Source organism: Helicobacter pylori SA37A, from assembly GCF_000476015.1.
Lineage (GTDB): Bacteria > Campylobacterota > Campylobacteria > Campylobacterales > Helicobacteraceae > Helicobacter > Helicobacter pylori_DB.
In genome coordinates this window covers 1-198,412 of record NZ_CBOO010000003.1, presented here as the reverse complement: position 1 = coordinate 198,412, position 198,412 = coordinate 1, and the positions used below count along the sequence as shown (strand labels likewise).

Genomic DNA, 198,412 nt, shown 5'->3' with positions numbered 1-198,412 from the left:
GATACAAATTGATTGATATAAGATTAGATGGAGATATTGAAATTTTTGCCCAAATAGACAACGAGAATCAAAAAATTAATAGGGTCAATTACAACCATTATAATAGTGGATTTGTGCCAATCACTCAAAATGAAGCCCTATACATTTTAGAAAAGCTATTAGACAAAGACAATCAAGAAATCATTTTAAAATCGCAAGATTCTCGCAGTATTTCTTCAAGGTTACCCATCAAAATTCCTTTGTATAAAAACAGATAATATGAACAAATCAACACTTTTTACAAATAGAGCCTTAAAATAACTTATTATTTGCTATATATTTACTATAATAGTTTAACTTTTGAAAAGAGAAATTCAACTTAAGGATTAACCATTAGACAAGCGTTTAACAAAACAAGATTCATGCATTCAAGAACTCTTTTACTAGACATTGATTGCGTTATCCCTAATATTGTTAGGCGTTTGCTCTCTAATAAAACGCTCCCTAAAAGATTCGTTGCTTATAGCTTGCAAGAAGTGGGCGTTATTTTTCTCACCACTCAAATTTTATCTATCATGCGCAAGACCCGTTGCTCTAAAACGCTTTTTTTTATCACTAGGGGCAGAGAGAGTTTCCGCTACCAGCTGTGCGATCATTACAAACAAAAACGCCACCAATTTGATGAAGATTTTAAAGCCCTTCTAAGAACCCTAAAAATCGCCATCGTGGAAAAATACCCCCTAAAAAAAGGGGCTAAAATCCAGGGCGAACATTGTTTTGAATATGAAGCCGATGATATTATCTCTTTTTATAAAAAGAAAGACCCCAACAATTATGTGATAGCCAGCATGGATAAGGATATTTTATATTCCAATAGAGGTTCTCATTTCAACTTGAAAACCAACGCTTTTTTTAATGTGAGTCAAAAAGAGGCTCATTTTTTTGCTTATTACCAGTGCGTTGTGGGGGATAAGGGGGATAATATTAAGGGGGTCAAAGGGATTGGCGGCTTCAACTATAAAGATTTTTTAAACGAAGACGCTAAAGAGCATGAATTGTGGGAGCAAATCATTCAAGCATTCAAAATTAAAGAAGATTTGAGCGATAGCGAAGCCAAAGAAAAGGCTCTATTAAACATGCGTTTAGTCAATATGCACCAGATGACCCACCATGGCGTGATCAAACTATGGGAACCTGAGTTTAAAAAAACTTTTTTCCCTAAAAAACCCCAAAGACCTGATTTTAAAAGAATTTCTTAAAACAAAAACTTCTTTTAATATTGATTTTTAAAAAGAAGAAATTATCGCTTACTTTATCGCTTACTTTTGGCAAGCCCTTTGCTATTGATTGCAAAAATGGCATTTTTTTAAAACAAAAACTTCCCAAAAAAGACAAAAGAACTATCTCCAAGGCTTTTTCTCGTGGCTTTAGAATTATAAGCATACACATACCCCCCACCCATATCAAAAGACAAACTCCTATAAGTCCAAACCCTAAAGCTGCTCATTAAAGAATATTCTTGATAATCCCCAAAAGCCACCATCGCGTCTAAACGCACCCTTTTAGTCTTAAGCCCTAAAAAAACATAGCCTGAAATGCTAGAGTTAGCAAAATAAATCGCTGGCACGCCGGGTGCATTGATCCCACGGCCATAGAATTTAGTCCTGTCATTAAAAGTCCATAGATAGCCCTTATTGTTCCTTGCCGGAACGATATAAAAACCCGTTCCAAAATTAAAAATTTGGTATTTAAAAGTTTGATCGATCAAAAACAAACCGGCATTTTTAGCGTTGGTGGCACTATCAGTGTTGCCGTATTGATACATGCCATGCACTAGAGTGCGCGAAGTGAAACCCTTAGCTAAAGAAGCGTCATACTCCAACTTACCCCCCACTTGCACTAAAACGTTTTGAGTGGGCAAAGGCAAGCGGGTGTCCGTTAAAATAAAAGGAACCACTTTAAGATTTTCATGCCTGTATTCTGCGCCCAAAACAAACACTTCCCCCCCTACATACAAGCGTTTAGACACAGGATCATAAGACGCTAGAGCGTTTAGGGAAGTAGCGATTCGATTCCCTTGCTCTTTATTGATCTGATGCCCATTATAAAGCATGCTATCCATAAAAATCCCAAAATAACGCATGGAATTTTGCTTGAAAGCCACAGAGACCCCTTGAATATTGCCCCCTATCCAATCAAAATCCACAAAATCGGTATTGAAACGCCCTAAAGCGATTTTAAAACGCTGGTTAGCGTATTGAAGATACGCATCAGAAACATCGCCAGCGCTCAAATAAGGTTTAACATTTTTAGAACTACCAAAAAAATTCCCTAGACTGATGTAAAGGTTAGCCAAACGCTGTTTGTTATAAATATTCCAAGCCCCAATCGCTCCAATACCAAAGGACCACCCATTGCTATAAGAAAAATCCACCCCAAGACGCGCTAAAGCCCCCACATAGCTGTGAGGGTTTTTTTGCGCCCCTTGATTATACAATAGCCCCAGATAGCCAAAAGGTTTGACTGCAATTTCTAAAGCTTTCAAAGACAGACCATTTAAAAAAAGGATCCCTAACGCTAAATAATAATATCTTTTCTTATTTTTCTTATATTGCATTAAAAACTCATCGTGGATTTAAACCTAGTATTTTAATGAAAATTCCTTTTAATTGCACTGAAACGGGTTTAAAATCTCAATGACCACTAAACATTATCAATAAACTTGATTGACTAACACTAAAGATTTATGATAGTATTCTAATAAAACTATTTTAAAGGTGATTCATGAGTAAGAGTTTATACCAAACTTTAAATGTGAGCGAAAACGCCAGCCAAGATGAAATCAAAAAATCCTACCGCCGTTTAGCTAGGCAATACCATCCGGATTTGAATAAAACCAAAGAAGCCGAAGAGAAATTCAAAGAAATCAACGCCGCTTATGAAATTTTGAGCGATGAAGAAAAACGCCGCCAATACGATCAGTTTGGCGATAACATGTTTGGGGGGCAGAATTTCAGCGATTTTGCCCGAAGCCGTGGTCCTAGTGAAGATTTAGACGATATTTTAAGCTCTATTTTTGGGAGAGGAGGCTTTTCACAAAGATTTTCTCAAAACTCGCAAGGCTTTTCTGGCTTTAATTTTTCCAATTTCGCCCCTGAAAATTTAGATTTGACCGCCACTTTAAATGTCTCTGTTTTAGACACCCTTTTAGGCAATAAAAAACAAGTGAGCATCAATAATGAGACTTTTAGCCTTAAAATCCCTATCGGCGTGGAAGAGGGCGAAAAAATCAGGGTTCGCAACAAGGGGAAAACGGGGCGAACGGGTAGGGGCGATTTGCTCTTAGAGATCCATATTGAAGAAGATGAAATTTATAGGCGCGAGAAAGACGATATTACCCAAATCTTTGATTTACCCTTAAAAACGGCTCTTTTTGGAGGGAAAATTGAAATCGCTACTTGGCATAAAACCTTAACCCTAACCATTCCCCCTAACACCAAAGCGATGCAAAAATTCCGCATCAAAGACAAAGGGATTAAAAACAGAAAAACTTCGCATGTGGGGGATTTGTATTTGCAAGCTCGTTTGATCTTGCCTAAAACGGAAACGCTTTCTAATGAGTTAAAAGCGTTATTAGAAAAAGAATTGTAAGGAGGAATCGTGTGCGATTATGATGAACCGCTTTATTTGATCAGCGTCGTGGCTAAAATCTTAGGCGTGCACCCTCAAACCTTGCGCCAATATGAAAAAGAGGGTTTGATAGAGCCTAGCAGGACTGATGGGAAAATGCGCTTGTATTCCCAACGAGACATGGACAAAATCAAAACGATTTTACGCCTTACAAGGGATATGGGGGTTAATCTAGCGGGCGTGGATATTATCTTGCGCTTAAAAGAAAAGCTTGATGAATTAGACAATCTCAATAAAGAATTGCAAGACGCTCTGCAAAAACACTCTAAAAACACCAAAACCCCAACGAAAAATTTAAACACCCCTACGAATTTTTACGAATTGATTTTATTTAAAAAATGAGCCTGACTTCGCTTTTAAACCCCACAAGCCTAGAAGATTTTTTAGGCCAAGAGCATTTAATAGGGAAAGACGCCCCCTTATTTAAAGCCCTACAATCCAAACACTTCCCCCATGCCTTTTTCTATGGCCCTCCTGGCGTGGGTAAAACAAGCCTGGCTCAAATCATCGCTCGCTCCCTAGAACGCCCCATCCTTTTGTTTAATGCGACGGATTTCAAATTGGAGGATTTACGCCTTAAGCTTAAAAATTACCAAAACACCCTTTTAAAACCCGTTGTTTTTATTGATGAAACCCACAGATTGAATAAAACCCAACAAGAATTTTTACTCCCCATTATGGAAAAAGATCACGCTTTAATCTTAGGGGCTAGCACGCAAGATCCTAATTACAGCCTAAGCCATGCGATCCGATCAAGAAGTTTTACTTTTGAATTAACCCCCTTAAATAAGAGCGATTTAGACAGGCTTTGCGATAAGGCTTTAACATTGTTAAAAAAACAAATAGAGCCTGGCGCTAAAACTTATCTTTTGAATAACAGCGCTGGCGATGCCAGAGCGTTATTAAACCTCTTAGATTTGAGCGCTAAAATAGAAAATCCTATCACTTTAAAAACGCTCAAATCCTTACGGCCCCATAGCCTAAATGACGGATCTTATAGCGATGATACGCATTATAACCTCACTAGCGCGTTAATCAAGTCTTTAAGAGGGAGCGATGAAAACGCCTCCATTTATTATCTGGCGCGCTTGATTGCTGGCGGGGAAAACCCGGAATTTATCGCCAGAAGGCTGGTGATTTTTGCGAGCGAAGATATTGGTAACGCTAACCCAAACGCCCTTAATTTAGCCGCTTCTTGCTTGTTTTCAGTCAAACAAATCGGCTACCCTGAAGCGCGCATTATTTTAAGCCAGTGCGTGATTTATCTGGCTTGTTCGCCCAAGTCTAACACGGCTTATAGAGCGATCAATCAGGCCTTAGATTGCGTTCAAAAAGGCTTACTCTACCCTATTCCTAAACACCTGCTACCTAACGCTAAAGACTACCTTTACCCGCATGATTATAACGGCTATGTCAAACAAGATTATTTGGAAAAACCCCTAAATCTGGTTTCTTCTCAAGGCATAGGGTTTGAAAAAACCCTTTTAGAATGGCTTGATAAAATAAGAAATTGATCTTATAAGTTACATTAAAATGCGACAATAGTAATAAAAAATCAATATTTTTTGATTAAATTAAAATAATAATGAGTTTTATCTATGTTTCATCGCATTATTATTGTATAATAATATTCTAGTTATAAAAATCATTTTACGGATAAGGGAAATATCAGCATGAAAAGATTAGAAACTTTGGAATCCATTTTAGAGCGCTTGAGAATGTCTATCAAAAAAAACGGACTCAAAAATTCAAAACAGAGAGAAGAAGTGGTGAGCGTTTTGTATCGCAGCGGCACACACCTAAGCCCTGAAGAAATCACGCATTCTATCCGCCAAAAGGACAAAAACACCAGCATTTCTTCAGTCTATCGCATTTTGAATTTCTTAGAAAAAGAAAATTTTATCTGTGTTTTAGAGACTTCAAAAAGCGGCCGGCGTTATGAAATTGCGGCTAAAGAACACCACGATCACATCATTTGTTTGCATTGCGGTAAGATCATTGAATTTGCAGACCCTGAAATTGAAAACCGCCAGAATGAAGTCGTTAAAAAATATCAAGCCAAGCTGATCAGCCATGACATGAAAATGTTTGTGTGGTGTAAAGAATGCCAAGAGAGTGAATGTTAAAAAATTTTAAAGGAGAATCTTAGATAGGGCTATCTTTAATAGTCTTAAGGACTTCATTCAAGTCAAAACGCTTGAGTTTTAGATTTTTGATTTCTTCATCGCTCAAGCGTTTCCAAGTGAAAGTTTTGCCGACATACCCCCATTTATCATAGCTTGAAGTGAATTCTAAATCCCCGTTTGAACTTTGAGTGACTCTCACATAGTAAGTCTTGCCGTCATAAAAATTATACGCTTTACCGCCTTTATAAGATCGTTTTCCAACCTTAATCAAATCGCTTAAAAACACCACGCCTTTATCGCTGCGATTCCTTAGCTTTGGGTTAGGATTGAGTTTGTCTTTTTTGGCTTTAGAGCCATCCACATCAGAAATACCATAAGCATAGAACTTCCCATTATGCTCAAAAAACTCCACAAAAGAGCTTTTCATGTATAAAAATTCCTGAGTTTGATAAATTCCAGGCAACTCTACAGCCCCTAAAAAACAACAAAAAACTATAACAAGACTCACCAATTTCATAATTTTAATTTGATCAATCCTTTAGGCGCTTTAACGACCGCTTTAAAAATCGGCTCTTCCCTATATTTTTCAAAAGACTCTCCATAAAACCTCAACGCATGTGCATCGTTTTCAAAAAAAATAGCCAGCATGCCCGCATCCAAACGCAAAAAAGAAGCTTCACTAACCGGCTCATAAACGATCAAATCTCTTTTTTCATCATAAGGGGTTTTAATGGTGGCTTGATTGATACCCACCACTTTAGCCCCCTCAACGCCTTTGACAATCAGCTGGAAATCCACATATTGTTTGTGGCTTTCAAAAAAACCTCTCTCGCTTTCTTTAACATGTTCTAAACAATAACTCTGCTCTATGCTAAAAATGCCATGCCCTAAAGGCACTTGAAATTCTGTATTAGTAGCGAGATTTAAAACCCTTTGATTCGCTTTACTACCCTTTTGCATGACCTCTTTTAAATACTCATGCAAAATTTCTAATTCTTGCGTTTTTTTAAACAAATGCCCAAGAGAGCTTAATTCCCCAAAAATAGCCATAATCCTTCCTTTTTTACTCTAAAATGGTTTAATTTTTCAGTTGCTCTAAGCGTTCTTTTTTAGTGCCAATATCCGTGATTTGAATGCCAAAATTCCCATCCACGATCACCACTTCGCCCTTAGCGATCACCTTATCATCTACAAGAATTTCCAAAGGGTCATTCACCAATTGATCCAACTCCACCACGCTCCCTATATCCATAGAAACCACATCTTTTAAAATCATCTTTTTTTGACCGATACGCACCTTAACGTTCAATTTCACATCCAAAAGCATGCTGATATTGCGGATTTCTATGTTTTCTAAAGACGCATCGTGGGTTTTAGTCTCTTCAGTAGCACTCTGTGTCGTTTCTTCTTTTTCTTCTTGATGCGTTTTTTCAAATTGGTCCTCAAACGCTGAAGTGATCAATAAAACGATTTGGCTTTCTTTAATGGCTTCCATTTTAAAAGAAAACACCATCGCCTTAGCGTAATCTTCTTTTTTAGGAAGCTCCTTAGCGATTTCAGCGTTCGTGGTGGTGAAATTGAGTTTAGGGAGCAATTCTTGAGATTTCAAGCTCGTAGCGATCGCGCCAAAAATATTAGAAGCCATTTCTTTAAAAGCGTCTAAATCGTCATTATCCATTTCTTCCTTACTCGCCCCCTCACCTCCTAGCATCAAATCGCTTAAAGCGGTAACTAAATCTACCGGAGCCAGTAATTCAATAGGACTTTCATTTTTTTCAATCGCGCTAATCTTAACCCTTGCATAAGGCAGGCTGATTAAACTCGCTTCTTCATTGTTAGAAATTTCTTTTTCTAATCCCACGCTCGGAGCCTTACCCACTAACCCTTCTAAAGTAGAGACAACCTCTTGAATAAAAATCTTAATAAAATCTTGCATTTCTCACTCTTCTTCTATTTTCATAATATCGCCCACTTTGCCTCTGCGCTGTTCTTCTAGCATTTCTAAAATTTCTTTAGTGCGCTCTTTTTCGCTATAGATCACTTCTTTAATTTGAATGGTTTTCCTATACCCTTGAAACCCCACGCTCGCTAAATAACGCTTTTTTTTATGCACATACACGCTCACTTCATCATTAGCGACTTTATTCAACCGGATAGTATCCCCCACATCTAAATCCAGCATTTCTTTCAAGCTCAATTCCACCGCGCCCAAAAACACGATCATATCCACGCTCACCCCACTCAATAACGCTTGCAATTCCTTATTACGGCTCTTTTTAGAGTTCGTCTCTGAAAGCATCAAATCCCTACTCCCCATTTTAGAAAGAATGCTCTCAATGGAAATCACCGGGTAACAAATATTCATCATCCCACGGCTATGCCCGATAATAATCTCTAAAACCACCATGATAGAAATTTCATTTTGAGCGACGATTTGGACCACATTCGCACTGGATTCTTTAGCGTCAATGGTAGGATACATCTCCACCACGGGCGACCACACTTCTTTTAAAATTTGCATCACCTGGCGTAAAATCGTATCCAATAAATTCAATTCAATATCGCTAAACTCCCTGTTTTGATCATACGCGCTCCCCTTACCCCCTAATAGTCTGTCAATCATAGGGAAAGCGATGCTAGGATTAATCTCTAAAACCCCCGTTCCTCCCATAGGCTTCATGGAAAAGACATTAAAACTCGTAGGGCTAGGCAAACTCATCAAAAATTCGCCATAAGTCATTTGATCCACGCTGTGGAGCTGAATCTCTACAATAGAACGCATGATAGAAGAAATTTGACTGGAAAGATTCCTAGCCATTTTATCATGGATACTCCTAAAAGAACGCAATTGCTCCTTACTCACACGATTAGGGCGCTTGAAATCATAGAGGGTTACGCTGCGTTGCGGGATAATATCCTTTTTTTGGACATTTTGAATATCCACATTCTCATCAACAACTTCTAAAAGTGCATCAATTTCTTCTTGGCTTAAAATATCAGCCATGATCCACTCCTAAGGATTTACGCACCTTTTTAATCACTTCTTTAATGATTTGAGAAATGCGCGATTCAGTAATGCCTAAAATCTCTTTGATCTCGCTCAAATTCAACTCTTCAAAGTAATAAAGCTGGATAAGGATTTGCTCTCGTTCGCTCATTTGATTTAGCGCTTTTTGGACATGCTCTAACAGCTCTTCTGCTTCAATCTTTTGAGTGATTTCATCTTGCTCAATCGCATTGAATTGCTCATCTATTGGCACTAACGCATAAATATCTGAGGCCGTTTTGGCTTCTCTAATCTTTTCAATATTCTCGCCTAAAACTTCCGCTAGATACGCATCGCTAGGCTCTTTCCCATGCTCATTAAGGTGTTTGGTGATTTCAATATCAATGCTTTTAATGAGTTTCCTATTAGAGCGAGAAATCACATCTAAAGAACGCAAATAATCTAACATCGCCCCATTGACACGAGTTTTAGCATACCCCCAAAAAGAATCGTTTAACGCGCTCTCATAACGCCTGGCTAATTTAATCAATTCTTCAGTGCCAATAGAAACCAGATCGTTAAAATCAATAGAGCTGGGCAAGCGCTCTTTTAAACGAAACGCCATAGCGCGCACGGCTGGTAAATACTGGATAGCGAGTGCGTCTTGATGGTGGTGTTGTTGCTTGTCATAGGCGTTCAAAACCTTTTCTATATTTTTTTCGCTCGCTTCAGTTTTTTGAATTTCTTTGGGCATTCTATTTTCCATCATCAAAATCATAATTTCTAATGTAATTTAAAATACTAGCCACTTCTTTTTCTCTGTTTTTAAACTCATGGTTGAAACGGAGCAAACTCTCTTCAGTGCCTTTTTTATCAAAAAGACAAATATCTAAATCCGTGCAAGCGATAAAAATAGACGCAAACAACAACGCGATCAAGTATCCCCCAAGCGTGGATAACACCGTCCATAATAAAATGCTCTCTGGCTCATTGAATTTCAACACCGAAAACACTAACCCTAAAAAAAACCCTACCACAACAGAAAAATGGATAAAATTTTGAACTCTCATCAGTCTACCCCAAATACTTCAAAAGCCTTTTGAAAAAGCTTTTCAAACCTTCTTTTGGTATTTCTAAAGCGCCGGTTTCTAATTTAGAAACCAAAAGACCCGCTATCTGATCAATGGATTGCGAAAACAAATCGTTAGGGGCTATTTTTCTTAAAATCTTTCGTTCCCTCACATAGCGTTTCAATAAGGAGCTGTTTTCAATCGCCCCTAAGTAATGCAATTCTAATGAAGCGATATTGTTTTTAGCCACTTTAAACAGCCTTTCATAAGTCGCCCTGCCCTCTTTAGGTTGGGCTACCATGTTAGCGATAAGAAACAATTCATCTTTATTTTTGGAGTTGATTTTAATGCATGCATACGCATCCGTAATCGCTGAAGGATCGGGTGTGGTAACAATCACCACGCAATCGCTCGCATTCAAAAACGCTTGTGTAGTAGCTCCAATCCCAGCGCCTGTATCAATCACAATATAATCCAAAGAGCTTAAAACCCCCTCTTCATCCACGAATTGATCTAAAGCTTCCGCGCCGCTAATGTATTTTAAAATTTCTTCACCGCTATCCCCGGGAATTAAGCAAAGCCCGGGTTCAATCTCGCAAATGATTTCTTGCAATTTAGCTTCACCTTTTAAGGCGTGCAAGATATTTTTATGGGTTTTCACCCCAAAAATCACATCTAAATTCGCTAAACCAATATCCGCATCAAACACCCCTACCTTATAACCTTTCTTGTATAAAGAGTAAGCTAAATTAGCGCTAATATTGGATTTCCCCACGCCTCCCTTACCGCTTGTGATAGCGATGAATTTGGTATTCCCCTTATTATCAAAAAAACTTTTAGGGTTTTTAATATTCATCAAATTATCTAAGCGGCTCGCTTGATTGTTCATGCTTGTTCCTTATTAGGGTTACTAAAGCCATCTAGCATGCAATCCACTAAATACTCATTAGTAGCCACTTTCAAATCCATAGGCACTTCTTGGCCGACAGAAAGATAGCTGATAGGTTTTTGGCTTTCATGCACTAAAGAAAACAAATTCCCTAACCCCCTACTCTCATCCAATTTCGTAAAGATTAAAGTGTCAATCCCTAACACCCCAAAAGAATCATAAATATCTTTCATGTCTTCATACTTAGTGGTAACCGAAAGCACTAAGGACACATCAATATTATAACCCCCATCTATAAATTCCTTCAAACCGGCAATTTTTTCTTTATCGTATTGCGAATGCCCTGTCGTATCCACTAAAATAAAATCGCAGTATTCCAAAGCTTCAATTTCTTTAGCAAAATCCTTAGCGTCAATCACCGCTTCTATACTCATTTTCATTTTATTAGCATACCAGCTTAATTGCTCCAAAGCCCCAATGCGATAATTGTCTAAAGTGATAATGCCCACTTTGTATTTTTTCGCTAGCATTCTAGAATAGCGTGCGGCTAATTTGGCTAGAGTCGTCGTTTTCCCCACGCCTGTTGGTCCTACAAGCATTAAGATGCGTTTTTGCCTCAAATTCAAATCTTCAGGGCGGCACAAAATCATTTTGCGCAACACTTCTCTAAAATAACGCTTGATCGTTACGGAATTTTCCCGCATGCGTAAAGGCATCAATTCCAGGCTCAATTGCATGATTTCATCTAAATGGCTGGATTTCATCCCGCTTTGTTTGGCCAGTTTGTAAATTTCTGCAAATTCTTGGGGGATATTGACAGAATTGGGGTTTTTCTCATCCCAAAACATGTTTTGAATGAGTTTCAGGCTGTCTCTGATTTTACTTAATTGCAAATTGATGTCTTTAATCTCTTCTTCTTGTTTGACTTCTCTTTTTTCTCTTTCTTTTTTATGGTTGGCTTCATCTTTTAAGGCTTGCAATAAAGCGTCCTGCTTATTAGCCTCTAAAGGCGCATCCTCTAACGGGGCGTCTTTTTCTAAAAGGGTCTTATTTTTTGAAAAACTATAGTTGCGCTGATTAGATGAAACCCCGGCGAGTTTGCGCATTTCTTCTACAGTGCTTGAAAGCTGCATGACCACATCTTCTTCATTCAATTCTTCATCATACAAACTTTCTGGAATAAGGGGGGCTTTAGGGGGCTTGTTTTCGCTCTCTTCTTCAACCGCCACAACGATTTCATAAAGCCCAGAAGAAGTGAGCGTTTTTTTACGGATTTCTTGGGTTTTAAACACCAGCGTATCCACCCCATGGTGGCTTTGAGCGATCTTTAAAGCTTCAGCGGCCGTCTCCCCACTATAGGTATAGAATTTCACCACTCCCCTTTTTTAAAAAGCATTTGTTGCAAAGTTAAAGGCACTAACACCGAATCCCTTTCACTCCATTTAGGATGAGGTAAAGTCAAATCGTTCTGCCTTAAAATGACTTGGTTGAAAGCGATAATATCAATATCCAAAGTTCTTGGAGCGTCTTTAAAATCGCGCTTCCTTTGGCGCCCAAAACGCCTTTCTATATAAAAAACCAGAGCAAAAAAATGGCGCAAACTTAAAGATGTTTTAAGAATGATCGTAGCGTTATAAAAGTTGGGTTGATTAGTGTAACCAAAGGGCGGATTGATATAAATGGGCGAAGAAAAAATTTTCCCGATTTTACTATGATTTTTAAAATATAAAAAACAATTTTTTAATATTTTTAAAGGGCTTTTAAGATTAGATCCCAACCCTAAAACCACCCTGTTAGAAAAATCAAGCCTTTTTTTAAAAAGGCTAGGGAAAAAGCGGCTAGTAAGGATCTCTCGCATCACAAAAGCTCAGCCCTAGAATTTTTGATCACCACTAAATCTTCAATGCGTACCCCAAAAAATCCAGGGATATAAATCCCAGGCTCTACAGAAAACACCATGCCCTCTTCTAAAATGGTTCCACTGCGCGATGAAATATAGGGAAGCTCATGAATGTCTAAGCCAATGCCATGCCCGGTGCTGTGAGTGAAATACTGCCCATAACCATAATCGCTAATCACCCCCCTAGCCAAGCTGTCCGCTTCTTTACCGGTCATGCCCGCTCTAATGCCTGAAATAGCCTTTTCTTGCGCTTCTTTCACAATGTCATAAATCTTTTGACGCTCTTTATCCTTGAAACTCTGCTCTCTTTTGAAGACAAAATCTTTAGGGTCAAAAAAAGCCGTGCGAGTCCTATCTGAGCAATAGCGTTCGTATTTGATCCCCATATCCAAAAGAATGCTATGCTCCGCTTTTAAAAAATCCTTCGCGCTAGGCAAAGCATGGGGTTTGCTCGCGTTCGCATTCAAGGCTAAAATAGGCTCAAAACTCAGATCATAAACCCCCTCTTTAGTCAAAAAGTCCTTAACCTTATGCTGCAAATACCGCTCGCTCAAGGATTCTTTTTCATCAAAAATCTTTTTCACATACTCAGCAAAATTTTCAAAAGCTTCAACATTCAACGCTTGAGATTTTTTGAGGAGTTGGATCTCATGATCGTTTTTAATGATGCGTTTTTGGCGGTGGTAACTAGGCACGCCCTCTAAAATAACCTTATTCCCAACCGCTGAATCCAAACGCTTATAGGTTTGTAAATTCACTTGATTGGGGTCAAAAAAGAGCTTTTTAACCGAACTCTTTGCGATCAAATCAATCGTGCTTTGCACTAAATCGCTGGATTCTACCACTTCCGCTAAAACGCCATTTTTAGGCTGAATGCTTTCTCTAGCTTCTTGAGTGTAGCGAGAATCAGTGATAAAAAACGAGCGATCGTCTAATTGCAAAAACAAAGCGTTATCGCAACTATAAGTGCATTCAAAAAACATCGCGTTCTCATTGAGCGTGAAATGGGAGTCTCTTTCTAATCCTTTCATGGGTAGCCCCCTTTTATTTTTGATTGTTAATGGGGTTATTAGGGTTGTTTTTTTGGGCTTCTTGGAACGCTTTCATTTCGGCTAAAATATTGACCATCGCCATTAAAGCCATGTTGTAGCCAAGCGGGCCAAATCCCATGATCACGCCTCCACAAGCCGCTCCAGTGTAAGAATTTTTCCTGAATTCTTCTCTGGCTTGAATGTTAGTGAGATGCACTTCAATAACGGGTTTGCCCGCTAGCATGATCGCATCCGCAATCGCAATAGAAGTGTGCGAAAACGCTCCTGGGTTAATGATAATCCCTTCATAATCGCTGCCCACGCTCTCTTGGATTTTGTCAATGATTTCGCCCTCAAAATTGGTTTGAAAAAACTCTAATTCCACATCTAAATTGCCTTGTTTCACGAAAGTTTGCATGATTTCATGGATTTGGTCTAAGGTTACCATGCCATAAAGTCTTGGGTCTCTGTGTCCTAACATGTTTAAATTAGGCCCTTGAATCACTAAAATTTTCATTAATTTATTTCTCCTTGTTGAATATGGAATGAAACCACATTATAGCATAAGTTTTTATCTTACCCCTTAAATCCCCCTAAGAACGCACCACAAGAAACTACCGCTTGACTAACATCAAACCCTTTGATGCTAAAAAGCGCTTTTATCCTTTTTTACAAAAACAGCCATCATGACCATTCCTACAAAAAAACTTCCCGTAATGAAGAAATCAAAGGGGTCAAACCCGATGCCAAAAATGAGGTAAAAAGTGAGTGTCGTTAATATAAAAAACGATATTAAAGAGTTTTGCTTGATCCCGCTCCAAAAAATCTTTACAATAACTAATAAAAAAAATAGCCAGATCAAAAAGCCTATGATCCCCCTAGTGGCTAGAACATGAATGATTTGATTGTCGTATCTTTCATAACAAAGAATCAAATCTTTGGCTCTATAAGACTGCGATAGAAACAAAATCTCTTCTAATCTCTGGCATTTCTCGCTAGCGGCCATACCAAAAAAGGGCCTTAAACGCAAAACCGTTAAGGCTTCTTTCCAGCGCTCCAAACGCCACCCAATGCTGCTATCAGCGTCCTTTTTAGCGTAGCGTTTTAAATCTTCTTCAAAGGTTTGGTTTTGAACCCTAGATTGCTCTATTGCCCCCCTTTTTTCTAAAGCGTTACTCCCCACATACAAAGCGCTCAAAATAAGACTCACAACCACCATATAACCCAATGGTTTGAGCGATTTTTTGGCGTATAAAATAAAGCAAGAAAGGATTAAAAAAGTAGCTACAAAAGCGATTGTCGCGCTCCTTGTGGCGCTTAAAATAACGACTAAAAACCCCACAAAAACAGAAAGCGTGAAAAAAAGTTTCTCTTTTTGACTTTGCGAATAAAGCGCATAAATGTAACAGCCTAAAATGGACACGCTCACTAAAACCACATACTCCTTAACCGTGCTAAACCCTTGCGCTCTGGGCATGTTAAAATAAATTTTTTGCACCAATGAAAGCAAGCCGTTGATGAAATTTGCAACAGCCATGCTATAAAAAAGGATTTTTTGATTCAATTTGATTCTTAAACAGCTAGAAAAAAGCAAGCATAACGCCCCGCAAGCATAAGTTAAAGACATGTTTAGAGCGAATAAATTGTAGCGGAAGGTTTGGCTATCATACATGTTAAACATGTTAGGGAAGATGCTTAAAAACACGCCTAAAAAAGCCAGAGTGAGCCATTTAAAAGGCATGGTTTTTAAATGATTGATTCTAAAGGTTTCTTTCAAAGACGCTTGGAAATAACACCTAAAAAACAAAAAAACCATTAAAACAATCAACAGGACTTGAGTTAAAGGTTTTTTAAACGAAGTGAGAAAAAAAAGAGCAAAAATTAAAGTGAAAACAGAGTCCGCACTGAAAAAGGCTTTCAAACGCTCTTTCAACACAAAATCGCCATGATTTAAAATCCCCTAAAAGCGATAGAAACTATCTGTCTTTAATGCCTAGCTTTTCAATCAAAACCACATAACGCGCATGATCGGTGCGTTTGATGTATTTTAACAAATTGCGTCTTTGAGCGACTAATTTCAAAAGCCCTAAACGACTGGAATGATCTTTAGGGTTAGCTTTTAAATGCTCGGTTAAAAGCTTGATCCTTTCATTCAGTAACGCTACTTGCACTTCACAAGAACCGGTATCGTTTTCTTTAGTGGCAAACGCTTTAATGATTTCTTGTTTTTTCTCCAGATTCAAAGCCATAACGACCTCCTAATTGGTATGTTAAATTTAAAAGAGTTGATTATAGCGTAAAATGAGTTTTTTGTGCAAATCCTTTTAAACTTTATACTATAATAAGTCTAAAAGACAAACACACTTACCAAATAAGGCATTGATTTTAGATTATGGCAAACGAACGCTCCAAATTAGCTTTCAAAAAGACTTTCCCTGTCTTTAAACGCTTCTTGCAATCCAAAGACTTAGCCCTTGTGGTCTTTGTGATAGCTATTTTAGCGATCATTATCGTGCCGTTACCGCCTTTTGTGTTGGACTTTTTACTCACGATTTCTATCGCGCTATCGGTGCTAATCATTTTAATTGGGCTTTACATTGACAAGCCTACTGATTTTAGTGCTTTTCCTACTTTGCTCCTCATTGTAACCTTGTACCGCTTGGCTTTAAATGTCGCCACCACTAGAATGATTTTAACCCAAGGCTATAAAGGGCCTAGTGCGGTGAGCGATATTATCACGGCGTTTGGGGAATTTAGCGTGAGCGGGAATTATGTGATTGGCGCTATCATTTTTAGTATTTTAGTGCTAGTGAATTTATTGGTAGTAACTAATGGTTCTACTAGGGTTACTGAAGTGAGGGCGAGATTTGCCCTAGACGCTATGCCAGGAAAGCAAATGGCGATTGATGCAGACTTGAATTCAGGGCTGATTGATGATAAGGAAGCTAAAAAACGACGCGCCGCATTAAGCCAAGAAGCGGATTTTTATGGCGCGATGGATGGCGCGTCTAAATTCGTCAAAGGCGATGCGATCGCTTCTATCATTATCACGCTTATCAATATCATTGGAGGGTTTTTAGTGGGCGTGTTTCAAAGGGATATGAGCTTGAGCTTTAGCGCTAGCACTTTCACTATCCTAACCATTGGCGATGGGCTTGTGGGGCAAATCCCTGCTTTAATCATTGCGACAGCGACCGGTATTGTCGCCACTCGCACCACGCAAAACGAAGAAGAAGACTTCGCTTCTAAACTCATCACACAGCTCACGAATAAAAGCAAAACTTTAGTGATTGTGGGGGCGATTTTATTGCTTTTTGCCACCATTCCTGGACTCCCTACCTTTTCTTTAGCGTTTGTAGGGGCTCTCTTTTTATTCATCGCATGGCTGATTAGCAGGGAGGGAAAGGACGGACTGCTCACTAAATTAGAAAATTATTTGAGTCAAAAATTTGGCTTGGATTTGAGCGAAAAACCCCACAGCTCCAAAATCAAACCCCACACCCCCACCACAAGGGCTAAAACCCAAGAAGAGCTTAAAAGAGAAGAAGAACAAGCGATTGATGAAGTGTTAAAAATTGAATTTTTAGAATTGGCTTTAGGCTATCAGCTCATCAGTCTTGCGGACATGAAACAAGGGGGCGATTTGTTAGAAAGGATTAGGGGTATTAGAAAAAAGATAGCGAGCGATTATGGTTTTTTGATGCCTCAAATCCGGATTAGGGATAATTTACAACTCCCCCCAACGCATTATGAAATCAAGCTTAAAGGCATTGTGATTGGTGAGGGCATGGTGATGCCGGATAAGTTTTTAGCCATGAATACCGGTTTTGTGAATAAAGAAATTGAAGGCATTCCTACTAAAGAGCCGGCTTTTGGAATGGACGCTTTATGGATTGAAACTAAAAATAAAGAAGAAGCCATTATTCAAGGCTATACTATTATTGATCCAAGCACCGTTATTGCGACACACACCAGCGAATTAGTGAAAAAATACGCTGAAGATTTTATCACTAAAGATGAAGTGAAATCCCTTTTAGAGCGCTTGGCTAAAGACTATCCTACGATTGTAGAAGAGAGTAAAAAAATCCCCACCGGTGCGATCCGCTCAGTCTTGCAAGCCTTGTTGCATGAAAAAATCCCCATTAAAGACATGCTCACTATTTTAGAAACGATTACCGATATTGCCCCATTGGTTCAAAACGATGTGAATATCTTAACCGAACAAGTGAGGGCGAGACTTTCTAGGGTGATCACTAACGCTTTTAAATCTGAAGACGGGCGTTTGAAATTTTTAACCTTTTCTACCGATAGCGAACAATTTTTGCTTAATAAATTGCGAGAAAATGGCACTTCTAAGAGCTTGCTACTCAATGTGAGCGAATTGCAAAAACTCATTGAAGGGGTCTCTGAAGAGGCCATGAAAGTCTTGCAAAAAGGGATCGCTCCGGTGATTTTGATTGTAGAGCCTAATTTAAGAAAAGCCCTTTCTAATCAAATGGAGCAGGCCAGGATTGATGTGGTCGTGCTAAGCCATGCGGAATTAGATCCTAACTCTAATTTTGAAGCTTTAGGCACGATCCACATTAACTTTTAATTTAATTTATTAAAATAAAAAAGAAGAATGATGCAAGTTTATCACCTTTCACACATTGATTTAGACGGCTATGCATGCCAGCTTGTTTCAAAACAATTTTTTAAAAATATCCAATGCTATAACGCCAACTATGGGCGTGAAGTCTCAGCGAGAATTTATGAAATTCTAAACGCAATCGCTCAATCTAAAGAGAGTGAATTCCTTATTTTGATTAGCGATTTGAATTTGAATTTAAATGAAGCAGAGTATTTGCAAGATAAGATCCAAGAACACCGCTTGCAAAATAAAGACATTCAAATCCAGCTTTTGGATCACCATATTAGTGGTAAAGAAGTGGCTGAGAGTTTCCATTGGTATTTTTTAGACACGAACCGTTGCGCGACTAAAATCGTGTATGAATTTTTGAAAAAGCATTACGCTCTTTTAGAGCCAAAAAACACAACATGGCTAGAGCCTTTGGTGGAAATGGTCAATTCTGTGGATATTTGGGACACGCAAGGTTATGGCTTTGAATTAGGCAAGGTGTGCATGCGCATGATTAACCAAAGCTCTGAATTGAATCGTTTCATGTTTGATGATGAAAACCGCGATTATAAATTAAAGCTTTTAGAAGAAGTTAAAAACTATTTGTTTTTAGAAAATGCCCCTGTAGCCTATGATAACGATTTGTTCAAACTCAAAAAAATCGCTTTAGGGGGCGACCCTGATACAGAAACGATGGACAATATCTCTTCAAACGCACAAACGCATTTGCTCTCTTTAAAAAAGCATGATTGCAGCGTTTATTACCAGGATAAAAAAGGGTTTTTAAGTTATTCTATGGGGGGTATTAGCGTGTTGGCTAACCTTTTTTTAACGCAAAATCCGGATTTTGATTTTTATATAGATGTGAACGCTAAAGGGAATGTGAGCTTAAGAGCGAATGGGAATTGCGATGTGTGTGAACTCAGTCAAATGTGTTTTAATGGGGGCGGGCATAGGAATGCGAGCGGAGGCAAGATTGATGGCTTTAGGGAGAGTTTCAATTATAGGGACATTAAAGAACAAATTGAAGAAATCTTCAACAACGCTTAAAAATAAGCTGTTTGTAACAAGCTAACAAAAGCTAAAAAGAGTTTAAAAGCTCTTTTTGATAAGGTTTAAAAATTTTCATTCCGTCGTTTTATGGCAAAAACTCATTTTTTAAGGGATAAGGAGTGTTTTAAAATAATTCTCCCCCTACAAATCTCTAACTAACCCCCCTAACCCCAAAAGAGCACTTAAAAATCCATCGCTTGATTAAAATCAAGTTCTTTTAATCATTTGATTGTAAAAAACGCTTTTTTAGTATTTTTAGGTTTTTTAAATTATCATCACACCAACGCAAATAATCATTTTAAGTTATCTCTCTATTTTATTGTTTTTTTGTTGCGGGTATTTGGAGCATGTTAGGGTTTGGGGTAATAGTGGGCGGCTATCTTAAAAAGGAGATGACTAACTATGAAATTATTATTAGCAATCATAGTTTTAATGGTTCTCACAACGCCACTATACTAAAATTTTAGTGCAAGCTAGGGTTTAGCTAGCGTTTTCTTTGTGTATTTTTCTTGTATCCCATAAAAATCCCACAAAAATAAGACTTTTTCAATATCCAATGAAAACAGAGCCAAAGTTTGTATTTTGATAGATATTTAACTCCATGAATTGATACGAATTTATTTGAGTGTTTTTTTAACCAAAACACCTTATCAATCGCAGATGAAATGATCATGCTCCTAGCTAAACACCAACATGACATGAGTGTCTCTATTATCGCTATTAAAATATTTGACTTTACCCGCTTCACACCCTCATTTTAATCTATTTTTAGCAAAAAGAATTTATTCTTCACACGCCGGTTTGGGGTAGCAAAAACGATAGCCTCTGCGCCTTACGGTTTCAACTGTGGAAATCCCCAAGGGTTTATCCATTTTTTGGCGGATTTGATTGATAGCCACTTCAATGACATTAGGGGTAACCATTTCAGGCTCTTCCCAAATAGCGTCTAAAAGCTGTTCTTTGGAGACGATTTGATCCCTATGTCTGGCAAGATGGGTAAGCACTTCAAAAGGCTTCCCTTTGACTTCAACTTCACGCCCCTTGTAAATAATCTTTTCTTCATCAGGGCTAATGGTCAAATCCCCAATTTCAATCACATTAGAACCCCAAAACCTCAAACGAGCCTCAATCCTTGCGACTAAAGCCTTAATGCTGCGGTAAGGCTTAGCGATATAATCGTCCGCACCCTGCTCAAACGCATGGACTTCTTCTTCGCTTGTAGGGTTATCAGAAGAAACTAAAACAACAATAGAAGAATGCTTTTCCTTGATTCTAGAAACAAAACTTAAAGCGTTTTTATCGCTAACCATAACTAAGTCATAGTTCCTAATATCCATAAGATATTCCCCATCCTCTAAACTCTCTGTTACATCAGCCATAAAGCCTTTAACATTTAAGCCCTTTTCAATTTCTCCACCCAAAACAGAATTTTTTTCAATCAGTAGAACGCGCATGGTGTATGACTCCTGCTTAAGAGTAATTCAAGCACTGATTATATCATAATTTTAAATTAGTTTAAGAAAATATTAATAAAAGTTATCGCTTGATTAAAATCAAGCCCTTAGTTATTGGTTGTAAAAATACCTTTGAGCGTTTTTATGGATAATTTTTAAAACCATTTGCTAAAAATCACCATTTTATTGTATAATTACAAATCCAACCATTCCTTATGGTTTGGTTGGCACCGCTAAGATTAAAGGGTCACCTCCCCCTCCTTTCCCTTTGTCTTGGCGGTTGTTTTTTAACTCCTTGTTTTAATCCTTATTTTTAACCGCTTGATTACGATTTTAAGATTTTGTTTGACTAAGCTTGATTTTTAGGTAAAAGCCTAAGGTATGCGATCTCGCTAGGGGCTAAAAACCTTAAAGGAATCCCCCAATACCCTGCCCCACTGCTCACATAAATTTGAGTGGTGGGGCTGTGCTTGTATAAACCATGTAAATAGGTTTGCGCCAACTTGACTAAAAGGCTAAAGGGAAAGATTTGCCCTGCATGGGTATGCCCTGAAAGCACTAAATCTACAGAGTAGCTTTCTTTGAGGCTTCTAATTTGTTTAGGTTGGTGGGCTAAAAGGATCGTGGGCTTACTCTCATTGCACTTTTTTAAAGCTTTGTCAATATCAGGGGCAAAATTTTGACGCTTTCGTGCGAAATAATCATACACACCGCACAAATTGATCCCCCCTAAATGCACGCACTCATTCCCTAAAATCGTCAAATTAAGCGTGTCAAGAAACGATAAAATCGGCTCTATGCCATGATAATACTCATGATTTCCTGGCACATAAAAAGTGCCATGCGTGCTTTTAAGGTTGTTTAAGGGCAGTAAAAAAGATTTGACTTTTTCAATGCTTTCATCCACTAAATCCCCCCCAATCAGCACCATATCCACTTCTTTTTGATTGACTTCTTCTACAATGTAATCAACAAAATCTTTTTGCAACAAACTCCCCACATGCATGTCTGTGAGTAAAATAATCTTTAATTCTTTATCCAGCTTATCCAAATAAATAGGGGTTTCTTTGATTTTAGGGCGGGCCAACCCTTCATAAAACCCACGCCAAAAATACCCTAATAACGCCAGATAAAACCCCAATTTTAAAAAGTTTTTTAAACTTTTACGCCTTGAATGCAAAAAATCTATTTTTTCTATGGAGTAGGAAAACCCGTAAAAACTTAAAGAAAGGATAAAAACAATAAAAGATACAAACGAACACGCCGAAGTCAAAACAAACAAATGGCTAGGCATAGCATTTCTATAAAAAACAAAAGCCGCCTCGCCCATGCTCAAAAGGATAAAAAACCCTAAATAAGCGTATTGAGAGATTTTCTTTAAGGTTAAAAACGATTTCAACATCCTAAAAGAACTATAATTCAAAAGACATAAAACCAATAAAAACGCTATGGAGATCAGCATACCACCCTTTTTGTAGTCATAATGTTCTACTATATTAGCATATTAACGCTAATATCCCCTTTAGGTTTCATCTTGCTATTGTTTCCTTTTTTATCAGTCTCAACCCCCACAGAAAGAGAAAAGTATCCCTCCCTTTAAAAGAGTGTGAGTTTGGATACAATAATAAAAATGCGCTTAAAGCCATAGAAAGGAGATATAATGCAATTAGACGAAGATTTAGAATTCGTTACAAAAGTCTTTAACCCTAACAGAGCGTTTGCCAAGCAAGCCAGGATTAAAAACATGTGCGAATATAAAGATTTAGTGCATGAAGCCAATGAAGATTATGAACATTTTTGGGGCGAGTTAGCCAAGCAAAAACTCACATGGTTTAAACCTTTTGATAAGGTTTTAAACAACGATAACGCCCCTTTTTTCAAATGGTTTGAAAACGGCAAAATCAATGTTTCTTACAATTGCATAGACAGGCATTTAAAAGACAAAAAAAATAAAGTGGCGATCATTTTTGAAGGGGAAATGGGGGATTATAATGTCATCACTTACAGAAAACTCCATTCTGAAGTCAATAAAACAGCCAACCTTTTAAAAAACGAATTCAATGTCAAAAAAGGCGACAGAGTCATTATCTATATGCCCATGATTGTAGAAAGCGTTTATATGATGCTCGCATGTGCTAGGATTGGAGCGATCCATAGCATCGTTTTTGCTGGGTTTAGCCCTGAAGCCTTAAGGGATAGGATCAACGACGCTCAAGCTAAATTAGTTATCACAGCGGATGGGACTTTTAGAAAAGGCAAACCCTACATGCTCAAGCCAGCCCTTGACAAGGCTCTAGAAAATAACGCCTGCCCTAGCGTGGAAAAAGCGCTCATTGTGATACGAAACGCCAGAGAGATTGATTATGTGAGAGGGCGCGATTTTGTCTATAATGAAATGGTCAATTACCAATCCGATAAATGCGAACCTGAAATGATGGACTCTGAAGATCCTTTATTCTTGCTCTATACAAGCGGATCAACCGGAAAGCCTAAAGGCGTTCAACACAGCAGTGCGGGGTATTTGTTATGGGCGCAAATGACGATGGAATGGGTTTTTGATATTAGAGATAACGATAATTTTTGGTGCACCGCCGATATTGGCTGGATCACAGGGCACACTTATGTGGTTTATGGGCCTTTAGCTTGCGGGGCGACGACTTTGATACTAGAAGGCACGATGTCTTATCCGGATTATGGGAGATGGTGGAGGATGATAGAAGAATACCGCGTGGATAAATTCTACACTTCCCCCACCGCTATAAGAATGCTGCATGCTAAAGGCGAAAACGAACCCTTAAAGTATAATTTAGACTCACTCAAAGTTTTAGGAACGGTGGGAGAGCCCATTAACCCTACGGCATGGAAATGGTTTTATGAAAAAATCGGCAATTCAAAATGCAGTATCGTGGATACTTGGTGGCAAACAGAAACAGGCGGGCATATCATCAGCCCTTTACCGGGAGCTACGCCTATAAGGGCCAGCTGTGCAACTTTACCTTTGCCTGGAATCCATGCAGAAGTTTTAAACGAAGACGGCACCAAAACAAAGCCCGGAGAGCAAGGGTTTTTATGCATCACTAAGCCATGGCCTTCTATGGTAAGAAACATTTGGGGCGATGAAAAACGATACATTGATAGCTATTTTTCTCAGATCAAGTTGAATGGGGAATATGTCTACCTCTCTGGAGATGGCGCTATCGTGGATGAAAACGGATACATCACTATTATTGGGCGCACAGATGATATTGTGAATGTGAGTGGGCATAGGATTGGCACGGCTGAAGTGGAGAGCGCTATTTCTAAACATGAAATGGTGGTTGAATGCGCGGTAGTGGGTATCCCTGATACGATTAAAGGAGAGGGCTTGTTTGCGTTTGTGGTGCTGTGCGATGGGGCTAAATGCAATCTTGGCGAGAGTTTAGAATTGTTAAAAGAAATGAACCATATCTTATCCATTGAGATTGGAAAGATCGCTAAATTAGACAATGTCATGTATGTGCCAGGTTTGCCTAAAACCAGAAGCGGGAAAATCATGAGAAGGCTTTTAAAATCTATCGCCAAAAAAGAGCCTATCACTCAAGATTTAAGCACGCTAGAAGATGTGAATGTGGTCAAAGAAATAATGAGTATCGTTCAAATGGAAGAGTGAAATCTCAAAAATGCTTTTTAGCGTTTTTTAGCCAAATAACAAGAGCCCAATTTCAATCAAGCGATAATTTCTCATAAAGTGTAAGAATGTCTACCGCTTTGCGTTATTTTACCACTCAAAAAGCGTTTTAACTTTCTTTAAATCTTTATACTCCACGCTTTTGATAGCGTGATCCTCTAATTCAAAATCCACGCTCAAATCGTTAGCGTCTTTAAGGACAGCTTGAAAGCTTTCTTTATTGATGAGTTTGACTTCCACTTTTTCGCCTAAAGAAAGCTTGAAGTGTTTGGGGGTTTTAAGCGTTCTTTCTAACCCCATAGAGCTCACTTCCAAAATATAAGCGTCTTGGATAAAATCGCACACATCTAATAAGGGCGAAATCACCTCGCTCACTTGCTGGCAAATATCCAAGCTAACCGCCCCATTAGGGTTTTTAAGGCTCACCCTTAAAACATGCTGCTCGTTTTCTTTAACCAAGCTCACATCATAAAGCAAGTATCCCAAGCTTTCAATCACGCCCTCTATTTTCTCTTCTATTTTTTTAGTCATTATCTTTCCCTTTAGCGATTTCATTGAATATGGCGTCTAGGCGGAGCTGCTTTTCTAAACTATCATCTAAAACAAAACTGAGTTTTGGGCATTTAAACCACCCGCTCGCTTGCAAAACAAATTGCCTGATCAAACCCTCAGCTTTTTTTAATTTGGAAAGGATTTTATGATCTGATGAAAGCACAAACACCAAAGCGTGGTGCTTCCCTTTAGAGCATTCCACTTTAGTAACGCTTAAAGAATTCAACTCGCCATCGTTCAAGCTCGCTAAAGCCTCTTGCAATAATTCTAAAAGATTGGATTCTAAGCGTTCTTTATGAGCGTTCATTAGAGGGTTCTTTTTTTATGGATTTCTTTATAGGTTTCAAACACATCGCCCACTTTAATCTCATTATAATTTTCTAGCATGATCCCACACTCATAGCCCTTAGAAACTTCTTTCACATCGTCTTTAAAGCGTTTCAAAGAAAGGATTTCGCCGGTGTGAATCACCACGCCATCCCTAATCAAACGCGCCTTAATGCCACGAGCGATCACCCCATCGCTCACCACACACCCGGCTATCGTGCCTACTTTAGGGATATTAAAGGTTTCTCTCACTTCCGCTTGTCCGGTATGCTCTTCTTCAATGATAGGACTCATCAAGCCTAATAGTAGCGATCGCATTTCTTCAATCAAAGCATAAATCACCGTGTAAGTTTTAATGCTCACGTTGTATTCTTTAGCCTTATTTTTCACATTACCGGTAGGGCGGATGTTAAAACCTAAAATCACGGCATGCTCACTGCTAGAAACCAGGCTTAAATCATTCTCAGTAATGCCCCCCACCCCTGAATGGATCACTTGGATCGCTACTTCTTCGTTATTAAGCTCCAACAAGCTGTTTTTAATGGCTTCTAAGCTTCCTTGCGTATCCGCTTTAATGACTACAGGAATATTTTTTAATTCCTTATTAGCGACCATTTCTGAAAGCTCATCAAAAGACACTTTAGTGCTTTTGCTCAACGCTTTTTGGCGTAAATAAGTCGCCCTCTTTTGAGCTTGCAAGCGCGCGATAGAATCGTTTTCTACCCCTATTAAAACAGATCCCGCAGGCGGCACTTCGCTCAAGCCTGTGATGAGAGCCACCATAGAGGGTTTTAAATTTTGAATGCTCTTGCCTTGATCGTCAGTCATCGTTCTTACTTTACCAAACGCCGTTTCGGCAAAAAAACTATCCCCCACGCTCAAAGTCCCGCTTTGGACAATCACAGTGGCCACTGCCCCACGCCCTTTTTCCACGCTCCCTTCTAAAACAACCGCTCTAGCGCTGCCCTCTTCTATGGCTTTTAATTCCATAATATCCGCTTGGATAAGAATGGTTTCTAATAAATTGTCAATACCATCGCCCGTTTTAGCCGAAACGGGGATAAATTCATATTCTCCGCCCCAATCCACAGGGTTATAACCAAGCTCAGCGCATTCGGCTTTGAGTTTGTCCGGATTGACATTAGTCTTATCCATTTTATTCATCGCAAAAATCACAGGCACATTAGCCGCTTTTGCATGCTCTAACGCTTCAATCGTTTGTTGCTTCACGCCATCATCAGCCGCTATCACAATCACTACAATATCTGTTACTTGAGCCCCACGATTACGCATCTGGCTAAAGGCTTCATGACCTGGAGTGTCAATGAAAGACACCCATTTGCCATTCTTTTCCACCATGTAAGCGCCAATGTGCTGAGTGATCCCCCCAGCTTCAGTGTGAGCGACTCTTTTATCACGGATTTTATCTAGTAGCGAAGTTTTACCATGATCAACATGCCCCATGATAGTTACCACAGGCGGGCGCTCTTTTTTCACGCCCTCTAACACTTCTTCTACTTCAAATTCTTCTAAGGTGTTTTGAACAGAAATTTCTAAATGAAACTCTTCGGCTAAAATCTCTATGCTATCCTTATCCAAAAAGTCGTTTTTAGTTACCATAAGCCCTAGATTAAAAAGGGTTTTAATCACATCAGCCAGATTCAAATTCGCTTTTTGCGCGAATTCATAGACGCGCACTTCTTCAGGGATTGCAATCGCGCTTTGGATCACTTTTTGGCTGTTATCGTTACGGAATGCACGCTTTTTCTTGGATTGTCGTTTGATCCCGCTTTCATTCATCCAAGGGTTTTTTCTTTGGATGTGCACCCTGTCGTTGATATTTTGGCGGATTTCTTTTTCTTCTTCTTCCTTATTGAAATTATCTTGTTCATGCAAATCAAACAATAAGATTTCATCGGTTTCATCATCATAAATATCATTGCCCTTAAAATCCCTCGCATCGCTAAAATCAATTTTATGGGATTTGTTGTTTTTGGCTGTGGGGGTGGGTTTGGGCTTACTGGGTTTTTTGGCTTTTTTAGCCTCTTGTTTGTCTTTTTCTTGCCATTCTTTTTTAATGTCTTCAAAAATAGCCGCCGCGCTTTGAGTGGGTTTTTTGCTTTCTGTTACGCCGTTTTCACTTTCATTTTCTGTTTCATCGTTGCGTTTAATCACCCTAAAACCGGTGCGTCTTTTAATGTTTTCATGGCGTTTGATCTCTTGCTCTTGCTTTTTAACTTCGCTGATTTCTTTTTTAGCGTTATTAGCGTTATTGGTGCTGTTAGCGTTGCTTTGGGTGAGCTTGTTTAGGGCTTCTCGGCTTTTTTGGATTTCTTGAAGCTTTTGCTTGGCTTTTTCTATTTGAGAATGGCTAACCATTTTAGGGGTGTTTTCTGTAAGGGGCGTTTGGTTTTCAAAAGTATTGACAATCTCTATTTCTTTCTTTTTGATAATGGGTGCAGGAGCCTCTTTTTTCTTTTCTTTAGTTTTCTTGGGCTTTGGCTGGCTTTTTTCTTCTTTTTTGGGCGTTTTGGAAACCTTTTTGTTAAGGGGTTTGGGCGTTTGGGCCATATTCAAATCATCTTTATTGTCTTGTTCAAGATTTTTAGCGGGTTGATTAGCTTGTATTTGTTCTTTAATGCCATCCACAATGTATTTGTATAGCTTGCCGGCTTGCTCTGGGGTTATTTTAGAATTTGTCTTAAGCTCTAAACCAATATCTTTGGCTTGCTCGATCACATTTTTAAGCTCTTTTTGGGTCTTACCAAGCTCGGCTAAAAATTCTTTTAAATCAACCATACCACTCATGCTATGCTTCTCTCCTTAATCCAAGTAATGATATTTTTGGTATCTTTTGGGGCATTCTTTATTTTTGAAACCGCTTTCAACAACTTTTTTTCTCCATTTTTCAAACAATTTTCACACACATAGAAACTACGGCCTTTGCCATCAAACTCCACAATTTGATTTTCAAAACTTTTCAAACGCAACAAATCCTTTTGAGGTTGGCGCATTCTGCACCCCACGCACATGCGGATTTTAATTTCAGTCTTTCTCAATAAGGACTCCATCATTGTCAAAATCTAAAACCGCTACCCTAAATTTAGGGAATTTCTTGCTCAAAACCTGCTTTAATTTGGGAGCGTCTTCTTCATAACACATGTTAAAAAACGACGAACCGCTCCCTGAAAGCGTGCTCATTAGGGCGTTATTTTCTAAAGCGAGCTTTTGGATCGCAAACAACACGGGATAAGTTTGCATGCGCTTGTATTGATGCATCCTGTCTTTAGAACAACAACGCAATAAATCCCACTTCCCCTGCACAATCGCCATCGTCATCAAGCTCGCATGCGAAAGGTTAAACACGCTTTCTTGCACGCTGTAACGCTTGGGCAAGAGATGGCGCGATTGCTTGGTGGAAATGGCCCTATTAGGGATCACCATCACCGCTTTTAAAAAAGAGGGGATTTTGGTCTTTAAACTTATCACTTTCTTTTTTTCCACAAACGCTGCATTATACCCCCCAAAGACCGCTGGGGTGATATTATCCGGGTGGTTTTCATAAATTAAAGCGGTATTGACAATGTTTTCTCTATCAAAATCAAACCCTAAAAACGCAAACGCTGAAGCGACCGCCCCCACAATCATCGCCGAGCTAGACCCCATGCCCCTTGTAATAGGGACTCTATTATGCAATAAAAATTTAAATGAGCCGTCATTCCCATGCTTTTTTAAAATCTCATAAAACACTTTAGTGAAGATATTGTTGGTTAAGAATTTAGGGATCCCCTCACCCTCCCCAACCAATTTCACCGCATGGAAACTGCTAGGCTCAATAAAAAAACGATTGCGTAAATTCAAGCTCAAACCCAAGCAATCAAAACCGGGGCCTAAATTCGCACTTGTTGCAGGAACACTCACTACCAAATTTTAAACCCCTATTGTTGATACCCTTTCATTTTTAAAACTAGCATTATACACTAAATAGGAGGCAAAATGTAAAACGGCGTGTTCAATTGGGTGAATTTGTCTTTCTCTAAAAAAGAGGGCAACATGAAATCTTTTGGTGCAATTTTCAAATCCTTAAAATCGGTTAAGCTTTCCCTTTCTTTTGAAACAAAGTATTTATTGGCATACGCCAAAATGGGCGTGTTGTCGTTAAAATCAAAGCCTGTAGTTGAATAGAGTTCAAAGTCATGGATTAAAGCCAAAGTGTGTAAGAAAACATGCGTGAGTTTTAAGCTAGTGAAACTCCCTGGCCCTTTAGCGTAATAAACCCCTTTAATCGCCGGTAAAGTAGAGTTTTTAAAATCTTTGAATAATTGTGAAAAAACTTCCACTAAAGCTTCACTTGTTTTTGATTTGGAAGTGTAAGAAGTGCACAAAAAATTGTTTTGATACACCCCAAGCAAAACCCCCTCGCCTAAAGAGATAAGCACTAAATCCAATTCCAAAAAATAAACCCTAATTCAGGATTAAGCGAAAGCCTTTTGCAACACAAATTCTTTAGCCGGATCTATAGCGATCAAAACTTCGTAATTTTTAGCGTCCGCTAAAATGGCTTTAACTAACATGGAATTGAGCTTATGGCTCCCTGAAAAAGAAGTGTATTTGCCCATCACAGGCATGCCTAAGACCATTAGATCCCCCATAGCGTCTAAAATCTTGTGGCACACAAACTCCTTTTCGCACCTCAAGCCCTCTTTATTCAAGATGCTGTTTTCATCTAACACGATACAATTATTCAAGCTCCCCCCTTTCGCCAAGCCAATGGATCGCAAGTAATTCACTTCTTGCAAAAACCCAAAGGTACGGGCTTTAGCGACTTGCTCTTTGTAAGCGGTTTTACTAAAGACAAAATGATGGGCTTGTTTGGCAATAACCGGATGGTTAAAATCAATCGTGAAATTCAAAGAAAGTTGGCTGTCTGGCTCAATTTTAACGAATTTATCGCCCTCTCTAACCTCAACGACTTGCTTGATTTCCATCACCTTTTTAGGAGCGTCTAATTCTTTAATCCCTGCTTCATCTAAAAGCATGCAATAAGTCAAAGCACTCCCATCCATGATAGGGATCTCTTCGTTATCCACAGAGATTTTAAGATTGTCAATACCATACGCATGGATAGCTGAAAGCAAATGCTCAATCGTAGAAATTCTAGCGTTATCCTTACCCAACACGGTTGCCATTTTGGTATCCACGATGTTTTCAGGTTTTAAGGGGAGCTTCACGCCCAAATCAGAGCGGCAAAAAACAATGCCTTGATTTTCTCCTAAAGGCTCTAAAACAAGCTTCACAGGAACGCCCTTATGCAAGCCTATCCCTACTAATTCCACAGAGTGGTTAATGGTTGTTTGTTTCATAATACTTCCTTTATGTCTAGTATATCGTCATTTTTAGTGATTATTTTAATATTTTTATTTACCAAAAGCCGTTCAATCTCTTTTAAAGATAAAATTTTATTTTGAAAAACGATTTGAGCGCTCTTGACTTCTTTCAAAATCAAGCACTCTCCAAAGCACACAATCGCCCCTTCGCAAACCCCATAAACCGACACACAACCCTCTGAAATAATCTTCGCTCCATTGTGGATATTACCCAAAAAAATAAGGTGGTTAGCGCTATAAATCTCTTCCCCACTCCTGATATGGCGCTCATAAATCGTTGTTTTAGGTTCTGTTTTAGAATGATTGGGTTTTGAATGATTGGTTTCTTCTTTTAAAGGCATGGTTTTGATATGGCGTCCGTTTAAAACGCGATTCGTTTCTAAAAACAAAAGCTGGTGTTTGTGCAAAATGGCTTTGACTTCTGGTTCAATATCATATTTAAAAATAATAAGAAAATACTGCAAAAGGGCGTGGTTTTTTTCTAAAAATTCCATGACCGCTTCAGGCTCTTGCTTTTCAATTTCAAACGCATGCACATTTTTTTGATTGGTTTTTAACATGACTATCCTTTCATTAAAAGCCGTTTGGCTTGCTCTATGGGGGTGATGATATTGGTTTTTATCCATTGCTCATTAAGCCATTCATTGGGCCGGACAAAAACCCCTTGCAAAAGCATCCCTAAATGCAACCCACTCCCTAATTTCAAACCACTACTCCCCACGCTTCTATCATCTTTTAAATGAGCTAAAAAAACGCACAAACCTAACCCATAGCAATGGATTAAACTATCACCATAAAAATCTAACTCCCCCTTAAAAACCCTATTCACAGACAAATCAAACGCTAAAGATAAATCCTTACTAGGTATCAAATCCACCCCTAAATGCAAGAATTTAAACAACACCTGATTGTCCTTTAAGATACGCCGATTTTCTAAAAAATTGCTTACCATTTTAAAAGGCCCATTCAAGGGTTTTAGCGCTTGAAAATAGGAAAAATCCTTATAAAAATCCCCTTGATCTAAAGCGATCTTTTGGATTTTTTCTAAATCTTTTAAGCGCGCGTTGGAAAATCTTTCTAATAAAGTTTGCTCAGTGTGATTTTGAAATTTTTCTTGCTGTGCAATCTTATCTTTTAAGGCGCTTAAGTCTATATCTTTTTCCCTCACATGACGGGTTTTTCGCTTGAGTAATAAAGGGGTGGTATTAGAGTTATAGGCTTTATCTTTAGCGACAATGAACGCCTTAAAATCCTTATTTTTATAAGACCAAGGCACTAGAGCGATAAAAACATTACGCTGTTTGAATTCTACAAGCCTGAAAGCTTCAAAATCCTTTTTTTTGACGCGCACAAACGCTTGAGACAAATTCTTATCCAAAGCTTCAAAGACAACTACCGCGCTCCCTCCATAAGCGATACTTGGGGAGCGGGATAAAACTTTAATGGAAGGTTTTATCGTATCAACACACACTTCTTGTTTGAAAGACGCCTTATTGCCATTGAAAAAATTAGCATAGCTCCAATCATTAGCTTGAATTTCATACAAAAGGCACTTGTCTTCTAACCCCATGATTTCAGGCCTAATTAAAGGCACTTCTAAAGACTTGGGTTTATCCAATACCAGATTTTCTTTTTCATATAGAATCAAATTATCTTGCGTGGTTACTTTTAAATCATAGCGTTTGATGCCCTTTGGGGCTGCTATTTTAATCTTAATGGGTTTTTTCAAATCCCAAAAAAGCGCTTCATCATTGTTATTGAGCGCATCCTCTTTGTTGCTTAAACTAAAACTTAAAGCTCTGGGTTTTGTGATTAAAGCGTTAAAAATCAAATAACCCCCTAAAATCAAAACGACTAACGCTAAAATTTTAAACCTTAACTCCAAAATCAAGCCTTAAAAAATGAACGCATAATTCACTAATAAAAAACTGGATCGCTTGAACTGGTTGTTAGCCGAAATCAACAATCGTTCATCATCTTCTTTATTTTGATAAACCGCTCCCTCTTCCACTCCCATTCTCAAATAGCTAATCGGTAATTTGGTGCCAATCTCTAAGCGGTGTTTCCTATAAAGGGTTAAACTCACGCCCACATTAAAAGTATAATCCACTTCAATCAAAGATTTCCATAAAAAATTAGGGCTTGAATAGCCCCCCATTACCAAATTCCTCCCGTTTTGATTAGGCCTGTCTTGATAGAGCATAAGCCCTATCCCAAAACCCGCATAAACGCCTAAAAAATGCTTTTTAGTTTTAAAATCTAAAGGCATATCAAACAACAAATCGGTATTGACAGCCCCTAAAACATAAATAAACGAGCCTACAGATTGCTTGCTTGCATCCTCTTTTAACACCCCTCCCCCAAGCAATAAATCCCCATAAAATCGTGTCCCAAAATAAGGCACAAAGTATTTTTGATACCCGAATTTAACGCTAATCATAGAAACAGGAGCATCAATCTTGATATTGTTTTTAAACGCGCTAGGGGCATTCGCGCCGTATCTGTCTAACATCTCCCCTTGATAAGAAAGATTAAATCCCCCATAAGCATACCCACCCCCTAAAAAAACCCCGCTCTTATCATCGGCTATGGAAAAAGATTTGAGTAATTTTTTTCTTTTCTTTGAAGAAATCTTTGGGTAAGTTCGCTCTAAATATTCTTCTTCAAACTTATCCTTATCCATCTCTTTGGGCGAAACCCCTTTTTCGGTGAGCTGTTGCTTTAAATGGTTTATTTTTTCGTCTAATTGTTGGTTTTCTTCTTCTAAATTGTCATAATCTGTCGCTTGAAGTCCTATAATGAGCACGATATAAATCAAACCATATTTAAATTTCAACATTTTAGCCTTTACAATAAATAGTTGTAACTAATATAATAAATATTAGTGCTTTTAAAATAATATAAAAAGGTTTGCGAAGTTTCTTTTAAGGGAGGCATTTTTAAGGCTAATTCAAAGCGGTGTTTGAGGTTAAGCGTCATGCTCACCCCTAAATTTAGCACTAATCCAAAAGCGTTAGGCTGTGAATACCCTTTAACCTCTTTTAAATTTTGATACATCCCATTCCACCCCACTCCAACGCCTCCAAATATCCCTAACGCAAACCTTTTTTCTTTGTCAATAGGCTTATCCATCAACAAATCAATATTCAAGCTTGCGGTTTGATAAGAGGCTAAAGAATCGCTTTTAAACCCTTTCATCGCCCCCCCTACATACTCCCCATAAAAGCGTAAGGCGCTAATCCCGTTAGCAAAATACTTTTGATACCCGCTCCTTAAGCCATACAACAAAGGAGAAGCTTGAATATTGCTTAAAGGTTCAAACTTCTCATAAGAATGAGCGCTAACCCCTATATCGCCAAGGATTACGCCTATAAAAAAACCGCTCTTATTTTTAGCCATTTGCTGGAATAAGAGAGATTCATTCTTTTCATGCAATTCCCCTTTGAGCATGTAAAGTTGGCGTTTTTTCTTATGGATTTCTTCAAGCAGGCTTTTTTCATCAATATTCTTTTTAACTTCCTTGTTTTCTTCAAACTCTAGCGTTTGGGCGCGTTTTTCTTCCAAAAGAATGGGAGCGTCTTTAGGGGTATTTTCTTTAATCATATTTTCTTCAGTCGTATTCTCTTGAGCCGTATTTTCTTCAGCGTGCAAGCCTAACATAAAACCAAAGCATAAAATGAAATTTCTTATTTTTTTAGAACACATATTGATACCCAATGCTTGCTATAGCTCCCCACCAAGTCTCTTTTGAAGAATTGGATTGTAAAAAAGGGAAATTATTTAAAATTTTAAATTCAAATTCAATGCGGTTTTTTTCTAATACCGTTAGAGCCAATCCTGCGTTAAAAGACATCCCCCATTCCGCCGTGTAATTCACCCCATGCGCCACAACCCCTAAACCTAAACCCATATAACCCCCCATATAAAGGTATTTCCCCACAAAAGGCAAAGGAAAATCCAATAAAAAATCCCCATTCAGCATGACCGATTGAAACCCCACGCTCCCAAAACCCGCTTTTTTAGGAGCTCCTCCATAATATTGGATATAGATGCGCCTGCCAATGATATTGGGCTTGACCAAGCGCGCAAAAAACGACGGCCTGAAAGTTTGATAGCCAAAACGCAAGCCATAAGCGAACAAATAATTTAAAATATTGCCCGTGATGCTGGAACTATTGGTTCTAACCATGATTTCATGATTGTAAAAAAACCCGGTATTGATCCCTAAAATAAGCCCGCTTTTAGCGTTCGCCCTTTTCAAGTCTCTGATCAATTCTTCAACTTCTTTATCTTCATAAGCTTTATAATACTTGATGTATTTGTAGTATTTTGGGTCTAGGGTGTCATAATCAAGCGCGCTCAATCCCGCATAAAACCCCATTAAAGACCATAAAATAACATGTTTTTTAAGACCCAAAATCGCCAAATCCCTTGAATTGTTTGTTAAAAGTTTCTTTCAATTATACTAAAATAATTAAAATGACCGGTTAAAATGGAGTAAAATTTTTACCCACCCCAATAAAGTCATGCTACAATGCCACTATATTTAACACTTAGGATTTTTAATGAGCATGCAAACCGCCCCAATTAAAAAAACCACTCTCAACCACCTCCAAGCTAAAAAAAATCAAGAAAAGATCATCGCTATTACCGCTTATGATGCGCTATTCGCTCAAATATTTGATCCGCTAGTGGATGTGATTTTAGTGGGCGATAGTTTGAATATGAGTTTTTTCAATCAAAACGACACTTTAAGCGCGAGTGTGGGAATGATGCTCTATCACACCAAAGCCGTGTGTGCGGGCGCTAAGACTCCTTTTATCATCACAGACATGCCCTTTGGAAGCTATAAAGATGAAAAAACAGCCCTAAAAAACGCCATTAGGGTTTATAAAGAAACCCAAGCGAGCGCGATCAAACTAGAGGGGGGGAAAGAAAAAGCGAAACTGGTTAAAACGCTCACTGATGAGGGCGTTATCGTGGTAGGACACATCGGCTTGATGCCCCAATTTGTGCGTCTTGATGGGGGTTATAAGATTAAGGGCAAAAATGAAGAACAACAAAAAAAGCTTTTAGAAGACGCCTTGAGTTTAGAAGAAGCCGGGGCGGGTTTGTTGGTTTTAGAGGGCATAACCACCCCTATTGCTCAAACAATCACGCAAAAAATCAAAATCCCCACAATCGGCATAGGGAGCGGCAAGGATTGCGACGGGCAGATTTTAGTGTGGAGCGACATGTTAGGCTTTTTTGATAGTTTTAAGCCTAAATTCGTGCGAGAATACCTCAAAGGGAAAGAATTGGTTCAAAACGCTATCAAGCAATACGCTGATGATGTGAAAAAGGGAAACTTCCCTAACGAGTTAGAAAGTTATCATTAAATGAAAGAACGGATAGTCAATTTAGAAACTTTGGATTTTGAAACTTCTCAAGAAGTGAGTTTGCGCCCTAGTCTTTGGGAAGATTTTATCGGTCAAGAAAAGATTAAAAGCAACTTGCAAATTTCTATTTGCGCGGCTAAAAAACGCCAAGAAAGTTTGGATCACATGCTCTTTTTTGGCCCGCCCGGTTTGGGTAAAACTTCAATCAGCCATATCATCGCTAAAGAAATGGAAACCAATATCAAAATCACCGCCGCTCCCATGATAGAAAAAAGCGGTGATTTAGCCGCCATTTTGACTAATTTGCAAGCTAAAGACATTCTTTTTATTGATGAAATCCACCGGCTCAGCCCAGCGATTGAAGAGGTTTTATACCCGGCTATGGAAGATTTCAGGCTGGATATTATCATAGGCTCAGGTCCGGCCGCTCAAACCATTAAAATTGATTTACCCCCTTTCACCCTTATTGGCGCTACCACTAGAGCTGGAATGCTCTCTAACCCCTTAAGAGACAGATTTGGCATGAGTTTTAGAATGCAATTTTATAGCCCTAGCGAACTGGCCCTTATCATTAAAAAAGCCGCCGCTAAACTCAACCAAGACATCAAAGAAGAAAGCGCTGATGAAATCGCTAAAAGGAGTAGAGGCACGCCAAGGATCGCTTTAAGGCTTTTAAAAAGGGTGCGCGATTTTGCGCTAGTCAAAAATTCAAGCTTGATGGATTTAAACATTACTTTGCATGCTTTGAATGAATTAGGCGTGAATGAATTAGGCTTTGATGAAGCGGATTTGGCGTATTTATCTTTGTTGGCTAACGCTCAAGGAAAGCCGGTGGGTTTGAATACGATTGCAGCGTCTATGAGAGAAGATGAAGGCACGATTGAAGATGTGATTGAGCCTTTTTTACTCGCTAATGGTTATTTAGAGCGCACCGCTAAAGGCAGAATCGCCACGCCTAAAACCCATGCGCTTTTAAAAATCCCCACTTTAAACCCCCAAACTTTATTTTAATCTTGTTTAGAAAGAAAATTACACTACAATAACGATAAAATTTTAAAGGGTGTAAAAGTAGATTATTATGTTTGGCATGGGCTTTTTTGAAATCCTTGTGGTGTTAATTGTAGCGATTATTTTTTTAGGGCCAGAAAAATTCCCCCAGGCTGTCGTGGATGTGGTGAAGTTTTTTCGCGCGGTTAAAAAAACTCTCAATGACGCTAAGGACACTTTAGATAAAGAAATCAATGTTGAAGAAATCAAAAAAGAAACCCTAGAGTATCAAAAGCTCTTTGAAAATAAAGTGGAGAGTCTTAAAGGCGTTAAGATTGAAGAATTAGAAGACGCTAAAGTAACCGCAGAAAATGAGATTAAAAGCATTCAGGATTTGATGCAAGATTACAAACAAAGCCTAGAAAACAACGCACCCCCTAACCATTCCAATAAAGAAGTTTCCAATGAAGAAGCCTTGAATGAAGAAGTTTCAAGCGATGAACCTCCTAAAGAAGTCCAATTAACAACCGATAACAACACCAAAGAACACGACAAAGAAAAAGAGCATGTTTGAAGATTTAAAACCGCATTTACAGGAATTAAGAAAGCGTTTGATGGTTTCTGTAGGAACGCTTTTAGTGGCGTTTTTGGGGTGTTTTCATTTTTGGAAAAATATTTTTGAATTTGTTAAAAATTCTTATAAAGGCACGCTCATTCAGCTCTCCCCTATTGAAGGGGTCATGGTGGCGGTTAAAATCAGTTTTTCAGCCGCTATCGTCATTTCCATGCCTATTATCTTTTGGCAATTATGGCTTTTTATCGCTCCAGGGCTTTATAAGAATGAAAAAAAAGTGATTTTGCCTTTTGTGTTTTTTGGGAGCGGCATGTTTTTAATGGGGGCGGCGTTTTCTTACTATGTGGTGTTTCCTTTCATCATTGAATACTTGGCCACTTTTGGGAGCGATGTGTTTGCGGCCAATATTTCTGCGTCCAGTTACGTGAGCTTTTTCACGCGCTTGATTTTAGGCTTTGGCGTGGCGTTTGAATTGCCTGTTTTGGCGTATTTTTTGGCTAAAGTGGGCTTGATTACTGATGCGAGTTTGAAAGCGTATTTCAAATACGCTATTGTAGTGATTTTTATTGTAGCAGCGATTATCACTCCCCCTGATGTGGTGAGTCAAATCTTTATGGCGTTACCCTTAGTGGGGCTTTATGGGCTTTCTATTTTAATCGCCAAAATGGTCAATCCGGCTCCCAAAGACAACGAAAATAATAACGAAAATAACACCAAAGAGAATACAAAGAGCGAGTCGTAGTTGAAAGAATTTGATTTAGAAAGCTATGATTATTATTTGCCTAAGGAATTGATCGCAAGCTACCCCGTTTTGCCCAAAGAAAAGGCTAAATTACTCGTCTATGAAAGGCGTTCGCAAAAAATCACGCACACCACTTTTGAACATGTTTTAAATTTTTTCCCTAAAAACGCCCTTGTGGTGTTGAACGACACTAAAGTGATGAAGGCCAGGCTTTTTGGATCTAAGCATGCCTTTTTGCCATCAAAAACGACCGAAGTGTTTTTCCACCGCTTTTTTAAAGACAATACCGCCCTGACTCAAATCAAGGGTAAGATCAAAGTGGGGGATAAAATCTTTTTTGATGAAAATTATTACGCTGAAGTCTTGGAATTACTCCATAACGGCCAGCGTTTGATCGCTTTTTATGACAATCAAACCCCCTTAAATCAAGAAAATATCTTAAAGCTTTTAGAGCAATACGGGCATATGCCCTTACCCCCTTATATTAAAAGAGCGGATGAAGGTTTGGATGCACATGAATACCAGAGCGTGTTCGCTAAACACACCGGCGCGGTGGCTGCCCCTACGGCGTCATTGCATTTTTCTCAAAATACCTTAGAAAAATTATTGAAAGATTTCAAGCACGCTTTTTTGACCTTGCATGTGGGGGCTGGGACTTTTCTTGGCGTAGAAACTAAGGATATTAGAGAGCATCAAATCCATACAGAAGTTTTGCATATTCCTAAAAAGAGCCAAGAAATTTTGCAAGAATCCCAAGAGATTTTATGCATCGGCACGACCGCTTTAAGGAGCGTGGAATATTTCAAACGCTTAAAAAACCCTAATCAAGAATCGTTTGAATGCGATATATTCTTGCATCTTGCTAATCCTATTTTGCATGTTAATTATTTGCTCACTAATTTCCATTTGCCCAAATCAAGCCTTTTAATGCTTGTGAGCGCGATGATAGGTTTAGAAAAAACCAAAGAAATCTACAAAATAGCCATAGAAAAGAAGTATCGTTTTTATTCTTATGGCGATGGGATGCTGATTTTATGAACCCCTTATTACAAGATTATGCGTGCATCCTTTTAGAATGGAATCAAACGCACAACTTGAGCGGCGCGAAACGTTTAAGCGAGTTAGAACCCCAGATCACAGACGCTCTAAAACCCTTAGAATTTGTCAAAGATTTTAAAAGCTGCTTGGATATTGGGAGCGGGGCGGGACTTCCTGCTATCCCTTTAGCCCTTGAAAAACCGGAAACACAATTCATTCTTTTAGAGCCAAGAATAAAAAGAGCGGCTTTTTTAAACTACCTTAAAAGTGTTTTGCCTTTAAAAAACATTGAAATCATTAAAAAGCGTTTAGAAGATTATCAAAATCTTTTACAAGTGGATTTAATCACTTCTAGAGCGGTCGCTAGCTCTTCTTTTTTGATAGAAAAAAGCCAACGCTTCCTAAAAGATAAGGGGTATTTTTTATTTTATAAAGGCGAGCAGTTAAAAGATGAAATCGCTTATAAAGACACTGAATGCTTTATGCATCAAAAGCGTGTTTATTTTTACAAATCAAAGGAAAGTTTATGTTAAGAATTTTAATCCCCCTACTCATTATTGTGTGGGTTTTATGGCGTTTGTTTTTGAGGCAAAAACCCCACAAAGATGACCCCAAAGACAACCACTCTTACACGCAACAAACCCCCAAAGAATTAGAAGATCACATGATTGTATGCTCTAAATGCCAAACCTATGTCTCTAGCAAAGACGCTATTTACAGCGGAGCGGTAGCCTATTGCAGTGAAACTTGTTTGAGGGATAAGAGGTAAAAATGCTTATTTTAGGACACCCTTTAATCCCTAGCGCTCGTTTTGTTTTCATTAAAGACACCGATGCTATTCATTCCAGCGCCAATAACGATATAGTGTGTTTTGAAGCGCACCCAAAAAATTTGGAATTAGCTAAGTATTGCTGTGAAAATAGCGTCCATTTTAGCGTGATCTTTTTATCGCACAAGATAGAAACGGACGCCTTTTTTTTATTCAACGCTTTCAAACCGCTCTATTGTATTTTTAAGGATATTAAACAAGCGATACTCGCCCAACAACACGCCACAAATTACTTATTAGATACCAAAATTTTGTTTTCTATGGATTTAAACGATACAGAGTCGTGGGAAATTTGCGCTAAAAATCAAATAGATGGCGTGATTTCTAAAGATTCACTCCTTTTAAAATAAGCCCTTTTTAAACAAATCTTAGTTATAATAAGCCCCTTTTAAGGGGAGATGTCCGAGTGGTTGAAGGAGCACGCCTGGAACGCGTGTAAGGTGCAAGCCTTCGAGGGTTCGAATCCCTCTCTCTCCGCCATTTTAAAAATGCCACTTAAAAATGCCACGAGTGCGAAACAAAAAACAAAAAGCTCCTTTCAAACAAGCTGCGCCTTTCAGGCGTTAAAAAGATTTTCATGCCAATTTCCACATCCACCTTATGATACAAAACGATCGTGCGAAACTGCACCCCAAATTTCCCGATAGCCCTGAAATAAGTGTTATGAAAATTGAAATCTTTCAATGAATCCCAAGTATTCACCACCAAATCTTTGACTTTATTGTTGAGTATCCATGTATTAGCGGCCAGTTGCAAGCCAAAGAAAAAAGCCCAGCGGTTGATAGGGTTTTTAGCGTAGGCGACCATGAAATCCCCTCCCACCCCATAAGTGAACATGTTCGCTTGTAAAGTGGAATCATTATTGAAAAGCACGTTACCATAATCTATAAAGAAATAATACCTAGAATAAGCCCAGTCGTTTTTAGGATTCACTTCATAGCCTTGAAGGATTGAAGCCCCTTGTAAAAGCTTGTTAGTGTTTAAAGGGCGCATAAACACCGTGCCTATTTGATAAGAAGAAGACATGTAACTCAAATTTTCAGCATTTAAAATATTTAAAAAACTTATACCCAATATTAAAATTCTTAAATAATACACTTACTTGTGAAATCCTTGTCTTTCTTTTTTCAAACCATCCAATGACCCTTTATCGCGCTCAAAAGTTATTTTATTACTTTTAAACTATTATGATAGCAAACAAACTGAATTTTTTTACAAATGAGAACGCTCATTAAACGCTCCATTTAGCCAATGATTATTGTTGGTCAAGGTAATTTTAATCAAAACATGCTATTATTTGGAATGATTTATTATTATAAGGCGTTAGAGACGCTTTGGCTGTTTAAAAAGAGCCTAATTTAAATGCAATCTTAAAAGGAGAAGCGCTTTGAAACTACTAGTAGTAGATGATAGCTCAACTATGAGAAGAATTATTAAAAATACACTTTCACGCTTAGGCTATGAAGATGTTTTAGAAGCTGAGCATGGGGTGGAAGCTTGGGAGAAACTAGACGCTAATGCGGACACTAAGGTGCTTATCACAGATTGGAACATGCCTGAAATGAACGGCTTAGATCTCGTTAAAAAGGTGCGCTCTGATAGCCGTTTTAAAGAAATCCCTATTATCATGATCACCACAGAGGGCGGTAAGGCCGAAGTCATTACGGCTTTGAAAGCGGGCGTGAATAACTACATTGTGAAACCTTTTACCCCCCAAGTTTTGAAAGAAAAATTAGAGGTTGTTTTAGGGACAAACGATTGAGTGTTAAAGCCAATGTATTATGAGTTTTTCTTTATCTTCCCTAAGGAGCGAGAGCTTTTTGAGAGCTTTCTTTTAGACACCACGCACCTAGCCTTAGAAGAATCTAGCTTAGAGAATTTAAAAGCGTTTGACGATAAAGAAACCATTGAATTTATAAGCCAATCCAGTTGGCATCATTTCGCCACTCATGATCTTTTAAAAGAACATTTAAAAGAAAAACCCCCGCATCTCAAAAATTTCGTTATTTTACGCTCTCAAAAGGATTTGAACGACTCGATCATTCCAGCATTAGAAGCGTTTTGTTTGAGCTTGCAACAAAACCTGCAAAGCGAGTTTGATTTTTTCTATCTTTCACGCAATCTGGCTTCAAAAGATTGGCTAGAAGCCTACAAACAAGCTATTTTACCGGTGCAATGCGCCAAATTTTACATACACCCTAGCTGGCATCAAAAGCCAAGCCATGTTGTTGCAAATGATTGCATAATGATTGATCCGGCTTTGGCCTTTGGATCAGGCCATCATGAAAGCACTTCCATGTGTTTGGAATTGCTCTCTGACCTTGATTTAAAACGCAAAAACGCTTTAGATGTGGGCTGTGGGAGCGGGATTTTAAGCATCGCTTTAAAAAAACAAGGCGTTAGTGCTTTAGTAGCTTGCGATACGGATAGTTTAGCCGTTGAAGAAACCCTAAAAAATTTTAGCTTGAATCAAATACCCCTATTAGCGCAAGATAAAGTCATTTGTGGCTCTACGCAAAAAATTGAAGGGCGTTTTGATATTATTGTGGCGAACCTTGTCGCTGATGTGATTAAGAGTTTGTATAGTGAATTTGTGCGGCTTTGTAACCACACTCTTATTTTATCAGGGATTTTAGAAACCCATTTAAACTCTGTTTTACAGATCTATTATAATGGATTTGAGGTTTTAGAACAGCGACAGCGTAACGAATGGGTCGCTCTAAAATTGCTTAGAAAACAACCAATAAATTAAGGATTATAATGAAACCAACGAACGAACCTAAAAAACCTTTTTTTCAAAGTCCCATTATCCTTGCGGTTCTTGGAGGGATTTTACTTATTTTTTTTCTGCGCTCTTTCAATTCTGATGGCAGTTTTTCGGACAATTTCTTAGCTTCTAGCACTAAAAATGTGAGCTACCATGAGATCAAACAGCTCATCAGCAATAATGAAGTGGAAAATGTGAGTATCGGTCAAACTTTGATCAAAGCCAGCCATAAAGAGGGCAACAATCGTGTGATTTATATCGCTAAACGAGTGCCTGATTTGACCTTAGTGCCTTTGTTAGACGAGAAAAAAATCAATTATTCTGGTTTTAGCGAGTCTAACTTTTTTACCGACATGCTAGGGTGGCTCATGCCTATTTTAGTGATTTTAGGGCTATGGATGTTTATGGCAAACCGCATGCAAAAAAATATGGGTGGGGGTATTTTTGGCATGGGGAGCGCGAAAAAACTCATTAACGCTGAAAAACCCAATGTGCGTTTTAATGACATGGCGGGCAATGAAGAAGCCAAAGAAGAGGTGGTAGAAATCGTAGATTTCTTAAAATACCCCGAACGATACGCTAATTTAGGGGCTAAAATCCCTAAAGGCGTGTTATTAGTAGGGCCTCCAGGAACCGGTAAAACCCTTTTAGCCAAAGCGGTGGCTGGCGAAGCGCATGTGCCGTTTTTCTCTATGGGAGGGAGCAGTTTCATTGAAATGTTTGTGGGCTTAGGGGCAAGCAGGGTTAGGGATTTGTTTGAAACCGCTAAAAAACAAGCCCCCAGCATCATTTTTATTGATGAAATTGATGCCATAGGTAAGAGCCGAGCGGCTGGAGGCGTGGTGAGCGGGAACGATGAAAGAGAGCAAACCTTAAACCAGCTCTTAGCCGAAATGGATGGTTTTGGGAGCGAAAACGCGCCTGTGATTGTCTTAGCCGCAACGAACCGCCCTGAAATCTTAGACCCGGCTTTAATGCGTCCAGGGCGCTTTGACAGGCAGGTTTTAGTGGATAAGCCTGATTTTAATGGCAGGGTAGAAATCTTAAAAGTGCATATTAAAGGCGTGAAACTCGCTAACGATGTGAATTTGCAAGAAGTCGCCAAACTCACCGCAGGGCTTGCGGGAGCGGATTTAGCGAATATCATCAATGAAGCTGCACTTTTAGCAGGACGAAACAACCACAAAGAAGTCAGGCAGCAGCATTTAAAAGAAGCGGTTGAAAGGGGGATTGCAGGGTTAGAAAAGAAAAGTAGGCGCATCAGCCCCAAAGAAAAGAAAATCGTTGCCTACCATGAAAGCGGGCATGCCGTGATTTCTGAAATGACTAAAGGGAGTGCTAGGGTGAATAAAGTCTCTATCATTCCAAGGGGTATGGCGGCTTTAGGCTACACCCTTAACACGCCTGAAGAAAACAAATACTTGATGCAAAAACACGAACTCATCGCTGAAATTGATGTGCTTTTAGGCGGAAGAGCGGCTGAAGATGTCTTTTTGGAAGAAATTTCTACCGGTGCGAGCAACGATTTAGAAAGAGCGACTGATATTATTAAAGGCATGGTGAGTTACTACGGCATGAGTAGTGTCAGTGGGCTTATGGTGTTAGAAAAACAGCGGAACGCCTTTTTAGGAGGCGGTTATGGAAGCAGTAGGGAATTTAGCGAAAAAACCGCAGAAGAAATGGATCTTTTCATTAAAAATTTGCTAGAAGAGCGCTATGAGCATGTCAAACAAACCTTGAGCGACTATAGAGAAGCGATTGAAATCATGGTCAAAGAATTGTTTGACAAAGAAGTCATTACAGGCGAAAGGGTGCGTGAAATCATCAGCGAATACGAAGCCGCCAACAATTTAGAAAGCCGTTTGATCCCTTTAGAAGAGCAAGCGAGTTAAGAGTGCGGGCTTACAAACAGATTTTTGATAAGGGTTTAAAGCCTTATGATAAACATTCTGTTTGTTTAAAGCTTTTTTTTAAATTCTGTTTTCTAAAAACCCGCACTTATCAACAGCGTTATAAAGCGTTTGCCCTAACGCTCTTTTTTTGTGAGTTTTTTAGTGCTTGTAAGATTTTTATTCCCATAATTGATTTTAAAATCGTTTTTATTCCTATTCTAAAAGCCAAGTTAAAAAGAATCCCTAATGCCTATTAACCCTCTCTATCTTTTCCCCAATCTTTTCACCGCTAGCAGTATTTTTTTAGGCATGATGAGTATTTTTTACGCTTCTAGTTATCAGTTTGTCATGGCATGCTGGTTAGTGGTAGCGAGTCTTATTTTAGACGGGCTTGATGGGCGTGTCGCAAGGCTTACCAACACCACCAGCAAGTTTGGTATTGAATTTGACTCTTTAGCTGATGTAGTCGCTTTTGGGGTAGCCCCAAGTCTTATTACTTACTTTTATGTGGGGTATAACTTTGGGCGCATAGGCATGGCGGTGAGCGCGTTGTTTGTGATTTTTGGAGCGATACGATTAGCGCGATTCAATATCAGCACCAACACAAGCGACCCCTATTCTTTCATCGGTATCCCCATTCCTGCGGCGGCGGTATTGGTGGTGCTTTGTGTGTTATTGGATAACAAATACCATTTTTTAGAAGGAAATACCGAAAAGTTATTTTTAAGCTTTATTGTCTTATTGGGGGTGCTTATGGTGAGCAATATCCGCTACCCTAATTTTAAAAAAGTCAAATGGAATCTCAAGCTTTTCATCTTAGTGTTGATTTTTTTATCGTTAGTGTTTGTGCGCCCTTTAGAAGCTTTAAGCGTGTTTATGGGGTTGTATTTGATTTATGGCATCATTCGGTGGCTCTTTTTAATGGTAAAAATTATTTTTAATAAAAATAAAAGTGCATGAAAGAATCTTTTTACATAGAGGGAATGACTTGCACGGCGTGTTCTAGCGGGATTGAACGCTCTTTAGGGCGTAAGAGTTTTGTGAAAAAAATAGAAGTGAGCCTTTTAAATAAGAGCGCTAACATTGAATTTAACGAAAACGAAACCAATTTAGACGAGATTTTTAAACTCATTGAAAAACTGGGTTATAGCCCTAAAAAAACTCTAGCGGAAGAAAAAAAAGAATTTTTTAGCCCTAATGTTAAATTAGCGTTGGCGGTTATTTTCACGCTTTTTGTGGTGTATCTTTCTATGGGGGCGATGCTTAGCCCTAGCCTTTTACCTGAAAGCTTGCTTGCAATTAATAATCATAGTAATTTTTTAAACGCTTGCTTACAGCTTATAGGCACGCTCATTGTCATGCATTGGGGGAGGGATTTTTACATTCAAGGGTTTAAAGCCTTATGGCACAAACAACCCAACATGAGTAGCCTTATCGCCATAGGCACAAGCGCTGCCTTAATTTCAAGCTTGTGGCAATTGTATTTCGTTTATACAAGCCAGTGGTCTTATGGGCATTATTACTTTGAAAGCGTGTGCGTGATTTTAATGTTTGTGATGGTGGGCAAACGCATTGAAAATGTTTCTAAAGACAAAGCTTTAGACGCTATGCAAGCCTTGATGAAAAACGCCCCAAAAACCGCCCTTAAAATGCACAATAACCAACAGATTGAAGTTTTAGTGGATAGCATTGTGGTGGGGGATATTCTAAAAGTCCTCCCTGGAAGCGCGATTGCGGTGGATGGCGAAATCATAGAGGGCGAAGGGGAATTAGATGAGAGCATGCTAAGCGGCGAAGCGTTGCCTATTTATAAAAAAGTCGGCGATAAAGTCTTTTCAGGGACATTCAATAGCCACACAAGTTTTTTAATGAAAGCCACGCAAGATAACAAAAACAGCACCTTGTCTCAAATTATAGAAATGATCCATAACGCCCAAAGCTCAAAGGCAGAGATTTCTCGCTTGGCGGATAAGGTTTCAAGCGTGTTTGTGCCAAGCGTGATCGCTATCGCTATTTTAGCGTTTGTGGTGTGGCTCATCATCGCGCCTAAGCCTGATTTTTGGTGGAATTTTGGAATCGCTTTAGAAGTGTTTGTATCGGTTTTAGTGATTTCTTGCCCTTGCGCTTTAGGATTGGCTACGCCTATGAGCATTTTAGTAGCGAACCAAAAAGCGAGTTCTTTAGGATTATTTTTTAAAGACGCTAAAAGTTTAGAAAAAGCAAGGCTAGTCAATACGATCGTTTTTGATAAAACCGGCACGCTCACTAACGGCAAGCCTGTCGTTAAAAGCGTCCATTCTAACATAGAATTATTAGAGCTATTGAGTTTAGCGGGCAGTATTGAAAAGAGCAGCGAGCATGTCATTGCTAAAGGGATTGTAGAATACGCCAAAGAGCATAACGCTCCCTTAAAAGAAATGAGTGAAGTTAAAGTGAAAACAGGTTTTGGCATTAGTGCTAAAACAGATTATCAGGGCGCTAAAGAGACCATTAAAGTAGGCAGTAGCGAATTTTTTAACCCTATTAACACGCTAGAAATTCAAGAAAACGGGATTTTAGTGTTTGTGGGTAGAGCGATCAGTGAAAAAGAAGACGAGCTTTTAGGGGCGTTTGTTTTAGAAGATTTGCCCAAAAAAGGCGTGAAAGAGCATATCGCTCAAATCAAAAAATTAGGCATTAACACTTTTCTTTTAAGTGGGGACAATAGAGAGAATGTCAAAAAATGCGCGCTTGAATTAGGGATTGATGGTTATATCAGCAACGCTAAACCACAAGACAAGCTCAACAAGATCAAAGAGCTTAAGGAAAAAGGGCAGATCGTGATGATGGTGGGCGATGGCTTGAATGACGCTCCCAGTCTTGCTATGAGCGATGTGGCGGTGGTGATGGCTAAAGGGAGCGATGTGAGCGTGCAAGCAGCGGACATTGTGAGCTTTAACAACGACATTAAATCGGTTTATAGCGCGATTAAATTAAGCCAGGCGACCATTAAAAATATTAAAGAAAATTTGTTTTGGGCTTTTTGTTATAATAGCGTGTTTATCCCTTTAGCTTGTGGGGTTCTTTATAAGGCTAATATCATGTTAAGCCCGGCGATTGCGGGTTTAGCGATGAGCTTAAGCTCTGTGAGTGTGGTTTTAAACTCCCAAAGGCTAAGGAATTTTAAAATTAAGGATCATTGAATGAAAGTTACTTTTCAAGTGCCAAGCATTACTTGCAACCATTGCGTGGATAAAATTGAAAAATTTGTGGGCGAAATTGAAGGTGTGAGCTTTATTGATGCGAGCGTGGAAAAAAAGAGCGTGGTTGTAGAGTTTGACGCTCCAGCGACACAGGATTTGATCAAAGAAGCTTTATTAGATGCGGGGCAAGAAGTAATATAATAAAGGTAGTGTGATATAGAAGTAGTGGGTTAAATACCGCAACATTCAAAAGGGTTGTTGTCTTTTAATACTTTGTTTGGGTGTTTTTACGCCCTTCAATGGTGATCTATCATAACAATAAGAGAAAAAAATTATCGTATTTCCCCCTTTTCTTACTCCAATTTTTTATACATATAAATCTGCCTATTCAAGCCGCTGATTGCACCACCAATAAACGAAAGAGAGCTTCGAGACAGATTGCTTCTGCATTGCGAACGAATAAGTTCACAGATTTTAACAAACAACATGCATAGCTCGTCAGGTTTCATGTTGCCAATAAGGCATAAGCCCTGTATGTATTCAATAGGGACAAGAATACGAGAGCAATCATCCTTTAAGTCATTGTCTAGTCGCTGTATTAAGCCATCCATACCCTTTTGGATTATCTCATGCATTATTTCTAAAACACGATATTCCCTTGCTGAAAAAGAACAAGATGAATGCATGGTGTAGAGTCTATTGCTTATTTTGCATAGCCTCTCTGTTAAGTCATGTAATGATAAATAAAGATTTCTAATGTCTGGCATCACTATCCTTTATTGGCGGTTGTCATGTTATATCATGCGTTGCCTTAAAACGCTATGAGATCTTTTGGCAAGATTCACCCATTCCTACACAAATTTCACTAGGATCATCCCGCTAAACGCGTTGTTTTTATAAAATTCTATGCGATAGATCCTTTCTTGTTTGTCCAGTGAAAAGCGTTTTTGAAAATCTTTAAATCTAATCGTATAGCCGGCTTCATTAGGCTTATTTTCATTAGAAACGCTAAAGCCAATCACATTCGCGCGGATATTATCCATAGCATGGATATAAAAACTCTCTTTCACTTCAACCACGCTCCCTATTTTAACCATTTGATCCTTATTGTCAATTTGCATTTTCACTTCTTCTAAAGAAGGATCAAACTCTATGTAAAAGGGCGATAATCGTGTCATGAGCTTGTTGCCGTATTTTAAAAACACTTCTTGTTTATTTTTGACTAACCCTACAATGTAAGCGTTGCTCTCTATAGGGATTTGTGGGATTTTAGTGTTATTAGGTAAAGGGAAATGATTGAGTTTAGAGCGCAAGTTAAAAAGGGGCATTTTAGGCAGAGAGCTGATTTTTGCCCATAAATTTTTATCGTTGATTAGGGCATGCACGCTGTTAGGGTTAAGCTCAAAATCGCGCTTAAAAGGGATATTGAGCTGATTGAGTAAGCCCTCAATGGCTTGCAAGTGGTAAAACACCCTTGATGCTAAAGGGAGTTCTTTGCTGGCTTCATTGGCAAAAGCACTCTTTTTTTGATTGATCGCATAAAAAGTTAGGGCTTTTTGCATTTCTGTATCGCCTTGCGCAGTGCGCGTGTTTTTTAAATGATACTCCTCAATGGGGTGCAATAAATGGGCGTTGATGCTCTCAATCGTATTGTTTGCAAAAGCAAGCAAATTAGGGAATTTCGCCCCCTTAACTTCATCTTGATCAATAATAAAGCAATTCCCCCAACGCTTAGGATTGAGCGTCGCATCAATATAAATAGGGCGATAATACCCACCGCCATCATGCAAATGCAAGACGGCATCCACGCTGGGTTTTGCAATCAAGGATTTGATTTCTTGGATAGTGGGGTATTCGGGGTCTTTTTTATCTAAAGCAGCAAATTTGCGGTTCATATCCCCATACAAGCCCCTATGATTTCTTAACATAGAAGACTTATTCAATACGGGAACCACTTCAACCAAGCCTTTTAAAACGCTATAGTGCATTAAAAACAAATTAGTTGCATTAAACCCCCCAGGCTCATCGCCTTGAATCCCTGCTAAAAGCAACAAATGGGGGGCTTTGTCCCTATCCTCTACATTTATAGGGGCTTTTTCTATCGTTTCTATCGCATGCAAAAACACCCAAGAATACAAGCCCCACACCAAAAGCCATATTTTTTTCATCCAATCTCTCTACTATTTGAAACTAAAAGATCGCTAATTATACCTAAAAACCTTTTTAAGGGTGTTTTTTAAAGTTTCCATAAAAAAGGAACGAAAAATGCTTGTGAATGATTAATTCTATTTAAAAGGTTTTTTATGGATATTTTAAAAACTCTTCAAAAGCATTTGGGCGATGTTGAAACAAGCGATTTTACAACCAATGCGATAGAAAAATCCCAACAAATCGCCAAATTTAGTAGGGACATGAAAAATATAAACGAGAGCGTTGGAGCGTTACAAGTCTTGCAAATCGCTTGCAAAAAGCTTTTCAATAAGAGCATGGGTTTAGAAGATAAAGACGCTTTGCAAGCTTCTATCATCAAACAAGAATTGCGAGAAATTGTAGAAAATTGCCAGTTTTTAGCCTCCCCTTTGTTTGACACTCAGCTCAACATTGCCATTAATGATGAAGTTCTTTCCATGATTGTGGATAATCCTTTGAATTTATTGGAAAATGTGGGCGGGTTTCAAGCTTATTTGGAAGAAAAATTAAACGAAATTAAGGAATTATTAGGTTATTTGAGCGAAAGCCTTTCAAACCCTAAAGTCTTTATTCCAAGTTTTTCAAATAAAAGCCTTAAAGATTTGTTGAGCGATGATTTGAGAGCTTAAAATCTAGCTCTCTAATTTAGAAAATTTGATTTTCCATAAAAAGAATGAGCCTAAAAACGCTATCACGAATAAGCCCACCAAGTAATAGCCTAAGTCTGTAAATTCCAGGCTTTGTAGGGCGCTTAAAAGGCGGTTTTCAAATTTTAAATGGAGTTTCTCGCTAACGACTTGAAAAAGCTCAATCAACCCGATAAAAAGCGCGATAAACACGCTTAAAGCGGTGATGGAGATGTTGTAGTAGATTTTCCTTAAAGGGGTTTTGAACGCCCAATCATACGCCTTGAGCATGAACGCCCCATCTAATGTGTCAAACAAACTCATGCCAGCAGCAAAAAGAATGGGTAAAGAGAGCATGCCCACCACACTCACTTTAATCGCGCTGCTAGAGAGGGCCAAAAGCGCGATTTCACTAGCGGTATCAAAACCCAGCCCAAAAAGAAAACCGATAGGATAAATATGCCACGACTTGGAGACGAAATTAAACAAAGGCTTAAAAAAGCGATTGAGTAAGCCCCTACTCGTCAAAAGCCGTTCAATCTCTTCGTTTTGTTGCCGGCTCAAGCTTTCATTAGAATGCGATTTTTTGAAGATTTTTAATAAATCCAAGAGAATAATCGCATTCAATAGCCCTATAATGAGCAAGAAAAGCCCAGAAACTAAAGTCCCCACTACCCCCCCTATTTCTTCTAGCATCGGCGTATGCTCTTTGGCCCAAGCGATCGCAAACGCGCTGACAATGGTCATTAAAATCACCACGCTTGAATGCCCCATAGAAAAGTAAAACCCCACACCATAGGCGTTTTTACCTTGTTGGGTGAGCTTTCTAATCGTGTTGTCTATGCAAGCGATATGATCCGCATCAAACGCATGCTTTGCCCCTAGCATGTAAGCCATAGACGCCGCCGCATAAAACGAAGCGTTATTAGCCATAAAGAGCAACGCTAAACCCAATGCATGCAAGAACACAATCGCTAAAAAATAAGGAAACCACAATTTCACAACGCGCCTTTTTGTAAAAATAATATTTTTTAGATAATTGTAATATATTTTGTTAAATTAGAAAAGATTTGTTTTTTGATTATTTTGCGAATTGCCCTAGAAAATTTTAACTAGATTAGTTTTTCCCACCCAAAAATTTGATCCATTCGTCTCTATCAATCAAAAGCACTCCGTTAGCTTGAGCCAGTTTTTGAGCGGCCTGCGTGAAGTAGCTGTTGGTGATCACGCAAGCTTTTTCGCAAGCGTAGTAAGCTTTAGAAGAGACCACCTCTTGAATGGCTTTGGGCGAAACTTTATGCGAGTAGCGTTTGGCTTGAACCGCCCATTTGACGCCATCTTTTTCTACAATCAAATCCGCTCCATAATCGCCACTTTTTTGAGTGATTGTAACTTCAAAACCCTTTGAAGTGAAAAAGATTTTGGAATATTCTTCAAATTCAAAGCCGTTCATGGCGTCTATTTTTTGTAAGGTGCGTTTGAGTTGGCGCTTCTTATACGAAGAAATAACGCCTTGAAAAAGCACTAACATGGAAAAAACGCCAAGAATTGACAACAATTTTAAAAGCAAATCGTTAGCCGAGACAGCTAATTTCAATTCTAAAGCTTTTTCCAACAAAACATGCCACATTAAATAAATCCCTACCGAAAACAAAATGACAAAAATAAAAAATACAATCTTTTTCATGCCTTAAAGCCACTCTGCATTTTCTATAGCGTTCAAACGCTTTTCTAAACCCTCCATAAGAGAATAGTAAGCCTTATTAAGGGCTTTGATTAAAGCGTTATGATAGGTTTTATCTTCTTGGGGAAAAAGAGAGGGGTTATCGCCCAAACGATTAGCGTAATAAACAGGCACGCTGAAAGCGGTGGGGATTAAAAGGGTGTCAAACGGGCAAGTGGTTTGCGGGACGCATTCTAAAATCAAGCTCGCTTGAAGGTTTAAAAACCGCATGACGGATTTTGGGTCAGCGTTAGGCTCAATAGTCTTTTTAAGCCTTTCTTTAATGGCTTTTAAATCTTTAGGACTCTCTTCAAAAGAAAAAAAACATTGCCTGAAATATTGAGGGTAAAAGCGCTTTTATCTTTTAAAAAATAAGCGATTTGTTGGGTGAGTGCTTTTTTAAATTCCTTTTGGTAAAAGGGCGGCACAAAACGGGCGTTAAAAAAGATTTTAGGGGGGGTTAAAGTGAAAGCGGTTTTTAAAGCACTATTTTTGGGGTAATCTTTATATTTTAAATGGAGCGTCGTTTTGTTGAAAAACTGACACCCTAGTAAAATAAAAGCAACACCAACGCTTAAAACCCTTAGCATTCTGTCAAACGCCCATGCTCTAATTTCACATGCTTAGTGGCTAATTTTAGCGTGCTTGGGTTGTGCGAGATGAGAATGATCAAGCGGTTTTGTTTCAATTCTAAAATGCTTTGTTTGATGCTCTCTTCTGTGTGATTGTCTAAAGCGGAAGTGGCTTCATCAAAGATTAAAACTTGAGCGTCTTTATACAAAGCTCTTGCAATGGCGATTCTTTGGCGTTGACCGCCACTAAGATTAGCGCCAAATTCATCTAACACACTCTCTATCCCATGAGGCATTTTTTCCACAAAATCTAAGGCTTGAGCTTTTTTTAGGCATTCTTTGATTTTCACCTCATCAATTTCTAAACCATACGCCACATTTTCAGCCACGCTCCCGTTAAAGATAAACACCCTTTGAGTGACAACGCTAATCTTTTCTCTTAAGGATTTTTGAGTGATGCTCTCTATTTTTTGATCATTGATGAAAATTTCGCCCTGGCTTGGCTCATAAAGGCGTAAAATCAGATTCACTAATGAGCTTTTACCGCTCCCGCTTTCGCCTTTTAAAGCGATGATTTCATTTTGTTGGAATTTCAAACTAATATCGCTTAAAACATAACGCTCTTGATTGTCTAGAGCATAAGCGAGCCATACCTTTTTAAATTCAATGGTGTGTATGGCGTTATCTAGCGTCAATTCCCCATCAACAATAGCCGGCTCTCTTTCTAAAATCTCATGAATCCTGTCGCTAGCGACTAAGGCTTCTTGAAAATTAGAAACGATCCTAGTTAGGCGTTTGATCGGCGTATAGAGCATAAAAAGGGCCGTGATGAAAGAAAAAAACGCCCCCACGCTAATATGACCCCTAATCACTTCATTCCCCCCTAAATAAATCACTAGCGCTATAGCGATAGAGCCTAAAAACTCCATTAAAGGCGAAGAAATTTCAGCCACGGCGATGTTTTTGATACCGATTTTAAAAAACGCTTCATTTTCTTTCACAAAAGCCTTATGCTCTAATTTTTCGCCATTAGAGATTTTAATCGCTTCCACATTGTTAAAGATTTCGCTCAAACGAGCGGTGATTTTGGCGTTACTCTCTTGATGGGATTTAGCGAGTTTTTTAACCTTACGAATGATTTTACTGATAGGAATAGCGGCTAGCGGCATGATGACTAGCCCCACTAACGCTAATTTAGGGCTTTGATAGATCACCACCCCCACTAACCCCACAATCGTTAGCCCCTCTCTTAGGCTCTCTGAAAGGTAATTGGACAAACTCGCTCTAATCAAACCTATATCATTGGTGATCCTTGCGATCAATTCGCCCTTTTTAGTCCTGTTAAAAAAATCCATTTCCATTTTGAGAAGGCTTTCTAACATAGTATTGCGTATTTTTTTGACAATATCAAGCCCAATAAAGTTGGTGAAATAAGTGCCTAAATACATGCCCCCACTCTTACCCAAATACGCTAAAATCACTAAAAAAGGCAGGATTTTGAGCATGTGAGTGTCTTTATTGATAAAAATTTCATCTAAAGTGGGCTTGACTAAATAAGTCCCCCAAGCCGTGCTTAAAGCCACCACTAAAGAAGAAAATAAAACCACTATAAAACTTTTATAATGCTCTTTAAGGTATTTAGAATAACGCTTGAAAAAGAGTTTCAAATGCTTAACCTTTGGATTTGATTAAACTTGTATTATAGTGTTTTTATTAGGGGATTTTTAACGCTTTAATAAACAGCTTAAAGCGATTGGTTAGAATTTAGCGCTAAGGGTTGTCATCAAATGGCTTCTGTCTGAATAAAGCGCTTTAGAGCCGGGCGTGGGTCTGTAACTCCCTACCGTAAAGCCTGAATGCGTCATCACGCCCAAATATTCTAATTTCACGCTCGCTGTCAAACTCTTACTGATCTTATAGCCCACATTAACAGCCGCGCTCGCTTCATTGGCTAAAGTGCCGCTAGTCCAACGCCATAAAGTCCCCCACAGCCACTTTTTATGCACGCCCCCACCAAAAACCCAACCAGAGACGGCATCAGCGGTTACCACATGGCTTAAGGCTTGCCCTATATCATAAACGCTATTGGTCCAAAAATCAATGCCTAAAGGGTTTCCTGTCGTACCGATGTAAGCGTTTGCGTTTTTCCACACTTTATAAAACGCTCCCCCAAAATTAAATTCATTGTAATCAAATCGTTGCCTAATGAGCAAGCTTTGCCCGGCAGTGCCAGCTTTCACAGCGTAACGATAAGTATCTCTTCTTAAGGGGGCATGGACAGGGAGCAAAATATAAGCTTTTGTTTCGGATCTAAAGCCCACGCCATCAAAATTAGGGTTACTATCATAGCCTACAACCACCCCAGGGCTATAATAAGTCCCGGGCGAAAATTGGAAAAAAGGGCTAACGCTAATTCCTTTCCTTTCATAAGTGTAATTCACTAAATGGATACCATAATTCAAAGTGCGCCCGTTTTTAATCACGGTTCTTGGAGAGTAAAAATCATAAATCCACTCCCCATAAGCGAACGCCCTACCCCATGAGCTAAACCACCATAATTTGTGGCTTGCTTCATTTTTATCCTTAACTTTAGCGCTGATTTCAAAACCTTGCGTATAGCCGCTCATATAAGGAGCATTAGATTGATAACGCCCTCCTTTAGCCGTAAAAATATCCTTATAGCGGTATTCTAAAAAAGCGTTATTCATCAAGTAATTACGGCGGATTTTATTAGCCCTAGCGTTCCCGCACGCTATAGAATCAATCACCTTGCCATCAGAACCAAGCGCGCACTCATGGATACTCGTGCCATCAAGCAAGGCTCTTTTACCCCCTAAATAGCCATCCCAATAACCGATGTAGTTATAAATAACCGATCCGCCTTGATTGAATTTCGTGCTATCATAAGCGACCCCACCGATTGTTCCGCCGACTTTTCCCTCTAAAACATGCCCTTGATCTTTAAAGTCTTTGGATAAAAAATCCGCATAAATATTGCCCTGACCTACAGCGGTTACAAAAGTCTCTGTAGGATAAATCCCCCTAGCTATATCAATCTTTTTTTTATTAAAGCCAACTTTAGAAAAGGACTCCGCCAAAACTTCAATTTTATAATCAAACGCTTGCAAAGAAGCGCTTAAACTTAAAACATATAACCCACAAAAAACTTGATTCTTTAAAGGCGTGCTATTTTTCATTTTTTTCCTTTTAATAGCCAATACATCTTAAAGACTACAATTCTTAACTGATCTAAAAACAAAGAAGCATAATCAAGCTATTTATTTACTTTTAATTAACCCAACTATTTTAGATTATAACGAAATTTTTTTAATTTCATCATAAAATGAGATAAAGTAAATCAAAATTTAATCAAAGTGGGATTTTTGCACTGTTTTACAACCAAACCCATTTTTTTAGTTATGAAAGTTCTCATATTGATTGTAAAAAATGCCAAAAAGCATTTTTTAAGTTTGATAATCAATCTAATAGCAAAAATTCCAACACCGCCATGCGCATTGCCACGCCATTTTTGACTTGCTCTAAAACTTTGGATCGCTCATCTTCTAACACCGCGCTTTCTATATCAATATCCCTATGCACCGGGCCTGGGTGTAAAATAATGATCTCTTTATTTTTAGCGTGAGCCTCTAGGCGTTGTTGGGTGATGCAATAAGCGTTGCCATAATCTTTCAAGCTCGCAAAAATGGGCGCGTTGTGGCGTTCGGTTTGGGTCCTCAAACTCATTAAGATGTCAGCAAATTCTATCGCTTCTTCAATGTTATGAGTCGTTTTTAAAGGAGTGCTAGGGAGCATGGAGCTTGGAGCGCACAGCATGATCTCAAGCCCTAGCCTTTGGAGCAATTTAATGTTACTATTAGCCACTCTGGAATTTTTCACATCGCCTATGAAAGCGATTTTCTTCCCTTTTAGATTTTCTAAACCGCCAAAATGCTGATAAAGGGTGAGCAAGTCTAATAACGCTTGGGTAGGATGAGCGCTTGTGCCGCTTCCTGCGTTAATCAAGGGGCATTGTGAAAATTCAGCCAATTTAAAAGGCGCGCTTGAAAAAGCATGCCGTGTGATGATAGCGTCAGGCTGCATGGCATGGATATTTTTAAAAGTGTCTGTTAGAGTTTCACCCTTTGAAGCGGAGCTTGTTTGCATGTTTAATTTCACTATTTTTGCCCCCAACCTTAGGCTTGCGATTTCAAAACTAGACACCGTTCTGGTGGAATTTTCAAAAAACAAAGCCACGATGATTTTATTGCGCATTTTTTCTTTCGTTTCTAAAGATACGGCGTTAAAATCGTTCGCATAAACGCTCGCTTTGTTCAATAAAAGCTTGATTTCATCTAGGCTTAAATCGCTGGTTTGGAGCAAGTGTCGGCATTTTTTTGGCATAAAACCCCCTTTTAGTTATAATATAGGTTTTATTTTAGCTAAAAATGGCATGGGTTTTAGCAAGGAATGGGCTTGAAAAATCTCTCAACACTTCTGGTGTTTTTATTCTTTTGTTTGGGGTGTGTGAGCAACTTCAATGAAGACACCTACACGCTAGACTTAGTGTTAGAAAAAAAAATCCAAGCCAGCAGGAAAGGCGAAATCACCCAAAATAATGTGCCTATCATCACGGCTATCGCTACGCATTTAAACGATGTGGATAGCGGCACTTACTATGATCATGAGTATTTTTTAGTGGAGATTTTCACGCAAAATAACGACTGGATAGATGATGGCTATATTTCTTATGAACTTTTTGGCACAAAACCTACAGGCTCAGAGCCTTTATGGGTGCGAGAAATCACAAAAGATGAATTTGATGGCATTTTAGAAACCACGAACAGGTGGAGCCGAGCTTTTTTGCTCGCTTTTAACAAATTGGATTATTTAGCGGTGCAAGAAGCCAAACTAGAGCTTGATGTCTATAGTTTAGGCAAGATTGTTTTTAATTTCGCTTATCAAGTCCCCTTACCTCAATTTTAATGCGCCTAGATTACGCTTTATTTAACCAGCATTTAGCAAATAGCAGAGAAAAAGCTAAAGCGTTGGTTTTAAAAAATCAGGTTTTAGTCAATAAGGTAGTCATCTCTAAACCCTCTTTTATCGTTAAAGAGAGTGATCAAATTGAACTCATCGCTGTAAATCCATTCGTTAGCAGGGCTGGGGAAAAATTAGGGGCTTTTTTAGAAACCCATTTCGTGGATTTTAAGGGAAAGGTGGTTTTAGATGTGGGAGCGAGCAAAGGGGGCTTTAGTCAAGTGGCTCTTTTAAAAGGGGCTAAAAAGGTGCTTTGCGTGGATGTGGGGAAAATGCAATTAGATGAGGGCTTGAAACAAGACAAACGCATAGAATGTTACGAAGAATGCGATATTAGAGGGTTTAAAACGCCAGAAACAATTGATTTAGCGCTTTGTGATGTGAGCTTTATTTCCTTATATTGTATTTTGGAAGCGATTTTGCCTTTAAGCGATGAATTTTTGGCGCTTTTCAAACCGCAATTTGAAGTGGGTAGAAAAATAAAACGCAATAAAAAGGGGGTGGTAATGGATAAAGAAGCCATTTTAAACGCTTTAGAAAACTTTAAAAACCATTTAAAAACAAAGGATTTTCAAATCTTAAAGATCCAAGAAAGCTTAGTGAAAGGGAAAAACGGGAATGTTGAATTTTTTATCCATTTCAAGCGAGCATGAGATTAAAAGCTTAGCTATCGGTAAATTTGATGGCTTGCATCTAGGGCATCAAGCCCTTTTTAAGGAATTAAAAGACCCCAAAGCCCTTTTAATCATAGAAAAAAAACATTACACTAAAGGCTATTTAACCCCCCTAAAATACCGCGCTAAACTCGTGGGCATGCCTTTATTTTTTGTGTATTTAGAAGAGATTTCACAATTAAACGCCCTAGAATTTTTAGAGCTTTTAAAAAAGAAATTCCCCCATTTAGAACGCCTAGTGGTGGGCTATGATTTCAGGTTTGGGCATGGAAGACAAAATGACGCTTTATTTTTAAAAGAGCGTTTTGAAAAAACCATTATTGTGCCTGAAGTGAAAATCCAAAACATCAGCGTGCATTCTAAGATGATCAAACTAGCCCTAAGTCATGGCGACTTACTTTTAGCTAACAAGCTCTTAGGCAGGCCTTATGAAGTGTGCGGGGAAGTCATTAGCGATCAAGGCTTAGGGCATAAAGAATTAGTTCCTACTTTAAATATCAAAACTAAAGATTTTATCCTCCCTAGTTTTGGGGTGTATGCGAGTTTAGTGAAAGTAAAAGATCCAATTTATCAAAAAAGCGTGAGTTTTATAGGCAATCGCTTAAGCACGGATCAACATTTCGCCATAGAATGCCATGTTCTTGATACGATCATAGAAAACCCGCCCAAAGAAATCGCTTTGCGTTGGGTTCAAAAAATACGAGACAACATGCGTTTTTCTTCGTTAAAAGAGCTTAAAAATCAGATCCAACAAGACATCTTAATGGCCAAAGAGATTTTGAGATAATTTGTGTTAAAATGGCTTTCAAAAACCTTAAAAATGGAAAAATTTGATGCGATTGAGTAACGCTGACTTAGAACGACTAAAAAGCATGGCGAATGCGCTTCGCTTTTTGTGCGCAGACATGATAGATAAGGCTAATAGTGGGCATCCGGGCGTGTGCTTAGGGCTAGCTGATGTGATGGTGGTTTTAAGCTTGCACCTTAATCTAAACCCCACCAACCCTAAATGGCTCAATAGGGACAGGTTGGTTTTTAGCGGAGGGCATGCGAGCGCGTTAGCGTATAGTTTGTTGCATTTGTGGGGCTTTGATTTGAGTTTAGAAGATTTAAAGCGTTTCAGGCAATTACATTCTAAAACCCCAGGACATCCCGAATTGCACTACACCGAAGGCATTGAGATCACCACAGGCCCTTTAGGGCAAGGTTTTGCTAACGCTGTGGGCTTTAGCATGGCGAGCCAATACGCTCAAAACCTTTTAGATAAACAAGCCATTTCTCATAAAGTCTATTGCTTGTGTGGGGATGGGGATTTGCAAGAAGGCATTAGTTATGAGAGCGCTTCTTTAGCCGGGCACCTTCGCCTTGATAACCTCATTGTGATTTATGACAGCAACCAAATCAGCATTGAAGGCGCTATTAATATTAGTTTTAGCGAACAGGTTAAAATGCGCTTTTTAGCGCAAAATTGGGAAGTGCTAGAATGCGATGGGCATGACTATCAAGCGATTAATGATGCTTTAGAAGAAGCCAAAAAATCCCATAAACCTACGCTTTTAATCGCTCATACGATTATTGGTAAGGGGGCTATTGGCTTAGAGGGGAGTGAAAAAACGCATGGCTCGCCTTTAAATAAAGAAGTGTTAAAACAATCCAAAGAAAACGCTCAAATCAATCCTAATGAAAGCTTTATCATTGGCCCAAAAAACAAAATGCATTTTGAAGAAGTGAAAGTTAGGGGCGTTAGCTTAGAAGCCTTATGGGAAAAATCCTTAAGCCCTAAAATAAAAGAAAAAATCCATGCGTTAAAGAATTTTGATTTTAACACCATCCATTACCCCACCTTTAAAAAAGGCGAATCTCTAGCCACGAGAGTGAGTAACGGCATGATTTTAAACGCTATCGCTAAAGAATGCGAGGGCTTTTTGGGGGGGAGTGCGGATCTAGCCCCATCTAATAACACGCATTTGAAACACTCTGGTGATTTCCCTTTAGGGCAGAACTTGCATTTTGGGATCAGAGAGCATGCCATGGGGGCTATCACTAACGCTTTAGCGGCGTATGGCTTGTTGGTGCCTTTTTGCGCGACCTTTTTTGTGTTTAGCGATTATTTAATGCCCAGCATGCGTTTGAGCGCTTTAATGAAATTAAAAGCCCTTTTTATCTTTACGCATGACAGCATTGGCGTGGGCGAAGACGGAGCGACGCACCAGCCCATAGAGCAATTGAGCCATTTACGCGCTTTGCCTAATTTTTATGCTTTCAGACCTAGCGATGCTTTTGAAAATACGGCTTGCATGCAAGTAGCGTTAAGTTTGAACGCTCCTAGCGCTCTTATTTTATCGCGCCAGAATTTACCCGTGCTAGATGAGGTTTCTAAAGAGCAGGTTTTAAAAGGTGCGTATGTTAAATATGATGCTAAAGATCCCATTATCACGCTCGTTGCGAGCGGGAGCGAAGTGTCTTTGGCTTTAGAGAGCGCTAAAATTTTAGAGCGAGAGAATATCCCCACTCAAGTGGTGAGCGCGCCTTGTTTTGATCTATTGATAGAGCAAGATGAAAGCTATCTTAAAGAACTCTTTAAGGGTAAGGTTTTAGTGATTGAAGCGAGCCGCGCGATAGAGTGGTATCGTTTTGCGGATAAAATCATTGGCATGGATTCTTTTGGGAGCTCAGCAAAGGGCGATAAACTCTTTGAAAAATTTGGCTTTAGCGTTGAAAATGTTACCATTCAAGCTAAAAGGTTACTCAACGCATGAACTTAGAAAAACTTTTTTTAGAAAAAACCCCCCTATTTGTTTTTAGCTCCACCAGGCGTTTAAAGCATTTCTATTTAGAGCAAGGCGAAGGGTTTTTGCCTAGTGCAATGAGCATGGGGAATTTTTTTGAACAGGCTTTTTACATCCCTAATAAAAAGAAAATCCCTAACAGTGCACGCCAAATTTTAATGATAGACACCATTAAAGCTATCGCTAAAGAAAAAAAATCCATTCTTGAAGGGCTTTTGCTTTTTGAAAACAGCTTTTTGGGGTATTTGGAAAGCACTTCTTTTTTGTTTGATTTGTTTGATGAGTTAAGTTCTGCTTGTATCAAACTCAATGAACTTTCTTCTAAAGACATTTACTTGGATTATGAAAAGCATTTAGAAGTCTTAGAAATGATTTATGATCGCTACATTAAAAATCTAGAAGAATTAGGCTTTTATGACAAAATCATGCAAGAAAAACCCACCATTTTAAAAGAATTTTTTGAGCATTTTTCCTCCATTGAATGGTATTTAGACGGCTTTATGAGCGTTTTTGAAAGGCAATGCCTATTAGAAGTGACCGAGTTAGTGCCTATCACTTTACACCTATCTTGCGATAAATACAACCAAAAATTTTTGGAATTTTTGAATCTCAAATTAGAAACAGATTGCGATTATTCCATTGATTTTAAAACCCAAAAGATTCTCTCCCAGACACCCAAGTGCCAAAAAATAGAACCAAAGCTTTATGCCAACTCCAGTTATTTAAAACAAAGCGCTTTAGTTTTACAAACCATAGAAGAATATTTGCAAAAAGATAACGACCCTAATAAAATGGCGATCATCACGCCTAATGCGGATTTTTTACCTTTTTTAAAACTTTTAGACAAAAACAACAATTTGAATTTTGCGATGGGATTAGGGGCTAAAAACAGCCCTTATTATACAGAGCTTGTAAAAATCTTAGAAGATTTACAAACAAGCGATTTTAATTTAAGCGGGTCTGCGTTATTGGATTTAGAAAATATTACGCTCCCGCTTTTAGAACAACAAAGCTCTAAAGAAAAAGCGCCCTTAAAAGAAGCACATTCTCAAATCATGCACCAGTATCATCTTTTAAAAAACACGCTTAAAAACTACAGCCTTAAAGATTTATTGCATTTGTATTTGCAAGAATTTGAAGCCAACTTCCGCTTAGACGATTCTAGTGGGGGCAAAATACGAGTCATGGACACTTTAGAGACAAGGGGCATGCAATTTGATAAAATCGTTATTGTGGATTTTAATGAAACCTGCGTGCCAAGCCTTAAAGATTGCGATTTGTTTTTAAACTCTGCTTTAAGAAAATCGCTCAACCTCCCCACTTTATTAGATAAGAAAAATTTGCAAAAACACTATTATTACCAGCTCTTTAAAAACTCTAAAGAAATAACACTTTCTTATATAGAGAGCGAAACTTCAAAAGCCTCTAACATGCTTTTAGAATTAGATTTGCATATAGAGCCTATCAAAGACGCTTACACGCTTTTTGCACCAAGTCCTTTAAAAGACTACCAAGAAGAAGAAATCAAAGCCGCTATCCCTAAAGATTTTAGCTTTAGCGCTAGCTCATTAAACGCTTTTTTAACTTGCAAACGCCGTTTTTACTACCACTACATGAAACGCTTCAAAGAAAGCCCTAAAGATGAAAATAATAGCGCTGTGGGCAGTTTGCTCCATGAACTTTTAAAAGAAGCTTATGAAAAAGACAAAAACCCCTATGCATTAGAAGAGAGGCTCATTTGGCTCTTAGAAACAAGAGAAAACATTACCCCTAAAGAGCGTTTAGACACTCTTGTAGCGCTCAAAAAAATCCAGGCTTTTTATCTTAAAGAAAAAGAACGCTTTAAGGCAAAAATCAAAATCCTTGATCTTGAAAAAAGCTTTGAAACGATTATTCAAGGCGTTATTTTTAAAGGGCGTATAGACAGGATTGACAAAACGGCTGACAATGAAATTACTTTATTGGATTACAAATTCAAAAACGATTTGAAATTAGACAACATGAGTAAAACACAAAGAGGAGGCTTAAGCCCCATAGAAATCGCTCAAATCAGCACCGATTATCAAATGGCTATCTATGCGTTTGCCCTTAAAAATCTGGGTTACAAAGATCCTATAAAAGCCTTTTTTTATGATTTGAGAAAGGGCGAATTAGTGGAAGAAGATGAGCTTATTTTACAGGCTAAAATGGATCATTTGGAATTTTCTCTTATCCCCAAACTCAAGCAAGAAATTGATTTTGAAAAAACTTTAGAGGTTAAAGATTGTGAGTATTGTTCTTTTAAAGACATGTGCAACCGATGAAATCTAAAAAACTTTATTTAGCTTTAATCATAGGGGTTTTATTAGCGTTTTTAACCCTATCTTCATGGCTGGGTAATAGCGGTTTAGTGGGGCGTTTTGGGGTGTGGTTTGCCGCAATCAATAAAAAATATTTTGGGTATCTTTCATTCATTAATTTACCCTATTTAGCGTGGGTTTTATTCCTTTTATACAAGACTAAAAACCCTTTTACAGAAATCGTTTTAGAAAAAACTTTAGGGCATCTATTAGGCATTTTATCTTTGCTCTTTTTACAATCTAGCCTATTAAATCAAGGGGAAATCGGCAACAGCGTGCGTTTGTTTTTACGCCCTTTTATAGGGGACTTTGGGCTTTATGCGCTGATAACGCTTATGGTAGTTATTTCTTATTTGATTTTATTCAAATTGCCCCCTAAAAGCGTTTTTTATCCTTATATGAACAAAACGCAAAACCTTTTAAAAGAGATTTACAAACAATGCTTACAGGCTTTTAGCCCTAATTTTAGCCTGAAAAAAGAGGGTTTTGAAAACACCTCATCAGATTCTCAAAAAAAAGAAACCAAAAACCCTAAAGAAAAAGAAAATCTCAAAGAAAACCCTATTAATGAAAACCACAAAACCCCTAACGAAGAACCGTTTTTAGCGATCCCTACCCCCTATAACACGACTTTAAACGATTCAGAGCCGCAAGAAGGCTTGGTTCAAATTTCCTCCCACCCCCCTACCCATTACACTATTTACCCCAAAAGAAACCGATTTGATGATTTTTTTAACCCCACTAACCCCCCTTTAAAAGAACCTAAGCAAGAAACTAAAGAAAGAGAACCCACGCCCACAAAAGAAACGCCCACCACGCTAAAACCTATCATGCCTATATCCGCACCCAACCTAGAAAATGACAACAAAACACAAAACCACAAAACCCCAAACCACCCAAAAAAAGAAGATGATTTACAAGAAAGCCCACAGGAAAACCCACAAAAAGAAAATCAAAAAGAAAATATAGAAGAAAATATAGAAGAAAAAGAAAATCTCAAAGAAGAAGAAAAAGAAACGCAAAACGCTCCAAACTTTAGCCCACTAACCCCCACTAGCGCTAAAAAACCCGTTATGGTTAAAGAATTGAGCGAAAATAAAGAAATATTAGACGGGTTGGATTATGGCGAAGTGCAAAAACCCAAAGATTATGAGCTTCCCACAACGCAATTATTGAATGCAGTTTGCTTGAAAGACACTTCTTTAGACGAAAACGAGATTGACCAAAAAATCCAGGATTTATTGAGCAAGCTGCGCACCTTTAAAATTGATGGCGATATTATCCGCACTTATTCAGGCCCTATTGTAACTACTTTTGAATTCCGCCCAGCCCCTAGCGTTAAGGTGAGCCGCATTTTAGGCTTGAGCGATGATTTAGCGATGACTTTATGCGCTGAATCCATCCGCATTCAAGCCCCTATTAAGGGTAAAGATGTCGTCGGTATTGAAATCCCTAACAGCCAAAGCCAGATTATTTACTTGAGAGAAATTCTAGAGAGCGAATTGTTTCAAAAATCCAGCTCGCCTCTAACCCTAGCTTTAGGCAAAGACATTGTGGGTAACCCTTTCATCACGGATTTAAAAAAGCTCCCCCACTTGCTCATCGCCGGCACGACAGGGAGCGGTAAGAGCGTGGGGGTGAATGCGATGATTTTATCCTTACTTTATAAAAACCCCCCTGATCAACTCAAATTAGTGATGATCGATCCCAAGATGGTGGAATTTAGCATTTATGCGGACATCCCTCATTTGCTCACGCCCATTATCACTGACCCTAAAAAAGCTATCGGGGCTTTACAAAGCGTGGCTAAAGAAATGGAGCGCCGATACTCTTTAATGAGCGAATACAAGGTTAAAACCATTGATTCTTATAATGAGCAAGCCCAAAGTAACGGCGTTGAAGCGTTCCCTTATTTGATTGTGGTGATTGATGAATTAGCGGATTTGATGATGACAGGGGGCAAAGAAGCGGAGTTTCCTATCGCTAGAATCGCTCAAATGGGGCGAGCGAGTGGCTTGCACCTCATTGTGGCGACCCAACGCCCGAGCGTGGATGTCGTAACCGGCTTGATTAAAACCAACTTGCCTTCAAGGGTGAGTTTTAGGGTAGGCACTAAGATTGATTCTAAAGTGATTTTAGACACCGATGGGGCGCAAAGCTTGCTAGGAAGGGGCGATATGCTCTTTACCCCCCCAGGAACAAACGGGTTAGTGCGCTTGCATGCCCCCTTTGCCACTGAAGATGAAATCAAAAAAATCGTGGATTTTATTAAAGCCCAAAAAGAGGTGGAATACGATAAAGATTTCTTGCTAGAAGAATCGCGCATGCCTTTAGACACCCCTAACTATCAAGGCGATGACATCCTAGAAAGGGCTAAAGCGGTGATTTTAGAAAAAAAGATCACTTCTACGAGTTTTTTACAACGCCAATTAAAAATCGGCTACAACCAAGCCGCCACCATTACTGACGAATTAGAAGCTCAAGGCTTTCTATCCCCAAGAAACGCCAAAGGCAACAGAGAGATTTTGCAAAACTTTTAGGTTTTGTTTTCAATGAATATTGGCAATAAAAACATTATTTTTAATTTTTAAATTTTTTTAAACTTTATTTAATAGTTTTATTTTAAAACTCATTTTCTTAAGGGGATAGGGGCTATTTTGAAATCATTCTCCCCTAAAAACCCCAACTAAATCCCCTAAAAGACCGCTTTAAAAAGTTACCGCCCGCTTTTCGCAAGCCCTTTATTATTGGATTGTAAAAAATGCCTTTGCGTATTTTTTAGATTTTATCACCAACGCTTCATTAAAAACAAAAACTTTTCTCAATAACACAAACACCATAATCCTTTAACCTATTAATCAAATATTATCTGTGGTTTCCCTAACTCCTAGTAAAATTACCTAAAAATTTCATGTTCAAGGATAGCCATGAACCCCCAGATTCAACCCGCCACCAAAAAACCCTTAAAATCCCTTTTAGCCGCTAGTTCAGGTAATTTAGTGGAATGGTATGATTTTTACGCTTATGCGTTCCTTGCCCCTTATTTCGCTAAGGAATTTACCCACACCAATGACCCTACTCTAGCGCTCATCTCAGCTTTTTTGGTTTTCATGCTAGGGTTTTTCATGCGCCCTTTGGGGAGTTTGTTTTTTGGTAAATTAGGGGATAAAAAGGGGCGTAAAACTTCCATGGTGTATTCCATTATCCTTATGGCGCTAGGCTCTTTCATGCTCGCATTGCTCCCCACTAAAGAAATCGTAGGGGAATGGGCGTTCTTGTTTTTATTATTAGCCAGGCTTTTACAGGGCTTTAGCGTGGGAGGGGAATATGGCGTGGTCGCCACTTACCTCTCTGAATTAGGCAAGAATGGCAAAAAAGGTTTTTATGGCTCTTTTCAATATGTAACTTTAGTTGGAGGGCAACTCTTAGCTATTTTTTCGCTCTTTATCGTTGAAAACATTTACACGCATGAGCAAATCAGCGCGTTTGCTTGGCGTTATTTATTCGCTTTAGGGGGTATATTGGCCTTACTCTCGCTCTTTTTAAGAAATATCATGGAAGAAACTATGGATAGCAAAACAACTTCCAAAAACACTATTAAAGAAGAAAGGGGCAGTTTAAAGGAATTGCTCAACCATAAAAAAGCCTTAATGATAGTCTTTGGGCTAACTATGGGAGGGAGTTTGTGTTTTTATACTTTTACGGTGTATTTAAAAATCTTTTTAACCAACAGCTCATCATTCAGCCCCAAAGAAAGCAGTTTCATCATGCTTTTAGCGCTCTCTTATTTCATCTTCTTACAGCCCTTATGCGGGATGCTTGCGGATAAAATCAAACGCACCCAAATGCTGATGGTTTTTGCTATCGCAGGGCTTATTGTAACGCCTGTTGTCTTTTATGGTATCAAGCATGCCACTGGCGTGTATGAAGCCCTATTTTATGAAATACTCGCATTAAGCAGCATGAGTTTTTACACTTGCATTGCTGGGGTCATTAAAGCGGAATTGTTCCCTGAACATGTGCGAGCGCTTGGCGTGGGTCTGGCCTATGCGATTGCGAATGCGCTTTTTGGAGGGAGCGCGAGTTATGTAGCGTTGCAATTCAAACAACATGGTTTTGAAGCGGGGTTTGTGGGCTATGTCATGTTTAGTATTGTTATCTTTATGATTATGGTTATCATATTCCCTAAAAAAACCTATTTGGAGTAAATCTTAGTTTTTATTTGATTTTTGCTATAATTTTTTCTTTTAAAAGGATTATTGCATGCAAAATGGGTATTATGCGGCCACAGGAGCAATGGCGACACAATTTAACCGCTTGGATTTAACCTCTAACAATTTAGCCAACCTAAACACCAATGGCTTTAAAAGAGACGATGCGATTACAGGCGATTTTTTAAGGCTTTACCAAGAATACCGAGAGCAACTGCCCTTAGAAGATCAAACCAAAGCGAGCGCGAAGTATCTCAACCGCAATCTCAATCGTGTGCCTATCCTATCAGAAATCTATACCGATAGGAGTCTTGGCGCGTTTGAAGGGACGAATAACCCCCTAGATTTTGCCCTAACAAGCCCTAACCTCTATTTTGCGATACAAACTAATGAGGGCGTCGCTTATACCAGAGACGGGCATTTTAGCGTTGATAAAGACGGCTTTTTAGTTACTCTTAATGGCTTTAAGGTGCTTTCACGCTCTGGATTGAACGAAAAGGGAGGGATCATGCTCATGCCTGACGCTGAAATTGAAGTGGATCAAAATGGCGAAATCACTTTTAGGGATAATGAAGCCCAAATTCAAGCGGGCGCGTTAGCTTTAGTGAGTTTTAGCGAACCAAAAAACCTTAAAAAAATAGGGCAAAACCTTTACACCTATCAGGGCGAAGGCGTCCATCAAGTCTCTGACTCTGGCGCGTTAAAACAATACATGCTAGAAAAAAGCAATGTCAATGCGGTGCGTGAGATGAGCGCTTTAATTGAAATCAACCGCTTTTTGGACATGTATTCTAAAGTGCTAAAAACCCATCAAGATGACATGAACGCTGAAGCGATCAACAAACTCGCCACAAAAGCTTAAATTTTTGGCGATTTTAAAATCCATAGGAGGGTTTTTGCGATACCCTAACTCCCTAATAACGCTTTTTTAAAAGCCTTGTTAATCTTTTTTATATAGGATTAGTTTTAAAAGAGTTTAAAGAATTAAATGCCTTTTCTTTTGTAATCGCTTGCAAAGTAGACGGTAACGCAAGCTTCTCTTTATAGCCGCTAACTATTCAACAATGATTCAATTTTAATTATTTCGTTTGTTGTTTAAAAACGCTCTTTATTGTGGTATTCTGTAAGCAAACGCCCCCATTTTTCTTGTTATGGTTCTTGTGTTTTAAACTCGTTTGTGATAGGATCTAGTCCCATTAAGGTTTGAGACGCTATAGTTGGTGCCGTCTCTGTAATGGTTAGAGAGTGCCCCATTGGTCTCTAATTCCCTTAATGTTTTTATCGCCCCGTTAAAATCAAGCTTTTTTATTATCCACTTGATTATCAGCGTTCATTTTAAGATAGAGCCATTCCAAAAGCTTGTAAAAATTTTCTTTCTGCTTCCACTAAACTAGGGTTTAAGAGCAAGTCATTTTTTAAAGCGCTTGTATAGGCGGTGTGTGAGCGAAAACTTTTGTTTTTCAAGTCCAATTTGATTTTATCCTTTTGACTGAAACAATCTTCAATGTTTTTGAAATTTTTAAAACTATCATCGCAATCATTGAGTTTTAGAATGTTGAGCTTATTACCTAATTCCTTATTCAACTCTTCGCATGCCTTACCCCTTGTATCCCCATCCACTAATAGCGTGGTGTTTGGCTCTTCTTGAACTAAAGCTTCTAAAATTTGTTTCATTTGCGGCTTTTTTGATTCTTTTAAATCATCATTCCCTAGTCCGTTAATGGGTAAAAACACGATGTTTAAAAACGCCATGTCTAAGGGGGTCTTTTTTTCTTGTTCATAGAGCAATTTAAACGCGCTCAAATAATTGTAATCGCTAATGCCTTCTACAAACAAAAGGCGATCGTTTTCATTAAGAGTCTTATGGTTCGCACATATTAATTTTTTTATAACCTTTGAAGGAGTGCTATCATTTAGATCTCTAGATGTAAATTGATTGACACTCACACTACGCAAATCCTTATTTACTTTCAAAAATTTTAGTTCATCTAAATAATCTAGATTTGCAAAATAGAGATTGTGCGTGCTTATCACAAAAGTAATCCCTTTGTCTTGCCCTAATTTTTTTAAAAAATTGTGGCACTCTATGCATGTAGGTGCAGAAAGCTTAGAAAATCCTTCATTTATAATAACAATAGAATTAGGTTTTAAATGAGAACTACATAAGAGATTGAAAAACAAATCAAAATACCACCTAAACCCTTCGCTTTGATGGTCTAACACTAAAACTTCTTCTTTTTCTTCCTTGCTTCTCTTAAAAAGTGAGAGTGAGATCTCTTGACTGTCTAATTTAAAATCAAATTCATAATAAAAATCTTCATTTTTATTTTGAAAATACATTTGATTGAAATGTTTAGAAACCTTTTCATTGATAAGCTTTTCATATTTTCTTTCTGCTTGGTTTAAATAACCTCTCTGTTTTTTTCTGTATAAGCGTTATAAGCTTCCTTTATTTCTTTAAAAGCATTTTGATCGATCGCATTAAACAAGAGTTCAAAAAACTCGCTTTGAGTCAAATCATCTGGCGTTGTCATCAAATCTTCAGCTTCAAAACTCTTTGTGGGTTTGTAATAAAAGACTTGACCTAGTTTAGAATGCAAGAAATGTTTTACATCCGCATACTTTTCTAATGGGTAATCTTTTAAAACACTTTCCATATTCTCATAATCCACATGCGAACCTAAAGTAGGATTTTTTAAAATAGGTTCTTCTAAACTATTATGGGGAAATTGGGATAGTTTATATGGTTCCAATTATTACGATTGTATCGGTCGACACATCCTTTTACAAGTTCTCTGAATTGCTCTAAATAAGACTGCATGTATTCTAGCGTTGTCTCTTTATTAACAATATTGTCAATTATTTCTCCTATTTTTGTAATATCTAATCTTAGATAACCATTCCATTTATTAGTGATTTGTTCTAATTCTTGCTTTAATTTTGTCTTGCAATCAGACAAATCTTTTTGAAATTGCTTTTTTACTTTTATTACAACTTTTTCATTGCTTAAAAGCTGATCAATTTCGTTAAAAAGCTTTAACAAACTGTCTTCATTATTTGTGCGATTAAGCTTGTTGATAAAGTCTGTTTTAGTATTGGCTTCTAACCCACCTAAACTATTGAGTAATGCAAAACAAACGCTTTTAAGTTGCTTGGTTGTTGGGGTTAGAGAATACAAGACTTCATCATTCTTAATCTCTATATTTGCCTTAAACACATTGTTTTGATATTTGCCACTTTTTTCTTCTGCACACAACCCTAACTGCGTGATCGCATCTTTAAACCCTAAATAATTAGGGGTGCAGTTTTTCTTAAATTCATTTACATGCTCGCTAAAACACCCTAAAGCTTTCAATAAATTGCTTTTACCGGTATTATTCTCACCTAGAATAATAACCAAACCGCCCAACTTATCGCCATTAAACGAATTGTTAAGATACAGCCTTTCGTCTTTTTCTTGCTCGTTTTGAACACCAATATTTTTATAATTCTTAACCTCTAAGTAGCGCGTGGTTACCTTTAAAGGCTCTGTAACCCCATCGTTACTATTATTGGGGGGGGGGGTAATTTGTGCCTTGTTTGTATTCTCTTCTTTTTTGTTGTTATGATGATTGCTCATGTGGATTTTTCCTTTCTTGGCTCGTTTTTAAGATAATTCAAGCGGATTTTTTTCATCCGTCTCTCAAGCTTGGTTAAAACTCTTCATTATATCTAAATTTCCAACCACTGCTATTAATTAGATTAAATGAACCCCACCTTTAATATAGTTATTTTATTTGCCCTATTAAGTGGTATTCTAAAATGCTTTTTTGCTTCCTCTCGCATGCCTTAAATTCTAAATGCTTTAAGGGGTTAGCGATAGATAAAAGATAGGGTTTTTCACTCAAATTCAGCACAACTACAAGCACATAATCATTTTTATAGGCTTGTGCCTGCCTGTATTCTTTTTGGGTCAATCTCAATGCCCCTTGTTTTTCTCTAATCCCCTTAACTTCCACTAAAAACGCCTGCTTGTTGGTTTGAATGTAGAAGTCATACCCATCGCCAAAAAGACGCATGTCTTTTAAACTCCCACAAGAAAACACTTCTATATTTTTATAGTGGTTTAAAAAATACAATTCGGCTTCTAAACCCGTTTCTTGCATGCTTTTATAGCGGGTTTTAAGGTAAGCGTTAGGGGTAATGTCTAGTTGAATGCCATATTGTTCTTGCAAAAACCATTTCACAATATGGCTAAAACCCTTAACGCTTTCATTTCCAAACAAGCTATCAATCCATAATTTTCTATGGATATAGGCATCGCCTTTTTGCCACCAACCTTTGCGTTTGTTAGGAAAAAAATAATCAAATAAATCCATGCGATTTTTGATAACGCCAGTCGTGTTAGCTAAGCCGATTTGAACGCAATATTCAAAAAAAGTATTTTTAGTAGAAAAGCCAAATTCTTTAATAAAGTCATTATCAAATTTTGCCAAAGCATAGCCTATGAGATTTAAAATTTCATAATTTCTATGTTTTGTCATAGAAGCTAAACGCCCTAATCAATCTTTAATATCGCTAAAAACGCTTCTTGGGGAAGCTCCACCTTACCGATAGCTTTCATGCGTTTCTTGCCCTCTTTTTGCTTTTCTAAGAGTTTTCTTTTTCGTGTAATATCGCCCCCATAGCACTTAGCCGTTACATTCTTACCGACAGATTTGATCGTCTCTCTGGCAATGATTTTATTCCCCACGCTCGCTTGGATAGCGACTTCAAAAAGCTGTCTTGGGATAAGCTCTTTCATCGTTTCCACTAAAGCTCGCCCCTTTTCATACGCCTTGTTTTTATCTATAATGATAGAAAGCGCATCCACCACATCGCCTGCCACCCTCACATCCAACTTCACCAAATGAGCCTCTCTGTTTTCTATAGGCTCATAATCAAAGCTCGCATACCCTTTCGTGCAAGATTTGAGCTTGTCATAAAAATCCATCACAATTTCATTGCTCGGCAAGGAATAAGTGAGCATGACACGAGACTGGTTCAAATATTCCATTTTTTCTTGAATGCCTCTTTTATTGTTCAATAACTGCATTAAATTACCCAAAAATTCGCTCGGCGTGATGATCGTCGCCCTAACAAAAGGCTCTTTGATGCAAGCGATATGATTTTCAGGGGGCAATTCGCTAGGGTTTTGGACGTATTTGATGCTATTATCCGTTAAATGCACTTCATACACCACTGTGGGAGCGGTAGCGATTAAGTTAAGGCCAAATTCCCTTTCCAGCCTTTCTTTAATCACTTCCATGTGCAATAACCCTAAAAAGCCCACCCTAAAGCCAAAGCCAAGCGCTACCGAGCTTTCAGGCTCAAAATTTAAAGCGCAATCGTTAAGCTGGAGTTTCAATAACGCCTCTCTTAAATCTTCAAACCGGTCCGTTTCTATAGGGTAAAGCCCCGCAAAAACAAAGGGTTTAGCCGGCATAAAGCCTTCAATGGGTTTAGGGGTAGGGTTTTTAGCGTCTGTGAGCGTATCGCCCACCGCAATATCAGTAACGCTTTTTAGCCCTAAACTCACAATGCCAATCTCACCGCATTCTAAACTTTTAGTAGGGATTTTTTTCAAAGGGTTAGGGTGGTATAGCCCTAAAACGCCATGTCTTTTATCTGTTCCCATCACTAAAATTTCTTGCTCGGTGTTGATGCTCCCATCCATGATACGCACTAGCGCTAACGCCCCTAAATAATTGTCAAACCATGAATCATAAATGAGCGCTTTTAAGGGAGCGTTAGGATCACCGCTAGGGGCAGGAATGGTTGTAATGATTTTTTCTAACAAATCTTTAATGCCAAGCTTAGCTTTAGCGCTCACTTCATTAGCGCCAGAGCAATCAATCCCTATCGTGTCTTCTATATCCTGTTTGACTTCTAAAACATTCGCATTGGGCAAATCAATTTTATTGATCACCGGTAAAATTTCTAAATTGTTATCTAAAGCGATATAAGTGTTGGCGATGGTTTGCGCTTCCACGCCTTGAGTGGCATCCACCACCAATAACGCGCCTTCGCACGAACACAAAGAGCGCGACACTTCATAGCTAAAATCCACATGCCCTGGGGTGTCAATGAGGTTTAAAACATAATCCTCCCCCTTAAAAGTGTAATTCAGGCGCACGCTTTGAGCCTTAATCGTAATGCCCCTTTCTTTTTCAATATCCATCGTGTCCATCACTTGGCTCTTCATTTCTCTGTTGCTGATAGCGTTGCATTCAGAAATCAAACAATCCGCTAAAGTGCTTTTACCATGGTCAATGTGAGCGATAATGGAAAAATTGCGGATATTTTTCATTGGCGTAGGCGTCTTTTCTTTCATCTCTCTTGTCCTAAATCTTTTAAAATAGCGTCAGTCAAACTCTCTGTATCTAAACCTAAGGATTTTTCCACTAAAGCGGTGTTCCCATGCATGATAAATTCATCCATGATTTCAAAGCTTTTAACAGGCTTTAAAATATTTTGTTCGCTCAAAAATTCTAAAATCGCGCTAGCCACCCCCCCAAGCTTGTAATTATCGCTAAAAACATAGAGCTTTTGATAAGGGGCAATAATCGCGCTTAAATTTTGATCTAAAGGTTTAAGGAATCTCAAATCCAAGAGTGCACATTCTATGTTTTTTTCTTTTAAAGCCAGTTGGACTAAATGTGCCCGCCCCACGCCATTACCATAGCCAATGAGTAAAATTTCGCCCTCTTTTTTCAACAATTCGCTTCGCCCCAAAACAAAACCGCTAGGCTCAAAAACCCCCTCTTTTAGTGCAAACGATCCCCTAGGGTAGCGGAACGCGCAAGGGCTTGAATCATGCTCATTAGCAAAATACACGGCGTTTTTTAAAGTCTCATTGTCTCGTGGGGCAAAAATGACCATGTTAGGGATAGAGCGCAAATACGACACGTCTAAAAGCCCTTGGTGCGTCTCGCCATCTTCGCCCACAATCCCAGCCCTATCAATGGCCAATTTAATCGGTAGGCTAGAAATGCAAGCGTCATGCACGATGGAATCATAAGCCCTTTGCAAAAAAGTAGAATAGATGCTCACAAAAGGTTTAAACCCCTCTTTAGCCATAGCGCTGCTAGAAGTTAAGGCGTGTTGTTCAGCGATAGCGACATCAAAAAAGCGCAAAGGGTAAGCGTCAATGAGTTTGTCTAATCCTGTGCCGCTAGGCATCGCTGCGGTTACGCCTACGATTTTTTCATCTTTTTTGGCCAATTCTAAAAGGGTGTTAGAATACGCTTCAGTGGGCGATAGAATCGCACTTTTGGATTTTTTAGACAAGCCGGTATCCAAATCAAAAGGCCCCACCCCATGCCATTTTTCATAGCGCCCTTCAGCGATTTTATAGCCTTTGCCTTTTAAGGTTTGCGCATGGATTAGCACCGGTTCTTTAAGCTCTTTGGCTAATTTCAAGGTTTCAATAATCGCACCTAAATCATGCCCATTAATAGGCCCTATATAGTTAATGCCCAATTCTTCAAAAAACACGCCCGGGGTGATGAGCTTAAAAGATTCTTCAAAACGGCTCGCTAAGTAATTCACGCTTTCAGGTAAGGTGCTTAAGATTTTTTTAACTTTAGAGCGGAAAGACTGGTAAAACGGGCCTTTCATCAGCTGGCTAAGGGCTTTAGACAAAGCTCCAATAGGCGTGCTGATACTCATTTCATTATCGTTCAAAATCATGATCATGGGGTATTTCCTATCGCCCAGTTCGTTTAAGGCTTCATAAAAAATCCCTGCACTAATACTCCCATCGCCTAGTAAAGCTATAGGCATGCCTAATGCTTGTTTCAAACAAAAAGCTTTAGCCACCCCCACGCCTATAGACACCGAAGTGGAGCTATGACCGGCAATGAAATAATCGTATGCGCTCTCGCTGGGTTTAGTAAAGCCGCTCAAACCTTGAAATTGCCTTAAAGTGCTAAAGCTTTCAAAGCGCCCGGTTAAAAGCTTATGGGCGTAAGCTTGGTGCGAAGTGTCAAAAATAAAAGGGTTTTTTTGGCAATCAAATAAGGCATGCATGCCTACAATCAGCTCCACAGCCCCTAAAGAAGAGCTTAAATGCCCCCCATTAGCGCTCACCACTTCTAAAATACGATTCCGCAGCGTCTGACACACCAACTCCAAGCTTGCAATATCATTAGGGTTTAAATCAAAAGTTTTATTTTGCAAAATCACACCTTAAAATTTTCCAACACGCTTTCTTTGAGCGTTTTAAAGCGCTCCATTAAATTCCCATCAAGACTCCCATTAGAGCTAGTGATCATAACGCCTCCTTTAGAAATAGCTTCATTGCTCTCTAATTTGATTTTAGAAGCGTTTTGCAAACGCTCGTTTAAATAAGGGTAATCCAAGGGATTGACTTTTAGATGAATATCCGTTGCGTCTAAAACGTTTTTTAAAAGCTCTTCAGCCAAAGCAAGGGCTACTTTTTGGCTGTTGTCTTCCACTTCTTTAAGGATCACTTCTTTAGCTATATCTATCGCAATCGCGCTCAATTCCTTTTCTAAAGCCATTAAATGATTTTCTGAGCTTTTCATTTTTTCATCTAAAGCGGTGATCGCATGCAAAAGCTGGTTCTTTTCTTCATTCACGCTGTGAGTGAGTTCGTTACGCATTTTTTCTTCGCCCTCTTTAAAGCCGATTTTATAGCCGTCGTTTTTAGCGTTTTCAATCAAAACTTTACTCTCTTCTTGGGCTTTTTCAAATTGCATTTGCAATTTCACTAAATGGCTTGAAAGCTCGTCGGTTTTTTTCAATAAGCAATCTATCAAATCGTTTTCTATCGCTTTTTTTTCCAAAGGCTCTTGTGGGTTAGGCGTTTCTAAAGACGCGCCATTAGGATTAGTTTTAGGGGGTAAATTTGCCATGCTCTTAAATTCGTATTTTTGAATGTCATGCTTATTCAAATGGTCTTTTTGGATCAAGTTTTTGCGGCTATTCAATGACATCTTCCTCTTCACCGGTTTGGATCACGCCTTTTTCTTGCAAGCTCTGCACGATTTCAATGATTTTTCTTTGGGCCACATCCACGTCTTTGATTTTAACCGCCCCTAAATACTGCATTTCTTCTACAAATTGCTCTGCAGCCCTGCTGCTCATGTTGTTTAAGAATTTATCGGTTAAATCTTGGGTAGAAGTTTTTAGTGCCAAAGACAAGTCTTTTTTATCCGCTACTTTTAAAATCTCTCTAATGGCGAAATTGTCTAGTTTGGCTATATCTTCAAAAGTGAACATCATTTCTTTAATTGCGCCGGCGAGTTTGTTATCCACGCTTTCAATGCGAGCGAGCGTGGTTTTAGCGCTCTTTTGTCCCAAGCGGTTAAAGATTTCAGCCACCGCTCTCAAGCCGCCCACTTCAATTTTATAACTGGTGAGCGATTCTAGTTTGTTTTCCAACACCGTGGAAACCCTTTTAACCACTTGGGGCGATATTTCGCCTAAATTCGCCATTCTAATGGAAATCTCCGCTTTCATTTCATCAGGGAAATAGCTCAAAGTTTCAGCCGCATTAGGGGCTTCCATGTGGGCTAAAATCAAGGCAATGGTTTGAGGGTGTTCGTTAATGATGAAATCAGCGAGTTGTTGGGGCTTGATTTTGCCTAAATAAGCGAAGTTTTTTTGCGTTTGCAAGCTTTTAGTGAGTTTGTCCATCACTTTCCTGGCTTCTTCGCTCCCTAAAGTCCTGGTTAAAAGCTCTCTAGCGTATTCTAAACCGCCGGTATTGATGTATTGGTTAGACTGAAAAATTGCAAAAAATTCCTCTAAAACCGCCGCGCCGATTTGCTTGTCCGTGCCGTTTAATTGCACGATTTGCTTAGAAATCTCTGTAATGGAGTCAATGTCTAAATGCCTTAAAATCTCGCCCGTGGTGTCTTCGCCCACTTGAATGAGTAAAATGGCGATTTTTTCACTCATGGAGAGTTCGTCTAATTGAGCCTTTTGTTTGGGGGTAAGCTTGGTTGCCATTTTTAACCTTTTATCTTTTAACCTTTCGCGCTGTCTGAAGAAATTTCATCTTTGATTAAGAGCTTAAAAAGCGTGGCGATTTCATCAGGGCGCTCTTTAAGGGTTCCTCTAATCTTTTCTAAAATAATTTCATATCTTACTTCTTCTTCGCTAAAGCTTGCATTAAGCCCTAATTGATCTTCTACTTTTTTCCTCAAATCGCCGAGTTTGTTCAACTCATCTTCTTCTTCGTCCATTTCTTCAAACATGGATTTCACTTCCTTATCTTCATCAGGCACCACTTCCAGCATGCGTTCGCTGAAAGGCACGATCACTTTTTTATAGAAAATGAATAACACTATAAACACCAAAATATACTTGATTAAAGGCGTGAATGAGCCTAAGATTTTTTGAGTTTTATGCATGATTTTTTCGCTCAAAGTGGCGTTGTCAATCATAGGCGCCATAGGGTTAAACTCAAAATTACTCACCGCCACATCATCGCCTCTATTTTGGTTATAACCAATGGCTTGTTTCACTAGAGCGTTGATTTTTTTAAGCGATTCATCGCTCAAAGGCTCGTATTCTAAAGCGTTTGCCCCGTCTTTGAGCGCGATTTTATACTTGCCATCCACCACAACCGCCGCATTCAAACGCACTAAAGTGCCAAACTCGCCCTTGATCTCGCTAATGGTTTTACCCACTTCATAATTGGTCGTGTTTTGAGACTTTTCGTATTTTTCTGGCTCTTTATTATCCTTCAATCCTTGCACAGGCCCGATATTGCTCACAACCCCAGGCACACCGCCAACTTGTTTTTTAGGAGCACCTTCTTTTTTTTCTTCTAAATTTTGCTCGCTCCTTACGACATTATTGGGATCAAAAGTCTCTTTGGTGCTTTTCTTTTGGCTGAAATCAAACTCCGCATTGACCCTTGCGACCACCTTGTTTTTACCCCCCACAATAGGGGCTAAGATATTGACAATCTTGTTTTCTAAAATGTTTTCAAAATTTTGTTTGTAATGCAATTGCTCTAGGGCTAATTCTTTGGAGTTTTCTAATATATCGCCCTCGCCTATTGATTCGCCGTTTTCATTCACAATTTTCACATTTTCTATCGTGAGTTTAGGCACAGCTGCAGCGATTAAATTTTTAATCCCTAAAATTTGAGTGGGTGAAAGCTTCATGTCAGGCTTAAGCTTGAGCATCACCGAAGCACTAGGAGGCACTTCTTTAGCCACAAACACGCTGTCTTTAGGGATTGCAATATGCACATTGGCTTTCAAAATGGGGTTTAAGCTTTCAATCGTGCGCGACAATTCCCCCTCAATGGCGCGAATGAGTTTGATATTTTGATCAAAATCAGTCGCCCCAAAGTCTTTAGTGTCAAAGATTTCAAAGCCCACTTTACTCGTTTTAGGGATCCCTTGAGAAGCCAAAGTGATCCTTTCTTCATACACTTTATCTCTAGGGATAAGAATGGTGTCGTCTTTTAAGATTTTATAAGGGATTTGGTTTTGCTGGAGGTGCTGTAAGATTAGAGCGTTATCGCTAGAATCCAATCTTTCAAATAAAACCCCATAGCCCCCTTGCGCGTAGTCTTTTTCTTTAAAGGGATAGAGCAATAAAAACACAAGCAAAGCGGTGATCAAAACCCCCGCTGCGATCAAGGCGATTTTTTGCTTTTTATTGAGCTTGATGAAAAAATCAACAATCCGTTGCAATAATATCTTTAAATCCAATATTAAAACCTTGATAAAATTCTCATTCTTTTAAGCCGTTCGCTTAGATCTTTTGGAACACGCTCAAATAAATCCCTATGGAAAAACAAGCCCCTAACGCCCCTAAACAAAGCCCTCCTAAAACGCTGCTAAAAGACACCCCTAAAACAATCAGCGCTAAGCCTATTAAAAGAATCAAACCAAGCAAACTATAAGAAAGAATGTTTTGAAATATTTGATGCGCGATGAAATGGGGTATCAATAAGATAAGCAACCCGTAAAATAGCGTCAAAGAGAGTGCAATAGCGCTAGGGAAATTAACGCTGTGCGAAAGCCATTGAAAAGAATGCAAAAAAAGGTGCTTTAAAGATTTTAAAAGGGCTTCAAATAAGATCACGCTTAGCACAAACCACACCCCAAGCGCTAAATTTCTGCGATACAGGCTTAAAAACACCCCCACTAACAAGCTCAAAGGCAACACGAATTGAGAAGAGCCTAAAAAAACAACGCGTCGGAGCGTTTGATCTAAAATAGGGCTAGAAGAATTTGAACGCATCAAGCTAAAAATCGCATGGTCCATCAAATTAGCGTAATCAAAAAGAACCAAGCCAAAAATAAGGATAAAAAACGCGCTAAAAACGCCTCCTAGAAGAAAAAGGGTTTTCACTTGTAATAAAAAGAATGGTTTGGGTTGTGTGGAAACATTTTTGAAAGAATTTTCAGCCATTGTTTAAAACCCTTTTAGTCAGTTCATTCAAACTTGATATTATACGCCAACAAACTTTAAAATTGCTCTTAAAAAATTTAAGACAATGAAGTTTAAACGCATAAAAGCTTTTTATTCTAATCAAACCTAGCTAATAAGAAACTGAAATTGTTTTTTTTTTTTGTGAAATCGTTTTAATTTTTGCGCTCTTTTAAAGCTTTTTAACCCTTTTTAGACTACAATGTGAGAAGTAAAAATCAAAGGAACGCATTAGTTTATGGATAGAGCCAAATTTATATTCGTTACAGGGGGCGTGTTAAGCTCTCTAGGGAAAGGGATTTCATCTTCTTCAATCGCTACGCTTTTGCAGCATTGCAATTATCAGGTTTCTATTTTGAAGATTGACCCTTATATCAATATTGATCCAGGCACCATGAGCCCTTTAGAGCATGGGGAAGTGTTTGTTACAAGCGATGGCGCTGAAACGGATTTAGACATAGGGCATTATGAGCGCTTTTTGAACAGGAATTTAACGAGGTTGAATAATTTCACTACCGGGCAGATTTTTTCAAGCGTGATAGAAAATGAAAGGAAAGGGGAATATTTAGGCAAGACCATTCAAATCGTCCCCCATGTAACCGATGAGATTAAAAGGCGCATTAAAAGCGCGGCTAAAGGACTAGATTTTTTAATCGTGGAAGTGGGTGGGACCGTGGGCGATATGGAGGGCATGTTTTATCTGGAAGCGATCCGCCAGCTTAAACTGGAATTAGGGAATGAAAAAGTCATCAATGTGCATGTAACCTTAATCCCTTATATCCAAACCACTAACGAACTAAAAACTAAGCCCACGCAACATTCCGTCCAAGAATTAAGACGCCTTGGCGTAACCCCTCAAATCATTTTAGCCAGATCGCCAAAGCCTTTGGATAAAGAATTGAAAAAGAAAATCGCCTTGAGTTGCGATGTGGAGCAAGACAGCGTGATTGTGGCCACAGACACTAAAAGCATTTACGCATGCCCCATTCTTTTCTTGCAAGAAGGCATTTTAACCCCCATTGCCAGACGCTTTAATTTGAATAAGCTACACCCCAAAATGGCGGCTTGGAACACCTTGGTAGAAAAAATCATCGCTCCTAAACACAAGGTCAAAATTGGTTTTGTGGGCAAGTATTTAAGCTTAAAAGAATCTTATAAATCCTTGATTGAAGCCCTAATCCATGCGGGCGCGCATTTGGATACGCAAGTCAATATTGAATGGCTGGATAGCGAGAATTTTAATAAAAAGACTGATTTAGAGGGCGTTGATGCGATTTTAGTGCCTGGGGGCTTTGGAGAAAGGGGGATTGAGGGCAAAATTTGTGCCATTCAAAGGGCTAGGGTGGAAAAACTCCCCTTTTTAGGGATTTGTTTGGGCATGCAATTAGCGATCGTGGAGTTTTGCCGCAATGTTTTAGGCTTAAAAGGGGCTAACTCTACGGAATTTAACCAACGCTGCGAATACCCTGTGGTGTATTTGATTGAAGATTTTATGGATCAAAACCACCAAAAACAGGTGCGCACCTATAATTCGCCTTTAGGAGGCACCATGCGATTAGGCGAATACGAATGCGAAATCATGCCTAACAGCTTGCTAGAAAAAGCCTATAAAAAACCAAGCATTAAAGAAAGGCACCGCCATCGTTATGAAATCAACCCCAAATACCGCCAAGAGTGGGAAAATAAGGGCTTGAAAGTGGTGGGTTTTGGGGCGAATCATTTGATTGAAGCGATTGAATTAGAAGATCACCCTTTCTTTGTGGGGGTACAATTCCATCCGGAATTCACCTCCAGATTGCAAAGCCCTAACCCTATTATTTTGGATTTCATTAAGAGCGCTCTTCATAAATCCTAATCTAAAGAATGAAACAAAAGCTTAAAGCTCAAATCAAAGAGCGAGTGGCTTCTATCGCCTATAATGAAAAAGGGTTTCCTAGCCCCTTTTTATTTAAAGACTTGAAAAAAGCCGCACTCAAAATCATAGAATCCATGCGCGCAAACACAGAAATTTTAGTGGTGGGCGATTATGACGCTGACGGCGTGATTAGTTCTGCTATCATGGCAAAATTCTTTGAAAGTCTAAACTACAAGCATGTCCGCATTGCAATCCCTAATCGCTTCATGGATGGCTATGGGATTTCTAAAAAATTTTTAGAAAAACACCACGCCCCTTTGATCATCACGGTGGATAACGGGATCAACGCCTTTGAGGCCGCTCAATTTTGCAAGGAAAAAAACTACACCCTAATCATCACCGATCACCATTGCTTACACCATGATAAAATCCCAGACGCTTATGCGGTGATCAACCCCAAGCGACCGGATTGTGATTTTATCCAAAAGGAAGTGTGCGGGGCGTTAGTGGCGTTTTATTTGTGCTATGGAATCCACCAACTTTTAGGAAAAGAAAAAAGCCATTCTAGTGAATTGTTGTGTTTAGCGGGCGTGGCGACTATCGCTGACATGATGCCTTTGACTTTTTTTAACCGCTTTTTGGTTTCTAAAGCCTTGTATTTTTTGCAAAAAGAATCCTTAGGGACGATGGGGTTTTTACGCCAAAGAGAAGTTTTTAGAAAGCGCTCTTTAAAAGCGAGCGATATTTCTTTTAATATCGCCCCTTTAATCAACTCCGCAGGGCGCATGCAAGACGCTAAAATGGCTTTAGATTTTTTAAGCGCGAATAATTTTCAAGATGGTTATTCTTTGTATGAACGCTTGAAAGCATGCAATATGAAGCGTAAAATGATCCAACAGCAGGTTTTTGAAGAAGCCTTTAAGCATGCGATGGTTGGAGAAAAAATCATCGTCGCTTTTAAGGATAATTGGCATGAGGGCGTGCTGGGGATTGTGGCTTCAAAATTAGTGGAAGCTACTCAAAAGCCAAGCCTGGTTTTTACCTTTAAAGAAGGGGTGTATAAAGGGAGCGCTCGAAGCTCTCCAAATATTGACTTGATTGACGCTTTGAATGGGGTTTCTTCTTTATTACTCGGCTATGGAGGGCATAGGCAAGCGTGCGGGTTGAGCGTTGGAAAAAACAATATCGTCTCGCTCTTTGAAACTTTAGAAAATTTTAATTTTAAAGTCTTGCCTTTTTATGAAAAAGAACCTCCTTTAACGCTTAAATTAAAAGACATTGACAGGGAGCTTTTAGAGATTATAGAGATGGGCGAACCTTATGGGCAAGAAAACCCTGAACCCCTATTCCAAGCAAAAAATCTAGAAGTCATAGAAGAAAGAATCATTAAAGAAAGCCACCAGGTTTTGCGTTTTAAGGATAAGGAATGCGTCAAAGAGGCTATTTATTTTAACGCTGAGCGGTTTTTGAAAGCGGGCGAAAAGGTGAGCGTGCTTTTTAGCGTGGAATTAGATGAGTGTTCTAATGAGCCAAAAATGTTTGTTAAAAGTTTGTTGTAGTGCCTTTTGTTGAAGAAGAATTTGAAATTTTAAAACCCACCAAAGCCTTGTTTTTGGTGCGCGATGTTTTAAAATGCTCTCTAAAAGAAGCCCAACGCCACCTTGACAAGCAACGCTTAAAACAAAACCAACAAGCCGTGCGTAAATCTCAAATCATTCAAGGGGTCGTTCGCTTGATTTATTTCAAGCCTAATGAAAAACAAGAAAAGCTTGTTTTTGAGGCTAAGGATTTTGGCGTGTTTGACAAACCCGCTCAAATTTATACCCACCCTAAAGGCTATTTTTACCATGAAAGCTTATTAGATTGCATCCAATCGCATTTTGGCAAAAACGCCCACCCAGCCCACAGGTTAGACTATGAAACGAGCGGGTTAGTTTTAGCGGGCAAAACCTCACAAAGCACTAAGGACTTAAAAGCGCTTTTCATGCAAAAAAAAGTGAAAAAAACTTATTTAGCGCTAGCGCATGGGTTGGTGGATAAAAGTATCATAATAGACAAGCCCATTCTAACGCCCACAAACATTCAAAAAGATTTGTGCATTCGATCTCAAATTTCTCTTTTAGGCAAGCCTTCAATCACGCTTGTTGAGCCTTTAAGCTATAACCCTTTTTTGGATATAAGCTTGCTTAAAATAACCCCACTCACCGGGCGCACGCACCAGATCCGCTTGCATTTAAGTAGCGTGGATCACAGGATCGTGGGCGAGGGGCTTTATGGGGTGATAGATGAAAACGCTAGAGAATACCTTCAATTAAAGCGTGAAAATAACGCCCCAACCCTCATGCTCCATGCCGCTAGTTTAGAATTTGAATTTAAAGGGGCGATCTATCAAATCGCTTCCCCAATACCCGAACGCTTCATGCCTTTTTTGAAAGATCTATCCTTTTTTTATTGATTGTTCTTTTGGTTGTCCTCTTCTGGGGTTTAGTTGAGTTTTTCCACATGCGCTTTAACGCTTATTGTTTCTATATTTTTTAAATCCTCTTGAAGTTCTTGGCTGAATTTGGTAATGCTGTTATCAAAACCCATTTTGTAGCTTTCTTTCAGATATTTTTTCACTTCATTGATGTTGTTCAAAATTTCTTTTTTGAAATCATCTCTGTGGAGCCATTCATCAATATAATTAAAAGCCACATCAGCCCCAAGAGCTGATAAGACGCCACCCACGGCTATGCCAAACTTTGCGAGGAATTTAGCCCCTAATTTAGTGCCAAGCCTTTTCACAAGCTTTGGGGCTAGCCTTTTCATACGTGCACTAGCATGCACACTAGCCGTTGCCCCTATTGTCGCTGCGAAACCCATTTTTAAGTTCAAATCTCTTTCTATTCTGTCATCAATATTTTTTAAAGATTCCGCAACTTGAGAAATACCAGCCACTCCTTGTGTGGCAATCTTTTCTGTATCCTTTTTGTGCTGGCGCAACAAGCTTATAAAAGCATCAGAAATGTTGTCTGTCATCGTTTTTAATCGTTGTTTGTAATCAGCCCCTAAAAGTTTTTCCTGTAATTTATTGAATAATGCGTCTTCGGCGCTCAAGCCGATCTTTTTAGCTACAAAAAGGGCAAACTCGCTATAATTTCCCTTGAGAGAGTAGTGCCAGTCTAAGAACTTATCCACATTGTTTTCTATTGGATCAAAAAGATTGTCTATTTGAGCGTCCACCTTGCTATGCATTTTATCCTTACTGCTACTCAGCAAATCGCTTATTTCTTGTTGGTGGCTATCAAGATTATTTTTTATTAGATCTGATATTAAATCTGGAAAAGTTTCGATGATTGTTTTTGTGCGAGCTGTTTTGATCGCTTGACTGGGTTCATTATATGGGATGCTACTTAAAATTAGGATAAAGTATGAATAAAAAAATAATTCCTAGAGGAATGTACTTTCTTTCTTAATAATTTCTAAAAGAATGTAAATATACTTTCTTTCTTCCTTTTTTTAATTTCTTGTTCTTTTTCTTATGTTAGCTTTTCTAGCTCTTGCTTTTGCTTTTCTGGCTCTAACTTTGGTCTTGCTTGCTCTAGATCTTCTTTAACATCATTTTCCACACTCACCACTAATACATTTTGATAAACAATAAATGATTTGAGCGCTCAGCCTGCTGATGGCTATCCCGCTAAGAGCGTTATAGATGATAAACGCTACCCAGCCCGCAACCATAAACCCCTTATTTAAGCCCATGCTCTCTGCTTTGTGCATGCCCCACCAAGTAACCCCCTCTAACATTTTTTAAATTCTAAAACATAACTCGTATAATCACAATTTGAATAAGCGGAATCACTCGCTGCCTTAATAGTGTCTATCAAAGCTGGTTTCAAATAATCGGGCATGTTGCCATGATAGATCGCATAGCAACTCAAGCCAATGAAGAAAAGAGTCCCCACAAAAGCGCTCACTTCTCTAGACATCAGCATCAAATAATCTTCTTTGATGATACTCTTGAGCATTTTTTCAAACACGCCAAACACCGTAGTGCAAACAACGATAGTGCAAAAAACAATCCCCCACATCATCCAATTATAGTCCAGCACGCTATAAGCGATGGATATGGATGTAAAAATTGAAAAAATAAAATAAAAGCAAGACACCATTATTGGGGAGTGTAGCATCTTGGATAAGAAGGATTCGCTATTCACGAAACACTTGGCGAAGCACTTCCTCTGATGCATTTTTAAAGAAATATAGCTGTAAGCGACAATCCCTAGTATCAGCAGCACAAAGACCAACGAGAAGCAGGACTTATCGTAAGTCAAACGCCACAAGCCCAACAACACCCCAACGATCACACTTGTGCCCAGAATGATTTTAAAAAAATAAGACATTATCTTTTATCCCTCTTATTTTTGAAGCGTTTGTTAGGGTTGTCTTTAAGGAGGAAGATCTTAAACGCTACCAGTATCAAAGATAGTGAGAATATCGTTAGCGCTACTATCCAAAAAAAATCCTTGCTGACAAAGTAAAGGATTGCACTCTCTATCAAGTAAATGAGCGAAACGCCGTATTTAAACTTAAGCTTTAAGATCTTATGGTGGGACACAACCATAGCGACCAAAAACCCGACAGACCCGCCAAGGAGCGATAAAACCCACAAAGCTTTTTCAGGAATACGCCACATTTTTTGCTCAGCCGAATTTTTATCCACCAGCATGAGAATAAAAATCAGAATATTGACTATGAGCAACCAAACGATAGAAGCAAATTCCACGCTCACCCTTTCAAGAGCGTTTTAACAACCCAAACGCTACCACTTGGCTTTTTAGAGAGAGAAAAAGCAAAATTTTAAGATTGATTCTCAAATCCATTCCTTTACAAAAGTTAAGACTGGGTGTTTTAACATGATTTTTGGCCTACTCGCATCAAGCCCTTATTTTTAACATTTCCGCTCCCTTGCTTTTTTAAAGCCTCCCTAAATTACTACACCACTCCCCCAATAAACACAACGCACCCAAGCACAAAGCCCTAAAAAAGGCCTTTTTGAAATTCTTTAGCATGACAATATTCCTTATTCCCCAAGCAAAATACAGCCCTCGTTCAAATATTCTTTCAAAATTTCTCGCCCCTTAGGGGTTTTCATCAAAATAGATATTATTTAGCTTCTCAATCTCTTAGGCTCTTCTCTGTTGGCGTTTTTGGTCAGATCGTATTCGTTGAAAAAATACGGCATGACTGACTTTGATTTGAGCTCAAGCCCCACCTCTTTGATCACCTTTTCTATCGTGTATTTTTTCTTACAATGTTTTTCGCAACCCCCCAATTTCAAAATTTCCATATTCCTTGACGCTCTTTTTTTCACTTGATTGAAATACGGGCTTTTTTGCAGTCTCTCCACAGCCAAAGCATAATTCTTATCCTCTATGGCCTTGATGAATTGCTTGAATTTGAGCAGTCCGTTCAAGCCTAAATTGTAGCTCAAATCCAAGATGACCATTCTCCTCATTGCGTCCAAATTTTTATACCACCCATAAGAGAGAATAGCCTTATAATTCTCTTTTAATATATCAGTTAAAAGCCCATACGCTTTGGTGATACGCTTACCCTCATAAGAATAAACGCTCAAATTATAGCCATAGCCAATCGTGGGATGCCCTGTCTTGTCGGTATAAACGGAAAGCGAAAACCCCTCTGAATCCACTATCAAAAACGACGCCGCTAAGATCAATTTGCTAAGATAAAGCGTCCAACACTCTTTTAGCTGCCTTTATTATTCTTAGCTTTCAATTCCTCTAGTTTTTTTGAAATGATTTCTTCAGTAACGCTAGAGAGCCTTTCTCCATCATGCTTACCTTCTGGGGTTTCTTTGCTCTGTAATTCTTCTAGTTTTTTTGAAATGATTTCTTCAGCGGTGTTAGAGAGTTTTTCAAAATTTTTAGTGTCTTTGTGATTGGAGCGGTTTTTTAAATTCTCTCTGATTTGCCTTTTTCTTTGGATTAACGCAAACATTTTTTGGCTGAATTGGTAGCATTTGCGCGCGCTTATGACAATCACACCCCACTTGATCAACAAAGCGATTAAAAGCCAAATAAAAGAGCTAGAAGTGTCCAATAAAAACTGGCGCACATCGCTATACACCCAAATATCCACTAAAATAACCAACAGAGTGATCAAAATAGAAAACGCAATGCTTTTAAACCTAAAAAGCCACGCCACTATCACAAACCCTCTCGTGTGCCTGTGGGCTAACAGCCAGCGTTCATTCTTTTCGCTAAAAAAATTCATCAAACCAGAAATTACGCTATTTTTCTTGCTCATTTTCGCCCTTTTCCCAAACTTCTTTAAAATGCTTGGTGGTTTTTTCTTGCTTTTCTTTCAATTCTTTAGCGTGGATTTGCTCTAACAACCTTTTTTCTTCGGCTTCAAACATGATTTTTAATTCTTCTTCATTAAAATCGCTCAGTTGCATGCCCTCTTTTGCCAAGCGTTTTTCTACGATTTTAACCGCTTGCTCCCTGATTTTTTGAGATTTTTCTTTAAAAAGCGCTCGTTTGGTTTTTTGAAACGCTTCATTAGAATTTTTGTGGATCGTTTGTTTGCAAAAATCTAAAAAATCCTTGACTTGATGCATGATTTTCATTATTATCCGTTTTTAAAGAGTTTTTAAAACTAATGATCTCTAAAAGAATACCAAAAAAAGATTAAAACTCTCTAGTAAAATGTCTTCTTAAAAGAATAGGGGGCATTTTGGCGATGCTCTTAACCCCCTAAAATAGGGCTTTTGCGGGATAGTTTCTAGGTGAGGCTATCGCATGTTTTTTGTCCCCTATTTTTCTTTGAGTATCTCGCATGCCAGTTGACTTCCTAATTTGCAGGCTTTTTCAAACAGAGCGGCAGCTTTTTTTGAGTCCTGTTTCACCCCATCCCCACTATAATATAACCCCCCTAAAGCACCACATCCAAAACTCTCTTTTAACTCGCATGCTTTAGAATAAAAGTAAGCGGCTTTTATTAAGTCTTTTTCTACTCCTTCCCCATTATGATATAACACCCCTAAATTCTTACACCCCCCACCATTATTCAAATCGCATGCTTTAGAATAAAAATAAGCGGCTTTTATTAAGTCTTTTTCCACTCCTTGATCATTTTCATATAGATCCCCTAAACTACCACACCCCCTACCATCTTTCAAGTCGCATGCTTTAGAGAAGTATTGAGTGGCTTTTATTAAGTTTTTTTCCACCCCTTGACCAAATTCATACTGCATCCCTAAAGCACCACACCCCCCACTATTATTTAACCCACACGCTTTAGAGAAGTATTGAGAGGCTTTTGTTAAGTTTTTTTCCACTCCTTCTCCAAAATAATATAGTCTCCCTAAGTTAAAACACCACCGACCATCTTTTAACCCACATGCTTTAGAGTAAAATTGAGCGGCTTTTATTAAGTTTTTTTCTACATCATCATACAGATCCCCTAAAGCACCACACCCCCCACCATCTTTTAACCCACATGCTTTAGAGTAAAATTGAGCGGCTTTTATTAAGTTTTTTTCTACATCATCATACAGATCCCCTAAAGCACCACACCCCCCACCATATTTCAAATCGCATGCTTTTTCAAAATACTTCCTAGCTTTAGAAAAATCTTGCTTGTCGTAATTATGCATACCCAAATCAAAAAGCTCTTTAGGGGTTGGCTCTGCCATTAACCCCCCAATCAACACACAACACAAGCACAAAACCCTAAAAATAGCTTTTTTGAAATTTTCTAGCATGACGCTCTCCCTTTATTAAAAAATTTAGACTTTATTATAATCAAATTGCAATCAGATCTAATGATTTTTTAAAACCTGCTGGCAATAGCGCTCCAAGATCCTGCAAGCGCTCAAAGAGTCTAACCGGCCGTCTTTGATAGCGAGCCGCTTGTTTTTCCTACCCAAATGCTCTAAATTTTCATAAGCTTCTATACTGGATCTGTCTTCATTAATAAAAACGATTTCACCCTTAAAATCTACAAGCTTGATGAAATGCTCAATGCGCGCGTTCGTGTCCGCATAGCTTTCATTGGGCTTGCCCACCACCAGCACCTGAATGTTTTTTTCCCTCAATAAATCGCTCAAATCTCTAGAGGCCTGATTTCTGTTGTGGCGTAAAATCGCTTCTAAGGGCAAGATAACGCCGTTTAAAAGCGCAGCAATCCCAATGCGTTTTAACCCCACATCGCATGCCAAAATCACGCTAACACCACGATATGATTGATGCGCTTGATCTTACCCAACAGCTCGTATTCTAAAAGCTTGTCTCCAAATTTGAGATACGCCTCTTCATAGCTCGGGTTTTTGGCGCAATATTCTAAAAATTCATCTTTCATTTCAGGCATTTCTTTTAAATGGTGGTCTTTTAAAAGGGTGTTTATAAAATTTTGAATATTAAATATCCCTTGAGCCTGCCCTTTTTCTAAAAGCTCATTAGTGCCATCGCTCTCGTTCAAGCGTTGGGGTAAAACAAATAAGGGCTTTTGGTATTTTTGGGCTAATCTCGCGCTGCTCATAGAGCCGCTTTGTAAATCCGCTTGGGGGATAATCACTACATCGCTTAAAGCGATCACCAGGCGGTTTCTCGCTAAAAAAGAGCCTTTAACGGGCATGAAATCCTTTTCATATTCGCTTAAAATCAAGCCGTTTTGTGCGATTTCTTGGATCACTTTATGATTGTTCGTAGGATAGATAAAATCCAAACTGCAAGGCGAAAGCATAATGGTTTTTGGTAAGGCGTTTTCTTGAGCGATAATATCCACGCCTAACGCTCCTCCGCTCACAATAACCGCGCCATTTTTAGCAAGCTCTCTGGCTAGAGTGATGGTGTGTTGCTTGCTGTAAGGGGTGGGTCTTCTTGTGCCGATGATAGCCACTTTTAAAGGCGCATCTAAAAGCTTTGTATCGCCCACACAATAGAGCTTTTTAGGGGGGTCTTTGAGAATGTCAAAGGCTTTAGGGATATTTTCTAGCGCGCTGTATTGGAAATTGCTTTTCATTCGTTACTTAACTATTTAGGCAGTATGATCTCCACTTCAATCGTTTCCACGCTCTGGTTGCTGTCAAGGGTTTTGAAATGGATGTCTGAAGATTTAGTGTATTTTTGGATAACGGCAATGATTTCTTTACGCATCTCTTCCATGTAGGGTAAATTTAAAGTGCGCTCTTTGGCTAAAATCAATTTCAATCTATCTGTTGCGGTGGTCGCGCTCCCTTTGTTTTTAAAAAAATCAAACCAACTCATGAAAATATCCCTTTTAACGCGCTAAAAAAGCCTCTTTTAGCCTTAAATTCCACGTATTCCACTTCTTCGCCCAAAATCCTTCTGGTGATGCGTTGGTAAGCCTTCGCGCTCTCGCAATCCGTGCGAATCACCGGCTCGCCCTTATTGGTCGCTGAAATAATATGGTGATCTTCAGGAATGATCCCAATTAAAGGCAAGCATAAAATCTTAAGCACTTCTTCTATAGGAATCATCTCGCCATTTGCCACTAATTCAGGTTTTAAGCGATTGATTATCAAATGCTTATGCACCTCCATGCCCTTTTTGGCCCGATTAGACTTCGCGTCAATAATGCCAACCACTCTGTCGCTATCTCTTAAGGAACTCACTTCAGGCGTTACCACCACTAACGCCATGTCCGCATGCAAAATCGCATGCTCAAAACCGCTTTCAATCCCAGCCGGTGAGTCAATCAAAATATAGTCAAAATCCGCCCTTAAAGCGTTGATTAAAATCGCTACTTTTTCCTTATCTAAAACATTTTTATCCTTGCTTTGTGAGGCCGCTAAAAAAGAAAGGTTTTTAGTCTTTTTATCCGTGATCAAAGCCTGCGAAAGGTTGCAATTTTTTTCCATCACATCCACCACATCATAAACAATGCGATTTTCTAAGCCTAAAATCATGTCCAAGTTCCTAAGGCCTATGTCAAAATCAACCGCTACGACTTTTTTACCGCTCTCAGCCAAGCCGATCGCTAAATTAGCCGTGGTGGTGCTTTTACCCACGCCCCCCTTACCTGAAGTGATAGTAACTACTATTGCCATATGATTCCTTTTAATTTAATGATTTATTTTTTATGATTGAATGGGGTGCGTAAAATTTCCCCAATTTGTTCTATTTGAGTCTCTTTAAGGGCTTTCCTCTCTGTGTTTAACCTGGGGTAATTCAAGCTCTTTTCTAGTAAAAAATCCTTAGCGAATGAGCCGTTTTGAATCTTTTTTAAGATTTTTTGCATGCGTTTTTCTAACAGATTTCCCATAGGCTCTCTAGCTTTAATCGCCCCAAATTCAGCGGTGTTAGAAATGTGTTTCCTTAAGCCCTCTACCCCCTTATAATGCAATAAATCCGCCACCAATTTCACTTCATGCACGCATTCAAAATAGGCTAATTCTTCAGGGTATCCTGCCTTGAGTAAAGTTTCAAACCCCATTCTCACAATCGCTTCTAACCCCCCGCACAAAACCGCTTGCTCGCCGAATAAATCGCTCTCGCATTCTTCTTTAAAGCTCGTTTCTAAAACCCCCATTCTCCCCCCACCCATCGCTTTAGCGTAGCTTAAAGCCACCGCTTTGGCGTTATTTTTTGAACTTTCTTGCTCTATGGCGACTAAATGGTATAAGCCCCTATTTTTAAGGTATTCTTCTCTTAAAGCGCTCCCGGGCCCTTTTGGCGCGACTAAAATCGCGCCCACGCCTTTTGGGAGAACAACTTGATTGAAATGCACGCTAAAACCATGAGCAAAGCCCACAATTTGCCCCTCTTTTAAAAAAGGGATCACTTCTTTTTCTAACACTTCCTTATGCAATTCATCTGGGAGTAGTGCCATGATCACATCCGATTGTTGGACTAATTCTTTGACTTCTAGCACCTCAAAGCCCTCTTTTTTTGCCTTTGAAACGCTCAAACTCCCTTGATACAAGCCAATACGCACCTTCACTTTAGAGTCCCTCAAATTGAGCGCTTGAGCCTCTCCTTGCGCACCATAGCCAATAATGCCCACTTGTAAGGATTGGATAACGCCTAAATCAATGTCTTTATCATAATAAACGGGTAATGCCAAAATCAAATCTCCTAGCGTGTTTAAGCAAGTATTTATTTTACCATAATGGGAGCGATAATGTTTAAAAACATGCAGAATGTTAAAAAATGGTGTGCTCGGAGGGATTCAAACCCCCGACCTACAGGACCGCAACCTGTTGCTCTATTCAGCTGAGCTACGAGCACTTTTAAAGAAGTGAAACGATGATTATAGCAAGAAAAGCTAATTTTTCACTTAAACGATGCGTTTTTTCTATTATAATTTAAGGCATGCAAAAAGATTACCAAAAACTCATCGCTTATCTATGCGATTTTTTAGAAAAAGAAGTTCAAAAAAAAGGCTTTAAAAAAGTCGTTTATGGGCTGAGCGGGGGGCTAGATAGCGCGGTCGTTGGGGTGCTGTGCCAAAAGGTTTTTAAAGAAAACGCCCATGCCCTTTTAATGCCCTCTTCAGTCTCTATGTCAGAAAGTAAAACAGACGCTTTAACTTTGTGCGAAACGTTTTCTATCCCTTATACAGAATATTCTATCGCCCCCTATGATAAAATCTTTGGCTCTCATTTTAAAGACGCAAGTCTTACTAGAAAGGGGAATTTTTGCGCAAGATTACGCATGGCTTTTTTATACGATTATTCTTTAAAAAGCGATTCTTTAGTCATTGGCACGAGCAATAAAAGCGAAAGAATGCTAGGCTATGGCACTTTATTTGGGGATTTGGCGTGTGCGATTAACCCGATTGGGGAATTATTTAAAACCGAAGTTTATGAACTCGCTCGCCGTTTAAATATCCCTAAAAAGATTTTAAATAAACCCCCTAGTGCGGATTTATTTGTGGGGCAAAGCGATGAAAAAGATTTAGGCTATCCTTATAGTGCGATCGATCCTTTATTGAAGGATATTGAAGCGTTGTTCAAAAACAAGCCCATTGATGCAGAAACGCTCACTCAATTGGGTCATGATGAAATTTTAGTAAAAAACATCACAAGCCGTATCCAAAAAAACGCTTTTAAATTAGAATTGCCCACCATCGCTCAAAAATTTAACCCTGAATGAAAAGCGATAAACCCTTTTTAGAACGCTATTTTTATGATCCCACTCTTTTGCAAAAGGGGTTGATTTTTGCGCTCTATCCTTTTTCTTTAATCTATCAAGGCATCGCCACCCTTAAACGAAAAACCGCTAAAAAGCATGATTTTAAAATCCCCATTATCAGCGTTGGTAATTTGATCGCTGGGGGGAGCGGTAAAACGCCCTTTATTTTAGAAATCGCGCCAAGATACCACGAAGTGGCGGTTGTTTCTAGGGGGTATCAGCGGGCTTCTAAAGGTTTAGTGGTGGTGAGCGTTAAAGGGAAAATTCTAGTCTCCCAAAACACAGCCGGCGATGAAGCCTATCTTTTAGCCTTAAATTTAAAACAAGCGAGCGTGATTGTGAGCGAAAAAAGAGAGCTAGGCGTTTTGAAAGCCCTTGAATTGGGAGCAAAAATCGTGTTTTTAGACGATGGCTTTAGGTTTAATTTCAATCAATTCAATGCGCTTTTAAAACCCAAAGTCCCCCCCTACTACCCTTTTTGTTTGCCTAGCGGGTTGTATAGAGAAAATATTAAAAGCTATAAAGAAGCCCATTTAGTCATTACAGAAGATAAGGATTATCAAAGAATAACCTCTATTTCTCACCCTACCAAACGCATGCTTTTAGTAACGGCTATCGCTAATCCTAGCAGGCTTGATGCGTTTTTACCCAAAGAAGTGGTTAAAAAATTGTATTTTAGAGACCATGCCCCTTTTAATTTGGAGCTTTTAGAAAAAGAGTTTCATCAAAATAACGCCACTTCCTTGTTGGTTACTTCAAAAGATTTAGTCAAATTACAAGATTGCAAATTGCCTTTGAGCGTGCTGAATTTAAGATTAGAAATTAGCCCTAAAGTTTTAGAAAAGATTGACCATTATATTTTTTCTTATCCTTATAATACAAAAGAACATCTATAAACCCCTTGTCTTTAGAGATAAAGCCTTTCAAACGCCCCTCTAACTCGTAGTGGTTTTTTTCATAAAAAGCGATCGCTTTGAAATTGTCCTCCATCACTTCCAAGTGCAAAGAATTTAATTGAAACTCTTCAAAAGCGATAAATTCTAAAGCTTTTAAAATAGTCCCTCCCTTATTTTTTAAAAAAGGGTTTTTATAAATCCCCAAATACCCATGCTGATGAATAAGATTGATTTTAGTGATAGAGCCAACCCCCAAATAAACGCCCTTTTCTTTAAACAAAAAATAGCGGTGGTTAGGTGAAGTTTTTAAATCTTCTATGAATTGCAAATGCGTTTTCAAAGAAATATTAGCGCTATACATCCATAAAGCAGTGTTTGGGTGGTTACGAAACTCTAAAACCAACAATTTTTCTTCATCGTTTAAACGGGTAAAATCAACCGCTTGGATATTTTCATAACAATAATTTTTTTTCAAACCCCTAAAAACTCCCTTAATGCACCCTCTAATTTGCTCCCAAAAACTAGGTTTTTTGCCCAGGCTTGATTTTTTTGAATTTGTAATTTTTCAAAATCTTTATCTAGAGTTTTTAAACTCGTTTGTTTGAAAATGCCTGAATTTTCAAATTCTTGGCTTTGAATGATCTGATTAGAAGCAATAGGAAGGATAAGAGAGGGCGTTTGAGAAAGGGCCAATTCATAGAGGGTTTGGCCTGCAGCGCTAATGGCGCAAGCGCAAGATTTCATCAAAGAACTGAACTCTAAGGGGTTTAAAGGGCTGTAATAATGCGTGTTTTTTGGAGGATTTTTAGGCGTATAAGGTGAAATGATATGCAAATTCACATTCTTATTTTCTAAAATTTTGACTACCTCTTTGAGTATTTTTTGCTCGCTCCCCCCTAGAGTGATTAGCACTTCTTTGTTTGCTGTATTGATAGGGCGCTCATAAATAAAACGAGCATCAACAGGGTAAAACCACACCCCCAAATAATGATCTTTAGACACATGGTTATAGTGTTTTAAAGCGTTCAGCGTGAAATTCATGATCTTGGTATTTTTAGGGTAAAACCCCTTAGCATGCTCTTTATCTTCTATGACCATTAGGCTTTTGGCTTTTTCTTTTAAAAGATAAAAATCCTTTGAATTTAAACGATAGCTGTCTGTAATCAAAAAATCATCATTGCCAACGCCCTCTAAAAAAGCGCTTATATTATTTTGCTTGTGTAAATAAAGGCCCGCTTCAACGCCTAATTTTTCTATAAAAGAAAGGATTTTTTCACAACGCCTCACATGCCCTAAACCGCTTGTTACAAACGAATCGCACAAAATTTTTACTGGCATGCGTTTTTTAAACGGCTGTATTTGAGCTTGGCTAATTCTAAATCTTCTAAAGTGTCAATGTCTTGGACTTCTAAGGGCGATAATTCTAAAGCGATGGAATTTGGGCTAAAAATAGGCCGCATTTCCCTAAAGGCTTGAGCCTTCCCCATATAAAGCAACCCTGCGTCATGATAGAGCGTTTTTAAATCTTGCGTGCGCGTGTTTGAATACTCTTTAAAAGCCATTTGAACGCCGTTTTCAAGGCTAAAAGAACGATAGGGCGAAGCGCTAAAGGGAGAGCATGTGAAAACATAATCCGTATTTTGATTTTGTTTTAAAGTTTCAAAAGCGTTTCTTAAATGCTTTTCTTGTAAAAATACTGAAGCGCCATACAAACAACACGCAATATCTTCATCTTTTAACTTTAATTCTTTCATGTGGTAGGCCATCACCTCTAAAGTCGTGGCCCTGTCGTCCGCTAAATTTTTAGGGCGTAAATTCAAAAAACTCGCCCCATAATTTTTAGCCAAATTCACATACTCCATGCTATCGCTAGAGATAAACACCTTTTCAAAGAGCTTGGAATTTAGTGCCGTTTCAATAGGGTAAGCGAGCATGGGTTTATTGAAAAAATCAATAATATTTTTATTTTTGATCCTTTTACTAGAACTTCTGGCTAAAACAATAGCGATCGCTCTCATGCTAGGCTTTGCTCTTTATTAATAAGGCATTTGGGTTTCCATCGCATCAGCAGCGAATTTCTTTTTATTGGAATCGCTCAAATGCCCTAAATTCGTGTATTCAATCTTAGCGTCAGCTAAAAACTTGGATTGGATGGTGTTATTCCTTTCAATATCATAAGGGCGGATCACCCCACTCACCTTAAGGATTTGCTTTTCCCCATCCACTAGCACCTCCTTATTCCCATAGATGAAATAATTCCCGTTTTCTAGCACCTTAATGATGCGAGCGCTCAACACGATCTCTAAATCTTCGCTCTTTTTTTGCGAGCCACCGCCTTTAAAATTCGTGTTATTGCTGGATTTAGTGAAATTGTAATTATTCTTATCGTCTAAATACTGTGCTTCTTGTTTCTTTTTCTCATCTAAGCCGTTATAAGTGAGTCTTGGTGGCGTGGAATTACCCCCTGAAGCGCTTTTATAATCTTTAGAGCTAGAATAATTCGCACTCGCTTTTTCAGAGACAATGATTGTGATCAAATCGTTAGGCTTCATCGCCCTCCTGTCCGCAAATAAGGGGCGCTCGCCCTGCCCAAACAAACTCCCCAACTTGTTCAATTCAGGGATAAATTCTTTAGAGGGGGTTTCTTCTACATAATTAGGAGGGTTAAAATCAATTTTTGGCTCATTCGCTGATGCCATGCTAAATATAACGCTAAACGCAACAGCCCCTAAATAAAGCGCCTTTTTCATCCACTAGCCTTACTTTTGAGTTATTTTAAGCCCTAAATTATACTCTCTTATAAAGAATAAATGCTTAATTTTGAGTAAGTTGTTGTAAAATTTAGATCTTTATAATGAAACTTACTATGCAGGAGATAAAATTGAGAACCTTGTTAAAAATGTTAGTTGGTGCAAGCTTGCTAACACACGCCTTAGTAGCTAAAGAAGAAAGCGCAGCGCCTTCTTGGACAAAAAATTTGTATATGGGATTCAATTACCAAACAGGTTCTATCAATTTAATGACTAATATCCATGAAGTTAGAGAAGTTACTAACTATCAAACCGGTTACACCAATATCATAACCAGCGTTAATAGCGTTAAAAAGCTCACCAACATGGGATCTAATGGGATTGGCTTAGTCATGGGCTATAACCACTTTTTCCATCCGGATAAAATCTTGGGCTTGCGCTATTTCGCTTTTTTAGACTGGCAAGGCTATGGCATGAGATACCCTAAAGGCTATTATGGCGGCAATAACATGATCACTTATGGCGTGGGCGTGGATGCGGTGTGGAATTTCTTTCAAGGGAGTTTCTATCAAGATGATATTAGCGTGGATATTGGCGTTTTTGGGGGGATTGCGATTGCGGGGAATAGCTGGTATATTGGCAGTAAAGGGCAGGAATTGTTAGGCATCACTAATAGCAGTGCGGTTGATAACACCTCTTTTCAATTCCTCTTTAACTTTGGCCTCAAGGCTTTATTTGTAGATGAACATGAATTTGAAATCGGCTTTAAATTCCCCACCATTAATAACAAATACTACACTACTGATGCACTCAAGGTTCAAATGCGTAGGGTCTTTGCCTTTTATGTGGGGTATAATTACCACTTCTAAAGGGCTTGTGAAGCACCCAAACACTAAAAACGATTGGGATTTCTGCTTAAAAGCTTAAAACCCTACACAACTCCCTAACATCTTTTGGTAATAGCTCTTGGCTTTGAGAATTGTCTCTGTGTCATCGGTTTTTAAAAGCACTTCGTAATTGTTTTCAAAAGCGTTTTTGCTCCAATTCGCTGAGCCTAAAAACACGATCTTATCATCAATGATCGCCACTTTTTGGTGCATGATGCCGTAATAATTCCCGTTTTTAGCCTTAAGCCCTTTCAATAAGCACACTTTCGTGTTAGGGTATTTGTCTAAATAGCCAATAGTGGATTGCTTGTTATTGTGATTGCTTTCATAATCATAAATGATTTGCACCTTAATCCCCCTACTCGCTACGCTTTTAATCGCTCTTGCAATATCTCTGTGCGTGAAACTATAAATAGCGATTTTCACGCTCTCTCTAGCGTTACTAATCCCAGAAACTAAAGCATTCAAAGCGTCTCTTTGCTCATAAGGTAAGACAAATAAGCTGTTTTTAGCTTGTAAAACCCCTAAACAGCCCACTAACACACCCACGCCAACGATTTTTTTAAATTTGTTGAACATCAAATGATCCTTATTTTAAATTACACTCATGATAAAAACAACCAACCAAGTGGATTTTTGATTATAATAAAAGATTTAAAAAAAGCGATAAAAATTGATAGGCTTAAAGAAGCGTTTCTTAATAAAATAAGGAGTCCCTAAAATGAAAATGATTCTATTCAACCAAAACCCCATGATTGAAAAGCTGCTTGAGAGTGTCTCTAAGAAATTAGAATTGCCTATAGAAAATTTTAACCACTATCAAGAGCTATCCGTGCACCTTAAAAAAGATCCAGAATGGCTTTTGATAGCCGATGATGAATGTTTGGAAAAACTAGATCAAGTGGATTGGCTAGAATTAAAAGAAATCATCTCTCAAAATAAAAACAGCGTGTGCATGTATAAAAAGGGCAATGAAGCACAGCCCTTTTTAGAAGGCTTTGAGGTGAAAATCAAAAAACCTTTTTTACCCACTGAAGTTTTAAAAATCCTTCAAAAAAAGCTTGGTTCTAACATAAGCGAGCTAGAACCTAGCCAGAATTTAGACCCAACTCAAGAAGTTTTAGAGACCAATTGGGACGAGTTAGAAAATTTAGGCGATTTAGAAGCTCTCGCCAAAGAAGAGCCTAATAATGAAGAGCAACTACTCCCCACTTTAGATGTGCAAGAAGAAAAAGAAGAGATTAAAGAAATGCCCCAAGAAGAAGAAAAAGAAGAGATTAAAGAAATGCCCCAAGAAGAAGAAAAGCCTAAAGATGATGAAACGCAAGAGGGTGAAACCTCTAAAGATGGAGAAGTTTCTAAAGAGTTGGAAACGCAAGAAAAATTAGAAATCCCTAAAGAAGAAACGCAAGAAGAGCAAGTCAAAGAACAAGAGCCAATCAAAGAAGAAACGCAAGAAATTAAAGAGGAAAAACAAGAAGAAACACAAGATTCCCCAAGCGCGCAAGAATTAGAGGCCATGCAAGAATTAGTCAAAGAAATCCAAGAAAACTCTAACGGCCAAGAGGATAAAAAAGAAACGCAAGAAAACGCAGAAATTCCACAAGATAAAGAAATCCAAGAAGTTGTTACCGAAAAAACCCAAGCGCAAGAAAAAGAAACCCCACAAGAAGAAACCCAAGAAAAAGAAACGCCACAAACCCAAGATGAAAAACCCCAAGAAGATCATTACGAAAATATTGAAGACATTCCTGAGCCGGTGATGGCTAAAGCGATGGGGGAAGAATTGCCCTTTTTGAATGAAGCCGTTGCAAAAACCCCTAATAATGAGAACGACACAGAAACCCCTAAAGAGAGCGATATAAAAACCCCGCAAGAAAAAGAAGAAAGCGATAAAACTTCCAGCCCCCTAGAATTGCGCTTGAATTTGCAGGATTTATTAAAAAGCCTCAATCAAGAGTCCTTAAAAAGCCTTTTAGAAAACAAAACCTTAAGCATTAAAATCACTTTAGAGGATAAAAAACCTAATGCATAATGATTTTAATTTACTCATCCTTTCAGGCCCTAGCGGAGCGGGTAAAAGCACCCTTACAAAGTATTTGCAAGAAAAAATCCCAAAAACCCATTTTTCCCTTTCCACCACCACGAGGAAGCCCAGAGAGGGCGAAGTTGATGGCTTGCATTATAATTTTGTCAGCGAAGAAGAATTCAAACAAGGCATAGAAAAAGGGCAGTTTTTAGAATGGGCGATCGTGCATAACCACTACTATGGCACTTCTAAAATCCCTGTAGAAAAAGCCTTAAAAGAGGGCAAAATCGTCATTTTTGATATTGACGTGCAAGGGCATGAGATCCTTAAAAAGCATTACCCTAACGCATGCTCAGTGTTTATTAGCACCAAAAACCAAGAAATTTTAAAAGAGCGCTTGCTTTTAAGGGGGACGGATTCTAAAGAGACGATAGAAAAGCGCTTGATCAACGCTTATAAAGAAATGCAGTGCTTGGAGAGCTTTGATTACCTCATCATCAATGAAGATTTAGAAAAATCCAAAGAAATCATCTTAAGCATCGCAAAAACTTTAGTCCATCGCTTAAAAGCGTTTAATTTTGAAAAAATATGCAAGGCTTGGAAAAACGAATCCTTATAAAACCTATCAATTATTTTTTAAAAAAGCTATAATTCAAGAAAAAACCAACCAATAGTTTAAGGAGTAGAATATGGGCGGATTCACAAGTATATGGCATTGGGTCATTGTTTTATTAGTGATTGTGTTGTTGTTTGGGGCTAAAAAGATCCCAGAGTTGGCTAAAGGTTTAGGCAGTGGGATTAAGAATTTCAAAAAAGCCGTGAAAGACGATGAAGAAGAAGCTAAAAACGAGCCAAAAACCCTAGACGCTCAAGCAACGCAAACCAAAGTGCATGAGAGTAGCGAGATTAAAAGCAAACAAGAAAGTTGAACATGCACACTCTCATTAAGGGCGTTTTAGAAGAGATTTTAGAAGCTGAAGTCATTATTGAATACCCTAAAGACAGAGAGCATGGGCATTACGCTACGCCCATTGCTTTCAATCTCGCCAAAGTTTTTAAAAAATCGCCCTTAGTTATCGCTGAAGAGTTAGCCCTTAAAATCAGCACGCACGAAAAAACTCAAGGGTTTTTTGACAGCGTAGTGGCTTGTAAGGGCTATATCAATTTCACGCTTTCTTTAGATTTTTTAGAGCGTTTCACCCAAAAAGCTTTAGAATTGAAAGAAAAATTTGGCTCTCAAGTTAAAAGCGAACGTTCTCAAAAAATCTTTTTAGAATTTGTGAGCGCTAACCCCACAGGGCCTTTACACATAGGGCATGCTAGAGGGGCGGTGTTTGGCGATAGTTTGGCTAAAATCGCTCGCTTTTTAGGGCATGAAGTTTTGTGCGAATATTATGTCAATGACATGGGATCTCAAATCCGCTTGCTAGGACTTTCGGTATGGCTCGCTTACAGAGAGCATGTTTTAAGAGAAAGCGTAACTTACCCAGAAGTCTTTTACAAAGGCGAATACATCATTGAAATCGCTAAAAAGGCGAACAACGATTTAGAGCCAAGCCTTTTTAAAGAAAATGAAGAAACGATCATTGAAGTTTTGAGCGGCTATGCTAAGGATCTAATGCTTTTAGAAATTAAGGATAATTTAGACGCTTTAGGCATTCATTTTGATTCCTATGCGAGCGAAAAAGAAATTTTTAAACATAAAGATGCGGTGTTTGAACGATTAGAAAAAGCGAACGCCCTTTATGAAAAGGATTCTAAAATCTGGCTCAAATCTTCACTCTACCAAGATGAAAGCGATCGGGTGCTCATTAAAGAAGATAAGAGCTGCACTTATTTGGCCGGCGATATTGTCTATCATGATGAAAAATTCAAGCAAAATTACACCAAATACATCAACATTTGGGGGGCGGACCACCACGGCTATATCGCTAGAGTGAAAGCCAGCCTTAAGTTTTTGGGCTATGATTCCAACAAGCTTGAAGTCTTGCTCGCTCAAATGGTGCGCTTGCTCAAAGATAACGAGCCTTACAAGATGAGTAAAAGAGCGGGTAATTTCATTTTGATTAAAGATGTGGTTGATGATGTGGGTAAGGACGCTTTGAGATTTATTTTTTTAAGCAAACGGCTTGACACCCATTTAGAATTTGATGTCAATACCTTAAAAAAGCAAGACAGCTCAAACCCCATTTACTATATCCATTACGCTAATTCGCGCATTCACACCATGCTAGAAAAATCGCCTTTCTCTAAAGAAGAGATCTTGCAAACCCCTTTAAAAAATTTAAACGCTGAAGAAAAATACCTGCTTTTTAGCGCTTTAAGCTTGCCTAAAGCAATTGAATCTTCTTTTGAAGAATACGGCTTGCAAAAAATGTGCGAATACGCAAAAACCCTCGCTTCAGAATTCCACCGCTTCTATAACGCTGGCAAAATCTTAGACACCCCTAAAGCTAAGGAGCTTTTAAAAATTTGTTTAATGGTGAGCTTGAGTTTAACTAACGCTTTCAAACTTTTAGGCATAGAAATCAAAACCAAAATTTCCGCTAAAGATTAAGCTCAAAATTAGTTTTTTTGATTATAATATTCTCATTATTTTTAAAAAATAAGGAGAATGTTTTGCTTAATCGTATTATAGAACACATGAACGCTCACCATGTAGAAGACATGAAAGGTTTATTGAAAAAATTCAGGCAAGTCCATCACGCTGAAAATGTCGCCTTTAAAAGCGTGGATTCTCAAGGCATTGTGATTGGTTATAACCACAATCAAACCTTAAGGATTGAATTTAACCACGAAGTTAAAGACCCAAAAGATTACAAAAACGCTATCATTGAATTGTGTCAAAGCGTGGAAAAAACCCATGATTTAAAAGGCGTGGAAGAAGAAGTTAAGGCTTTTAAAGAAAGCTTTGATTCTGTTTGTTTAGCGACCTTACACCCTAATGGGCATGTGGTATGCTCTTATGCGCCTTTAATGAGCGATGGCAAACAATACTACATTTATGTGAGCGAAGTGGCTGAGCATTTTGCCGGCCTTAAAAACAACCCCCACAATGTGGAAGTGATGTTTTTAGAAGACGAGAGCAAGGCTAAATCAGCTATTTTGAGGAAACGCTTGCGTTATAAAACCAACGCTCGTTTTATTGAAAGAGGGGCGGAGTTTGACAAAGCGTTTGATTCTTTCATTGAAAAAACCGGTGGTGCTGGGGGCATTAAAACCATTCGCGCCATGCAAGATTTCCATTTGATCGCACTGGATTTCAAAGAAGGGCGTTTTGTGAAAGGCTTTGGTCAAGCTTATGACATTTTAGGCGACAAAATCGCTTATGTTGGGGATAAAGGCAACCCACACAATTTCGCTCACAAGAAATAAACTTTCTCACTCATAAGGGGCAAACGCCCCAAAAGAGTGCTTTTTAAAGAGATTACGGCAAAATCAAGCTCTTTACTATTTAATCTTAAAAAATGCTAAAAGCCTTTTTATTAGGCTAACACCAAACAAAAAGCGCTAAAAAGTAAAAAAATGGCAAAATTTTTCCAAAATGACAAAAAAACGCTTTTATGCTATTCAGTGATGCTCTCCTTTAAACCTAGCCCATAGTTAAATCTCTGTTTCATCAATTGAAAACCACCGCAAAGAAGCCTTATTCTAGTAGAAGCCTTTTGTTTTTATGAAGCGCTTTTGAAGCAAGCTCTATAACGCTAATAACCAACTCTTTTTTCATTCAATCGTGGGGTCTCTTTAGCGATACGGGTATTGATAAAAGGATAATCCTTAAATTTATTCTCATCTCGCTCCCATTATGCACTATCAATTAACAAGTTTCAATATAATATAAGATCTTGTTTTTTTATAACTTTGTTAAGGATTAAAATGCGCGTGTTTGTTTGCTTTTTAGGGGTTTTTGTGTCTAACGGCTTGGCTCGTTTTGGCTATGTGGTTTTAATCCCCCTACTCATTTTATCAGGGAGTTTAACCCCACACCAAAGCTTCCAACTGGGTATTGCGGTGCTAATGGGCTATGTTTTTGGGAGTTTTTTAATCCAATTTTTAAGCCCGTTAATGTCATTAGAAAGCATCGCTAAAATCAGTTTTGGCTTAATCGCTTTGAGTTTTTTAGTCTGTTATTTTGATAGTATCCCTTTCTTTTGGCTTTGGATCTGGCGTTTTATCGCCGGTGTGGCTAGCAGCGCGTTAATGATTTTAGTCGCCCCTCTCTCTTTACCTTATGTCAAAGAACATAAAAAAGCCTTAGTGGGGGGGCTTATTTTTAGCGCTGTAGGCATTGGATCTGTCTTTAGCGGGTTTGTTCTGCCTTGGATCAGCTCTTATAATATCAAATGGGCATGGATTTTTTTAGGGGGCAGTTGTCTGATAGCCTTTATCCTTTCCTTAGTGGGGTTAAAAACCCGTTCTTTAAGGAAAAGATCCGTTAAAAAAGAAGAAAGCGCGTTTAAAATCCCCTTTCATTTGTGGTTATTGCTCATTTCTTGCGCGCTCAATGCGATTGGTTTTTTACCGCACACGCTTTTTTGGGTGGATTATTTGATCCGTCATTTAAATATCTCCCCCACTATCGCTGGAACTTCATGGGCATTTTTTGGTTTTGGTGCTACGCTTGGCTCTTTAATCAGTGGCCCCATGGCTCAAAAGCTAGGGGCTAAAAACGCCAATATCTTTATCCTTATTTTAAAATCTATCGCATGCTTTTTACCCATTTTTTTCCACCAAATCTCTTTACTCAATTTGAGCATCTTTGTAATGGGAGCGGCCACAACCGCCAATATCAATTTATTCAGCATGATGGCTTTAAAAATTGCAGGCGCGAAGCATTTCGCTAAAGCGTCTTCGTGGGTGGTGTTTTCTTTTGGCATTTTCCAAGCGCTTTTCTCGTATCTTTTTACGATCTTTTTAGGGGATTTGGGCTATGTTTTGATTTTTGTTATTTGTGGGGTGTGTTTGGTTTTAAGCTTTATCGTTCTTTTCCCTATCAAAATGCAAACAGCCAATAAATAGAAAAATTATTGGGTTTCAAAACCCTTAATGCCGAGAAAATGCTTAAAACCCTCTAATGAATTTAAGATTTTTTCACGCTCTAAATGGCGCATGATAAAAACGAGATTAGAGCCGTTTTGATCCTTTAAAATGTGCTTAGGCGGGTAAATGACATGCATCACGCCGTTAACACTCACCAAAAAGCCGCTTCCAATGTCAATAATCCCCTTGATGCGTAAAATCTGTGTGCCGTATTGATGCAACAACAAACTCAGCCAAATCCCAAACGCGCTCCACTCCATCGCCCCTTCAAACCTGATGCTTAAAGTCTCAAAGCCTTGCGAGTGCGAATCTTTTGGCATTCTTGGCATAAAATTTCGCGCCCTATTGTTGCGTAAAAAAAAGCTTTCGTAATCTATATTTTTCTTGTCAAAAATTTCTGCGCTAGGGTTAAGGGCTTGTATCCGCTCTTTTAATTTGATTAAAGCCCTGCTGTCGTTTTGCAAATCCGTTTTGGTCAATAAAACGCTATCAGCAAAAACGATTTGCTCTTTAGCTTCGTTGTTGGTTAAATGCGTTTTAGCATTCAAAACATCCACGCAAGCCACCACGCTTTGAATTTCAAAATGCGCCCCTAAAAAAACATCGCTCAAAATCGTCCATAAAATCGGTGCCGGGTTGGCTAAACCGGTGGTTTCAATGATGATACGCTTTAAAATTTCGCCGCGCCATTCATAGTTGTTGAGCGTGGCTTTTAGAAACTCCACTAAATCCAAGCGTTTGTTGCAACACACGCACCCTGCATTAAGATAGAGCATTTTTTCACCGCAATATTGAACGCTTAAGATGCGCTGATCCAAAGCGGCTTGACCGATTTCATTGATAATAAGGGCAACGCCTTGGTGATCTGTTTGGTTTAAATATTCGCTTAAAAAACTCGTTTTACCGCTGCCTAAAAAACCGGTGATGAGCGTGATAGGGATTTTAGGCATCAGCGAGTGGCGTGTGGGTTTTGATTTAAAAACGCTAACAGATTAGAATCCAGAGCGTCCATTTCTTTTTTGGCTAAGTTTTGCGCCTTACCCCACAAATCGCCTAAATCATTCACGATCACGCTCTGCCCTTTTTTATCACACAGCACAAACTTCGTGCCTTGCCAATCATCAATTTTTAGCCCATAAAACGCCAGAATTTGATTGAGCAACCCCACCCGTTTGAGCCGTGCTCTTTTGCGTTCTCTGGCGTTTTCATTCGCGCTAATAAGCGCATTTGGCTCTCTCAAATTTTCATCGCTCCCATAATTTTCATCACTCCAGTGAAAAGAACTGATAAGCTCCCCGCATAAAACGCACATCTTCCAACCTTTTAATCAAACGCCAAAAATCTTTTGGCGTTATCGCTATTTTTTTCTGGGGTTTCGTTTTAAGAAATCGTCAGCGATTTCATTGAATGTTACCCAACGCACGCCCTCGTGCTTGTTGATATGCTCAATGATTTTTTCATGCATGAGCAACACTTGCGGGCGGGCGCTCACATCAGGGTGGATTGTCATGCTAAACACCGCATAATCCATCTCACGATAAACCCAATCAAATTGATCGATCCACATTTGCCCTATATCGTGCGGGCTTACAAAACCAAAGCTATTGGGGGATTTTTTGATAAACATCATCGGCGGTAAATCGTCCAAATACCAATTCGCAGGGATTTCCACTAAATTTGTTTCCACCCCACGGATTAAAGGCTTCATCCAATCCTTGGCTTCCAAACTATAATCAATCTTGCTCCAACTATCCCCCACGCGCACATAATAGGGCGTAAAATCATTGTGCATGAGCGAGTGGTCGTATTTGAAGCCGTGTTTTAAAAGCAATTCATTAGTGATATTAGAAAACTCCCACCACGGCGCCACATAGCCTGTGGGGGCTTTGCCGGTGAGATCTTTAATCAATTCAACGCTTTTTAACAAAACATCTTCTTCTTGCTTGGCCGTCATAGCGATAGGGTTTTCATGCGAATACCCATGCGTGCCCACTTCATGCCCTGCATCCACAATCATTTTCATTTGCTCAGGGAAAGTTTCAATAGAATGCCCCGGCGAAAACCAAGTCGCAGGAAGATGGTATTTTTTAAACAATTTCAAAAGCCGTGGGATCCCCACTTCACCCGCAAAAAGCCCGCGCGAAATATCATCAGGCGAATCCTCCCCACCATAGCTCCCTAACCAACCAGCCACCGCATCAATATCCACACCATAAGCCACTAAAATTTCTTTTGCCATAATCGCTCCTTTTTAAGTGAATTTTCCAAACCCCTTTTTGGTGAGTTTGGTGTCAAAATCTTGTAAATAAGGGATTTTTTGGCGTTGCAACGCCACTTCGTTTAAATCCATTTCAGCGATAATGACTTCATTAAGCTTGGTGGCTTGCACGATGATTTTCCCATTGGGCGCGATGATTCTTGAATCACCGGCAAATTCTAGCGTTTGTTTTAATTGAGCGTTAGTTTCTTCCCCACTATGATTGCACGCGCACACAAAACAGCCATTTTCTAACGCTCTAGCCCTGCTCAATAAATCCCAATTATAAGCCCTAGCTTTGCCAAACGCACTAGGATAAATTAAAATCTCAGCCCCTTGTAACGCTAAAAGATTCGCGCCCACGCCAAAGCCGATTTCATAGCAAATTTGCAAACCCACTTTCGTGCTAAAATCCCCAAAATCCAGCGTAAAAACCTCGTATTTTTTACCCCTTCTAAAGCGCGATTTTTCATCGCCCCACAAATAGATTTTACGGTGTTTGCCAACGATTTTTCCTTTTGGTGGAATGATATAAGTGCTATCGTAAAGTTTTTTATTCGTTTTTTCAATGCTACACGCCACTAGATGCACTTTATTAGATTTTGCAAAATTACTTAACGCGCTCAACGACTCGTTTTTTAGCGTTTCCTTTCCATGCTCTATCGCTTTAAAATCTATCCCAAACTCTGCGTCTTTATCATTCACGCAATAACCGCTATCAAACAATTCCGGCAAAACAATGAGATTCGCGCCTTTGTTGTGGGCTTCTTTGGCTAGGTTGAGCGCTAATTGCAGGTTTTCATTTAAGGCGTAGGGTTTGGATTGCATTTGAATCACAGCGGTTTTTAGGATTCTTTTAGCGGGATTTTTTGTTTTCAAGATCCACTCCCATTTTTGTTTTTATTGTATAGGATTAGAAATTAAAAGAGAATTAAAGGGGTTAAAATCCATGTGAGTTTGTGTCAAAACTTACCATTATTGTTTAAAAATCGTAATAACGCGCTAGAGAGCGAGATCACAAACACGCCGATAAGAAAGATTAACCCATTAAAAAGATGCAAGAATAAAAGCGCTCCTAAAATGCCTAGTAAAACCCCATACCCCCCTAAACGCCACACATTGAAAGACATTTCCAAACCCAGGGCGAATTTTTGAAATTTTTGCTTTTCTTCTTTTTCTCCTGAATTTTGTTTCCTTAAATCCAAACGCTTTTTAACGCCATAATACGAAGACAACGCCACAATAAAAAACCCTAAAAACCCCCCTTCAAAATTCAAAACCCCTTGAAACGCTTGGAAAAAATAAACGATAATCGCACTAACTACATTGATAGAAAGTAAAATAAGCAAGCATTGGATTTGGCACATGGGATTTGATTGGATTTATTTTGTTTTATTTTGTGTGTATTTAGGGTCTTTGGCTAATTCTTCATAGTCTTTTTGCATGTTTTTATAAGCCTTATAGACATTGAGAAAGCTCGCTAACACGCCCCAGATAACCCCAAGCCAAAAAAGCCACGAAATGTGAGTGAGCTTTTTAAGCCCATAGCCTATAGCCACGCCCATAAGGATCGCTACCACCATAGAAAGCCCCAAGCTCAAATAATTCGCCCCCTCTATGAATTTATAATACTTTGGCTTTTTCAAAAATTCACACGCCTTTTATGATTTCATCAAAACTTTCATCAGCCTTTGCAACCACCAAATCAATCATCTCTTCAGTCATAGGCTCACAAATAAAGCCGGTTTCAAAGCTTGAACATGCCAAATACACGCCCTTAAAGAGCATTTTTTGGTGGAATTTTGCAAACATCTCCGTGTCGCTTTTTAAAGCGTCATCAAAATCGCACACCGCATTTTCGTTAAAGAAAAAGCCAAACATGCTCCCTCTGTTGAGCGTCTCTAAAGCGATGTTATAACTTTGAGCGCTCTTTTTTAAACCTTGAGTCAAACGAATGGCTAAAGCGTTTAAGCGGGTATAAAGGGTTTTGTCTCTTTTGATTTTATAAAGCGCACTCAACCCCGCGCACACCGCTAGAGGGTTACCGCTTAGTGTGCCTGCTTGATACACGCCTCCAATGGGTGAGAGCAAGTCCATAATTTCCGCACGCCCCCCAAAACACGCCAAAGGAAGCCCCGCGCCTATCACCTTACCAAAGGTTACCAAATCCGGCACAACGCCATAAAATTCTTGCGAACCGCTCAAACTCGCTCTAAACCCGCTCATCACCTCATCTAAAATCAGCACCGCTTGGTATTTTTCACACAAAGCCTTTAAGCCTAGTAAAAACTCTTTTTGAGCTGGCACTAACCCCATATTCCCAGCAATGGGTTCAATGATGACGCAACCCACATCGCCTTTTTTAAAGCATTCTTCTGTGGAGTTCAAGTCGTTATAACGAGCCACTAGAGTGTGTTTGCTAAAATCGTTCGGCACGCCCAAAGAAGAAGGCGATCCAAAAGTGGCGCACCCGCTACCCGCTTTCACCAACAAAGAGTCGCTATGCCCATGATAGCACCCTTCAAACTTGATCAAATCGTCTTTTTGGCTAAAAGCTCTAGCGAGTCGTATTGCACTCATGGTCGCTTCCGTGCCGCTACTCACTAAACGCACCTTATCTAAGCCTTCATAACAAGAAATGATTTCCTTAGCTAAAGTGGTTTCTAACTCTGTGGGAGCGCCAAAAGAAGTGCCTTTTTTTAATGCATTAATAATATTTTTTTCAATCTCTTCATCAGCATGCCCAAAAATCAAAGGCCCCCAACTTTGCACAAAATCTATATAATGGTTGTTATCCACATCATAAAGATACGCCCCCTTACCCTTTAAAATAAAGGGTGGAGTGCCTTTAACGCTCTTAAACGCTCTCACAGGCGAATTGACCCCCCCAGCGATCACCTGCTTGGCTTCATTAAAATCATTAATGCTGTGCAACAACTCCATGATTTTACATTATCCCTTAATCATGCTTTCAAATTGGATTTCCACTTGCGACCAAGTCAAGCCCTCATGAAAACTCTCGCATCGTTTAGCCAAGCTCGCTAATTCGTTTTTCAAGCCAAAATTCAATAGATCCAAGACCCCTTTAACCACGAGCTTATCCTCAGCAATCGTGTATTGCATAGGCACTTTCACTAGCTTTTCATTCATCCTCACATAAGCCGTAAGAGAACCTGCATGATCGCCCTCTATCACATTTCTAAAAGTTACTTTGATGTTAGTGTTTTTAAAAAGAGCGAAAAAAGCTTCTTTAACATTTTTGTTTTTAGTGTCATCGCCTAAATTGACTTTCAGGCTATCCATGCTCGCACTCGCTCCCTCTAAAAGGGTTTTTAAACTATCTTGAGATTTACCCAGTTTATAAGTGATGCTTTCAAAACTCCCATTTACTGGTGTTTTAGCCTTAGTTTTAAAGGCTGTCCATGTTAGCTTAGCCGAAGATAAATCCAAATTCACCGCTTGCAAAAACCCTGCTAGTAAAACCGATACCAAAACCATTTTTTTCATTCATTATCCTTTAATGTGGTCTTATCAATAACGCTTATTATTTTAGTGTAAACAAGCACGCTTACAACTAAAACGATTCATTTTGATAATCATTTGCACTCTAAAGACGACTCAAGAGATACAATTGCGTTTATTTTAAACTCTTTTTGTAAATAATGCTGACTGAAACAAACTTTCTGAACCATTCATCAAAAGATTAAAGCGCATGGCTATCGCTATCATCTTGAATACAGAAAAACTCATGGCGATCGGAGTTTCAGCCTGAAACCATCTTCGTGTAAATCGCCTTGCTTTAAAAGCTCATTTGCGCTAGGGCTGGAATAATGCTTGGCTAAAATAATGAAATAGGCGTTGTTATGCACCCCGATAAGGTTAGGCTGGAAATAAGGGAAAGTTTCAGGGTTTAAAATCCATGTTGCAACTTTGTTATACGCCACAGAGAGCCTTTTTCCGGCTCCACTATCCCACAAATCATACCCGTTCTCAAAAAGCAATTCGCCTGATATAGTTAGCGCAAGAAGCGCGAAATTGGTATAAGCTATCCCCTTAATGCCCTTTGTAGGGCCGCCGTGATAATCGCTCGTATCGCTCCTAGTGATCGCGTTAGCAATAACCCCATTCTCATCTATGGCTTTAAATATCCAATCCTGCCACCGATTAGCGCTATTGTGTAAAAGGGCATGATCGTCTAGTGCTAGTGCAGAGCTCACATCAAAAAGAATCCCCCACGCCCCATGGTTAGTGTTAAGAGCGGATTGAGAATATTGGCGCATCCGCTTAATGAAATCTTCGTATTCTGGGCTAGGAAATGCCTTTTTGACAAACCAATAAGCCATGTTCATATAAGGCATGTAGAAATTGATATTATCCTCGCTCTGATAAGTGTCTACGCTTTGAAGCTCTTTAGCCCAAGCGTTTAAAATTTCTATAGCTTTTAAGCCGTATTGCTTATTCTTACTCACCAAATAACCTAGCGCTAAGTCATAGGACATGAGAGCGGATTTTTTAAAACTCTTTGTGCATTTATCAGGCTCTCTAACCCCGGTAGAAGTGTAGTGTTTTGATGCGTTAAGTTGCGTGCATGGCTGTATTGTTTGGGAGAGCTTTTTATCAAGATGGAGTTTTTGGGGCAAATCTCTAGATTTAAAATCCCTAAAAAAGTAATCTTGCTCGGCGTAAGCTTGAACGCAAACGCAAACACCCATGAGTGATAAAAACAAAACAAATCTTTTCATTCCTCGCCTTTATTTGAATGGTTTAAAAATAGCGTTTTAGGGTAACGCTTTTAACAACACAAATTTAAGCGCATGCGTATTAAGAGCGCTAATTGCTGAAAGGGGCAAGACAAAAAGTGCTGATTGTTCATTAGGGTCATTTTCAAAATCACTGGTTAAATGGGGGTGTAAAAACCCCAAATACGGCTCTAAATCAAACGCGTTTAATTTTTGCACTTCTAAATTTAAAAAGGCGCAAAAATCCTTAGCCATCTTATCAATGTTTTCTACAACATCGCATTTATTGAGCAACACCCCAAAAGGCTTATTGGCTAAAGCGGGTGAAAATTTTTCCAACTCCAACCTCAAGCGTTGGTATTGCTCTTTAATGCCCAAATCTAACCTAGAAGCGTCTAAAACAAAAGCTAGAACTTTGGTGCGTTCAATATGCTTTAAAAAGCTAATCCCTAAGCCTTTTCCCTGACTAGCCCCTTCAATAATGCCAGGAATATCCGCCATTAGAAATCCGCTTTTTTCATCCACGCTCACAACCCCTAAATTAGGCACTAAAGTCGTAAATTCATAGTTAGCGATTTTAGGCTTAGCGTTAGAGATGGTGGAAATGAGCGTGGATTTACCCGCATTAGGGAAGCCCACTAACCCTATATCAGCGATGAGTTTTAATTCTAAACGCACGCTTTTTTCAACCCCCTCTAAGCCTTTTTGCGCGTAAGTGGGTTGCTGTTTAGTCGCACTTTTAAAATGCGCATTCCCTAACCCCCCCTTGCCTCCTTTTAAGGCTAACACCCTTTCTTTAGGCGTGATCAAATCAAGCCACAACTCATCACCTACAAAAACTTGCGTTCCTGGCGGCACGACAATGATCTTGTCTTCACCCTTTTTGCCCGCGCAATTTCGTGTGCCTCCTGGAGCCCCGTTTTTAGCCTTATGGTGTTTGGTGCCTCTAAAATTCGCTAGAGTGTCGGTATTGTTATCCACTTCAAAATACACATCGCCCCCATCGCCCCCATCGCCCCCATCAGGGCCTCCTTTGATGACAAACTTTTCTCGCCTAAAACTCACCATTCCAGGCCCCCCCTTACCCGAAGCGATGATGATTTCCACGCTATCTACAAACACAGCTTAAATACCCTTTCTTTTATTTGGCAAATCTTTGCATGGATTTTTCCAAATGCGGCACCGCATTGAGTAATTTCTGCGTATAAGGGTGCTTTGGAGCGCTTATCACGCTATCCACATCCCCCGTTTCTACGATTTGCCCTTGATTCATCACGATGATTTTATCGCTAATATGCTCCACCACCCCTAAATCATGGCTGATAAAAATATAAGTCAGCCCCATTTCTTTTTGCAAATCCAAGAGCAAATTCAACACTTGCGCTTGAATGGACACGTCTAACGCAGACACAGGCTCATCGCAAATCACCACGCTAGGATGCAAAATGAGCGCCCTAGCAATGCCGATTCGTTGCCTTTGACCGCCTGAAAATTGGTGTGGGTAACGATCGATCCATTCTAATTTCAAGCCCACTTTTTGCATGATCTCTAGCACTTTTGTTTTGATTTCTTTTTTTGAAAAATGAGAATTTAACAGCAAGGGTTCAGCGATGATCTCGCCCACTTTCCACCTTGGGTTCAGGCTAGAATAAGGATCTTGAAAAATCATTTGCACCTTTTTGCGGTAATCAAACCAATCCTGTTTGCTAAAATGCAAATGGCGCTTACCATTGAAATAAATCGCCCCGCTATCTTGCCTTTCAATCCCGGCTAAAATTTTGGCTGTCGTGCTTTTCCCGCAACCGCTCTCCCCCACAATGCTTAAAACTTCATTTTGTTCCACTTCAAAACTGATCCCATTGAGTGCATGGATGATCCTCTTGGGTTTGAATAACCCCCTGTCTATCGCATAGGATTTTTTCAATTCTTTAATTTCTAAGAGCTTCATCGCAACTCCTTTGGAAAACTCAAATAATCCACATTTTCATCCACGGTTTCTAAGCGTTTTTTGCGGTATTCTTTGCCCGGTTTAGGGATCGCGCTTAAAAGAGCTTTGGTATAAGGGTGTCTTGGATCAGCAAAAAGCTCTTTCGCGCTCGCTTGCTCCACCACATGCCCTTTATACATCACCACCACTTCATCAGCGATTTGCGCCACCACGCCTAAATCATGGGTGATAAACAAAATAGAAGTGCCTTTTTTTTGTTGCAATTCTTTCATCAATTCTAAAATCTGCGCTTGAATGGTTACATCTAACGCTGTCGTCGGCTCATCAGCGATCAAGATTTCAGGCTCACACACCATAGCCATAGCGATCATCACCCTTTGGCGCTGCCCTCCGCTGAGATTGAAAGGGTATTCGTGGTATTTATCCCCGGCATGGGGAATGCCTACGCGCTCTAACTCATAGACCACCCTTTCTAAGCGTTCTTTTTTATTAAGGCTTGGGTGGTGGATTTTCAACACTTCATTGATTTGAAACCCCACCGTGTAGGAAGGGTTTAGGCTTGTCATAGGCTCTTGAAAGATCATGCCAATTTTCTTGCCCCTGATTTCTTTTTGCATCTGCTTTTCTTTGAGTTGCAACAAATCCTGCCCTAAAAATTGAATGCTCCCCCCCACAATTTGACCCGGTTTTTCAATCAACCCCAAAATAGAAAGCGAAGTGATGCTTTTCCCGCTCCCGCTCTCCCCTACAATACAGAGCGTTTGAGACTTTTTCAAGCCAAAACTCACGCCATCCACTGCTTTATTCACGCCCTTATCGGTGAAAAAATAAGTTTTTAAATCTTTAACTTCTAAAATCATGCAAGCTCCTTTTAAGAGGCCCGTTTAGGATCTAAAGCGTCCATGATGCCATCGCCTACCAGATTAAAACTCATGACCGTTAAAAAAATCATCACCCCAGGGAAAACAAGCATCCAAGGAGCGGTAGCGATATATTGCATGGAATTCATCAGCATCGCTCCCCATTCAGGTTTGGGAGGTTGGGCCCCAAGACCTAAGAAGCTCAGCGCGGCCGCTTCTAAAACCGTGGAAGCAAAACCCATTGTCGTTTGCACGATCAAAGGGATAATGCAATTAGGGAAAATCACCTTACACATCAAACGAAGATGCGAAGAGCCATTGATTTTAGAAGCGATCACGTATTCTTTTTCTTTTTCGCCTAGCACGGAACTGCGCACCAATCTTGCAAATCCAGGAATCCCCACAAACCCAATAGCGAGCATGGCGTTAGTGAGTGAAGGCCCTAACACAGCGACCACAATCACGATCAATAAAATAGAGGGCAAAGCGAACATGATGTCCATGATACGCATGATAATTGCATCTGTTTTCCCTCCAAAATACCCCGCTATGAGCCCTAATATCGTGCCAAAAAAGACCGCAATCCCCATAGACACAATCCCTATGGTTAAAGAAATCCTGGCCCCATAGATCAAGCGACTCAAAATATCGCGCCCCAAATCATCGGTGCCTAAAAGGTATTTAGCGTTCCCTCCATGCTCCCATATAGGTTTTAAAAGGCGATCTTGCGCGTTTTGCACATAAGGATCATGCGGGGCTAAAAGGGGCGCAAAAACAGCGCAAATTACCAATAAAAGCACAATCCATGCCCCAACGACCGCTGCCTTATTTTTTTTGAATTGTTGGATAAATTCTCTAAAAGACTCCATTATGACAACCTTATTCTAGGATCAATAAAAGCGTATAAAATATCCACTAAGAGATTAGCCCCAATATACATCATGGCAATAATCAAAGACATGGACTGGATAATGGGGAAATCGCGTTGGTTGAGCGCATTAACGATCCACTTACCAATCCCAGGCCATGAGAAAACCGTTTCAGTTATCATGCTCCCCCCTAAAAGCCCGGCCAGCATCAAGCCTGCGATGGTCGTTACAGGGATTAACGCGTTACGCAAAGTGTGCACAAAAATCACCCTAAAGGAGCTACACCCCTTAGCTTTAGCGGTGCGCACATAATCTTCTTTAGACACTTCTGCCATGCTCGCACGAGTCATTCTGGCAATAACAGCGGTAGAAACCGTGGCTAACACAATGCTGGGCAAAATCAAGTGCTTGATCGTATCCACAAACGCCCCATAATCTCCTGCGATCAGGCTGTCTATCAAATAAAGACCTGTGGGGCCATCTAAATAATACACATCGCTCAAACGCCCAAAAACAGGCAACCACCCCAATTGCACGCTAAAGATATAAATCAGCATAAGCCCTAGCCAAAACACCGGCATAGAAATCCCGGCTAAAGCGAAAGTCATGCTGGAATAATCAAACACGCTATAGCGTTTGATCGCAGCTAACACGCCAACGCTAATACCCAAAACAAGAGCCATAAACAAAGCGATTAAAGCCAATTCCACCGTAGCTGGGAAGCGTTGCCAAAACTCATGCATCACAGGCTCACCAGTCATGATAGAAGTACCAAAATTGCCATGCAACACATTATTGATAAAGAAAAAATACTGCTCTATCAAGGGCTTATTCAAGCCAAATTGCTCCCTTAAAGCGTCAATAGCGGCTTGATTGGCCTTTTCGCCTAAAATCACTAACGCCGGATCTCCTGGCACTAAATGCACCATCATAAACACGATAATGCTCACTCCAAACAGCGTGGGGATCGCCCACAAAATACGCTTGATGATAAAACTCAGCATACAACCCCTTTTATTTTTCTAAATACACTTTAAAGAAGCGATTCACGCTCACTCCGGTCGTTTTATAGCCTTTGACTTTAGACAAGTGCGGCACCACTGAATAAGGGTAGGCTAAAGGCACATAGGGCGCATCTTTATGGATAATTTCTTGAGCCTTTAAATAAAGGGCTTCCCTCTCTTTTTGATCCGAAACCCGTTTAGCCTTTATGAGCAGATCGGAAAAGGCGTCGCTCTTATAAAAGGAACCATTTTGAGTGGGTATGGCTGAAGCAGCTTGCTTGCTCCATAAGGTGTATAAGAAATTATCCGGATCCGCAATGTCTGCCATCCAGCCTGCAAACGCCATTTCATGTTCGCCCAGGCCCGTTCTTTTCAAATAAGCCCCCCACTCATACACTTCAATTTTCACATCAATGCCAATTTTAGCCAGGCTCGCTTGTATGAACACCGCTCCCTTTGGGTTACGAGTGGAAGTGGTAAAAATGGTGGTTTTAAAGCCGTTAGGATACCCCGCTTGTTTCAGTAACTCCTTAGCCTTTTTCAAATTGTATTCGTAGGGTTTGATATTATAGTTATAACCCCATATGGTGGGCGGGAAGGGATTGACCATTTTTTGAGCAAAACCTTCATAAATCACCTTGATGTAATCATCCACATTGATGGCATGATTGATAGCTAAACGCACTAAAGGGTTGTTAAAATACTTTTTTTGCGTGTTCAATGAAAGCCAACTCGCCAACAACCCGGCGCTTTTATCCACCACGATATTAGGAAGTTTTTCTAATTGCTCCACTTCATTGAGATTAGGCCCAGTCATGAGCATGATTTCGCCGGTTCTTAACGCCAAGGCGCGAGTGGAAGAATTAGGAATGGTGCGCACCACCACTTTGTCTAAATACGCTTTAGGCCCCCAATAATCCTGGTTTTTAACCAAAATGATTTTCTCATCTTTATTCCACAAAAAGAATTTGAAAGGCCCTGTCCCAACAGGTTTTTTAGCCAACTCGTCTTTTTTATTGTTTTGTTCTAAATAATCAGCGTAATCTTTGCTCAAAATACTCAAAAAGTCCATGCCTAAATTAGCTAAAAACGGAGCTTCTGGCCCATTAAGCGTGAATTTGATCGTGTAATCATCTAAAGCTTCAATGCTCTTGATAATATGAGACATGCCCATGCCTTCCCAATACTTATAGCTTTTAGCCCCCGGGCTGTAGTATCGTTTAGCCTTATCCATTTGACGCTCAAACGAAAACAGCACGTCTTTAGCGCTAAACTCTACTTTTTTATTCCAATACTTCGTTTGGTGGAAATAAACCCCTTTGCGTAAATGAAAGGTATATACAAGACCATCTGGGGATATGTCCCAGCTTGTCGCTAAGGCCGGTTCAATTTCTGTGGTGCCGTATTTGAACTGCACAAGCGTGTCATAAATATTGCCCGTTGCCACATAGCTTTCGCCATCAGTTACTAAAGCCGGATCCATGCTCGATCCATCAGCGCCTCTTGCAAAAACTAAAACGCCTCCAAAACGCTTTTGCTCTTCAACAGAAATACTTTCTTTAGATGGATTAAGAGTAGCGTTTGGGCTTTCTGAGGCTTTCAAAAAAAACCCAAACAATAAAAGAAAAAAAACAAACCCTTAACAAAAACATTATTCATAAGCCAGTCTCCACAACAAATTCTATAAAGGATAGAGATCTAAATTATAAATATTTTATTGCGTTTATAGGCGTTTAACAAACACCCAAAGGTTTAATTGACCTTTAAAGGTTACCCTATTCCCCAAAATTTTGACTAACCACAGAAACCTTCTTGCGGTTTCTGTCTTTATGCTCAAACTTCACAACGCCATCTATGAGCGCGTATAAGGTATGGTCTTTCCCCATGCCCACATTATTACCAGGATGCATTTTAGTGCCTCTTTGGCGCACGATAATATTCCCTGCTCTCACAAATTCTGAGCCAAATTTTTTCACGCCTAAGCGTCTTCCTGCAGAATCTCTGTTATTCTGCGTGCTCCCTTGACCTTTCTTGTGTGCCATTGTTTAATACTCCTTTATGCTACAATTTTAGTGATTCTCACACGAGTGAAATCTCTTCTAAAACCACGCTTGGTTTTGCTGTCTTTTCGGCGGCGTTTTTTGAAAGTGATGACTTTTTTGCCGCGCCCTTCATTGATCACTTCCGCTTCAATTTTAGCCCCATTCACAAAGGGTTTCCCGCAAGAGAGCTTGCCCTCTTTGGATACGGCTAACACTTCCACTAATTCCACTAAAGCCTTAGGCTCTTTATCCATTTTGTCCAATAAAACAATATCGCCTTCAACGACTTTATATTGCTTACCGCCATGCTTGAATATTGCGTATGACATTTCTATTCCTTAAAAATTGAACGCTCTTTTTAAAATAAACGCTTATTATAGTGAGTATTTGCTAAAATGTAACTTTAAATTGAGATTAAATCCACATTAAAAGAATTTTTTTACTCAAAAACACCCCATTTAACCCACCATTATTAACCCGCATTGCCCCACTCAAACCACTCGCAATTGTTATTAAGCTTATTTTGGAATACTTTTAGCTTGTTTGTTAAAAAACCAATAAGGATTTGATCATGCGCGTTACCTTTGGCTCAAAATACAACCAAATGAATCACTATCAAAACGCTTTACAAAATAAAATCAACGACGCTAACACGCAGATCGCTTCAGGGCTAAAAATCCGTTACGGTTATCAAAACAGCGACATTAACAACCAGAATTTAAAATTCCAATACGAAGAAAACACCTTAGATCAAGGCATTGATGTGGCTCAAAACGCTTACACTTCAACGCTCAATACCGACAAAGCCTTGCAAGAATTTTCTAAAACGATGGAGGCATTTAAAACCAAACTCATCCAATCCGCTAACGATGTGCATTCAGAAACTTCTCGCGCCGCTATCGCTAACGATTTAGAACGCTTGAGGGAGCATATGATGAATGTTGCTAACACCTCCATAGGGGGAGAATTTTTATTTGGGGGCAGTAAGGTGGATAGACCTCCCATTGATAGTAATGGGAAATACCATGGCAATGGCGAAGATTTAAACGCGCTAATCAGCTCTGATAACCTTGTGCCTTATAATATCAGCGGGCAAGATTTGTTTTTAGGTGCAGATAAAGACAAGCACAAACTCATCACCACCAACATTAAATTATTCAATCAAAACAAGCTCCACCCTGATGTGATGGACGCTTTAGAGCATTCTTCATTGCCTGAAGAAGTTTTCATTAAACCCAGCGATACCTTAAGAGAACTCATTGGCGATAACGATAAAGACCCCACTAATGACCCTAAAGAGTTTTTTTATTTGCAAGGCGTTAGGCCTGATGGCTCTAGTTTTAAAGAAAAATTCCCGCTCTCTAAAGCCTACCAGAACAAAGAAAGCGCGACTAAAGTGAGCGATTTATTAGATAAAATCGCTCACGCTTATGGGAACACTTCGCAAAATAAAGTCGTGGATGTGAGTTTGAATAATTGGGGGCAAATTGAGATCAAAAACCTAACCCCCGGCAGTGAAAATTTGGATTTTCATTTGATTTCTAGCGATGGGGATTTTGATGATTTAGACGCCTTGCGTTCAAGCGGTAAAAGGGTTACTGAATATGTCAAAAGCGCGTTTGTAACGGATAGGAGTTTGAGTCAAGTTAAAGCGGTACCTAACATGTATAATCCCAAGGTGTTTGAAATCCCTAGCGTGTTTGTCACTAAAGACAATGTTTTAGCCAACAAAAACACTAAATTGAGCGAGATTTTTGGCGATAAGGTGAAAACTTTAAAAATCAACGCCAGCCGTTTGGACAATTCAAGTGCTATTAAAATCCCAAACCTCCCTATTAATTTGGATATTCCCATTCTTTTAGATGTGAAAAACTCTACGATTAAAGATTTGAAAGACGCGATTAAAGAACGCTTCAATAATGAAGTGGATGTGGAAATTGCAACAAACGGGCGTTTGAGGATCATTGACAATTCTTCTAAAGAATCGCCTATTTCTTTGGCTTTAAGCACCCTAGATCAAAAAGGGCTAGAAGTGGCCGGTATCCCCACTAATAACGCGAGCGAATACCAAAAAACCTACTTCAATAAAGAAGGGGCCAAATTAGAAAGCAATGTCGCTCAGATCGCTCAAAATGGCGCGGCTAATGGCTCTACTAAACTGAGTGAGGTCGCTAAGGGGAGTTTAGAAAATAGCGTTTTTAACATGAAATTAAACGATGTGAATGGCTTATTTTTAAAAGCGCAAATAAACTTGGATAATAATGGGGCTTTTTTGAGTTTGCCTAATGGCGTTAAAATCCCGCTTTATGACCCCACAACCGCTGACATTCAAGCTTCTAAACCCAATGAAGTCACTTACAGGCAGCTCATGGATGCGATGAGTATCGCGCTCAATTACAGCAACACTGACCCAACCATCTACCAACAAATCAGCGATAACCCCACTTCAAAAGAAAGCAAGGAGTGCTTTATTGGATTGTTAAAACAAGCTAAAGACAACCTTTCTGTCAATTTGAATGAAGATGGCAAAATAATGATCCAAGACAACATGCATTCAAACACAAAAATGCAGTTCATGCTTTTTGATAAAGATGCAAATGATTTTTCTCAAAACGCCTTGCACAGCGACAAACCAAGCCTTAAATTAAACGCTAATAACGCTCTGATTATTGACAAGCCTAGCGTGAATTTTTTTGATCAATTAGAGGGCGTTATTACTTCTGTCAGAAAAGGGATTTATCGCCCGGACGCTTTAGGGGATACTTATTCTAGCGACATGCGTAATTTAGGCATTCAAAATGGCATCACCCTTATAGATCACTTGAGCGATCACATAGAAAAAATGATCGCTAAAAACGGCGCTCATGGCAAGGCGTTTGAGAACATTATCAGGCGCAATGAAGTTTTAAAAACGCAAGTTCAAAGCATTCGTGGGGAAACGACCGGCACAGATATGGCAGAAACTTATAACAAGTTTTCCAATCTCACTAACAATTATAACGCCGTTCTGGCTTCCACGAACAAAATCAATAATCTGTCTTTAACGAAATATTTGTAACTTTTTGGTGGTTTTTAAGCGTTCTAAAAAAAGATATTAAAAATGCTTTAAGCTTCTATGAAACCCCCCCTCCTTTTGCCCTTATTTCGTGGGCAAATCGCCCACAGGACAAGCGGCCACACCCACGCTTGGACGAGTGATTTTTTCTACATTTTCTTGAGCTTTTTTGGGGTCATTAACCCAAGTTTTATAGAACTCAAAAGGGCATTCTGCCACACCCTTATCCCCATCGCCACTAGCAAAAACCCCACTATAACCCCTGTGTAAGAGTTTGAAGAGTTGGTTTTGGCTTTGGTCGTATTTCCTCGCATCACGGATTTGTTGCACGGAAAGTTGGGCGTATTGAAGACCATTTTCTTCTTCCCCACATTCGCCCAAAGTATGCCCATCAAAACCAATAATGCTAGAATGCCCAAAATAGGAATACACCCCATCAAAGCCGGTCGCATTCGCTACCGCTACATAACATTGATTAGCCCACGCCATGGCTTTCACTATCGCAATTTGTTGCTCCTTAGCCGGATACATGTAGCCTTGACAGCGCACAATGAGTTCTGCCCCACGCATCGCGCAATCGCGCCAAATTTCAGGGTAGTTCCCATCATCGCAAATGATCAAAGAAACTTTCAAGCCCTTAGGCCCATCAACCACATAAGTTTTATCCCCAGGATACCAGCATTCAATAGGACACCAAGGCAAGATTTTGCGGTATTTTTGCACGATCTCACCCTTATCATTGACAAGAATCAAAGTGTTATAGGGATTCTTTTTGGCTTGCTCATGTTTTTCCCCCGTCAAAGAGAACACTCCCCAAACCTTGTTTTTCTTACAAGCCTCAGCAAAGATTGCGGTTTCTTCTCCAGGAACGCTTGCGGCTGTGTCAAACATTTCTTGTCTGTCATACATGATCCCATGCGTGCTGTATTCGGGGAAAATAATCAGATCCAATCCGGGCAAACCCTGTTTGACCCCACCAATCACCTTAGCGATATTGCGACAATTTTCCAACACTTGTTCTTTAGTGTGGAGTCTAGGCATCTTATAATTAACTACCGCTACACCCACAGTATCTGGGCTGCTACTAATATCTCCATGTCTCATGTTATATTCCTTGTTTTTTGATGAGAGTTCCTAAAAACCCTCTATTGGATTTATAAAATAATTGTGTAAATGGATCTATAATGAATGTGAAAACTTTAATCATTATGATTATTGTGGGCGAGTTTTAACTTTTTTGCTCCATTGGGTAACCTATTTCTAAAAATGAGGTTTTAGTTGCTCTATTTTTATAGTTATTTTATTCCCACTTCCACTAAGCCATATAGTGCATTAATGCAATAAATTTTAGCCGCTCTTTGCAAGTCTTGCAATTTTAAGCTAGCATGCTCAACAAGACCCTTTTTTAACAACCCCACAACACCCGTCCCGTTTAGCGCGCCCGCGCTGAAATAAGGGGTTAAAAGCCTGTTGTGGATTTCTAAAATAAGATTGCTCCTAGCGCCCTCAGTGAGTTCTAGATCCTGGTTATAAAAGATTTCATCAAACATAACGCCTTTTTTAATGAGCGCTCGAGCCTTTTGATAAAAAGGGGCGTAAGTGGTCTTGTGGTATAAAAAATCGTTGTGTTTGTCAATGGGGGCTTCACTCAAACGGATTTCTAGGCTTTTTAAAGGCTCTAGGGGTTTATATTCTTTAATGAGCTTGCCCTTTTTATTCAATAAAACCCTTAAAACCCCTTCTTTTTCTAATTCAAAGTCCAAAAGATTTTCATCGTATTTAAAGTTAAAATATTGAGCGCTATGCATTAAGCGTTCTTTATGGGCGTTTTTATTGTTAATCTCTAATTTTTGATCCCTTTTGATAACTTTCATCGTCTCTATAATCTCAAATTCTATTTTAGGCATCACAAAAAAGGATTTTAAAAAGCTCTCTTCATATTCCTTTGAAGCTTTACTTTTATAAGTTACCCCACTCCCTACCCCCAAATGCAAAAAATCTTCGCGCGCTCTTTTTTCTAAAGTGCGGATAGGCACGCTAAAAAGGGCTTTTTTTTCTTCAATCATGCCTATCGCCCCACAATACACCCCCCTAGGGCGTTTTTCTAAATATTCAATGATTTGCATGGTTTTGATTTTAGGGCATCCGGTAACCGATCCGCAAGGGAACAACGCCTTAAAAATCTCAAACAAGCTTGTTTTTAGGGGCAATTGAGCTTCAATCTCGCTTATCATTTGATACACGCTCGGCAAGCTGATGATTTCAAACAATTGATTGACTTTCACGCTATTTTTTAAGGCCAAGCAGCTCAAATCGTTACGCAATAAATCCACGATCATCACATTTTCGCTTCTATTTTTGTCGTCATTTTGCAAAAACAATCGGTTTTTTTCATCTGTCAAGGGGTTATTTGAGCGAGCGATCGTGCCTTTCATGGGTTTTGTGATAATCTTAATCGCTGTATCCAAAAACTCTAATTCAAAAAACAATTCCGGCGAAAAGCTTAAAATACTCCCAAACTCATTTTCTATCAAAGCCTTAAAAGGCGTGTTTTGGTTGTGTACCACTTCCTTAAAAACGCGCTTTGGTTTGGCTTTAGTGTCTAAAAATAAATCCATCGTGAGATTCACTTGATAGGTATCGCCGTTTTTGAGATGCTCTTTAACGGCTTTAAACTGCTTGAAATAAGTTTCTTGATCTAAAGAGCTGTGGATTTTAGGGTAAAACGCATGCTCTTTTAAAGGCTCTAAAGAATATTTTTTCCTTTCTAAAAATTGTTCAAAATACAAAAAAGGGGTTTGGCTTTGAAAATTTTCATCTAAAAACGCTAAACGCGCTTCATATAAAAGATACCCCACAAAATACCCCTTACCCCTATTTTGAGAGATAAAATCCAGGGCGTTTTTAAGCTCATTAAGATTAGTGGCTGTGAGTTTTTTAACGCTTTTTTGATATTTAAAATCCCCAAAAATCATTTAATTTCTAGCAACCGCTTCGTATTTGTCTATCAAAAACACCGGATTATAGCTCATTTTAGACCTTCTTAAGCCCTCTAATCCCAGATCTTCTTCTCTGTTAGCGTAAGTTAGATGGCTAAATTCATTCAAAAGCAATTGCTGGTTGATGATTTGATACGCACCTGCAATATCTGCGCGGGCTTTTTCAATGTGGATGAGTGCACTCTCTTCGTTTAAGACTTCTCCAAAACTAAACGAGACTATTTCTCCATTAACCCTAATAAGCCCCCCTTTCACATCCAAGCTTTCATAATTTTCTAACACGCTTTGAATGCCCTTATTTTCGTTGATTAGCCCTATATCATCGGTTTGGCTTTCTAAAAACCACGCTTGAGAAGCTTCTAAAACTTCCTTTTTATTTTGAGAAGAAATTTTTTCATAAACAAAATTCGCGTAATTGGTTAAAAACTGGTTTAGGTGGTTTTTTTTCTTATGGTATTTTTTCCCTTTGAGTGCGATTAGTTCTTCAATAGAATAAACATAATCGCTCCTGTCTCGGTTGTAAGTGAAATCAAACACCCCTACAAAATTGTCTTTCAAATCGTCTTTTTGCTCTAAAGTCAGGGAGTGGAATCTTAAATTTTTTTCTAATTCCAAAAGCTCTTCCACACATTCAAACGCATTCTTACCGATAGGATAGAAATAAAAGGGTTTTTGATTTTCATAAGTGGTTTGAATCACCAAACAATCCCTAATCACCGCCACTTGAATGAGCCTTGCGTGCTGCCATAAAAAGCAATTGGTAAAACTCACATCTGATAAAACGATTTTTTGAGCGCTTAAAAACCTTGAAAACAAGTCCTTATGCGCTAGGGTAATTTTTTCAAACATGGCAACTCTCTTTTATTTTTTTAACTCTTTGAGGGCGTTTTCTTGAAATTTTCTAGAAATCTTAAAAACCTCTGCATAAAAACCCGTAAGAATTTCTCCATTCAAATGCTTGAAATCCCTTTGGCTGAGTCGTTTTAAAATTTCTTGTTCTCTTTTAGGGCAATAAATGGGGCTTTCTTGTTTGATAAGCGCGATTTTTAAAGCGATTTCTAAGCGTTTGTCTAAAAGATCGCTCAATTCATTATCCAATGCATCAATTTCAGCCCTTAAATTTTCTAAAAGACTATCCAAATTCTTTTGCATCTAATCAAACCCCTTTTAAGCTTTCTTCTTCTAACCGCCATAAATCTTCTAAAGCCTCTCTTTTTCTTATCACTCTGATTTTGTGATCTTCTAGGGCTAATTCTAAGAGTTTGGGGCGCGAATTGTATTGACTGGCCATGCTAGAGCCATAAGCCCCAACATTTTCTATGACTAATTTATCGCCTGGCTCTAATTCTGGCAAATTGGCGTCTTTTAAAAAAGTGTCGCTGCTCTCGCACACAGGCCCTACCACATCGCAAGGCGAGATCTCACGCCCCTTAGATGGCGTTATAACCCTTATAGCATGCTTAGCATGATACAAACTGGGGCGTAAAAAATCATTCATACCCGCATCTACGATTACAAAGCGCTTGTTTTGAGCCTTTTTTTCATACAAAACCTGCGTGATCAATTCCCCACTCTCAGCCACGATCGAACGCCCCGGCTCACAAATAATGGTCAAATCCAAGCCTTGAAGCGCGTTTAAAATCCCTTGCGCGTAATCATAAAGCTTGATAGTCTCTTCATTTTCATAGCTCACGCCAATGCCTCCACCCACATCAAAAAAACGCAAATCAATCCCTAGCGCGATCAAAGATTTAGCGATTTTAGCCACCTTTTGGCTCGCTTCTATAATCGGCTCTAAATCTAAGAGCTGCGAGCCGATATGAAAATGCACGCTAACAGGCTCTAAAAACGCGCTTTTTTTAGCCCAAAGAAACATTTCTAAGGCTTCTTTTTCTTCTACGCCAAACTTGTTTTCTTTCAATCCGGTAGAAATATAAGGGTGCGTTTTGGCGTCAATGTTGGGGTTGATTCTAACAGAAATTCGAGCCTTTATCCCTAAAGATTGAGCGATTTTTTCAATCGTTTTTAATTCCATAAAACTCTCTACATTCAAAAATAAAATGTTGAGTTTTAGGGCTTGCTCTATTTCAAACGCGCTCTTACCCACCCCGCTAAACACGATTCTATAAGGTTTAATGCCCGCTTTTAAAGCCCTTTGTATCTCGCCTAGAGAAACGCAATCCGCCCCACTCTCTAAACTTGCCAATAAAGAAAGGATACTCAAATTAGAATTCGCCTTTAAAGCGTAACAAATCAACGATTTACGCCCCTTAAACGCCTCTTTATAACTCAAAAAAGCCTGTTTGATTTTGTCAAAATCATAGAGGTAAAAAGGGGTTTTGTAAGTTTGAAACAGCTCTTCATAATTAAACATAGAAAAACCTAACCATAAAATTTGAACGAAGCATTATAGCAAAAAAGCTAAAACACCACTCGCATGCCCACATTCCCGGTTAGATTAATATCTTGGTATTGCAAGCCTAACTTAAGCCCCACCCCCGCATTCACATACATCAAACGCCACAAATGCATCTCACCCCCTGTAATCACGCTCGCAAAAGTGTTAAAAGCTTCCCCCTTGCGATACAATAAAGTGTTTTCACCCACAAAACGCACCACATTATCGCCCTTGGATTTGATCAAAAGATCCCTACCCAACCTAGCCGTTACAAAATAATAGGAATTTTGACCAAAATATTTACGGCTCTCTAACCCCAAGTTGAGCGTTAAAACCGATTCGTTAGAAGGGTTTGAATGCATGACAAATTGTTTGTAAGCGGCATCATTCATTTTGCCTTTCATCCCGCTCAAGCCTATAAAATGATAGCTCACGCCCACTTGAGGTTTTAACACCACGCTTTTTTGTTTGAACATGAAATCATAGCCGTAATTCCCGTTCACGCTCGTTGTCCAAGTGTTGTAATGGTAGCGTTGGTTGATTACAGAGAGCAAGGGATTAGAAGAATTGATATTTGTCGCATTGCCTCCATAAGTTTCATTCGCGCTCAAAGTGAATTCGTTCCTTTTTAAAAAAGCCCTCGCATACACCCCCACATCCACATTATTCGCCAAAGAATGGATGATACGCCCGTTAAAGTCGCTATAGCCATAAGCCACATAACCCCCAAGGATCACATTTTTAACCAATCGGTCATAGCCCGCATTCAAGCCATAAAGCGTGCCATTGCCTCCAGCAATAAAGCTCGCTCCCCCCACCCCTTGAACCCAAAGGTTATTTGGGTGTTTGTTAGGTTGAGAGTATTTGACAAAAACTTCGCTAGGGTTAGCGTCTCTAAAACGCTTGTTTTTAAGCTCTAACAAGCGCTCAGAAAAATCAGACTCTCCCTCTCTAGCCCTAAAATCAGAGAGTTTTGTCAAACGGCTGGTTTGTTGGGTGTAACTCGCCAATTCTAAAAGGTTGGTAGCGTTATTTCTAAAATTAGGGTTAGAAATCAAGCTTGCGGTGTTTTGAAGATCTTTTGTTGCGTCTAAGATTTCATTCAAAGAGTGGTTTTTTAAATAAATCGGTGCAAAAAGCGGGTTTTCTTTAGTGTCCATCATCAATGTTGAAAGCCACTTGATAGCGTTATTCCCCCCTATAGCTTCAATTTGATTGAGCGCGCTTTGCCCTTGAATGCCCACAATGTAATCTTGTAAGGTAGGGGGGGTAAAGTCCATGATCCTATCGCCATAAGACATTTTAATCTGGTCATAAAGGATAGAAAGGCTTAAAATATGGTTTTGAGAAGCGTTATTTGAATTAGGTAACGCTACGCTTAATAATAACCCCTTATCTTGTAATAAAACCCGTTGGCCCAAATAAGTCAATACGCCGTTTTTTTCCTCTATGTGGTTTCCGTTGATATTGATTAAGGTATAGAGCTTCAAATACGATTGCAAGCTATCGGGGTTGATATTGTAATCAATGTAACGGCTGCTTTTTAATAAAGTGTAAGTCGTATTATTGGCCATGCTGTTATTGACATTGATAAAAGGCGTTTGAGTAGCATTAAGATTGATCACGCCTCCTGTTTGAATGAGCGGCATTGCAGGTGTTTGAGAATTTTCTAAATTGAAATTAATCGTTCCAAAATGATTCAAAACCCCCCCTACTCCTAACCCATAAATCCCGGTACTTAAAGAAGCGTTTGAAGCGATCACTAAATTTTGAAGCACCTCTATTTTTTGCGTGGCGTTGTTGTTAAACGCCCCTTGAATGTTTAAGTTATTCGTTACAAAGCTAGCGTTGTTCTCTAACACCGCTTGGTTGGAAATCGTGAGGTTGTTGGCTTGGAATTGAGCGTTATTGTAAAGATACAGGTTTTTAATGTTTGCAGAGCCTTTAACTTTTGAAAAATCAACCACCCCGTTAGCATAAATATTGCCTGAAAAATTGAAATCATTCGCCGTAACCATCAAGCTCTCATCGTTATTGTTCAAGGCGATTGGCGCGTTATTTGACGCGTTATTAGAAGAAGCGCCATTCGCGCTTTGGGCGCTAAGCGTGCAAGGGTTTGTAGCGTTAGTTGTAGTTGGATCGCTTTGTTGCGCGCAGCTAGCGTTGACAAACAGATTGCCTTGAGACACAGAAACATTGTTATTAGCGGCGTTAATCTTAAGGCCGTTGCTTGCATCAAGCGTGGTGATGTTAATGTTAGAAACTTGATCGGACAATAATTGAAGCGTTCCAAAATGGTTAGTGAAAGCGATATGATTGTTTCCGGCAAAAATGAGCGAATTCCCTGCGTTAAAACTAAGCGTGCCTCCATTAGCGTTAGAGAAAGTGGAATTTTGCACAAAAACATTGCCTTGCGCGTTGAAACTAAAATCCCCTTTTTGCCACACTTGACTCAAACCATAGGGAGCGAAAAGCCCCTTTTTACCAAAATTAGGGATCAAATCCCCCAAACCTTGTTCATAAATAGGCCCTAAGCCTTTAGCCGCTAGGACTTTGTCTAAAACGCTTTTAATCTGCTGGTTTTGCAGCAAGCTTTCTAAAGAATTGAGCGTGTCTTGGCCTAAAAATTCGCCAATCATTTGTTTGCCTAAAGCCATTACATCGTTTTTTAAAGCGTTGCTCGGTTTGACAATATCTTGCAACATCACGCTTATGACTTGCCCTATATCGTTAGCGGAAATAAAGCCGGTGATCTGATTGAACAACCCTTTTTTACTCAATAAATCATTAATGGACATGCTCCCTATGAGCTTTTCAGGGTTTTGCAAATCAATGCCCCCTAGTCCGGCTAATCCCCCCACTAGCCCGGTCCAAAAGCCTAATTTTTGTCTGATCAAATCCTTAATCGCCGTGTTCAAACCGCTATCATTCATGAGGTTATCAAAATTATTCTGCCCTAAAAGCTGGCTTAGGGTTTGATTTTTTTGTTCAGGCGTTAAATACCCCCCAATCACACTACCACTCCCTAGCGTATTTACTATCAAATTCCCTAATCCCCCGGCTTTATTAATGGATTGCACCGCCACTTCGCCCAAAATATTAGCGAGCCCGGCTTGATTGAAAACCTTATTAATGCCCTCTTGGCCTAGCATGCTAAAAATCCCATCGGTTTGCGAGCTTACGATATTAGCCTGGTTGAGAATGAGCGAAGTTTGGCTGTTAAAAGTTACGCTCGCGCTCCCCCCAGTCCCCCATGCGTTCCCACTCCCTAAAGTGCCGGTAAGATAAATTTCTTTAGCGTTAAAAGTCGTGTCAATATAGCCCAAATCAGCCGAGCTAGACTCTAGAAGCTGCCCTAAATAAGTGCCTCTAAATTTTTGGCACACAATATCAGTATAATCGCAAGGTGTTTGATAGCCCAAGCCCCCAAAAACCACCGCGCTATTGGTGTTTGTTTGCCCTATTTTAGTCGCTCCTATAATCAAAGCGCCGTTATTGAAATTTTGCACGACCGAATTGTTTGCGTTATCAATCAACTCGTTAATGTTTTTCCAATCGCTAGGGGTGATGAGTTTGGTAAGCTGGTTTAGCGCATCGCCTTTTAAACCGCTCAAACTTGAAAGCGAAAAATCATTCCCTAATATCTTTTTGATTTCAGGGTAGAGTTTGAGCGCCATTTGGCCTAACGCTTTGATATTATTAAAATTATAGCCTTTGTTATAGATGTGTAACGCACTAATAGGGTTGCCTTGCGCGTTATAGGTTTGCGAGATGATAGAAGACTCAGAGCTTAGATTGTTATTTTTCGTAGTGTTATTGCTGCCGTTAGCTTGATAGGATTGATTAGGGTTATAATAGCCTTTCACATTGCTAGTGAGATAAAACACGCCTTGTGCATCATCGCTATAAGAATACACACCATTAGCGTTGTTATAAACTTTTTGGTAGTTAAAGATTTCAGAGCCAATGTTATAAAGCGTGTTTTTAATACCCGGGATTTGAGAGAGCGTAACGCTTAATTGGTTGTCTTTAAAGCTCTCGGTGATTTTTAGGGCGTTATTAAGGGGGTTAGTGAAACTATAAGTTTGGTTTTTAGCGTCATAAATTCCGTCATTGATGCGCATGCCAAAGAAGCTGATACGCTCATACCAATTACTATTCATGTCCGCTTGAATGATGTTATACACACGATTTTTATTATCGTTTAGATCGCTTAGTAAATCAATGTTAGCGATATTCAAGCTCCCTTGATCGCTAAAAACAAGCTGGCTGTTTTTCAAATTCAGCACGCTGCTGTTGTTAGGGTTTAAAAGGTTGCCTCCCAAACTCAAGGGCGCTTTAACATCAAGGGCTTGATGGAAAGTGATGGGGCTTTGAGAAAAAGCGTTATCATAGAAATTAAACGCCGTGTTAGAGGTGATAGCGCTAGAGCCTTGAAAATCTAAAGAAGAGTTATTGCTTAAATTAAACTGCCCTCCTAAAAAGCTCGCTCCCTTAAACACGATAGAAGAATCACTCAAACTCGTAGTAATATTCGCTGAATTGAAATTAACCGCTCCGTTAAAATTAAGGTGAGAGCCATTACTCGCAATCAAGCTCGCATAATCGTTGATCATGGCGTTATTGGAAACATTAATCGTGCTTTGGTTGAGGTTGAGCGAGCTGGTGTCGTTCAAATTCAAATCGCCTTGAAGTTCTAAGGTTGAATGGTTGCTCGCATTGATAGAGGCGTTTTGAGAAAGATTGATCGCATTGGCTTTAATACTGCTTGTCCCCACTGAAACGCTTAAATTGGAATTGTCAAACGACACGCTATTAGCTTGCATTTGATACAAACCAGAGCTTAAATTCGTGCTGTTGGTGAAACTGATCGCATTAGTAGCATTGAATTTAAAAACAGATTGCGTTGTCCCCACATAGCCTCTAAAAGAGCTGTTAGAAAAATCCAGATTCAAAGCGTTGAAACTGAAATTAGGGTTGCCTTTATTTTGCGCGGTATCGTCTATAAAATAGGAGTTTTGAGCCTGAATGTTCGCGCTGTTAGAGATAAAATTCATAGAAGAGCTTTGCGTGCCAGCGGCGCGATTATACAAAGTCGCGTTCGTTAAAAGAATGCCTTGAAGCCCGTTAAAATTAAGGTTCGCACCCCCACCGCTAGAAATGCGATTCCCGCTTTCAATGCTACCGGTGATGTAAATCTTTTGCGCTTCATAATGCCCTGTAATAAAGCCTATGCATTGCAAATTCCAGCAATGCCCGCTCGCATCATTACTCCCTGCTCCCTTATTGTCCCCAAAGCGAATGATTGCATTAGATTGCGGTGCATCGCTCGCATTTGTCCATATGCTTTTAGCCCCAAAAACGATCGCGCTGTTTTGCCCGGTGAACGTTTGAGAAAATTCCGCCTTAGTGAATAGAGTTTTCCCGCTCGCATAAAAATCAATGCTGTTGTCGTAATAGTAAATGGTGTTGTTTGCATTCCCTAAATTATTGTTATAGCTGTTAGGCATGTAGGTCATAAAACCGAGAGCGTTTTGATAATATAAGTGATCCGATTTTTCCATATCCATATAATCAAACACCATGCTAACGCCCAAACGCCGGATAGAAATGCTGTTGGGTGAAAAAATCTCTTGAAAATTGTAGGTTTGGTTATTGAAAGAATACACCACATCATAGACGCCATTACCCGCGCTAGAGACGAGTTTTTCACTGCTTGCCCCATGCCCTTGGTAGTTGATGAGCTGCCATAGATTTTTACTGAAAGCGTTGTTGTATTCAATTTCTTTAGAAGAGCTTACAAGGGTGATAGGGTTGCCATTAATGATAGCTTCACCAATATCAATCACCGAATGAGCGCTAAAAGCAATCGTTCCATCGCCAAAAGACAAAGGAGCGTTCAAGTTTTTTAAAGTGATATTATTTAAAGTAACTTTCCCTTTCACGCTCGTATTCGTAGGGCCATTAAAAGCCACATTATCAAAGGTTGCATTCCCAGAAATATTAACAGAGCCGGTATTATTAAAATTAGCGGTATTTTGAGAGCCATCACTATTGGTAGAGTTCCCAAAAACAGCATTCCCGGCGATTTGCAAATTTGAATTAGCGTTAGTGAAATCCCCCATAAACGAAGTGGTTGCGTTAGAATTATTGAAATTAAAAGAAGCGCTGTTGTTAAAATTAGCGTTATTGAACGAAGCGTTTTTTGCGCTAATCTCAAACGAACCGCTGTTGAACTGGTTGTTATTTGAAAAATTCAAGCTATCGCCGCTGAATTGGTAACTCCCTCCATTAAAGTTGGTGTTTTCAAAAGTCGCTTGCCCCGCATTGAAAATGAATTTCCCGTCTTTGGCTTGGTTAGTGAAAGTGGTGCCATACACCAAAAGCTTGCCGTTAGAATTTAGGCCATTCAAATTCTGCGAATTGTCCATGTTTTGCGTGGAAAAAGTCATAGAGCTTGAATAAATCCCGGCGTTATGCTGCGTGATAGTAGCGTTAGCGATATTGATACTATCTACCCCATTAAAGACTAGATTGGCTGCCCCACCGGTGCCTATACGATTGCCAGAACGCAGATTCGCTGTGATATACACATGATAAGCGCTATAAGTGCCATCAGTCGTGCCTGTGCATTGGTAATAGGGCCAAGGCCCGCAATGCCCAGAAAGAACGCTCCCTGAAGTGTCCCCAAAAGACACCGTTTCGTTAGAAGAAACGCTATTTCCAGTCCATGTTGAGTTATACCCAATCACTAAATTACTATTATTCGCGCTAAAGGTTTGCTTAAACGAGTTGGTAAAGCTCCCCCATATTTCAACGCTTGGCAAATAATAAGTCCCGCTCTCTGCAAAATTTTCAGATTTAGGAATATAATATTTATGGTTATACCAAGGCATGTCAGCATTAATATAATTTGAAGTGGATAAGTTAAATTGTGAGCCGCTGATGGTAGGGGGCGGCGTGTAAGTCCCACTCTCTAAAGCCTGGATAATGATGGAATTAGGGCCAAAAGTTTCTTGTAATTTGTAGATGGTATCCCCTATTTTGTAGCCCACTTGATAGACTTGCGTAGAGTTTGAAGAGGATTTAGGGGGCGAAGAGTCAACGGGTTTAGATGTCGTAGTGTTTTCACCCAAAAGCTGTCCGGTAACCCCATTGTAAGTGATCATATCCCACAAACCTTGAGCGAAACTTTGTGGCTCTGAAGAACTTTCGCTCGTTTTTAGGGCGTTTGTCAAGCCATTGAGCGCATGGTTTAAAAGATTAGCATAAGTGATCCCACCAGAATTTAAAATCGTTACGCTCTTCTCGCTCCCCAAAGTGGTGAGGTTAAAAATCGTCCCTTGAGTGAGAGTTACTTTTGAACTCCCAAAATTAAGGGTTGCACCATCTTTCAAGTCATTCTTACCGCTTAAAATAACACTGCCGGTAATGGTCATGTTGTTTGTGTCAATAGAAGTGTTGAATGCCGTATTATTAAAGCTCGCATCTTTTTCTATGGTGATTTTACCGGTATTGTTGAAAGTGGCGTTATTGAACGAAGCGTTTTGGATCGTTAGCTGGTGGTTTGAGTTGTTAAAAGCCTGTTGAAAATTCACAGAACCCTTGATAGTGGTAGCGCTGCCGCTAAAAGAGCTGTTTTCAAATGCTATTTGGGGGTGCTGAGCGTTATTAGTTTGATTGTTTTGGTTATTGAAAGTGAATGTCCCCCCATTAAAAGAGCTGTTTTGAAAGGTGGCTTGATTGTCAAAAGTGTATGCAGCGTTACTAAACGAAGTGCCATTGAAAGAGCTTGCACCTTCAAAAGTGAAATTACCGCTATTAAAGGCGGTGTTATTGGTAGCGCTAAATCCTTTATTGAAAGTGAATGCCCCCCCATTCAATTTCGCCCCGCTAAAAGTAGCGTTCTCTCCAAAAGTGAAACTACCGCTTGCATTACTAAAAGTCGTGTTAGTAGCGCTTACATTTCCTTTAAAAGAATAGCTAGGTCCAGAGCTAGAGCAATTAGCCCCTACGCCAACACTAGCTAACGAACTGCAAGTATCCCCACTTAAAGAAACCGAACCGATGGTAATGGTGCTGTTAGCATTGCCCACATTCACTTGCGAAGTTTTATACGTGCTGATATTGGAATTGATATTGACTTGATTGGCGTTCAAATTTAAAGTGGCTGTGCCTGTGTGCGTGCCTGCTCCTGATCCTACACGATTGCCCACTTCTAAAGTGCCGTTTAAATTGATTGTGCCAACATTAAAACTTACATCATCTTTTCCCTCATTATAACCTTGATACGAAGTGAAACTATTAGAACCGCTTAAATCTAAAATAACGCTATTGCCTAGATTGATCGTGAGATTGCCCCCAACATAATTAGTAAAACCGCTTAAGCTATAAGTCCCCGTTTCATTCCCACTGCCCACAGAAATAGCTTGATAGTTTTGAGAAGATAGATAATTAGCGGCATTTCCAGCGTCATAGCCTTTGTGATTTGCCCCCCATACATTGCGCAAACACCCTGCAAATTCCCACCATGGGCAATACTGACTGCCCTTAACCCAATGCACATACTCACCCCCCACCTTTGGGTTTAACAAATCCCATAAATTATTCGCATACACCCCACTAGCAAACCCACTGATGAGTAAAGGTGCAAGCCATAAAGAACGCTTTAAGATGATTTTTTGATGCGATCGTTTTATACTTTTTGATTTCTTTTTAAACTTTTTCATTAAATGCTGCTTTCTTTTTGCTTAGATAGTAACAAAAACTCTCCCCTTTAATCAAGCCGAGTTTTTGCTAAACAAGCGCCAAAAAAACAAAGCACACACCAGCACGAACAATTCCTTAAACAGCCATTCGCTTTGAGCGTGCGAGCGGGCAAATTCAGCGCTTTGAAGCGCAACTTCGCCTATTTTTTGAGCGTTTAAAATATAAGGCGTGTAATAAAAAACAAAGAGCAAGCACAACGCCCCTATCGCCACGCCAAGGATCAAATACACTAACGATCTTTTATAATAAATAAACGAAACGATTTCATAAAGTAACACTATAAACCCCATCGCGCCCAAAAGATAATTGAAACGCACAAAGATTTGCGCCATGAGTTTCCCGCTCTCAAAGGGAGTTAGATTCAATTCGGGTAAAATGCTTGAAGCTTTGAAAACAATGGGTGCGACTATCGCTCCTAGAATGATCAAAGAGCCGCCCAAAATACCTAAAAGAAGCAAATACACCCCTAAACCAAATTTTTTCATCTTCCACCTTTTTTAAGATTTTTGCAACAAATGGTTACAATCCTTAAACTGCCACACTTGAACTAAAGGCATAAAAAATTCTAAAAGGGCTTGAATGTCAGTGATCCTATCTTTTAAACCGATAAACACTTCAATCTTCACGCCTTTTTCTAATAAAAATCTAATTATAGAACCATTATACTTATAATCCAATAAAAATTCTAATTCTTCTAAAGAACCCTCTTTTTTAAAACGCTCCAATTGAGCGCTCAAGCCCACTGCTTGATAAAAGTTATCCATGTAATTTTGCGGATCTTTTTGAAACGAAGAAAGTTGCAAGCGTTTGAACGCCAAACTCTTATGCGCTAACATGCAAGGCGAAAACAATAACAAGGAATGGATGCGCCGTTGTTGTAAGGTTTCATTATAAGCGTATTCTATCGCCTTAATCGCCCCCATAGAAAAGCCTGACACATCATAAGCCCCTTTTAAAAGCCACTCTTCAAACAAAACGCTTTCATTAATAAACCCAAAACCACTAAAAAAACGCATTTTCATCCGTTCAACAAATCATAGAAGTTTGCATGCTCTAAACATTCTTGCTCTAATAATAAAACGCTCAATCGCTTGCAAGCCGCAATTTGCGGTTTTAAAAACTCCAATTGCTCTTCATAAAGAACGCTTAAAGACTCTTTTGTAGGGGTTAAAAGAAGCTCGCTAGCCATAAATTCATTCAAAAATTTCGCTTTTTGCAAGTCTTGTTTAGACAGGCTATAACGCTCCTTATAAAGCAACTCTAAAATAATCGTCCCGCTCAAATACACTTTAATGTAATTTTTTATCTCGCTCTCGCTATGGATTTTATTTTCATTAAAAGCGATAAATTCCCCTAATATTGGCGCTTTATCAAATTCAATTTCTAGCCAATACGCACTCAAAGCTTTCGCGCTTTGATACAAAGCGACTAATTCCTTTTGGTTTTCGTCTAAGGTTTGGGGCTTTTTCTTGCCGTAAGCGATCTTGTCTTTCACTTCTAAAATGTCGCTCTCAGTGATTTCGTTTCGTTGGTGTTTTAGGGCGTTTAGAGCGCTTTCATTGATTAAAGTCGCTAACATCGCCCCGCTAAAACCCACGCAAATTTTAGCGATCTTAAGATAATTGAGCGCGTGTTTTTTGTTTTCTAACAGCTTTTCTAAAATGCTCTGCCTTTCTAGTAAATCCGGTAAAGAAATGAAAATGCGCCGATCAAAGCGCTTGCTCCTTAATAGCGCTTCATCCATCACTTCCATTTGGTTAGTCGCTCCTATCACCACCACCTCATCGTTTTGTAAAAACCCATCCATTTCGGTTAAAAGCTGATTGAGCGTGGCCTCTCTTTCATCGCTTCGATGCCCTCCCCTAGCCTTACCCAAAGCGTCAATTTCATCAATGAAAATAATAGAGGGGGCATGCTTTTTAGCATGCATGAAAAGTTCATGCACTTTTTTAGCCCCAGCCCCCACATAAATTTGAGAAAACGCGCTCCCGCTTTCATAAAAAAACGGCACTCTAGCTTCACTCGCTAACGCTTTAGCGATCATCGTTTTCCCCACTCCAGGAGGCCCGATTAAAAGCACCCCTTTAGGGAGGAAAATCCCTAAATCCTGGTATTTTTTAGGGTTTTTTAAATAATCTATCACTTCTAATAATTCTTCTTTGACTTCATCCACCCCTGCAATGTCTTCAAAACGCACCCCTAGCGCATCGTATCGCTGGAATGCATTTTCTAATTCGTTTTTAGTCGCGCTCTCCAAACTCATTTTAGTATCCAATCGTTTGGGCAAGCGCCAAAAGATCCCAAAAAGCATGCTAGAAATGAAAAAAAGCAACGCTAAATTCATTTTAGAAACCTTGCTTAAATTTTCTCGTTTTTCTATGGGCATGCTTTCTGGGATTTTATAGGCTCTTAAAAAGGCTTCTTTGTTGGTTTTATAAAGACCCTTGTTAGCATAAAAATAATTTTCATCTTCAATTAAAGTTTGTTTGGGGTGAGATTGGATCACATAAAAAAAGTCCTTACCCGATATGAGCCTAGAAACATCGCTCAAAACTAAAAAAAGAAGCAAGCAAAAAGTAAGGATCAAAAACCCTAACGCCAAAACAAGCGAGCGGTTTTTGATGCGTTTAAAGGGAGCGGTGAGGTTTTCTAAAAATTTAGAAAACGGCATGATTTTCCCTCTCCTTAATTTCATACTCTTTGATTTCTAAAAAACTAGCCCTTAAAGGCTTATCGCTTTTGATTTTAATGGGGTTGAAAAATTGATCTAAGGCTTTAAATTCGCCATCTTTTTGCACTTCCACTAAAGCTTTTAGGGGCGTGTTGAGCTTGAGTTGCAATTGCCTGAACGCCTTATTTTTATGAAAAATCAAATCTTTAATCGCATTCAAACGCTTTTTGGAATCTTCCAAACTCACGCTATCAGTCATCAAGCTAGAGGGGGTGTCTTTTCGTTTGCTATAAATAAAGGGGTGGATGTGCGTTAAAGGCAAGCTTTCTAAATTTTTAAACGCTTTTTCAAAAACGCTTCCGCTCTCGCCCGGATGCCCCACAATAAAATCCGTGCCAATAGCAAAATTCTTAGAAGCGATTACCTCTAATAATTCCCTATCGCTTTTAGTGCGGTTTCTTCGGTTCATTCTCTCTAGCATGAAATCATGGCTGTGCTGTAAAGCGATATGCAAATGTTTTTCTAAAAAATCCTCTTCTAAAAGCTCTAAAAATTCATCGTTGATTTGATTAGGTTCTAAGCTCCCAATCCTTATGCGTTTTAATCCAGCAATCTGGCTTAATTTTTTAATCAATCGTGCGATATTGCTTCCTCTATCCTTCCCATAGCTCCCCACATTGGTGCCGGTTAAAACCACTTCTTGAACCCCTTTAGAGCATAAAAGACCCACTTGCTCTAAAATTTTCCTCTCTTCAAAACTCCTAGCCCTCCCTCTCACGCTTGGGATAATGCAATAATTGCAATCAAAATCACAGCCCTCTTGGATCTTGATAAACGCCCTAGTCTTACCCACAAACTCGCTCACCATCGTGGTGTCTAAGTGCTTGTTTTCTAAATTGTCATCTATAAAAAAACGCTTTTTTTCTTGTAAAAGCGCGTTAATCTTTTCTTTATTATCATGCCCAAAAACGCCCTTTAAAAACCCTTTTTCAAAAAGCTCTTTGCCTTGGGTTTTCACCCCACAGCCGGTAAATAGCACTTCCTTATCCAATCGCGCCATTTTTTTAGCGTAACTCCTTACCGCGCTATCGGCCCCATTGGTCACGGTGCAAGAATTGATCACAATAATATCGGCTTCTTGTTCTTCTAAGGTCGCGCTAAAATCCTTTAAATTCTCGCCCATCACTTGCGTGTCAAAAAGATTCGTCCTGCACCCAAAAGTTTTGAAATAGACTTTTTTCATTTTTGTTCCCTTTTATTCCCAAAACCATCGCCTAAAAAATCAGCATCCACTTTAAGCAGCTTGCTGGTCGTATAAGCGATATGGATATTTTCTTCTTTCAAAAAGGCTTCAACAATTTCAGCCACAATCTTGCTCCTTAAAGACATGGTCGCATACGAATTGGTTTGATACCACACCGAGATTTTTATCCCATTACTTTCAGGCATCAAAAAGCATCGAGGCTTCACACTCAAACTCCTTAAAGAATACCGATCGCGCATTTTATTGAGCTGTTTATAGGTAATATCCGTGTATTCTTTAGACAATTCTGTAGCGATATTGAGCGCAATTTTAGAAGCTTTTTTAAAATCAGAATCAAATGTAACGCAAAAATCCACGCCATCCCAAACCGTTTTCATCCCAAAATGGCTGTAATTAGCAAACATGGTGGTGAAAATATAATTATTAGGCACAAAGATAATTCGGCCCGCTCTCCTGTTGTTCGTGTAAGTGGTGAAAGTTACATCTTCTAAAATCGTAATGTGCAACATAGAAATATCCAACACATCGCCAATAAAAATATCAGTCCCCTTAGCGATACGCACCCTATCGCCCACATGCACGCTCCCTCCGATCAAAATAATAAACCACCCAAGCAAGCTCATGAACAAATCTTTCATCGCAATCGCTAAGCCCGCGCTCGCAAAGCCTAAAACCGTGACCAAGTAAGTAACATTTTCTAAATAAGAAAAAAGAAAGATTAAAATGATCACGCTCACATTCACAAAGTTAATGGCTTTATTCACGGTATAGACGCGCTCGTTATTTTCAATGTATTTACTGGAAATGATTTTTAAAATCCACGCAAACACCACGCTCAAAAGGGCGGCTAAAAACACATAAACCAATTTAAAAAGCTGGTTTTTAACTTGAGATTTAACAATGCTTATGGCTTCATCGCTGTCTTTTTGAAAGATCCCAATCGTGGTTTTTAAAATGTTTTGAGCCCCTTGCAATTCTAAGCGTTTGGCTTGAGTTTGATAAATTTCATCGCTTAGTTTCGCGCTTTTATCTAAGGCGTGCCACTCATTTAAAAGCTGGTGTTTTTGATCTAAAAGCTTTAAAACTTCTTCTAAAGCAGTCTGGTTATTTTTAAGACTTTCATGCTTTAAACGCATGCTTTTAATGAAAGAAATGCCATCAATGATCGCAATAGGGTTAGCGATATTAGGGATATTGGGGATATTGGGGCGCTCTATCAAGTCCTTAAAAGGATTGACCCCATAGCTTTCAAACATTTTTTGTTGGGACTCTAAAGCCTTTAGGGTATGCTCTAAGGTGCTAATCTTTAATAGATCCCTGTTTTTTTTAGCTTTCAAACGCCTTAATTCCTGTCTCACGCTCTCTTTTTCAGTATAAATCTGATTGTAGATCTTGTAGTTTTCAAATTTTTTCAACCACACATTATCGTCTTTGGCGAGTTTTTTATCCACCAAAGCCATTTGTTTTTGTATGGACAATAGCTCTTGGCTTTTATCTTCTGCTTGTAAAAACAAAAAACAAAAGAATAATAATACCCTTAATGCCATTTTTCTAACACCTTTAAAATCGTTTCTTTAGGGATATGAGAGGCAACCTCAAACGCTCCAACGCCTTTAGGCAGAATGAATTTGATTGTCTTATTTTCGCTTTTTTTGTCTAAAAACAAGCGTTCGTAAAATTTTTGAAGATCAATGATTTGGTAATGGAATATCAAATCAAATTTTTTCAATAAATTTTCTATGCGTTCGTATTCTTTTAAAGTGAGCATGCCTAAAGAAAGGGCTAAATCATTAGCCATGCGCATGCCAATAGCGATCGCTTCGCCATGCAAAAATCGCTCATAATCAGTCTCTTTTTCTATCGCATGCCCAAAGGTATGCCCATAATTCAACCCAGCCCTAATATTTTGCTCTTTTTCATCTTGCACAACGACTTGAGCTTTGATATTGACGCTTTGAAAGATTACTTCTTCTAAACAATCTTTTAAATCCTTTGTTTCTAATATTCCCACTAAATTCTTATCAAAACACACCGCCATTTTAATGATTTCAGCCACCCCTGCTTGAAATTCCCTTTTTTCAAGGGTTTTTAAAAAAGCTAGATCCATATAAACCGCTTTAGGCTGGTGGAACGATCCGATTAAATTCTTGCCATAAGGCGTATTGATCCCTGTTTTCCCCCCCACGCTCGCATCCACTTGAGCGAGTAAAGTCGTAGGGATATTAATAAAATCAATCCCCCTAAAATAAATACTGCTCGCAAACCCCACCATATCGCTTATCACTCCCCCACCAAGGGCTATCATTAAAGAATGGCGGTTTAATTGCATTTCAAAGGCGCTGTTTAAGATGCGCTCTAATGAATGAAAATTCTTGTATTTTTCCCCGGACTCTATCACGCACACTCTGACTTCTAAGGCTTTCAAGCGCTCTAATAAATACGATAAATGCAACCCGGCCACGACGCTATCGCTAATGATGAGGGCTTTTTGTTTCAATCTTATTTCAGGCAGTTCCCCCAAAAACACTTTATAGCTTTTTTCTTTTAAAGGGATTACAATTTCTTGCATTCTTTCACTCCGCTACAGGGATAAAAATTTGAGGGTTATCGTCGTTTAAAAACGCTAATTTTTCCACTTTAGTGGATAAAAACCACCAAAAGCGCGTGTGCGTGATGCACTCTTCAAAAGGCATGAAATGCAAAATGGGATTTCTTAAAGAATTGAGATACATGATAGGATTTCTAATATCGGTTTGGAAAATCTCAATCTTGCGGTTAAAGGTGTTGGCTAAATTTTCATAATGATTGACAATCTCGTTTTTATAGCGCTTGTTAGGGTCAAAATCATAGAGCAACAAGCCCAAATCCATTTGCATAGACACATCAAAGATCACTGAAGACATGTCCTCATTGATATCCAAGCTTTCATTCAATACCACCACGCTTTGAGAGGTTTTAGACAAGCCGGAAGTGTTGGTTTTATAAACCGGGGTGGCTGTTTTATACAAGGCTCTTCGGTGTTTTTTGAAGAAAAAAAGCTCTCTGCCTACCACGATTAGGCCCATTTTTTTGAGATTGTCTTCATGGAGTTTTTGGATAAAACTTTTCCCGTAAAAATCAAAATTCACTTCAATGCTTTCGGTTTCTAACGCTAAAAATTTATGGTAAAACTTAGGGCTAGTGGGGTGTAAAACCTGAATGTAGAGCTTGTAGCTCTTTAAATGCTTGTGCAAAAACAAGGCTTGATACACATCGCGCATCATCGCTTTTCGGCTTTGTAAGCGCATATCAATGTATAAATAAATGCTCTTACCAAAGGGGGCTGGGAACTGCCCCACATTGCTTTTGACTTGATGATACACCGCGTTTAAAATTTCAGGATTACCCGCCACTAAGAGAATGTCTCGTGGTTGGATGACTAAAGACTTAGTGGAGAGCAACAAAACATCGTTGCGATAAAGCCCTACAATCCTGTATTCTTTTTGCCTGATAGAGCCAATGTGTCTGTAAGCAAAAATACTCCCAAAAGGCACATCAATCTCCATGATCTCGCCCTTGCCTAACCCAAACTCTCTAGGGGTGCTAGGGATATTGGGCAAACGAGAAATGAATTTATTGGCTAAAACTTCAAATTCATCAATCAAAATAAGCTTTTCATCTTTATTTTCTTCATTATTTTCTAAGGTTTTTTCACCATCTTTTTTCACGCTCAAAACCACGCGCATGCGTTTGAAATGGGTTTGAATGATTTTATGAATGATGCGCTGTTCTTTAAAATCTTGTATGATTAAAAACGCATCGCTCACCTCATCGTTTAACACTTGCAAAAGCCTGAAACTAGAAGTCGCATCAAAACAATGAAAAGCGAAAGTGCTCGGGTAGTTTTTAGGGATAAGGCTCTCATCTTTGACAACCACTATATAAAAATTATGATTAGAATAATGCCTTAGCACCAAGTCTAAAAAATTTTTTGCTACAATGCCATCTAAAATAAGGGCGATTTTTTTCAATTCCAAACTTCCTAAAAAATGATTACGCCATTATATCCAAGATTAAGGCTTAAACGATGGATTTTCAACTCCAAGCGACTGACAAACACGCGCGAGCTGGCGTTTTAAATTTAGCCCATTCTCAAGTGGCAACGCCTGTTTTTATGCCAGTAGGCACGCAAGGCTGCATCAAATCTTTAGACGCTACAGATGCACAAGAAATTTTAGGCGCTAAACTCATTTTAGCCAACACCTACCACATGTATTTAAGACCGGGCGAGAAAGTCGTTGAGCAATTAGGCGGCTTGCATCGTTTCGCTCAATTTCATGGGAGTTTTTTAACGGATAGTGGGGGGTTTCAAGCCTTCAGTTTGAGCGATAATGTCAAATTGCAAGAAGATGGGATCGTTTTTAAATCCCATATTGATGGGAGCAAACATTTCTTCACGCCCGCTAAAGTTTTGGACATTCAATATTCTTTAAATAGCGATATTATGATGGTTTTAGACGATTTAGTGGGCTTGCCCGCTCCCTTAAAACGCCTTGAAGAATCCATTAAAAGAAGCGCTAAATGGGCGAATCTCAGCCTAGAATACCACAAAGAAAAAAACCGCCCCAACAACAACCTTTTTGCCATTATCCAAGGTGGGACGCATTTGAAAATGCGTAGTCTTAGCGTGGAATTAACGCATAAAGGTTTTGATGGCTACGCTATAGGCGGTTTAGCGGTGGGGGAAAGTGTAGATGAAATGCTAGAAACCATCGCGCACACCACCCCCTTGCTCCCCAAAGACAAGCCTCGCTACTTAATGGGCGTAGGCACGCCTGAAAATATCCTAGACGCTATCAGTTTGGGGGTGGATATGTTTGATTGCGTGATGCCCACCAGAAACGCCAGAAACGCCACCCTTTTCACGCATTCTGGCAAAATTTCTATCAAAAACGCGCCCTATAAATTGGATGATACCCCTATTGAAGAAAATTGCGCTTGTTATGCTTGCAAACGCTACTCTAAAGCCTATTTGCACCATCTCTTTAGGGCTAAAGAACTCACTTACGCTCGTTTAGCCAGCTTGCACAATTTGCATTTTTATTTAGAGCTGGTTAAAAACGCTAGAAACGCTATTTTAGAAAAGCGGTTTTTGAGTTTTAAAAAAGAGTTTTTGGAGAAATATCACTCTTGTTCGCATTGAATGATGGAATGCAAAAATACTAAAAAGCGTTTTTTACCATCAATAAAAGTTTTCTTAAAAATAAGGCTTTAGTTTTTAATTTTTGATTAAAACAAAACCCTATCTTTGATAAATTTCAGGGTGGGTGCTTTTAAAACGCCTGTGGAACCAAAAATAACTTTCCGGGTGGTTTCTAATCACCTCTTCGCACAAACTCGCTTGGGCTTGCGTGCATTCTAAAATATCGTTCTCAGCGTTATCGGTGATTTTAGAGCGGATACTTTCGTAATAGGTCGCTGTGTAATGCGAATAATCGTCATTAAAATCAATGAATACCGGCTGGATGTCTATATTGTAACGGCGCGATAAAATAGAAGCGATCGTGGTGTGCGTAGCGTCTTTATCAAAGAATTTCACCACCACCCCATCTTTAGGCACGACATTTTGATCCACTAAAATCCCCACAAGGCCATTGCCTTGATTATACATTTTAATGAGTTCTTTCATCGCTCCCACTTTATTGACAAAACGCACCCCAAACGCTTCTCGCCTACTCATAATCATGTGATTGATGGGGGCGAATTTAGTCAAACGCCCCAAGCACCCCCTACCATAATCCTTATAATATTGCGCTAAAGTCGTGCCTACCGCTTCCCAATAGCCAAAATGCATGCATAAAGTGATCGCTTGGCCTTCCTTGTTTAAAGACTTCCACACATTTTCTTCATTGATGAGCGTGAAACGAGCGTCGTATTCATCTTTAGGGATAAAGATCACTCTAATGGTTTCTAAAATAATGAAAGCAAAATTTTCATAACCCTTTTTAATGATCCTTTTTTTCTCTTCTTCGCTTTTAGAATCCCCAAACACAAAATCCAAATTGGCTTTAGCGTCAAAATAACGACGCCTATCAAAGGTTCTCATCAGCCACGCCACAGCCTTAATGCACCTTAAAAACCACGAATGGGGCATTTTAGCTAAAACAAACCCCAAAATATTCACTAAAGATTCCACGATAAAAATGCTCAAAATGCGCAGTTCTGTTTTAAAACCCTTATCGTCTTTGTTTAATATTTTTTCGTGTATGAGTCGTTCTTTATAAGTCATTCTTTTTCCTTTAAAATGTTTAAAACGCATTCTTTAATTTTTTTAGGCTCTATGTTTTGGATAGAAAAATCCTTTTTATGGTAGTTGGCGTTTGAATTACCGGTGAGCGAAACATTGATCGGGCTTTCTAATTTAAAACGCTCCATGGGCGTGTTGCCATAAAGGGTGATGCTGGGTTTTTGCAACGCCCATGCTAAATGCGTGATACCCGTATCACCCCCAATAATCAAATCCATTTTAAAAAGCAACGCCTTAACCTCGTTTAAAGTGAGTTTGGGGAGCAATAACACATCGCGTTGGTGTTTTAAAGCGTGATAAAGCGTAGTGGCCTTATCTTCATCAGCATGCCATAACAAGCAAATTTGAAAATTTTCTAACGCTAACGCCAGCTCTTTAAAACGCTCTGTGGGGTAAGTTTTATTGATTTTAGAAGTTTCTAAAACAAAAAGGATTTTTGGTTTATTCTCATTCAAATTTAACGCATTGATTTTTGGAGAAGGCTGGTAAGAAAACGCTTTAGCCCTAGAGCTTAAACCCTGTGAAATTTCTTTTTTGGGCAAGTTTAGGGCTTGAGAAAGGAGCGTGAAATTGCGCTTTAAAATAGGCTCATCATAAGCGATAGAAACTTTTTGCGAGTAAAAAAACGCGCTCAAACCCTCCCTAGCCGAAGCGTAATCAAAGCCGACTTTTTTAGGGGCTTTTAACATTTGAGTGATGAGGGCGGATTTGACTAGGCCTTGCATGTCAATGATTATATCGTATTCATAAGCCCTTAAAGATTTAAAAAGTTTGAAAATCTTCAAAGGGTTAAAGGTTGTAAGCGTGCTTTTTAAAGCGATGGGGTGTAATTTATCAATATAGGGGGAATGCTCTAAAATCGCACTAAATCTTTCATCCACGAACCATTCTATTTGAGCGTTAGGCAGACGCTCTTTGATAGCCGCCAAAAACACCGCACTCACGATAATATCCCCAAGCGCTGAAAGCCTGACGATCGCTATTTTCAAGCAAACTCTATCGTCAAAGGAATGGGCTTAACGAGTTTGGGGAGCATTTCTTTAGCCAAGTAAAGCGCATTATTAGAATGGATCACAAGCTTGTTTTTTTCTAGCGTGTATTTTAAATGATGGCTGTCTGTCAGGCACAAATTTTCGGCCAAAGAAAGGATAAAACTCAGCCATTGTAAGGTTAAAAGGCTTGGCATCATCGCGCTCATGTGGGCGATAGCGTTGTCTTTAGGGATTTTTTTATGGCTGAATTGCGCTAATAAGCAAATGATCGCCCTATCCTGGTGGCTAAAGCCATAACTCAAAGCGTTTAAAATGAAATACGCACTGTGCTTGTGGGCTAAATAGACGCTTAAAATCTTACCCATGCTCGCTAATTCCCCCGCAATCTTTAAATGGAAAAGGTATTTTTCATCTATTTTATGCAAAGGCGATAAGGCTTCAAACAATTTCACGCATTCTTTTTTGACCTTTTGGCTGTGCTTTTCATGGGGTAAAAAGCGATCTTTTAAAGAGATGAGAGAGGGGTTGATATTGGGGGGGAATTTATGGTAATGGTTTCGTAATAAATCGCTCAAAAACACGCCTTCTCTCACTCCCACCCCGCTAGTGATCATCAAGGAAGTTTTTAAATGCTCCAAAACGACTGATAGAATCAACGCCCCGCTCCTGATGCTATCCAAACGCTCTTCATTCACCCCTAAAAGCCGTAATTGATCTTCTTTAAGCATGACGATTTTTTCAATGAACGCTAAATTTTTATGCGCATCTATTTCATAACCATGCAAAGAATCAATAGGGTAATCAAAGCGTTTCATGAGTATCTTACTCAAGGCTCTGATCGTCCCCCCCACCCCAAAGGCGTTTTTATGCTTAAAGGGCAGTTTAGAGACTTCTTTTTGGATAAAGGCTTTAGCCAATTTGACCTCTAAGTCCTTGTCTAAAAACATTTCTTTAATGCGAATTGTCCCAACATCAAGCGAAATGAGATCCTTAATCTTGCCTTTTTCAATCAACGCGCACTCGGTGCTACCCCCTCCAATATCTATCGTGATCCCTGAATTTTTATGCAACAAATTCGCGCACGCAATCCCGCCATAGAGCGCTTCTTTTTGCCCATCAATGATTTTGATTTGCAAACCGCAAGCCTTTTTCACCCTCGCTACAAACTCCAGTCTGTTAGGGGCATCGCGCACCGCTGAGGTCGCCACGCACAAGATTTTTTTACTTTTGTATTTGAGGGCGATTTCTTTAAATTCGCTCAAGGCTTTAACGGCTCTTTGCATGGGGATTTCTTGTAAAACCCCTTTAAACGCATAACAACCCTCTGAAATCCTAACCTTAGACTTAGTCTCAAAAAGCAAGTAAAACCCAAACTGGCTCGTCTTTTTAAAGACAGCCAAACGCACTGAATTAGAGCCTATATCAATCACGGTTGTGATTTTAGCCATTGCTAGCCTTTAATCTTGCTCTTTTAAGCTTTCATATTTGTATTTCAGTTCCTCTTTGCTCTCTGCGTTGTTAGGATCCGGCAAAATCGCATCTACAGGGCATACGCTCACGCAACGAGGCTCATCATCATCATACCCATAACACTCTGTGCATCTGTCTGGATCAATATTATAAATAGGATCGCCCTCTTCAATCGCCTCACTAGGGCATTCTTCTCTGCAAGCATCGCACGCAATGCATTCATCATTCACCAATAATGACATGACTAACTCCTTTTAAAAAGTTTGAATACGATTTTTACTCTAAATTAGCTTAAAATTCAATCTAAAAAGACTATTTTTTTTTGATTATAAGAATGGGGGCTAATTTCTAGCACGCCTAAAACCCCTAAATCTTTTAAATGGGTGTAGTCTTGTTTGTGGGTTTCTACAAACACGCCTAAGCCCAAACGCCAAGCGAATTCTACCATGCCTTTTAGATCTTCTTTCAAAAGCTCTTCATCTAAAATGACCCCATCAGAGCCTTGAACAAGCGATTCTAAAAGCTGGTAGTGGCTGATGAAAAGATCCTGATGGATAATCAAAGAACTCGCATGGCGGCGCAATAACCCTAAAACTTCTAAATCAAACACGCTTGGCGCGCCTATTTCGTATAATCCTTTGAAATTGACAATGACGCAATCGGTGTGGGTGTTTTCTTTCAAAAGCTTTTCTAAAACCTCATCAGGGGTTACAAAAACACAATCTTTAATTTGAGGAATGATTCTAGGCAAGTAAGGGTTATACGACAGGCTTTTACCTAACATTTCATAAGAAAGCATGCCCTCTTTTAAGGCTAAGCTTTTTTGTAAATTTTCTAAAATCCCTATTTCTTGCATTCTTGAATGACTTTATTATGCTCTTTCAATTCAGGTTCGGCTTGGATAACATCTTTAGCGATGCTAGAAAAAATTTTTTTAGCCTCCAAACAATTCCCTAATTTGTAATAACCCCATGCTAAAGAATCCAAATAAAGCACTGATCCAGAATCCAACGCTAAGGCTTTCCTCACAAAATCCATGCCCCTTTTAATATCCATGTCATAATCTATCAAGGAATACCCTAAGAAATTATAGAAGAAAGCGTCTTGCGCGTCTTCTTTGTCTTTAGTTTTAGCAAGCCATGCTTGGCGCTCTTTGGTGGCTTGCTCTAATTTTTGAATAATGGGCAACATCTCTTCTTTGGTGAGCTTTTTCTTATTCGCGCTCAAGCTTTCATAATGATAAATGGCCTCTAAGCCTAAAAATTTAGGGTCTTTTCTTTCTTGATAGATTAAAGAAGCCTGTTTGGAAGCTTGAGCGAATTTTTTTTGCGCGGTGTATAAGTCTAGCAATAAGCGCCTGTCAAAGGGGAATAATTCTGCGATTTTCTGGGCCTTATCAAACTCTTTTAACAAGATCAATACCCCTATGTAAAATTGGGCGTTTTGAACAATAGGGTTTTTTTCATACAAACGAGCGAAAGTCGTTTTAGCCAAATCAAGCTCATTAAATTGCGTGAAAGTGTTGAGCGCTTTTTGGCACAATTGCTCTGAGCAACCATACCTGTCTATATGAGATTGCAACAAATCCAAGCCCTCTTTTTTGCGGTTTTGCAAAAAATAGATCGTAATGAGTTTTTCTAGGCTGTCTTCATCATGCACTTGGTTATAAAACTTATTCAACAACGGGAAAGCCTTATCCAAACGCTTTTGAGTCAAATACAAAGTCCCTAACACATTATCTGTGGCTATGGTCTTTTCTTCTTTACGGATTTTGTGTAATAGTTCAATCGCCTTATCAATCTGCCCCATTTGCACATAGCCATCCACTAAAATCTTATTGATAGAAACATCATTACGATTATTGGTGATTTTTTGATAGAGCATAGCTAAATGCATAGCGGTTTTAATATCCCCTAAACTCGCCGCTGAAATGGCCGCTTCTTTAGCATACACCACCTTATTGGTTTGCTTGTAAAGATTCATATAGCCTTTTTGAGCGGCGGCAAAATCCCCTCTATGGAAAGCGTCTGAACTCAACAGGATTTGATGATCTTCTGAAAGGGTTTCAGCCTTAAGGCAAGAAAACAGACTAAAAAGCAATATATTTGCTAAAAATCTTTTCTTTGTTTGAATATTCATTATTTTATTTCCTTTTTGTGTCACTATAATGAATTTTAGTGCACTTTAGTTTCTTTGGTTTTTTGTGTAATGCCCGGACAGCTTTTGCAAAAAGCTTCCTTTCGCTCTTTAGAGAAAGTTTTCACGCTCTCCCAAAAAGGAAAAGTTTGGCATTGTTTAGGGTGCACGCTATAAATCTGGCATTTTTTTGTCTCCAAATCCAAAAACACGCACGCCAAACCCAACTCTTTAGCGTCTTTTTCTAATAAAGAAAACTTATACCCTACCTTTTTAACGTATTTTTGACTGAATTCTTCTAATTCTAATTTTAAAAAAGCGCTAATTTTTTGCATTTCTTGGATATTTAAAAAAATATACCCGCTTTCCCCCACGCAACACTTTGCCCCACAACCCTCGCATGCCTTAGGATTAAAACTGAAATCAAAATCTTGCATTAAACTACCCCTATCCTATTGGAGATCAATACTCACGCTAAATTGCACCAACAACCCTTCATCATCTTTAGAAATTTTTAAGGGCAATTGGCTTTGAGCGCTCGGTAAATATTTGTTGATTAGGGTGAAAAAAAGATAGGTCTTTTCCAATTCGCTCGCTCTGGCCATGATAAAAAATTGGGTTTTTTGAAGGGGGTTTTGAGAGAGTAAGGGTTTGATTTTATAAGCATCAAAACATTTTTTTAAGATCTTTTCTAAGATCCGCCTGGACTCTTCATCATTAAAAATCTTTAATAAGGATTCGCTGGTTTCTTTTTGATTGCGATAGTTTGTTAGGGCTGTTTCAAAATGCCTTTGCGCGTATTCTAAAACGCTTTTTTTACGATTTTCTTCTAAAAGGATTTTTTTTAATTCCAGCATGTTAGGCCATAGAAAATACTCGGTATTGAGCCAACCAAATAAGGAAAAAATCCCCAAAAAAACAAGGTTTTTAATGATAAAACCCACATCGCCTGATTGCTCTCTGTCTAAGTGTGAAAAATGCAATGGTTTCATTTAATAGACTCCGGATTTTTTATCAGTAAGGAATTGGAAAAGTTAGTGGAGACAAAATTAAACCACCCATCACTTAAAGGGAAAAATTCCGCCCTAGAATAATCAAACATGGGGTTTAGTTTGTTTTGAAACAAAAAATAAAAAGCTTCTTTAGAAGGGGTTTTACCACTAACCACCACGCTTTGCTGGTCTATTTCAATGCTATTAATAGTGATGGAATCCGGCACAATATTCAAAAGCCCTTGCAAAACATCTCGTATATCATCGTTATAATTCAAACGCTTTTTGGCTTCTTTAATGAGTTTTAAGGTTTCATCAGTCTTAACCTGCAAGCGGCTGATTTCATGGCGGTAGAGCCTTTCTTGGATCGTCAAACTGGACGCATTGTCTTGAGTGCTTTTAATGGCGTTGTGCATAAACCACACTAACCCCCCTATCACCACAAAAGATAAAAAAATGTAAAAAACCCAAATTTTAGAAAGCTTGCTGATAAGGTATTTCGCTCTTGGCTCAATATAACTAAAACGCATGCTTTTCATTCTCCATGCGCGCTAAAATGTTCAAGCGCTCCACTAAAGAAAAATCAAGCCTATCCACTTCTATCATCAAAGTTTCTTGCAAATGCATTAACGCTTTGTGGTGGATTTGACAGCTGTCTAAAACAACCACTTTTTCTACAAAGTCTATCTCTCTAGAATGATAGACGCTGCGCAATCCCTCTTGCAAGGCGTTTGCAATCAAAGGGATATTTGTCATGCCTTCAATCAAACTATAAGCGTCCTTATTTTTTTCACTATTATCCTTACTGCTATCTAGGCCTATCGCTTCTTCAAGGCTGTCAATATCTTCTTGGATTTCACTCAAAAACAAATTCACAGTCTCATTATCCATTCCCATAGAATCTTCTTCTTTGCTCTCTATAAACTCTTCAGGTTGTTCCTCTAAAAACACGGATTTGGCTAAAAAAATCTCTTTTTTATCCGCAATCAAAAAATAAAATCTTGAACGCTCCAAAAGCAAATACAACAACGGCTTATTTTCTAAATGATCGCGCACAAAATCATAAATAAGGCTAAAAGGCGAAAACAAAAAATCCACATCCTGGATTTTAAAACGCTTGAAATCCTTTAAAAAATCCTTAGATTCCACATAAACGCAATACTTTTGATTGACTTCACAAGCATGATAATCTTGATTTTCTTGTTTGATTTGTTCAAACGCCTGCTTTTCGCATAAAACCTCTTTAGCTTTACTCATCGCGCTAAAATAGGTGTAGGGGTATTTTTGGCTATAAGTTCTGGCGATTTTTAAGGCTTGAATGGGGACTTCACCATTTTTAGTCTCCACTTTAGTCTCAAAAGTTTTAAAAAATTTCTCTTTAATGCGATCGTTTTTGATCCTTATGACTTGAGTGGATAAAAGATTATGATCCACATTAAAAGAGATATACACTTGAGAGCAAAACCTCTCCTTAAACGCTTTTTTTAACCCCTTAAGCACCCAAACCCCTTTGAGGTTCTTCAAACCCAACAGAATCCATGCGCGTCTTTAAATATTCTTTAGCCCTTGAAAGTTCCCATTCTTTAGGGATGATTACAGATTCTAGCATGTAATAATGCACTTCGCTAAAAGGCTTAGGGATTTCAAATTGATCCCAAGTGTTCAACCGCCATGCGTTTTTACAAACCACCCGACAAGCGCTAATCCCCACGCCTGATTTTTGAGCTAAAGCGATCACCCCATCCGCTATGCTGTGTCGTGGGCCTTTAGGGCCATCAGGAGTGATAGCGACATCGCAACCTTCTTTCAATCGTTTAAGCCCCTCTATCAAAACCTTAACCCCCCCTTTTTTGCTAGAGCCTCTAATGTTTTTAAAACCAAAGCTTTCAAACAAACCCGCCGCAATAGAGCCGTCAAAATGCTGGCTTGCGATCACATAAACAGAAGGTTTTTCAAGCCTTAAATACGCAAACCCGATCATGCCAAGCTCCCCATGCCAACAGCTTACAATAAAGGGTTTTTCTTTTAAATTTTGAGCTAAAAAATAGCGGTTTTTACAAGTTTTATGCAACAACCAAAGGACTCCAAACGCCAAACGAGGGACAACCTTTAAAACGATATTTTTCCTGAAAAATTTTAAGCTCAATTCTCGCCTTTAAACCCGCTCTTCATTGGTTATTTTGATTAGTTGCCTTTGATGGCCGCTATCAAGCGCCCTTTGGAATGAGAAACAATCTCCACTTTTACAAGCTCGCCCGGGTTTCTTTTTTCTTTACAAGTTACTTCAATGAATTTCCCCGTATCGCTACGCCCTTCAAAACCCACGATTTGATTATCCATTTCACGCCTGTTTTCCACCAACACCACATGTGTTTTACCCACTTCTAGCTTGGCTTTTTCTTCTAAAATTTCTTTGTGCCTGTTTTGCAACCTCTCTAACCTTGAAGATGAAACCTCTAATGGCACTCTTTCTTTCCAAGCTCCCGCTTCAGTGAAAGGGCGTGGGGAGTAAATAAAACTATAGAGCGTGTCAAAGCGCACTTTTTCTAGCACCTCCATCGTGTCTTCAAAATCCTTATCGCTCTCATTAGGGAAGCCCACGATAATATCCGTGCTAATGCCCACTTCAGGCACTAAAGCTTTTAACCTCTCCACCCGATTTAAAAACCACTCTTTACTATAACCCCTTCGCATCATCTTTAACACCGCACTAGATCCACTCTGTAAGGGCATGTGGATACTCTTGCACACTTTAGGGTTTTTGGCAAAGCGCTCTAAAAATGCATCATTCATGTGCAAGGGGTGAGGCGAAGTGAATCGTATCCTTTCAATGCCTGGAATTTCGCTCAATTTATCCAACAAATCGCTAAAATTAACTTTCGCATGCTCGCTGCTAAAACGCACGCCATAATTATTCACATTCTGCCCTAAAAGCATGAGCTCTTTAGTGCCGTTATTCGCCAATTTCTCAGCTTCTTTTAAAATCAAATCCATAGGGATAGAAATTTCTTTCCCCCTAGTGTGCGGGACAATGCAATAAGCGCATTTCTTATCGCAACCTATAGAGATGTTTAGTAACGATCGGATTTGAGCCTTTTTTTCAAAAAATTCAAACGCATACGCGCTTTCGTCATAATCAATCGCCACTTCAACCGCTTTTTCTTTATGGATCACTTGAGAGATTTTAGACACATTCCTAGCCCCTAACACAAAGCTCACGCTCGGGGCTTTTTTCAAAATATCCGCTCCCATGTGGCTTGCAGTGCACCCGCAAACCCCGATTTTGGCGTTGGGTTTTTTGATTTTAGCGAATTGCCCGATCTCTGAAAACAATTTCCGTTCAGGCTTTTCGCGCACGCTACAAGTGTTGATTAAAATCAAATCCGCTGTTTTAGGGTCGCTAGTCTCTTTGTAATCTAGCTTGGATAGTTCGCTTAGTAAATGCTCGCTATCCCTAGAATTCATCGCACAACCCATCGTTTCAATATAAACTTTCAATACAAGCCTTTAAATAATGTGCAATTCATAAAGAAAATCTTTTTCATCAGTGCTGACCCTCACCTCATCTAAATAAGCCGTATGGCCTTTTTCTTTGAAAAAATCCACCGCTTTGAGCATGTCTTTGTGGGCGTTTGTGGGGGCAAAATAGAAAATAGAACGCTTGTCTTCACTGAATTTGTGGTACAAATCCTCTAACTCCACGCTCTTAGCGTCTGATTTTCTCGTATTCTTGGCTAAAACTAATTTCATTGACTCTTTCCTTAATTGATTTGGATTTCCCATTTTAACGCATTCTGTCTTTAAAACAAATTAGATCACCCTTTTCCCCCCTAAAAACAAGCGTTCCACTTCTTTGGCATGCAATAAAAATTGCAAAATCGCTTGCTCTTTAATGAATTTTTCATTGAAATCAAACACGCTCAAATCCGCCCTCTTATTGGCTTCTATCTCGCCATTATTCAAAGCTAAAGCTTTAGCCCCATGCCTAGTCGCCCCTAAAAGAGCTATTTTAGCTAATTCTAATAACGGCATGTTATGGGAAAGCAAAAACGCTCTTAATTCGTCTAAAAGGCTCAAAGAAACGTTAGAGCTCAAGCCATCAGTGGCGACGCTCACGCTCAAATTTGCCTCTCTAACCCTTTCTAAATCCAAAGCTTTCCCGCTTAATAAGCGGTTAGAAAAAGGGCATGTGATTAAAAAAGCGTTTTTGACTTGAGACTTGATCCTTTTTAATACTTCTAAAGAAGCGAACTGGTTATGCACAAACAAAGTGTGCGTGTCTTCAAACATGTCAATGTAATCATTCGCGCCTTTATAGAGCGACTTGAAATTAGACTCTTTCAAAAAATGCTGGTAAAAATTCTCAAACCACCCTTTAGAACTTTCCACCCATTCTAGTTCTTCAAACGATTCTAAAAAATGCGTAGAAAGCAAGCTTTGTGAATCTTTGGCCAATTGGATAACGCTTAAAGCCATGTCTTTTTGAACCGAATAAGGGGCATGCACAGCGAGAGCGGCTTTGAGTTTTGCATCTTCTAAATCTTTTAAATCCTTAAATTTTTTCTCAAACGCTTTCAATTTTTCTAAAGAATAACTGCTCCCCAAAAACTCCAAAAACACGACAGCGTTCAAAGGGCTTTCTTTCAACAAATTCACTTCTATCAAGTGGTTAGAAATCGCTCCCACGCTCCCTACCCCGCTTTTTAATTGTGCAACGATGGCGTTTTGGATAGCCCCTTGGCAATTTTCTAAAATCGCCCCTCCATTGTTTAACACGCTCCCTAACCAGCCAGAAAAACTCCCGTAATCAAAACTCGCCTTGTTGTTGGAAAATTCAAAATGGGTGTGTGCGTTGATAAAAGCGGGCAAAAGAACGGAGTTTTCAAAAAACTGCGCTTTTAAGTGGGGGTATTTGAGCGTTAAGCTTTGATAATCGCCCGCTTCAACAATCTTTTCATCAAAGACTACCCCATAATCTTCTAACACTTCGCATTTTTCATTGCACAAAAAAACTAAAGACGCTCCTAAAATTTGCATGCACTCTCCTTAATAAATGTGGTTTGCCCTTTTAAGATCATTCTTTGAACTTCGCCATATAATTCCAAACCATAAAAGGGCGAATTTTTATTGCTCACCCTTATTTTAGCGTTTAGATCCACGATCATGAGGTTGGCTAATTGATTTTCTTTCACCTCGCCTGCATTGAGTTTTAAAAACTGCGCTTGATTAGACGCCATAACTTTAATGAGCTGTTGCAAATCAATAACCTTTTTTTGAACTAAAAAAGTGTAAGCCACGCTAAAAGCGTCCTCTATGCTCTCACACCCAAAAGCGCTTTCTTCAAAAAGCTGTGCGTTAGAATTTTTAGAAACATGAAGGCTTGTGAGCATGGAAATTTCGTTATTTTTTAGGGCGTCTTTTAGGGCGTTTTGATCTTTTTTGTCCCTTAAAGGAGGGGCGATTTTAAACCTGGGATCATAATCTTCATACACGCTTTCATCTAGCGCTAAATGGCTTAAAGGCGCTTGGGCTTGCAATTTCGCCCCTAAATCATTAAAGGCTTTGATGAGTTTGAGCGTGGTAATGCTATTCACCTTATCTAAAAGCATAGGGATTTGTAACGCTCTAGAAACTTCCATGAAACGCACTAATTGCGTGTTTTCAAACGCATTTTCTACAAAATTTTGCCCCAATTCATAGGCTAATTCCCCGCTATTTAGGGCTTCAAAAGAATTTTTTAAAGAGATTAAAAGGGGCAAGTTGTAAGATTTTGCATAATGGCTGATGAGCTCTAAAAAAGCATCAGACTCTATAATTAAAATTTCCCCCCCTTCTTTTTTAAGCGTAGCGATGTCGGCTAGCTGGTTGTTTTTGAGCGCTGTGATGTTTTTAATACCGCTTTGATCGCAATTAAAAATATTGAGTAACCCTACCCCCCCTTTAAAAGCCTTTTGCTTTAAATTTTCATAGCCCTCCAAGCAAGTAACGCTCAAATCTATAAAACTTGGCAACACGAATAATTTTTTACATTCAACCACTTCTTCGCTGCCGCTAGGGCTTAAGTTTTCTTTAATCTCTATAATGAGGGAATCTTTTAAGCGAATATCCGCTCTTTTTAAAACTTCATCATCATAAAACGAAGCGTTTTTTAACAGCACCAAACCCTCCTATTTTTGCAAGAAATTCGTCAGGCTTTCTAAAGAATTTGTCATAATCAGTATTCCCATTAAAATAAGCACCAACCCTGAAACAATTTCAATCGCGCGGTTGTATTTCTTTAAGGATTTTAAAAACAAAAGCGCTCTTTCTAGCATTAAAGCCACCAATAAAAAAGGGATCGCCAAGCCCATTACAAACACCACCATAAGCATTAAGCCATAAGCGTCCTTACTCGCGCTCATGATCACTATAGAAGTGAATATCGGCCCGATGCATGGCGTCCAGCCTAAAGCGAAACTCATGCCCAAAAGAAAGGGGTAAAAGCGCTGCATGCTATTAGATTTGCTCGCCAAACAAACGCTTTGAGTTTTATACAAAAATGAAAAACGAAACACGCCTAAAAAATGCAAACCAAAAAGGATCACAATCCCCCCAGCGATATAATTCACCCAAGCAAACGAAAAGCTATGGATAAGCTTGGCCATAGACATGCCCACGCCCAAAAACACGAGCGAAAACCCCACCACAAACATCAAGGATTTTAAAAAAACCGAAACCCTTTTAGCCTTACCATCTTTAATATCCTCTAAAGAAATTTGAGAAATATAAGACATATACGCTGGGATCAAAGGCAACACGCAAGGGCTTAAAAAAGTTAAAATCCCAGCTAAAAGCGAAGTTAAAAGAGGTGCTGTCTCAAATAAATTGACAAGCGTGTTATCAAACATCATCCAATCCTTTTTTAAAAATAATCGTTTCTTATATTTTTTAATTTTTTAGGATAGCAAAACCTCACTTAATCTTAGGCACAATCTCGTTATTTTCTACCACAAATGTCACGCTGTCATTCTCTTTGATTTTATCCTCTAAAATGAGTTCAGCGAGCTTGTCTTCTACCATTTCATAGAGCGCGCGCTTTAGGGGTCTAGCGCCATAAAATCTGTCAAACCCCGCTTCGGCGATCAATTCTTTTGCTTTTTCGTCTAGGGTTATATTAATGCCCCTTTCAAGCGCTTTTTTTTGAATATTTTCAAAGAGTATCCCCACGATATTAATGATAGCATGACTATCTAGAGCGTTAAAGGAGATGATTTCATCTAAGCGGTTTAAAAATTCCGGCTTGAAAAATTGCCTCAAGCTCTCTTTAATCGCTTTTTGTTTGTCGGCTTCACTCAAATTTTCTTCCAAAAGCACGCCGCTAGCCACATTGCTGGTTAAAATCAAAATCGTGTTTTTGAAATCCACCCTCACGCCCTTACTATCGGTTAAATGCCCTTCATCTAAAACCTGCAACAAAAGGTTAAACACATCCGGATGGGCTTTTTCCACTTCATCTAACAGCACCACGCTATAAGGCTTTCTGCGCACCGCTTCGGTTAATTGCCCGCCTTCTTCATAGCCCACATACCCAGGAGCGGCCCCAATAAGACGGCTGATAGCGTGCTTTTCCAAATATTCGCTCATGTCAATTCTTATAAGGTTTTTATCGCTATCAAACAAGAATTGCGCCAAAGCTTTAGCACTCTCGGTTTTACCCACGCCTGTTGGCCCTAAAAAGAGGAAACTCCCTATAGGCTTGTTGCTATCGCTAAGCCCAGCCTTATTCCTTTTAATCGCTTTAGCGATCGCTTTGATCGCTTTTTCTTGCCCCACCACTCTTTTTTGCAATTCGCTTTCAATGTTTAAAACCCTATTTTTTTCGCTTTGGAGCATTTTTTGGACCGGGATATGCGTCCATTGGCTCACGATCTCAGCGATGTTGTTTTCGGTTAAAGCGTTTTGCAACAACGCCCCGTTTTGTTGCATCGCTTCCCATTTGTGCTGCAATTCTTCTTCTTTCTTTTTGTTTTCAGGGATTTTAGAATATTCAATTTCACCCGCTTGCTGGTAATCCCCATTGCGCTTAAACCTCTCAGCCTCTTTTTTCAAGCTTTCCATTTCCATTTTCAAGCGTGAAATTTCTTTAAACACTTCTTTCTCGTTTTCAAATTGCGCTTCTAATTGGATTTTTTCTTCTTTCAAATCGCTCAATTCTTTAAGGATTTCTTGCATGCGTTTGTGGTTGCTCTCTTTTTTTTCCATTTCAAGGGCTTGTTTTTCCATTTCTAGTCTTTGAATGGAACGCTTAACGCTAGAGAGTTTGGCCGGCTCTGATTCCATTTGCATTTTTAATTGAGCCGCCCCCTCATCAATCAAATCAATCGCTTTATCGGGCAAAAACCTATCGGTGATATAACGGCTGGAGAGTTTGGCGCTCGCTATGAGCGCGGAGTCATTAATGGTGATATTATGGTGCGTTTCTAAAGTTTCTTTCAACCCCCTTAAAATCTGTAAAGCTTCATTGATGCTAGGCTCATTGAGTAAAATGGGTTGGAAACGCCTTTGTAGCGCCATGTCTTTTTCAAAATACTTGCGGTATTCTTTTAAAGTGGTCACTCCAATCGTGTGCAATTCCCCCCTAGCGAGCACAGGCTTTAAAATATTAGCCGCATCCATGCCCCCCTCACTAGCCCCAGCCCCTACAATCGTGTGGATTTCATCAATGAATAAAATCACATTCGCGCTTTTTTTAACTTCTTCAATCACCTTTTTCAGGCGCTCTTCAAACTCGCCTCTGTATTTCGCCCCAGCCACCAACAAGCTTAAATCTAAAGCGATGACTCGTTTGTTTAAAAGCGTTTTAGGCACTTCCTTATTCACAATGCGTTGGGCTAACCCTTCCACAACCGCCGTTTTCCCCACTCCAGGCTCACCTAGTAAAATAGGGTTATTTTTTGTTTTTCGTATCAAAATTTGCATCATGCGAATGATTTCCTCATCTCTTCCGATAACCGGATCTAGCTTATTTTCTAGGGCTTTTTGCGTCAAATCAATGCCAAATTTTTCTAAACTTTCCAAATTGGAATCATCGTTTTTATCCTGGATAGTCCTGCCTTTTCTTAAAGATTCTAAAGTTTTTTGCAATTCCTTAGTGTCTAAATAAGGTTTTAAAACGCTTTCAAAAAGGCTCATGTTCGCCAAAAGATACACATCGGTAGCGATGAAAGAATCGCCCCTTTTAGCCATCAAGCCTTGAGCGTTTTCTAAACTTTGGATTAGAGCTTGGTTTAATTGGATATTTTGCTTGCTGATTTGTGAAACTTTAGCGAACTTATGCAACTCGCTTTGAACGCTAAGCTTTAAAGCTTCAATATCCACAGGCATTTTTTGTAAGGCTTGAATGAGGATGCCTTGGGAGTTATTGAGCATGGCAAAAAGCATGTGCAAGGGCGTTACTTCAGCGTTTTTATGGTGTAAAGCTAAAGCGAGCGCGCTGTCTAAAGTCTCATGCAATTGGTCAGTCATTTTTTCAAATAAATTCATTATCAATCCTTTTTGAGTTTTAAAATCTTTACTATTTTACACTATTTTAACCCTCAAAGGTTTTTAAAACGCTCACATTAATGACAAACTCTCCAAAATACGCTTTTTAGACAACTCGCAATATTCTTTTTCAATCTCTAAACCCACGCTAAAACGCCCTAAAGCGTTGGCCTCTAAAATAGTCGTGCCAGATCCGCTAAAAGGATCAAAAATCGTGTCTTCTAAAAAAGAAAACAATTTAATGCAACGCCTGGGTAATTCCCTTGGGAATGGGGCTGGGTGTTTTAAGCGTTTTTTAGACTCTCCGCTAAAACTCCATAGCCCATTCGTGTAGAGCAAAAATTCCTCTTTACTCATCGTAGAAGTTTGTTTTTTTCGTTTGTATTCGTTTTTATAAAAAACAACAATCAACTCCACAGGAGCGATAACATAAGGCGTGCTAGCTTGCAGCCAACTCCCCCAAGCGGTGCGTCTTGAGATATTGCTTTCATTCCAAATAATCGTATTTTGGTATTTCCAACCGCATTCTTTAGCCACTATAGTAATATCTGCCCCCAAACTTTGCTTGCCATGCTTATTCGTATCTAAAGGGACATTCAAGCACAATCTCGCCTGTTCCTTACCCCAAAAATAACAATTTTTAAGCCAATTTTTACACCAATTCAAATAATCATCATAAGCCCTAAAATCATTACTCCCTTGGTATTCAATGCTCAAATTATAGGGCGGTGAAGTAACGCACAAATCATAAAAACCTTTTTCAAAAGTCTCTAAAACGCTCGCATCGCCATGGTATAAATCCAATTTTTCCAAACTGAAATAAGGTTTCATAAAAGCCTCTTTAAATCTTCTAATAAATTTTCTATGCCCTTGATTTTAGGGCTTTGATCAAAATGGCTTTTGGCTAAATAAAGGCCATCTCATTCATGCTCCATGACGATCCTAGCCTTTTTAGGCTTGTCTTTAAAGCTGATTTCATCATCGTTATCCGGTGTTATCATGAAAACTTTAATGTGAGAAGTTATGGGCGATTGTAAAAGTTTTAATTTCCAATAAGGCGTTTCTGTGAAACGCTCTCTAAACGAATTTTTTACCGATAAAATCGCTAGGATTTTGATATTATCCTTGTTGGTTTGATAAAGAATTATATCTCCATCAGGTAAGACGCTATACTCTCCAAAATGCACCAATAAAGCCCGTTTGACCTTATCCAACTCGCCATTAATGCGCTTAGCCCTTAAGATCTTATCGTTCGTCATTTTGACATTGTTTTTAATACAGAAATCTTTTAATAAAAGTTCTATGATTTTTTCTAACGCTCTTCCAACCGCACTGACAAAGCCTTGTCTGGCCAAAATACTAGCCTCTTCCTTGCTTTTATTTCGCTTCATATAATCGCTCATTTTATGGTTTAAAAAGCGTTCTTTTTCTTGCGCGTAAAAAACCTGCAAAAACTTGTAAGGCTCAGGTTGTTCTCTCATAAAATCTTTAAAACGCTCTAAAATAATATCGGCTAAACTCAATCCAAACACCTTAATCCATAGAAATCCATCAAATTATAATACAAAACTTTTTGATAATGGCTCGTGTTTAAAACAAACTTATGATAAATAATGAAATGCAAATTTTAGATATTCTGCTTAAAAGTATTGCTAATGAATCATATATTTTCACTAAAATAATTGAAAGAATTTAATCAAAGGGCTAGATATGCAATTTTTAAATCAGTCTTTAGGATTTTTTAATAAGGGTTGCTTTGAACCTATTGATAGAAACTTCATTACAGAAAGCTATCAAGCACTGAAGCCGATTGAAGAAATTCAAAATAAATACAATAAACATGACAACGATTCATTTTTGAATGAATTGAGAGATAGCATGGTGGCTTTATATTTAGATTATGATCTCATCAATACCCAAAAGCATGGCCTTGATGCCAAAAAAAGTTCAAGCGATGAATTTTTAGAGATCAAGCAAGTATCCTTTCAAAGTAAAACTTGGAGCGCGACTTTTAATGACACCACTTTAGAAAAAGCCAAGGTTTTTTGCGATATTAAAACGACTTTAGCCGTGGGTGTGTGGAATAATATTTCTAATCTTTTATTCATTGTTTATGGGAAGCACCCTGAAATGGGATTGTATTTAGAACAAAAAGTAAAAGAGTGCCATAATGAAAGCAGGCGCTCAACTCAAACGATAGGCATCAGTAAATTAATCAAAGAATTTGGTTTCAAAATGAAACCCATTGATTTAAAAGAACAAGAGCTTATCAATCTTTTTAATCTTAAATTCGGTTATTTTTCTTGGGGAAACTCCCTTGCATAAAGTTTTTATTATGGAAGCTTTGGAGTGTTTGAAAAGGATAGAAAAAGAAAGCGTCCAAACCATCTATATAGACCCCCCTTATAACACCAAGAGTTCTAATTTTGAATATGATGACGCTCATGCTGACTACGAAAAATGGATTAAAGAACATTTGATTTTAGCAAAGGCTGTGTTAAAACAAAGCGGTTGTCTTTTTATTTCTATAGATGATAACAAAATGGCTGAGATCAAAATCATTGCCAATGAAATTTTTGGAGCGTGCAATTTTTTAGGCACTTTTATCACTAAACAAGCCACAAGATCTAACGCCAAACACATTAATATTACCCATGAGTATGTTTTAAGCTACGCCAAAAATAAAGCGTTCGCTCCTGGTTTTAAAATCTTACGAACGCTTTTGCCCATTTATGCTAAAGCATTAAAAGATTTAATGCGAACGATTAAGAATGTTTTCAAACAAAAAGGACAAGCTCAAGCCCAACTTGTCTTAAAAGAACAAATCAAAGAGTTATCCCAAAAAGAACATTTTAATTTTTTAAAAAATTATAATTTAGTGGATGAAAAAGGTGAGATTTATTTCGCTAAAGATCTATCCACGCCTTCAAACCCACGCAGTGTAGCGATACAAGAAATCAATCTTTTTTTAGAACCCTTAAAAAGCAGAGGGTGGAGCAGCGATGAAAAGCTTAAGGATTTATATTATCAAAATAGGCTTATTTTTAAGAACAATCGCCCTTATGAAAAATATTACCTAAAAGAATCGCAAGATAATTGTTTGAGCGTGTTGGATTTTTATAGCCGACAAGGCACGAAAGATTTAGAAAAATTAGGCTTAAAGGGGCTTTTTAAAACACCAAAACCTGTAGGATTGATTAAATATTTATTGTTATGCTCCACCCCCAAAGATTCTATTATTTTAGATTTTTTTGCAGGCAGTGGGACAACAGCGCAAGCGGTTATAGAAGTTAATAAGGATTATTATTTGAATTGGTCTTTTTATTTGTGTCAAAAAGAAGAAAAAATTAAAAATAACCCGCAAGCTGCCAGCATTTTAAAAAACAAGGGGTATAAAAACACGATTTCAGACATCATGCTGTTGCGTTTAGAAAAGATCATCAAAAGCCATGAATACGAAATCTTAAAAACAAAATCTATTGTATTTTAAACATTATTTTTCAAACCCCTACACCCTATCCACGCTCAAAATTTCAGCGCTCGCTCTGGCTTTTTCATTATTTAATTCAATTTTATCGCCCGCTTTTAATGCCTCTAATTCTATCGCTTGATGATTTTTGCTCACAAACGCCCCGAATTGGGGCAGTTTCAAATTGGCGTAAGCGAGTTTGAGGGCGTTTTCTAGCCTGTTTAAGCACTCTGTTTTGGTTTGTAAAAAAGGGTTTGTTAATGTTTGAATAGAGATTTTTTCTAAAAGCGTTTTTTTAAGGCGTAAAAATTCTAGGGTTTTATTTTCTAAAGCGATTGTTAATTTCTCTAGTTTTAAGGTGTTTAAATGGTGCTTGTTTTCAAAACTCAATCGTTTTAAAGAAGCCGCTAAATGCTCTAAATGCGCCTTTTTTTGATGGAGCAAAGTTTTAAAAGAGCGGCGCAATTTCACATTAAACCCATCAAGTCTTTGCAACCATTCATCGCTATTAGGGAGCAAAATCTCCATCGCGTTTGAAGGCGTAGAAGCCCTTAAATCCGCCACCAAATCGCTCAATAAAAAATCGCTCTCATGCCCAATAGCTGACATGCTGAAAGTTCTAGCGAAATGCAATGCGTCAGCGATTTTTTCATCATTGAAAGAATACAAATCCTCCATGCTCCCCCCACCCCTAGCCATTACAATCGCATCAAAAGCGTTTTTTGTGTCATGAAAACTATCCGCATAAGCGATGCTTTCCACCACGCTTTGAACGCACCCCTCCCCTTGCATTAAAGTGTTGATACAAACCAATTCGCACATCGGCCATCGTTTGGAAGCGATCTTTTGCATGTCTGCCCAAGCGGCTGAATTTTGAGAAGTGATGACTGCCACTCGTTTAGGAAAATGCGGTTTGGGTAATTTATTTTCTTTATCAAAATAGCCTTTAAGGCGTAATTTTTCTTTCAATTGCTCTAAAGCTAAAGTTAATGAACCTATCTCTTTAGGCTCTATTTCAAAGCAATTGATTTGATAATCCCCCCTTGGAACATACACGCTAATGCCCCCAAAAACAACCACTTCCTGCCCTTCTTTTAAAGCGAATTTGAGCCTGTTAGCGTTCCCTTTAAACAGCACGCATTTAATAACCGACTGGCTGTCTTTGAGCGAAAAATACGCATGGCCGCTCACCTTGTGGATAGTCAAATTACTCACTTCCCCTTGAACCCTAACTTGCAAAAAAGTCGCTTCTAAAAGGGCTTTGATTTGTGCATTGATTTCGCTCACGCTCAATACATCCACCAACTCCCCCTTTTATAACAAACGAGTGATGTCATTGAAAAGCCCTAAAAACATGATAAAAACCAAAAACCCCACTCCCACTAGCCACAACGCATTTTGTATGGGTGTTGGCAAAGCGATATGAAAAATATTTTTAAAAACGACCCCTAGCATTTGCGCCCCATCTAAAGCGGGGATGGGTAGTAAATTTAAAATCCCTAAATTGATAGACAAAAACGCCCCAAACAACAAAAGCATGCTCACGCTATTGGCATGGCTTAACGCTCCCACAATGCCTATTACCCCGCTCAATTCCTTAACTGAAGCGCTCCCTGTAATCAAACGCCTTAAAGAATCCACAATCAAAACAACGCTCTCTTCAAACCGACTCAAGGCCTGCTTGAACGCCTGAATTAAGGAATAAGAGACAACGCCCATTTTTTGCATGTCCGGCTTAATGCCTATCGCTTTGTATTGGATGATTTCATTAGGATCATTAGATTCGCTTATCACCGCCACGATTTTAGGAGTTAGTCGTTTTTCTAAAATCTGATGGTTTCGCTCTATTTCTAAAACCAACTCGCCTCTAGCACGCGCCACTATGCCTCTAATCTCTCCAAAACTCGCTATTTTTTTGTGGTTGATAGAAAGGATTTTATCCCCCTTTAACAGCCCAGCTTCTAACGCGTTTTTTTCTAAACCGCCAATGACGGGCAGTAAGACTTTTTCCCCGCTCAATGCCAGAAAAAAATACACTAAAATCGCAAAAAGAAAATTGAAAAACGCCCCCCCAAATAGTATCCATAGCTTTTGGAAAGGGCTTTTTTGCGCGTAGCTATCATTTGCTTGATGAGTTTTATTTTCTTCATTTTCTTCTTTATCCATGCCCTTTAATTTCACATAGCCCCCAAGCGGGATTAAAGACAAAGCGAATTGCGTGCCAAAAAGCTTAAAAAAACAGAGTTTTTTACCAAAACCAATGCTAAACACTTCCACTTTCACCCCACAAATCCTAGCGATCGTGAAATGCCCTAATTCATGGACAAAGATTAAAAACGCCAGCATTAAAACCGCTACAATGAACATCATACCCCTAAAGGCTCTTTGGTGTTAGGATCTTTTATCATCGGCTCTTTTAAAGGCGTGGGCACTATAGGGGGCACGGATGCTGGTGTAGGCTCTGTGGTTTTTTGGTTTTCTTTATTTTCTTTTGGGGGTTTCTGCCACAACTCTGTCAAAGCCGCCGCTTTTTTAGGATCCATTTTGGCTAAAATTTTACCGAGTTCTTGGGGTTTTAGCGCCATTAAAATTTCTAAGGCGTTTTGAGTGGGTAAATTTTCTAAAATCAAGGCGGACTTAGAATCTTTCATTTTAGAATAAGTCTCGCCAATCTTGCTGTCTTTAGCCTGCTTGATTTCTCTCAAAATGCCTTCGTTTTCTTCTATCAAATTTTTAAGGCGTTTTTTTTCTTCAGCTTGTAAGGTTTTAAAGGCTTCTTCTTTAGCGGCTAAATTTTTCAGTTTTTCTTCCACTTCTTTTTCTTTTTGGTTCAACAAATCGGTTTTTTCATCTAAAAGGCGGGCGTTTTCGGTTTGCAAGATCCTTAAAGACTGCTCTTTTTCGCTCAATCGGCGCAAATCGTCTTTCAATTCGGCTTTTTTAGATTCAAAAATCGCAGAGCATTGCAACAATTCTTGCGCGGCTTCTTCGCTAAAAAGCGCTTGTAAAATCAAGCCCATTAACAAGATTTTACGCATGCAAGCCCTCTTTTTGCCAGTGTAAAATCATGGCGTTTTCATCCAAAAGGACCTGCTCTTTTTTTTCCAAAATTTCCTTTTCTTTTTGCTTTTCGTTTTCTAAAATGATTTTAGCTTTTTCTAACTCTTGGTTAGCTAAAAGGTAATCTTTTTCTAAAACTTTTAAATCCTTATTTAAATTCTCGCCCTCTTGTTGGTAATATTCTATCTCCATTCTTAGAGCGCTTTTTAATTGCTGGGTTTGTAAAAAAAGGCTCATTCCCCCCAATTCAGGGTTTTTAAACGCACTTAGTTGGGCTTGTTTGTCCAAAACTTCTCGCTCGTTTTGTCGCAATTCTAAACGCTTGCTTTCAAGCTTTCGCTCTATTTTTTCTAACGCAAGGGTTTTTAATTGCACCAACACAGAAGCGAATTTTTTCATAGAAAAATTGTGTCTTCTCTTTCAGGGCTTGTAGAAATAAGGCCAATTTTCACCCCCACTTCTTTTTCAATAAAACGGATATACTCTCTAGCGTTTGGCTCTAAATTCTCTAATTTTCTCACGCCCACGCTTTTTTCCCAGCCTTTAAAAGTTTGATAGATCGGCACGCAATCTTTCAAATCGCTAGGGAAAGCCTCTAATCTTTCGCCCTTTCTTTCATAAGCCACGCACACCTTAATCGCATCAATCCCATCCAAAACATCTAATTTCATTAAAGCTAACTGCGTGCAACCATTCAAAGCGCAAGCGTATTTTAAAGCCACCAAATCCAGCCACCCGCAACGCCTTGGGCGCTTGGTTGTCGTGCCAAACTCCGCGCCCTTAGTCCTTAAATGATCGCCCATGGGTGTAGTGTCTTCGCTAGGGAAAGGCCCATTACCCACACGAGTAGAATACGCTTTTGTGATGCCTATCACTTCATTGATCGCTTTAGGGTTTAAGCCGGTGCTCACGCATGCACTAGCGCTCGTGGTGTTAGAGCTTGTTACAAAAGGGTAAGTCCCTAAATCAATGTCTAAAAGCGTGCCTTGCGCCCCTTCTAATAGGATTTTTTCACCCTTTTGGTTCGCTTCTATCAGCATGCTTGTCGTGTCTTTGATAAAGGGGCAAATTTTTTTAGCATAAGTTTTAAAATACTCCCTCAAATCTTTTTCGTAATCCTCGCCCAAATCATACGCTTCTTTAAAAGGCTCAATGGCTTTGAAATGAGCGTTTAGCTTTTCTTCTAAGATTTTATCGTCTAATAAATCCCCCATTCTTATCCCGCTCCTGGCCATTTTATCCTCATAACAAGGGCCTATGCCTTTTTTAGTCGTGCCGATGTTTTGAGATTTTTCTTTAAAAGCGTCTTTTTTGGCATGATAAGGCAAGATCACATGGGCTCTGTCGCTGATAAACAAACGATTTTCTAAATCTTCAAACGCGCTGATTTCTTCGCACAAATCCTTAACGCTCACGACCACCGCGCTAGAAATGATGTTCTTGCATTTGGGGTATAAAACCCCTGAGGGCATTAAATGCAAAGAATGCTTAACCCCCTTATGCACAATGGTATGCCCGGCATTATGCCCGCCTTGATAGCGCACCACAAAGTCATAATCTTTAGCGATCCTATCAACAATTTTTCCTTTCCCCTCATCTCCCCACTGGATCCCCACAACGACATCTGCCATAAAATATTATCCTTAAAACAAAGTAGATTGGATTGTTTAAAAGCTTGTTAGAATACCAAAAAAAAGTAAAGAGCCTCTTTATAAGCCCTAAAAAGAGCTTAAAAACCTATCGTGTAATTGATATAGAACGCATACAAACGCCTGTAATCCACATCAGCCCCATTGGCCCTCAAATACCTTTGATTGATAGCCGGGATTTTCACGCCAAATTCCATACCATGCTGAATGCTTTGAGACGCGCTCAAAAACCGGCGGTGCATGGTGCTGGCAAAATGAGCCCTTAAGCCCAAATTAAACAAAAATTGGAAATTCGTGGGAGTGGGGTATTCTTTAAACGAGTTTTCAATTTGGCCTCTTAAAGAGCTATCCCAAGTGTTACCCGCTATTTGAATGCCCCCAAACACCCCCACATTCAAGGACTGATCGCTAAAAACCCTTCTAAAGATATTCCATAAAAAGTCCGTGCCAGCGCCATAAGTAAAGATATTCGCCTTAACAGCACTGCTAAGACTGCCCAATTGCGTAAAGCCGTAATCAAAGAAAGCGTAATACCGTAAACCTATATTCCTCTTGCTCCCAAAAAATTGCTTATAGCCCACTTGAATGCCAAAGCCATTAATAACCCCATGCTGAGAGCTTGTGCCTGGCCCAAATTGGGGTAGGTATGGCTCATCGTAATTCTTTAGCATCCCTCCTAGCTGTTTTAAATTCTCTTGGTAAGTAGCGATTCGATCCGAAATGGTTTTCACATCCTTTTGGAGCATGGCTCCTGCACCACCGCTCTTATTCAAGCTTTCTGCGATCTGGCTTAGCTTTGCTGAAGAAGTGTCATTAAAAAGCTGCATTTGAGCTAAAAGCCCTTTTAAAAACACCGAATTACTATCTAAATTCACCCTCGTGAGCGCGTTTAAAAGCGCCACACTCTCCGTGGCTAAGAGACTGAATTCACTTTGAGAACCATAGAGAACTTTTATAATCCCTACATATTCAGGAACGACTCCATTATTGCTGCCATTATTACTATTATTAACCAAGTTATACAACACATTACTCAAATACACTTGCAAGGCTTGAGCGCTATAAGCGTTTTTATCCACTTCAAAGCGTTGCTCAATTTGGGGGAGTATTTTTTTAAATTGGGTTAATTCTGCGTTGTTGTTATCAATAGTTTTATTAGTATTAACAATTTGATTGCCTATCCCTAAAAGAGCGTCCATGGTTGTGTTTGTCGCTAAGGTTAAAAGCCCATTACTCCCTGCCATGCCCACGCCCACTTGACGGAAATCATCAATGACATTATTCCTTAGAGTGCTGCCTTTGTTATTGATGTTTTGTTGCGCGCCGCCGATTTGATAGCCCACTCCCATATAAAAGCCATCGTCTTCAGCTAACGCCATGCTTAAAGGAAGGCTAAAAAGCAGAGCGGTTTTCAAAAGCCCCTTTTTGAGCGCGTGGTATTGACCTTTTTTCATTCTTGTATTCTTTATCTCTTTTGTATTGGTGTTTTTCATCAAGAGCCTTCCTTAAAAACCGACTGAATAGCCCACATAGAAGCTAAAATTCCTCATGTAGCTCGCGCTTGAGCCTTGGGTTGCAAAATATTTATGAGCGATAACAGGGATTTTCACCCCAAATTCTATCCCTTGGTCCAGCCTGTGCTTATTGAAATTGGTTTTTGCAAAGTTGGTGCGCACACCCAAATCAAACAAGAATTGGAACGAACTGGACTTGACATCAGGCCTTTGCCCGCTCAATAAGTTCGTTACATTCGTGCTCCAAGTTTGCCCTGCAATTTGAGCCCCAAAGAAAAGGCCTATTGTAGTCCTTTCCCTCCTTCTAGAGCGTTCATACACATTGTATAAAAAATCCGTCCCTACCCCATAAGTAACAAGATTTGCCCCCACTTTCAAATTCGTATCGCCAAAATTCGCATAGCCATAATCCAAAAACCCATAATACCTTAAGCCAATATTTTTCTTATGGGTGAAGAATTGCTTATAGCCCATTTTAGCCCCAAAGCCATTCATGCTCGCTGACTGGTAGTCTTTGAGTGAAAAGAGGTTAGGGATATAAGAAATCTTATAAAGAGAACTAGCCGAAGATTCAAACTGACCCAAACTCGCGTTAATAATGTTTATGACTCTATCTAGCCCTTTCCTATAGATAAGCTGACTCCCAGTAAAACAAGGCGATGCACTGCTACAAATATTTTTTTCAATAAAACTCCCTAACCCCAAAGTCTCACGATCCAAAGAAATCCCGCTCTTAATCAAAGCGTTGAGCTCGCTCACCGTAGAATTAGCCCCTATCAAGCCCGTTTGCGAAGAAAAATTTTGCATGCCTGTAGCAATATCGCCCACACTCACGCCATTATACGCTCCATTAGTCCCGCCCGCGCCTAAAAGCATGACTTTCATGATGTTTTCGTATAGCTGTCCGTTATTGTTTTGTTGGATTTTGCTCAAATCCACTTGCCCTAAAGCTAAAACGATGTTTTGAGCCACTAAGAGCATGCTATCAGTGATACCGATTTGTTCTTTCCCCACATCCACCACCAAAGGCTTAATGACACCCTGATTAGCGTATTGTTGGGATAGATCTAATAGTTTTCCTAAAATCCCTAGAGATTCTTCTAAATTGACTAAAGCTTGGTTTGATGGTCCGTTTGGTTGCGATGGTTGCACTTGTGAGCTGTTTTTCACGCTTTCACTCAAAAGAATTTTTGTTTTATTCCCTAAAATATCCAAATAATAAGATAAGGGAATGGCAGAAGTTTGCAACCTCACGGCCCCATCTCTGATCAACTGCTTTAATTCTTGCGCTTGGGTGAAGCCTGGATTTTTCAATTCCTGTCTGGCCAAACTCGTCTGATAATCTATGACAAAAAACGCCCCATCTTCTTCAGCCCTGCACAAAGACATGCTCGCCAGTAAGGAAAGAGCGATCGTTTTTTTAAAGGAGTGGTTTTTCAAAAATATCCTTTTTGCTTTGATAAGTGATTTTACTTAATCCATAAAAGAAACTTTCTAATTTTAAGATAATCATTCTTAATTTGCTATTAAGTGTTTCAAAAAAGCATCAAATTGACATCTTTTAAGCAAAATGTTATAATGCTCGCTTAATTTTATTTGGGGTGTTAGCTCAGTTGGGAGAGCACAACGCTGGCAGCGTTGAGGTCAGGGGTTCGAACCCCCTACACTCCACCATCATTTATTACGCTTATCTTCTTTCTTTATGGATCAAACCCATTTTCTTGCTAGTATTACCCATAATTAATTATAATCTTAGGAATTGTTTTTCATCAAGGGAGTTTGAGCGTGAGCAGTTTGTTTAAAATGCGTATTTTTAGTTTTAAAAAGAATAAGCGGGCGGTGTTTTCACTCTATCTTTTTATCGCTTTATTAGCGCTTTCTCTTTTAGCCCCCTTATGGGTGAATGATCGCCCCTTATTCATCTATAAAGACAATAAAGCGTATTTCCCCATGTTTAAAAACTATGCGGAAGTGGAGTTTGGAGGCGATTTTTTCACCCCTACGGACTATAACGATCCTTATGTGCAAAACACGCTTTTAAAAGACGCTTTCATCATCCATGCACTCATCCCTTATAGCTACGATACGATCATTATGGATTTAGACTCGCCTGCCCCTAACCCTCCAAGTTTCAAACACCTTTTAGGCACAGACGATCAAGCTAGAGATGTGTTAGCCAGACTGGTTTATGGCTATCGGGTTTCGTTAGTGTTTGGGATTTTACTCACCCTTTTTAGCGTTCTTATTGGCGTGAGTTTGGGAGCGTTTCAAGGGTATTATGGAGGGTTAGTGGATTTATTGGGGCAAAGGTTGAGCGAGATTTGGAGCGCGATTCCTATGCTTTTTTTACTCATTGTGATTTCTAGCGCGTTCAATTCTAATTTTTGGATCATTTTATTTTTAGTCTTACTCTTTAGCTGGATGGGGCTTTCTCAAGTCGTGCGCACGGAGTTTTTAAAAGCAAGGAATATGGACTACACCAAAGCCGCTAGAGTGCTTGGGGTGAATGATTTAAAAATCATTTTCTACCATGTGTTACCCAACGCTTTAGTAGCGACGATCACTTATGTGCCGTTTTTAATGGCGGCTAGTATTTCTACTTTAGTGTCTTTGGATTTCTTAGGTTTTGGCATGCCCATAGGGAGCGCGAGTTTGGGCGAATTGGTCAATCAAGGCAAGGATAATCTCACTACGCCCCATTTAGCCATCGTTGCGTTTGTAGCCATTAGCTTGTTGCTTTCTGTTTTGGTGTTCATTGGCGAAGGGGTGCGCGATGCTTTCAACGCTAACATGCTCAAATAAGGGGGTTACATGCTAGAAATCAAAAACTTGAACTGCGTTTTAAACGCGCATTTTTCGCTCCAAAACATCAATATTTCGTTAAATCCTAGCGAAAGGGTGGCGATCGTGGGCGAGAGCGGGAGTGGGAAAAGCTCTATCGCTAATCTTATCATGCGTTTAAACCCTAGATTCAAGCCTCATAATGGCGAAGTGCTGTTTGAAACAACCAACCTTTTAAAAGAAAGCGAAGAATTTATGCAGCATTTAAGGGGGAATATTATCGCTTACATCGCTCAAGACCCCCTATCCAGCCTAAACCCCTTGCATAAAATCGGCAAGCAAATGAGTGAAGCCTATTTTTTACACCATAAAAACGCTTCTCAAACGCTCCTTAAAGAAAAAGTTTTAAACGCCATGAAACAAGTTCAATTAGACGAAAAATTTTTGGATCGTTACCCTTATGAGTTGAGCGGAGGGCAGCGCCAAAGGGTGTGTATCGCTATGGGCATTATTAACGCACCCAAACTGCTCATTTGCGATGAGCCTACCACCGCGCTAGATGCGCAAATCCAAAACCAGATTTTAGACTTGCTCAAGCAATTGAGCGCGGAAAAAAACATCGCCCTTTTATTCATTAGCCATGATTTAAAAGCGGTCAAACGCTTGGCTGATAGGGTTTATGTGCTAAAAAAAGGCGAGATAGTAGAAACCAATTTGACTAAAGATCTTTTTAATGACCCTAAGCACGAATATTCAAAACTCTTGATTCAGGCTTCAAACTTGCCCGCTAAAAATTTAAAAGCGCTAGATGAAACGCTTTTAGAGGTGAAAGATTTTAGCGTTTATTACTTGCAAAAACGCTTTTTTAGGCCTTCTTTAAAAAAACCCCTTATCGCATCAGTCAATTTTTCCCTCAAAGCCAAAGAAAACATCGGCATCATTGGCGAAAGCGGGAGCGGGAAAAGCTCTCTAGCGTTGGGGCTTTTAAAACTCGCTTTAAACAGTGGGGAAGAAAAGATTTTAGGCCAAAGCGTGGGGCTTTTAAGTTCTAAGGCGTTCAAACCCTACCGCAAGATCTTGCAAATGGTGTTTCAAGACCCTTACGCTTCATTAAACCCTCGCTTAAGCATTCAAAGCATTTTAACAGAAGCTTTACGCTTTGCTTACCCTAAAGCTTCCAAAGAAGAATGGCACCATCTCGCAAAACTTTGTTTAGAAGAAGTGTGTTTAAACTCTGAATTGCTTAACTTTTACGCTTATGAGCTCAGTGGAGGGGAACGCCAAAGAGTAGCGATCGCTAGAGCGATTGCCTTAAAACCTAAAATCATTCTTTTAGATGAGCCCACTTCTGCTTTAGATAAAAGCATTCAAAAAAGCGTGTTGGAATTGTTGTTGAATTTACAAGAAAAGCAGGATTTGAGCTATTTGTTTATCAGCCATGATTTAGATGTGATTAAAGCGTTTTGCGATAAGGTGTTAGTGATAAGTGAGGGGAAAGTCGTAGAAACAGGCGCTATTGAAGAGGTGTTTGACAACCCTAAGCACGCTTATACGAAGCGTTTGCTAGAATCTAGGCTTTAAAGCTTTATTTAAAAATTCATGCTTTTAGCATTTTCAATCGCTTTTTTCTACAAACAAAACAAAGAAACTTGATAGGGGGCTGTTTTTGAATAAGGGTAGTTGTCAATAAAGAATGAAAAAACCTTAGATTCTTTGGGCAAAATCTTTTCTTTAAAAATTTTTTCATAGCTTTTTTTGACAAACCATTTAAACGCATGCTCTTCTACAAAATTGTGAGGGTTTTTAAGGACTTCTAGGCGTAAAACGCATTTGTTTAGACTGAATCTGGAATGGTTTTTGACTCCCACTTGCAAAGAAAAGGCGTTGCTATAACTTAAAGGGTTAGCGTGTAAAATGCGTGTTTCTATGGGGTAAATCGCTTGAGTGAGTAAAATATTCAAAACAAAAGGCATGCTCAAAAACGCGCCCAAAAAAGCTGTTGTTGCCATATAGCTAGCTATGCGGTTTCTTAAAAGCAAAGCCAAAAGGAGCAAAATCGCGCAAAAAAGGATTAAAACGCTCGCTATCAAAACGCTAATTAAAGTCGCTTGGCTTAAAAAGCCCTTAAAAGACTCCAAAAAAGCTTGGATAAAGGCAAGAGATGCCATGCGTTTTTAAGGCTCTTTGGTCTCGGCAATACTAGATTTAACCTTGCTTTTAGTGTCAATCCAAATATTAGGCACAGCCCCACCTGGAGTGAGCATGATCTGAGCGTTGTTATTCGTTTTTAACGCTTCATTAAACTGGCCTTGAACTTCAATCTGGCGCAGTCTTAAAAGCTTGTCGCTCAAGCTTTGCGAAATGCTTAAATTGGCTTGAGATTTCGCCTTAGCTTCAATCACGATCGCATCCGCCACGCCCTGAGCCTTAATCCTGTTAGCGTCCGCTTCCCCTTTAGCCAGAGCGGCTTGTTTTTGAGCTTCTTGCTTGGAGCGCTCCACCTCGTATTTCACCCTTTCTGATTCTTGGCGCGCGATTTGGACTTTTTCTATTTGCTCTTTAATCTTAGCGGGTAAGACGATTTCTCTCAATTGGATAGAGCTTAATTCCACAGGGGTGTTGGGGAGCTTAGAAACTTCTTTATTGATACCGCTATTGATAAGAGCGGCGATTTCGTTGCGCTTAATGGGTAAATCTTCAGCCGGATAGCGCCCCACGACAGAACGCACCACATCGCGCACCACAGGGTTGATGATTTTTTGCTCCCAAGACAAGCCATAAGTAGCGATCGTTTGGGGGGTGGTTTGGGGGTTTAGGCGGTATTGCACGGTGAGCTCAATAGAAACGGTCAAACCCCTACTATCCATCACATTAATAGCGTCGTTTCTAAAAATCCCTTGGTTTTTACCCGCCACGCCCATGTCTTCGGTGCGTGAAAAATTGATATTCCTGATCCTTGTATCTACAATGAGAATGTCTTGAATGATAGGCACAAAAAAGTGGATTCCTGGCTGTAAGGGGGTGGGTTCGTATTTCCCGGCGGTGATTTTAATGCCAATTTCTCCTGAGCTAATCACTTCAAAAGGCTTGGCCAAAAAAGCGATAACGCCCAAAAGGACAATGACAATCAAAACCGATAGTTTTTTGGAATTAAAAGAATTAGATGGTGGGATGAAACGCCCTCCATTATTAGGCGTATTGGGCGTGGGGTTTTCTCTTTGAGGATTTTTCTTTTTCAAATGTTCGTTCAAATCAATGGGCATGAATTTCCTTTTTTAATATTTTAACGGCGTTTGGGTTTTTTAGAATAATGATTTGTTTTAGGGTGTCTGTCTCTGTGCTGGCCCTTTTTGAAAGAACGCGCTCGCTCATGTGGGTGCGTTTTTTTGTTAGAGGGTTTTGGCGTTTTTTCTTTAGGGTTTTGAATCGCATCAATTTCTTGCTGGTTTAAGCCAATTTTGCTGGTTTCAAACTGCAAACTCAAAAGTTTTAAAACCAATTGAGACGGCTCAAAAATTTCGGTAAGCTGTTCATAAAGGCTGATGATTCCTTCAGACACTTTAGCGTCATGCAAGGTTTTGATGATCTGATTTTCGTTAATGGTGGGGATTTCAAAAAGTTCAATCTCTGAATCGATTTCTTTTTGCATGCGTAAAAGCTCTTTGTATTCTAAGGGGGTTACTAAAGTGATCGCCATGCCTTTTTTGCCCGCTCGCCCGGTTCTTCCAATGCGATGGATATAGCTCTCGGTATTTAGGGGCAAGTGGTAATTAAACACATGGCTTACACCGCTAATATCTAGCCCACGGCTCGCCACATCTGTAGCCACCAACACATCAGCGTCATTTTTTTTAAACGCCATGATAGAAGAGCGGCGATCCCTTTGATCCATATCCCCATGCAAGGCGGTGCTTTTGTAATTCTTAGAAGCAAGGAATTGGTGCAATTCATCGGCCTCTTTTTTGGTGCGCGTGAAAACGATGCTCTTTTTGGGCGCTTGGGTGTCTAAAAGGCGCATGATCGCTTCGGCCCTCTCATGCTCATTGATCACATAAAAGCGTTGGGTGATGTCGGTGTTAGTGATATTAGAAGGAGCGATATGGATTTTAATAGGGTTTTCTAAAATCTTATCCGCTAGTCTTTTAATCGGCTCTGGCATCGTGGCTGAAAAAAGCAAAATCTGCGCTTCGCTAGGGAGGTAGTCAAAAATCTCTTCAATATCGTCTAAAAACCCCATATCCAGCATTTCATCGCTTTCATCTAAAACGACCACTTTAGGCACAAATTTATGGATGCGCTCGTTCTTTAAATGATCCAACAGCCTTCCTGGTGTAGCGATCATCACTTGGGGGTTTTTCTTAATGAATTCGCATTGTTTTTTAACGCTCTGGCCTCCATACACGCACACGGTTTTAGTCCTGGTGTGTTTGCCCAATTTAAAAATCTCATCGCTAATTTGCATGGCTAATTCTCTGGTGGGCGTGATCACTAAGGCCTCTATGGTGTGGTTGTTTTTAAGGTTGTTGATAATGGGCAGAGCGAAAGCGGCGGTTTTTCCTGTGCCTGTTTGGGCTTGCGCAATAACATCTCGGCCTTGCAAAACAGCCGGAATGGCCTTTTCTTGAATGGGGCTTGGGGAAGTGAAGCCGGCTTCATAAACGGATTTTAAAACCGATTCTTTTAAGCCCAAATCATTAAAACTCGGCTTATGATAAGCGTCATCATCAATTTCTGTAGGGAGTGGTGGTTGATTCAATTCCATGGGAGATTCATACCTCAATTTAATTTGAAACTTTATAAAAAGTTAATAAAAGGCTAAAATTAAAATCTTTGATTTAAAGTTTATAAGATTTTTGAGTATAGCATAAAAATGCACTCAATTAAGTTTAAAGTTTTTATAAAAGGCTTATGCTAAAATGATGGGGTAAATAAATGAAAGGGTTTGATTGAAACGGGTGTTTTTGTGTCTTATTTTTGTATTAGCCTTTCACGAGCTTTTGGCCGAAAAAATAGGCGATATAGCGAGCGTGGTGGGCGTAAGGGATAACCAGCTGATTGGTTATGGGCTTGTGATTGGCCTAAATGGCACAGGGGATAAATCCGGCTCAAAATTCACCATGCAATCCATTTCTAACATGCTAGAGAGCGTGAATGTCAAGATCTCTGCAGATGATATTAAATCTAAAAATGTCGCTGCCGTGATGATTACAGCCTCCTTGCCCCCCTTTGCAAGACAGGGCGATAAAATTGATATTCACATTTCTTCTATTGGCGATGCGAAATCCATTCAGGGAGGGACTTTGGTGATGACCCCTTTAAATGCGGTAGATGGGAATATTTACGCCCTCGCTCAAGGGGCTATCGTTTCGGGCAATTCTAATAACTTGCTCTCAGCCAATATCATCAACGGAGCGACTATTGAAAGGGAAGTTTCGTATGATTTGTTCCACAAAAACGCCATGACTTTAAGCCTGAAAAACCCCAATTTTAAAAACGCTATCCAAGTGCAAAACACTTTAAATAAGGTATTTGGCAATAAAGTAGCCATAGCACTAGATCCAAAAACCATTCAAATCACTCGCCCAGAGCGTCTTTCTATGGTAGAGTTTTTAGCCTTAGTGCAAGAAATCCCTATTAATTACAGCGCGAAAAATAAGATCATTGTAGATGAAAAATCAGGCACGATCGTTTCAGGAGTGGATATAATAGTGCATCCTATAGTGGTTACAAGCCAAGACATCACGCTTAAAATCACTAAAGAGCCTTTAAATGACTCTAAAAACACGCAGGATTTAGACAATAACATGTCCTTAGACACCGCTCACAACACGCTGAGCTCTAACGGGAAAAGCATCACCATTGCCGGGGTGGTAAAAGCCTTACAAAAAATTGGCGTGAGCGCTAAGGGGATGGTTTCCATCTTGCAAGCCCTAAAAAAAAGCGGCGCGATTAGCGCTGAAATGGAGATATTATGATAAACAACAATAAAGCCATGTTAGAGCAATACAACGTTTCTAAATTAGCGAGCGAAGAGAAATTAAAAGCGCTAGCTCAAAATAAAAACGACAAGCTCCTCAAAGAACAAACCGATTCTTTTGAAGCGTTGCTTTTAAAATTCATGCTAGATACTGCTATGAAAATGGATAACCCTTTGTATCCTAAAGCCCCAGGCGATGAGATTTACACATCCATGTATAAGGACACCCTTTCTAAAGAATTGAGCGGGAATTTTGGCTATAGCGAAATGCTGTTTAATTTCTTAAAAGAGCAAGAAAAACAAAAACCATGAAAAAATCCAAGCGCTTAAAACGCTCTTATTTAAAAAACTCCCCTTTGAAACGCTCTGATAAGGCTTCTTCTTTCAAGGGGTTGTTAAAAAAAGAGGATAATGTGATTTCATTAGAAAATTTTAAACCCAAAGAGAGCGAAGATTTATTAGAAAATTTTTCCAATAAAAAAGACATGCAAGAATTGCTAGGGCTTTTAAACCAATTCATTTTACAAAGCTACAAGGTGGAAAAGGAGTTTAAGGATTATAAAGCCCTTTATGAATGGGTCATAGAGATTTTACCGCAAGCGATTTGGGTGGTGAATGAAAACGGGAGCTTTTTTTATAAAAATTCTTTAGCCAATCAAAGCCATGAGGTGTTCAATAAGGCTAAATTAGAAAATTTTAACACTGAAATTGAGCATGAAAATAAAAGCTATTTAGTCCAGCAAAACAGCATTCAAGGCAAGCAAATCATCACCGCAACCGATATTAGCGCTCAAAAACGCCAAGAGCGGCTCGCTTCTATGGGGAAAATCTCAGCGCATTTAGCCCATGAGATCAGAAACCCTGTAGGCTCTATCTCCCTTTTAGCTTCGGTGTTATTAAAGCATGCGAACGAAAAGACTAAGCCCATTGTTGTAGAATTGCAAAAAGCTTTATGGCGCGTGGAAAGAATCATTAAAGCCACCTTGCTTTTTTCTAAAGGCATTCAAGCCAACCGCACCAAGCAAAGTTTGAAAACGCTAGAAAGCGATCTCAAAGAAGCCCTAAATTGCTACACTTACTCCAAAGACATTGATTTTCTTTTTAATTTTAGCGACGAAGAAGGGTTTTTTGACTTTGATTTGATGGGGATTGTGTTGCAAAATTTCTTGTATAACGCTATTGATGCGATTGAAGCCTTAGAAGAGAGCGAACAGGGTCAAGTCAAAATTGAAGCGTTCATTCAAAATGAATTTATTGTCTTCACCATTATTGATAATGGTAAGGAAGTGGAAAACAAAAGCGCTTTATTTGAGCCTTTTGAAACCACTAAATTAAAGGGGAATGGCCTAGGGTTAGCCCTGTCTTTACAAGTCGTTAAAGCCCATGAAGGGAGCATTGTGCTATTAGAAAATCAAGAAAAAACCTTTGAAATTAAGATTCTTAACGCTTCTTGAGTGATAATATCCCCCTTAAAAAATGAGTTTTACTATAAAACAAAATTTTAAAAAGATTAAATAATATTAAATAAATTGAATAGGGTTTATCAGTTTTTGACAAAAATAAGATCAAAACAATTTTTCATTAACTCTTTTGGTGTAGGATAGCGATCAAGGTTTTTATGAAAGTAAAAGCCTAAAACAATTTTAAAAAAAGGACTTTTGATGAAAACATTTGAAATTTTAAAACATTTGCAAGCGGATGCGATCGTGTTGTTTATGAAAGTGCATAACTTCCATTGGAATGTGAAAGGCACTGATTTTTTCAATGTGCATAAAGCCACTGAAGAAATTTATGAAGAGTTTGCGGACATGTTTGATGATCTCGCTGAAAGGATCGCTCAATTAGGACACCACCCCTTAGTCACTTTATCTGAAGCACTCAAACTCACTCGTGTTAAAGAAGAAACTAAAACGAGCTTCCACTCTAAAGACATCTTTAAAGAAATTCTAGGCGATTACAAACACCTAGAAAAAGAATTTAAAGAGCTTTCTAACACCGCTGAAAAAGAAGGCGATAAAGTCACCGTAACTTATGCGGACGATCAATTGGCCAAGTTGCAAAAATCCATTTGGATGCTAGAAGCCCATTTGGCTTAAGCCAATAAAAAGAAGCCAGCATGAGGGATTATAGTGAGCTTGAAATTTTTGAGGGAAACCCCTTAGACAAGTGGAATGACATTATTTTTCATGCGAGTAAAAAGCTTTCTAAAAAAGAGCTAGAAAGGCTTTTAGAGCTTTTGGCTCTTTTGGAAACTTTTATAGAAAAAGAAGACTTGGAAGAAAAGTTTGAATCTTTCGCTAAAGCTTTAAGAATGGATGAAGAGTTGCAACAAAAAATAGAGAGCAGAAAAACAGACATTGTGATCCAATCCATGGCGAATATTCTCAGTGGGAATGAATGAGCTTATCCGCTATGGCTTGATATTTCTCTTTTTTTTAAAGGCGTTTGGGCTTGATTATGGGATCGATAAAACGCTAGAATTAAAAAAAGATGAAGTCTTTAAAGCGATCATCAAAGACACTTCAAATGAACAAACCAAAGAAATCACACTCTATTGGACGCTATATGCAAATAAAGGTTTAGTCATCAACATGCGTTTTAACCATTTCCCTTACCAGTTTATTTTATACACCGATCATGCGAGAAACACCTATAATCTCAAAGTTTTTGAAGAAAAATTTTCTTCTAACAGCGCTCTGTCGCTTGTGTTTAAAAATTTTAAAGAAGATAAAGCCGCTTTAAGGCTTTTAGCCCTTATGCCCCTTGTTTTTTCTCCTAAAGAGCCTTAAGGAATTTGCATGCAAGAAAAACAACTTCAAGCCATTCAAAATAGAATCGCTTCTTGGATCAAAGAAATTGAAAGCGGCTTTATAGATGCATTGTTTTCTAAGATTGGCCCTTCAAAAATGTTGCGCTCTAAACTCATGCTCGCTTTGTTAGATAAAAAAACAGACGCTATTTTATTGGATAAATCACTCAATTTGTGCGCGATTGTGGAAATGATACAGACCGCTTCTTTGTTGCATGATGATGTGATTGACAAGGCGACCATGCGCCGAAAGCTCCCTAGCATTAACGCTCTTTTTGGGAATTTTAACGCCGTGATGCTTGGGGATGTGTTTTATTCCAAAGCCTTTTTTGAACTATCCAAAATGGGCGAAGCAATCGCTCAAGCCCTCTCTAATGCGGTTTTAAGGCTCTCTAGGGGCGAGATTGAAGACGTGTTTGTGGGGGAAAGTTTTAATAGCGACAAACAAAAATACTGGCGTATTTTAGAAGACAAGACCGCCCATTTCATAGAAGCGAGCCTAAAAAGCATGGCGATTCTTTTAAATAAAGACGCCAAAATATATGCGGATTTTGGGTTGCATTTTGGCATGGCGTTTCAAATCATTGATGATTTGTTAGACATCACTCAAGACGCCAAAACTCTAGGTAAGCCCAATTTTAGCGATTTTAAAGAAGGCAAGACCACTTTACCCTACTTGCTTTTATATGAAAAATTGAATCAGCATGAACAAGGGCTTTTAATTTCTTATTTTAAACAAGATAGTCATGAGATCATAGAATGGACTAAGGAAAAATTCAAGCAATATGGTATCATAGAAGAAACCCTTAAAATCGCTCAAGTTTATTCTAAAAAGGCCCTTGAAGCCATTAAAGGGGAAAACAATTTGATTTTAGAAAAACTAGCGCAAGATGTCATTTATAGGACTTTTTAATGGAGTTAGAAACTCATTTGTCAAAATATTTCACCCTAGCCTTTACGCATAAAAGCATGAGCTTAGAAATGCGAGAAAAACTCGCTATCAATTCGAGTGCAACGCTTAAAGAATTTTTACAAACCATTAAAACCCACTGCCCTAATATCAAAGAGTGCATGGTATTATCCACATGCAACCGCTTTGAAATCTATGCGAGCCTGAAACACGGCGCTAATACTCATGAGCAAAAAAGCGCGTTATTAAAAATCCTGGCTCAAAATAAAAAAATGAGCGTGTCTGATTTAGAAAAATGCGTTTTAATCAACACTGATGAAAGCGCGGTTCATCATGTCTTTAGCGTGTGCAGCAGTTTGGATAGCTTGGTGGTTGGGGAAACTCAAATCACAGGGCAGATGAAAAACGCCTATAAATTCGCCTTTGAAGAGAAATTTTGCTCCAAAGATTTAACCCGATTGCTCCATTTTGCTTTCAAATGCGCCGCTAAAGTGCGCAATCTAACCGGCATTTCCAAGCAAGGGGTCTCCATCTCTTCAGTAGCCGTCAAAGAAGCACTTAATATTTTTGAAAAAGAAAAGATTAAAGATAAAAAAGCCCTTGTGATAGGGCTTGGCGAGATGGCTCAATTGGTCATCAAACACCTTTTAAACAAGCAATTTGAAGCGCTTATTTTAGGGCGTAATGCGGCTAAATTTGAAGATTTTGTCAAAGGATTAGAAGAGCCTAAAAAAGTGAGCTTTCAAAATATAGAACATTTAAAAACTTATATCAATGAATACGAACTGCTTTTTTGTGCCACTTCTTCGCCGAACTTTATCGTGCGAAATTCCATGTTAAAAGAAACGATTTTCAGGCGTTTTTGGTTTGATTTAGCCGTGCCACGAAATATTGAAAAGCCGGTATTCAATAATATTTTCTTATACAGCGTTGATGATTTAGAGCCTATGGTGAGAGAAAATGTGGGAAACAGGCAAGAGAGTAGAACGAAAGCTTATGAGATTGTAGGGCTTGCCACGATGGAATTTTACCAATGGATCCAAAGTTTAGAAGTAGAGCCTGTGATTAAGGATTTAAGGGAATTAGCTAGGATTTCGGCCCAAAAGGAATTGCAAAAGGCGCTCAAAAAACGCTATGTGCCTAAAGAATACGAAGGCAACATTGAAAAGATTTTGCACAACGCATTCAATACTTTCTTACACCACCCTACCATCGCCTTAAAAAAGAACGCTCAAAAAGAAGAATCCGATGTGCTTGTGGGCGCGATTAAAAACTTGTTTAATTTAGACAAATCTAACGCTAATCATGCCCAGAATTTGAATCTCTATAAATGCGAATATTACGAGGAATAATGCATGCTATTTTCAAAACTCTTTGCCCCAACGCTCAAAGAACCCCCAAAAGACGCCGTGTTAAAAAGCCATAAGCACTTAGCTCAAGCAGGATACATCTATCAAGTAGGCAGCGGGATCTATAACTTCCTACCCTTAGCTAAAAAAGTGCTAGACAAGATAGAAAACATCACGCACAAACGCATGCAAGAGCATGGGGCGCAAAATATTTTAATGAGTTTTGTGGTTTTGGCGAGTTTGTGGGAAAAATCAGGCCGTTTGGATAAATACGGCAAGGAATTATTGGTTTTTAAAGACCGAAAAGACAATGATTTTGTTTTAAGCCCCACTTTAGAAGAAAATATCACCGAAATTGCCTCTAATTTCATTAAAAGCTACAAGCAATTACCCGTGCATCTCTATCAAATCCACACGAAATTCCGTGATGAAATCCGCCCACGATTCGGGCTAGTGAGAGCGAGGGAATTTATCATGAAAGATGGTTATAGCTTTCATGAAGATACTGAAAGCTTGGATAAGGAATTTTTAAACACGCAAAACGCTTATAAAGAGATTTTAAGCGATTTGGGTTTGGATTTTCGCATCGTGGAAGCGGACAGCGGGGCGATTGGAGGGAGTAAAAGCAGGGAATTTGTCGTTTTAACAGAATGCGGGGAAGACACGATCGTGGTGTGTCAAAATTGCGATTATGCCGCCAATATTGAAATCGCTAAACGCTCTAAAAGGCCTGAGCCTTTAAATGTCCCCAAAGCGCAATTAGTGAAATTCCCTACCCCTAATACCACTAGCACTCAAAGCGTGGCGGAGTTTTTTAAAACAGAGCCTTATTTTGTTTTAAAAGCACTTGTTAAAAAAGTGATCCATAAAGATAGAGAAACCCTAGCGTGCTTTTTTGTTAGGGGCGATGACAATTTAGAAGAGACTAAAGCCCTAAATGCTTTGAACATTATAGGGGCGAACGCTTTGGAATTAGGAGAGGCCAATGAAGAAGATTTAAATAAAGCAGGGCTAATAGCGGGCTTTATAGGGCCTTATGGCTTGAAAAAGCATGTTTCTTATATCATTTTTGATGAAGATTTAAAAGAGGGCGACTGCTTAATCGTTGGGGCTAATGAAAAGGATTTTCATGCGGTGGGCGTGGATTTAAAAGGGTTTGAAAATCTTGTTTATGCGGATATTGTTCAGGTTAAAGAGAGCGATCATTGCCCTAATTGTCAAGGAGCGTTGAAATACCATAAGAGTTTGGAAGTGGGGCATATTTTCAAACTCGGGCAAGGCTATGCTAAAAGCTTGAAGGCGAGTTTCTTGGATAAGAATGGTAAGGAGCAATTTTTTGAAATGGGGTGCTATGGGATAGGCATTAGCCGGTTGCTCAGCGCGATTTTAGAGCAAAAAAGCGATGATCTAGGCTGTGTGTGGACGAAAAATACCGCTCCTTTTGATGTGGTGATCGTGGTTTCTAACTGGAAAGATGAAGTGCAAAAAAAACTCGCTTTTGAAGTGTATGAAAGGCTGCTCCAAAAGGGCGTTGATGCGCTGTTAGATGACAGAGACGTGCGTTTTGGGGCGAAGATGAGGGATTTTGAATTGATTGGGGAACGATTAGCGTTGATTGTTGGGAAGCAAACTTTAGAGAATAAAGAATTTGAATGCATCAAACGCGCTAATTTAGAAAAACAAACAATCAAAGACACCGAATTAGAAGAAAAAATTTTAGAAATGTTAGAGAGCGAATAAGGGGGAGGGAATGGAAAAATTAGTGATTGGCTCTAGGGGGAGCGAATTGGCCTTATGGCAAGCGAATCACATTAAAGAACGCCTGAAAGAAGAATGCTCTATGGAAAGCGAGATTCGAATCGTTAAAACCACAGGCGATAAGATTTTAGATGCACCTTTAAATAAGATTGGCGGTAAGGGGCTATTCACTAAGGAATTGGAAGAATTGCTTTTAAAAGGCGCAATTGATTTGGCGGTGCATTCTTTAAAAGATGTGCCGGTCGTGTTTGAAAAGGGGTTAGACTTGGCATGCATCACCAAAAGGGCTGATGTGAGGGACACTTTTTTAAGCGTGAAATTCCCTGATTTGATGAGCTTGCCTAAAGGAGCCAAGGTTGGCACGACTTCTTTAAGGCGCTCCATGCAACTCAAACTGAAACGCCAGGATTTAGATACAGAAAGCTTAAGGGGGAATGTCCAAACCCGTTTGAAAAAGCTTGAATGCGGAGAATTTGACGCTATCATTTTAGCTGAAGCCGGACTGCAGCGTTTAGAAATTCAAGGAGCGAAATACCGCAAGGCTTTTAGCGTAGAAGAAATGATTCCTAGCATGGGTCAGGGGGCTTTAGGGGTAGAAATGCTCAAAAGCCACAAGCATTTTGCCACGCTTCAAAAACTCAATGATGAAGAAAGCGCGTTTTGCTGCCGTTTAGAAAGGGAGTTTATCAAGGGGCTTAATGGGGGGTGTCAGATCCCTATAGGCGTGCATGCGAGTTTAATGGGCGATAGGGTTAAAATCCAGGCGGTTTTAGGCTTGCCCAATGGGAAAGAAGTCATCACTAAAGAAAAGCGAGGGGATAAAACTAGGGCGTTTGATTTAGTTCAAGAGCTTTTAGAAGAATTTTTGCAAAGCGGGGCGAAAGAGATTTTAGAAAAGGCGCAGTTGTTTTAATGCGTTTGTTTATCGCATTAGTTATAAGCTTATTCAATTTAGGCGCTAAAGAAGCGGATTTCATCTCTGATTTGGAATACGGGATGGCTCTTTTTTATAAAAACCCTAGGGGTGTTGCGTGTGCGAAATGCCATGGCATTAAAGGCGAACAACAAGAAATCACTTTTTATTATGAAAAAGGCGAAAAAAAAATTCTCTACGCCCCTAAAATCAACCATTTGGATTTTAAAACCTTTAAAGACGCCTTGAGTTTGGGCAAAGGCATGATGCCTAAATACAATCTCAATTTAGAAGAAATCCAAGCGATTTATCTTTATATCACCTCTTTAGAGCATAAAGAAGAGCGTAAGGATCTCCCTAAGCCTTAGTAAAAGCGCTTGATTTATGCTAAAATAAGGCGTTATATTTTGTTTTTAATTTGTTATTTAAAAGTCTGATTGAGCGCTCTCAAGGATTAAAATTATAAAAGAAGGCAAAAATGAATATTAAAATTTTAAAAGTATTAGTTGGGGGACTGCTTTTTTGGATCTTGCAAGCTCATTTGTGGGCGAAACAAGATAATAGTTTTCTAGGGATTGGTGAAAGAGCCTATAAAAGCGGGAATTATTCTAAAGCAGCGTCTTATTTTAAAAAAGCATGCAACGATGGGGTGAGTGAAGGTTGCACGCAATTAGGAATCATTTATGAAAACGGGCAAGGCACTAGAATAGATTATAAAAAAGCCCTAGAATATTATAAAACCGCATGCCAGGCTGATGATAAAGAAGGGTGTTTTGGTTTAGGGGGGCTTTATGATGAGGGGTTAGGCACGGCTCAAAATTATCAAGAAGCGATTGACGCTTACGCTAAGGCATGCATTTTAAAACACCCTGAGAGTTGCTACAATTTAGGCATTATTTATGATAGAAAAATCAAAGGCAATGCCGATCAAGCGGTTACCTACTACCAAAAAAGCTGTAATTTTGATATGGCTAAGGGGTGTTATGTTTTGGGCGTGGCTTATGAAAAAGGCTTTTTAGAAGTCAAACAAAGCAACCATAAAGCCGTCATCTATTATTTGAAAGCATGCCGATTGGATGATGGGCAGGCTTGCCGCGCGTTAGGGAGTTTGTTTGAAAATGGCGATGCAGGGCTTGATGAAGATTTTGAAGTGGCGTTTGATTATTTGCAAAAAGCTTGTGCTTTAAACAATTCTGGTGGTTGCGCGAGTTTAGGCTCTATGTATATGTTAGGCAGGTATGTCAAAAAAGATCCCCAAAAGGCTTTTGATTATTTCAAACAAGCATGCGATATGGGGAGCGCGGTGAGTTGCTCTAGGATGGGCTTTATGTATTCGCAAGGGGACGCTGTTCCAAAAGACTTGAGGAAAGCCCTTGATAATTATGAAAGGGGTTGCGATATGGGCGATGAAGTGGGTTGCTTCGCTCTAGCGGGCATGTATTACAACATGAAAGATAAAGAAAACGCCATAATGATTTATGACAAGGGCTGCAAGCTAGGCATGAAACAAGCATGCGAAAACCTCACTAAACTCAGGGGGTATTGAAAATCTTAATCAATCCTCTAAATTTCCCCTAAATTATCATCGTGTTTGACTCAAAACTTTTCAAAGATTTGGCTCTGTTTTAAGAGCTAAAGCAGAAACCCACCCTATTAATTTTTGATCTTTAGTGTTTTTAGGGATTTGTCTATTTTCAAAAAGAAAACTTTTTGAATGTTTTTTGCGGTTGTTTGGTTGTGTTTGTAGTGTATTTTTATGGTGTAAATTTTTGTTAGGTTAGCTTGAAGTGGGTTTTAGGTTTAAAAGTCCTATAAAATAAAAATGTTTTAGCGTGTTTTTGCGCTATGGATAGATATGCGTTTGGTTGTGTTTTTCAATGGTTTTAATTTATGGCTTTTGCGTGGTTATTATTATAAGCACGCTATAAACACGAATCACACGATAATAGAGCGGTATGCATGTGCTATAAAAAGACTTGATAAAAATAACGAAAAATAGTTAAATTTCAAGCGTTCTTTCAAAAATTGTTGTTAGATGAGACAGATAAAAACGCTTTTAGTTTAAAGATAGAGTTTTAGGGGTTTGTTGGTTTAGTTATTCTTTAATTTTTTAAAAAATAGGGTTTTTAAAACTCATAAAAGAATAGGGATATTTTGAAATCATTCCCCTACAACCCCCTTTTTTAAAATCCCCCCAACCCCCTAAGAGCGCGTTATGAGAAATTATCGCTTGTTTAGCTCTTTTATTTTGATTGTGAAAAACACCTTTAGTGTTTTAAAAGCCTTACAAAGACCAATAGATCGCTCCAAAGAACACCACACTCCCTATCAAAACGCTTATAAACATGCGTTTAGTGTCCTTAAAAGCCACCATTAAAAACGCGCTCACATAAAACAACAATAAAAACACGCAAAAAATCCCCAAAAGCGCCTTAAACACAACGCCCACCTTAGCCTTATGCAGCATGATGAGTGCGCCTAAAAAGCCCCTTTCAATGGTTTTGATTTTGGTTTGATCGCCTTTAGTTTCAAGGTTGATTTCATACAAAGGCGTGCCAATGATTAACGCTCCCCTATGCTCTCTAGGCTCTATCTTTTTAGGCATAGCGATATGGTTTTCTTTTATGAAGTCTTTTAAAAAATCCAATCGTTCTTCTTTTTTTAAGGATTTTTCTAAAACCCACTCTTTGATAGTAGCGCCAGTGTCTTGGCGCACCCCAAAGAGCAATGAAAGCCCACTAATCGCAAAAAGAAGCGCCAAAGGGAAGAAAAAAGTGGTCGCATAGATGTGAAAATAACGCATCATTGCAACCATTATTGCAACCTGTGGCTCACGAATTTAGAAAAATTATCTAAGATCAACCCCCCTTTTCTAAACCCTAATGCGCAAGATTCATAAGCAAAAAACACATTAGGCTGATAATACAACCCGTTATGCGAATTGAGCTCGTAAAACTCCTGATAAACGGGTTTGTGGTTAGAATAAACGCCATCCGTTTTTAAAAGCGATTGCATGGAAGCTTCAAAGATTTCACTATTCGCTCCTTCCCTACCAAAAGCCACTTTTTTGATTTGCTTTTTATGGGTTAAAGGTTCATAGCTCGTTTCTAACAATAAGGGGTGGTTGGGGTATCTGTCCCATAAAAGTTTTAAAAAACGCTTGGATTGGAAAAGGATCGTATAAGCCGGGTTTAAAAAAATCGTGTTTTTATTTTCCATCATGCCTTGCATCAAAAGGGCTAATTCTGGCTCATCAATAGCGATGTTTTCCCATGGGATCAGTTTGAATAAAAACTCATAATTCAAGCCGTTTTTAAACACGCCCTCTTCTACATTAAACTCTACTTCATCAATGTAAGAAAAATCCGTTTCAAACCCCACGCTCTGAGCAGCGTCTTGCAAAAAACGCATAGTGCGCTCTTCTTCAATATTCCCCCTAACGCTTGAAAAAAGGATTTTCCACCCCTCATACATTTCCTCAAAACGGCTCGTGTCTTCGCCCAAAGTTACCATGCGTTTGAAATTCTCGCCAAGTGCTTCATAAAGGTTATTGAATTGCTTGTTTTCATCATAGCCATTCGCTTTGAGTAACGCCCATTGAATCACCGCAGTTTCATAGAGCATGGTGGGGGTATCAGCGTTAAATTCCAGTAATTTAATGGGCTTGCCATCAAGCCCCCCGGCTAAATCAAAACGCCCATAAATGTGCCAATGCACTTCTTCTTCAAAACTCTGTTTGATCATAGGAATGAGCGCGTTAGGAATATCCAATTCAAAAAAGCGATCGTTTTTAATGGCCTCTTCAGCCGTCTCTACAAACATATCATAAAGCTCATTACAAGCGTCATAATAAGCGTCCGCTTCTTTTTGAGAGACAACCACCATTTCATCAGCGATATAAGATGACATGTCGTCATTCGTGTGCCAATCTAAGCCGATTTCTTCTAAGGTCTTATTGTCTAAAGGTTTTAAAGGAATCACTTGCATTTTTTAGCCTTGAATCAATTAAATTATGAGTTAAAGCCCCTTGTCCCAGAGCTTACCGCCGGCGAGCTAGTAGGCCTACTAGAGCCAAAAAACCCGCTCTGCCCCTTACTCACTCCGCCCATGCTTGAAGCACTAGGCGTGCTTTTAGAAAAGGAATTTTGAGAGCGTTGGTAAGCTTGTGGGGATTTGTAGGTCCGTTGGGCGTTTTGCTGGTAATTAGGGTTATTGAAAAGCTTATTGCCAATATAACTCCCTAAAATCGCCCCCGCTGCGCTCCCTAAAATCGCGCTCCCCAAGCCAAAGCCTGAGCTTTCATTACTCCCACCCCCATTATTAGGCTGGACAAGCTTGCTCGTGCCGTTATCAATTTTGGCTTCTTCTTCTTTGATGAGCTTTTGAATCTCTTCATTGCTTAGCACTCGTTCATTACCTTGCAAATCGTGCACTATAATGTGGGTTCTTGAGCTGGGGTATTCTTCAACAACCTTGTAAGATTTATCCTTTTGCTCTTCTAAAATCACAAACGCGCCTTTTTGGACGCTTTGACTTAAAGAGCTTTGCTCTTTTTGTTTGTCATCAGCATTGCTCTTACACCCCACAATGCTCACCATCACTAACGCACTCAGACCACCCACGATCGCATAATCAGAAATCTTTCTGTAGGGTTTTTTCATGAGAGTAGCCTTATATCATGCCTTATAATGGTACAAGAAAGGCACGCCCTTAATCACGCCAGATTCAAAAATCTTTTTAGTGGTATTTTCCACTTTAGTGCGTAAATCTTCAGGCTCTTTTTGGGCGTTAATATCGTATTGGGTGGAATAAATCTTTTCAAGAATAGAGATTTTATCTTCCACGCTCGCTCCCCTAGCCCTAGCTTTCGCCATTTCTTCTTGGATCAAAGCCGCTTTTTTAGCCGAATTGACCCCAAGCCACCCCACTACAACCATTCTCACGGTGTTTTCTTTTAAGTGATCCCTGAGTTTAGTGAGCTCTTTTTGGCAATGCGGGCACATGGGATCAGAGACAATATAAAGGATTTTATCCTTATTTTCAGCGTTAGTAGAGGGCAACTCTATCGCATAATCAGCCGGTATTTCATTAAAAATAGCGTTCAATTTCGCGCTATTTTGTTGGGTGGCGTTAAGGGCTTGGATTTTTTGATTGGTTTCTGCGACTAATTGCACATCTTCGCTTTTATTGCTAAAGAATATGTTGCTAAGCCCTATGACTAAATTACCATCCTTACTCACTACAAGCGGGATATTGTATTTAGTGTCCGGATCTTCAATAACGACCATTTTTAAATCCTGGCTGGATTTTAAAGGTTTGACTTCTAAAATACGCACCTTTTTATTGGTTTGTTTTTCAATCACGCTCACTAAATTATCCTGCATCCGTTTGTCATTAGCTGAAACTGAATGTTTAGGGGCTGCCCCTAAGCCTACAAGAAGTAACGCGCTCAACACACTCGCTCTTAATATCATTAAAACTCCTAAAGTTCAATAGCCTAAAACCCCTACAATAAAAGGAATAAGCTTTTAATGGGTATAATACCATAAAAATCCCCTATTTTCATAAGGCTTAAAAAGGTTTAAAGATGATTATCATTCCTGCTAGATTAAAATCCAGTCGTTTTGAAAATAAAGTGCTAGAAGATATTTTTGGCTTGCCTATGGTAGTGCGTTGCGCTAAAAATGCGAATCTAGTAGATGAATGCGTAGTCGCTTGCGATGATGAAAGCATCATGCAAACATGCCAAAAATTTCGCATTAAAGCGGTGCTAACTTCTAAACACCATAATAGCGGCACGGAACGCTGTTTGGAAGCGGCGCGAATTTTAGGGTTAAAAGACGATGAAAGGGTTTTAAACTTGCAAGGCGATGAGCCTTTTTTAGAAAAAGAAGTCATTTTAGCCTTATTAGAAGCCACCAAAAACGCCCCTTTCATGGCGACTTGCGCTAAAGTCATTGATGAAGAGCAAGCCAAAAACCCCAATTTAGTCAAGGTGGTTTTGGATCATCAAAATAACGCCTTGTATTTTTCGCGCTCCCTTATCCCTTTTTTACGAGATTTTGATGCAAAACGCCAAACCCCCCTTTTAGGGCATATCGGTATTTATGGCTTCCATAATAAAGAAATATTAGAAGAATTATGCGCTTTAAAACCTTGCGTTTTAGAGGATACAGAAAAATTAGAGCAATTAAGGGCTTTGTATTACCAAAAAAAGATTGCAGTGAAAATCGTTCAAAGCCAAAGCGTGGGCATTGACACCCAAGAAGATTTGCAAAACGCTTTGAAAATTTTTAGCCCCGATCTCCTTGAGCGATAAATTTTAAAAAGCACTCAAAACATTTTTCACCATTAAAAAACCTCTTTTTAAATCCAAAAAAAAGCAAAATTTCTTAATTTTCGCTCAATTTTATTAAAAATTCAATAAATTTATGGCATAATTTAAATGCATTGTAAATAAAGTTTCAATTTGATACGATTTTACAAATAAAACATTACTTTAAGGAACATTTTATGAAAAAAACGATTTTACTTTCTCTTATGGTTTCATCGCTCCTGGCTGAAAATGACGGCGTTTTTATGAGCGTGGGCTATCAAATCGGCGAAGCGGTTCAACAAGTGAAAAACACCGGCGAAATCCAAAAAGTCTCCAACGCTTACGAAAATTTGAACAATCTTTTAACCCGCTATAACGAACTCAAACAAACATCCTCTAGCACTGATTCAAGCACCGCTCAAGCGATTGACAATCTAAAAGAGAGCGCTAGCAGATTAAAAACGACCCCTAATAGCGCCAATCAAGCCGTATCCTCAGCGCTCAGCTCTGCAGTAGGCATGTGGCAAGTGATAGCCTCTAATTTAGCCAATAACTCGCTATCTACTAGCGAATACGACAAAATCAATGCGATTTCTCAATTGCTCCAAAACACCCTAGAAAATAAAAACAATGATCTTAAAATTGAAAATGACTACGACCAGCTTTTAACTCAAGCTAGCACCATTATTAACACCCTTCAAAGCCAATGCCCAGGCGTAGATGGGGGCAATGGCACACCATGGGGGATTAATGCAAGCGGGAACGCATGCAATATTTTTGGCAACACCTTTAGCGCCATCAATAGCATGATTGATAGCGCTAAAAAAGCCGCCGAGCAATTCAGAAGAACCGACCCAAGCCAGCCCCAAAACCAGCAAAGCACGTTTAACAACGCTGATTTCAATAAAAACCTTAATCAAGTCTCAAGCGTTATCAATGACACTATCTCTTACCTCAAAGGGGACAATTTAGAAACCATCTATAACACCATTCAAAAAACGCCTAATTCTAAAGGGTTTCAAAGTTTGGTGAGCCGGTCTAGCTATAGTTATTCTTTAAACGAAACCCAATATTCTCAATTCCAAACCACCACCAAAGAGTTTGGCCATAACCCCTTTAGAAGCGTGGGATTAATCAACTCTCAAAGCAATAACGGGGCGATGAATGGCGTGGGCGTGCAATTAGGCTATAAGCAATTTTTTGGGAAAAATAAATTTTTTGGGATCCGGTATTATGGCTTTTTTGATTACAACTATGCGTATATCAAATCCAACTTTTTCAACTCCGCCTCTAATGTTTTCACTTATGGCGCGGGCAGTGATCTTTTATTGAATTTCATCAATGGCGGATCCGATCAAAACCGCAAAATTTCTTTTGGTATTTTTGGAGGCATCGCGCTAGCCGGCACCACATGGCTTAATTCCCAATTGGTGAATTTAAAAACCACCACTAGCATCTACAGCGCCAAGATCAACAACACCAATTTCCAGTTCTTGTTCAATACGGGTTTAAGGCTTCAAGGGATCCATCATGGCATTGAATTAGGCGTGAAGATCCCCACCATCAACACGAATTACTATTCTTTTATGGGCGCTAAATTAGCTTATAGAAGACTTTATAGCGTGTATCTCAATTATGTTTTGGCTTATTGATGTTGAATCGGTTCTCATTATTAATGAGGACAAAGCCAATTTTTTGGCTCTCTTTTTGGCTCTCAATGAATAACGGCATCGTTTTACTTGACTTTTTACAAAAAACACACTAAAATTTCTTTTTGTTTTTGAGCGAAATTCCAGATTAGCTCAGCGGTAGAGTAGGCGGCTGTTAACCGCTTGGTCGTAGGTTCGAATCCTACATCTGGAGCCATATCTCTAGCTATCCAATTTTTTAAAATAAAACTTCACGCAATCCCTTTAGATTTGATCCATAACGCATTGACTAAAACCCCCACCACAACCCCTATCGCTAGATTATGCGTGTATAAAACCACCGCCACGACTAAGAGCATGTTCAGCGTGTCATAGAGCTTGATTTTTTTAATGTTCATAATGGATTGGAAATTAAAAGTGGTGAAAGAAATCATCACCATCACCGCCACAACCGCCACAATGGGGATCTTAACCATGTATTCATTAAACACTAATATTAGCACCATTAAAGAAAAGCCGGCAAAAAAAGTAGAAAGCCTTGTTTTGGCCCCGGATTTTGCGTTAATGATAGACTGCCCCACTAAAGCGCACCCTGTCATTCCCCCTAAAAGCCCTGAGATGATATTCCCCAAGCCTTGCGCTTTAGTTTCTTTATTTTTATCGCTCACGCCGTCTTTTAAAATAACGTCTAAAGTTTTAGCCGTCAATAAACTTTCTATCGTGCCCACTAGCGCTAAAGAAAGAGCGTAAGGCAACAATTCTAACACCATTTTAAAATCCAAATTTTTGGGGATAATGATGAAATGAAAGCCTGAAACCCCTTGCTCAATGCTCCCCAAATTCGGTGCATGCACATCAAAAATTAAAGCGATCGCGCTCACTGCAAGGATACAAATCAAATTAGAGGGGATTTTTTTAGTGATTAAAGGGAATAAATAAATAATCAATATCCCAATAGCGAGCAAGACAAACACCCCTAAATTTTGGTTTTGAAGGAATTTGAATTGCTCTGTTAAAAGCAAAATGCCTAGCGCGTTCACAAAGCCATACATCACTGATTGAGGGATAAATTTTAAAAGATTCCCTATTTTCAAATAGCCTAAAAGAATTTGCAACACCCCTGCCATAAGAGTCGCCACGCCCGCGTATTCAAGCCCATAATTTTTAACCACGCCCACCAAAATGAGCGCCACTGAGCCGGCCGCTGCGCTAATCATCGCCTTTCTAGCCCCAAAAAGAGACAACACAAAAGCCATGTAAAAGGTCGTATAAAACGCCACGCCCACATCTAAACCCACCATGATCGCAAAGCCAGCGGTCTCTGGGATCACAGAAAGCCCTACCACAAAACCAGACAACAAATCTTTTTGAATGTTGCTCAGCCATTCTTTTTGTATCTTTTCAAACATGCCTTTCTTTCTCATTAGAATGGCTTGATTGTAACCAAAGATTTAAAAACCAATTTCAAACCGGATAAAATCCCTTTTCTTAAATCAAGCTCTATGATATTTTATTGTAAAAAATACTTAAAATTGTTTTTTTTTTTCAAAATATAAATTTTAAGTTAAGAATAAGCATTTTATGGTAAAATGGCGAAGTTTCATAAACATGACTATCATGGGAATGCGAAACCAACAAAAATCTAAC

186 protein-coding genes, 4 tRNA genes and 8 pseudogenes are annotated in these 198,412 nt (G+C 39.1%); 68 read left to right on the top strand and 130 right to left on the bottom strand.

The genetic code is table 11. The features are described from left to right. Both QT76_RS08365 and QT76_RS03010 read left to right on the top strand, forming a co-directional pair. On the top strand, positions 1-257 hold a 257-nt coding region (locus tag QT76_RS08365; RefSeq protein ID WP_195741865.1), incomplete at its 5' end, for a hypothetical protein. Positions 258-401: 144 nt separating this feature from the next. Beyond that, on the top strand, positions 402-1,238 hold the full coding sequence (locus tag QT76_RS03010) for a 5'-3' exonuclease (protein ID WP_080242459.1): 837 nt from the start codon (positions 402-404) through the stop codon (positions 1,236-1,238). Between the two features lie 107 nt (positions 1,239-1,345). On the opposite strand, the gene QT76_RS03005 is transcribed toward QT76_RS03010, so the two are convergent. Beyond that, positions 1,346-2,596, bottom strand: a complete 1,251-nt coding sequence (locus QT76_RS03005; RefSeq protein ID WP_033616527.1) for a hypothetical protein — start codon at positions 2,594-2,596, stop codon at positions 1,346-1,348. 167 nt (positions 2,597-2,763) lie between these two features. Here QT76_RS03005 and QT76_RS03000 point away from each other — a divergent pair, with 167 nt between their 5' ends. The 4 genes from QT76_RS03000 to fur all read left to right on the top strand — a co-directional run bounded on the left by QT76_RS03000 (position 2,764) and on the right by fur (position 5,795). Beyond that, positions 2,764-3,630, top strand: a complete 867-nt coding sequence (locus QT76_RS03000) for a DnaJ family protein (protein ID WP_033616526.1) — start codon at positions 2,764-2,766, stop codon at positions 3,628-3,630. A 9-nt stretch (positions 3,631-3,639) separates the two neighbouring features. Then, entirely contained in the window at positions 3,640-4,011 is a 372-nt protein-coding gene (locus QT76_RS02995) for a heat shock protein transcriptional repressor HspR (protein ID WP_000332999.1), read from the top strand. Further along, positions 4,008-5,183, top strand: coding sequence for a replication-associated recombination protein A (locus QT76_RS02990; protein ID WP_033616525.1), 1,176 nt, complete (start codon positions 4,008-4,010; stop codon positions 5,181-5,183). The genes QT76_RS02995 and QT76_RS02990 overlap by 4 nt, the downstream gene beginning before the upstream one ends. Positions 5,184-5,342: 159 nt before the next feature. Continuing rightward, positions 5,343-5,795 (top strand): ferric iron uptake transcriptional regulator, encoded by a 453-nt coding sequence (gene fur / locus QT76_RS02985; protein ID WP_000824996.1) that lies wholly within the window; start codon positions 5,343-5,345, stop codon positions 5,793-5,795. Between the two features lie 19 nt (positions 5,796-5,814). Here fur and QT76_RS02980 read toward each other — a convergent pair whose 3' ends face one another. The 13 genes from QT76_RS02980 to rpsO form a co-directional block, all read right to left on the bottom strand. Beyond that, positions 5,815-6,312, bottom strand: a complete 498-nt coding sequence (locus tag QT76_RS02980; RefSeq protein WP_033616524.1) for a DUF2147 domain-containing protein — start codon at positions 6,310-6,312, stop codon at positions 5,815-5,817. Further along, on the bottom strand, positions 6,309-6,845 hold the full coding sequence (locus QT76_RS02975) for a YhcH/YjgK/YiaL family protein (protein ID WP_033616523.1): 537 nt from the start codon (positions 6,843-6,845) through the stop codon (positions 6,309-6,311). Before QT76_RS02975 ends, QT76_RS02980 begins: the two co-directional genes overlap by 4 nt. A gap of 28 nt (positions 6,846-6,873) precedes the next feature. Then, a complete protein-coding gene (fliY, locus tag QT76_RS02970; protein WP_033616522.1) occupies positions 6,874-7,731 on the bottom strand; it encodes a flagellar motor switch protein FliY in 858 nt (285 codons plus the stop codon). A 3-nt stretch (positions 7,732-7,734) separates the two neighbouring features. Beyond that, a complete protein-coding gene (fliM, locus tag QT76_RS02965) occupies positions 7,735-8,799 on the bottom strand; it encodes a flagellar motor switch protein FliM (protein WP_000763568.1) in 1,065 nt (354 codons plus the stop codon). Next, on the bottom strand, positions 8,792-9,559 hold the full coding sequence (locus tag QT76_RS02960; RefSeq protein ID WP_033616521.1) for an RNA polymerase sigma factor FliA: 768 nt from the start codon (positions 9,557-9,559) through the stop codon (positions 8,792-8,794). Before QT76_RS02960 ends, fliM begins: the two co-directional genes overlap by 8 nt. Continuing rightward, on the bottom strand, positions 9,537-9,851 hold the full coding sequence (locus QT76_RS02955) for a hypothetical protein (protein ID WP_001265943.1): 315 nt from the start codon (positions 9,849-9,851) through the stop codon (positions 9,537-9,539). Before QT76_RS02955 ends, QT76_RS02960 begins: the two co-directional genes overlap by 23 nt. A gap of 4 nt (positions 9,852-9,855) precedes the next feature. Beyond that, positions 9,856-10,740, bottom strand: a complete 885-nt coding sequence (ylxH, locus tag QT76_RS02950; RefSeq protein ID WP_001064459.1) for a flagellum site-determining protein YlxH — start codon at positions 10,738-10,740, stop codon at positions 9,856-9,858. Then, positions 10,737-12,113, bottom strand: a complete 1,377-nt coding sequence (gene flhF / locus QT76_RS02945; RefSeq protein WP_001991968.1) for a flagellar biosynthesis protein FlhF — start codon at positions 12,111-12,113, stop codon at positions 10,737-10,739. The genes ylxH and flhF overlap by 4 nt, the downstream gene beginning before the upstream one ends. Beyond that, on the bottom strand, positions 12,110-12,598 hold the full coding sequence (gene folK / locus QT76_RS02940) for a 2-amino-4-hydroxy-6-hydroxymethyldihydropteridine diphosphokinase (RefSeq protein ID WP_033616520.1): 489 nt from the start codon (positions 12,596-12,598) through the stop codon (positions 12,110-12,112). Before folK ends, flhF begins: the two co-directional genes overlap by 4 nt. Further along, positions 12,598-13,671, bottom strand: a complete 1,074-nt coding sequence (locus QT76_RS02935) for an aminopeptidase (protein ID WP_033616519.1) — start codon at positions 13,669-13,671, stop codon at positions 12,598-12,600. The genes folK and QT76_RS02935 overlap by 1 nt, the downstream gene beginning before the upstream one ends. A gap of 13 nt (positions 13,672-13,684) precedes the next feature. Continuing rightward, complete coding sequence (gene aroQ, locus QT76_RS02930; RefSeq protein WP_000699284.1) at positions 13,685-14,188, bottom strand: type II 3-dehydroquinate dehydratase; 504 nt, start codon at positions 14,186-14,188, stop codon at positions 13,685-13,687. Positions 14,189-14,317: 129 nt separating this feature from the next. Then, positions 14,318-15,607 carry an O-antigen ligase family protein gene (locus tag QT76_RS02925; RefSeq protein WP_033616518.1) on the bottom strand — a complete coding sequence of 430 codons (1,290 nt, stop codon included), beginning with the start codon at positions 15,605-15,607 and terminating at the stop codon, positions 14,318-14,320. A gap of 40 nt (positions 15,608-15,647) precedes the next feature. Then, positions 15,648-15,920 (bottom strand): 30S ribosomal protein S15, encoded by a 273-nt coding sequence (gene rpsO / locus QT76_RS02920; protein ID WP_001207116.1) that lies wholly within the window; start codon positions 15,918-15,920, stop codon positions 15,648-15,650. A gap of 143 nt (positions 15,921-16,063) precedes the next feature. On the opposite strand from rpsO, the gene flhA reads away from it, so the two are divergent. Beyond that, complete coding sequence (gene flhA / locus QT76_RS02915; protein WP_033616517.1) at positions 16,064-18,265, top strand: flagellar biosynthesis protein FlhA; 2,202 nt, start codon at positions 16,064-16,066, stop codon at positions 18,263-18,265. Positions 18,266-18,295: 30 nt separating this feature from the next. Continuing rightward, positions 18,296-19,339 (top strand): 3',5'-cyclic-nucleotide phosphodiesterase, encoded by a 1,044-nt coding sequence (locus QT76_RS02910; RefSeq protein WP_033616516.1) that lies wholly within the window; start codon positions 18,296-18,298, stop codon positions 19,337-19,339. Positions 19,340-20,124: 785 nt separating this feature from the next. Here QT76_RS02910 and hsrA read toward each other — a convergent pair. Together hsrA and QT76_RS02900 are read right to left on the bottom strand one after the other, a co-directional pair. Then, positions 20,125-20,796 (bottom strand): response regulator-like transcription factor HsrA, encoded by a 672-nt coding sequence (hsrA, locus tag QT76_RS02905; RefSeq protein ID WP_001264984.1) that lies wholly within the window; start codon positions 20,794-20,796, stop codon positions 20,125-20,127. A 349-nt stretch (positions 20,797-21,145) separates the two neighbouring features. Then, positions 21,146-22,258 (bottom strand): metallophosphoesterase, encoded by a 1,113-nt coding sequence (locus QT76_RS02900; RefSeq protein WP_033616515.1) that lies wholly within the window; start codon positions 22,256-22,258, stop codon positions 21,146-21,148. Positions 22,259-22,456: 198 nt separating this feature from the next. On the opposite strand from QT76_RS02900, the gene acs reads away from it, so the two are divergent. After that, on the top strand, positions 22,457-24,445 hold the full coding sequence (acs, locus tag QT76_RS02895) for an acetate--CoA ligase (RefSeq protein ID WP_033616514.1): 1,989 nt from the start codon (positions 22,457-22,459) through the stop codon (positions 24,443-24,445). Between the two features lie 108 nt (positions 24,446-24,553). Here the strand turns inward: acs and QT76_RS02890 are convergent, their stop codons facing one another. The 12 genes from QT76_RS02890 to QT76_RS02835 are packed head-to-tail and all read right to left on the bottom strand — an operon-like array spanning position 24,554 to position 35,146. Continuing rightward, positions 24,554-24,994 carry a ribosome maturation factor RimP gene (locus QT76_RS02890; RefSeq protein ID WP_033616513.1) on the bottom strand — a complete coding sequence of 147 codons (441 nt, stop codon included), beginning with the start codon at positions 24,992-24,994 and terminating at the stop codon, positions 24,554-24,556. Continuing rightward, positions 24,987-25,322, bottom strand: coding sequence for a 30S ribosome-binding factor RbfA (gene rbfA / locus QT76_RS02885; protein ID WP_000991151.1), 336 nt, complete (start codon positions 25,320-25,322; stop codon positions 24,987-24,989). Before rbfA ends, QT76_RS02890 begins: the two co-directional genes overlap by 8 nt. Next, complete coding sequence (gene infB / locus QT76_RS02880; protein WP_033616512.1) at positions 25,322-28,150, bottom strand: translation initiation factor IF-2; 2,829 nt, start codon at positions 28,148-28,150, stop codon at positions 25,322-25,324. The genes rbfA and infB overlap by 1 nt, the downstream gene beginning before the upstream one ends. After that, a complete protein-coding gene (locus QT76_RS02875; protein WP_195741863.1) occupies positions 28,147-28,401 on the bottom strand; it encodes a DUF448 domain-containing protein in 255 nt (84 codons plus the stop codon). Before QT76_RS02875 ends, infB begins: the two co-directional genes overlap by 4 nt. Continuing rightward, positions 28,388-29,269, bottom strand: coding sequence for a homoserine kinase (thrB, locus tag QT76_RS02870; RefSeq protein WP_033616511.1), 882 nt, complete (start codon positions 29,267-29,269; stop codon positions 28,388-28,390). Before thrB ends, QT76_RS02875 begins: the two co-directional genes overlap by 14 nt. 53 nt (positions 29,270-29,322) lie before the next feature. Next, positions 29,323-29,796, bottom strand: a complete 474-nt coding sequence (locus QT76_RS02865; RefSeq protein ID WP_033616510.1) for a tRNA threonylcarbamoyladenosine biosynthesis protein TsaB — start codon at positions 29,794-29,796, stop codon at positions 29,323-29,325. A gap of 21 nt (positions 29,797-29,817) precedes the next feature. Further along, entirely contained in the window at positions 29,818-30,705 is an 888-nt protein-coding gene (lpxC, locus tag QT76_RS02860; protein WP_033616509.1) for a UDP-3-O-acyl-N-acetylglucosamine deacetylase, read from the bottom strand. Next, complete coding sequence (gene minC, locus QT76_RS02855; protein ID WP_033616508.1) at positions 30,702-31,289, bottom strand: septum site-determining protein MinC; 588 nt, start codon at positions 31,287-31,289, stop codon at positions 30,702-30,704. The genes lpxC and minC overlap by 4 nt, the downstream gene beginning before the upstream one ends. A 2-nt stretch (positions 31,290-31,291) precedes the next feature. Continuing rightward, positions 31,292-32,614, bottom strand: coding sequence for a M23 family metallopeptidase (locus tag QT76_RS02850; protein ID WP_033616507.1), 1,323 nt, complete (start codon positions 32,612-32,614; stop codon positions 31,292-31,294). A gap of 9 nt (positions 32,615-32,623) precedes the next feature. Then, entirely contained in the window at positions 32,624-33,568 is a 945-nt protein-coding gene (locus QT76_RS02845) for an outer membrane beta-barrel protein (RefSeq protein ID WP_033616506.1), read from the bottom strand. An 8-nt stretch (positions 33,569-33,576) separates the two neighbouring features. Beyond that, the gene (locus QT76_RS02840; protein WP_033616505.1) at positions 33,577-34,434 is read right to left on the bottom strand and encodes an outer membrane beta-barrel protein; all 858 of its coding nucleotides are present in this window, start codon (positions 34,432-34,434) and stop codon (positions 33,577-33,579) included. Further along, the gene (locus QT76_RS02835; protein ID WP_000523303.1) at positions 34,424-35,146 is read right to left on the bottom strand and encodes a hypothetical protein; all 723 of its coding nucleotides are present in this window, start codon (positions 35,144-35,146) and stop codon (positions 34,424-34,426) included. The genes QT76_RS02840 and QT76_RS02835 overlap by 11 nt, the downstream gene beginning before the upstream one ends. A 148-nt stretch (positions 35,147-35,294) precedes the next feature. Here QT76_RS02835 and panB point away from each other — a divergent pair, with 148 nt between their 5' ends. From panB to QT76_RS02790, 9 genes are all read left to right on the top strand, one after another. Next, entirely contained in the window at positions 35,295-36,107 is an 813-nt protein-coding gene (gene panB, locus QT76_RS02830; protein WP_033616504.1) for a 3-methyl-2-oxobutanoate hydroxymethyltransferase, read from the top strand. After that, complete coding sequence (gene ruvB, locus QT76_RS02825) at positions 36,108-37,118, top strand: Holliday junction branch migration DNA helicase RuvB (protein WP_033616503.1); 1,011 nt, start codon at positions 36,108-36,110, stop codon at positions 37,116-37,118. It begins immediately after the preceding gene. 67 nt (positions 37,119-37,185) lie between these two features. Beyond that, positions 37,186-37,668: a Sec-independent protein translocase protein TatB gene (gene tatB, locus QT76_RS02820; protein ID WP_033616502.1), complete on the top strand. Its 483-nt coding sequence runs from the start codon at positions 37,186-37,188 to the stop codon at positions 37,666-37,668. Continuing rightward, positions 37,661-38,410, top strand: a complete 750-nt coding sequence (tatC, locus tag QT76_RS02815) for a twin-arginine translocase subunit TatC (RefSeq protein ID WP_033616501.1) — start codon at positions 37,661-37,663, stop codon at positions 38,408-38,410. Before tatB ends, tatC begins: the two co-directional genes overlap by 8 nt. Beyond that, positions 38,411-39,448 (top strand): tRNA preQ1(34) S-adenosylmethionine ribosyltransferase-isomerase QueA, encoded by a 1,038-nt coding sequence (gene queA, locus QT76_RS02810; protein ID WP_033616499.1) that lies wholly within the window; start codon positions 38,411-38,413, stop codon positions 39,446-39,448. It begins immediately after the preceding gene. Then, positions 39,445-39,981: a 16S rRNA (guanine(527)-N(7))-methyltransferase RsmG gene (gene rsmG, locus QT76_RS02805; RefSeq protein ID WP_033616498.1), complete on the top strand. Its 537-nt coding sequence runs from the start codon at positions 39,445-39,447 to the stop codon at positions 39,979-39,981. Before queA ends, rsmG begins: the two co-directional genes overlap by 4 nt. Beyond that, positions 39,975-40,217: a PP0621 family protein gene (locus tag QT76_RS02800; RefSeq protein ID WP_033616497.1), complete on the top strand. Its 243-nt coding sequence runs from the start codon at positions 39,975-39,977 to the stop codon at positions 40,215-40,217. Before rsmG ends, QT76_RS02800 begins: the two co-directional genes overlap by 7 nt. Positions 40,218-40,219: 2 nt before the next feature. Next, positions 40,220-40,627 carry a hypothetical protein gene (locus tag QT76_RS02795; RefSeq protein ID WP_033616496.1) on the top strand — a complete coding sequence of 136 codons (408 nt, stop codon included), beginning with the start codon at positions 40,220-40,222 and terminating at the stop codon, positions 40,625-40,627. A gap of 42 nt (positions 40,628-40,669) precedes the next feature. Further along, positions 40,670-40,757, top strand: a tRNA-Ser gene (locus QT76_RS02790). Positions 40,758-40,772: 15 nt separating this feature from the next. On the opposite strand, the gene QT76_RS02785 is transcribed toward QT76_RS02790, so the two are convergent. Continuing rightward, positions 40,773-41,375 carry an outer membrane protein gene (locus QT76_RS02785; protein ID WP_000291621.1) on the bottom strand — a complete coding sequence of 201 codons (603 nt, stop codon included), beginning with the start codon at positions 41,373-41,375 and terminating at the stop codon, positions 40,773-40,775. A gap of 289 nt (positions 41,376-41,664) precedes the next feature. Here QT76_RS02785 and QT76_RS02780 point away from each other — a divergent pair, with 289 nt between their 5' ends. From QT76_RS02780 to copP, 7 genes are read left to right on the top strand one after another with little or no spacing between them, the layout of a single operon-like run. Beyond that, a complete protein-coding gene (locus QT76_RS02780) occupies positions 41,665-42,039 on the top strand; it encodes a chemotaxis response regulator CheY (RefSeq protein WP_000772151.1) in 375 nt (124 codons plus the stop codon). Beyond that, positions 42,040-43,029, top strand: a complete 990-nt coding sequence (gene prmA / locus QT76_RS02775; protein WP_033616495.1) for a 50S ribosomal protein L11 methyltransferase — start codon at positions 42,040-42,042, stop codon at positions 43,027-43,029. Between the two features lie 8 nt (positions 43,030-43,037). Next, on the top strand, positions 43,038-44,936 hold the full coding sequence (gene ftsH, locus QT76_RS02770; protein ID WP_033616494.1) for an ATP-dependent zinc metalloprotease FtsH: 1,899 nt from the start codon (positions 43,038-43,040) through the stop codon (positions 44,934-44,936). A gap of 2 nt (positions 44,937-44,938) precedes the next feature. Beyond that, complete coding sequence (locus QT76_RS02765; protein ID WP_033616493.1) at positions 44,939-45,193, top strand: hypothetical protein; 255 nt, start codon at positions 44,939-44,941, stop codon at positions 45,191-45,193. Continuing rightward, on the top strand, positions 45,183-45,896 hold the full coding sequence (gene pssA / locus QT76_RS02760) for a CDP-diacylglycerol--serine O-phosphatidyltransferase (RefSeq protein WP_001122219.1): 714 nt from the start codon (positions 45,183-45,185) through the stop codon (positions 45,894-45,896). The genes QT76_RS02765 and pssA overlap by 11 nt, the downstream gene beginning before the upstream one ends. Continuing rightward, the gene (gene copA / locus QT76_RS02755; protein ID WP_033616492.1) at positions 45,893-48,118 is read left to right on the top strand and encodes a copper-translocating P-type ATPase CopA; all 2,226 of its coding nucleotides are present in this window, start codon (positions 45,893-45,895) and stop codon (positions 48,116-48,118) included. The genes pssA and copA overlap by 4 nt, the downstream gene beginning before the upstream one ends. Continuing rightward, positions 48,119-48,319, top strand: coding sequence for a copper-binding metallochaperone CopP (copP, locus tag QT76_RS02750; RefSeq protein WP_000869068.1), 201 nt, complete (start codon positions 48,119-48,121; stop codon positions 48,317-48,319). It begins immediately after the preceding gene. 152 nt (positions 48,320-48,471) lie between these two features. On the opposite strand, the gene QT76_RS08510 is transcribed toward copP, so the two are convergent. Further along, positions 48,472-48,753: a hypothetical protein gene (locus QT76_RS08510; RefSeq protein WP_033616535.1), complete on the bottom strand. Its 282-nt coding sequence runs from the start codon at positions 48,751-48,753 to the stop codon at positions 48,472-48,474. A 216-nt stretch (positions 48,754-48,969) separates the two neighbouring features. After that, positions 48,970-50,286, bottom strand: a complete 1,317-nt coding sequence (gene csd4 / locus QT76_RS02740; RefSeq protein WP_033616491.1) for a DL-carboxypeptidase Csd4 — start codon at positions 50,284-50,286, stop codon at positions 48,970-48,972. Positions 50,287-50,421: 135 nt separating this feature from the next. Here csd4 and QT76_RS02735 point away from each other — a divergent pair, with 135 nt between their 5' ends. Beyond that, entirely contained in the window at positions 50,422-50,937 is a 516-nt protein-coding gene (locus QT76_RS02735; RefSeq protein WP_033616490.1) for a flagellar FLiS export co-chaperone, read from the top strand. A gap of 3 nt (positions 50,938-50,940) precedes the next feature. Here the strand turns inward: QT76_RS02735 and QT76_RS02730 are convergent, their stop codons facing one another. The 6 genes and pseudogenes from QT76_RS02730 to pyrB form a co-directional block, all read right to left on the bottom strand. Next, positions 50,941-51,936 carry a HoxN/HupN/NixA family nickel/cobalt transporter gene (locus QT76_RS02730; protein ID WP_033616489.1) on the bottom strand — a complete coding sequence of 332 codons (996 nt, stop codon included), beginning with the start codon at positions 51,934-51,936 and terminating at the stop codon, positions 50,941-50,943. A gap of 115 nt (positions 51,937-52,051) precedes the next feature. Continuing rightward, the gene (locus tag QT76_RS02725; protein WP_033616488.1) at positions 52,052-52,621 is read right to left on the bottom strand and encodes a restriction endonuclease; all 570 of its coding nucleotides are present in this window, start codon (positions 52,619-52,621) and stop codon (positions 52,052-52,054) included. A 3-nt stretch (positions 52,622-52,624) separates the two neighbouring features. Continuing rightward, a pseudogene (locus tag QT76_RS08505) lies at positions 52,625-53,247 on the bottom strand (neuraminyllactose-binding hemagglutinin family protein). Next, the gene (locus tag QT76_RS02715) at positions 53,241-54,896 is read right to left on the bottom strand and encodes an ABC transporter ATP-binding protein (RefSeq protein ID WP_033616487.1); all 1,656 of its coding nucleotides are present in this window, start codon (positions 54,894-54,896) and stop codon (positions 53,241-53,243) included. Before QT76_RS02715 ends, QT76_RS08505 begins: the two are co-directional and overlap by 7 nt. A gap of 90 nt (positions 54,897-54,986) precedes the next feature. Next, positions 54,987-56,426 carry an outer membrane beta-barrel protein HofB gene (hofB, locus tag QT76_RS02710; RefSeq protein WP_033616486.1) on the bottom strand — a complete coding sequence of 480 codons (1,440 nt, stop codon included), beginning with the start codon at positions 56,424-56,426 and terminating at the stop codon, positions 54,987-54,989. A gap of 280 nt (positions 56,427-56,706) precedes the next feature. Then, positions 56,707-57,630, bottom strand: coding sequence for an aspartate carbamoyltransferase (gene pyrB, locus QT76_RS02705; protein ID WP_033616485.1), 924 nt, complete (start codon positions 57,628-57,630; stop codon positions 56,707-56,709). A gap of 66 nt (positions 57,631-57,696) precedes the next feature. Here pyrB and QT76_RS02700 point away from each other — a divergent pair, with 66 nt between their 5' ends. The 8 genes from QT76_RS02700 to QT76_RS02665 all read left to right on the top strand — a co-directional run bounded on the left by QT76_RS02700 (position 57,697) and on the right by QT76_RS02665 (position 69,141). Beyond that, positions 57,697-58,212 carry a hypothetical protein gene (locus QT76_RS02700; protein WP_033616483.1) on the top strand — a complete coding sequence of 172 codons (516 nt, stop codon included), beginning with the start codon at positions 57,697-57,699 and terminating at the stop codon, positions 58,210-58,212. Continuing rightward, entirely contained in the window at positions 58,212-58,919 is a 708-nt protein-coding gene (tlyA, locus tag QT76_RS02695) for a 23S rRNA (cytidine-2'-O)-methyltransferase TlyA (protein ID WP_033616482.1), read from the top strand. Before QT76_RS02700 ends, tlyA begins: the two co-directional genes overlap by 1 nt. After that, on the top strand, positions 58,885-59,727 hold the full coding sequence (locus QT76_RS02690; RefSeq protein WP_033616481.1) for a bifunctional riboflavin kinase/FAD synthetase: 843 nt from the start codon (positions 58,885-58,887) through the stop codon (positions 59,725-59,727). The genes tlyA and QT76_RS02690 overlap by 35 nt, the downstream gene beginning before the upstream one ends. Before the next feature lie 46 nt (positions 59,728-59,773). After that, positions 59,774-61,699 (top strand): transketolase, encoded by a 1,926-nt coding sequence (tkt, locus tag QT76_RS02685; RefSeq protein ID WP_033616480.1) that lies wholly within the window; start codon positions 59,774-59,776, stop codon positions 61,697-61,699. After that, positions 61,696-64,032 carry an ATP-dependent deoxyribonuclease AddB gene (gene addB, locus QT76_RS02680; RefSeq protein ID WP_033616479.1) on the top strand — a complete coding sequence of 779 codons (2,337 nt, stop codon included), beginning with the start codon at positions 61,696-61,698 and terminating at the stop codon, positions 64,030-64,032. The genes tkt and addB overlap by 4 nt, the downstream gene beginning before the upstream one ends. Beyond that, positions 64,029-66,608, top strand: coding sequence for a DNA translocase FtsK (locus tag QT76_RS02675; RefSeq protein ID WP_033616478.1), 2,580 nt, complete (start codon positions 64,029-64,031; stop codon positions 66,606-66,608). Before addB ends, QT76_RS02675 begins: the two co-directional genes overlap by 4 nt. A 387-nt stretch (positions 66,609-66,995) precedes the next feature. Further along, positions 66,996-68,276 (top strand): MFS transporter, encoded by a 1,281-nt coding sequence (locus tag QT76_RS02670; protein WP_033616477.1) that lies wholly within the window; start codon positions 66,996-66,998, stop codon positions 68,274-68,276. 55 nt (positions 68,277-68,331) lie between these two features. Continuing rightward, complete coding sequence (locus QT76_RS02665; protein WP_033616476.1) at positions 68,332-69,141, top strand: flagellar hook-basal body protein; 810 nt, start codon at positions 68,332-68,334, stop codon at positions 69,139-69,141. Positions 69,142-69,614: 473 nt separating this feature from the next. On the opposite strand, the gene QT76_RS08350 is transcribed toward QT76_RS02665, so the two are convergent. From QT76_RS08350 to QT76_RS02625, 10 genes and pseudogenes are all read right to left on the bottom strand, one after another. After that, complete coding sequence (locus QT76_RS08350) at positions 69,615-70,619, bottom strand: hypothetical protein (RefSeq protein WP_195741864.1); 1,005 nt, start codon at positions 70,617-70,619, stop codon at positions 69,615-69,617. Between the two features lie 62 nt (positions 70,620-70,681). Beyond that, a complete protein-coding gene (locus QT76_RS08345) occupies positions 70,682-70,951 on the bottom strand; it encodes a hypothetical protein (protein WP_195741860.1) in 270 nt (89 codons plus the stop codon). A gap of 610 nt (positions 70,952-71,561) precedes the next feature. Beyond that, positions 71,562-71,688, bottom strand: a pseudogene (locus QT76_RS08710) (ATP-binding protein); the annotation flags it as partial. A gap of 358 nt (positions 71,689-72,046) precedes the next feature. Further along, the gene (locus QT76_RS02655) at positions 72,047-72,802 is read right to left on the bottom strand and encodes a protein NO VEIN domain-containing protein (RefSeq protein ID WP_033616475.1); all 756 of its coding nucleotides are present in this window, start codon (positions 72,800-72,802) and stop codon (positions 72,047-72,049) included. A 14-nt stretch (positions 72,803-72,816) separates the two neighbouring features. Then, positions 72,817-74,607, bottom strand: coding sequence for a translation elongation factor 4 (gene lepA, locus QT76_RS02650; protein ID WP_033616534.1), 1,791 nt, complete (start codon positions 74,605-74,607; stop codon positions 72,817-72,819). Positions 74,608-74,627: 20 nt separating this feature from the next. After that, on the bottom strand, positions 74,628-76,478 hold the full coding sequence (dxs, locus tag QT76_RS02645) for a 1-deoxy-D-xylulose-5-phosphate synthase (RefSeq protein WP_033616474.1): 1,851 nt from the start codon (positions 76,476-76,478) through the stop codon (positions 74,628-74,630). A 2-nt stretch (positions 76,479-76,480) separates the two neighbouring features. Then, positions 76,481-77,257 (bottom strand): flagellar assembly protein FliH, encoded by a 777-nt coding sequence (gene fliH / locus QT76_RS02640; RefSeq protein WP_001917911.1) that lies wholly within the window; start codon positions 77,255-77,257, stop codon positions 76,481-76,483. Beyond that, a complete protein-coding gene (gene fliG, locus QT76_RS02635; RefSeq protein ID WP_000201859.1) occupies positions 77,244-78,275 on the bottom strand; it encodes a flagellar motor switch protein FliG in 1,032 nt (343 codons plus the stop codon). Before fliG ends, fliH begins: the two co-directional genes overlap by 14 nt. Positions 78,276-78,292: 17 nt before the next feature. Then, positions 78,293-79,996, bottom strand: coding sequence for a flagellar basal-body MS-ring/collar protein FliF (gene fliF, locus QT76_RS02630; RefSeq protein WP_033616473.1), 1,704 nt, complete (start codon positions 79,994-79,996; stop codon positions 78,293-78,295). A gap of 43 nt (positions 79,997-80,039) precedes the next feature. Next, positions 80,040-80,702: a phosphatase PAP2 family protein gene (locus tag QT76_RS02625; RefSeq protein WP_033616472.1), complete on the bottom strand. Its 663-nt coding sequence runs from the start codon at positions 80,700-80,702 to the stop codon at positions 80,040-80,042. 256 nt (positions 80,703-80,958) lie between these two features. Here QT76_RS02625 and pyrG point away from each other — a divergent pair, with 256 nt between their 5' ends. The 3 genes from pyrG to QT76_RS02610 are packed head-to-tail and all read left to right on the top strand — an operon-like array spanning position 80,959 to position 85,030. After that, complete coding sequence (pyrG, locus tag QT76_RS02620) at positions 80,959-82,575, top strand: glutamine hydrolyzing CTP synthase (protein WP_033616471.1); 1,617 nt, start codon at positions 80,959-80,961, stop codon at positions 82,573-82,575. Between the two features lie 8 nt (positions 82,576-82,583). After that, on the top strand, positions 82,584-84,134 hold the full coding sequence (gene recJ / locus QT76_RS02615) for a single-stranded-DNA-specific exonuclease RecJ (protein WP_033616470.1): 1,551 nt from the start codon (positions 82,584-82,586) through the stop codon (positions 84,132-84,134). Continuing rightward, positions 84,134-85,030: an RluA family pseudouridine synthase gene (locus tag QT76_RS02610; protein WP_033616468.1), complete on the top strand. Its 897-nt coding sequence runs from the start codon at positions 84,134-84,136 to the stop codon at positions 85,028-85,030. The genes recJ and QT76_RS02610 overlap by 1 nt, the downstream gene beginning before the upstream one ends. 29 nt (positions 85,031-85,059) lie before the next feature. Here QT76_RS02610 and QT76_RS07945 read toward each other — a convergent pair. The 14 genes and pseudogenes from QT76_RS07945 to QT76_RS02540 form a co-directional block, all read right to left on the bottom strand. Beyond that, a pseudogene (locus tag QT76_RS07945) lies at positions 85,060-86,183 on the bottom strand (hypothetical protein). Then, positions 86,173-86,957, bottom strand: a pseudogene (locus tag QT76_RS02600) (hypothetical protein). Before QT76_RS02600 ends, QT76_RS07945 begins: the two co-directional pseudogenes overlap by 11 nt. Next, positions 86,957-87,340 carry a DUF1294 domain-containing protein gene (locus tag QT76_RS02595; RefSeq protein WP_033616467.1) on the bottom strand — a complete coding sequence of 128 codons (384 nt, stop codon included), beginning with the start codon at positions 87,338-87,340 and terminating at the stop codon, positions 86,957-86,959. The pseudogene QT76_RS02600 and the gene QT76_RS02595 overlap by 1 nt, the downstream one beginning before the upstream one ends. Before the next feature lie 297 nt (positions 87,341-87,637). Continuing rightward, a pseudogene (locus QT76_RS08640) lies at positions 87,638-87,904 on the bottom strand (lysozyme). Positions 87,905-88,006: 102 nt separating this feature from the next. Continuing rightward, positions 88,007-88,267: pseudogene (locus QT76_RS08705) on the bottom strand (glycoside hydrolase family protein); the annotation flags it as partial. 56 nt (positions 88,268-88,323) lie between these two features. After that, the gene (locus QT76_RS02580) at positions 88,324-88,884 is read right to left on the bottom strand and encodes a hypothetical protein (RefSeq protein ID WP_033616465.1); all 561 of its coding nucleotides are present in this window, start codon (positions 88,882-88,884) and stop codon (positions 88,324-88,326) included. Next, positions 88,868-89,206: a hypothetical protein gene (locus QT76_RS02575; RefSeq protein WP_000699881.1), complete on the bottom strand. Its 339-nt coding sequence runs from the start codon at positions 89,204-89,206 to the stop codon at positions 88,868-88,870. The genes QT76_RS02580 and QT76_RS02575 overlap by 17 nt, the downstream gene beginning before the upstream one ends. Positions 89,207-89,392: 186 nt before the next feature. Beyond that, entirely contained in the window at positions 89,393-90,343 is a 951-nt protein-coding gene (locus QT76_RS02570) for a tetratricopeptide repeat protein (RefSeq protein WP_154213077.1), read from the bottom strand. A gap of 57 nt (positions 90,344-90,400) precedes the next feature. Continuing rightward, positions 90,401-90,805 (bottom strand): Holliday junction resolvase RuvX, encoded by a 405-nt coding sequence (gene ruvX, locus QT76_RS02565; RefSeq protein WP_033616464.1) that lies wholly within the window; start codon positions 90,803-90,805, stop codon positions 90,401-90,403. Further along, positions 90,802-91,602 (bottom strand): DNA-processing protein DprA, encoded by an 801-nt coding sequence (gene dprA / locus QT76_RS02560; RefSeq protein ID WP_033616463.1) that lies wholly within the window; start codon positions 91,600-91,602, stop codon positions 90,802-90,804. The genes ruvX and dprA overlap by 4 nt, the downstream gene beginning before the upstream one ends. An 11-nt stretch (positions 91,603-91,613) precedes the next feature. Continuing rightward, the gene (gene minE / locus QT76_RS02555; protein WP_000118278.1) at positions 91,614-91,847 is read right to left on the bottom strand and encodes a cell division topological specificity factor MinE; all 234 of its coding nucleotides are present in this window, start codon (positions 91,845-91,847) and stop codon (positions 91,614-91,616) included. After that, complete coding sequence (gene minD / locus QT76_RS02550) at positions 91,844-92,650, bottom strand: septum site-determining protein MinD (RefSeq protein WP_001019110.1); 807 nt, start codon at positions 92,648-92,650, stop codon at positions 91,844-91,846. The genes minE and minD overlap by 4 nt, the downstream gene beginning before the upstream one ends. A 23-nt stretch (positions 92,651-92,673) precedes the next feature. Then, positions 92,674-93,666, bottom strand: coding sequence for a ketol-acid reductoisomerase (ilvC, locus tag QT76_RS02545; protein WP_033616462.1), 993 nt, complete (start codon positions 93,664-93,666; stop codon positions 92,674-92,676). An 87-nt stretch (positions 93,667-93,753) separates the two neighbouring features. After that, positions 93,754-93,830, bottom strand: a tRNA-Arg gene (locus tag QT76_RS02540). Positions 93,831-93,914: 84 nt separating this feature from the next. Here QT76_RS02540 and QT76_RS02535 point away from each other — a divergent pair. Both QT76_RS02535 and QT76_RS02530 read left to right on the top strand, forming a co-directional pair. Beyond that, positions 93,915-94,697: an NAD+ synthase gene (locus tag QT76_RS02535; RefSeq protein ID WP_033616461.1), complete on the top strand. Its 783-nt coding sequence runs from the start codon at positions 93,915-93,917 to the stop codon at positions 94,695-94,697. Continuing rightward, positions 94,694-95,632 (top strand): tetraacyldisaccharide 4'-kinase, encoded by a 939-nt coding sequence (locus QT76_RS02530; RefSeq protein WP_033616460.1) that lies wholly within the window; start codon positions 94,694-94,696, stop codon positions 95,630-95,632. The genes QT76_RS02535 and QT76_RS02530 overlap by 4 nt, the downstream gene beginning before the upstream one ends. On the opposite strand, the gene pseH is transcribed toward QT76_RS02530, so the two are convergent. Genes pseH through flgH form a run of 4 tightly spaced genes read right to left on the bottom strand, consistent with a single transcriptional unit; the run spans position 95,565 to position 98,382 of the window. Continuing rightward, complete coding sequence (gene pseH, locus QT76_RS02525) at positions 95,565-96,107, bottom strand: UDP-4-amino-4,6-dideoxy-N-acetyl-beta-L-altrosamine N-acetyltransferase (protein WP_033616459.1); 543 nt, start codon at positions 96,105-96,107, stop codon at positions 95,565-95,567. The genes QT76_RS02530 and pseH overlap by 68 nt on opposite strands. Next, the gene (locus tag QT76_RS08605) at positions 96,104-96,970 is read right to left on the bottom strand and encodes a hypothetical protein (protein WP_033616458.1); all 867 of its coding nucleotides are present in this window, start codon (positions 96,968-96,970) and stop codon (positions 96,104-96,106) included. Before QT76_RS08605 ends, pseH begins: the two co-directional genes overlap by 4 nt. Beyond that, positions 96,961-97,650: a pseudaminic acid cytidylyltransferase gene (gene pseF, locus QT76_RS08600; protein ID WP_033616456.1), complete on the bottom strand. Its 690-nt coding sequence runs from the start codon at positions 97,648-97,650 to the stop codon at positions 96,961-96,963. Before pseF ends, QT76_RS08605 begins: the two co-directional genes overlap by 10 nt. A gap of 18 nt (positions 97,651-97,668) precedes the next feature. Continuing rightward, positions 97,669-98,382, bottom strand: coding sequence for a flagellar basal body L-ring protein FlgH (gene flgH / locus QT76_RS02510; RefSeq protein ID WP_000710014.1), 714 nt, complete (start codon positions 98,380-98,382; stop codon positions 97,669-97,671). Between the two features lie 131 nt (positions 98,383-98,513). Here flgH and QT76_RS02505 point away from each other — a divergent pair, with 131 nt between their 5' ends. Beyond that, positions 98,514-99,251 (top strand): outer membrane protein, encoded by a 738-nt coding sequence (locus QT76_RS02505; RefSeq protein WP_001878238.1) that lies wholly within the window; start codon positions 98,514-98,516, stop codon positions 99,249-99,251. A 54-nt stretch (positions 99,252-99,305) separates the two neighbouring features. Here the strand turns inward: QT76_RS02505 and QT76_RS02500 are convergent, their stop codons facing one another. After that, positions 99,306-99,848, bottom strand: a complete 543-nt coding sequence (locus tag QT76_RS02500) for a phospholipase D-like domain-containing protein (protein WP_000482105.1) — start codon at positions 99,846-99,848, stop codon at positions 99,306-99,308. A 142-nt stretch (positions 99,849-99,990) separates the two neighbouring features. Here QT76_RS02500 and QT76_RS02495 point away from each other — a divergent pair, with 142 nt between their 5' ends. The 6 genes from QT76_RS02495 to QT76_RS02470 all read left to right on the top strand — a co-directional run bounded on the left by QT76_RS02495 (position 99,991) and on the right by QT76_RS02470 (position 106,317). Next, positions 99,991-101,304 carry a putative sodium/potassium/calcium exchanger gene (locus QT76_RS02495; RefSeq protein WP_033616455.1) on the top strand — a complete coding sequence of 438 codons (1,314 nt, stop codon included), beginning with the start codon at positions 99,991-99,993 and terminating at the stop codon, positions 101,302-101,304. Next, complete coding sequence (gene gmk, locus QT76_RS02490) at positions 101,297-101,917, top strand: guanylate kinase (protein ID WP_000551229.1); 621 nt, start codon at positions 101,297-101,299, stop codon at positions 101,915-101,917. Before QT76_RS02495 ends, gmk begins: the two co-directional genes overlap by 8 nt. A 70-nt stretch (positions 101,918-101,987) precedes the next feature. Further along, the gene (gene tatA, locus QT76_RS02485; RefSeq protein WP_000508588.1) at positions 101,988-102,227 is read left to right on the top strand and encodes a twin-arginine translocase TatA/TatE family subunit; all 240 of its coding nucleotides are present in this window, start codon (positions 101,988-101,990) and stop codon (positions 102,225-102,227) included. Between the two features lie 2 nt (positions 102,228-102,229). Next, positions 102,230-103,855 (top strand): arginine--tRNA ligase, encoded by a 1,626-nt coding sequence (argS, locus tag QT76_RS02480; protein WP_033616454.1) that lies wholly within the window; start codon positions 102,230-102,232, stop codon positions 103,853-103,855. Between the two features lie 62 nt (positions 103,856-103,917). Next, positions 103,918-104,673, top strand: coding sequence for a HugZ family heme oxygenase (locus QT76_RS02475; protein WP_033616453.1), 756 nt, complete (start codon positions 103,918-103,920; stop codon positions 104,671-104,673). Between the two features lie 501 nt (positions 104,674-105,174). Further along, entirely contained in the window at positions 105,175-106,317 is a 1,143-nt protein-coding gene (locus tag QT76_RS02470; RefSeq protein WP_033616452.1) for a YbfB/YjiJ family MFS transporter, read from the top strand. Between the two features lie 5 nt (positions 106,318-106,322). On the opposite strand, the gene QT76_RS02465 is transcribed toward QT76_RS02470, so the two are convergent. The 17 genes and pseudogenes from QT76_RS02465 to rplU all read right to left on the bottom strand — a co-directional run bounded on the left by QT76_RS02465 (position 106,323) and on the right by rplU (position 120,386). Beyond that, on the bottom strand, positions 106,323-107,288 hold the full coding sequence (locus QT76_RS02465; RefSeq protein WP_033616451.1) for a CobW family GTP-binding protein: 966 nt from the start codon (positions 107,286-107,288) through the stop codon (positions 106,323-106,325). Then, the gene (locus tag QT76_RS02460) at positions 107,288-107,650 is read right to left on the bottom strand and encodes a hypothetical protein (RefSeq protein ID WP_033616450.1); all 363 of its coding nucleotides are present in this window, start codon (positions 107,648-107,650) and stop codon (positions 107,288-107,290) included. Before QT76_RS02460 ends, QT76_RS02465 begins: the two co-directional genes overlap by 1 nt. A gap of 45 nt (positions 107,651-107,695) precedes the next feature. After that, positions 107,696-108,577: a polysaccharide deacetylase family protein gene (locus tag QT76_RS02455; protein WP_033616449.1), complete on the bottom strand. Its 882-nt coding sequence runs from the start codon at positions 108,575-108,577 to the stop codon at positions 107,696-107,698. Positions 108,578-108,589: 12 nt separating this feature from the next. Continuing rightward, positions 108,590-109,474: a carbon-nitrogen hydrolase family protein gene (locus QT76_RS02450; RefSeq protein ID WP_033616448.1), complete on the bottom strand. Its 885-nt coding sequence runs from the start codon at positions 109,472-109,474 to the stop codon at positions 108,590-108,592. Positions 109,475-109,557: 83 nt separating this feature from the next. After that, positions 109,558-109,962 carry a hypothetical protein gene (locus tag QT76_RS02445; RefSeq protein WP_033616447.1) on the bottom strand — a complete coding sequence of 135 codons (405 nt, stop codon included), beginning with the start codon at positions 109,960-109,962 and terminating at the stop codon, positions 109,558-109,560. A 15-nt stretch (positions 109,963-109,977) separates the two neighbouring features. Further along, positions 109,978-110,241, bottom strand: coding sequence for an AtpZ/AtpI family protein (locus QT76_RS02440; RefSeq protein WP_000743087.1), 264 nt, complete (start codon positions 110,239-110,241; stop codon positions 109,978-109,980). A gap of 4 nt (positions 110,242-110,245) precedes the next feature. Beyond that, positions 110,246-111,538: a glutamate-1-semialdehyde 2,1-aminomutase gene (gene hemL, locus QT76_RS02435; protein ID WP_033616446.1), complete on the bottom strand. Its 1,293-nt coding sequence runs from the start codon at positions 111,536-111,538 to the stop codon at positions 110,246-110,248. Between the two features lie 9 nt (positions 111,539-111,547). Further along, complete coding sequence (locus QT76_RS02430) at positions 111,548-112,102, bottom strand: YceI family protein (protein ID WP_000738955.1); 555 nt, start codon at positions 112,100-112,102, stop codon at positions 111,548-111,550. 239 nt (positions 112,103-112,341) lie between these two features. Continuing rightward, entirely contained in the window at positions 112,342-113,337 is a 996-nt protein-coding gene (locus tag QT76_RS02425; protein ID WP_033616445.1) for an alginate lyase family protein, read from the bottom strand. Between the two features lie 36 nt (positions 113,338-113,373). After that, positions 113,374-114,456 (bottom strand): GTPase ObgE, encoded by a 1,083-nt coding sequence (obgE, locus tag QT76_RS02420; protein ID WP_033616444.1) that lies wholly within the window; start codon positions 114,454-114,456, stop codon positions 113,374-113,376. Between the two features lie 19 nt (positions 114,457-114,475). Continuing rightward, the gene (locus tag QT76_RS02415) at positions 114,476-115,282 is read right to left on the bottom strand and encodes an ABC transporter ATP-binding protein (protein ID WP_000770450.1); all 807 of its coding nucleotides are present in this window, start codon (positions 115,280-115,282) and stop codon (positions 114,476-114,478) included. Then, positions 115,279-116,142 (bottom strand): ABC transporter ATP-binding protein, encoded by an 864-nt coding sequence (locus tag QT76_RS02410; RefSeq protein WP_050578747.1) that lies wholly within the window; start codon positions 116,140-116,142, stop codon positions 115,279-115,281. The genes QT76_RS02415 and QT76_RS02410 overlap by 4 nt, the downstream gene beginning before the upstream one ends. Positions 116,143-116,153: 11 nt before the next feature. Further along, the gene (locus QT76_RS02405) at positions 116,154-117,011 is read right to left on the bottom strand and encodes an ABC transporter permease (RefSeq protein ID WP_024117840.1); all 858 of its coding nucleotides are present in this window, start codon (positions 117,009-117,011) and stop codon (positions 116,154-116,156) included. Further along, positions 117,011-118,015, bottom strand: a complete 1,005-nt coding sequence (locus QT76_RS02400) for an ABC transporter permease (protein WP_000947996.1) — start codon at positions 118,013-118,015, stop codon at positions 117,011-117,013. Before QT76_RS02400 ends, QT76_RS02405 begins: the two co-directional genes overlap by 1 nt. Positions 118,016-118,025: 10 nt before the next feature. Then, positions 118,026-119,674 (bottom strand): annotated as a pseudogene (locus QT76_RS02395) (ABC transporter substrate-binding protein). 116 nt (positions 119,675-119,790) lie between these two features. Then, complete coding sequence (rpmA, locus tag QT76_RS02390) at positions 119,791-120,057, bottom strand: 50S ribosomal protein L27 (RefSeq protein WP_000940618.1); 267 nt, start codon at positions 120,055-120,057, stop codon at positions 119,791-119,793. A 14-nt stretch (positions 120,058-120,071) separates the two neighbouring features. Then, positions 120,072-120,386, bottom strand: a complete 315-nt coding sequence (gene rplU / locus QT76_RS02385; protein WP_000119318.1) for a 50S ribosomal protein L21 — start codon at positions 120,384-120,386, stop codon at positions 120,072-120,074. 242 nt (positions 120,387-120,628) lie between these two features. Here rplU and flgL point away from each other — a divergent pair, with 242 nt between their 5' ends. Continuing rightward, a complete protein-coding gene (gene flgL / locus QT76_RS02380; protein WP_033616443.1) occupies positions 120,629-123,115 on the top strand; it encodes a flagellar hook-associated protein FlgL in 2,487 nt (828 codons plus the stop codon). Positions 123,116-123,196: 81 nt separating this feature from the next. On the opposite strand, the gene QT76_RS02375 is transcribed toward flgL, so the two are convergent. The 13 genes from QT76_RS02375 to QT76_RS02315 all read right to left on the bottom strand — a co-directional run bounded on the left by QT76_RS02375 (position 123,197) and on the right by QT76_RS02315 (position 145,223). Then, positions 123,197-124,216, bottom strand: coding sequence for an aliphatic amidase (locus QT76_RS02375; protein WP_001215710.1), 1,020 nt, complete (start codon positions 124,214-124,216; stop codon positions 123,197-123,199). 191 nt (positions 124,217-124,407) lie between these two features. Then, positions 124,408-126,087: a bifunctional chorismate-binding protein/class IV aminotransferase gene (locus QT76_RS02370; protein ID WP_033616442.1), complete on the bottom strand. Its 1,680-nt coding sequence runs from the start codon at positions 126,085-126,087 to the stop codon at positions 124,408-124,410. Beyond that, on the bottom strand, positions 126,088-126,960 hold the full coding sequence (locus QT76_RS02365) for a DUF2156 domain-containing protein (protein ID WP_033616441.1): 873 nt from the start codon (positions 126,958-126,960) through the stop codon (positions 126,088-126,090). A 12-nt stretch (positions 126,961-126,972) separates the two neighbouring features. Continuing rightward, complete coding sequence (locus QT76_RS02360; RefSeq protein WP_001171375.1) at positions 126,973-127,263, bottom strand: chorismate mutase; 291 nt, start codon at positions 127,261-127,263, stop codon at positions 126,973-126,975. A gap of 4 nt (positions 127,264-127,267) precedes the next feature. Further along, positions 127,268-128,485, bottom strand: coding sequence for a diaminopimelate decarboxylase (gene lysA / locus QT76_RS02355; RefSeq protein WP_033616440.1), 1,218 nt, complete (start codon positions 128,483-128,485; stop codon positions 127,268-127,270). Between the two features lie 47 nt (positions 128,486-128,532). Further along, a complete protein-coding gene (gene imaA / locus QT76_RS02350; protein ID WP_033616439.1) occupies positions 128,533-137,238 on the bottom strand; it encodes an immunomodulatory autotransporter protein ImaA in 8,706 nt (2,901 codons plus the stop codon). Positions 137,239-137,289: 51 nt separating this feature from the next. After that, complete coding sequence (locus tag QT76_RS02345) at positions 137,290-137,763, bottom strand: DUF4149 domain-containing protein (RefSeq protein WP_033616438.1); 474 nt, start codon at positions 137,761-137,763, stop codon at positions 137,290-137,292. 12 nt (positions 137,764-137,775) lie between these two features. After that, positions 137,776-138,294, bottom strand: coding sequence for a pimelyl-ACP methyl ester esterase BioV (bioV, locus tag QT76_RS02340; RefSeq protein ID WP_033616437.1), 519 nt, complete (start codon positions 138,292-138,294; stop codon positions 137,776-137,778). 2 nt (positions 138,295-138,296) lie between these two features. Then, a complete protein-coding gene (locus QT76_RS02335; RefSeq protein ID WP_033616436.1) occupies positions 138,297-139,949 on the bottom strand; it encodes an AAA family ATPase in 1,653 nt (550 codons plus the stop codon). Then, a complete protein-coding gene (mtaB, locus tag QT76_RS02330; RefSeq protein ID WP_033616435.1) occupies positions 139,936-141,192 on the bottom strand; it encodes a tRNA (N(6)-L-threonylcarbamoyladenosine(37)-C(2))-methylthiotransferase MtaB in 1,257 nt (418 codons plus the stop codon). Before mtaB ends, QT76_RS02335 begins: the two co-directional genes overlap by 14 nt. Next, the gene (locus QT76_RS02325) at positions 141,189-142,760 is read right to left on the bottom strand and encodes a mechanosensitive ion channel family protein (protein ID WP_033616434.1); all 1,572 of its coding nucleotides are present in this window, start codon (positions 142,758-142,760) and stop codon (positions 141,189-141,191) included. The genes mtaB and QT76_RS02325 overlap by 4 nt, the downstream gene beginning before the upstream one ends. Beyond that, a complete protein-coding gene (aroB, locus tag QT76_RS02320) occupies positions 142,751-143,782 on the bottom strand; it encodes a 3-dehydroquinate synthase (RefSeq protein WP_033616433.1) in 1,032 nt (343 codons plus the stop codon). Before aroB ends, QT76_RS02325 begins: the two co-directional genes overlap by 10 nt. A 4-nt stretch (positions 143,783-143,786) precedes the next feature. Continuing rightward, positions 143,787-145,223, bottom strand: coding sequence for a COG3400 family protein (locus QT76_RS02315; protein ID WP_050578746.1), 1,437 nt, complete (start codon positions 145,221-145,223; stop codon positions 143,787-143,789). A gap of 56 nt (positions 145,224-145,279) precedes the next feature. Here QT76_RS02315 and tgt point away from each other — a divergent pair, with 56 nt between their 5' ends. Continuing rightward, positions 145,280-146,395 carry a tRNA guanosine(34) transglycosylase Tgt gene (tgt, locus tag QT76_RS02310; RefSeq protein WP_033616431.1) on the top strand — a complete coding sequence of 372 codons (1,116 nt, stop codon included), beginning with the start codon at positions 145,280-145,282 and terminating at the stop codon, positions 146,393-146,395. A gap of 99 nt (positions 146,396-146,494) precedes the next feature. Here the strand turns inward: tgt and QT76_RS02305 are convergent, their stop codons facing one another. From QT76_RS02305 to QT76_RS02215, 19 genes and pseudogenes are all read right to left on the bottom strand, one after another. Beyond that, positions 146,495-147,481: a lipid A biosynthesis lauroyl acyltransferase gene (locus QT76_RS02305; protein WP_033616430.1), complete on the bottom strand. Its 987-nt coding sequence runs from the start codon at positions 147,479-147,481 to the stop codon at positions 146,495-146,497. Continuing rightward, the gene (gene waaC, locus QT76_RS02300; protein WP_033616429.1) at positions 147,478-148,488 is read right to left on the bottom strand and encodes a lipopolysaccharide heptosyltransferase I; all 1,011 of its coding nucleotides are present in this window, start codon (positions 148,486-148,488) and stop codon (positions 147,478-147,480) included. The genes QT76_RS02305 and waaC overlap by 4 nt, the downstream gene beginning before the upstream one ends. Beyond that, positions 148,485-149,939, bottom strand: coding sequence for a Ppx/GppA family phosphatase (locus QT76_RS02295; protein WP_033616428.1), 1,455 nt, complete (start codon positions 149,937-149,939; stop codon positions 148,485-148,487). Before QT76_RS02295 ends, waaC begins: the two co-directional genes overlap by 4 nt. Before the next feature lie 9 nt (positions 149,940-149,948). Beyond that, positions 149,949-150,203 carry a YfhL family 4Fe-4S dicluster ferredoxin gene (locus QT76_RS02290; protein WP_000055463.1) on the bottom strand — a complete coding sequence of 85 codons (255 nt, stop codon included), beginning with the start codon at positions 150,201-150,203 and terminating at the stop codon, positions 149,949-149,951. A 56-nt stretch (positions 150,204-150,259) separates the two neighbouring features. Next, complete coding sequence (locus tag QT76_RS02285) at positions 150,260-150,817, bottom strand: beta/alpha barrel domain-containing protein (protein ID WP_033616427.1); 558 nt, start codon at positions 150,815-150,817, stop codon at positions 150,260-150,262. Continuing rightward, positions 150,805-152,100, bottom strand: coding sequence for a tetratricopeptide repeat protein (locus QT76_RS02280; protein ID WP_033616426.1), 1,296 nt, complete (start codon positions 152,098-152,100; stop codon positions 150,805-150,807). The genes QT76_RS02285 and QT76_RS02280 overlap by 13 nt, the downstream gene beginning before the upstream one ends. A gap of 35 nt (positions 152,101-152,135) precedes the next feature. Beyond that, the gene (locus tag QT76_RS02275) at positions 152,136-152,534 is read right to left on the bottom strand and encodes a YkgJ family cysteine cluster protein (protein ID WP_033616425.1); all 399 of its coding nucleotides are present in this window, start codon (positions 152,532-152,534) and stop codon (positions 152,136-152,138) included. Positions 152,535-152,549: 15 nt separating this feature from the next. After that, positions 152,550-153,089: a hypothetical protein gene (locus QT76_RS02270; RefSeq protein WP_033616424.1), complete on the bottom strand. Its 540-nt coding sequence runs from the start codon at positions 153,087-153,089 to the stop codon at positions 152,550-152,552. Beyond that, positions 153,086-153,619, bottom strand: coding sequence for a hypothetical protein (locus QT76_RS02265; RefSeq protein WP_001212813.1), 534 nt, complete (start codon positions 153,617-153,619; stop codon positions 153,086-153,088). The genes QT76_RS02270 and QT76_RS02265 overlap by 4 nt, the downstream gene beginning before the upstream one ends. Continuing rightward, entirely contained in the window at positions 153,609-154,589 is a 981-nt protein-coding gene (locus QT76_RS02260; RefSeq protein ID WP_033616423.1) for a hypothetical protein, read from the bottom strand. Before QT76_RS02260 ends, QT76_RS02265 begins: the two co-directional genes overlap by 11 nt. Next, a complete protein-coding gene (locus tag QT76_RS02255; RefSeq protein ID WP_025275647.1) occupies positions 154,582-155,235 on the bottom strand; it encodes a lysophospholipid acyltransferase family protein in 654 nt (217 codons plus the stop codon). The genes QT76_RS02260 and QT76_RS02255 overlap by 8 nt, the downstream gene beginning before the upstream one ends. Before the next feature lie 38 nt (positions 155,236-155,273). Further along, on the bottom strand, positions 155,274-156,587 hold the full coding sequence (gene miaB / locus QT76_RS02250; RefSeq protein ID WP_080242494.1) for a tRNA (N6-isopentenyl adenosine(37)-C2)-methylthiotransferase MiaB: 1,314 nt from the start codon (positions 156,585-156,587) through the stop codon (positions 155,274-155,276). Positions 156,588-156,596: 9 nt separating this feature from the next. Then, complete coding sequence (locus tag QT76_RS02245; RefSeq protein ID WP_000780044.1) at positions 156,597-156,839, bottom strand: nuclease; 243 nt, start codon at positions 156,837-156,839, stop codon at positions 156,597-156,599. 60 nt (positions 156,840-156,899) lie between these two features. Further along, positions 156,900-158,126: an aminofutalosine deaminase family hydrolase gene (gene mqnF, locus QT76_RS02240; RefSeq protein ID WP_033616422.1), complete on the bottom strand. Its 1,227-nt coding sequence runs from the start codon at positions 158,124-158,126 to the stop codon at positions 156,900-156,902. Continuing rightward, on the bottom strand, positions 158,114-159,247 hold the full coding sequence (locus QT76_RS02235) for an amidohydrolase family protein (RefSeq protein WP_033616421.1): 1,134 nt from the start codon (positions 159,245-159,247) through the stop codon (positions 158,114-158,116). Before QT76_RS02235 ends, mqnF begins: the two co-directional genes overlap by 13 nt. Positions 159,248-159,256: 9 nt before the next feature. Continuing rightward, a complete protein-coding gene (locus QT76_RS02230) occupies positions 159,257-159,976 on the bottom strand; it encodes a cytochrome c biogenesis protein CcdA (RefSeq protein WP_033616420.1) in 720 nt (239 codons plus the stop codon). A gap of 64 nt (positions 159,977-160,040) precedes the next feature. Further along, complete coding sequence (locus tag QT76_RS02225; RefSeq protein WP_033616419.1) at positions 160,041-162,611, bottom strand: ATP-dependent Clp protease ATP-binding subunit; 2,571 nt, start codon at positions 162,609-162,611, stop codon at positions 160,041-160,043. Between the two features lie 72 nt (positions 162,612-162,683). After that, the gene (locus QT76_RS02220; RefSeq protein WP_033616418.1) at positions 162,684-163,442 is read right to left on the bottom strand and encodes a DNA-methyltransferase; all 759 of its coding nucleotides are present in this window, start codon (positions 163,440-163,442) and stop codon (positions 162,684-162,686) included. Continuing rightward, positions 163,439-164,134: pseudogene (locus QT76_RS02215) on the bottom strand (BsaWI family type II restriction enzyme). Before QT76_RS02215 ends, QT76_RS02220 begins: the two are co-directional and overlap by 4 nt. Before the next feature lie 187 nt (positions 164,135-164,321). Between QT76_RS02215 and QT76_RS02210 the strand changes: the two are divergent. Further along, complete coding sequence (locus tag QT76_RS02210) at positions 164,322-164,936, top strand: hypothetical protein (RefSeq protein WP_033616416.1); 615 nt, start codon at positions 164,322-164,324, stop codon at positions 164,934-164,936. Next, entirely contained in the window at positions 164,929-166,101 is a 1,173-nt protein-coding gene (locus QT76_RS02205; protein ID WP_080242572.1) for a DNA methyltransferase, read from the top strand. Before QT76_RS02210 ends, QT76_RS02205 begins: the two co-directional genes overlap by 8 nt. Before the next feature lie 18 nt (positions 166,102-166,119). Here the strand turns inward: QT76_RS02205 and xseA are convergent, their stop codons facing one another. The 7 genes from xseA to hopF all read right to left on the bottom strand — a co-directional run bounded on the left by xseA (position 166,120) and on the right by hopF (position 173,743). Then, a complete protein-coding gene (gene xseA / locus QT76_RS02200; RefSeq protein WP_033616414.1) occupies positions 166,120-167,382 on the bottom strand; it encodes an exodeoxyribonuclease VII large subunit in 1,263 nt (420 codons plus the stop codon). Positions 167,383-167,394: 12 nt separating this feature from the next. Next, positions 167,395-168,450, bottom strand: a complete 1,056-nt coding sequence (gene rseP, locus QT76_RS02195; protein WP_033616413.1) for an RIP metalloprotease RseP — start codon at positions 168,448-168,450, stop codon at positions 167,395-167,397. After that, a complete protein-coding gene (locus QT76_RS02190) occupies positions 168,447-169,118 on the bottom strand; it encodes a MotE family protein (protein WP_033616412.1) in 672 nt (223 codons plus the stop codon). The genes rseP and QT76_RS02190 overlap by 4 nt, the downstream gene beginning before the upstream one ends. Beyond that, positions 169,111-169,539, bottom strand: coding sequence for a flagellar export protein FliJ (locus tag QT76_RS02185; RefSeq protein ID WP_033616411.1), 429 nt, complete (start codon positions 169,537-169,539; stop codon positions 169,111-169,113). The genes QT76_RS02190 and QT76_RS02185 overlap by 8 nt, the downstream gene beginning before the upstream one ends. Further along, on the bottom strand, positions 169,536-170,771 hold the full coding sequence (purA, locus tag QT76_RS02180; RefSeq protein WP_033616410.1) for an adenylosuccinate synthase: 1,236 nt from the start codon (positions 170,769-170,771) through the stop codon (positions 169,536-169,538). The genes QT76_RS02185 and purA overlap by 4 nt, the downstream gene beginning before the upstream one ends. A gap of 98 nt (positions 170,772-170,869) precedes the next feature. Further along, entirely contained in the window at positions 170,870-172,282 is a 1,413-nt protein-coding gene (gene hopG / locus QT76_RS02175; protein WP_033616409.1) for a Hop family outer membrane protein HopG, read from the bottom strand. A 12-nt stretch (positions 172,283-172,294) separates the two neighbouring features. Next, positions 172,295-173,743 (bottom strand): Hop family outer membrane protein HopF, encoded by a 1,449-nt coding sequence (gene hopF, locus QT76_RS02170; protein WP_033616408.1) that lies wholly within the window; start codon positions 173,741-173,743, stop codon positions 172,295-172,297. Between the two features lie 158 nt (positions 173,744-173,901). Here hopF and QT76_RS02165 point away from each other — a divergent pair. The 3 genes from QT76_RS02165 to nikE all read left to right on the top strand — a co-directional run bounded on the left by QT76_RS02165 (position 173,902) and on the right by nikE (position 176,665). Further along, positions 173,902-173,977 (top strand) — tRNA-Ala (locus tag QT76_RS02165). Positions 173,978-174,082: 105 nt separating this feature from the next. Further along, positions 174,083-175,105: an ABC transporter permease gene (locus QT76_RS02160; RefSeq protein WP_195741859.1), complete on the top strand. Its 1,023-nt coding sequence runs from the start codon at positions 174,083-174,085 to the stop codon at positions 175,103-175,105. A 9-nt stretch (positions 175,106-175,114) separates the two neighbouring features. After that, complete coding sequence (gene nikE / locus QT76_RS02155; protein WP_033616407.1) at positions 175,115-176,665, top strand: nickel ABC transporter ATP-binding protein NikE; 1,551 nt, start codon at positions 175,115-175,117, stop codon at positions 176,663-176,665. A 47-nt stretch (positions 176,666-176,712) separates the two neighbouring features. On the opposite strand, the gene QT76_RS02150 is transcribed toward nikE, so the two are convergent. From QT76_RS02150 to QT76_RS02140, 3 genes are read right to left on the bottom strand one after another with little or no spacing between them, the layout of a single operon-like run. Further along, the gene (locus QT76_RS02150; RefSeq protein ID WP_033616406.1) at positions 176,713-177,252 is read right to left on the bottom strand and encodes a DUF2393 domain-containing protein; all 540 of its coding nucleotides are present in this window, start codon (positions 177,250-177,252) and stop codon (positions 176,713-176,715) included. Between the two features lie 6 nt (positions 177,253-177,258). After that, positions 177,259-178,347 carry a prohibitin family protein gene (locus QT76_RS02145; RefSeq protein WP_001121047.1) on the bottom strand — a complete coding sequence of 363 codons (1,089 nt, stop codon included), beginning with the start codon at positions 178,345-178,347 and terminating at the stop codon, positions 177,259-177,261. A 20-nt stretch (positions 178,348-178,367) separates the two neighbouring features. Continuing rightward, positions 178,368-179,846, bottom strand: coding sequence for a DEAD/DEAH box helicase (locus tag QT76_RS02140; RefSeq protein ID WP_033616405.1), 1,479 nt, complete (start codon positions 179,844-179,846; stop codon positions 178,368-178,370). 184 nt (positions 179,847-180,030) lie between these two features. Between QT76_RS02140 and QT76_RS02135 the strand changes: the two genes are divergently transcribed. The 12 genes from QT76_RS02135 (at position 180,031) to hcpE (ending at position 190,346) form a co-directional block, all read left to right on the top strand. Beyond that, positions 180,031-181,059 (top strand): flagellar basal body P-ring protein FlgI, encoded by a 1,029-nt coding sequence (locus QT76_RS02135; RefSeq protein ID WP_033616404.1) that lies wholly within the window; start codon positions 180,031-180,033, stop codon positions 181,057-181,059. Then, entirely contained in the window at positions 181,056-181,373 is a 318-nt protein-coding gene (locus tag QT76_RS02130; RefSeq protein ID WP_000609412.1) for a hypothetical protein, read from the top strand. The genes QT76_RS02135 and QT76_RS02130 overlap by 4 nt, the downstream gene beginning before the upstream one ends. Then, positions 181,370-182,515, top strand: coding sequence for an acid survival sensor histidine kinase (gene flgS / locus QT76_RS02125; protein WP_033616403.1), 1,146 nt, complete (start codon positions 181,370-181,372; stop codon positions 182,513-182,515). Before QT76_RS02130 ends, flgS begins: the two co-directional genes overlap by 4 nt. Positions 182,516-182,722: 207 nt before the next feature. Continuing rightward, positions 182,723-183,157, top strand: a complete 435-nt coding sequence (gene dps, locus QT76_RS02120; protein ID WP_000846455.1) for a DNA starvation/stationary phase protection protein — start codon at positions 182,723-182,725, stop codon at positions 183,155-183,157. A gap of 20 nt (positions 183,158-183,177) precedes the next feature. After that, a complete protein-coding gene (locus QT76_RS02115; protein ID WP_001206051.1) occupies positions 183,178-183,462 on the top strand; it encodes a DUF2018 family protein in 285 nt (94 codons plus the stop codon). Next, positions 183,455-183,850 (top strand): hypothetical protein, encoded by a 396-nt coding sequence (locus QT76_RS02110; protein ID WP_033616402.1) that lies wholly within the window; start codon positions 183,455-183,457, stop codon positions 183,848-183,850. The genes QT76_RS02115 and QT76_RS02110 overlap by 8 nt, the downstream gene beginning before the upstream one ends. Before the next feature lie 9 nt (positions 183,851-183,859). Further along, positions 183,860-184,783, top strand: a complete 924-nt coding sequence (locus QT76_RS02105; RefSeq protein ID WP_033616401.1) for a polyprenyl synthetase family protein — start codon at positions 183,860-183,862, stop codon at positions 184,781-184,783. Next, a complete protein-coding gene (gene hemA / locus QT76_RS02100; protein WP_033616400.1) occupies positions 184,783-186,132 on the top strand; it encodes a glutamyl-tRNA reductase in 1,350 nt (449 codons plus the stop codon). The genes QT76_RS02105 and hemA overlap by 1 nt, the downstream gene beginning before the upstream one ends. Before the next feature lie 3 nt (positions 186,133-186,135). Beyond that, positions 186,136-187,869: a proline--tRNA ligase gene (gene proS / locus QT76_RS02095; protein ID WP_033616399.1), complete on the top strand. Its 1,734-nt coding sequence runs from the start codon at positions 186,136-186,138 to the stop codon at positions 187,867-187,869. Between the two features lie 10 nt (positions 187,870-187,879). Then, positions 187,880-188,800 carry a hydroxymethylbilane synthase gene (gene hemC / locus QT76_RS02090; RefSeq protein ID WP_033616398.1) on the top strand — a complete coding sequence of 307 codons (921 nt, stop codon included), beginning with the start codon at positions 187,880-187,882 and terminating at the stop codon, positions 188,798-188,800. Beyond that, positions 188,800-189,168, top strand: a complete 369-nt coding sequence (locus QT76_RS02085; RefSeq protein WP_033616397.1) for a c-type cytochrome — start codon at positions 188,800-188,802, stop codon at positions 189,166-189,168. The genes hemC and QT76_RS02085 overlap by 1 nt, the downstream gene beginning before the upstream one ends. 110 nt (positions 189,169-189,278) lie before the next feature. Next, positions 189,279-190,346 carry a Sel1-like repeat protein HcpE gene (hcpE, locus tag QT76_RS02080; RefSeq protein WP_033616396.1) on the top strand — a complete coding sequence of 356 codons (1,068 nt, stop codon included), beginning with the start codon at positions 189,279-189,281 and terminating at the stop codon, positions 190,344-190,346. Positions 190,347-191,084: 738 nt separating this feature from the next. Here hcpE and QT76_RS02075 read toward each other — a convergent pair. From QT76_RS02075 to dsbK, 4 genes are read right to left on the bottom strand one after another with little or no spacing between them, the layout of a single operon-like run. After that, positions 191,085-191,615, bottom strand: a complete 531-nt coding sequence (locus tag QT76_RS02075) for a hypothetical protein (protein WP_033616395.1) — start codon at positions 191,613-191,615, stop codon at positions 191,085-191,087. Beyond that, entirely contained in the window at positions 191,615-192,787 is a 1,173-nt protein-coding gene (locus QT76_RS02070) for a glutathionylspermidine synthase family protein (RefSeq protein WP_001197157.1), read from the bottom strand. Before QT76_RS02070 ends, QT76_RS02075 begins: the two co-directional genes overlap by 1 nt. A gap of 23 nt (positions 192,788-192,810) precedes the next feature. Then, positions 192,811-193,461 (bottom strand): UPF0323 family lipoprotein, encoded by a 651-nt coding sequence (locus QT76_RS02065; RefSeq protein ID WP_033616394.1) that lies wholly within the window; start codon positions 193,459-193,461, stop codon positions 192,811-192,813. A 15-nt stretch (positions 193,462-193,476) separates the two neighbouring features. Continuing rightward, a complete protein-coding gene (gene dsbK, locus QT76_RS02060) occupies positions 193,477-194,274 on the bottom strand; it encodes a protein disulfide-isomerase DsbK (protein ID WP_033616393.1) in 798 nt (265 codons plus the stop codon). 113 nt (positions 194,275-194,387) lie between these two features. Here dsbK and kdsB point away from each other — a divergent pair, with 113 nt between their 5' ends. The 3 genes from kdsB to QT76_RS02045 all read left to right on the top strand — a co-directional run bounded on the left by kdsB (position 194,388) and on the right by QT76_RS02045 (position 196,982). Beyond that, positions 194,388-195,119 (top strand): 3-deoxy-manno-octulosonate cytidylyltransferase, encoded by a 732-nt coding sequence (gene kdsB, locus QT76_RS02055; protein WP_033616392.1) that lies wholly within the window; start codon positions 194,388-194,390, stop codon positions 195,117-195,119. A gap of 194 nt (positions 195,120-195,313) precedes the next feature. Beyond that, positions 195,314-196,768, top strand: a complete 1,455-nt coding sequence (hopA, locus tag QT76_RS02050) for a porin HopA (RefSeq protein WP_033616391.1) — start codon at positions 195,314-195,316, stop codon at positions 196,766-196,768. Positions 196,769-196,907: 139 nt separating this feature from the next. Continuing rightward, positions 196,908-196,982 (top strand) — tRNA-Asn (locus QT76_RS02045). A 34-nt stretch (positions 196,983-197,016) separates the two neighbouring features. On the opposite strand, the gene QT76_RS02040 is transcribed toward QT76_RS02045, so the two are convergent. Beyond that, positions 197,017-198,174 carry a SulP family inorganic anion transporter gene (locus tag QT76_RS02040; protein WP_033616390.1) on the bottom strand — a complete coding sequence of 386 codons (1,158 nt, stop codon included), beginning with the start codon at positions 198,172-198,174 and terminating at the stop codon, positions 197,017-197,019. Between the last annotated feature and the right edge of the window lie 238 nt (positions 198,175-198,412).

Bases quoted from the DNA above. Each gene is read 5' to 3' on its own strand.
- QT76_RS03010 (WP_080242459.1), top strand. From the start codon at position 402: ATGCATTCAAGAACTCTTTTACTAGACATTGATTGCGTTATCCCTAAT.
- QT76_RS03005 (WP_033616527.1), bottom strand. From the start codon at position 2,596: ATGCAATATAAGAAAAATAAGAAAAGATATTATTATTTAGCGTTAGGG.
- QT76_RS03000 (WP_033616526.1), top strand. From the start codon at position 2,764: ATGAGTAAGAGTTTATACCAAACTTTAAATGTGAGCGAAAACGCCAGC.
- QT76_RS02990 (WP_033616525.1), top strand. From the start codon at position 4,008: ATGAGCCTGACTTCGCTTTTAAACCCCACAAGCCTAGAAGATTTTTTA.
- fur (WP_000824996.1), top strand. From the start codon at position 5,343: ATGAAAAGATTAGAAACTTTGGAATCCATTTTAGAGCGCTTGAGAATG.
- QT76_RS02980 (WP_033616524.1), bottom strand. From the start codon at position 6,312: ATGAAATTGGTGAGTCTTGTTATAGTTTTTTGTTGTTTTTTAGGGGCT.
- QT76_RS02975 (WP_033616523.1), bottom strand. From the start codon at position 6,845: ATGGCTATTTTTGGGGAATTAAGCTCTCTTGGGCATTTGTTTAAAAAA.
- fliY (WP_033616522.1), bottom strand. From the start codon at position 7,731: ATGCAAGATTTTATTAAGATTTTTATTCAAGAGGTTGTCTCTACTTTA.
- fliM (WP_000763568.1), bottom strand. From the start codon at position 8,799: ATGGCTGATATTTTAAGCCAAGAAGAAATTGATGCACTTTTAGAAGTT.
- QT76_RS02960 (WP_033616521.1), bottom strand. From the start codon at position 9,559: ATGATTTTGATGATGGAAAATAGAATGCCCAAAGAAATTCAAAAAACT.
- QT76_RS02955 (WP_001265943.1), bottom strand. From the start codon at position 9,851: ATGAGAGTTCAAAATTTTATCCATTTTTCTGTTGTGGTAGGGTTTTTT.
- ylxH (WP_001064459.1), bottom strand. From the start codon at position 10,740: ATGAACAATCAAGCGAGCCGCTTAGATAATTTGATGAATATTAAAAAC.
- folK (WP_033616520.1), bottom strand. From the start codon at position 12,598: ATGCGAGAGATCCTTACTAGCCGCTTTTTCCCTAGCCTTTTTAAAAAA.
- QT76_RS02935 (WP_033616519.1), bottom strand. From the start codon at position 13,671: ATGAAAGGATTAGAAAGAGACTCCCATTTCACGCTCAATGAGAACGCG.
- aroQ (WP_000699284.1), bottom strand. From the start codon at position 14,188: ATGAAAATTTTAGTGATTCAAGGGCCTAATTTAAACATGTTAGGACAC.
- rpsO (WP_001207116.1), bottom strand. From the start codon at position 15,920: ATGGCTTTGAATCTGGAGAAAAAACAAGAAATCATTAAAGCGTTTGCC.
- flhA (WP_033616517.1), top strand. From the start codon at position 16,064: ATGGCAAACGAACGCTCCAAATTAGCTTTCAAAAAGACTTTCCCTGTC.
- QT76_RS02910 (WP_033616516.1), top strand. From the start codon at position 18,296: ATGCAAGTTTATCACCTTTCACACATTGATTTAGACGGCTATGCATGC.
- hsrA (WP_001264984.1), bottom strand. From the start codon at position 20,796: ATGCGCGTTCTACTGATTGAAAAAAATTCTGTTTTGGGTGGAGAAATT.
- QT76_RS02900 (WP_033616515.1), bottom strand. From the start codon at position 22,258: ATGCTGATCTCCATAGCGTTTTTATTGGTTTTATGTCTTTTGAATTAT.
- acs (WP_033616514.1), top strand. From the start codon at position 22,457: ATGCAATTAGACGAAGATTTAGAATTCGTTACAAAAGTCTTTAACCCT.
- QT76_RS02890 (WP_033616513.1), bottom strand. From the start codon at position 24,994: ATGACTAAAAAAATAGAAGAGAAAATAGAGGGCGTGATTGAAAGCTTG.
- rbfA (WP_000991151.1), bottom strand. From the start codon at position 25,322: ATGAACGCTCATAAAGAACGCTTAGAATCCAATCTTTTAGAATTATTG.
- infB (WP_033616512.1), bottom strand. From the start codon at position 28,150: ATGAGTGGTATGGTTGATTTAAAAGAATTTTTAGCCGAGCTTGGTAAG.
- lpxC (WP_033616509.1), bottom strand. From the start codon at position 30,705: ATGAAACAAACAACCATTAACCACTCTGTGGAATTAGTAGGGATAGGC.
- minC (WP_033616508.1), bottom strand. From the start codon at position 31,289: ATGTTAAAAACCAATCAAAAAAATGTGCATGCGTTTGAAATTGAAAAG.
- QT76_RS02845 (WP_033616506.1), bottom strand. From the start codon at position 33,568: ATGTTGAAATTTAAATATGGTTTGATTTATATCGTGCTCATTATAGGA.
- QT76_RS02840 (WP_033616505.1), bottom strand. From the start codon at position 34,434: ATGTGTTCTAAAAAAATAAGAAATTTCATTTTATGCTTTGGTTTTATG.
- panB (WP_033616504.1), top strand. From the start codon at position 35,295: ATGAGCATGCAAACCGCCCCAATTAAAAAAACCACTCTCAACCACCTC.
- ruvB (WP_033616503.1), top strand. From the start codon at position 36,108: ATGAAAGAACGGATAGTCAATTTAGAAACTTTGGATTTTGAAACTTCT.
- tatB (WP_033616502.1), top strand. From the start codon at position 37,186: ATGTTTGGCATGGGCTTTTTTGAAATCCTTGTGGTGTTAATTGTAGCG.
- tatC (WP_033616501.1), top strand. From the start codon at position 37,661: ATGTTTGAAGATTTAAAACCGCATTTACAGGAATTAAGAAAGCGTTTG.
- rsmG (WP_033616498.1), top strand. From the start codon at position 39,445: ATGAACCCCTTATTACAAGATTATGCGTGCATCCTTTTAGAATGGAAT.
- QT76_RS02800 (WP_033616497.1), top strand. From the start codon at position 39,975: ATGTTAAGAATTTTAATCCCCCTACTCATTATTGTGTGGGTTTTATGG.
- QT76_RS02795 (WP_033616496.1), top strand. From the start codon at position 40,220: ATGCTTATTTTAGGACACCCTTTAATCCCTAGCGCTCGTTTTGTTTTC.
- ftsH (WP_033616494.1), top strand. From the start codon at position 43,038: ATGAAACCAACGAACGAACCTAAAAAACCTTTTTTTCAAAGTCCCATT.
- pssA (WP_001122219.1), top strand. From the start codon at position 45,183: ATGCCTATTAACCCTCTCTATCTTTTCCCCAATCTTTTCACCGCTAGC.
- copA (WP_033616492.1), top strand. From the start codon at position 45,893: ATGAAAGAATCTTTTTACATAGAGGGAATGACTTGCACGGCGTGTTCT.
- copP (WP_000869068.1), top strand. From the start codon at position 48,119: ATGAAAGTTACTTTTCAAGTGCCAAGCATTACTTGCAACCATTGCGTG.
- QT76_RS08510 (WP_033616535.1), bottom strand. From the start codon at position 48,753: ATGCATGAGATAATCCAAAAGGGTATGGATGGCTTAATACAGCGACTA.
- csd4 (WP_033616491.1), bottom strand. From the start codon at position 50,286: ATGAAAAAAATATGGCTTTTGGTGTGGGGCTTGTATTCTTGGGTGTTT.
- QT76_RS02735 (WP_033616490.1), top strand. From the start codon at position 50,422: ATGGATATTTTAAAAACTCTTCAAAAGCATTTGGGCGATGTTGAAACA.
- QT76_RS02725 (WP_033616488.1), bottom strand. From the start codon at position 52,621: ATGAAAAAGATTGTATTTTTTATTTTTGTCATTTTGTTTTCGGTAGGG.
- hofB (WP_033616486.1), bottom strand. From the start codon at position 56,426: ATGAAAAATAGCACGCCTTTAAAGAATCAAGTTTTTTGTGGGTTATAT.
- pyrB (WP_033616485.1), bottom strand. From the start codon at position 57,630: ATGCCAAAAAAATGCCGACACTTGCTCCAAACCAGCGATTTAAGCCTA.
- QT76_RS02700 (WP_033616483.1), top strand. From the start codon at position 57,697: ATGGGCTTGAAAAATCTCTCAACACTTCTGGTGTTTTTATTCTTTTGT.
- tlyA (WP_033616482.1), top strand. From the start codon at position 58,212: ATGCGCCTAGATTACGCTTTATTTAACCAGCATTTAGCAAATAGCAGA.
- QT76_RS02690 (WP_033616481.1), top strand. From the start codon at position 58,885: ATGTTGAATTTTTTATCCATTTCAAGCGAGCATGAGATTAAAAGCTTA.
- tkt (WP_033616480.1), top strand. From the start codon at position 59,774: ATGCGATTGAGTAACGCTGACTTAGAACGACTAAAAAGCATGGCGAAT.
- addB (WP_033616479.1), top strand. From the start codon at position 61,696: ATGAACTTAGAAAAACTTTTTTTAGAAAAAACCCCCCTATTTGTTTTT.
- QT76_RS02675 (WP_033616478.1), top strand. From the start codon at position 64,029: ATGAAATCTAAAAAACTTTATTTAGCTTTAATCATAGGGGTTTTATTA.
- QT76_RS02670 (WP_033616477.1), top strand. From the start codon at position 66,996: ATGAACCCCCAGATTCAACCCGCCACCAAAAAACCCTTAAAATCCCTT.
- QT76_RS02665 (WP_033616476.1), top strand. From the start codon at position 68,332: ATGCAAAATGGGTATTATGCGGCCACAGGAGCAATGGCGACACAATTT.
- QT76_RS08350 (WP_195741864.1), bottom strand. From the start codon at position 70,619: ATGTATTTTCAAAATAAAAATGAAGATTTTTATTATGAATTTGATTTT.
- QT76_RS02655 (WP_033616475.1), bottom strand. From the start codon at position 72,802: ATGACAAAACATAGAAATTATGAAATTTTAAATCTCATAGGCTATGCT.
- lepA (WP_033616534.1), bottom strand. From the start codon at position 74,607: ATGAAAAATATCCGCAATTTTTCCATTATCGCTCACATTGACCATGGT.
- fliH (WP_001917911.1), bottom strand. From the start codon at position 77,257: ATGTCATTGAATAGCCGCAAAAACTTGATCCAAAAAGACCATTTGAAT.
- fliG (WP_000201859.1), bottom strand. From the start codon at position 78,275: ATGGCAACCAAGCTTACCCCCAAACAAAAGGCTCAATTAGACGAACTC.
- QT76_RS02625 (WP_033616472.1), bottom strand. From the start codon at position 80,702: ATGGCTGAAAATTCTTTCAAAAATGTTTCCACACAACCCAAACCATTC.
- pyrG (WP_033616471.1), top strand. From the start codon at position 80,959: ATGGATAGAGCCAAATTTATATTCGTTACAGGGGGCGTGTTAAGCTCT.
- recJ (WP_033616470.1), top strand. From the start codon at position 82,584: ATGAAACAAAAGCTTAAAGCTCAAATCAAAGAGCGAGTGGCTTCTATC.
- QT76_RS02580 (WP_033616465.1), bottom strand. From the start codon at position 88,884: ATGAGCAAGAAAAATAGCGTAATTTCTGGTTTGATGAATTTTTTTAGC.
- QT76_RS02575 (WP_000699881.1), bottom strand. From the start codon at position 89,206: ATGAAAATCATGCATCAAGTCAAGGATTTTTTAGATTTTTGCAAACAA.
- QT76_RS02570 (WP_154213077.1), bottom strand. From the start codon at position 90,343: ATGCTAGAAAATTTCAAAAAAGCTATTTTTAGGGTTTTGTGCTTGTGT.
- dprA (WP_033616463.1), bottom strand. From the start codon at position 91,602: ATGAAAAGCAATTTCCAATACAGCGCGCTAGAAAATATCCCTAAAGCC.
- minE (WP_000118278.1), bottom strand. From the start codon at position 91,847: ATGAGTTGGTTTGATTTTTTTAAAAACAAAGGGAGCGCGACCACCGCA.
- minD (WP_001019110.1), bottom strand. From the start codon at position 92,650: ATGGCAATAGTAGTTACTATCACTTCAGGTAAGGGGGGCGTGGGTAAA.
- QT76_RS02535 (WP_033616461.1), top strand. From the start codon at position 93,915: ATGCAAAAAGATTACCAAAAACTCATCGCTTATCTATGCGATTTTTTA.
- QT76_RS02530 (WP_033616460.1), top strand. From the start codon at position 94,694: ATGAAAAGCGATAAACCCTTTTTAGAACGCTATTTTTATGATCCCACT.
- QT76_RS08605 (WP_033616458.1), bottom strand. From the start codon at position 96,970: ATGCCAGTAAAAATTTTGTGCGATTCGTTTGTAACAAGCGGTTTAGGG.
- pseF (WP_033616456.1), bottom strand. From the start codon at position 97,650: ATGAGAGCGATCGCTATTGTTTTAGCCAGAAGTTCTAGTAAAAGGATC.
- flgH (WP_000710014.1), bottom strand. From the start codon at position 98,382: ATGAAAAAGGCGCTTTATTTAGGGGCTGTTGCGTTTAGCGTTATATTT.
- QT76_RS02500 (WP_000482105.1), bottom strand. From the start codon at position 99,848: ATGTTCAACAAATTTAAAAAAATCGTTGGCGTGGGTGTGTTAGTGGGC.
- QT76_RS02495 (WP_033616455.1), top strand. From the start codon at position 99,991: ATGAAAATGATTCTATTCAACCAAAACCCCATGATTGAAAAGCTGCTT.
- gmk (WP_000551229.1), top strand. From the start codon at position 101,297: ATGCATAATGATTTTAATTTACTCATCCTTTCAGGCCCTAGCGGAGCG.
- tatA (WP_000508588.1), top strand. From the start codon at position 101,988: ATGGGCGGATTCACAAGTATATGGCATTGGGTCATTGTTTTATTAGTG.
- argS (WP_033616454.1), top strand. From the start codon at position 102,230: ATGCACACTCTCATTAAGGGCGTTTTAGAAGAGATTTTAGAAGCTGAA.
- QT76_RS02470 (WP_033616452.1), top strand. From the start codon at position 105,175: ATGCGCGTGTTTGTTTGCTTTTTAGGGGTTTTTGTGTCTAACGGCTTG.
- QT76_RS02465 (WP_033616451.1), bottom strand. From the start codon at position 107,288: ATGCCTAAAATCCCTATCACGCTCATCACCGGTTTTTTAGGCAGCGGT.
- QT76_RS02460 (WP_033616450.1), bottom strand. From the start codon at position 107,650: ATGTGCGTTTTATGCGGGGAGCTTATCAGTTCTTTTCACTGGAGTGAT.
- QT76_RS02455 (WP_033616449.1), bottom strand. From the start codon at position 108,577: ATGGCAAAAGAAATTTTAGTGGCTTATGGTGTGGATATTGATGCGGTG.
- QT76_RS02445 (WP_033616447.1), bottom strand. From the start codon at position 109,962: ATGTGCCAAATCCAATGCTTGCTTATTTTACTTTCTATCAATGTAGTT.
- hemL (WP_033616446.1), bottom strand. From the start codon at position 111,538: ATGGAGTTGTTGCACAGCATTAATGATTTTAATGAAGCCAAGCAGGTG.
- QT76_RS02430 (WP_000738955.1), bottom strand. From the start codon at position 112,102: ATGAAAAAAATGGTTTTGGTATCGGTTTTACTAGCAGGGTTTTTGCAA.
- QT76_RS02425 (WP_033616445.1), bottom strand. From the start codon at position 113,337: ATGAAAAGATTTGTTTTGTTTTTATCACTCATGGGTGTTTGCGTTTGC.
- QT76_RS02415 (WP_000770450.1), bottom strand. From the start codon at position 115,282: ATGAAGCTCTTAGAAATTAAAGAATTGAAAAAATCCTATGCGATAGAC.
- QT76_RS02410 (WP_050578747.1), bottom strand. From the start codon at position 116,142: ATGATTTTAGAAGTTAAAGATTTAAAAACTTATTTTTTCACCGATAAG.
- QT76_RS02405 (WP_024117840.1), bottom strand. From the start codon at position 117,011: ATGGAGTCTTTTAGAGAATTTATCCAACAATTCAAAAAAAATAAGGCA.
- QT76_RS02400 (WP_000947996.1), bottom strand. From the start codon at position 118,015: ATGCTGAGTTTTATCATCAAGCGTATTTTGTGGGCGATCCCCACGCTG.
- rpmA (WP_000940618.1), bottom strand. From the start codon at position 120,057: ATGGCACACAAGAAAGGTCAAGGGAGCACGCAGAATAACAGAGATTCT.
- rplU (WP_000119318.1), bottom strand. From the start codon at position 120,386: ATGTCATACGCAATATTCAAGCATGGCGGTAAGCAATATAAAGTCGTT.
- flgL (WP_033616443.1), top strand. From the start codon at position 120,629: ATGCGCGTTACCTTTGGCTCAAAATACAACCAAATGAATCACTATCAA.
- QT76_RS02375 (WP_001215710.1), bottom strand. From the start codon at position 124,216: ATGAGACATGGAGATATTAGTAGCAGCCCAGATACTGTGGGTGTAGCG.
- QT76_RS02370 (WP_033616442.1), bottom strand. From the start codon at position 126,087: ATGATTTTTGGGGATTTTAAATATCAAAAAAGCGTTAAAAAACTCACA.
- QT76_RS02365 (WP_033616441.1), bottom strand. From the start codon at position 126,960: ATGTTTGAAAAAATTACCCTAGCGCATAAGGACTTGTTTTCAAGGTTT.
- QT76_RS02360 (WP_001171375.1), bottom strand. From the start codon at position 127,263: ATGCAAAAGAATTTGGATAGTCTTTTAGAAAATTTAAGGGCTGAAATT.
- lysA (WP_033616440.1), bottom strand. From the start codon at position 128,485: ATGTTTAATTATGAAGAGCTGTTTCAAACTTACAAAACCCCTTTTTAC.
- imaA (WP_033616439.1), bottom strand. From the start codon at position 137,238: ATGAAAAAGTTTAAAAAGAAATCAAAAAGTATAAAACGATCGCATCAA.
- QT76_RS02345 (WP_033616438.1), bottom strand. From the start codon at position 137,763: ATGAAAAAATTTGGTTTAGGGGTGTATTTGCTTCTTTTAGGTATTTTG.
- bioV (WP_033616437.1), bottom strand. From the start codon at position 138,294: ATGCGTTTTTTTAGTGGTTTTGGGTTTATTAATGAAAGCGTTTTGTTT.
- QT76_RS02335 (WP_033616436.1), bottom strand. From the start codon at position 139,949: ATGCCGTTTTCTAAATTTTTAGAAAACCTCACCGCTCCCTTTAAACGC.
- mtaB (WP_033616435.1), bottom strand. From the start codon at position 141,192: ATGAAAAAAGTCTATTTCAAAACTTTTGGGTGCAGGACGAATCTTTTT.
- QT76_RS02325 (WP_033616434.1), bottom strand. From the start codon at position 142,760: ATGGCATTAAGGGTATTATTATTCTTTTGTTTTTTGTTTTTACAAGCA.
- aroB (WP_033616433.1), bottom strand. From the start codon at position 143,782: ATGCAAGAAATTGTAATCCCTTTAAAAGAAAAAAGCTATAAAGTGTTT.
- tgt (WP_033616431.1), top strand. From the start codon at position 145,280: ATGGATTTTCAACTCCAAGCGACTGACAAACACGCGCGAGCTGGCGTT.
- QT76_RS02305 (WP_033616430.1), bottom strand. From the start codon at position 147,481: ATGACTTATAAAGAACGACTCATACACGAAAAAATATTAAACAAAGAC.
- QT76_RS02295 (WP_033616428.1), bottom strand. From the start codon at position 149,939: ATGGCTAAAATCACAACCGTGATTGATATAGGCTCTAATTCAGTGCGT.
- QT76_RS02290 (WP_000055463.1), bottom strand. From the start codon at position 150,203: ATGTCATTATTGGTGAATGATGAATGCATTGCGTGCGATGCTTGCAGA.
- QT76_RS02285 (WP_033616427.1), bottom strand. From the start codon at position 150,817: ATGCAAGAAATAGGGATTTTAGAAAATTTACAAAAAAGCTTAGCCTTA.
- QT76_RS02280 (WP_033616426.1), bottom strand. From the start codon at position 152,100: ATGAATATTCAAACAAAGAAAAGATTTTTAGCAAATATATTGCTTTTT.
- QT76_RS02275 (WP_033616425.1), bottom strand. From the start codon at position 152,534: ATGCAAGATTTTGATTTCAGTTTTAATCCTAAGGCATGCGAGGGTTGT.
- QT76_RS02270 (WP_033616424.1), bottom strand. From the start codon at position 153,089: ATGAAACCATTGCATTTTTCACACTTAGACAGAGAGCAATCAGGCGAT.
- QT76_RS02265 (WP_001212813.1), bottom strand. From the start codon at position 153,619: ATGCGTTTTAGTTATATTGAGCCAAGAGCGAAATACCTTATCAGCAAG.
- QT76_RS02245 (WP_000780044.1), bottom strand. From the start codon at position 156,839: ATGAAATTAGTTTTAGCCAAGAATACGAGAAAATCAGACGCTAAGAGC.
- mqnF (WP_033616422.1), bottom strand. From the start codon at position 158,126: ATGCAAATTTTAGGAGCGTCTTTAGTTTTTTTGTGCAATGAAAAATGC.
- QT76_RS02230 (WP_033616420.1), bottom strand. From the start codon at position 159,976: ATGTTTGATAACACGCTTGTCAATTTATTTGAGACAGCACCTCTTTTA.
- QT76_RS02225 (WP_033616419.1), bottom strand. From the start codon at position 162,611: ATGAATTTATTTGAAAAAATGACTGACCAATTGCATGAGACTTTAGAC.
- QT76_RS02220 (WP_033616418.1), bottom strand. From the start codon at position 163,442: ATGAAACCTTATTTCAGTTTGGAAAAATTGGATTTATACCATGGCGAT.
- QT76_RS02210 (WP_033616416.1), top strand. From the start codon at position 164,322: ATGCAATTTTTAAATCAGTCTTTAGGATTTTTTAATAAGGGTTGCTTT.
- rseP (WP_033616413.1), bottom strand. From the start codon at position 168,450: ATGATGTTCATTGTAGCGGTTTTAATGCTGGCGTTTTTAATCTTTGTC.
- QT76_RS02190 (WP_033616412.1), bottom strand. From the start codon at position 169,118: ATGCGTAAAATCTTGTTAATGGGCTTGATTTTACAAGCGCTTTTTAGC.
- QT76_RS02185 (WP_033616411.1), bottom strand. From the start codon at position 169,539: ATGAAAAAATTCGCTTCTGTGTTGGTGCAATTAAAAACCCTTGCGTTA.
- purA (WP_033616410.1), bottom strand. From the start codon at position 170,771: ATGGCAGATGTCGTTGTGGGGATCCAGTGGGGAGATGAGGGGAAAGGA.
- hopG (WP_033616409.1), bottom strand. From the start codon at position 172,282: ATGAAAAACACCAATACAAAAGAGATAAAGAATACAAGAATGAAAAAA.
- nikE (WP_033616407.1), top strand. From the start codon at position 175,115: ATGCTAGAAATCAAAAACTTGAACTGCGTTTTAAACGCGCATTTTTCG.
- QT76_RS02150 (WP_033616406.1), bottom strand. From the start codon at position 177,252: ATGGCATCTCTTGCCTTTATCCAAGCTTTTTTGGAGTCTTTTAAGGGC.
- QT76_RS02145 (WP_001121047.1), bottom strand. From the start codon at position 178,347: ATGCCCATTGATTTGAACGAACATTTGAAAAAGAAAAATCCTCAAAGA.
- QT76_RS02140 (WP_033616405.1), bottom strand. From the start codon at position 179,846: ATGGAATTGAATCAACCACCACTCCCTACAGAAATTGATGATGACGCT.
- QT76_RS02130 (WP_000609412.1), top strand. From the start codon at position 181,056: ATGATAAACAACAATAAAGCCATGTTAGAGCAATACAACGTTTCTAAA.
- flgS (WP_033616403.1), top strand. From the start codon at position 181,370: ATGAAAAAATCCAAGCGCTTAAAACGCTCTTATTTAAAAAACTCCCCT.
- dps (WP_000846455.1), top strand. From the start codon at position 182,723: ATGAAAACATTTGAAATTTTAAAACATTTGCAAGCGGATGCGATCGTG.
- QT76_RS02115 (WP_001206051.1), top strand. From the start codon at position 183,178: ATGAGGGATTATAGTGAGCTTGAAATTTTTGAGGGAAACCCCTTAGAC.
- QT76_RS02110 (WP_033616402.1), top strand. From the start codon at position 183,455: ATGAATGAGCTTATCCGCTATGGCTTGATATTTCTCTTTTTTTTAAAG.
- QT76_RS02105 (WP_033616401.1), top strand. From the start codon at position 183,860: ATGCAAGAAAAACAACTTCAAGCCATTCAAAATAGAATCGCTTCTTGG.
- hemA (WP_033616400.1), top strand. From the start codon at position 184,783: ATGGAGTTAGAAACTCATTTGTCAAAATATTTCACCCTAGCCTTTACG.
- proS (WP_033616399.1), top strand. From the start codon at position 186,136: ATGCTATTTTCAAAACTCTTTGCCCCAACGCTCAAAGAACCCCCAAAA.
- hemC (WP_033616398.1), top strand. From the start codon at position 187,880: ATGGAAAAATTAGTGATTGGCTCTAGGGGGAGCGAATTGGCCTTATGG.
- QT76_RS02085 (WP_033616397.1), top strand. From the start codon at position 188,800: ATGCGTTTGTTTATCGCATTAGTTATAAGCTTATTCAATTTAGGCGCT.
- hcpE (WP_033616396.1), top strand. From the start codon at position 189,279: ATGAATATTAAAATTTTAAAAGTATTAGTTGGGGGACTGCTTTTTTGG.
- QT76_RS02075 (WP_033616395.1), bottom strand. From the start codon at position 191,615: ATGGTTGCAATGATGCGTTATTTTCACATCTATGCGACCACTTTTTTC.
- QT76_RS02070 (WP_001197157.1), bottom strand. From the start codon at position 192,787: ATGCAAGTGATTCCTTTAAAACCTTTAGACAATAAGACCTTAGAAGAA.
- QT76_RS02065 (WP_033616394.1), bottom strand. From the start codon at position 193,461: ATGAAAAAACCCTACAGAAAGATTTCTGATTATGCGATCGTGGGTGGT.
- dsbK (WP_033616393.1), bottom strand. From the start codon at position 194,274: ATGATATTAAGAGCGAGTGTGTTGAGCGCGTTACTTCTTGTAGGCTTA.
- kdsB (WP_033616392.1), top strand. From the start codon at position 194,388: ATGATTATCATTCCTGCTAGATTAAAATCCAGTCGTTTTGAAAATAAA.
- hopA (WP_033616391.1), top strand. From the start codon at position 195,314: ATGAAAAAAACGATTTTACTTTCTCTTATGGTTTCATCGCTCCTGGCT.
- QT76_RS02040 (WP_033616390.1), bottom strand. From the start codon at position 198,174: ATGTTTGAAAAGATACAAAAAGAATGGCTGAGCAACATTCAAAAAGAT.